This window comes from uncultured Stenotrophomonas sp., assembly GCF_913778665.1.
In the GTDB taxonomy this organism is placed as follows: Bacteria; Pseudomonadota; Gammaproteobacteria; order Xanthomonadales; family Xanthomonadaceae; genus Stenotrophomonas.
Genome location: NZ_CAJYVQ010000008.1, coordinates 568,086 through 792,891 on the forward strand (window position 1 = coordinate 568,086; position 224,806 = coordinate 792,891).

At 67.2% G+C, this 224,806-nt stretch carries 189 protein-coding genes, 1 tRNA gene, 1 pseudogene and 1 riboswitch (1 of these 192 running past the window's edge); of the genes and pseudogenes, 106 read left to right on the forward strand and 85 right to left on the reverse strand.

The genetic code is table 11. The features are described from left to right. From prpF to pbpC, 4 genes are all read left to right on the forward strand, one after another. Nucleotides 1-979 carry the 3' portion of a 2-methylaconitate cis-trans isomerase PrpF gene (prpF, locus tag QZ853_RS11230; protein WP_295573082.1) on the forward strand. 206 nt of this gene lie to the left of the window's left edge, so 979 of the gene's 1,185 nt are visible here — the last part of the coding sequence; the start codon falls outside the window, past its left edge; the stop codon is at nucleotides 977-979. A gap of 55 nt (nucleotides 980-1,034) precedes the next feature. After that, nucleotides 1,035-2,495, forward strand: a complete 1,461-nt coding sequence (locus QZ853_RS11235; RefSeq protein ID WP_295573084.1) for a bifunctional 2-methylcitrate dehydratase/aconitate hydratase — start codon at nucleotides 1,035-1,037, stop codon at nucleotides 2,493-2,495. A 97-nt stretch (nucleotides 2,496-2,592) separates the two neighbouring features. Further along, nucleotides 2,593-7,500: an alpha-2-macroglobulin gene (locus QZ853_RS11240; protein WP_295573087.1), complete on the forward strand. Its 4,908-nt coding sequence runs from the start codon at nucleotides 2,593-2,595 to the stop codon at nucleotides 7,498-7,500. 49 nt (nucleotides 7,501-7,549) lie between these two features. After that, the gene (gene pbpC / locus QZ853_RS11245; RefSeq protein ID WP_295573089.1) at nucleotides 7,550-9,931 is read left to right on the forward strand and encodes a penicillin-binding protein 1C; all 2,382 of its coding nucleotides are present in this window, start codon (nucleotides 7,550-7,552) and stop codon (nucleotides 9,929-9,931) included. Between the two features lie 123 nt (nucleotides 9,932-10,054). Here the strand turns inward: pbpC and QZ853_RS11250 are convergent, their stop codons facing one another. Both QZ853_RS11250 and QZ853_RS11255 read right to left on the reverse strand, forming a co-directional pair. Further along, on the reverse strand, nucleotides 10,055-10,630 hold the full coding sequence (locus QZ853_RS11250; RefSeq protein ID WP_295573090.1) for a ferritin-like domain-containing protein: 576 nt from the start codon (nucleotides 10,628-10,630) through the stop codon (nucleotides 10,055-10,057). A gap of 30 nt (nucleotides 10,631-10,660) precedes the next feature. Next, nucleotides 10,661-11,143, reverse strand: coding sequence for a peroxiredoxin (locus QZ853_RS11255; RefSeq protein WP_295573092.1), 483 nt, complete (start codon nucleotides 11,141-11,143; stop codon nucleotides 10,661-10,663). A gap of 261 nt (nucleotides 11,144-11,404) precedes the next feature. Here QZ853_RS11255 and QZ853_RS11260 point away from each other — a divergent pair, with 261 nt between their 5' ends. Beyond that, the gene (locus QZ853_RS11260; protein ID WP_295573094.1) at nucleotides 11,405-12,298 is read left to right on the forward strand and encodes a DnaJ C-terminal domain-containing protein; all 894 of its coding nucleotides are present in this window, start codon (nucleotides 11,405-11,407) and stop codon (nucleotides 12,296-12,298) included. A gap of 78 nt (nucleotides 12,299-12,376) precedes the next feature. On the opposite strand, the gene pilH is transcribed toward QZ853_RS11260, so the two are convergent. After that, complete coding sequence (gene pilH, locus QZ853_RS11265) at nucleotides 12,377-12,748, reverse strand: twitching motility response regulator PilH (protein WP_005410644.1); 372 nt, start codon at nucleotides 12,746-12,748, stop codon at nucleotides 12,377-12,379. An 88-nt stretch (nucleotides 12,749-12,836) separates the two neighbouring features. Continuing rightward, nucleotides 12,837-13,832 (reverse strand): YhdH/YhfP family quinone oxidoreductase, encoded by a 996-nt coding sequence (locus QZ853_RS11270; RefSeq protein ID WP_295573096.1) that lies wholly within the window; start codon nucleotides 13,830-13,832, stop codon nucleotides 12,837-12,839. Nucleotides 13,833-13,985: 153 nt separating this feature from the next. Here QZ853_RS11270 and hflK point away from each other — a divergent pair, with 153 nt between their 5' ends. The 5 genes from hflK (at nucleotide 13,986) to QZ853_RS11295 (ending at nucleotide 18,581) form a co-directional block, all read left to right on the forward strand. After that, complete coding sequence (gene hflK / locus QZ853_RS11275) at nucleotides 13,986-15,119, forward strand: FtsH protease activity modulator HflK (protein ID WP_295573100.1); 1,134 nt, start codon at nucleotides 13,986-13,988, stop codon at nucleotides 15,117-15,119. Further along, entirely contained in the window at nucleotides 15,116-15,979 is an 864-nt protein-coding gene (locus QZ853_RS11280; RefSeq protein ID WP_010482785.1) for a protease modulator HflC, read from the forward strand. Before hflK ends, QZ853_RS11280 begins: the two co-directional genes overlap by 4 nt. A 67-nt stretch (nucleotides 15,980-16,046) precedes the next feature. Beyond that, nucleotides 16,047-16,232 carry a DUF2065 family protein gene (locus QZ853_RS11285; protein WP_295573102.1) on the forward strand — a complete coding sequence of 62 codons (186 nt, stop codon included), beginning with the start codon at nucleotides 16,047-16,049 and terminating at the stop codon, nucleotides 16,230-16,232. Nucleotides 16,233-16,498: 266 nt separating this feature from the next. After that, nucleotides 16,499-17,791 carry an adenylosuccinate synthase gene (locus tag QZ853_RS11290; protein WP_005410639.1) on the forward strand — a complete coding sequence of 431 codons (1,293 nt, stop codon included), beginning with the start codon at nucleotides 16,499-16,501 and terminating at the stop codon, nucleotides 17,789-17,791. A 127-nt stretch (nucleotides 17,792-17,918) separates the two neighbouring features. Next, nucleotides 17,919-18,581 carry a hypothetical protein gene (locus QZ853_RS11295; RefSeq protein WP_295573105.1) on the forward strand — a complete coding sequence of 221 codons (663 nt, stop codon included), beginning with the start codon at nucleotides 17,919-17,921 and terminating at the stop codon, nucleotides 18,579-18,581. Here the strand turns inward: QZ853_RS11295 and QZ853_RS11300 are convergent. Together QZ853_RS11300 and QZ853_RS11305 are read right to left on the reverse strand one after the other, a co-directional pair. Beyond that, nucleotides 18,511-19,167 (reverse strand): M23 family metallopeptidase, encoded by a 657-nt coding sequence (locus QZ853_RS11300; RefSeq protein ID WP_295573107.1) that lies wholly within the window; start codon nucleotides 19,165-19,167, stop codon nucleotides 18,511-18,513. The genes QZ853_RS11295 and QZ853_RS11300 overlap by 71 nt on opposite strands. A 4-nt stretch (nucleotides 19,168-19,171) precedes the next feature. Beyond that, nucleotides 19,172-20,131: a L,D-transpeptidase family protein gene (locus QZ853_RS11305; protein ID WP_295573109.1), complete on the reverse strand. Its 960-nt coding sequence runs from the start codon at nucleotides 20,129-20,131 to the stop codon at nucleotides 19,172-19,174. Between the two features lie 236 nt (nucleotides 20,132-20,367). Between QZ853_RS11305 and QZ853_RS11310 the strand changes: the two genes are divergently transcribed. Continuing rightward, entirely contained in the window at nucleotides 20,368-22,491 is a 2,124-nt protein-coding gene (locus QZ853_RS11310) for a methyl-accepting chemotaxis protein (protein ID WP_295573111.1), read from the forward strand. A gap of 48 nt (nucleotides 22,492-22,539) precedes the next feature. Then, nucleotides 22,540-22,632 (forward strand): annotated as a pseudogene (locus QZ853_RS20575) (alpha/beta hydrolase); the annotation flags it as partial. A gap of 9 nt (nucleotides 22,633-22,641) precedes the next feature. Here the strand turns inward: QZ853_RS20575 and QZ853_RS11315 are convergent. Both QZ853_RS11315 and QZ853_RS11320 read right to left on the reverse strand, forming a co-directional pair. After that, complete coding sequence (locus QZ853_RS11315) at nucleotides 22,642-23,067, reverse strand: hypothetical protein (RefSeq protein ID WP_295573113.1); 426 nt, start codon at nucleotides 23,065-23,067, stop codon at nucleotides 22,642-22,644. Between the two features lie 23 nt (nucleotides 23,068-23,090). Continuing rightward, nucleotides 23,091-25,181 (reverse strand): catalase, encoded by a 2,091-nt coding sequence (locus QZ853_RS11320; protein ID WP_249843212.1) that lies wholly within the window; start codon nucleotides 25,179-25,181, stop codon nucleotides 23,091-23,093. A gap of 116 nt (nucleotides 25,182-25,297) precedes the next feature. Between QZ853_RS11320 and QZ853_RS11325 the strand changes: the two genes are divergently transcribed. The 3 genes from QZ853_RS11325 (at nucleotide 25,298) to QZ853_RS11335 (ending at nucleotide 28,059) form a co-directional block, all read left to right on the forward strand. Then, a complete protein-coding gene (locus QZ853_RS11325) occupies nucleotides 25,298-26,020 on the forward strand; it encodes an AraC family transcriptional regulator (RefSeq protein WP_014038112.1) in 723 nt (240 codons plus the stop codon). Between the two features lie 82 nt (nucleotides 26,021-26,102). Next, on the forward strand, nucleotides 26,103-27,470 hold the full coding sequence (locus QZ853_RS11330) for an amino acid permease (RefSeq protein ID WP_295573115.1): 1,368 nt from the start codon (nucleotides 26,103-26,105) through the stop codon (nucleotides 27,468-27,470). 178 nt (nucleotides 27,471-27,648) lie between these two features. Continuing rightward, nucleotides 27,649-28,059 carry a VOC family protein gene (locus QZ853_RS11335; protein WP_295573117.1) on the forward strand — a complete coding sequence of 137 codons (411 nt, stop codon included), beginning with the start codon at nucleotides 27,649-27,651 and terminating at the stop codon, nucleotides 28,057-28,059. 92 nt (nucleotides 28,060-28,151) lie between these two features. Here QZ853_RS11335 and gcvP read toward each other — a convergent pair whose 3' ends face one another. After that, on the reverse strand, nucleotides 28,152-31,019 hold the full coding sequence (gene gcvP / locus QZ853_RS11340) for an aminomethyl-transferring glycine dehydrogenase (RefSeq protein WP_295573119.1): 2,868 nt from the start codon (nucleotides 31,017-31,019) through the stop codon (nucleotides 28,152-28,154). Nucleotides 31,020-31,080: 61 nt separating this feature from the next. Continuing rightward, nucleotides 31,081-31,183, reverse strand: a riboswitch (glycine riboswitch). A 300-nt stretch (nucleotides 31,184-31,483) separates the two neighbouring features. On the opposite strand from gcvP, the gene QZ853_RS11345 reads away from it, so the two are divergent. From QZ853_RS11345 to QZ853_RS11355, 3 genes are all read left to right on the forward strand, one after another. Beyond that, nucleotides 31,484-32,710: a multidrug effflux MFS transporter gene (locus tag QZ853_RS11345; protein WP_295573121.1), complete on the forward strand. Its 1,227-nt coding sequence runs from the start codon at nucleotides 31,484-31,486 to the stop codon at nucleotides 32,708-32,710. Between the two features lie 142 nt (nucleotides 32,711-32,852). Next, nucleotides 32,853-33,749 carry a siderophore-interacting protein gene (locus QZ853_RS11350; protein ID WP_295573123.1) on the forward strand — a complete coding sequence of 299 codons (897 nt, stop codon included), beginning with the start codon at nucleotides 32,853-32,855 and terminating at the stop codon, nucleotides 33,747-33,749. Between the two features lie 70 nt (nucleotides 33,750-33,819). Then, nucleotides 33,820-34,212 (forward strand): hypothetical protein, encoded by a 393-nt coding sequence (locus tag QZ853_RS11355; RefSeq protein ID WP_295573126.1) that lies wholly within the window; start codon nucleotides 33,820-33,822, stop codon nucleotides 34,210-34,212. Nucleotides 34,213-34,294: 82 nt separating this feature from the next. Here QZ853_RS11355 and QZ853_RS11360 read toward each other — a convergent pair whose 3' ends face one another. The 4 genes from QZ853_RS11360 to QZ853_RS11375 all read right to left on the reverse strand — a co-directional run bounded on the left by QZ853_RS11360 (nucleotide 34,295) and on the right by QZ853_RS11375 (nucleotide 41,075). Then, nucleotides 34,295-36,259: a M2 family metallopeptidase gene (locus QZ853_RS11360; protein ID WP_295573129.1), complete on the reverse strand. Its 1,965-nt coding sequence runs from the start codon at nucleotides 36,257-36,259 to the stop codon at nucleotides 34,295-34,297. Nucleotides 36,260-36,846: 587 nt separating this feature from the next. Beyond that, nucleotides 36,847-38,496, reverse strand: coding sequence for a phosphoethanolamine--lipid A transferase (locus tag QZ853_RS11365; protein WP_295573132.1), 1,650 nt, complete (start codon nucleotides 38,494-38,496; stop codon nucleotides 36,847-36,849). Continuing rightward, entirely contained in the window at nucleotides 38,493-39,260 is a 768-nt protein-coding gene (locus tag QZ853_RS11370) for a phosphatase PAP2 family protein (protein WP_295573134.1), read from the reverse strand. The genes QZ853_RS11365 and QZ853_RS11370 overlap by 4 nt, the downstream gene beginning before the upstream one ends. A gap of 111 nt (nucleotides 39,261-39,371) precedes the next feature. After that, complete coding sequence (locus tag QZ853_RS11375; RefSeq protein WP_295573136.1) at nucleotides 39,372-41,075, reverse strand: glycosyltransferase family 39 protein; 1,704 nt, start codon at nucleotides 41,073-41,075, stop codon at nucleotides 39,372-39,374. Between the two features lie 130 nt (nucleotides 41,076-41,205). Between QZ853_RS11375 and QZ853_RS11380 the strand changes: the two genes are divergently transcribed. Continuing rightward, entirely contained in the window at nucleotides 41,206-41,919 is a 714-nt protein-coding gene (locus QZ853_RS11380) for a response regulator transcription factor (RefSeq protein ID WP_295573138.1), read from the forward strand. Continuing rightward, a complete protein-coding gene (locus tag QZ853_RS11385) occupies nucleotides 41,906-43,192 on the forward strand; it encodes a HAMP domain-containing sensor histidine kinase (protein ID WP_295573140.1) in 1,287 nt (428 codons plus the stop codon). Before QZ853_RS11380 ends, QZ853_RS11385 begins: the two co-directional genes overlap by 14 nt. 56 nt (nucleotides 43,193-43,248) lie before the next feature. Here the strand turns inward: QZ853_RS11385 and QZ853_RS11390 are convergent, their stop codons facing one another. Beyond that, nucleotides 43,249-43,638, reverse strand: a complete 390-nt coding sequence (locus tag QZ853_RS11390) for a VOC family protein (protein ID WP_295573143.1) — start codon at nucleotides 43,636-43,638, stop codon at nucleotides 43,249-43,251. 125 nt (nucleotides 43,639-43,763) lie between these two features. On the opposite strand from QZ853_RS11390, the gene QZ853_RS11395 reads away from it, so the two are divergent. Then, nucleotides 43,764-45,014, forward strand: coding sequence for a DUF819 family protein (locus QZ853_RS11395; protein ID WP_295573144.1), 1,251 nt, complete (start codon nucleotides 43,764-43,766; stop codon nucleotides 45,012-45,014). A 216-nt stretch (nucleotides 45,015-45,230) separates the two neighbouring features. After that, complete coding sequence (locus QZ853_RS11400; protein ID WP_295573147.1) at nucleotides 45,231-46,361, forward strand: DUF3103 family protein; 1,131 nt, start codon at nucleotides 45,231-45,233, stop codon at nucleotides 46,359-46,361. A gap of 434 nt (nucleotides 46,362-46,795) precedes the next feature. Here QZ853_RS11400 and QZ853_RS11405 read toward each other — a convergent pair whose 3' ends face one another. Together QZ853_RS11405 and QZ853_RS11410 are read right to left on the reverse strand one after the other, a co-directional pair. Next, nucleotides 46,796-47,020: a CstA-like transporter-associated (seleno)protein gene (locus QZ853_RS11405; protein WP_049467479.1), complete on the reverse strand. Its 225-nt coding sequence runs from the start codon at nucleotides 47,018-47,020 to the stop codon at nucleotides 46,796-46,798. Further along, nucleotides 47,020-49,101 (reverse strand): carbon starvation CstA family protein, encoded by a 2,082-nt coding sequence (locus QZ853_RS11410; protein WP_295573150.1) that lies wholly within the window; start codon nucleotides 49,099-49,101, stop codon nucleotides 47,020-47,022. The genes QZ853_RS11405 and QZ853_RS11410 overlap by 1 nt, the downstream gene beginning before the upstream one ends. A gap of 215 nt (nucleotides 49,102-49,316) precedes the next feature. On the opposite strand from QZ853_RS11410, the gene QZ853_RS11415 reads away from it, so the two are divergent. Next, a complete protein-coding gene (locus QZ853_RS11415) occupies nucleotides 49,317-50,168 on the forward strand; it encodes a pirin family protein (RefSeq protein ID WP_295573153.1) in 852 nt (283 codons plus the stop codon). Nucleotides 50,169-50,251: 83 nt separating this feature from the next. Here the strand turns inward: QZ853_RS11415 and QZ853_RS11420 are convergent, their stop codons facing one another. The 4 genes from QZ853_RS11420 to QZ853_RS11435 all read right to left on the reverse strand — a co-directional run bounded on the left by QZ853_RS11420 (nucleotide 50,252) and on the right by QZ853_RS11435 (nucleotide 55,285). Beyond that, nucleotides 50,252-50,710 carry a hypothetical protein gene (locus QZ853_RS11420; RefSeq protein WP_295573155.1) on the reverse strand — a complete coding sequence of 153 codons (459 nt, stop codon included), beginning with the start codon at nucleotides 50,708-50,710 and terminating at the stop codon, nucleotides 50,252-50,254. A gap of 196 nt (nucleotides 50,711-50,906) precedes the next feature. Beyond that, entirely contained in the window at nucleotides 50,907-51,626 is a 720-nt protein-coding gene (aqpZ, locus tag QZ853_RS11425) for an aquaporin Z (protein ID WP_345777901.1), read from the reverse strand. Between the two features lie 120 nt (nucleotides 51,627-51,746). Further along, nucleotides 51,747-52,610, reverse strand: a complete 864-nt coding sequence (locus tag QZ853_RS11430; protein WP_295573158.1) for a pirin family protein — start codon at nucleotides 52,608-52,610, stop codon at nucleotides 51,747-51,749. A gap of 611 nt (nucleotides 52,611-53,221) precedes the next feature. Continuing rightward, on the reverse strand, nucleotides 53,222-55,285 hold the full coding sequence (locus QZ853_RS11435) for a 3-hydroxyacyl-CoA dehydrogenase NAD-binding domain-containing protein (RefSeq protein WP_295573161.1): 2,064 nt from the start codon (nucleotides 55,283-55,285) through the stop codon (nucleotides 53,222-53,224). Between the two features lie 235 nt (nucleotides 55,286-55,520). Here QZ853_RS11435 and rpoE point away from each other — a divergent pair, with 235 nt between their 5' ends. The 9 genes from rpoE to recO all read left to right on the forward strand — a co-directional run bounded on the left by rpoE (nucleotide 55,521) and on the right by recO (nucleotide 64,192). After that, a complete protein-coding gene (rpoE, locus tag QZ853_RS11440) occupies nucleotides 55,521-56,141 on the forward strand; it encodes an RNA polymerase sigma factor RpoE (RefSeq protein ID WP_005418256.1) in 621 nt (206 codons plus the stop codon). Then, a complete protein-coding gene (locus tag QZ853_RS11445; RefSeq protein WP_295573164.1) occupies nucleotides 56,138-57,019 on the forward strand; it encodes a sigma-E factor negative regulatory protein in 882 nt (293 codons plus the stop codon). Before rpoE ends, QZ853_RS11445 begins: the two co-directional genes overlap by 4 nt. A gap of 74 nt (nucleotides 57,020-57,093) precedes the next feature. Beyond that, nucleotides 57,094-58,632, forward strand: coding sequence for a DegQ family serine endoprotease (locus QZ853_RS11450; protein WP_295573166.1), 1,539 nt, complete (start codon nucleotides 57,094-57,096; stop codon nucleotides 58,630-58,632). A 181-nt stretch (nucleotides 58,633-58,813) separates the two neighbouring features. Next, the gene (lepA, locus tag QZ853_RS11455; protein WP_295573488.1) at nucleotides 58,814-60,607 is read left to right on the forward strand and encodes a translation elongation factor 4; all 1,794 of its coding nucleotides are present in this window, start codon (nucleotides 58,814-58,816) and stop codon (nucleotides 60,605-60,607) included. A gap of 53 nt (nucleotides 60,608-60,660) precedes the next feature. Continuing rightward, the gene (gene lepB, locus QZ853_RS11460) at nucleotides 60,661-61,455 is read left to right on the forward strand and encodes a signal peptidase I (protein WP_295573168.1); all 795 of its coding nucleotides are present in this window, start codon (nucleotides 60,661-60,663) and stop codon (nucleotides 61,453-61,455) included. A gap of 52 nt (nucleotides 61,456-61,507) precedes the next feature. Continuing rightward, a complete protein-coding gene (locus QZ853_RS11465; protein WP_295573170.1) occupies nucleotides 61,508-61,891 on the forward strand; it encodes a DUF4845 domain-containing protein in 384 nt (127 codons plus the stop codon). Continuing rightward, nucleotides 61,881-62,561 carry a ribonuclease III gene (rnc, locus tag QZ853_RS11470; RefSeq protein ID WP_295573173.1) on the forward strand — a complete coding sequence of 227 codons (681 nt, stop codon included), beginning with the start codon at nucleotides 61,881-61,883 and terminating at the stop codon, nucleotides 62,559-62,561. The genes QZ853_RS11465 and rnc overlap by 11 nt, the downstream gene beginning before the upstream one ends. After that, nucleotides 62,558-63,454, forward strand: a complete 897-nt coding sequence (gene era / locus QZ853_RS11475; RefSeq protein ID WP_005410599.1) for a GTPase Era — start codon at nucleotides 62,558-62,560, stop codon at nucleotides 63,452-63,454. Before rnc ends, era begins: the two co-directional genes overlap by 4 nt. Nucleotides 63,455-63,472: 18 nt before the next feature. Beyond that, complete coding sequence (gene recO / locus QZ853_RS11480; RefSeq protein WP_295573176.1) at nucleotides 63,473-64,192, forward strand: DNA repair protein RecO; 720 nt, start codon at nucleotides 63,473-63,475, stop codon at nucleotides 64,190-64,192. Nucleotides 64,193-64,733: 541 nt separating this feature from the next. Here the strand turns inward: recO and QZ853_RS11485 are convergent. After that, nucleotides 64,734-65,462, reverse strand: coding sequence for a response regulator (locus QZ853_RS11485; RefSeq protein ID WP_295573179.1), 729 nt, complete (start codon nucleotides 65,460-65,462; stop codon nucleotides 64,734-64,736). 127 nt (nucleotides 65,463-65,589) lie between these two features. Between QZ853_RS11485 and rlmD the strand changes: the two genes are divergently transcribed. From rlmD to QZ853_RS11530, 9 genes are all read left to right on the forward strand, one after another. Then, a complete protein-coding gene (gene rlmD / locus QZ853_RS11490; RefSeq protein ID WP_295573182.1) occupies nucleotides 65,590-66,924 on the forward strand; it encodes a 23S rRNA (uracil(1939)-C(5))-methyltransferase RlmD in 1,335 nt (444 codons plus the stop codon). A 33-nt stretch (nucleotides 66,925-66,957) separates the two neighbouring features. After that, entirely contained in the window at nucleotides 66,958-67,443 is a 486-nt protein-coding gene (locus QZ853_RS11495) for a CYTH domain-containing protein (protein ID WP_295573491.1), read from the forward strand. A gap of 85 nt (nucleotides 67,444-67,528) precedes the next feature. Then, nucleotides 67,529-68,224 carry a DsbA family oxidoreductase gene (locus QZ853_RS11500; protein WP_295573185.1) on the forward strand — a complete coding sequence of 232 codons (696 nt, stop codon included), beginning with the start codon at nucleotides 67,529-67,531 and terminating at the stop codon, nucleotides 68,222-68,224. Nucleotides 68,225-68,386: 162 nt separating this feature from the next. After that, entirely contained in the window at nucleotides 68,387-69,394 is a 1,008-nt protein-coding gene (nagZ, locus tag QZ853_RS11505) for a beta-N-acetylhexosaminidase (protein WP_295573188.1), read from the forward strand. Then, on the forward strand, nucleotides 69,394-69,948 hold the full coding sequence (locus QZ853_RS11510) for a hypoxanthine-guanine phosphoribosyltransferase (protein ID WP_005410592.1): 555 nt from the start codon (nucleotides 69,394-69,396) through the stop codon (nucleotides 69,946-69,948). Before nagZ ends, QZ853_RS11510 begins: the two co-directional genes overlap by 1 nt. Nucleotides 69,949-70,030: 82 nt before the next feature. Next, nucleotides 70,031-70,777, forward strand: coding sequence for an S-methyl-5'-thioinosine phosphorylase (locus QZ853_RS11515; protein WP_295573190.1), 747 nt, complete (start codon nucleotides 70,031-70,033; stop codon nucleotides 70,775-70,777). An 88-nt stretch (nucleotides 70,778-70,865) separates the two neighbouring features. Beyond that, complete coding sequence (locus tag QZ853_RS11520; protein ID WP_005410590.1) at nucleotides 70,866-71,072, forward strand: cold-shock protein; 207 nt, start codon at nucleotides 70,866-70,868, stop codon at nucleotides 71,070-71,072. Between the two features lie 129 nt (nucleotides 71,073-71,201). After that, nucleotides 71,202-72,470, forward strand: coding sequence for an NAD(P)/FAD-dependent oxidoreductase (locus tag QZ853_RS11525; RefSeq protein ID WP_295573192.1), 1,269 nt, complete (start codon nucleotides 71,202-71,204; stop codon nucleotides 72,468-72,470). A 181-nt stretch (nucleotides 72,471-72,651) separates the two neighbouring features. After that, nucleotides 72,652-72,921 (forward strand): hypothetical protein, encoded by a 270-nt coding sequence (locus QZ853_RS11530; protein WP_295573195.1) that lies wholly within the window; start codon nucleotides 72,652-72,654, stop codon nucleotides 72,919-72,921. Nucleotide 72,922: 1 nt separating this feature from the next. Here QZ853_RS11530 and pdeM read toward each other — a convergent pair whose 3' ends face one another. From pdeM to QZ853_RS11550, 4 genes are read right to left on the reverse strand one after another with little or no spacing between them, the layout of a single operon-like run. Then, entirely contained in the window at nucleotides 72,923-73,564 is a 642-nt protein-coding gene (gene pdeM, locus QZ853_RS11535) for a ligase-associated DNA damage response endonuclease PdeM (RefSeq protein ID WP_295573198.1), read from the reverse strand. Further along, nucleotides 73,554-76,013 (reverse strand): ligase-associated DNA damage response DEXH box helicase, encoded by a 2,460-nt coding sequence (locus QZ853_RS11540; RefSeq protein WP_295573201.1) that lies wholly within the window; start codon nucleotides 76,011-76,013, stop codon nucleotides 73,554-73,556. Before QZ853_RS11540 ends, pdeM begins: the two co-directional genes overlap by 11 nt. Continuing rightward, a complete protein-coding gene (locus QZ853_RS11545) occupies nucleotides 76,010-77,617 on the reverse strand; it encodes an ATP-dependent DNA ligase (protein ID WP_295573204.1) in 1,608 nt (535 codons plus the stop codon). Before QZ853_RS11545 ends, QZ853_RS11540 begins: the two co-directional genes overlap by 4 nt. Continuing rightward, nucleotides 77,614-78,612 carry a ligase-associated DNA damage response exonuclease gene (locus QZ853_RS11550; RefSeq protein WP_295573207.1) on the reverse strand — a complete coding sequence of 333 codons (999 nt, stop codon included), beginning with the start codon at nucleotides 78,610-78,612 and terminating at the stop codon, nucleotides 77,614-77,616. Before QZ853_RS11550 ends, QZ853_RS11545 begins: the two co-directional genes overlap by 4 nt. A gap of 113 nt (nucleotides 78,613-78,725) precedes the next feature. On the opposite strand from QZ853_RS11550, the gene QZ853_RS11555 reads away from it, so the two are divergent. Next, entirely contained in the window at nucleotides 78,726-80,363 is a 1,638-nt protein-coding gene (locus tag QZ853_RS11555; RefSeq protein ID WP_295573210.1) for an acyl-CoA dehydrogenase family protein, read from the forward strand. Nucleotides 80,364-80,616: 253 nt separating this feature from the next. On the opposite strand, the gene QZ853_RS11560 is transcribed toward QZ853_RS11555, so the two are convergent. The 3 genes from QZ853_RS11560 to QZ853_RS11570 form a co-directional block, all read right to left on the reverse strand. Continuing rightward, nucleotides 80,617-81,027: a hypothetical protein gene (locus QZ853_RS11560; RefSeq protein WP_295573212.1), complete on the reverse strand. Its 411-nt coding sequence runs from the start codon at nucleotides 81,025-81,027 to the stop codon at nucleotides 80,617-80,619. 157 nt (nucleotides 81,028-81,184) lie between these two features. Then, nucleotides 81,185-81,526, reverse strand: a complete 342-nt coding sequence (locus QZ853_RS11565; protein ID WP_295573215.1) for a hypothetical protein — start codon at nucleotides 81,524-81,526, stop codon at nucleotides 81,185-81,187. Between the two features lie 124 nt (nucleotides 81,527-81,650). Beyond that, nucleotides 81,651-82,826, reverse strand: a complete 1,176-nt coding sequence (locus QZ853_RS11570; RefSeq protein ID WP_295573217.1) for a thiolase family protein — start codon at nucleotides 82,824-82,826, stop codon at nucleotides 81,651-81,653. A gap of 182 nt (nucleotides 82,827-83,008) precedes the next feature. On the opposite strand from QZ853_RS11570, the gene QZ853_RS11575 reads away from it, so the two are divergent. After that, entirely contained in the window at nucleotides 83,009-85,849 is a 2,841-nt protein-coding gene (locus tag QZ853_RS11575; RefSeq protein WP_295573220.1) for an autotransporter serine protease, read from the forward strand. 44 nt (nucleotides 85,850-85,893) lie between these two features. Here QZ853_RS11575 and QZ853_RS11580 read toward each other — a convergent pair whose 3' ends face one another. Then, entirely contained in the window at nucleotides 85,894-86,991 is a 1,098-nt protein-coding gene (locus QZ853_RS11580; RefSeq protein ID WP_008264553.1) for a Glu/Leu/Phe/Val dehydrogenase dimerization domain-containing protein, read from the reverse strand. Between the two features lie 278 nt (nucleotides 86,992-87,269). Here QZ853_RS11580 and QZ853_RS11585 point away from each other — a divergent pair, with 278 nt between their 5' ends. Further along, a complete protein-coding gene (locus tag QZ853_RS11585; protein WP_295573494.1) occupies nucleotides 87,270-88,346 on the forward strand; it encodes an HDOD domain-containing protein in 1,077 nt (358 codons plus the stop codon). A gap of 3 nt (nucleotides 88,347-88,349) precedes the next feature. Here QZ853_RS11585 and QZ853_RS11590 read toward each other — a convergent pair whose 3' ends face one another. The 3 genes from QZ853_RS11590 to QZ853_RS11600 all read right to left on the reverse strand — a co-directional run bounded on the left by QZ853_RS11590 (nucleotide 88,350) and on the right by QZ853_RS11600 (nucleotide 91,288). After that, on the reverse strand, nucleotides 88,350-89,915 hold the full coding sequence (locus QZ853_RS11590) for a phospholipase D family protein (RefSeq protein ID WP_295573224.1): 1,566 nt from the start codon (nucleotides 89,913-89,915) through the stop codon (nucleotides 88,350-88,352). A gap of 127 nt (nucleotides 89,916-90,042) precedes the next feature. After that, nucleotides 90,043-90,741 carry an RNA pseudouridine synthase gene (locus QZ853_RS11595; RefSeq protein ID WP_295573227.1) on the reverse strand — a complete coding sequence of 233 codons (699 nt, stop codon included), beginning with the start codon at nucleotides 90,739-90,741 and terminating at the stop codon, nucleotides 90,043-90,045. Nucleotides 90,742-90,787: 46 nt separating this feature from the next. Next, on the reverse strand, nucleotides 90,788-91,288 hold the full coding sequence (locus QZ853_RS11600) for a M48 family metallopeptidase (protein ID WP_295573229.1): 501 nt from the start codon (nucleotides 91,286-91,288) through the stop codon (nucleotides 90,788-90,790). A 62-nt stretch (nucleotides 91,289-91,350) separates the two neighbouring features. Between QZ853_RS11600 and QZ853_RS11605 the strand changes: the two genes are divergently transcribed. Next, complete coding sequence (locus tag QZ853_RS11605) at nucleotides 91,351-91,908, forward strand: DUF2058 domain-containing protein (RefSeq protein ID WP_295573232.1); 558 nt, start codon at nucleotides 91,351-91,353, stop codon at nucleotides 91,906-91,908. A 106-nt stretch (nucleotides 91,909-92,014) separates the two neighbouring features. After that, nucleotides 92,015-92,281: a DksA/TraR family C4-type zinc finger protein gene (locus QZ853_RS11610; RefSeq protein WP_058982117.1), complete on the forward strand. Its 267-nt coding sequence runs from the start codon at nucleotides 92,015-92,017 to the stop codon at nucleotides 92,279-92,281. Nucleotides 92,282-92,794: 513 nt separating this feature from the next. On the opposite strand, the gene QZ853_RS11615 is transcribed toward QZ853_RS11610, so the two are convergent. Together QZ853_RS11615 and QZ853_RS11620 are read right to left on the reverse strand one after the other, a co-directional pair. Then, on the reverse strand, nucleotides 92,795-93,388 hold the full coding sequence (locus QZ853_RS11615; RefSeq protein ID WP_005418176.1) for a mechanosensitive ion channel family protein: 594 nt from the start codon (nucleotides 93,386-93,388) through the stop codon (nucleotides 92,795-92,797). Nucleotides 93,389-93,423: 35 nt separating this feature from the next. Then, nucleotides 93,424-93,603, reverse strand: coding sequence for a hypothetical protein (locus QZ853_RS11620; protein ID WP_295573236.1), 180 nt, complete (start codon nucleotides 93,601-93,603; stop codon nucleotides 93,424-93,426). Nucleotides 93,604-93,729: 126 nt separating this feature from the next. Between QZ853_RS11620 and QZ853_RS11625 the strand changes: the two genes are divergently transcribed. Genes QZ853_RS11625 through QZ853_RS11635 form a run of 3 tightly spaced genes read left to right on the forward strand, consistent with a single transcriptional unit; the run spans nucleotide 93,730 to nucleotide 95,730 of the window. Further along, on the forward strand, nucleotides 93,730-94,308 hold the full coding sequence (locus QZ853_RS11625; RefSeq protein ID WP_295573239.1) for an RNA polymerase sigma factor: 579 nt from the start codon (nucleotides 93,730-93,732) through the stop codon (nucleotides 94,306-94,308). Further along, entirely contained in the window at nucleotides 94,305-94,838 is a 534-nt protein-coding gene (locus QZ853_RS11630) for a hypothetical protein (RefSeq protein WP_295573242.1), read from the forward strand. The genes QZ853_RS11625 and QZ853_RS11630 overlap by 4 nt, the downstream gene beginning before the upstream one ends. 10 nt (nucleotides 94,839-94,848) lie before the next feature. Next, on the forward strand, nucleotides 94,849-95,730 hold the full coding sequence (locus QZ853_RS11635; RefSeq protein WP_295573245.1) for a DUF4097 family beta strand repeat-containing protein: 882 nt from the start codon (nucleotides 94,849-94,851) through the stop codon (nucleotides 95,728-95,730). Between the two features lie 49 nt (nucleotides 95,731-95,779). Here the strand turns inward: QZ853_RS11635 and QZ853_RS11640 are convergent, their stop codons facing one another. From QZ853_RS11640 to QZ853_RS11650, 3 genes are all read right to left on the reverse strand, one after another. Then, nucleotides 95,780-95,962: a hypothetical protein gene (locus QZ853_RS11640; protein WP_295573248.1), complete on the reverse strand. Its 183-nt coding sequence runs from the start codon at nucleotides 95,960-95,962 to the stop codon at nucleotides 95,780-95,782. An 11-nt stretch (nucleotides 95,963-95,973) separates the two neighbouring features. After that, entirely contained in the window at nucleotides 95,974-96,267 is a 294-nt protein-coding gene (locus QZ853_RS11645; protein ID WP_106551109.1) for a YkgJ family cysteine cluster protein, read from the reverse strand. 229 nt (nucleotides 96,268-96,496) lie between these two features. Then, nucleotides 96,497-97,858, reverse strand: a complete 1,362-nt coding sequence (locus QZ853_RS11650; RefSeq protein ID WP_295573251.1) for an Hsp70 family protein — start codon at nucleotides 97,856-97,858, stop codon at nucleotides 96,497-96,499. 173 nt (nucleotides 97,859-98,031) lie between these two features. Between QZ853_RS11650 and QZ853_RS11655 the strand changes: the two genes are divergently transcribed. Then, a complete protein-coding gene (locus tag QZ853_RS11655) occupies nucleotides 98,032-98,367 on the forward strand; it encodes a zinc ribbon domain-containing protein YjdM (protein ID WP_295573254.1) in 336 nt (111 codons plus the stop codon). A 6-nt stretch (nucleotides 98,368-98,373) separates the two neighbouring features. On the opposite strand, the gene QZ853_RS11660 is transcribed toward QZ853_RS11655, so the two are convergent. Continuing rightward, complete coding sequence (locus QZ853_RS11660; RefSeq protein WP_295573256.1) at nucleotides 98,374-99,525, reverse strand: transglutaminase domain-containing protein; 1,152 nt, start codon at nucleotides 99,523-99,525, stop codon at nucleotides 98,374-98,376. A gap of 240 nt (nucleotides 99,526-99,765) precedes the next feature. Between QZ853_RS11660 and QZ853_RS11665 the strand changes: the two genes are divergently transcribed. From QZ853_RS11665 to QZ853_RS11680, 4 genes are all read left to right on the forward strand, one after another. After that, nucleotides 99,766-100,368: a hypothetical protein gene (locus QZ853_RS11665; protein ID WP_295573259.1), complete on the forward strand. Its 603-nt coding sequence runs from the start codon at nucleotides 99,766-99,768 to the stop codon at nucleotides 100,366-100,368. 47 nt (nucleotides 100,369-100,415) lie between these two features. Next, the gene (locus QZ853_RS11670) at nucleotides 100,416-100,589 is read left to right on the forward strand and encodes an oxidoreductase-like domain-containing protein (RefSeq protein ID WP_295573260.1); all 174 of its coding nucleotides are present in this window, start codon (nucleotides 100,416-100,418) and stop codon (nucleotides 100,587-100,589) included. Beyond that, nucleotides 100,586-101,203, forward strand: a complete 618-nt coding sequence (locus QZ853_RS11675; protein WP_295573263.1) for a DUF998 domain-containing protein — start codon at nucleotides 100,586-100,588, stop codon at nucleotides 101,201-101,203. Before QZ853_RS11670 ends, QZ853_RS11675 begins: the two co-directional genes overlap by 4 nt. A gap of 78 nt (nucleotides 101,204-101,281) precedes the next feature. Continuing rightward, nucleotides 101,282-102,628 (forward strand): AcvB/VirJ family lysyl-phosphatidylglycerol hydrolase, encoded by a 1,347-nt coding sequence (locus QZ853_RS11680; protein ID WP_295573266.1) that lies wholly within the window; start codon nucleotides 101,282-101,284, stop codon nucleotides 102,626-102,628. Nucleotides 102,629-102,712: 84 nt separating this feature from the next. Here QZ853_RS11680 and mprF read toward each other — a convergent pair whose 3' ends face one another. Continuing rightward, entirely contained in the window at nucleotides 102,713-105,277 is a 2,565-nt protein-coding gene (mprF, locus tag QZ853_RS11685; protein ID WP_295573268.1) for a bifunctional lysylphosphatidylglycerol flippase/synthetase MprF, read from the reverse strand. Between the two features lie 191 nt (nucleotides 105,278-105,468). Here mprF and QZ853_RS11690 point away from each other — a divergent pair, with 191 nt between their 5' ends. Then, nucleotides 105,469-105,816: a RidA family protein gene (locus tag QZ853_RS11690; RefSeq protein WP_049465077.1), complete on the forward strand. Its 348-nt coding sequence runs from the start codon at nucleotides 105,469-105,471 to the stop codon at nucleotides 105,814-105,816. 64 nt (nucleotides 105,817-105,880) lie between these two features. Here the strand turns inward: QZ853_RS11690 and rnfB are convergent, their stop codons facing one another. From rnfB to QZ853_RS11735, 9 genes are all read right to left on the reverse strand, one after another. Then, nucleotides 105,881-106,294, reverse strand: coding sequence for an Rnf electron transport complex subunit RnfB (gene rnfB / locus QZ853_RS11695; protein WP_295573273.1), 414 nt, complete (start codon nucleotides 106,292-106,294; stop codon nucleotides 105,881-105,883). Nucleotides 106,295-106,319: 25 nt separating this feature from the next. Next, nucleotides 106,320-106,910 carry an HAD family hydrolase gene (locus QZ853_RS11700; RefSeq protein ID WP_295573499.1) on the reverse strand — a complete coding sequence of 197 codons (591 nt, stop codon included), beginning with the start codon at nucleotides 106,908-106,910 and terminating at the stop codon, nucleotides 106,320-106,322. A gap of 78 nt (nucleotides 106,911-106,988) precedes the next feature. Beyond that, the gene (gene metG, locus QZ853_RS11705; RefSeq protein WP_295573275.1) at nucleotides 106,989-109,085 is read right to left on the reverse strand and encodes a methionine--tRNA ligase; all 2,097 of its coding nucleotides are present in this window, start codon (nucleotides 109,083-109,085) and stop codon (nucleotides 106,989-106,991) included. A gap of 103 nt (nucleotides 109,086-109,188) precedes the next feature. Beyond that, nucleotides 109,189-109,632: a DUF2147 domain-containing protein gene (locus QZ853_RS11710; protein ID WP_295573278.1), complete on the reverse strand. Its 444-nt coding sequence runs from the start codon at nucleotides 109,630-109,632 to the stop codon at nucleotides 109,189-109,191. Nucleotides 109,633-109,996: 364 nt separating this feature from the next. Further along, a complete protein-coding gene (locus QZ853_RS11715; RefSeq protein WP_295573281.1) occupies nucleotides 109,997-110,401 on the reverse strand; it encodes a VOC family protein in 405 nt (134 codons plus the stop codon). Next, nucleotides 110,398-111,468: a serine hydrolase domain-containing protein gene (locus tag QZ853_RS11720; RefSeq protein ID WP_295573284.1), complete on the reverse strand. Its 1,071-nt coding sequence runs from the start codon at nucleotides 111,466-111,468 to the stop codon at nucleotides 110,398-110,400. The genes QZ853_RS11715 and QZ853_RS11720 overlap by 4 nt, the downstream gene beginning before the upstream one ends. Nucleotides 111,469-111,484: 16 nt before the next feature. Next, on the reverse strand, nucleotides 111,485-113,431 hold the full coding sequence (locus QZ853_RS11725) for a DUF885 family protein (protein ID WP_295573286.1): 1,947 nt from the start codon (nucleotides 113,429-113,431) through the stop codon (nucleotides 111,485-111,487). A 94-nt stretch (nucleotides 113,432-113,525) separates the two neighbouring features. Further along, nucleotides 113,526-114,311: a queuosine precursor transporter gene (locus QZ853_RS11730; RefSeq protein WP_295573289.1), complete on the reverse strand. Its 786-nt coding sequence runs from the start codon at nucleotides 114,309-114,311 to the stop codon at nucleotides 113,526-113,528. Beyond that, on the reverse strand, nucleotides 114,308-114,991 hold the full coding sequence (locus QZ853_RS11735; RefSeq protein WP_111204456.1) for a DUF502 domain-containing protein: 684 nt from the start codon (nucleotides 114,989-114,991) through the stop codon (nucleotides 114,308-114,310). Before QZ853_RS11735 ends, QZ853_RS11730 begins: the two co-directional genes overlap by 4 nt. Nucleotides 114,992-115,067: 76 nt before the next feature. Between QZ853_RS11735 and QZ853_RS11740 the strand changes: the two genes are divergently transcribed. Further along, nucleotides 115,068-116,384: a hypothetical protein gene (locus QZ853_RS11740; RefSeq protein ID WP_295573292.1), complete on the forward strand. Its 1,317-nt coding sequence runs from the start codon at nucleotides 115,068-115,070 to the stop codon at nucleotides 116,382-116,384. 8 nt (nucleotides 116,385-116,392) lie between these two features. Here the strand turns inward: QZ853_RS11740 and QZ853_RS11745 are convergent, their stop codons facing one another. The 5 genes from QZ853_RS11745 to trxA form a co-directional block, all read right to left on the reverse strand. Beyond that, a complete protein-coding gene (locus tag QZ853_RS11745) occupies nucleotides 116,393-117,109 on the reverse strand; it encodes a hypothetical protein (RefSeq protein ID WP_295573295.1) in 717 nt (238 codons plus the stop codon). Nucleotides 117,110-117,155: 46 nt separating this feature from the next. Further along, nucleotides 117,156-117,608: a DUF4442 domain-containing protein gene (locus tag QZ853_RS11750; protein WP_295573298.1), complete on the reverse strand. Its 453-nt coding sequence runs from the start codon at nucleotides 117,606-117,608 to the stop codon at nucleotides 117,156-117,158. 164 nt (nucleotides 117,609-117,772) lie between these two features. After that, entirely contained in the window at nucleotides 117,773-119,395 is a 1,623-nt protein-coding gene (locus tag QZ853_RS11755) for a CHASE2 domain-containing protein (RefSeq protein ID WP_295573300.1), read from the reverse strand. Next, nucleotides 119,392-121,047 (reverse strand): FecR domain-containing protein, encoded by a 1,656-nt coding sequence (locus QZ853_RS11760; protein WP_295573302.1) that lies wholly within the window; start codon nucleotides 121,045-121,047, stop codon nucleotides 119,392-119,394. Before QZ853_RS11760 ends, QZ853_RS11755 begins: the two co-directional genes overlap by 4 nt. 154 nt (nucleotides 121,048-121,201) lie before the next feature. Continuing rightward, nucleotides 121,202-122,059: a thioredoxin gene (trxA, locus tag QZ853_RS11765; protein WP_295573304.1), complete on the reverse strand. Its 858-nt coding sequence runs from the start codon at nucleotides 122,057-122,059 to the stop codon at nucleotides 121,202-121,204. Between the two features lie 122 nt (nucleotides 122,060-122,181). Here trxA and QZ853_RS11770 point away from each other — a divergent pair, with 122 nt between their 5' ends. Further along, nucleotides 122,182-122,784, forward strand: a complete 603-nt coding sequence (locus QZ853_RS11770) for a DUF998 domain-containing protein (protein ID WP_295573307.1) — start codon at nucleotides 122,182-122,184, stop codon at nucleotides 122,782-122,784. Between the two features lie 30 nt (nucleotides 122,785-122,814). Here the strand turns inward: QZ853_RS11770 and QZ853_RS11775 are convergent, their stop codons facing one another. After that, nucleotides 122,815-123,048, reverse strand: coding sequence for a hypothetical protein (locus tag QZ853_RS11775; RefSeq protein ID WP_295573309.1), 234 nt, complete (start codon nucleotides 123,046-123,048; stop codon nucleotides 122,815-122,817). 341 nt (nucleotides 123,049-123,389) lie between these two features. On the opposite strand from QZ853_RS11775, the gene leuS reads away from it, so the two are divergent. The 8 genes from leuS (at nucleotide 123,390) to QZ853_RS11815 (ending at nucleotide 130,676) form a co-directional block, all read left to right on the forward strand. After that, on the forward strand, nucleotides 123,390-126,032 hold the full coding sequence (gene leuS, locus QZ853_RS11780; protein ID WP_295573310.1) for a leucine--tRNA ligase: 2,643 nt from the start codon (nucleotides 123,390-123,392) through the stop codon (nucleotides 126,030-126,032). 135 nt (nucleotides 126,033-126,167) lie between these two features. Then, nucleotides 126,168-126,752 carry an LPS assembly lipoprotein LptE gene (gene lptE / locus QZ853_RS11785; protein WP_197583899.1) on the forward strand — a complete coding sequence of 195 codons (585 nt, stop codon included), beginning with the start codon at nucleotides 126,168-126,170 and terminating at the stop codon, nucleotides 126,750-126,752. A 9-nt stretch (nucleotides 126,753-126,761) separates the two neighbouring features. Beyond that, nucleotides 126,762-127,799, forward strand: a complete 1,038-nt coding sequence (holA, locus tag QZ853_RS11790) for a DNA polymerase III subunit delta (RefSeq protein ID WP_295573314.1) — start codon at nucleotides 126,762-126,764, stop codon at nucleotides 127,797-127,799. Beyond that, nucleotides 127,800-128,468 carry a nicotinate-nucleotide adenylyltransferase gene (nadD, locus tag QZ853_RS11795; RefSeq protein ID WP_295573316.1) on the forward strand — a complete coding sequence of 223 codons (669 nt, stop codon included), beginning with the start codon at nucleotides 127,800-127,802 and terminating at the stop codon, nucleotides 128,466-128,468. It begins immediately after the preceding gene. Between the two features lie 58 nt (nucleotides 128,469-128,526). After that, the gene (gene rsfS, locus QZ853_RS11800) at nucleotides 128,527-128,937 is read left to right on the forward strand and encodes a ribosome silencing factor (protein ID WP_005410536.1); all 411 of its coding nucleotides are present in this window, start codon (nucleotides 128,527-128,529) and stop codon (nucleotides 128,935-128,937) included. A gap of 64 nt (nucleotides 128,938-129,001) precedes the next feature. Next, the gene (gene rlmH / locus QZ853_RS11805; RefSeq protein WP_294989324.1) at nucleotides 129,002-129,472 is read left to right on the forward strand and encodes a 23S rRNA (pseudouridine(1915)-N(3))-methyltransferase RlmH; all 471 of its coding nucleotides are present in this window, start codon (nucleotides 129,002-129,004) and stop codon (nucleotides 129,470-129,472) included. Between the two features lie 22 nt (nucleotides 129,473-129,494). Next, a tRNA-Asn gene (locus tag QZ853_RS11810) sits at nucleotides 129,495-129,571 on the forward strand. 130 nt (nucleotides 129,572-129,701) lie between these two features. After that, nucleotides 129,702-130,676, forward strand: coding sequence for an alpha/beta hydrolase (locus QZ853_RS11815; protein ID WP_295573318.1), 975 nt, complete (start codon nucleotides 129,702-129,704; stop codon nucleotides 130,674-130,676). Between the two features lie 49 nt (nucleotides 130,677-130,725). On the opposite strand, the gene QZ853_RS11820 is transcribed toward QZ853_RS11815, so the two are convergent. The 4 genes from QZ853_RS11820 to QZ853_RS11835 form a co-directional block, all read right to left on the reverse strand. Further along, a complete protein-coding gene (locus QZ853_RS11820; protein ID WP_295573320.1) occupies nucleotides 130,726-132,147 on the reverse strand; it encodes a basic amino acid/polyamine antiporter in 1,422 nt (473 codons plus the stop codon). A 129-nt stretch (nucleotides 132,148-132,276) separates the two neighbouring features. Then, nucleotides 132,277-135,105, reverse strand: coding sequence for a TonB-dependent receptor (locus QZ853_RS11825; RefSeq protein WP_295573322.1), 2,829 nt, complete (start codon nucleotides 135,103-135,105; stop codon nucleotides 132,277-132,279). A gap of 198 nt (nucleotides 135,106-135,303) precedes the next feature. Then, complete coding sequence (locus QZ853_RS11830) at nucleotides 135,304-135,963, reverse strand: energy transducer TonB (RefSeq protein WP_295573324.1); 660 nt, start codon at nucleotides 135,961-135,963, stop codon at nucleotides 135,304-135,306. Nucleotides 135,964-136,181: 218 nt separating this feature from the next. Further along, a complete protein-coding gene (locus QZ853_RS11835; RefSeq protein WP_295573326.1) occupies nucleotides 136,182-136,919 on the reverse strand; it encodes an SIMPL domain-containing protein in 738 nt (245 codons plus the stop codon). Nucleotides 136,920-137,049: 130 nt separating this feature from the next. Between QZ853_RS11835 and QZ853_RS11840 the strand changes: the two genes are divergently transcribed. Genes QZ853_RS11840 through tldD form a run of 4 tightly spaced genes read left to right on the forward strand, consistent with a single transcriptional unit; the run spans nucleotide 137,050 to nucleotide 144,528 of the window. After that, nucleotides 137,050-137,658: a Maf family nucleotide pyrophosphatase gene (locus QZ853_RS11840; RefSeq protein ID WP_295573328.1), complete on the forward strand. Its 609-nt coding sequence runs from the start codon at nucleotides 137,050-137,052 to the stop codon at nucleotides 137,656-137,658. After that, a complete protein-coding gene (gene rng, locus QZ853_RS11845; protein WP_295573330.1) occupies nucleotides 137,651-139,138 on the forward strand; it encodes a ribonuclease G in 1,488 nt (495 codons plus the stop codon). The genes QZ853_RS11840 and rng overlap by 8 nt, the downstream gene beginning before the upstream one ends. A gap of 30 nt (nucleotides 139,139-139,168) precedes the next feature. Further along, on the forward strand, nucleotides 139,169-143,023 hold the full coding sequence (locus QZ853_RS11850; RefSeq protein ID WP_295573332.1) for a YhdP family protein: 3,855 nt from the start codon (nucleotides 139,169-139,171) through the stop codon (nucleotides 143,021-143,023). Between the two features lie 59 nt (nucleotides 143,024-143,082). Beyond that, nucleotides 143,083-144,528 (forward strand): metalloprotease TldD, encoded by a 1,446-nt coding sequence (gene tldD / locus QZ853_RS11855; protein ID WP_295573334.1) that lies wholly within the window; start codon nucleotides 143,083-143,085, stop codon nucleotides 144,526-144,528. A 41-nt stretch (nucleotides 144,529-144,569) separates the two neighbouring features. Here tldD and yjgA read toward each other — a convergent pair whose 3' ends face one another. Beyond that, nucleotides 144,570-145,157 (reverse strand): ribosome biogenesis factor YjgA, encoded by a 588-nt coding sequence (yjgA, locus tag QZ853_RS11860; RefSeq protein WP_295573336.1) that lies wholly within the window; start codon nucleotides 145,155-145,157, stop codon nucleotides 144,570-144,572. 69 nt (nucleotides 145,158-145,226) lie between these two features. Between yjgA and pmbA the strand changes: the two genes are divergently transcribed. Together pmbA and QZ853_RS11870 are read left to right on the forward strand one after the other, a co-directional pair. After that, on the forward strand, nucleotides 145,227-146,594 hold the full coding sequence (gene pmbA, locus QZ853_RS11865; RefSeq protein WP_295573338.1) for a metalloprotease PmbA: 1,368 nt from the start codon (nucleotides 145,227-145,229) through the stop codon (nucleotides 146,592-146,594). An 86-nt stretch (nucleotides 146,595-146,680) separates the two neighbouring features. Continuing rightward, nucleotides 146,681-147,052: a DUF4870 domain-containing protein gene (locus QZ853_RS11870; protein ID WP_295573341.1), complete on the forward strand. Its 372-nt coding sequence runs from the start codon at nucleotides 146,681-146,683 to the stop codon at nucleotides 147,050-147,052. A 78-nt stretch (nucleotides 147,053-147,130) separates the two neighbouring features. Here the strand turns inward: QZ853_RS11870 and QZ853_RS11875 are convergent, their stop codons facing one another. From QZ853_RS11875 to QZ853_RS11895, 5 genes are all read right to left on the reverse strand, one after another. Beyond that, nucleotides 147,131-148,009, reverse strand: coding sequence for a farnesyl diphosphate synthase (locus QZ853_RS11875; RefSeq protein WP_295573343.1), 879 nt, complete (start codon nucleotides 148,007-148,009; stop codon nucleotides 147,131-147,133). Next, a complete protein-coding gene (locus QZ853_RS11880; protein WP_006381978.1) occupies nucleotides 147,999-148,259 on the reverse strand; it encodes an exodeoxyribonuclease VII small subunit in 261 nt (86 codons plus the stop codon). The genes QZ853_RS11875 and QZ853_RS11880 overlap by 11 nt, the downstream gene beginning before the upstream one ends. A gap of 36 nt (nucleotides 148,260-148,295) precedes the next feature. Next, complete coding sequence (gene tilS, locus QZ853_RS11885) at nucleotides 148,296-149,582, reverse strand: tRNA lysidine(34) synthetase TilS (RefSeq protein ID WP_295573346.1); 1,287 nt, start codon at nucleotides 149,580-149,582, stop codon at nucleotides 148,296-148,298. A gap of 556 nt (nucleotides 149,583-150,138) precedes the next feature. Continuing rightward, nucleotides 150,139-150,684: a WG repeat-containing protein gene (locus QZ853_RS11890; RefSeq protein WP_295573349.1), complete on the reverse strand. Its 546-nt coding sequence runs from the start codon at nucleotides 150,682-150,684 to the stop codon at nucleotides 150,139-150,141. Then, nucleotides 150,681-152,387, reverse strand: a complete 1,707-nt coding sequence (locus QZ853_RS11895; protein ID WP_295573351.1) for an alkaline phosphatase — start codon at nucleotides 152,385-152,387, stop codon at nucleotides 150,681-150,683. Before QZ853_RS11895 ends, QZ853_RS11890 begins: the two co-directional genes overlap by 4 nt. 153 nt (nucleotides 152,388-152,540) lie before the next feature. On the opposite strand from QZ853_RS11895, the gene QZ853_RS11900 reads away from it, so the two are divergent. Then, nucleotides 152,541-153,875 (forward strand): dicarboxylate/amino acid:cation symporter, encoded by a 1,335-nt coding sequence (locus QZ853_RS11900; RefSeq protein ID WP_049409184.1) that lies wholly within the window; start codon nucleotides 152,541-152,543, stop codon nucleotides 153,873-153,875. A gap of 238 nt (nucleotides 153,876-154,113) precedes the next feature. On the opposite strand, the gene QZ853_RS11905 is transcribed toward QZ853_RS11900, so the two are convergent. Further along, nucleotides 154,114-154,821 carry a C40 family peptidase gene (locus tag QZ853_RS11905; protein WP_295573502.1) on the reverse strand — a complete coding sequence of 236 codons (708 nt, stop codon included), beginning with the start codon at nucleotides 154,819-154,821 and terminating at the stop codon, nucleotides 154,114-154,116. A gap of 197 nt (nucleotides 154,822-155,018) precedes the next feature. Then, nucleotides 155,019-155,558: a C40 family peptidase gene (locus QZ853_RS11910; RefSeq protein WP_295573353.1), complete on the reverse strand. Its 540-nt coding sequence runs from the start codon at nucleotides 155,556-155,558 to the stop codon at nucleotides 155,019-155,021. 111 nt (nucleotides 155,559-155,669) lie between these two features. On the opposite strand from QZ853_RS11910, the gene QZ853_RS11915 reads away from it, so the two are divergent. The 7 genes from QZ853_RS11915 (at nucleotide 155,670) to QZ853_RS11945 (ending at nucleotide 162,276) form a co-directional block, all read left to right on the forward strand. Next, nucleotides 155,670-156,152, forward strand: a complete 483-nt coding sequence (locus QZ853_RS11915; RefSeq protein ID WP_197583578.1) for a peptidylprolyl isomerase — start codon at nucleotides 155,670-155,672, stop codon at nucleotides 156,150-156,152. Nucleotides 156,153-156,251: 99 nt separating this feature from the next. Next, a complete protein-coding gene (locus QZ853_RS11920) occupies nucleotides 156,252-157,496 on the forward strand; it encodes a DUF418 domain-containing protein (protein ID WP_295573355.1) in 1,245 nt (414 codons plus the stop codon). A gap of 3 nt (nucleotides 157,497-157,499) precedes the next feature. Next, on the forward strand, nucleotides 157,500-158,750 hold the full coding sequence (locus tag QZ853_RS11925) for an FAD-dependent oxidoreductase (protein ID WP_295573357.1): 1,251 nt from the start codon (nucleotides 157,500-157,502) through the stop codon (nucleotides 158,748-158,750). Continuing rightward, nucleotides 158,747-160,105: a glutathione-disulfide reductase gene (gorA, locus tag QZ853_RS11930; RefSeq protein ID WP_295573359.1), complete on the forward strand. Its 1,359-nt coding sequence runs from the start codon at nucleotides 158,747-158,749 to the stop codon at nucleotides 160,103-160,105. The genes QZ853_RS11925 and gorA overlap by 4 nt, the downstream gene beginning before the upstream one ends. Before the next feature lie 147 nt (nucleotides 160,106-160,252). Further along, the gene (locus QZ853_RS11935) at nucleotides 160,253-161,173 is read left to right on the forward strand and encodes a DMT family transporter (RefSeq protein WP_295573362.1); all 921 of its coding nucleotides are present in this window, start codon (nucleotides 160,253-160,255) and stop codon (nucleotides 161,171-161,173) included. Beyond that, the gene (locus tag QZ853_RS11940; protein ID WP_295573504.1) at nucleotides 161,170-161,508 is read left to right on the forward strand and encodes an MGMT family protein; all 339 of its coding nucleotides are present in this window, start codon (nucleotides 161,170-161,172) and stop codon (nucleotides 161,506-161,508) included. The genes QZ853_RS11935 and QZ853_RS11940 overlap by 4 nt, the downstream gene beginning before the upstream one ends. Before the next feature lie 93 nt (nucleotides 161,509-161,601). Then, nucleotides 161,602-162,276 carry a rhomboid family intramembrane serine protease gene (locus QZ853_RS11945; protein WP_295573365.1) on the forward strand — a complete coding sequence of 225 codons (675 nt, stop codon included), beginning with the start codon at nucleotides 161,602-161,604 and terminating at the stop codon, nucleotides 162,274-162,276. 144 nt (nucleotides 162,277-162,420) lie between these two features. Here QZ853_RS11945 and QZ853_RS11950 read toward each other — a convergent pair whose 3' ends face one another. The 7 genes from QZ853_RS11950 to QZ853_RS11980 all read right to left on the reverse strand — a co-directional run bounded on the left by QZ853_RS11950 (nucleotide 162,421) and on the right by QZ853_RS11980 (nucleotide 178,764). Beyond that, on the reverse strand, nucleotides 162,421-164,004 hold the full coding sequence (locus tag QZ853_RS11950) for an NAD(P)/FAD-dependent oxidoreductase (RefSeq protein WP_295573368.1): 1,584 nt from the start codon (nucleotides 164,002-164,004) through the stop codon (nucleotides 162,421-162,423). 76 nt (nucleotides 164,005-164,080) lie between these two features. Further along, nucleotides 164,081-164,575, reverse strand: coding sequence for a VOC family protein (locus tag QZ853_RS11955; RefSeq protein ID WP_295573371.1), 495 nt, complete (start codon nucleotides 164,573-164,575; stop codon nucleotides 164,081-164,083). Nucleotides 164,576-164,701: 126 nt separating this feature from the next. Further along, on the reverse strand, nucleotides 164,702-166,711 hold the full coding sequence (locus QZ853_RS11960; protein ID WP_295573374.1) for a M13 family metallopeptidase: 2,010 nt from the start codon (nucleotides 166,709-166,711) through the stop codon (nucleotides 164,702-164,704). A gap of 286 nt (nucleotides 166,712-166,997) precedes the next feature. Continuing rightward, nucleotides 166,998-169,100, reverse strand: coding sequence for a M13-type metalloendopeptidase (locus tag QZ853_RS11965; RefSeq protein ID WP_295573377.1), 2,103 nt, complete (start codon nucleotides 169,098-169,100; stop codon nucleotides 166,998-167,000). A gap of 200 nt (nucleotides 169,101-169,300) precedes the next feature. Further along, nucleotides 169,301-172,387 (reverse strand): TonB-dependent receptor, encoded by a 3,087-nt coding sequence (locus QZ853_RS11970; RefSeq protein WP_295573380.1) that lies wholly within the window; start codon nucleotides 172,385-172,387, stop codon nucleotides 169,301-169,303. Between the two features lie 402 nt (nucleotides 172,388-172,789). Next, complete coding sequence (locus QZ853_RS11975) at nucleotides 172,790-175,612, reverse strand: TonB-dependent receptor (protein WP_295573382.1); 2,823 nt, start codon at nucleotides 175,610-175,612, stop codon at nucleotides 172,790-172,792. Nucleotides 175,613-175,974: 362 nt separating this feature from the next. Continuing rightward, complete coding sequence (locus QZ853_RS11980) at nucleotides 175,975-178,764, reverse strand: TonB-dependent receptor (protein ID WP_295573385.1); 2,790 nt, start codon at nucleotides 178,762-178,764, stop codon at nucleotides 175,975-175,977. A 211-nt stretch (nucleotides 178,765-178,975) separates the two neighbouring features. Between QZ853_RS11980 and apbC the strand changes: the two genes are divergently transcribed. Next, complete coding sequence (gene apbC, locus QZ853_RS11985; protein WP_033834539.1) at nucleotides 178,976-179,830, forward strand: iron-sulfur cluster carrier protein ApbC; 855 nt, start codon at nucleotides 178,976-178,978, stop codon at nucleotides 179,828-179,830. 75 nt (nucleotides 179,831-179,905) lie between these two features. Here the strand turns inward: apbC and QZ853_RS11990 are convergent, their stop codons facing one another. Beyond that, a complete protein-coding gene (locus QZ853_RS11990; RefSeq protein WP_295573387.1) occupies nucleotides 179,906-182,878 on the reverse strand; it encodes a TonB-dependent receptor in 2,973 nt (990 codons plus the stop codon). Between the two features lie 422 nt (nucleotides 182,879-183,300). On the opposite strand from QZ853_RS11990, the gene dcd reads away from it, so the two are divergent. Continuing rightward, nucleotides 183,301-183,873 (forward strand): dCTP deaminase, encoded by a 573-nt coding sequence (gene dcd / locus QZ853_RS11995; protein ID WP_010483020.1) that lies wholly within the window; start codon nucleotides 183,301-183,303, stop codon nucleotides 183,871-183,873. Between the two features lie 50 nt (nucleotides 183,874-183,923). Here the strand turns inward: dcd and QZ853_RS12000 are convergent, their stop codons facing one another. Genes QZ853_RS12000 through QZ853_RS12010 form a run of 3 tightly spaced genes read right to left on the reverse strand, consistent with a single transcriptional unit; the run spans nucleotide 183,924 to nucleotide 185,197 of the window. Beyond that, nucleotides 183,924-184,091, reverse strand: a complete 168-nt coding sequence (locus tag QZ853_RS12000) for a DUF5668 domain-containing protein (RefSeq protein ID WP_005410498.1) — start codon at nucleotides 184,089-184,091, stop codon at nucleotides 183,924-183,926. 15 nt (nucleotides 184,092-184,106) lie between these two features. Further along, nucleotides 184,107-184,529, reverse strand: a complete 423-nt coding sequence (locus tag QZ853_RS12005) for an HIT family protein (protein WP_049447711.1) — start codon at nucleotides 184,527-184,529, stop codon at nucleotides 184,107-184,109. Continuing rightward, nucleotides 184,526-185,197 (reverse strand): dienelactone hydrolase family protein, encoded by a 672-nt coding sequence (locus QZ853_RS12010; RefSeq protein WP_295573389.1) that lies wholly within the window; start codon nucleotides 185,195-185,197, stop codon nucleotides 184,526-184,528. Before QZ853_RS12010 ends, QZ853_RS12005 begins: the two co-directional genes overlap by 4 nt. Before the next feature lie 231 nt (nucleotides 185,198-185,428). Between QZ853_RS12010 and QZ853_RS12015 the strand changes: the two genes are divergently transcribed. From QZ853_RS12015 to QZ853_RS12025, 3 genes are all read left to right on the forward strand, one after another. Continuing rightward, nucleotides 185,429-185,731: a hypothetical protein gene (locus QZ853_RS12015; RefSeq protein ID WP_295573391.1), complete on the forward strand. Its 303-nt coding sequence runs from the start codon at nucleotides 185,429-185,431 to the stop codon at nucleotides 185,729-185,731. 217 nt (nucleotides 185,732-185,948) lie between these two features. Continuing rightward, nucleotides 185,949-187,310, forward strand: coding sequence for a 30S ribosomal protein S12 methylthiotransferase RimO (rimO, locus tag QZ853_RS12020; protein ID WP_106548848.1), 1,362 nt, complete (start codon nucleotides 185,949-185,951; stop codon nucleotides 187,308-187,310). After that, entirely contained in the window at nucleotides 187,310-188,140 is an 831-nt protein-coding gene (locus QZ853_RS12025; RefSeq protein ID WP_295573507.1) for a DUF3025 domain-containing protein, read from the forward strand. The genes rimO and QZ853_RS12025 overlap by 1 nt, the downstream gene beginning before the upstream one ends. A gap of 157 nt (nucleotides 188,141-188,297) precedes the next feature. On the opposite strand, the gene greB is transcribed toward QZ853_RS12025, so the two are convergent. Beyond that, complete coding sequence (greB, locus tag QZ853_RS12030) at nucleotides 188,298-188,804, reverse strand: transcription elongation factor GreB (protein WP_295573393.1); 507 nt, start codon at nucleotides 188,802-188,804, stop codon at nucleotides 188,298-188,300. Between the two features lie 78 nt (nucleotides 188,805-188,882). Then, a complete protein-coding gene (locus QZ853_RS12035) occupies nucleotides 188,883-190,388 on the reverse strand; it encodes a helicase HerA-like domain-containing protein (protein ID WP_345777902.1) in 1,506 nt (501 codons plus the stop codon). Nucleotides 190,389-190,510: 122 nt separating this feature from the next. Between QZ853_RS12035 and QZ853_RS12040 the strand changes: the two genes are divergently transcribed. Both QZ853_RS12040 and QZ853_RS12045 read left to right on the forward strand, forming a co-directional pair. Next, a complete protein-coding gene (locus QZ853_RS12040) occupies nucleotides 190,511-192,121 on the forward strand; it encodes a transglycosylase SLT domain-containing protein (protein ID WP_295573394.1) in 1,611 nt (536 codons plus the stop codon). A 23-nt stretch (nucleotides 192,122-192,144) separates the two neighbouring features. Further along, the gene (locus QZ853_RS12045; protein WP_295573396.1) at nucleotides 192,145-192,492 is read left to right on the forward strand and encodes a ribonuclease E inhibitor RraB; all 348 of its coding nucleotides are present in this window, start codon (nucleotides 192,145-192,147) and stop codon (nucleotides 192,490-192,492) included. A 139-nt stretch (nucleotides 192,493-192,631) separates the two neighbouring features. Here QZ853_RS12045 and asd read toward each other — a convergent pair whose 3' ends face one another. Together asd and QZ853_RS12055 are read right to left on the reverse strand one after the other, a co-directional pair. Then, nucleotides 192,632-193,474 carry an archaetidylserine decarboxylase gene (gene asd / locus QZ853_RS12050; protein ID WP_295573398.1) on the reverse strand — a complete coding sequence of 281 codons (843 nt, stop codon included), beginning with the start codon at nucleotides 193,472-193,474 and terminating at the stop codon, nucleotides 192,632-192,634. Beyond that, nucleotides 193,471-194,121, reverse strand: a complete 651-nt coding sequence (locus QZ853_RS12055; RefSeq protein ID WP_295573400.1) for an SCO family protein — start codon at nucleotides 194,119-194,121, stop codon at nucleotides 193,471-193,473. The genes asd and QZ853_RS12055 overlap by 4 nt, the downstream gene beginning before the upstream one ends. A 122-nt stretch (nucleotides 194,122-194,243) precedes the next feature. On the opposite strand from QZ853_RS12055, the gene prmB reads away from it, so the two are divergent. The 13 genes from prmB (at nucleotide 194,244) to QZ853_RS12120 (ending at nucleotide 212,540) form a co-directional block, all read left to right on the forward strand. Further along, nucleotides 194,244-195,173 carry a 50S ribosomal protein L3 N(5)-glutamine methyltransferase gene (gene prmB, locus QZ853_RS12060; RefSeq protein ID WP_295573402.1) on the forward strand — a complete coding sequence of 310 codons (930 nt, stop codon included), beginning with the start codon at nucleotides 194,244-194,246 and terminating at the stop codon, nucleotides 195,171-195,173. Beyond that, entirely contained in the window at nucleotides 195,170-196,273 is a 1,104-nt protein-coding gene (gene aroC / locus QZ853_RS12065) for a chorismate synthase (protein ID WP_295573404.1), read from the forward strand. The genes prmB and aroC overlap by 4 nt, the downstream gene beginning before the upstream one ends. Further along, nucleotides 196,266-197,303 (forward strand): D-glycerate dehydrogenase, encoded by a 1,038-nt coding sequence (locus QZ853_RS12070; protein WP_295573406.1) that lies wholly within the window; start codon nucleotides 196,266-196,268, stop codon nucleotides 197,301-197,303. The genes aroC and QZ853_RS12070 overlap by 8 nt, the downstream gene beginning before the upstream one ends. Nucleotides 197,304-197,394: 91 nt before the next feature. Continuing rightward, nucleotides 197,395-198,423 (forward strand): aspartate-semialdehyde dehydrogenase, encoded by a 1,029-nt coding sequence (locus tag QZ853_RS12075; protein ID WP_295573408.1) that lies wholly within the window; start codon nucleotides 197,395-197,397, stop codon nucleotides 198,421-198,423. Nucleotides 198,424-198,527: 104 nt separating this feature from the next. Continuing rightward, the gene (locus tag QZ853_RS12080) at nucleotides 198,528-200,501 is read left to right on the forward strand and encodes a FimV/HubP family polar landmark protein (protein WP_295573410.1); all 1,974 of its coding nucleotides are present in this window, start codon (nucleotides 198,528-198,530) and stop codon (nucleotides 200,499-200,501) included. Nucleotides 200,502-200,527: 26 nt separating this feature from the next. Further along, entirely contained in the window at nucleotides 200,528-200,890 is a 363-nt protein-coding gene (locus QZ853_RS12085) for a VOC family protein (protein ID WP_295573412.1), read from the forward strand. Between the two features lie 31 nt (nucleotides 200,891-200,921). After that, nucleotides 200,922-201,692: a tRNA pseudouridine(38-40) synthase TruA gene (gene truA / locus QZ853_RS12090; RefSeq protein WP_295573415.1), complete on the forward strand. Its 771-nt coding sequence runs from the start codon at nucleotides 200,922-200,924 to the stop codon at nucleotides 201,690-201,692. Further along, nucleotides 201,689-202,345: a phosphoribosylanthranilate isomerase gene (locus QZ853_RS12095; protein WP_049429515.1), complete on the forward strand. Its 657-nt coding sequence runs from the start codon at nucleotides 201,689-201,691 to the stop codon at nucleotides 202,343-202,345. The genes truA and QZ853_RS12095 overlap by 4 nt, the downstream gene beginning before the upstream one ends. A 170-nt stretch (nucleotides 202,346-202,515) precedes the next feature. After that, nucleotides 202,516-203,187 (forward strand): OB-fold-containig protein, encoded by a 672-nt coding sequence (locus QZ853_RS12100; protein WP_295573417.1) that lies wholly within the window; start codon nucleotides 202,516-202,518, stop codon nucleotides 203,185-203,187. Then, nucleotides 203,187-205,205 carry a hypothetical protein gene (locus QZ853_RS12105; protein ID WP_295573418.1) on the forward strand — a complete coding sequence of 673 codons (2,019 nt, stop codon included), beginning with the start codon at nucleotides 203,187-203,189 and terminating at the stop codon, nucleotides 205,203-205,205. Before QZ853_RS12100 ends, QZ853_RS12105 begins: the two co-directional genes overlap by 1 nt. Before the next feature lie 84 nt (nucleotides 205,206-205,289). Next, nucleotides 205,290-210,686 (forward strand): DNA repair ATPase, encoded by a 5,397-nt coding sequence (locus QZ853_RS12110; RefSeq protein WP_295573420.1) that lies wholly within the window; start codon nucleotides 205,290-205,292, stop codon nucleotides 210,684-210,686. Beyond that, a complete protein-coding gene (locus QZ853_RS12115; RefSeq protein ID WP_295573422.1) occupies nucleotides 210,686-211,390 on the forward strand; it encodes a hypothetical protein in 705 nt (234 codons plus the stop codon). Before QZ853_RS12110 ends, QZ853_RS12115 begins: the two co-directional genes overlap by 1 nt. A 40-nt stretch (nucleotides 211,391-211,430) precedes the next feature. Then, a complete protein-coding gene (locus QZ853_RS12120) occupies nucleotides 211,431-212,540 on the forward strand; it encodes a toxic anion resistance protein (protein WP_111112480.1) in 1,110 nt (369 codons plus the stop codon). 72 nt (nucleotides 212,541-212,612) lie between these two features. Here the strand turns inward: QZ853_RS12120 and QZ853_RS12125 are convergent, their stop codons facing one another. Further along, complete coding sequence (locus tag QZ853_RS12125) at nucleotides 212,613-213,500, reverse strand: LysR family transcriptional regulator (protein ID WP_295573424.1); 888 nt, start codon at nucleotides 213,498-213,500, stop codon at nucleotides 212,613-212,615. A gap of 96 nt (nucleotides 213,501-213,596) precedes the next feature. Here QZ853_RS12125 and trpB point away from each other — a divergent pair, with 96 nt between their 5' ends. From trpB to QZ853_RS12155, 6 genes are all read left to right on the forward strand, one after another. Further along, the gene (trpB, locus tag QZ853_RS12130) at nucleotides 213,597-214,814 is read left to right on the forward strand and encodes a tryptophan synthase subunit beta (RefSeq protein ID WP_295573426.1); all 1,218 of its coding nucleotides are present in this window, start codon (nucleotides 213,597-213,599) and stop codon (nucleotides 214,812-214,814) included. Further along, entirely contained in the window at nucleotides 214,811-215,497 is a 687-nt protein-coding gene (locus QZ853_RS12135) for a hypothetical protein (protein WP_295573428.1), read from the forward strand. The genes trpB and QZ853_RS12135 overlap by 4 nt, the downstream gene beginning before the upstream one ends. A 1-nt stretch (nucleotide 215,498) precedes the next feature. Further along, entirely contained in the window at nucleotides 215,499-216,308 is an 810-nt protein-coding gene (gene trpA / locus QZ853_RS12140) for a tryptophan synthase subunit alpha (RefSeq protein ID WP_295573430.1), read from the forward strand. 185 nt (nucleotides 216,309-216,493) lie between these two features. Beyond that, on the forward strand, nucleotides 216,494-217,369 hold the full coding sequence (gene accD / locus QZ853_RS12145; protein WP_295573432.1) for an acetyl-CoA carboxylase, carboxyltransferase subunit beta: 876 nt from the start codon (nucleotides 216,494-216,496) through the stop codon (nucleotides 217,367-217,369). Continuing rightward, complete coding sequence (glmM, locus tag QZ853_RS12150) at nucleotides 217,369-218,730, forward strand: phosphoglucosamine mutase (RefSeq protein ID WP_295573434.1); 1,362 nt, start codon at nucleotides 217,369-217,371, stop codon at nucleotides 218,728-218,730. Before accD ends, glmM begins: the two co-directional genes overlap by 1 nt. Before the next feature lie 257 nt (nucleotides 218,731-218,987). Beyond that, entirely contained in the window at nucleotides 218,988-219,470 is a 483-nt protein-coding gene (locus QZ853_RS12155) for an RcnB family protein (RefSeq protein WP_295573436.1), read from the forward strand. Between the two features lie 47 nt (nucleotides 219,471-219,517). On the opposite strand, the gene QZ853_RS12160 is transcribed toward QZ853_RS12155, so the two are convergent. Genes QZ853_RS12160 through QZ853_RS12170 form a run of 3 tightly spaced genes read right to left on the reverse strand, consistent with a single transcriptional unit; the run spans nucleotide 219,518 to nucleotide 223,411 of the window. Further along, nucleotides 219,518-220,375 carry a polysaccharide deacetylase family protein gene (locus QZ853_RS12160; protein WP_295573438.1) on the reverse strand — a complete coding sequence of 286 codons (858 nt, stop codon included), beginning with the start codon at nucleotides 220,373-220,375 and terminating at the stop codon, nucleotides 219,518-219,520. Further along, a complete protein-coding gene (locus QZ853_RS12165) occupies nucleotides 220,368-221,513 on the reverse strand; it encodes a glycosyltransferase family 4 protein (RefSeq protein WP_295573440.1) in 1,146 nt (381 codons plus the stop codon). The genes QZ853_RS12160 and QZ853_RS12165 overlap by 8 nt, the downstream gene beginning before the upstream one ends. Nucleotides 221,514-221,530: 17 nt before the next feature. Continuing rightward, entirely contained in the window at nucleotides 221,531-223,411 is a 1,881-nt protein-coding gene (locus QZ853_RS12170) for a sulfatase-like hydrolase/transferase (protein WP_295573443.1), read from the reverse strand. Nucleotides 223,412-223,574: 163 nt separating this feature from the next. On the opposite strand from QZ853_RS12170, the gene QZ853_RS12175 reads away from it, so the two are divergent. Continuing rightward, nucleotides 223,575-224,552 (forward strand): 2-oxoglutarate and iron-dependent oxygenase domain-containing protein, encoded by a 978-nt coding sequence (locus QZ853_RS12175; RefSeq protein WP_295573446.1) that lies wholly within the window; start codon nucleotides 223,575-223,577, stop codon nucleotides 224,550-224,552. Nucleotides 224,553-224,806 lie beyond the last annotated feature (254 nt).

The window sequence follows — 224,806 nt, forward strand, 5'->3', positions numbered from 1 at the left end:
CAAGTGCGTGATCATCTCCACCGCTTCGGTGCCCGACCACGACGTGGACTACTTGTACGGCCAGGTGTCGATCGACACCGCCTTCGTCGACTGGAGCGGCAACTGCGGCAATCTCAGCACTGCGGTGGGCCCGTTCGCGATCGCCAATGGCCTGGTCGATCCGGCCCGAGTGCCGCGCGATGGCCTGTGCACCGTGCGCATCTGGCAGGCCAACATCGGCAAGACCATCATCGCCCACGTGCCGATGTGCAATGGCGAAGTGCAGGAGATCGGCGATTTCGAGCTGGACGGCGTGACCTTCCCGGCCGCCGAGATCCAGCTCGAGTTCATCGATCCTTCCGACGACGGCGATGCCGGCGCGATGTTCCCGACCGGCAACCTTGTCGATAACCTGGATGTGCCGGGTGTGGGCAGTTTCGAGGTGACCATGATCACCGCTGGCATCCCGACCATCTTCCTCAACGCCGCCGACCTCGGCTACGCCGGCACCGAGCTGCAGCCGGCGATCAACGAAGACAAGGGAGCGCTGGAGCGCTTCGAGAAGATCCGCGCCTACGGCGCCTTGCGCATGGGTCTGATCAAGAACCTGGAAGATGCGGCGACCCGCCAGCACACGCCGAAGGTCGCCTTCGTGGCACCGGCGCAGGACTACGTGTCGTCCAGCGGCAAGGCCATCCCGGCCTCGGCCATCGACCTGCACGCGCGTGCGCTGTCGATGGGCAAGCTGCACCACGCGATGATGGGCACTGCCGCCGTGGCGATCGGTACCGCTGCGGCGATTCCGGGCACCCTGGTCAATCGCGCGGCCGGTGGTGGTGAACGCGAAGCGGTGACCTTCGGCCATCCCTCCGGCACGCTGCGCGTGGGCGCGCAGGCCGCGCTCGTTGACAGCCAGTGGACGGTGGCCAAGGCCATCATGAGTCGCAGCGCCCGTGTGCTGATGGACGGCAAGGTGCGGGTGCCGGCCGATACGTTGTAAGGCAGGTTCATTGCAATAGCGCCAGGCCATGCCCGGCGCTACCGGAGAACACATGATGTCCGACAGCCACAGCCCATCCAACGAGCGTGCAGCGTGGGATGCGCTGCTGGTGGACATCGTCGACTACGTACGCGACGCCCGCATCGACTCACCGCTGGCGTTCCAGACCGCACACCATTGCCTGCTCGACACCTTCGGTTGCGGGCTGGAGGCGCTGTCCTTCCCGGCCTGCAGCAAGTTGCTCGGGCCGCTGGTGCCGGGCATCAGCATGGTCAATGGCGCGCGCGTGCCCGGCACGCATTACGTGCTGGACCCTGTGCAGGCCGCCTTCAACATCGGCGCGATGGTGCGCTGGCTCGATTTCAACGACACCTGGCTGGCGGCCGAATGGGGCCATCCTTCGGACAATCTTGGTGGCATCCTCGCCGTCTGCGACTGGCTGGGGCGCAATGCCCAGGCCCTGCGTCGCCCGCCGCCGACGCTGCACGATGTGCTGCTGGCGATGATCAAGGCGCACGAGATCCAGGGCGTGCTGGCGCTGCAGAATTCCTTCAACCGGGTCGGGCTGGACCACGTGGTGCTGGTCAAGGTCGCAACCACCGCGGTGGTCTCGCAGCTGCTCGGTCTGGATCGCGAGCGCATGCTCAATGCGTTGTCACTGGCCTGGGTCGATGGCCAGGCGCTGCGCACCTACCGGCACGCGCCGAACACCGGTTCGCGCAAGAGCTGGGCCGCCGGTGATGCGACCAGTCGAGGCGTGCGCCTGGCGCTGATGGCGGCCAGCGGCGAGATGGGCTATCCCAGCGTATTGAGTGCACCGACCTGGGGTTTCGAGGCCGTGTCCATGCACGGCCAGGCGTTGACGCTGGGGCGGCCGCTGGGCAGCTACGTGATGGAGAACGTACTGTTCAAGATCAGCTATCCGGCCGAGTTCCATGGCCAGACTGCGGTGGAGGCGGCGATCACGCTGCACCAGCAGCTGCGCGCGATGGGGCGGCGGGTCGAAGACATCGCGCATATCGCGATCCGGACCCAGGAAGCCTGCATCCGCATCATCGACAAGCAGGGCCCGCTGCACAACCCGGCCGACCGCGACCACTGCGTGCAGTACATGGTCGCCATCGCGCTGCTGCATGGGCGGTTGACGGCCGAGGACTACGAGGAGGACGTCGCCGCCGACCCGCGCATCGATGCCCTGCGCGCGAAGATGGCCTGTCATGAGGATCCGCAGCTCAGCGCCGATTACCTGGACCCGGACAAGCGCAGCATCGCCAACGGCCTGAGCGTGCGCTTCAGCGACGGTACTGAGCTGCCCGAGGTACTGGTGGAATACCCGCTGGGCCACGCGCGCCGACGTGAGGAGGGCATTCCGTTGCTGATGGACAAGTTCCGCCGGCACCTGGCCCACCGCTTCCCGACCACCCAGCAGCAGCGCATCCTGGCCGCATCGCTGGACCCCGTGAAGCTCGCCGCCATGCCGGTGCCCGACTATGTGGACCTGTATCTGCCAGGGTAGGGGGGGCTGGCCAGCGGCCGGCACTACCCGACTGCCGGGGCGTCAACACCTTGACGCGGCGCGCCTATAATGACCCCCTCGATCAAGGAGTGACGACATGAGCGGTCCGGCGCGGCGGAAGCGGTGGGGATGGGCGGCGGCGGTACTGGCAGGAGGCCTGTTGCTGGGCCTGGTCGGCTGCCGCAACGACAGCGGGCAGTTGCCCAAGGCCAGCGGTGAAGCCATCACCACCAAGGCCGAGCAGGTGAAGGAGTTCACCCTGCTGCGTGCCTACCCGGACCAGAAGAATGACGGCCTGTCGCTGGCGCTGGAGTTCTCGCGCCCGTTGGTCGGCACCCAGGATTTCGACACACTGGTGCGCTTCGAAGAGAAGGTCGGCACCGATGACAGCAGCTGGACCCTGTCCGATGACGGCCTGACCCTCCGTTACCCGTTCGTCGAGGCCGGCAAGGAGTTCAGTCTTGTGGTCTCGGCCGACCTGCTGGCCGCCGATGGCAGCCGCCTGGGCAAGGAGCTGAAGCAGAAGGTGTTCAGCGGCGAGTTGAAGCCGGTGGTCGGTTTCGCTTCGCAGGGCAGCGTGCTGCCGGCCAAGGACAGCCGAGGCCTGCCGGTGGTGTCGGTGAACGTGCCCGAGGTCGACGTCGAGTTCCTGCGCGTGCGCGAGAAGGACCTGCCAACTTTCTTCAGCCAGTACCAGCGCGGCGGCCGCCGCGGCAGCTGGGAACTGAGCAGCGACTACGAGCGCAGCCCGATCAACAAGCTGGCCGAGCCGGTCTACGTCAACCGCTTCATCCTTGGCGGCAAGCAGAACGAGCGGGTGCTGACCTACCTGCCGACCCAGGACATCAAGGAGCTGCAGGAGCCGGGACTGTACTTCGCCCTGCTCAAGCGCACTGGTGACTATGAGGGCGAGTTCGATACCGCGTTCTTCTCGGTCAGCGACATCGGCCTGCATACCCGTGCCTACAAGGACAAGCTGTTCGTGCACACCGCCGGCCTGAAGGACGGTGCGCCGCTGAAGGGTATCGACCTGCGCGTGCTCGATGCCAAAGGCGAGGTGGTACTGAAGGGCAGTACCGACGGCAACGGCAATGCGTTGCTGAACTACACCCTGGATGCCACCCACGTGCTGGTTGCCAGCAGTGGCAAGGACACCAGCTTCCTGCCGTTCAACCAGCCGGCGCTGGACCTGAGCGAATTCGCCGTGGCCGGCCGTGACAACGCGTGGTTCGATGTCTACGCCTGGTCCGGCCGCGACCTGTACCGCCCAGGCGAGACCGTGCGCCTGTCCGCGCTGCTGCGCGACAACGACGGCAAGCCGGTCAAGGCGCAACCGGTGTTCCTGCGCCTGAAGCAGCCTGACGGCAAGACCTTCCGCGAGACCCGCCTGCAGCCGGGCGAGCAGGGCTATATCAACTTCGAGCAGGTCATCCCCGCCGAGGCGCCGACCGGGCGTTGGCAGGTCGAGTTCCGTACCGACCCGGCCAGCAAGGAAGCGATCCAGGGCATGACCCTGCGCATCGAGGAGTTCCTGCCCGAGCGCATGAAGCTGGACCTGGACAGTGCGCAGAAGACGCTGAAGCCGGGCGAGGAACTGCGCCTGCAGGCCAATGGCGCCTATCTGTATGGTGCGCCGGCCGATGGCAACCGCTTCACCGCGCGCATGGCGGTGGCTGCCGAGCAACAGCCGGTGGAGGGCCTGCCGGGCTACTTCTTCGGCGACCCGACCCTGCAGCTGCCGCGCGAAGCCAAGGACGTGATCGATACCACGCTGCCGGCCAACGGCCAGCTGCGCGAGGACGTAGCGTTGCCAGAAGAGGCGGCCAAGGCCAAGGCACCGATTGCCGTGGTGCTGTCCGGCAGCCTGTACGAGACGGGCGGCCGTACGGTCACCCGCACCTTGAAGCGGGTGATGTGGCCGGCCAATGCGCTGGTGGGCGTGCGCCCGCTGTTCAATCCCGAAGATGGCGCCGATGCCAACGGCAATGCGCGCTTCGAGCTGATGCGCGTGGACGCGGTGGGCAAGCCGCAGCCGGCCAAGGGCCTGAAGATCACCCTGGTGCGCGAGCTGCGCGACTACCACTGGACCTTCAACGACAACCGCTGGGACTACGACTTCACCCGCCGTTTCGAGAACAAGGAAACCCGCACCGTCGATGCCGGCAGCAGCGCGGTCGCCTTTGACTTCCCGGTGGAGTGGGGCGAGTACCGGGTGGACGTGTTCGATCCGTCCACCGGCCTGACCAGCCGTTACCCGTTCCGTGCCGGTTGGAGCTGGGGTGATGACAACCGGGGCCTGGATGCACGCCCGGACAAGGTCAAGCTGGGCCTGGACAAGACCGGCTACAAGGCAGGCGACACGCTCGAGGTGACGGTGACCCCGCCGCACGCCGGCAAGGGCATTCTGATGGTCGAGACCGACCGCATGCTGTACGTGCAGGACATCGACGCCAAGCCGGGTTCGACCTTCAAGATCCCGGTCACCGCCGACTGGGAGCGCCACGACGTCTACATCACCGCGCTGGTATTCCGTGGCGGCAGCGCGCCGAGCAAGATCACCCCGGCCCGTGCCGTGGGCGTGGTGCACGTTCCGATGGACCGCAAGGGCCGCACCGTGGCGGTCGGCCTGGCGGCGCCCAGGCAGATGCGCCCGGAGCAGGACCTGCCGGTGACCGTCAGTGCGCCGCAGCTGGCCGGCAAGACCGCGCACGTCACCGTTTCGGCCGTGGACGTGGGCATCCTCAACATCACCCGCTTCCCGGTGCCCGATGCCGGCGCGCACTTTTTCGCCCAGCGTCGCCTCGGCATCGATGCCTACGACATCTACAGCCGTGTGATCGAGAGTTTCGACGGCGGCGCCGGCAAGCTGAAGTTCGGTGGCGACATGGCGCTGCAGGCATTGCCGCAGGCCAAGCGCCCGACCGCGCGCGTGCAGACCGTGGACCTGTTTTCCGGCCCGGTGCAGCTTGACGCCAAGGGCATTGCCCGCATCCGCCTGAAGGTGCCGGACTTCAACGGCACGCTGCGCGTGTCGGCGCTGGTCTACAGCGATGACCAGTACGGCAAGCGTGACGTGGAAACCGTGGTGCGCGCGCCGATCCTGGCCGAAGCCAGCATGCCGCGCGTGCTGGCCCCGGGCGACCGCAGCACGGTGACCCTGGACGTGCAGAACTTCACTGGCAAGCCGGGCCAGTTCAACGTGAAGGTGGAAAGCGAGGGTCCGCTGAGCCTGGGCGAGGGCAGCCGCAGCGTGCAATTGAATGCCGATGCCAAGACCACGCTGAGCTTCCCGTTGTCCGCACGCGAGGGCCACAGCGTGGCCAAGGTGAGGGTGCGCGTGGACGGCAACGGCTTCAAGGCCGATCGCCGCTACGACCTGCCGGTGCGTGCGGCGTGGCCGCAGGTGCTGCGTTCGCAGGTGCGCACGCTCGACCCGCTGGCCGCGGTCAGCCTCGACAACAGCGTGACCGAGGGCCTGATGGCCGAGTCGGTGAACGCGCGCCTGCTGGTCAGCCCGTTGCCGCCGATTCCGTTCGCCAGTGCACTGCAGGGCGCGTTGAACTATCCGTATGGATGTGCCGAGCAGACCACCAGCAAGGGCTACGCTGCGCTGATCCTGGACCAGGCCACCTCGTCGATGCTCGGCGCCGATGGGCTGGATGCCAAGACCCGGCGGGAGCGCATGGAAGGCGCATTCGGCCGCCTGGCATCGATGCAGGTGGCCAACGGCAACTTCTCCATGTGGGGTGACGACGGCTACGTGAACCCGTGGCTGACCCCGTACATCACCGAGTTCCTGCTCGATGCCAAGGATGCCGGTTTCGCGGTGCCTGACAATGTCCTGCAGAAGGCGCTCAACCGCCTGAGCGAGGACCTGCTGTCCGGTGGCAACCCGTTCTACGGCCAGGACGACCGCGAGAAGCTGAAGTTCGCCAACCAGGCCTACTCGGGCTATGTGCTGGCGCGGGTCAACCGCGCACCGCTGGGCACCCTGCGCACGCTGTACGACAACGAGCGCAGCAAGGCGGTCGGTGGCCTGTCGCTGGTCCATCTGGGCGTGGCGCTGTCGCTGCAGGGCGATGCCAAGCGTGGCCAGGCGGCGTTGGCGGCAGCCTTCGCCAAGTCCAGCAGCGAGCGTCCGTCGTACTTCGGCGACTACGGCAGCGCGATCCGCGATGATGCGCTGATGATCGCGCTGACGCACGAGAACAAGCTGGCCAAGCCGGCCTGGGACGCGCGCGCGGTCGATCTCGGTCGCGGCCTGGATGCGCGCCGCAATGCGGGCTGGATGTGGCTGAGCACGCAGGAGCAGGTAGCCATCGCCCGCCTCGGCAAGGCACTCGCCGCCAACCAGAAGGCGCTGGTGGCCGGTGAACTGGTGATCGGTGGCAGCACCGAAGCGATCGGCGAGCGCAAGCTGTTCGGCCGCAACTTCAGTGCCAGCGAACTGGCCAGCGGCGTGCGCTTCACCCCCCAGGGCCAGCCGCCAATGTTTGCCAGCATCGACGTGGCCGGCATCCCGCGCAGCGCACCGGCGCCGGACAACAGCGTGCTGGGTGTTGAACGCAGCTACTTCGGCACCGATGGCAAGCCGTGGACGCCGCGCCCGCTGAAGGAAGGCGAAGCGTTGATCGTGCGCGTCACCGTCACTGCCGACACCACAATGCCGGATGCGCTGCTGACCGACCTGCTGCCGGCGGGCCTGGAGATCGAGAACTTCAACCTCGGTGATGCCAAGCAGTGGGCCGACGTAGTGGTTGATGGCATCACCATCAGCGACCGCAGTGAAGCGGCCGATACCAAGCACGAAGAGTTCCGCGACGATCGCTACGTGGCCGCGCTGAAGCTGTCGCGTGGCAGCAAGGCCAACGTGTTCTACCTGGTGCGTGCGGTGACCCCGGGGACCTACTCGGTGCCGCCGCCGCTGGTGGAGGACATGTACCGGCCGCAGCTGCGTGGCGTTGGCCGCAGCAACCCGACCACGATCACGGTGGTGCAGCCGTGATCGCACGGATGGGCCGCGACGGCGCGGCCCGTCCTGCGGGCAATGTGCAATGAAAGACGCAATGGAAAACCGGCTGGCGGCCCTGCGCCGCCAGCTGCAGCCGCTGTGGCCGTGGCTGCGCTGGGGCACCGCGGCGCTGCTGGCGCTGCTGCTGGTGCTGGATCTTGCCTTCCCGCCACCCTTGCCGAAACAGCGCGACACCAGCACTCTGGTGGTATCGGCGGACGGCACGCCGCTGCGCGCCTTTGCCGATGCCGAGGGCGTGTGGCGCTATCCGGCCTCGATCGACAGCGTGTCGCCGCTGTACCTGCAGGCGCTGCTGACCTACGAAGACCGCTGGTTCTGGACCCATCCGGGCATCAATCCGCTGGCGATCCTGCGGGCAAGCGGCCAGCTGCTGCGCGGCGGCCGCATCGTGTCCGGTGGCTCGACCCTGACGATGCAGGTCGCGCGCATCCTCGATCCGCATTCGCGCACCCCATGGGGCAAGCTCAAGCAGATGCTGCGCGCGGTGCAGCTGGAAGTGCACCTGAGCAAGCGGCAGATCCTGGCGCTGTATCTGGAGCGCGCGCCCTACGGTGGCACCATCGAAGGCGTGGAAGCGGCCAGCTGGGCGTACCTGGGCAAGCCGGCGGCGCAGCTGTCGCATGCCGAGGCCGCGCTGCTGGCGGTGCTGCCGCAGGCGCCGAGCCGGCTGCGGCCGGACCGTCATCCGGAAGCGGCGCAGAAGGCGCGCGACAAGGTGCTGTCACGCATGGCCGAACTGGGCGCATGGACACCGGAAGAGGTGGACGACGCGCGCATCGAGAACGTGGTGGCGCGCTCGCTGCGGCCGCCGCTGCACGCCGCGTTGCTGGCGCAGCGCCTGCATTCGGCGCATCCGGGCCAGGCTCGCATCCAGAGCAGCATCGACATCGGCCTGCAGCGCACGCTGGAAGAGCGCGTGGCCAGCTATTTCTCGACGCTGCCCGAGCGTACATCGGCGGCGCTGCTGGTGGTCGACAACCAGACCCTGCAGGCGCGTGCCTATGTCGGCACGCTGGCCTTCGGCGACCGCCAGCGGCTGGGCCATGTGGACATGGTACAGGCGTGGCGTTCGCCGGGGTCCACGCTCAAGCCGTTTCTGTACGCGATGGCGCTGGATGATGGCCTGATCCATTCGGAGAGCCTGCTGGTTGATGCGCCGCAGAGCTTCGGTAGCTATCGGCCCGGCAACTTCGACATGGCGTTCAACGGACCGGTCGGCGCGTCCAGCGCGCTGCGGCTGTCACTCAACGTGCCCTCGGTGGACCTGCTGCAGCGGGTCGGCGCGGCGCGCTTTGCTGCGCGCTTGTCGCATGCCGGCATCCAGCTGCGCTTCCCGCCGGGCAGCACGCCCAACCTGTCGTTGATCCTCGGCGGCACCGGCGCGCGACTGGAAGATCTGGTGGGTGCCTTCGCCGCGCTCAACCGCAACGGCATCGCCGGCCGCGTGCGCTACACCGATGACGAGCCTATGATCGAGCGGCGGTTGGCCTCGCCGGGTGCCAGCTGGATCGTGCGTGAGATGCTGGAGTCGAATCCGCGGCCGGGTTATGGCGTCGGCACGTTCGACGTCGGTGGGCGTCCACGCGTGGCGTGGAAGACCGGCACCAGCTACGGCTACCGCGACGCCTGGGCGATCGGCAGCACTCGCCACTATACGGTAGGGGTATGGGTAGGGCGGCCGGATGGCACGCCGTTGCCGGGGCAGTACGGCGCGGTCACTGCGCTGCCGTTGATGTTCGAGGTGGTGGACAGCCTGCCGCGCCAGCGCGGTGACTCGGCGGCTGCGCCGATGCCGGCCAGCGTCAGCCGGGAAGACATCTGCTGGCCCACCGGCGAGCGTGCCGAGGCCCTGCCTGCTGCGCTCTGCCAGCGCAGGATGCCGGCCTACCTGCTCGACGGCGCGGCACCGCCGACCTTTCCCGAGCGCGAGGCGCGGCGCTGGCAGCCAGGGCGGCAGCGTTTCCTGGCAGACGCCCGCAGCGGGCTGCGCGTGTCGGCCGATTGCCGCTTGCCGCATGAGGAAGTGGAGCGCGAGATCGCACGCTGGCCGGCGTTGCTGTCACCGTGGCTGCCCAAGGCCACGCGCGAGGCCTCGCAGCTGCCGCCCTTGTCGCCGGATTGCCGTGACGATGGCCGCGAAGCCAGCGTCGCGCTGCACATTGATGGCCTCAATGACGGTGCCGCATTGGCGCGTGCACCCAATGCCGAACATGGCGTACGCCTGCAGCTGCGCGCGCTGGGCAGTGAGCAACGCGTGGACTGGCTATTGGACGGTCGCTGGATCGCGCACACGCAAGGCGCGCAGTTGATGCAGCGCGAGTTTGCCGATCCCGGCACATACACCCTGACCGCGCTGGCGGCCGACGGCGCCTGGACGCAGGTGCGCTTCACCGTCCTGCGGTAGGCGCCGGCCGCCCGTAGAGTCGAGCCCATGCCCGGCTGCTCCTGCGACGTGTGTGCAGTGCTCAGCCGGGCATGGGCCCGGCTCTACAACGCCGTAGGTGGCAGCGAGCGCGTGGCGTAGCCGCTATTCCCCGATCCACCCATCCAGCAGATCGGCGAACTCGTCGGCGTGTTCTTCTTCCTGCGCCAGGATTTCCTCGAGGATGCGCTTGGTGGTGGTATCGCGGTCGCCGATGAAGTTGATCATCTCGCGATAGCTGTCGATGGCGATTCGCTCGGCCACCAAGTTTTCGCGCACCATGTCGCGCAGGTCGCTGCCTTCCTTGTACTCGGCATGCGAACGCGCGGTCAGCGTATCGGGGTTGAAATCGGGTTCGCCGCCGAGCTGGACGATGCGCTCGGCCAGTTTGCCGGCGTGTGCCTGTTCCTGCTGTGCATGCTCCAGGAACTCGGCCTTGACCGCGTCGGCCAGCATGCCCTTGGCCATGAAGTAATGCCGGTAATAGCGCAGCACGCACACGTACTCGGTGGCCAGTGCATCGTTGAGCAGCTTGATCACCACCTCGCGGTCGGCGCTGTAGCTGTCGGTGATCGCGCCGTCCTCGATGTTTCGCCGGGCACGATCACGCAGGGTATTGCGGTCGCTGATGCCGGGAACCTTCGGGGCGGGCTTGGGGGCTTTGGCTGGCTTGCTGGACATGGCTGGCCGTTTCCTTATGCGGTGGAAAAATCAGGTGGGCAGGTGCTCCAGCACGTACTGGGCTGAAGAGATTTCGAACTGGCCGGGTTGTTCGACCCAGGCCGCGCGCACCACGCCATCGACCACGTACAGCGCGAAGCGGCGCGAGCGGATGCCCATGCCCGAGGCAGTGGCATCGAGTTCCAGGCCGAGCGCGCGGGTCAGTTCGGCATTGCCGTCGGACAGCATCAGCAGACCGTCAGGCACGCTCTGCTGGGCGGCCCAGGCCTTCATCACGAACGGGTCGTTGACCGCCATGCAGTAGACGTCGATGCCGCGCTGGCGGAAGTCCCGGAATTTCTCGACGTAGCCGGGCAGGTGGCGCGCCGAGCAGGTCGGGGTGAACGCACCGGGCACTGCAAACAGCACCACCTTGCGCGCGTCGAACAGCGAATGCGTATCGAGCGTCTCGATGCCCTCGCGGATGCGCTTGAGGGTGACTTCCGGAATGCGGTCGCCAACGTGGATGGTCATGGTGAACTCCTTGCAGGGGCATGCTAATGGCCAGCATGGGACAGGGGTGTCAAGACATTGGAAAACCGGCGTGCAGGCCCCATCTTCAACCTTTGCCGCGCGGGCTTCCAGCCATAGCCTGGGGTAGGCCGATGGCAGGGGCATTGCGCAGGATCAGTCGGCCTCACCGGGGCCGCACGAGCGCCGGCGTAGCATCGCCTGCGCGTAGAATGAACCCGGGGCGGCGCCACCGGCGCGGCCGAAGCGAATCGAGGTAGCTGGATGGAATTCAAGGATTACTACGCCACCCTGGGGGTGGAACCGAGCGCGGGCGAGGCGGAGATCAAGACCGCCTACCGCCGGCTGGCACGCAAGTACCACCCGGACGTCAGCAAGGAAGCCGGGGCCGAGGACAAGTTCAAGGCGGTCAACGAGGCCTACGAGGCACTGCGCGATCCGGAGAAGCGCGCGGCCTACGACCAGTTGCGCGCGCAGGGTTACCGCCCGGGCGAGGAGTTCAACGTGCCGCCGAACTATGGCGGCGCCGGTGGCTTCAACTTCGAAGAAGTGTTCGGTGGTGGTGGCGCCAACGGCGGCTTCAGCGATTTCTTCGAAAGCCTGTTTGCGCGCCAGCGCGGCGGGGCGGGCGGTGGACCTGGTCCGGGCTTCAGCAGTCATGGCCACGCGCCCAACCGCGATACCCGTGCCAAGCTGTCTGTTCCGCTGGAGGCCGCCTACAGCGGCGACAGCCTGCGCATCACCGTCAACGGCAAGCAGCTGGACGTGCGCGTGCCCAAGGGCATCCGCCCGGGCCAGGTGATCCGGCTGGCGGGGCAGGGCAATCACGGTGGCAACCTGTTGCTGGAAGTGGAGTACGCCGCCCACCCGCAGTTCGAAGTGGACGGGCGCAATATTCTGCACACCCTGCAGGTGACGCCCTGGCAGGCTGCGCTGGGCACCAGCATCAGCGTGCCGACCCTGGGCGGCAGCGTGGAACTGAAGATCCCGGCCGAGTCCGACGCCGGCCGCAAGCTGCGCCTGCGCGGTCGCGGGTTGCCGGGCAACCCCGATGGCGATCAGATCGTGGAGTTGGAGATCGTGGCCCCGGCCGCGACCGAGGATGCGCAGAAGAAGGCGTACCGCAATCTGGCCAAGGCGTTCGGCGAGTCAATCTGAGGCGTTGGTAGGTAGAGTCGAGCCATGCTCGACTCTACAGACGTGTGCCAACCAAGGTTGGCACCTGCCGGGAACCTCTCAGCCCTGCCCGGCGAACACGCGTTCCAGCACCTCGGACAGTTCGTCTTCCGAGAACGGCTTGGTGATGTAGGCCTTGGCGCCCTGGCGCATGCCCCACATGCGGTCGGTGTCCTGGTCCTTGGTGGTCACCAGGATCACCGGAATGTGCCGGGTCGCCTCGTCGCGGGCGAGGGTGCGGGTGGCCTGGAAACCGTTGAGGTTGGGCATCACCACGTCCATCAGGACCAGGTCGGGCAGCTCGGCCTTGGCGGTCTCGACCCCGGCGGCGCCATCGGTGGCGGTCAGGATCTGGTGCCCGAGCTTCTCGACGATGCGCTGTATCCCCAACAGCTGCGACGGTGAGTCGTCGACGATCAGAATGCGTGCCATGTTGTTCCCCATGTAATGCCCGCAGTGTAGTGCGGCCACATTACCGGCGGGAGGGGCGGCCCTGCCGTCCGTCGCCTGCCTGCGACGTTCAGTCGATCCGCACCACGGTGCGACCCAGCGATCCACCGGCCAGCATCCGCTCGAAAACGCTGTGCAGGCCATCCAGGCCGATCTCGGCGGTGCAGATGCGTTCCAGGTGCTGCGGCTTCCACGCATTGCCCAGGCGTGCCCACACCTCTTCGCGCAGCCTGCGCGGCGCATTGGCCGAGGATACGCCCAGCAGCGAGACGCCGCGCAGGATGAACGGCATCACCGTCACGTCCAGCGCCGGGCTGGCGGCCAGGCCGGCGCTGACCACGCTACCGTAGGGCACGGTCTGCGCCAGCAGGCTGGCCAGCAGGCTGCCGCCGGCATTGTCCAAGCCACCGCCGAAGCGTGCCGACTGCAGCGGGCTGGTATCGGCCAGAGCGTCGCGCGGCAGCACCTCGGCGGCGCCAATGCTGCGCAGGAAGTCGGCCTGTTCGGGTTTGCCGCTGATCGCGTGCACCGCGTAACCGGCACGGCTGAAGATCGACAGCGCCAGCGCACCTACGCCGCCGCTGGCCCCGGTCACCGCCAGCGGACCGAGGTCCGGGGTCTGCCGGTTGTCCTGCATGCGCAGCAGTGCGAGCGCTGCGGTGAAGCCGGCGGTGCCCAGCACCATCGCCTCACGCGGGGTCAACCCGGCAGGCTGCGCGATCACCGCGCTCGATTCCAGCCGCACGTACTGGCTGTAGCCGCCGTCGCGCGTCTCGCTGAGGCCGCAGCCGGTGGCCAGCACGGCATCGCCTTCACGCCAGGCCGGGTCGGTGCTGGCGACCACGGTGCCCGCCACGTCGATACCGCCCACCAGCGGGAAGCGGCGCAGAATCCGGCCCTTGCCAGTGCCGGCCAGCGCGTCCTTGTAGTTGACCGACGACCACTGGGCGCGGATCAGCACCTGGCCGGGGTTGAGGTCGTCCAGGCCGAGCTGGGCCAGGCCGCTGCGGTAGCCGGCATCGTCGTTTTCGATGCGGAAGGCGGTAAACGGGGTGGTGGGGGCCATCGGCGTTGCCTGACTTCGAGGAAAACGCCACCTTACCCGCTCGGGGCCCTTTCGATCCTGCCGATCCGCCCCATCTTGTATGATCGGTGATGGTTTCACGGCTGGTGGTGCGGGAAGGGCCCGCGCCGCAGCCCAAATCTTGATGGAGCGTGCATGGCCTGGAATACACCCGGCGGCAACAAGGGCGGACAAGGCCCCGAGGACAATCGACGCGGGCCGTTCGGGTCGCGCGGCGGTGGCAATGGTGGAGGCTGGGGCGGACTGCCCGGGCCGCTGAAGGACCTGTTCGACGGCGGCATCGTGCGTTGGATCGTGGCGGCCGTGGTGTTGCTGGTGCTGTTCTCCAGCTTCCAGCTGATCGGCGAACAGCAGCGTGGCGTCGTGCTGCGCTTCGGCCAGTTCTCGCGCATCCTGCAGCCGGGCCCGAACTTCAAGCTGCCGTGGCCGATCGAATCGGTCACCAAGGTCAACGCCACCGAGATCAAGACGTTCTCGATCCAGGTGCCGGTGCTGACCCGCGACGAGAACATCGTCAATGTCTCGCTGAATGTCCAGTACCGCATCGACGACCCGCAGCAGTACCTGTTCGGGACCGTGGATGCCAACCAGGTGCTGGAGCAGTCGGCGCAGAGCGCGGTGCGTGAGGAAGTCGGCCGCGCCGACCTCAACGCCGTGCTGAACAACCGTGGTCCGCTGGCCGTGGCCGCCGAGGAGCGCCTGCAGGCGTTGCTGAAGGCGTTCAAGACCGGCCTGACCGTGACCGGCCTGACCCTGCAGGACGCCCGTCCGCCGGAAGAAGTGAAGCCGGCCTTTGACGAGGTCAACGGCGCCCAGCAGGTCAAGGAACGCCTGATCAACGAAGCCCAGGCCTACGCCGCCAAGGTCGTGCCGGAAGCCCGTGGCCAGGCCTCGCGCGCCCGTACCACCGCCGAAGGCTACAAGCAGGCCGTGGTGTCCAAAGCCGAGGGTGACGCGCAGCGCTTCAGCCTGTTGCAGGCCCAGTACAAGGACGCCCCGGAAGTGACCCGCAAGCGCCTGTGGCTGGAGACCGTGCAGCAGGTGCTGAGCGAGAACCGCAAGGTGATCGGCGGCGATGGCCGCCAGCTGATCTACGTGCCGATGACCGGCGATACCCGTCCCACCACGTCGGCCCCGCCCGGCGTCACCAACCCGGAGGTGGTGATGCCGTCGCTGCCGGGTACGGCGGTGGAACAGTCCCGTGATCCGGGCCGGCCGGTGGGCCGCCCGACCGGGCGACCGAGCGGCCGTGAGGAGGGCAGCCGATGAAGAGTCCAATCTGGATCGCCGTGATCGTGGCGGTAGTGCTGGGCCTGCTCGGCTCGGTATACGTGGTCCGTGAGGACCAGACTGCCATGGTGCTGAACCTGGGCAAGGTGGTGCGTTCGGATATCAAGCCGGGCCTGCACTTCAAGGTGCCGGTGGTGGAGACGGTGAAGGTCTTCGACCGCCGCTTCCAGGTGCTAGACACCGCCCCGGCGCGTTACTTCACCGCCGAGCAGAAGGACGTCAGCGTCGACTTCTTCGCCATCGGTTACATCTCCAACGTGGGTGACTACTTCCGTGCCACTGGTGGCGATCCGCGTATCGCCAATGCCCGCCTGGCACCGATCATCACCGACTCGCTGCGCAACCAGATCAACTCGCGCACCCTGCAGCAGCTGGTGTCCGGCGACCGCAGCGAGCTGATCGCCGAGCAGCTGAAGGGGATCAACGAAGCCGTTGCCGGCTTGGGCATGCAGATGATCGACCTGCGCATCAAGCAGGTGGACCTGCCGACCGACAGCCAGGTGATCAACGACGTGTACGAGCGCATGCGCGCCCAGCGCAAGCAGGAAGCCGCCAAGCTGCGTGCGGAGGGCGAGGAGCAGTCGCTCACCATCCGCGCCCAGGCCGACCGTGACAGCACCGTGCTGATCGCCGAAGCCGAGCGTGATGCCCAGCGCCTGCGCGGTGAAGGCGATGCCGATGCCGCCCGGATCTACGGCAAGGCCGGCTCGGCCGACCCGTCGTTCTACGCGTTCTATCGCAGCCTGGAGGCCTACCGTGGCTCCATGACCGACGGCAACGGCGTGATCGTGCTGGACAAGAACGACCCGTTCCTGCAGTACCTGAAGAACGACCGCTGAGGTCGCAGGGCAATACCCCACGGGGCCCGGCCAGATGCCGGGCCCCGTGCTTTTTCCGGAGTTCCCCATGAAAGATCTGTTCGCTGCCCTGTGCCTGGTGGCGGTGCTGGAAGGCCTGTTCCTGTTCGTCGCCCCGTTCGCCTGGAAGCGCATGGCCGAGCGCCTGCTGGACCTGCCCAGCCCGGCGCTGCGCAGCTTCGGCGGGCTGGTGCTGCTGGCCGGCCTGAGCCTGCTGTGGTGGGCCCGCCATTGAGAGGGGGGGCCGCCCGCTGGCCGGCACGACCGGGCGGGGCGGCTGACCGGCCGGTAAAGCCGCCCGCCGGAAAGGTGGCACCGGACCCTGGAAACCCGGATAATGCACAAAAGCCGGACGGGCCTCCCCCGTTCGGCTTTTTCCGTGTCTGGGCCTTCCATCGCCGGCAGCTCCCCGTTTGGAGCCGCCCTCCAGGTGCTGGCCAGCCCTGCCACGGTTTACCCGTCCGCGGCCCCGATGGCCGCAACAAAATCGAGGAGCCCGTCATGGGTCAGTCTGTCGTAGTGTTGGGTGCCCAGTGGGGCGATGAAGGCAAGGGCAAGATCGTTGATCTGCTCACTGAGGAAATCGGCGCCGTGGTGCGCTTCCAGGGCGGCCACAATGCCGGCCACACCCTGGTCATCAACGGCAAGAAGACCGTCCTGCACCTGATCCCGTCGGGCATCCTGCGCGACGATGCGCTGTGCCTGATCGGCAACGGCGTGGTGATCTCGCCGGCCGCGCTGCAGAAGGAAATCGCCGAGCTGGAAGCCTCCGGCGTGGAAGTGCGTTCGCGCCTGAAGATCTCGCCGGCCGCGCCGCTGATCATGCCGTACCACATTGCCCTGGACCAGGCGCGCGAACGCGCTGCCGGTGGCAAGGCGATCGGCACCACCGGTCGTGGCATCGGCCCGGCCTACGAAGACAAGGTGGCGCGCCGTGGCATCCGCATCGCCGACCTGCACTACCCGAAGCAGCTGGAAGAACTCCTGCGCACCGCGCTGGACTACCACAACTTCGTGCTGACCAAGTACCTCAACACCGACGCGGTCGACTTCCAGAAGACCTTCGACGAAGCGCTGGCGTTCGGTGAGTACGTGCAGCCGATGAAGTCCGACGTGGCCGGCATCCTGCACGACCTGCGCAAGCAGGGCAAGCGCGTGCTGTTCGAAGGCGCTCAGGGCGCACTGCTGGACATCGACCACGGCACTTACCCGTACGTCACCAGTTCCAACACCACCGTCGGTGGTGCGCTGGCCGGGTCGGGCGTCGGCGCCGATTCGATCGACTACGTGCTGGGCATCGCCAAGGCCTACGCCACCCGCGTCGGCGGCGGCCCGTTCCCGACCGAGCTGGACGACGAAGTCGGCCAGGGCATCCGTGACCGCGGCGCCGAGTACGGTGCCTCGACCGGCCGTCCGCGTCGCTGCGGCTGGATGGACATCGTCGCGCTGAAGCGTGCCGTGGCCATCAACGGCATCAGCGGCCTGTGCATCACCAAGCTGGACGTGCTCGATGGCATGGAAAAGCTGAAGGTCTGCATCGCCTACGAATACAACGGCAAGCGCACCGAGTACGCGCCGCTGGACGCGCAGGGATGGGAAGAGTGCACCCCGGTGTACCTGGAGTTCCCCGGCTGGAGCGAGAACACCCACGGCATCACCAACTGGGACGACCTGCCGCCGGCCGCCCGTGCCTACCTGCGTTCGCTGGAAGAGCTGGCCGGTTGCCCGATCAGCATCGTCTCCACCGGCCCGGACCGCGACCACACCATGGTCCTGCAGGATCCGTTCGCCTGAGGGCGTGACTGGTAGCGCCGGGCCACGCCCGGCGTCGCTGAAAGAAGAAGCCCCGCGAAAGCGGGGCTTTTTCGTTACTGTGTCGGCGGGGCCGGCGATGAAGCGAAGCGATGACCAGGATGCCAGCGTGAAAGGCGAGACCGTGGTGCGGATCACCCTGTGGGTGTTGTGGAGCCTGTGGGGCGTCGCCTGCGTGGTGCTGGCGCTGGGCGCCATCGCCAATCATCTGGCCTCGCGCACCCAGACCCTGCCGCTGCTGCTGAGCCCGGGCGCGACGGCCGAGGTCACCGTCTACCGCTTCATCGATGACCAACTGCGGCTGCGACTGCGCTATGCCGCGGACGGTACTCAGGCTGACCCTGAAGTTCTGCTGCGCATCGATACTCCCTCCGATCATGGAGACTTCCGCGCGGGAGAGCGTTCGGGCGTGGCCGGGCAGGGCATCAACCGCAGGCTGGCATCGGTTAAATCCAGCGGCCTCACGGCGCCCTACTTCGGCTATGGCCGCGGCGATGCATTGCCGCGCGGCCGTTCATGGCTGCGGGTAACCGTGCTGGAGGTGGACCCGGCTCTGGCCGGCCGTGCGGCCTCGGTGGACCTGCAGCCACCGCTGGACCTGCTGAAGCTGACCGACCTGGATTACATCTGGTTGTGGCCGTTCTTCTTCTGGAAGATGGCGGCGCTGTTCCTGCTGATTCCAGGGGTCGCGTTGGCCGTCTTTACTCTGGTGTTGCGGCGCTCGCGGCACCGGGCATCAGCGCCGCCGACTTCAGCAGGGGATAGGGGTTGATCGATTCCCCCTTCCACCACTGCTTCTCCGGCCCCAGCACGTGCACCTCGAAGTGCAGGTGCGGCGCGTCGGCACTGGCATTGCCGGTGCTGCCTACATAGCCGATCACCTCACCGCGCTTGATCACCTGCTTTTCGGCCAGGCCATCGGCATAGCGCTGCAGGTGCGCGTAGTAGTAGCACCAGCGTCCGCTGGGCTCGAACTGGTAGATCGTCAGCCCACCGCGCTTGCTGTCAAACAGTTTTTCCACCGTGCCATCGGCCACGGCCAGCACCGGCGTTCCGGCATCGGCCATGATGTCGATGGCATCGTGTACGCGTCCTTCGCTGCGGGCATCGGTGAAGGTGTCGCGCAACTGCGAGGGCAGTACGCCCTGCACCGGCAGCAGCAGACCGCCCGGTGCTGCGTCCAGGCTGGCCGGCAGCGGCGCGCTCGGTGTGGTCGCTTCCGCCGTCGGCGTTGCCGCCTCGGTGGGGGGCTTTGCTGGCGAGGACGCCGCCGTGGGTTCGGCGGCATCGCGGCGCAGCCACCAGCCCAGTGCCACGCCCAGCAGCACGCCCAGCACGATCAGCTGCGAAAGACGCATTGGCTTACTCCTGCATCACCACGGGGACGGAGGTATCCACCGCATCGGCCACGCGCAGCGCATCCCAGTTGGTCATGCGCACGCAGCCATGCGATTCGGTCTTGCCGACATGGCTGGGTACCGGCGTTCCGTGCAGGCCATAGTGGGGTTTGGACAGATCGATCCAGACCCGGCCCACCGGGTTGTTCGGACCGGGCGGCAGCGTAGCCTTCTTGTCGCCCTTGCGCGCATCCCAGAACAGCTTGGGATTGTAGTGGAACGGCGGGTCACGATACACGCCGAGAATTTTCCATTCACCGATTGGCAGCGGATCATGCTGGCTGCCGGACGACACTGGCACCTGTGCGATCACCTTGTCCTGCGCATCGAGCAACTGCAGGGTGGAATCGGACTTGTCGACCACGATCTTCGCCGCCTTCGGCAATGCCGCAGGCGCGATGTTGGGTACCTGGATGCGGTTGCCAGCCTTGGCCAGATCAACGCCGGGATTGAGTGCTTTCAGCAATGCCGGCGAGGCATGGAAGCGCTCGCCGAGTGATTCCTCGACGCTGCTGTAGCCCAGCGCCTTCAGCTTTGCCTGCGCTGCGGGCGTCTTTGGAACGGCGACGAATGGCCCTGCCACGTCCTCAGCGGTGAGCGTGTGGCTGGCCAGTGGCACGACCGTATCGGCCTGCAGGGCCTTCCAGGTGATGTCGTCCAGCTCTCCGCTCGCCGTCAGGCCGTGGGCGGCCTGGAAGCCGGCCACAGCGCGGCGCTGGTTGCTGCCGACTTCACCATCGATCTCCCCCGGGGAGAAATTGGCACGATCGAGAAGCACCTGCGCGTGCAGCGGCGAACGGGTCGCGGTATCCGGTCCGGCCTTCTCGGCAATGGGTTCCGGCAGGTGGGCCGGCGGCGGCACCTGCGCGAAGGCGGGCGACACCAGCAAGGACAGGGCGAGCAGGGCGGGGCGGCGTACGGGCATGGAGATCTCCGGCAGATGGCAGCTCCACCCTGCCCGCAGAGGCTGCGCAGCCTCCGTGAAAGCAACCTGATGCCGGCATGAGCAGGGCAGCCCTGGTGTGGCCCAGGCCCTTGTCGCAGCGGTACGGGACGGGGCCTCACCAAGGTGAACGGCTGCCGACGCCCGTGCGCGTTGCCGATCAAGATTGCCGGTGGCGCGGCCGATACGGGCGCATCCCCCCGTTTTGGATACCCCCAATGAATTACTTGAGGAACGTCAGGGTTGCCTGGCGTCTTGGGCTGGGCTTTGGCCTGTTGCTGCTGCTGGTTGCCGCCGTGGTAGCCACCGGCGCCACCGCCAGTGTCGTGCAGAAGCGCGCGATGCAGCAGGTGGTCGATATCAGCGTGGCCAAGGTGCGTCTTTTGTCGCAGATGCTCGATGCCAACAACCAGATGATGGTGGTGCGGCGCGAGATGCTGATCCGCCAGGGCGATGACCGGGGCCACGATGAGCAGCGCATCGCCGATCTGGTCAAGCGCTACGAGGCCAGCTGGACCGCCTACCAGGCGCTGCCCAGCGACGCCGATGGCAAGGCCATCGCGGAAACCATCGCGGCCAAGCGGGCCATCGCGCGCCCGCTCAACAAGCAGACCAGCGAACTGATGGAGCACGGCGACTATCCCGGCGCCGTGGCGCTGACCCTGGGCCCGGTGCAGGAAGCGGCCAATGGCTGGAACAAGGCGCTGTCCGATGGCGTGGACTTCGAAGAGAAGGAAAGCCGTGAAGCGGCCGCCGAAGCGATCCGCCTGGGTGAGCGAAGCCTGCTGCAGCTGCTGGTGCTGGGCGGCGTTGCGCTGCTGGTCGGTATCGGTGCCTCGGTGATGATCGGCCGCAGCCTGACCGGCCCGCTGGCCCGCGCGGTGAACCTGGCTGAGCGCCTGTCCAAGGGCCAGCTGGACCAGGAGTTCCGTCTGGGCGGCCGTGACGAACTGACCCAGCTGGGTGAGGCGATGGCCAGCGTGCGGCAGAGCGTGCAGGCGGCCATCGGCGCGCAGCTGCAGATGGCCGAGCAGCACGAAGCCGGGGCGATCCGCTATCGCATGGACGCCGGTGCATTCCCGGGCGACTTCGGCCGCATGGTGCAGGCCACCAACAGCCTGGTCGAATCGCACGTGCAGGTGGAACTGCTGATGGCCGAGGTGATGCAGCGCTACGCCATCGGCGACCTCAGCCGCGACCTGCCGGATTACCCGGGCGAGAAGGGCACGCTGACCCGCACCCTGGCCGCTGTGAAGCAGAGCCTGATGGCGATCAACGCGCAGATCGATGAACTGGCCCGCGCCGCTCGCGCCGGCGATTTCAGCCTGCGTGGCGATGCCGCTGCGTTCCAGTACCAGTTCAAGGCGATGGTCGAGCACCTCAACGGCATGATGGCCAGTTCGCAGGCCAGCATCGCCGATGTTTCCGACGTGCTGCGCGCGATCTCGCACGGTGACCTGACCGCGCGCATGGACGGCGAGTACGACGGTGTGTTCGCGCGCATGCGTGACGACGCCAACACCACCACCGCACAGCTGACCGGCATCGTGCGTGGCATCCAGGTGGCTGCCGACAGCATCAACAACGCGGCGCAGGAACTGGCCGCCGGCAACAACGACCTGTCGCGCCGCACCGAGCAGCAGGCGGCCAACCTGGAAGAAGCCGCGGCGTCGATGGAGGAACTGACCTCGACCGTGCGCCAGAACGCCGAGCTGGCGCGACAGGCCGACAGCGAAGCGCATGCCGCCGGTGCCGCCGTGCGCGAGACCGAGCAGGCGATGGCACAGATGGCGTCGGTGATGGGTGAGATCGATCAGTCCTCGGCACGCATCTCGGAAATCTCCACCGTTATCGACGGCATCGCGTTCCAGACCAACATCCTGGCGCTGAATGCTGCAGTGGAAGCCGCGCGTGCAGGCGAGCAGGGCCGTGGCTTTGCCGTGGTCGCCAGCGAAGTACGCACGCTCGCGCAGCGCGCCGGTGTCGCCGCCAAGGAGATCAAGGAGCTGATCGAAGACGCCGCTGCCAAGGTGAAAAGTGGCCTGGCAGTGACCGTTGAATCGGAAGCCGCGATCGCACGCGTAGCCCAGGCCAGCTCGCGCACCACCCAGCTGATGAGCGACATTGCAGCGGCGAGCAAGGAGCAGGCAGCCGGTATCGAACAAGTCAACCAGGTGGTGGTGCAGATGGACCAGGTGACCCAGCAGAACGCGGCGTTGGTGGAAGAAGCCACCGCCGCCAGCCGCGCGCTGGAAGAGCAGGCGCATGCACTGACCACGTCGGTGTCGGTGTTTCAGCTGGAAGGTGCACCGGTTCCTGCTGTGTCCCGCCGCGCAGCCTGAGCCGGCTGCCGGTGTGGCGACAGGAGTACGGCCGCCTTGAGCGGCCGTATTTCGCTGGAAGAGCAGCATCCACTGCTACAGATCCTTGCTGACGCAGCTGCAGCCGAAGTGGCCGCGTGGATGAGGACGTTGCCGCGTTGAACGATGTGCTCAGCCGCGCGCGCGGGTGCGCGCGGCTTTCTTCGCTGCCACCTTGCGCACGGTCTTCTTCGCCGCGGTCTTCTTTGCGGCTTTCTTGGTGGCTGTCTTGCGAGCCGGTGTCTTCTTTGCCGCCGCCTTCTTGACTGTCGTCTTCTTCGCAGGTGCCTTCTTCGCCGCCGTCGTCTTGGCTGCGGCCTTCTTTGTGGCCGACTTCCTGGCAGGCGACTTTTTGGCAGCCTTCTTGCTGGTCGCCTTCTTCGCGCCCTTGCGGCCACTGCCACTGCGCTTGCCACCGCCATCCTGCTTGTTGACGGTGGCCCAGGCGATGCGCTCGGCTGTGCTTTCACTCGCGCCGCGCGCGCGCTCGCTTTCCTCGATATGTTCGGCCTGGCGCTTCTGCTTGTCGGTGTAGGCAGATTTGTCACCCTGGGACATGTCGTTTCTCCGGGAAGGATGATTCAGGCCAGCAGGCGCAGCTTGGGTTCGCGCGCCCACTGGCGGGTGGCCGCGGCAGCCAGGAAACCCTTGGCGTCCTCGGCCTCGACGATGCCGGCATCGTTGCCCACGCGCGCGGCCTTCAACAGCGCCTGGCCACCCGCATCGCAGGCGATCGCCTTAAGATGGGCCCAGGCATGGCTGACGAACTCCACCGCGGCCGCTTCCTTGACCAGCCCTTTGGCGGCGTCTGCGCTGAGCACCACCGCCACCGCATCGAACAGCACGGACGGCGTGCCGGCCAACTGGCCGTCGGCGGCCTGCACCTTGCCATCGCTCAGGCGCGCGCCGCCCACCTTCGGCGCGACCAGCTTCACCTCGGCGCCGGCCTTCTGCGCGGCCTTGCGCAGGCTGGCGATCAACCCCGCATCCGAGCCTTCGTCGAACAGGATGCCGATGCAGCGCCCCTGCAGCGTGTCCTTGGTACGGCCGATGATGCGCACTTCGGGAATGGCGGGCATGTCGCGTGCCGGCGTTGCGGTCGGCGCGGGTTCGGGCAGGTCTGCCAGCGCCAGTCCGTCGGCCACGCGCTTGGCCAGCGATTCATCGATGTTGCGCAGATGGCTGATCGTACGCACGCGCACCTTCAGCGTTTCCACCTTCGACAATTCGAACACCAGCGCCGAGGCGAGGTGTGCCTGCTCGGGCTTTTCCAGGCTGCGGAAGAACGCCCGCGCCTGGCTGTAATGGTCGGCGAAGCTCTCTGCACGGGTGCGCCCCTTGCGTCCGTCGTCGGCCGTGGCGTGGCTGCGGAAACCAGCCTGCGTCTCGCGCGGGCTGTCGTCTTCCAACGAACTGGGGTCATACGCCACGCGCCCCTTCGGCACCTGCATCTGCATGTGCCCATCGCGCTGGTGGTTGGCGAAGGGGCACTTGGGCGCATTGACCGGAATCTGGTGGAAGTTCGGGCCGCCCAGCCGGATCAGCTGCGTATCCAGATACGAGAACAGGCGCCCCTGCAGCAGCGGGTCGTTGCTGAAGTCGATGCCCGGCGGCACGTTGGCCGGGCAGAATGCCACCTGCTCGGTTTCGGCGAAGAAATTGTCCGGCCAGCGGTCCAGCACCATCCTGCCGATCACCTGCAGCGGCACCAGCGATTCGGGAATGATCTTGGTCGGGTCCAGGTGGTCGAACGGGAACGCTTCGGCGTCTTCCTCGCTGAACAGCTGCACGGCCAGTTCCCATTCGGGGAAGTCGCCGCGCTGGATGGCCTCGAACAGGTCGCGACGGTGGAAGTCATTGTCGGCGGCCTGCAGCTTCAGCGCTTCGTCCCAGACGGTGGACTGGATGCCCAGTTTCGGCCGCCAGTGGAACTTGACGAAGGTGGAATCGCCGGCCTCGTTCAACAGGCGGAAGCTGTGCACGCCGAAGCCTTCTATCATGCGCAGGGACCGCGGAATGGCGCGGTCGCTCATCGCCCACATGATCATGTGCATCGACTCGGGCATCAGCGAAATGAAATCCCAGAACGTGTCGTGCGCGCTGGCCGCTTGGGGGAAGGCGCGGTCCGGTTCCATCTTCACCGCGTGCACCAGGTCGGGGAATTTCATCGCGTCCTGGATGAAGAAGACCGGGATGTTGTTGCCCACCAGGTCCCAGTTGCCTTCCGGCGTGTAGAACTTCACCGCGAAGCCGCGCACGTCACGCGGGGTGTCGACCGAACCGGCGCCGCCGGCCACGGTGGAAAAGCGGGTGAACACAGGCGTCTTCGTGCCCACCTCGGTGAGCACGCGGGCGCGGGTGTACTTGCCCAGCGACCGGGTCAACTGAAAGTAGCCATGGGCGGCGCTGCCGCGCGCGTGCACGATGCGCTCGGGAATGCGCTCATGGTCGAAGTGGGTGATCTTCTCGCGCAGGATGAAATCTTCCAGCAGGGTGGGGCCGCGTGGCCCCTGGCGCAGCGAATTCTGGTTGTCGGCAACCGGGATGCCCTGGGCGGTGGTCATGGGCGGGTGCGTGCCGCCGGCGTGCAGATGCAGTTCGTCGCCTTCGCCGCGGCGCTGGCTGGGGGACGGGGTGGGTGCGCGCTTGCCGGTCTGCTTGCTGGCGGCCATCGGGAGCTCCGGGATCGAAGGACAAAGAAAGACTAAACAGTCGCCCCATGGCCGTTAACCCAGGGTCCGCCGCGGGTGAACGTACGGGCAAAAGCAGGCTCGGGTATGCTTGCCGCATGCGAGTCGAGCCCGCCGACATCGAAGCCCTGTTCGACGCCATTCCGGACGTGCTGTTCTTCATCAAGGACCGCCAGGGGCGCTACACCCACGTCAACCAGACCATGCTGCGGCGGCTGGGCCTGCGCGCGCGCAAGGACGTGATCGGGCGCACCGCGGCCGAGATCTACCCGACCGGGCTCAGCGCAGACTACGTTGACCAGGACGCGCGCGTGTTGTCCGGCGAGGTGATCGAGAACCTGATGGAGCTGCATCTGTTCGCCAACCGCGAACCGGGCTGGTGCCTGACCTGCAAGCGCCCGCTGGTGGTCGATGGGGCCATCGAGGGGTTGATCGGCATTTCCCGCGACCTCGGCCAGAAGGACAGCCTCGGCACCCAGTACGAGCAGCTGAGGTTGGCGCTGGCCCACCTCAACGCGCACTATGCCGAGAACGTGCGCATGCAGACCCTGCTGGACATCACCGGCTTCTCGCTGTCGAAGCTGGAGCGCAGTTTCCGCAAGGTGTTCCAGATGACCCCGCAGCAGGTGCTGACCCGGCTGCGGATCCAGATGGCCATGCACCTGCTGCATGGCGACGACAGCATCGCCTGCATCGGCCAGGCCTGCGGTTTCAGCGACCAGAGCGCCTTTACCCGCAAGTTCAAGGCTGAAACCGGTTTCTCGCCGCGCGCCTACCGCGCCCGTATTGGTGGCAACGTCGGCGAGCCCGCACTGGCGTGAGCCGCCTGCTGCGCTGTGCCTATCCCCGCGGGCATGGGACAGGGTAAGGTGTCGCCCCTGTAGCCCGCCGCCAGCCCCGCCGATGCCCAACTCGATTCCGACCGCTTCGCCGTCCCGCCTCGGACACTCGCTCAAGCCCCGCCAGCTGATCATGATGGGCCTGGGCAGTGCCATCGGCGCCGGCCTGTTCCTCGGCTCGGGTGTGGGCGTGCAGGCGGCCGGTCCGGCGGTGCTGGTGTCCTATCTTGTGGCCGGCGCGCTGGTCATCATCGTGATGAACGCCCTGGGCGAGATGGCGGCGGCCAAACCGACCAGCGGTGCGTTCTCGGTGTATGCCGCCGATGCCATGGGCGCCACTGCGGGCGCTACCGTCGGCTGGTTGTGGTGGGTGCAGCTGGTGATCGTGATCGCCGCCGAGGCGGTGGGGGCGGCCGGGCTGCTGGCCACCGTCTGGCCGGCGATACCGGTGCCGATGGCGGCGCTGGCCTTCATGCTGTTCTTCACCGCGATCAACCTGCTCGGGGTGAAGAACTTCGGCGAGTTCGAATTCTGGTTCGCCATCCTCAAGGTGGTGGCGATTCTGGCGTTCATTGCGATCGGCGTGGCGCTGCTGATGGGCTGGTTGCCGCAGGTGACCTCCCCGGGCCTGAGCAACTTCACCGAACACGGCGGCTTCGCGCCGAAGGGCCTGGCCGGCATCGGTGCAGCGCTGCTGGTGGTGGTGTTCGCCTTCGGTGGCACCGAGATCGTGGCCGTGGCCGCGGCCGAGACCGAAGACCCCGAACGCAGCATTGCCCGCGCCATCCGCACCGTGGCCTGGCGCATCCTGGTGTTCTACATCGGCTCGCTGGGCGTGATCATCGCCGTGGTGCCCTGGACCAGCGAGGCGCTGAAGTCACCGTTCGCGGCGGTGCTGGATATCGCCCGTATTCCGGGTGCGGGCACCGCCATCACCCTGATCGCGGTGATCGCGCTGCTGTCGGCACTCAACGCCAACCTCTATGGCGCCTCGCGAATGATGTATTCGCTGGCGCAGCGTCGTGAAGCGCCCGCCGTGCTGGGCTGGACTGATCCGCGCCAGGTGCCGGTGATCGCCGTTCTTGCCAGCGTGCTGTTCGGATTCGCCGCCACGGTGATGGAACTGCTGTTCCCGGACCGGGTACTGCCGGTGCTGCTCAACATTGTCGGTTCCACCTGTCTGCTGGTATGGACGCTGTCGCTGGTCTCGCAGCTGGTGCTGCGCCGCCGCGCCGATCGCCTCGGTACCCGCCTGCCGTTCCGCATGGCCGGTTTCCCTTGGCTGACGGTATGCGCGCTGGCGATCCTGGCGCTGATCTTCGGCCTGCTGCTGAGCGAGGCGCATACCCGCCTGCAGTTCCTGTCGATGGTGGCATTGACCGCCACGATCGCGGCTGGCAGTGCCATCGCACGGCGTATGCGCGAGGCGTGATTGGGTAAAGCCGGCCCTGGGGTCGGCTGCCGTCGCCGAATGTCCTGTAGCGCCGCCCCTATGGCCGGCTGCTTTGCGTGGTCGCCAGCCGAGCATGGGCTCGGCTCTACAACAGGCACACACTCCGCGTGGCACTGTGCAGGCAGGCCGTCATCGGCCCGTCGACCAGGAGTACCGCATGCTGCGCAGTCGCCCCTTCCTGATGTTCACCGGCCAGGCCGAGGCCGCCCTGGCCGTGTACGCCGAAGCCTTCGCCGATTTCCGCCTGCTGGCCCTGCAGCGTCACCCGGAGGGCGCTGGAGCCGGCGTACCGGGGCAGGTGCGCCAGGCCGTTTTCCTGCTCGGCGGCACCCACTACCTGTGCTTCGACAGCCTGGACGTGCACGACTTCACCTTTACCCCGTCGATCTCGCTGTTCGTCGAGTGTTCCGGTGCCGAGCAGTTCGAGCGCGCCGCGCGCGTGCTGGGCGAGGGCGGGCACTGGCTGATGCCGGTGGGCGACTATGATTTCAGCAACCGCTATGGCTGGGTGCAGGACCGCTTCGGCGTGTCGTGGCAATTGAGCCTGGGGCAGATGCCGGACCCGTGACCGGATGTTCGTCGGTGTGGACCTTGGCCCACACGGCCTCATGAAAACGGCCCGCTTGCGCGGGCCGTTCCTGTTTCCGATGGAGCGAGGAATCACGCCTCGACTTCATCATCCTTGTAGGCATCGACCGGGATGCAGGCGCACATCACGTTCTTGTCGCCGTACACGTTGTCCACGCGTGCCACCGGCGGCCAGTACTTGCTCTGCTTCAGGCTGGCCAGCGGGAAGGCGGCCAGCTCGCGCGGGTAGGCGTGGGTCCACTCGCTGGCGGTCACCGAGGTCGCAGTATGCGGCGCATTCTTCAGCGGGTTGTCCTCGCGGTCCAGGCGGCCGTCTTCGATCGCGGTGATCTCTTCGCGGATCTGGATCATCGCGCTGATGAAGCGATCCAGCTCGTGCAGCGATTCGCTCTCGGTCGGCTCGACCATCAGCGTGCCGGCGACCGGGAAGCTCAGGGTCGGGGCGTGGAAGCCGAAGTCGATCAGGCGCTTGGCCACGTCTTCGGCGCCGATGCCACTGGTCTTCTCCAGCGGACGCACGTCGAGGATGCACTCGTGCGCGACCAGGCCGTTGCGGCCGGTGTACAGGGTCTTGAAGTGCGGGGCCAGGCGCTTGGCGATGTAGTTGGCGTTGAGCTGCGCGACCTGGGTGGCCTTGCGCAGGCCCTCGCGGCCCATCATCGCGATGTACATCCAGCTGATCGGCAGGATCGAGGCACTGCCGAAGCTGGCCGCACTGACCATGCCGACCGGACCGTTGTCACCCAGCTTGCCCGGCAGGAACGGGGCCAGGTGCTCCTTGACCGCGCACGGGCCAACGCCCGGGCCGCCGCCGCCGTGCGGAATGCAGAAGGTCTTGTGCAGGTTCAGGTGCGAAACGTCCGAACCCCACTTGCCCGGCTTGGCCACGCCGACCAGGGCGTTCATATTGGCGCCGTCGGTGTACACCTGGCCGCCGTGCTGGTGGATGATCTCGCAGATCTCAACCACCTCCTCCTCGAACACGCCGTGCGTGGACGGGTAGGTCATCATGATCGCGGCCAGGCGGTCGCTGTACTTCTCGGCATTGAGGCGGATGTCTTCGACGTCGACGTTGCCGTTGGCGTCGGTCTTGGTCACCACCACCTTCATGCCGCACATCTGCGCCGAAGCCGGGTTGGTGCCGTGCGCCGAATCCGGGATCAGGCAGATGTCGCGGTGGCCTTCACCGCGCGAGCGGTGGTAGGCGCGGATCGCCAGCAGGCCGGCGTACTCGCCCTGTGCGCCGGAGTTCGGCTGCAGGCTGACCGCATCGTAGCCGGTGCATTCGACCAGCATCGCTTCCAGCGAATCGATCAGTTCCTTGTAGCCCAGCGCCTGGTCGGCCGGTACCAGCGGATGGATCTGCGAGAACTCCGGCCAGGTCACCGGGATCATCTCTGCGGTGGCGTTGAGCTTCATGGTGCACGAGCCCAGCGGGATCATCGTGCGGTCCATCGCCAGGTCCTTGTCGGCCAGCGAACGCAGGTAGCGCAGCAGTTCGTGCTCGCTGTGGTGGGTGTTGAACACCGGGTGGGTCAGGAACGCGGACTGGCGCAGCAGGCCGGCCGGCAGCGCGTCGGCGGTGCTGGCGTCCAGTACATCAATGTCGGCCTGCGCACCGAACACCGCAGCCAGCGCGACCACATCGGCACGGGTGGCGGTTTCGTCCAGGCTGATGCCGACCGAGTCATTGTCGATCGCACGCAGGTTGTAGCCGGCGGCGCGCGCCTTGGCGTGGATCTCATCGGCATGCACGCCGGTCACGTGCAGGGTGTCGAAGAAGTCGCCACCGACCTGCACGCCGGCGTTGCGCAGCGCCGCGGCCAGGATCGAGGCCAGGCGGTGGGTGCGGCGGGCGATGCGGGTGAGGCCTTCCGGGCCGTGGTAGACGGCGTACATCGAGGCCATCACCGCCAGCAGTACCTGCGCGGTACAGATGTTGGAGGTGGCCTTCTCGCGGCGAATGTGCTGCTCGCGGGTCTGCAGGGTCAGGCGGTAGGCCGGGTTGCCCTGGGCATCCACCGAGACGCCGATCAGGCGGCCCGGCATCGAGCGCTTGTAGGCGTCACGGCAGGCCATGAAGGCCGCGTGCGGGCCACCGAAGCCGAACGGCACGCCGAAACGCTGGCTGTTGCCGACCACGATGTCTGCGCCCCATTCGCCCGGGGCGGCCAGCAGGGTCAGTGCCAGCAGGTCGGTGGCCACGGCCACCAGGCCGCCGCGTGCGTGCACGGCTTCGACCAGCGCCTTGTAGTCGCCGACCTGGCCGAAGGTATCCGGGTACTGCAGCAGCAGGCCGAAGGCTTCCGCTTCCAGCGCTTCGGCCGGGGTGCCGACGCGCAGCACGATGCCCATGGGCTCGGCGCGCGTGCGCAGCAGTTCCAGGGTCTGCGGGTGCACGGCGTCGTGCACGAAGAACACATCCGACTTCGACTTGGCCGAACGCTTGGCCAGGGTCATCGCTTCAGCAGCGGCGGTGGCTTCGTCCAGCAGCGAAGCGTTGGCGATTTCCATGCCGGTCAGGTCGGCGCACAGGGTCTGGAAGTTGATCAGCGCTTCCATGCGGCCCTGCGAGATTTCCGCCTGGTACGGGGTGTAGGCGGTGTACCAGGCCGGGTTTTCCAGGATGTTGCGCAGGATCACGTTCGGCGTGTGGGTACCGTAGTAGCCCTGGCCGATGAAGCTGCGCAGCACGGTGTTCTTGTCGGCGATCGCGCGGATCTTCGCCAGCGCCTGCACTTCGGTGATCGACTCCGGCAGTGCCAGCGGTGCCGGCGACTTGATCTTGGCCGGGACGATGGCATCGGTCATCGCATCCAGCGATGCGTGGCCGATGACGCCGAGCATCTGCGCGATCTCGGCATCGTTGGGGCCGATGTGGCGCTCGACGAACGCCGAATGGTGCTCGAGCTCACGCAGGGAAGGGGTGTTCTGGGACATGGCGAAGGATCCGTCAGGAAAGGGCACACGCACGGGCACAAGCCGCCGGTCGGCGGTCTGCGGGCGCCCCTCTGTCCTTTTGCCTGAGAGTTTAAAAGCGCGGAAAACCGCAGCTTCGTGCCCCTTCGGCGCCGGATCGAACCGGTCTCTCCAGAGTTCTGTTACGGGTGGTATCGGGCCTGAGCGATTACGGGCGTTGCGCCTTCGGCAGCGGTGTTCCGCTTCTCCCACCGTGTTGCCCACCGATTATAGCCCGTTGCGGGCCCGCCGGCCGACTCCGGACCCACCCGCTGCGGCTGAATGGCCGATGGCCCGGCCGTGCGTTTTGTGCACCGCTGCATGGCATCGGGCGCAATCCCCACCTATGATGGGGGGATACCCGAATTCATCTGGCGCCCTCCCCGTTGCAGCGGGACGGGCGCCCGCCGTGCGTGCCCCGCATGGCCCTGCCGGACGCCTTCTCCATGACCGCCGCTGTTGCTCCCTCCACCCGCCGCATGGCCCTGCTGCTTGCCGGCCTGGCCATGTTCGGCCCGTTCTCCATCGACACCATCTTCCCGGCGTTCCCGCAGCTGGCCCAGCGCCTGGCGGTGGACGAGGTGGCGGTGCAGCAGACCATCAGCGTGTACCTGCTGTTCTACGGCCTGATGAGCCTGGCGCACGGCCCGCTGTCCGATGCCTGGGGCCGCAAGCGGGTGATCCTCGGTGGCCTGGCGGTGTTCGTCGGCGCCTCGGTCGGCTGCGCGCTGTCCACCGACCTGAGCACGCTGCTGGCTTTCCGCGCGCTTCAGGGCCTGTCGGCAGGCGTGGGCATGATCGTCGGCCGCGCGGTGATCCGCGACCTGTACCACGGCCATGACGCACAGCGGCTGATGAGCCAGGTGTCGATGCTGTTCGGCATCGCCCCGGCGATCGCGCCGATCATCGGCGGCTGGATCCTGCTCAGCGGCGCCGGCTGGCCGCTGATCTTCTGGTTCCTGGTGGTGTTCGGGCTGGTGCTGCTGGCCGCCACCGCGCGTTTCCTGCCGGAAACCCACCCGGTCGAGGCGCGGCTGCCGTTGTCGCCGCGCGTGCTGCTGCGCGATTACGTGCGCATCGGTTTCAACCCGCGCTTCCTGCGCCTGGCGCTGGCCGGCAGCATCGGCTTCGGTGGCATTTTCCTGTACATCTCCTCGGCGCCGGTGTTCGTGATGCAGCACCTGCACCTGGGCGAGGGTGGCTTCGCTTGGCTGTTCATTCCCACTATCGGCGGCATGACCACCGGCTCGTTCCTGTCCGGGCGCATGGCTGGGCACACCACGCCCACCCGCCAGGTATCCATTGGATTCGGCCTGTGCGCGTTGTCGGTGCTGCTGAATGTCGGCTACGTGGCGCTGTCGCCGCAGTTCGTGCTGCCGTGGGCGGTGCTGCCGATCTTCCTGGGCGGCATGGGCATGGCGCTGATCTTCCCGATCCTGGCACTGGCGGTGCTGGACATGTACCCGCACCAGCGTGGCCTGGCCTCGTCCCTGCAGGCGTTCGTGCAGCTGATGATCAGTACTGTGGTGGCCGGCGTGGTGTCGCCGCTGCTCAGTGCCAGCCCGCTGCACCTGGCGCTGGGCCAGGCCGCATTCTTTGCTGCCGGCTTCGTGTTCTGGTACTGGGAACATCACCGCGAGCGCGCGGCGCAGGCAGTCTGCACTGGCCATTGAACAGCACGCAGGGGTAGGGCGGGGCCGTGATGCCCGCAACGCTTGCGACGGCCGGCGACCGGGATAGGCTGGAGACTCCAGCCAGCCAGTGCGTGGATGCACGACAGCCAGCCGATCCGATGTCGTCGCATGAGGTTCCCCCATGGCTGCGCAGCAGACCTACCGCCTGTTCGAGGTGGCGCTGAAGGAGCGCCGCGTTCTTTCCCCTTCCCTGGACCGCATGGTGTTCACCGGTGCCGACGTGGCACGGATGAAGACCGAAGGCCCGGACCAGCGCATCAAGGTGTTCTTCCCCTTGCCCGGCCAGGACGTACCGCAGGTGCCCCGCGGCGAGGACTGGTACCGGCGTTATCGGGCCCTGCCGGACGACCAGCGCCCGCCGATGCGGACCTACACGATCCGGCAGTTGCGCGCGGAACAGTGCGAGGTTGACGTGGATTTCGTCCTGCATGGCGAAAACGGGCCGGCTTCGCGCTGGGCCATCCACGCGCGGCCGGGCGACCGCGTGGTGCTGCTGGCCCCCGATGCCGACTGTGCGGACAGCAGCGAAGGCTGGGAATGGAAGCCGCCGGCAGGTGTCGGCCAGGTGCTGCTGGTCGCCGACGAAACCGCGCTGCCGGCAGTGGCCGGCATCCTCGAGGAACTGGCCGCGCTGGCCGATCCACCATCCACGCTGGCGCTTCTGGAAGTGGCGCAGGCCGGCGACGCGGTGCCGCTGAAGGCGCCGGCCACGGCCGAACTGGTCTGGTTGCCGCGTGGTCAGGCGGCCCACGGCCGGCCACTGCTGCAGGCAGTCCAGGCGCGGCTGGCGGCGGCCTCGGCGGTGTTCGCCGGTGACGAACTGGAGGAGATCGATGTCGACGCGCAGATCCTGTGGGAGCAGGCCGATGCCAGCGCCGCCGGGCCGCTGTATGCCTGGGTGGCAGGCGAGGCTGGGGCGGTGATGGCGATCCGTCGCCATCTGGTCCGCGACTGCGGGCTGGACCGCCGCGCGATCACCTTCATGGGCTACTGGCGGCACGGCAAAGTGCTGGACTGAAAGGGCGTGAAGCAGCGTGGCGGGCGGGGTGCGCTATCCTTGCGCCCCCCTTTCGCAGCGGTACCGCACCATGTCCACCAGCTCCAAGACCCGCCGCGACCAGCGCCGTCGCCAGGAAAAGCAGGCCGCCAACAAAGCCGCTGCCCAGGCCTCGCCGGTGGAGCCGCATGCGGAACTGCGCGATGCACAGCGCACCCTGCTGGCCGGTGTCGTGCGTCGCGACGGCGAATGGGTGCTGGGCATGGATGGCCGCATAGCCGGCCACAGCGAGAGCGCTGCGCAGGTGCTTGCGCTGATCATGCAGGCCGGTGAGCTGCACGAACGCAAGGGCACGCCGGTACGCCTGGTGTACTCCGACGCACTGCGCGATGCCGCACAGGCCGAAGCCAGGGAGAAGGGCCAGACCTTCGAGGAATTCAAGGCCGAGCTGGCTGTAGCGATCGCCGCGAAGAAGAACAGCTGATTGCGCCCAATATGTGGAGCCGAGCCATGCTCGGCTCTACAACACGAAGAAGGGGCGGATCCTCGCGGACCCGCCCCTTCTTTCATTTCGCCGCCGGCGCCGCGTTGGCCTGCCAGCCGCACATCTGGCCTTCGTTCTGCTGCTTCAGCCACTCGTTGACCGGCGTGAAGTACTCGATCATCGGGCCGGCATCGAGCTTGTCGGTGCCGGTCAGTTCCTTCAGCGTGGCCTGCCACGGCTGGCTGGCACCCTTGCTCAGCATCGCCCAGTACTTCTGCCCGGCTTCCTTGTTGCCGTAGAAGGTGCACTCATGCAGCGGGCCCTTGTAGCCGGACGCGTCGCACAGGCCCTTGTAGAACTGGAACTGCAGGATGCGCGCCAGGAAGTAGCGGGTGTACGGGGTGTTGCCCGGCACGTGGTACTTCGCGCCCGGATCGAAGAATTCTTCGCCACGGGTGCTGGCCGGGGCCACGCCCTGGTACTTGGCCTTCAGGTCCCACCATGCCTTGTTGTAGTTGTCGGCGGTGATCGAACCGTCGAACACGCCCCAGCGCCAGCGATCGATCATCAGCCCGAACGGCAGGAACGACACGCCCGACAGCGCCATGCGCATCTGGTTGTTGATGACCGCCTCACGGCTCTCGGTCGGCGCATCGACCAGGCCGATCGAGCTGAGGTACTTGGGCGTCATCGCCAGCACGATGGTGTCGCCGATCGCTTCATGGAAGCCATCGTTGGCACCGCCCTGGAACAGCGGCGGCAGCGGGTTGTAGGCCAGGTCGTAATAGATGTGGCCCAGCTCGTGGTAGATGGTGGTGAAGTTCTCTTCGTTCGGCTTGATGCACATCTTGGTACGGACATCGCCTTCCATGTTCATGTCCCAGGCGCTGGCGTGGCAGACCACGTCGCGGTCATCGGGCTTGATGAACTGGGTCTTGTCCCAGTACGACTGCGGCAGCGACGGCATGCCCAACGACACGTAGAAGTCCTGTGCGCGCTCGGTCATCTGCTTGGCAGTGCGCAGTTCGGCTTCGCGCTGCGCCTTGTACTGCGCGGCGACGTTGGCGTCCTTGCCGGCCTTGGCCAGCGCGGCGCTCAAGTTGGCCTGGTACTGCTTTTCCAGCGCGGCGGTGATGTCCAGGCTGCCGGCACCGGGGTACGGTTCCAGCTGGTCCCACAGGTTTGACCAGTCCTGCTGCCACATGTTGCCGAGCAGGTGCGCGGCGATCAGGCCGTTGCCCACTTCGGCCTTGTCCTTGCCGTAAGTCTTGTCCAGCTTGCCGCGTGCGTAGCAGTGCAGCTGCTCGTACATCGGCTTGACCTGCTCCCACAGGCGGTCGGTTTCCGGGCCGATCTGCTCCGGCGGCATGTCATAGCCGCTGCGCCACATCTGCCCGGCATCGGTGAAGCCCATGCCCTTGGCGCCTTCGTTCACCAGGCCGACAAACTTCTGGTAGTCGCCACGCATGCTCTTGGTAGTGCTGTGCCAACCCTGCCATGCATCGAGCTGCTTGTCGTAGTCGCGGCTGCGCGCCAGCACCTGCTCCAGCTCGCCGAGCTGGCGGCAGGAGTTCGGATCATTGGCATCGGTGCAGTACTTGCCGGCACCGTAGCTGCCTTCCATGCGGGTGGCGATCTGGGTCAGCTCGGCCAGCTTGGCCGGGTCGCGCGGCGCCGGCATCGAGGACATCAGCTTCAGCAGGTGGATGGCGCGCTTGCTGTCCTCGCTCATCGGCTTGCCATCGAATCTGGCGGCCTGTTCGATCCAGCTGTTGAGCTGGGTCAGCGAGCGCTCGTTGGCCTTGGCCGCGATGCGTTCCGAATCACTGTTGATGTAGGTGGAGGACAGCCACTGCGCCGAGGTCATCTCCGGGTAGGCGGCCTTGAATTCGGCATTGATGCGGGCCACGAACTGGTCCGCGGTTTCGCCGGCCGGGGCGCTGCTGCTGGCGGTATCGGTGCCTGGGGTGGGTTCCTTCTTGCAGGCGACCAGGGCCAGCGTGGCGGCGGCGATTGCCGAGGCCAGCAGGAGATGACGGTGTTTCACGGGCGGTCCTTGGGTGGTGAACGACGGCCGAAGGCTAGTGGGCAGTCGCTGTCACCGCAAGTGGCGGAAGTCGGCCGGGCGGCGCCCGGCACCCGCAGAGGCCGTCAAGCAAGGGCAACGTCAACTTCAAAAGCAACGATTCCATGGTTTGGCGGGGCGGTGTGGGCTTGCAGGACACGCCGTAAACCCGTCCATGGGGGCTCGATGGCGCCATCCATGGCGCCGACGGTCCTGCAAGCCCACACCTCCCCACCTCCGACAGATTCCGTGTGCTGTGGGTAGGTGTCGACCTTGGTCGACACATCTGTCAGGTATCGACAATCAAAATGGGGTCAGATCCGTTTTCCTCCGGAAAACGGATCTGACCCCAAGGTCATTCCAGCAGATCGCGGAAAACTGTCGAAGGCGGGGTGGGTCCGGTTGAGGGGGCGTGAGCCGCATGGATGCGGCGACCGAGCTTACATGGACGTACTTGCAGTGTCCCCCGCAACCGGACCCACCCCGCCAACCCACGGGATGCCAGCTTTTGCTGTTGCTTCGGCTCTGGCCTCTGCAGGTGCAGGGCTGCAAGCCCTGCCGAACAAACCTCAACTCTCGCAGTTGGCGAACACGTCGCGATCGCGCTCGTACAGCGAGGTCTTCACCTGCATCAGGCCCAGCACCGACGGGAACAGGTTGTCATGGTCGGTGTACGCCGCTGAACGCTTGCGCACGCACTGCAGGTCCAGCCCGCGGCTGCTGGCAAAGCCCGGCGAGAACCACATCGTCATCGGTACCCGGGTCTGTTCGGCCGGCGCGATGGCATACGGCACGCCGTGCAGGAACAAGCCCTTCTCGCCCAGCGACTCGCCGTGGTCGGACAGGTAGATCATCGCCGTGTCGTAATCCGGCATGCCCTGCAGCGCACCGATGGTTTTGGTCAGAAAGTGATCGGTGTACAGCACGGCGTTGTCGTAGCTGTTGGTGATCTCTTCGCGCGAGCAGCGGCCGATGTCACGGGTGTCGCAGGTCGGGGTGAAGCGGCGGAACGCGGGCGGATAACGCTCGAAGTAGGCCGGGCCATGGTTGCCCAGCTGGTGCAGTACCACGACCCGGTCACCCGGCTTGGCCCGCACCTGGGTGGCCAGGTCCTGCAGCAGGATCTCGTCCATGCACCGGCCATCGGCGCACAGGCCCGGCGTGGTCGCGTCGGACAGCGACTGGAACTCCAGCCCCTCGCACACGCCCTTGCAGCCGGACTGGTTGTCACGCCACAGCGTCGCGATGCCGGCGCGGTCCAGCACGTGCAGCAGCGACTGGTGCGCGCGGATCTTCTTTTCGTCGTACTCGTGGCGCCCCCACGGCGAGAACAGGCACGGCAGCGAGACCTCGGTGCTGGTGCCGCACGAATGCATGTCCGGGAAGTTGACCACGCTGGCCTGGGCCAGCTCCGGCGTCGTGTTGCGGCCACCGTTGAGGCCCCAGTTCTGTGCACGCACGGTCTCGCCCATCACGATCACCAGCAGGCGCGGCTTGCTGGCCGGCGCACGCGGCGTGGCCTTGGCGTCGGTGCCGATCGGCAGCTTCGGCGCGCGCTGCACCGGGTTGTCGCCACGCAGTGCGCGCGGCATCCCCAGCAGCACGTTGGCCGGGGTGGCGAGATAGCGCACTTCGCGCTGGTTGCGCATCAGCGCCGAGACGTCCTGGAACGAGATCAGCGCGCCGCCAACGGCGGTCACCGCTGCCACCACCAGCAAGCCGAGGCGCCACAGCAGGCTGCGGCCCCAGCTGCGGCGGCGCAGTTGCACGCGCCACAGCACCACCATCGGCAGCACGGCCAGCAGCAGCACCGGCCACAGCAGCGACACGGTCATCAGCTCGCGGCTTTCCTTGGGGTCGGTCGCCAGCACGTTGCGCAGCATGTCCGCATCCAGGTAGATGTGATAGCGGCTCATGTAGTGCGCGGCGAACGCGGTCACCAGCAGCAACAGGCTGATCACCACCTTGGCATTCCAGCGCCAGACCAGGATGCCGAGCAGCACGCCGTGCGCGCCCAGGAGCAACAGCAGCAGCGACAGTGCGTAGCGCAGGCTGCCCGGGTGGCTGGCCATGGCGCTGTGCCAGAACAGCCCGTTGCCGGCGACCGCGAAGAACAGGCTGGTCAGCGCAATCAGTGCTTCGGTGGAAAGCTGCGGCCGCCAGTGGCGCAGTCCCGCCAATGCAGGAACGCGGGCGGGGCGTTGGACCGATGCACTCATGCGTTTGCCTCCTGGCGGTTGGGACGGTCCAGCTGACGGCGGGTCAGAACGCGTTTGACGATCAGGTACAGGCCCAGCGAAAGCAGCCAACATATCAACGCGGTTGCAACGTCATGCGAGAGGAAATGGGCGCCCCGCAGCTGTTGGCTGATGCCGAACACCAGTCCGGTGCCCAGGCCGATCCACAGCCCGGCCCAGCGCCAGGACGGCCGCCACAGCAGGGCGAAGAAATACAGGCAGAGCCACGCATAGCCGGCACTGGCGTGGCCTGCCGGGAAGCAGGCCTGTGCCGCCATGCCTTCCGGGCGCAGAGTGAACAGACCGATGAAAGGCTGATGGCCGCCGTAGCGCAGCAGGTCCCAGGGGCATTCCATCGGCACCCGCGACTTCAGCAGGGAGATCACGCCTGTGCCGAGTGCCACGGCAATCACGACGTAAAGCAGCGCCCATCGCAGGGTGCGATCACGTTGTTTGCACCAGTGGTTGAAGCACAGCAGCATTACCACCAGCGCCGCTGCCGTACTCAGCCATTTGCCAGCTTTGTGCACGACGGAGCGGGTGATCCAGGCGTCCTGCAGCGCCCAGCGGCCGCCTTCAAGACGGAACAGGTGGTCGGCCACCCATTGATCGCCGCCGAAACCCATCAGCAGCGTAAACAGGGGCAGACCGATTGCGACAGGCAGCCAGAGGTGAGTTACGGCAAATCTTGACGCCAGTGGCGATGTCGCAAGCGGCGCTACCGAATCAATGGGACGGACGGGCATGCTGGGCAAGGGCGGTTCGGGAATCCGCGGTCATGCTCGTCACCTTGATGTCGGAGAAGGGTCGGACGCTCGTTCGTCCCGGGTTAATGTTTGCCCGGCCCATGTCAACGTTCAGTCTTCTTCGGCGGTCGATCCTGTCCGCTCGGCATGGCAGCCCGGGTTCCATGCGGTACCGGGAAGCAGTTGCCAACGATTCCTGTTGGCAACACCGATATCGATCACCTTGGCCGGATCCACGCAGGGGCTCATCGCATCGTCCAGCACCAGCAGCCAGCGCTTGCCAGGCGCCTCGGCCAGCCACGGGCCGGCGTCGTGCCATTGCTCGGCCCAGGGCCGCTTGAAGCCGAACTCGCGTGCGGGGCGGTCGGCCTGCAGCAGGTTCTGCTCACGCCAAGCGACCAGCGCCAGCTCAGCGTCCGGGCCGATCCGTGCACCGACCCGGCGCATCAGCGCCGAAGCCGAGGCGTAGGGGTCCAGCGCCGGGATCAGCACCAAGCCGTAGAGCATCCACAGCATGCCGTGGGTCAGCAGCACCAGCGTCGCCGCACGGCGCACCCGCAGCCATACGATCAGGGTGGCCAGAGCGATGGCGAAGGTCAGCAGACCATCGCCCAGCACCGGCAGCAGGGTGTCAGGCATCGCCCGGCGCTCCAACTGGGCCACGGCCCACGGGTGCTCGGTCATCAGCATCACGCCGAGCACGCCGGTGGCCAGCATCAGCACCACGCTGTAGCCGAACAGGTAGCGGCGAACGCACAGGCGGCGCAGCAGGCCAGGCAGCAGCGGCGCTACGGCCAGCGCCATCGCCGGCAGCATCGGCAGCAGGTACACCTCGCGCTTGCCCGGGCTGGCGCTGAAGAACAGCAGCACCAGCACTGCCCAGCCCAGCAGCAGCCACTGGCGGCGGTCGCCACGGCGCAGGCGGCGCCACCACGGCTTGAACAGCATCGGCAGCAGCAGGCTGCCCGGCAGCCACAGGGTCAGGATCACCTGCAGGTAGTACCAAGCGGGCTGCCGGTGGTGCCAGGCGTTGGCATAGCGGGTGCCGGTCTGCTTGAACAACAACTCGTGCGCGTACGCCTGCAGTTCGGCGCTGGGCGTGTGCAGCAGGGCCCAGCCGAGCGGCGCCAGCCACACGCCCACGCCCAGCAGGAAAGCCGGGATCAGCCACAGCAGGGTGGCCGGATGCGGGGCCTCCACCGCGTAGCCACGACGGCGCTGGTACAGCCACCAGCCGAACCAGGGCAGCACCATCAACAGCGGCAGGAAGCCCACGCCCTTGGTCACCGTACCCACGCCGGCGGCAAAGCCGGCCAGCCACAGCGCGGGCAGATTGCGGCGTTCGCACAGGTGTCGCATCAGGCCCCACAGGGCCACGGTGGTCATGCCCACCAGCACCATGTCGATCTGCGCGCGCTTGGCCATCAGCCCGAACTGCAGGGTGCAGAACAGTGCGGCAAGGGCATAGACCGCGTGCCGTGGCGACCACAGCCGGCGCGCCAGGTCCGATACCAGCCACAGGCTGAGCAGGGCGCCCAGCAAGGACGGCAGCAGGAACGACCACTGCCAGCTGCCGACCACCTCGTAGGCGGCGGCCTGCAGCCACATGAACACCGGCGGTTTCTCCGCGTACAGCTCCACGCCCCGGTGCGGCAGCAGCCATTGCCCGCTTTCGACCATGGTGCGGGCCGCCAGCACGAAGCGCGGCTCGTCCGGCGGCTGCGGCTGGCGAAGGCCGATGCCGGCTGCCAACGCAGCAATGATCAGCAGCCACAACAGGGGCAGGCGCCAACGGCGGGGCAGGGCTACGGGCACGGCAGGCTCCGGGAGCAAAACGGCCATTCTGGGATGGCAGCGGTGGGAAAAGCGTCGGAGGTGGGCACGGCGACCGCATTCCGACATGCGCAGCGCTACCATGGTACGAACTTCCGTGGATGTTTCGTGCATGCGTCTGTTGGTGATCGAGGACAACCGCCAGCTGGTGGCCAACCTGTTCGACTATTTCGAGTCGCGCGGGCACGTGCTCGATGTGGCCCCGGATGGCATTACCGGGCTGCACCTGGCCGGCAGCCATCCCTATGACGCGGTGATCCTGGACTGGATGCTGCCGCGCATGGAGGGTCCCGAAGTACTGCGCCGGCTACGCGCCGAGCACGCCTCGGAAGTGCCGGTGATCATGCTGACCGCGCGCGACGACCTGCCGGACAAGATCGCCGGCTTCCGCGCCGGTGCCGACGACTACCTGACCAAGCCGTTCGCCCTGCCCGAGCTGGAGGTGCGGCTGGAGGCGCTGCTGCTGCGTGCGCAAGGCCGCAACCCGCGCAAGCGCCTGCAGGTCGGCGACCTGGTGCTGGACCTGGCGACCCTTGAGGCCCAGCGCGGCAACCAGGTGCTGCACCTGTACCCGGCCTGCCGCAAGCTGCTGGAGGTGTTGATGCGTGCCAGTCCAGGCGCGGTCACCCGCCAGCAGCTGGAATTCGCCCTGTGGGGCGACGAACCGCCGGATGGCGATCTGCTGCGTTCGCATGTCTACGAACTGCGCCGCAGCGTCGATGGTCCGTTCGTCGAGAAACTGATCCATACCCTGCCGCGGGTGGGCTACCGGCTGGCGGTGACCACCGCCAGCGATGCGGGCAAGGTTGACGATGAAGGCGCGTAAGCCGGGGCCGCTGTACCGGCGCGTGGTGTGGTGGTTGCTGGGCTACCTGGCGCTGCTGTCGATCGCGGTGTTCAGCGTCGGCAACTATGTGCATGAACATGCCGAGCATGCCGCCTGGCGCGCACTGCTCAATTCCGAACTGGACAGCATCGTCGAGCACGTCGAGCACGAGCCGCATTACCGCTGGCAGGATTCGGACACGCTCAGCCTGTACCGGTTCGATGCGGTCAACCTGCCCGAGGGCCTGCGCACATTGCATCCGGGGCTGCATGACGGCGTGATGGTGAAGGGGCGTGAGACGGCGGTGATGGTGCGCGAAACCGAGTCGATGGGCCGGGTCGCGCTGGTTCTGGACATCTCCGATTTCCATGACCTGGAACAGTTCGCCACGCGCTGGGTGATGCTGGCCGGGGTGATCATGATCTTCGTCACCGTGCTGATGGCGTCGTTCGGCATGGAACGCATGGTGCGCCCGTTGAGCCTGCTGGCGCAGCACATCGCCGCGCTGCGGCCGGGCGTTCAGGGCCAGCGCATCGAGGTCGATCCGCGTGGCAGCTCGGAGCTGCACACCATCGCCGATGCGCTGAACGATTATCTGGACCGCAACGAGCAGTTCGTCGAACGCGAGCGGGTCTTCATCAGCACCGCCAGCCATGAACTGCGCACGCCGATCGCGGTGATGACCGGCGCTGCCGAGCTGGCGCTGGAGCAGCCGGGGCTGCCCGAGCGCGCGCGTCAGCAGATGCAGCGCGTGCTGCGCACCGCGCAGAGCGTGGAACAGTTGATCGAGCTACTGCTGGTGCTGGCCCGTGATCCGGCGCGACTGGCCGCGCGTGCCGAGCGCATCGCGCTGGACCAGCTGCTGCCGGAGATCGTCGATGACCACCGCCACCTGCTGGGTGACAAGGACCTGAGCATCGGCATCCAGGCTGCGCCGGTGGACATCGTCGCGCCGCTGGCCGTTGTGCAGGCCGCGATCGGCAATCTGCTGCGCAATGCCATCGAGAACAGTGGGCGCGGCCGTATCGAGCTGCGGCTGAGTCCGTCGGCGGTGCTGACCCTGCAGGACCCGGGGCACGGCATGAGCCCGGAGGAGATCGCCGCGATCCACGCGCGGATGGCCCGCGGCGAGCGCGCCGACCGCGGCGGCGGCATCGGCCTGGACCTGATCGCGCGGCTGTGCGAACACCTCGGCTGGACCCTGCAGCTGGATCCCTGCGAGCCGCGCGGCACGCGCGCTGTCCTCGACTTCAGCGCATCACGACCGGGCTGATCCGGCCACCAACCTGCTTGGCACGCTGCCCGTCGACCCAGCCCCGGCTGGCCGTGTCACCGCGCGTTCGGGCGTGCCACATGCTGGTCGATCAGGATCACGTTGCCATCCGGATCGGCCAACTGCACATACCCGGTGCCTTGCCCCTCCGGATCGGTGCGCACCGCCAGCTCGATGCCCTTGCCATCCAGCTCGGCCTGCAGCTCGCGCACATCCTGGAAATGGGGCAGTTCCTGCCTGTACTGGTCCCAGCCGGGATTGAAGGTGAGCAGGTTGCCCTCGAACATGCCCTGGAACAGGCCGATCACAATGCCGTCGTTGCGCATCACCAGCCAGTGCCGTGCCGGCTCGCCGCCGGTCACCGAGAAGCCCAGGGCCTCGTAGAACGCACGGGAGGCCGCCAGGTCCTTGACCGAAAGGCTGACAGAGAAGGCGCCGAGCTGCATGGGGAGGCTCCGGGAGAGGGCAGCCGGCACTGCAGCATGACCCGGCGTGAAGACAATGTTAATCTCGGGGTGCGCCGCTTTATGCGGCGCTTTTTTTTCCGCTCTTTCGATCGACAGAGGATCCCATGCCGACCGAACCCGCTACTGCCCTGATCAGCAACGACATCGTTGGACTGGGCCTGATCGCCGCCACCCTGGCCCTGATCTTCTGGGCTGCCAGCGGCCCGACCCCGCTGCTGAAGAAGATCTTCGCCTGGGTGCCGGCACTGCTGCTGTGCTACTTCATCCCCGCCATCTACAACACCGCCGGTGTCATCGATGGCCACAACACCTCGCTGTACAACCCGGTCGCGCGTGACGTGCTGCTGCCGGCCGCGCTGGTGCTGCTGACCCTGTCGATCGACCTGAAAGGGGTCATCAAGCTCGGCCCGAAACTGCTGATCGTGTTCTGCGCAGGCACTGCCGGCATCATGCTGGGCGCCATCGTCTCGTTCCAGCTGATGAAGCTGATCCACCCGGAAACCGTAGCCGGTGATACCTGGGCCGGCATGGCCGCGCTGGCCGGCAGCTGGATCGGCGGCGGCGCCAACATGGTCGCCATGCGGGAAGTGTTCGGGACCGATGCCACCACCTTCGGCCAGTTCGCCGTGGTCGACGTAGCCTGCGCCAGCCTGTGGATGGCCATCCTGTTGTTCCTGGCCAACCGCGCGCAGCAGATCGACACCCGCAACGGGGCCGACACCCGCGCCATCGACGAGATGAAGGCACGCATCAGTGCCTATGAGGCGCAGAACGCACGCATCCCCAGCATGACCGACCTGATGGTGATCGTGGGCGTGGCACTGGGCGGCGTTGGCCTGGCCCACGCCATCGCTGCACCGTTGTCGGGCTGGTTCAAGACCAACGTCAGCTGGGCCAGCCAGTTCAGCCTGGACAGCCAGTTCGTATGGGTGATCCTGCTGTCTACCGCGATGGGCCTGGGCCTGAGCTTCACCCGCGCGCGCCGGCTGGAAGCGGCCGGTGCTTCGCGGCTGGGCACGGTGTTCCTGTACTTCCTGATCGCCTGCATCGGCATGCAGATGAACCTGCTGTCGCTGCTGGATCGGCCGTGGCTGTTCCTGCTGGGTGCGATCTGGATGGCCACGCACGTGCTGGTGCTGTGGATCGTCGCCAAGTTGCTGCGCGCGCCGCTGTTCTTCTTCGCGATCGGCTCCCAGGGCAACATCGGCGCGGCGGCTTCGGCACCGGTGGTGGCGGCGGCGTTCCATCCGACGCTGGCCCCGGTGGGCGTGCTGCTGGGCACGGTGGGCTATGCCACCGGTACCGGGCTGGCGTATGTCACCGGCCTGATCCTGAAGTGGATGGCCAACGCCTGATCACGCGGGGCTGCAGCGCCGAGCCCGTGCTCGGCGGCTGCGGGGCGTGACGCATGCGCCAGCCGCTGCCGAATCTGTGCGGCGGATAACGGAATGTCGGGCGTGTGCCACGTAGCGTGGCGGCATGCGTCGCGAGGGGAAGCAGGGGGCTCGCGGCGCAGCCTCCGCTGGCGGCTGCCAGCTTTCCCGACAGGTATGTTCATGACGAATCAATGGATGTTTCGTGCATCGGCGCTGCTCGCGCTGATGCTGGGCAGCGCTTCGGCGCTGGCACAGGCCCCGCTGCAGGCGCGACCCGGCGATGTGCAGGCGATCACCGATGCCAGTGCGCGCGATGTCGCTGCGCTGATCGCGCAACCGGGCTTCGCCGACGCCGCACGCTCGGCCCTGCGCGCGGCGCCGGAGCGCGGCGTGGCGCTGCAGCAGGTGATGACGCGGTTCGATCCGCAGGCGCGCACGCTGGCCAGCAGCAGCCTGGCCCGGCAGGACGGGCTGCTGCGGCTGCGCAAGGGCCTGCCGGAGCAGGGGCCCTCTCTGCTGCAGCTGCGTGCCTACGTGCCCGAAGGCGCGTCGCTGGATGCCATTGCGACGCGCGAGCTGTGGGTGGCCAGCCTGCCGCGTGGCAATGACCGCGACTGGACCACGCTGACCGCCTACGACGCCCAGGGCCGCGCACATGTGCTGGACGCGAAGCAGGCCCCGGATTTCCCCGTGCTGATCGTCGATGTCGATACCCGCCGCTCGGTGGCCGAGGGCATGGCCTTGGTCAACGCCGGGCTGCGCGCGCGCGGCCTGCAGTCGCCCGAGCGCATCAGTATCGCCGCCAATGATGCCAGCGCGTCGCTGGACATCACCCGGCTGGACCGCATCCGCCTGGCCGAGGACCAGGAGCCATGGGCCTTGGGCGCGGCAGAGGTATTCGCTGTCGTTTCCGGCCTGCAGGTCGACAAGACCGAACCGGAAATGGTCACGGTCGACATGCCGTACCTGGACTATGACAAGACCGATTACACCCCGCAGCAGGCGCTGGTGATCTGGGGCAACTACCGGTTCAACGCGGCCAACGTGCAGTTGTTCGAGGATGACGGCGACACCAACTACCAGGAGTTGCTGGTGGCCTTGACCACGGGCGTGAAGACCGCGCTGGGCGCGTTCGCGCCGGAGTATGCGGTCATTGCCGACATCGCAGGTGCGATCCTCAAGGCGATGCCGTCGTCCTGGTTCGCCAACGACATCGATTACCTGGACAGCTTCTACATGCTGCAGCGTGGTCAGGCGTACACCGATCGCATGGGGGCGGCCAACAACGCGAAGGTCACTCTCACGCCCATCACTCTGGTGGAGTAGGCCAGCAGGGCTTGCAGCCCTGCACCCGCTTCAATCAACGGCAACGTCGAAAGCCGAAGCGGCATTCCGTGGGATGGCGGGGTGGGTCCGGTTGCGGGGGACCCCGTAAATCCGTCCATGGAGGCTCGGTCGCGCCATCCATGGCGCTCACGCCCCCGCAACCGGACCCACCCCGCTTTCGAGTTTCACGCGGCTGTGGGTGGGGGCCGACCGTTGGTCGGCACATCGGTCAGATATCTATAAACAGAATGGGGCCAGATCCGTTTTCCTTCGGAGAACGGATCTGACCCCGCATGTGTCTCGCCGTCACCGGCAATCCGACACCGCCCCGCCAAACAAACAGAAACCCAGAGCCGACGCTCTTGCAGTTGCAGTTGCAGTTGCTCCGGCTTCGGCGGGCGCCGGGCTGCAAGCCCGGCACCCACCCAAATACCTCAGCAGCAGCGACCGCCGTTGCGTCCGCCGTAACGCGCTTCCTGGCGCTCGCGGAAGAACGTCTTGTAGTCCATCGGTTCCTGGTCCGGATGCTTCTCCAGCATGTGCCGGACATAGTTGTCGTAGTCAGGAATCCCACAGCACAGGCGTGCGGTCTGTACCAGGCGCCGCCAGATGCGGCGGTGTGCCTGGTACTGGCCGACGGGAACCAGTTGCGTACTCATCACAGATCCACCATTTCATGCGGCTTCAATGCCACGTACGGGGTCTCGCGGTCGCTGCGCTGCGGATTGCGGCGGGCAGCCAGGATGGTCTTGACCGCATACACCAGCACCGAGGCCACCACCAGCAGGAACAGCGCGGTCAGGCCGGTGTTGACGTAGGCGTTGACCACGATCTGCTGCATCTGCGCCACCGACTTGGCCGGCGCGGTGATGGTGTCACTGGCGATCGCGGCCTGGAACTTGTGCGCCTGCGCCAGGAAGCCCTGCGCCGGGTTGCTGTCGAAGATCTTGATGAAGCCGGCGTAGGTGGTGCAGATCAGCAGCCAGATGGCTGGCACCGCCGTCACCCAGGCGTAGCGGTCACGCTTCATCTTGAACAGCACCACCGTGCCCAGCATCAGCGCGATACCCGCCAGCATCTGGTTGGAGATGCCGAACAGCGGCCACAGCGTCTGGATGCCACCGAACGGATCGACCACGCCGGTGTAGAGCAGGTAGCCCCACAGCGCCACGCAGCCGGCGGTACCGATGATGTTGGCGGTCCACGACTCGGTTTTCTTCAGCGCCGGCACGAAGTTGCCAAGCAGGTCCTGCAGCATGAAGCGGCCGGCACGGGTGCCGGCGTCCACCGCAGTCAGGATGAACAGTGCTTCGAACAGGATCGCGAAGTGATACCAGAACGCCATCATCGCGTCGCTGCCACTGGGAATTGCTTCGTGCAGGATCTGCGCGATGCCCACTGCCAGGGTCGGCGCGCCACCGGCACGATGCAGGATGGTCGGTTCACCGATGGCCGCCGCAGTCGCGGTCAGCTGCTCGGGCGTGATGGTGAAGCCCCAGGTGTTGGTGATGTAGTGCGCGGCCGATGCAGCATCGGCACCGATCACCGCTGCCGGGCTGTTCATCGCGAAGTAGATGCCCGGATCGATGATCGAGGCCGCGACCAGTGCCATCACCGCCACGAACGATTCCATCAGCATGCCGCCGTAGCCGATGTAGCGCATGTGCGCTTCATTGGCCAGCAGCTTCGGCGTGGTGCCGGAGGAAATCAGCGCGTGGAAGCCGGACACCGCACCGCAGGCAATGGTGATGAACAGGAACGGGAACATGCCGCCTTTCCACACCGGGCCATCGCCGCTGGCGGCGAACTGGGTCAGCGCCGGCATCTTCAGTTCCGGCATCACCACCAGGATGCCGATAGCCAGGGCGATGATGGTGCCGATCTTGAGGAAGGTCGACAGATAATCGCGCGGGGCCAGCAGCAGCCACACCGGCAGCACCGAGGCAACGAAGCCGTAGCCGATCAGCATCCAGGTGATCTGGGTGCCGGTGAAGGTGAACGCCGGGCCCCACACCGGATCGGCGGCGACCTTGCCGCCGTACCAGATCGCGGCCAGCAGCAGGATCAGGCCGACCACCGAAATCTCGCCGATCCTGCCGGGGCGGATGTAGCGCATGTACACCCCCATCAGGATCGCGATGGGCATCGTCGCGATCACCGTGAACATGCCCCACGGGCTTTCGGCCAGGGCCTTGACCACCACCATCGCCAGCACCGCCAGGATGATGATCATGATCAGGAACGCGCCGAACAACGCGATCGTTCCGGGCACCTGGCCCATCTCCTCGCGCACCAGGTCACCCAGCGAACGTCCGTTGCGGCGGCTGGACAAGAACAGCACCACGAAGTCCTGTACCGCACCGGCCAGCACCACGCCCACCACCAACCACAGCAGGCCGGGCAGGTAACCCATCTGCGCGGCCAGCACCGGGCCGACCAGCGGGCCGGCACCGGCGATGGCGGCGAAGTGGTGGCCGAACAGCACGTGCTTGTTGGTCGGCACGTAGTCCAGGCCATCGTTGTTGATCACCGCCGGGGTGGCCCGGGTCGGATCGAGCTGCATCACCTTGTTGGCGATGAACAGGCTGTAGAAGCGGTAGGCGACCAGGTACAGCGAAACAGCGGCGACGACGATCCACAGCGCATTGATGTGTTCGCCGCGCCGCAAGGCCACGGTGCCCAGACAGAAGGCGCCGAGCAGGGCGAGGGCCGCCCAGCCTATTTTGGAAAACCCTTTCATGAGGTGCTCTCTCCCGGAAAGACAGTCAAAGAGTCCCGCGTGCCTTCGACAGGGTCAATTGGCACAGGACGAATCGGCGGTAGTACTTTGGTCGTACGGTTGTTGTGCTGACGTGCAGCGAACATCAGGGATGGAACAATCGGTTGCGGCGCCGTCCATTGGCGTGCGGCCGTCTGGCGTCCATCTTCAATGGCATCCATCCAACAGGAGTCGCCATGAGCTTTCCCGAACCGGTCCGCGTGCTGCGGACCATCCGTGGCATGCCCACCTCCGACGGTGCCGGCGTGCGCCTGACCCGCGTGATCGGTGGCCCGACGCTGCCTGACCTGGACCCGTTCCTGCTGCTCGATGAATTCGGCACCGATCGCGCCGAGGACTACATCGCCGGCTTCCCGGAGCACCCGCACCGCGGTTTCGAGACGGTCACCTACATGCTCGACGGCCGCATGCGGCATCGCGACAACCACGGCAACGAAGGCCTGCTGACCCCGGGCAGCGTGCAGTGGATGACGGCCGGCCGTGGCCTGGTGCATTCGGAGATGCCCGAGCAGGAAAGCGGGAAGATGCGCGGTTTCCAGCTGTGGGTGAACCTGCCGGCACGCGACAAGATGACCGACCCGCAGTACCAGGAGTTCGCCCCCGAGCGCATTCCGGTGGTGCAGCCGGACGCGGGCGTGACGGTGAAGGTGATCGCCGGGAGCGTGGATGGCACCCAGGGTCCGATCGTGCAGCCGGCCACCGATCCGCTGTACCTCGATATCACGCTGGCGCCCGATCGCGCCTGGACCTACACGCTGCCGGAATCGCACAGTGCCTTTGCCTACGTGTTCGAAGGGGCGCTGACGATCGGTGAACAGGATGCTGCGCGCGATGTCGACCGCCAGGAACTGGCGGTGCTGGGCGGTGGCGAACAGCTGCATCTCTCGGCGGGCAGCGAGGGCGCGCGATTGATCCTGGTTGCGGGCCGCCCGCTGCGCGAGCCGGTGATGCGGCACGGCCCGTTCGTGATGAACACGCGGCAGGAGCTGATGCAGGCCTTCGTCGATTTCCAGGAAGGCAAGTTCTGAGGAACGCCGCCGGTTCCTGCCCGGCGGGCGTCCGACGCATTGGATGCTGCGGGGATGCTGCGATGCAGGCATCCCCGTCACCGTCAGCGCCCGGCGGCCACGGCCGACGGCGTCAGGCTCATGCCCTGCGCCAGTTGCTGCAGCGAGCCCAGCTCCTGCGCACTGTCCGGATACAGCGAAATCTGCGCGTAACGCCCTTTGTCGAGCTTGACCACACTGATCCGGCGCTCGGCGTAGCCGGGCGGTTGCTGGCCCCCCAGGTCGGGCTGGTACCAGTACAGCGATTCACCGCCGAAGCTGCCTTTCTCCTGCCGCAACGAGCGGTTCAAGGGAAGGTTGGGATCGCGCGCGCTGAGCATCAGGCTCAGCACTTCGCGGCCATCGCCGGTGCTGGCGCGGCAGACCAGGAAATCGGCCTGGGCCTGCTGGTGCCACTGCAGGCCGCTGCTGGCCGGCAGCGAAGGACATTCGGTGGGAGCCTGGGCGGCGGCCTGGGCCGCAGCGAACAGCAGGCTCGACAACACTACAGGCGCGAACTTCATGCATCCCCCAAGGTGGTGTGTCGTTGGCTCCGCCGGATGGGCCGGCGGCCTTGGCATCCCATCCCCGGATGCCCCCCCCGCCGGCATGTGCACGGCAGGTCAACTCAACCTTAACGGAACGTGAGCGATCGCACAAATTGCGGTTACAGGCGTAACCATTGCGACCGGAGATCGGCCGCAATGGTGCGCGCACGCCTCAGCGGTCGTTGCCGATCCACTTGTAGAGGATGCCGCCGATCGCGCCGCCCAGCAGCGGGGCGACCCAGAACAGCCACAGCTGGCTGACCGCGCCGCTGCCGGCGAAGAAGGCCACCGCCGTCGAGCGGGCCGGGTTTACCGAGGTGTTGGTGACCGGGATGCTGATCAGGTGGATCAGGGTCAGCGACAGGCCGATCGCCAGCGGCGCGAAGCCGGCCGGCGCCTTGCCGTGGGTGGAACCCATGATCACGATCAGGAACACTGCGGTCAGCACCACCTCGCACAGGAAGGCCGCCGCCACGCTGTAGCCACCGGGTGACAGCGCGCCATAACCATTGCTGGCGAACGCACCGGCCTGGCTGCCGTCGATGGCGAAGCCGCTGGCGCCCGAGGCGATCTGCAGCAGGATGAAGCCGGCCAACAGGCCGCCCGCGACCTGGGCGATGATGTAGGGGATCAGGTCCCTGGCCGGGAAGCGACCGCCGGCCCACAGCCCGACGCTGACCGCCGGATTGAAGTGCGCCCCTGAGATATGGCCAAACGCGTAGGCGCCGGTCACCACGGTCAGGCCGAACGCCAGGGCCACGCCGAGGAAGCCGATCCCCAGCGGATTGCCATCGCCACCGAACTTGGCCGCCAGCACCGCGCTGCCACACCCCCCCAGAACCAGCCAGAACGTGCCGAGGAATTCGGCGGACAAGCGTTTACCCATGCTCATGTGATGCACTCCTTTGACGGCCAAAGTGTGATTTATGTCACATTTCAGTGTTCAACAGGTGACTGTAGCGTCAACGCCGGGTGCAGGAGTACACCTTCGGATGTGTGCAGCATGCGATGTTCAGTACTGCGGCAGCGGGATGAACTCCTTGTCGTCGCCGGGGATGGTGCCGAAACGGCCGGCCTCCCAATCGTGCTTGGCCTGCTCGATGCGCTCCTTCGAGCTGGATACGAAGTTCCACCACAGATGGCGCGGACCATCCAGCGGCTCGCCACCGAACAGCATCGCCTTCACCGGCGTCTTCGCGCGCAGGCGGCCGACCGCGCCGGCTTCGGGAATGATCAGGTGCTGGGCAGGCACATCCACGCCATCCAGCTGAGCCTGGCCTTCAAGGATGTACAGCGCACGCTCGCGATGACCATTGTCGATATCGATCTCCGCATCCGGGTCGAGGTCGATCGCCACGTTGAGCGTGTCGGCGAACACCTTCACCGGCGATTCCTCGCCATAGGCGCGGCCGGCAATCACGCGCAGCCATGCGCCGTTGCGGCGCTGCTCGGGCAGGGTGGCGGCGGCGTGGTGATAGAACGCGGGCTCGACTTCCTCATGCGATTTCGGAAGCGCCACCCAGGTCTGCATGCCGTGGATCGGGTTGTCATGGTCGCGGTCCGGTTGCGGGGTGCGTTCGGAATGGGCGATGCCGCGACCGGCGGTCATCCAGTTCACATCGCCGGGGCGGATCACCTGGTCCGAGCCGAGCGTGTCGCGGTGGCCGATCGCACCGGACCACAGGTAGGTCACCGTGGCCAGGCCGATATGCGGATGCGGGCGTACGTCGATGGCGGTGCCGGGGTGCATGAGTGCCGGGCCCATCTGGTCGACGAACACGAACGAACCGATGCTGCGGGCCTGCAGGGTAGGGACGGCGCGACGGACTTCGAGGCCGCCGATGTCGTGCACGCGCGGGGCGATGATGGTGGTCATGCGGGCGTTCTCGCTGGCAGGGATCAGGCGGCCAGCATCGCATGCAGAAGTGACGGGGGCATTCCCCGTATGGGCAACAGGTTGTTCCAGCCAACGGCGCAGCCCCTCGTGGCTGGGCGCGCAATGCGTATTCCGTGTTTGGCCGGGCGGGTGGGTGACGCAGGGGACGCTGCAAGTACGTCCATGTAAGCTCGATCGCCGCATCCATGCGGCTCACGCCCCTGCGCCACCCGCCCGGCCCCTGACGGTTCCCGTGTGCTGTCCAGCCACGGAGAAGAGAAAAAGAAAATCAAAATCAAACGCCGGTCGCTTCGCTCCTGATGGCGACCAAGGTAGCCACCCACACGTCCGTGGTGATCCCGATCGGAATCGCAGTTCACCAACCGTCACCGGGAAACTGTCAGGGGTGGGGCGGTGTGGGCAGGCAGCACCGTTGGCGCCATGGATGGCGCCATCGAGCCCCCATGGAAGGGTTTACGGCGTGTCCTGCCAGCCCAGACCGCCCCACCCAACAAACAGAAAAACCAGAGCCGGCTGTTGCTCCGGCTCTGGCTCTGGCTTTTGCTGTGGATTGAAATGCGGGGGCCGGGCCGCAGGCCCGGCCGATCAACTCACACCACCGGTTCGCGCAGGGCGGGGTTGTCCCAGCCCGGGCGAGGGGCGAAGCGGTCGCCATGCCGCTGCTGCAGTGCCTTCAACCGCTCGACGATCACATCGGCACCGACTGCACGGATGTGCTGGATCGGGCCGCCGCGGAACGGGGCAAAACCGGTGCCGAAGATCACGCCGGCATCCAGCAGGTCCGCGTCGGCCACCACGCCTTCGTGCAGGCAGGCCACCGCTTCGTTCAACAGTGGCAGGATCAGGCGGTCCTCAAGATCGGCCGGGGCCTGGTAATCGCTGGCCACGTCCGGCTTCTTCGGCTTGCCGTTTTCCCAGGTGTAGATGCCCTGGCCATCCTTCTTGCCACGCTTGTCCGGTTCCACCGTCTGCAGCGCGGCCGGAATCTGCAGGCCCAGGAACGGCGCCAGTTCGCGGCCGACGCCGGCGGCCACGTCCAGGCCCACGGTGTCGATCAGTTCGATCGGGCCCATCGGCATGCCGAATTTCACTGCGGCCTTGTCGATCACCGGGCCCGGAATGCCTTCGGCATACGCGGTGGCCGCTTCCAGCATGTACGGGAACAGCACGCGATTGACCAGGAAGCCCGGGCTGCCGGCCACCGGCACCGGGAATTTGCCCAGCGCCTTGCAGAATGCGGCCAGGCGGCGCTCGGTCTCCGGCGCCATGCCGTCGTGGTGGATGATCTCCACCAACGGCATCTGCGCCACCGGGTTGAAGTAGTGCAGGCCAGCAAACTGGGCTGGGCGCTGGATGTGGTCGCGCAGTTCCACCAGCGGAATCGACGAAGTGTTGGTGGTCAGCAGCGCGTCCAGTTTCATCTTCGGTTCCAGCGTCTGGTACAGCGCACGCTTGGCTTCCGGATTCTCGATGATGGCTTCGATCACCAGGTCGGCCTCGGCCACGCCGTTGCCCTCCAGGTCGGCACGCAGGCGCGCGGCCACGGCGGGGCGCTTGCTCTCGTCGCGCACCTTTTTGGCGAACAGTGCCTGCGCACGTTCCATGGCCGGGTCGATGAAGCGCTGCTCACGGTCCTGCAAGGTCACTTCAAAGCCCTTGTAGGCGGCCCACGCGGCGATGTCTCCCCCCATCACGCCAGCGCCGACCACGTGCACGTGGCGGATGCCGGAATCGCCGCTACCGAGGCCCTTCAGGCGCTCGGTCAGGAAGAAAATGCGGATCAGGTTGCGCGCGGTCGGCGTACTGGCCAGCTTCACCACGGCGCGCCGCTCGGCGTCGAGGCGTGCCTGGATCGGCTTGCCGCCGCTGCGCTGCCAGGTGCTGATCAGCGCGTAGGGCGCGGGGTACTGGTCCTTCTTGGCCTTGCGTGCGACCTGCTTGACCATCTGCGGCGCCAGCAGCGTGCGTGCCAGCCAGGTGTTGGTCGCCCACGCCGTCGCGCGCTGCTTGAACGGGCGGGTAGTCCCGGACAGGGCCAGCGCCACCGCAGTATCGAGCACGACCGCCGGTGCCACCACCTTGTCGACCAGACCGATGCCACGCGCCGCCGAGGCCGACAGGGTACGGCCGGTCAGCATCATGTCCATCGCCGCCGGTGCGCCCACCAGCTGCGGCAGGCGCGCGCTGCCACCCCAGCCCGGGAAGATGCCCAGCTGGGTCTCGGGCAGGCCGATGCGGGTGCTGCTGTCATTTGAGGCCACGCGGTAGCGGCAGGCCAGCGCCAGCTCGGTGCCGCCGCCCAGGCAGTGGCCGTGGATGGCCGCCACGGTCGGGCAGGGCAGCTCGGCCAGCTTCTGGTAGGTCGACTGACCGCGACGGATAGCGTCGTTGACGGTACCGCGTCGGTCGAATTCCTGGAACTCCTTCAGGTCCGCGCCAGCAATGAAGCCGGCCTTCTTCAGCGACTGGATCACCACGCCCTTGGGCGGGTCCAGCGCGATGCGCTCGAGCAGGTCGCCCAGTTCCAGCAATACGTCCTGCGACATCGCGTTGACACTGCTGTCCTGACGATCCAGTGAGAGGACCACCACGCCGTCGTCGCGGATCTCGGGGTGCCAGTGGCTGAAGCGGAGACCATCGAAGCCTGAGAGCATGGACGTTCCATCCGGTTGTGTATGGAGAAGCGGCTATGATCCAGAGGTTGTTTCCTCCGCGTCAAATCCCAATAGCAGGGGAGTGGCGACCCCGGATCCATGGCCGTGGACCGGGACGCTAACGGAACGGTGGTTAAAAGCTGGTGCGGCGCCGCGTGATCGGTGACTGAACTTTTCCCGGGATTGGCAGTCTCATTGCCCGACGTCGGTTGGGCTGACAGGAGTGCGGCCCCTCATGGCCGAGGTTGATACACCACAGGAGCTGGACCTGGAACTGGTCCGGCGCGTGCAGCACGGCGAGAGCGCCGCGTTCGATGTCCTGGTGCGCAAGTACCAGCATCGCGTGGTGGCCCTTGTCGGTCGCTACATCGCCGACTGGAGTGAATGTCAGGACGTTGCCCAGGACACTTTCATCCGCGCCTATCGCGCGATCGGAAGTTTCCGTGGCGACGCCCAGTTCTCAACCTGGTTGCATCGAATCGCCGTGAATACCGCCAAAAACTACCTGGCTTCACACAATCGACGGCCACCGACCGATGACATCGACATCGGCGACGCCGAGCAGTTCGACAGCGGTACGCGCCTGCGCGACACCGACACGCCCGAACGCGAGTTGATGCGCCAGGAGCTGGAACAGACGGTGATGAAAGCCGTCAACGCGCTGCCGGAAGAACTCCGGTCGGCGATCACCCTGCGCGAGGTGGAAGGCCTGAGTTACGAGGATATCGCGCAGAAGATGGGGTGCCCGATCGGCACCGTGCGTTCACGGATCTTCCGGGCGCGCGAGGCGATCGACACTGAACTCCGGCCGCTGTTGGACATCGGCAGCGCCACCCGTGAGAAGAGCCGCGTATGACCAGTAATCCGCTCAACGAATCTCAGAACCACCAATCCCCCGCCGGGCAGCGCCTGGACCAGCGCCACCGCGAACAGCTGTCAGCCCTGGTCGATGGCGAGCTCGGTGCCGATGAGGCGCGCTTCCTGCTGCGCCGCATGGAGCGCGACCCCGAGCTTTCCGGATGCCAGGAACGCTGGCAGCTGCTGGGCGATGTGATGCGCGGGCAGGCCTCGGCGCTGGCGCCGGCGGGCTTCAGTGCCGCCGTGGCCGCGGCCATCGCCGCCGAACCGGCTCCGCAGGCCGAGCCGCGGCGTCAGGTGCGCCGCAGCGGCTGGCGGGCCTGGGGCGGTGGTGCAGCGCTGGCCGCTTCAGTGGCGGCAGTGGCCCTGTTCATGGGCGGTGAGAAGCTGAAGGAAGCCACGCCGGGCGAGCCGTTGGCGCCGCAGGTGATCGCCAGCCAGGCGGAGCTGCCGGCCGCGCCGACCGCTCCGGCGCCGGTCACCGAAGCCTCGGCGGACACCGCTGCCATGGCAGTGGCGGCGGCGCCGGCCTTGGCGATGGCCGCAGCCGGTCGCCGCCAGGACACCCGCCGCGCCAGCGCCACCCGCAGCCAGCAGGCCGCCCGTGCCGCGCAGCGCGACGACCTGCCGCAGCGTGCGGTGGCCGCCGCGCAGGCACCGCTGACCCCGACCGTGCCCGCCGGCACCCGCCGCGACCTGCCGTTCGGCGAGGTGGGGGGATTGCAGGCGCGACCGTGGCCGCGCTCCAGCCTGACGCCGGCCGCCGGCGGGGCACTCAACGCCAGCTTCCCGGCCCACGCCGGTGGCACCGCGTTCTACCCGTTCGAGCCGCGCCTGCAGGATGACCTGCCGGTGTCGCCGCGTCCGCGCGACTGAGCCGGGCGCTTTCACGCCCCGCCGTCGGCGGGGCCCGTATTCCTCTTTCCACCCGATCCGGAGGTTGCCGTCCGATGACTCCCCGACTCCGCACGCAGGCTATCGGCCTGCTGGCCCTGACTCTGCCGCTGGTGGCCTGCGCACAGGCCCCGGCGCCTGCCGCCCCAGCCCAGCCTGCGCCGGCCGCCGCGCCGAGGGCGCCGGCACAGCCGCTGGTCAGCGGCCTGCCCGATTTCACCCATCTTGTTGAACAGGTCGGGCCGGGCGTGGTCAACGTGGACACCACCATCGTCCGCAGCAACCGCCAGGCCTCGCGCGGCCCGATGGGCGGCGACGATGACATGCCGGAGTTCTTCCGCCGCTTCTTCGGTCCGGACTTCCCGATGCCGGGCCAGGGCCCGGGTGGGCAGGATGGGGGTCCCAGCATCAAGGGCCGCGGCATGGGCTCGGGCTTCATCATCTCGCCCGACGGCTATGTGCTGACCAACTACCACGTGGTGGCCGATGCCAGCGAAGTGAAGGTCAAGCTGGGTGACAGCCGTGAATTCAAGGCCAAGGTGGTGGGCAGCGACCAGCAGTACGACGTGGCCCTGCTGAAGATCGACGGCAAGAACCTGCCGACCGTGCGCGTGGGCGACTCCAACACCCTGAAGCCGGGCCAATGGGTTGTCGCGATCGGCTCGCCGTTCGGCCTCGACCATTCGGTCACCGCCGGCATCGTCAGTGCGCTGGGCCGCAGCACCGGTGGCGCCGACCAGCGCTACGTGCCGTTCATCCAGACCGACGTGGCGATCAATCAAGGCAACTCCGGTGGTCCGCTGCTGAACACCCGTGGCGAAGTGGTCGGCATCAACTCGCAGATCTTCTCCGCGTCCGGCGGCTACATGGGCATCAGCTTCGCGATCCCGATCGACCTGGCGATGAGCGCGGTCGAGCAGATCAAGAAGAGTGGCAGGGTCACCCGTGGCCAGCTGGGTGCGGTGGTCGAGCCGATCGATTCGCTGAAGGCACAGGGGCTGGGCCTGCCCGACAGCCGTGGCGCGCTGGTCAATCAGATCGTGGCCGGCAGTGCCGCCGAGAAGGCCGGGGTGCAGATCGGCGACGTAGTCCGCTCGGTCAACGGCAGCCCGGTCAACAGCTGGTCCGACCTGCCGCCGCTGATCGGCGCGATGGCGCCGGGCAGCCGGGTCACTCTGGGCGTGATCCGCGATGGCAAGCCGCGTGACCTCAGCGCCACGCTGACCGCACTGAGCGAAGACGGCCAGGCCACTACTGCCCGCGGGCCGGCGGCCGGCGGTGCCGAGGCGGTGCCGCAGTCCGGCGCCAACGCCCTGCTGGGGCTGGACGTCAGCGAGCTGAACTCCGTCCAGCGCAAGCAGTTGGGCCTCGACGGCAAGGAGGGCGTGCGCATTACTGGGGTCAAGGGCCAGGCAGCGCGTGATGCCGGCCTGTCGCCGGGGATGGTGATCCTGCAGGTCGGCCGCACACCGGTCGGCAGCGTGGAGGCCCTGAACCGGGCGCTGTCCAGCTACAGGAAGGACGACGTGGTGATGCTGCTGGTGCGCACCGGCAACGGCAACAGCGCCTTCGTGGCGGTCAAGGCCGGCCAGTAAGGCCTGGCCGGGCCGCCCGCGCGGCCCTTGTCCGCCCCCCCCGAAGCCCCGCCCCGGCGGGGCTTCGGCCGTTTCTGGCCGGTCCGATGAGGCCGCTTTCGCGGGGAGGCGCCGGGCATGCGATAATCGACCGTTACCCTGACGACGCCGCGCGCCGCCGCCACCTATGCCTTCTGATTCGATGCGGAACATCCGCAACTTCTCCATCATCGCCCATGTCGACCACGGCAAGTCCACGCTGGCCGACCGCATCATCCAGCTCTGTGGTGGCCTGCAGGCCCGCGAGATGGAAGCGCAGGTGCTCGACTCCAATCCGATCGAGCGCGAGCGTGGCATCACCATCAAGGCGCAGTCGGTGTCGCTGCCGTATGTCGCCAAGGACGGGCAGACCTACCATCTGAATTTCATCGACACCCCCGGCCATGTCGACTTCTCCTATGAAGTCAGCCGTTCGCTGGCCGCCTGCGAAGGCGCGCTGCTGGTGGTCGATGCGGCCCAGGGCGTGGAAGCGCAGTCGGTGGCCAACTGCTACACCGCGGTGGAGCAGGGCCTGGAAGTGGTGCCGGTGATCAACAAGATCGACCTGCCCACCGCCGACATCGAGCGCGCCAAGGCCGAGATCGAGGCCGTGATCGGCATCGATGCCTCTGATGCCGTGCCGGTCAGCGCCAAGACTGGCCTGAACGTGCAGGACGTGCTGGAAGCGATCGTGCACCGCATCCCGCCGCCGCAGCCGCGCGACACCGAGAAGCTGCAGGCGCTGATCATCGACTCGTGGTTCGACAACTACCTGGGCGTGGTCTCGCTGGTGCGCGTGATGCAGGGCGAGATCAAGGCCGGTGACAAGCTGCAGGTGATGTCCACCGGCCGCAACCACCAGGTCGACAACGTCGGCGTGTTCACGCCGAAGCGGAAAGTGCTGCCGGCGCTGCGTGCCGGTGAAGTGGGCTGGGTCACCGCCAGCATCAAGGACGTGCACGGCGCCCCGGTCGGCGACACCCTGACGCTGGCCGGCGACCCGGCCCCGAAGCCGCTGCCAGGCTTCCAGGAAATGCAGCCGCGCGTGTTCGCTGGCCTGTTCCCGGTCGACGCCGAGGACTACCCGGACCTGCGCGAAGCGCTGGACAAGCTGCGCCTGAACGATGCCGCGCTGCGTTTCGAGCCGGAAAGCTCCGAGGCGATGGGCTTCGGCTTCCGCTGTGGCTTCCTCGGCATGCTGCACATGGAGATCGTGCAGGAGCGCCTGGAGCGCGAGTACAACCTGGATCTGATCAGCACCGCACCGACGGTGGTGTATGAAGTGCTGAAGACCGACGGCTCGATCATCAACATGGACAACCCGGCCAAGCTGCCGCCGGTGAACCAGGTCGAGGAGATCCGCGAGCCGATCATCCGCGCCAACGTGCTCACTCCCGAGGAGTACATCGGCAACATCATCAAGTTGTGCGAAGAAAAGCGCGGCAGCCAGATCGGCATCAACTACCTGGGCAGCCAGGTGCAGATCAGCTACGAGCTGCCGATGGCCGAGGTGGTGCTGGACTTCTTCGACAAGCTGAAGTCGGTCAGCCGTGGCTATGCCTCGCTGGACTACCACTTCGTGCGTTTCGACGCCGGCCCGTTCGTGCGCGTGGACGTGCTGATCAACGGCGACAAGGTCGATGCGCTGTCGCTGATCGTGCACCGCAGCCATGCCGACCGTCGCGGCCGCGAGCTGTGCGAGAAGATGAAGGACCTGATCCCGCGGCAGATGTTCGACGTGGCCATCCAGGCCGCCGTCGGCTCGCAGATCATCGCCCGCACCACGGTCAAGGCCATGCGCAAGAACGTGCTGGCCAAGTGCTATGGTGGCGACGTTTCGCGCAAGAAGAAGCTTCTGGAAAAGCAGAAGGAAGGCAAGAAGCGCATGAAGCAGGTCGGCCGCGTGGAGATTCCGCAGGAAGCGTTCCTGGCCGTGCTGCAGATGGACAACAAGTAATCCGCACCGGCCCTGCGGGGCCGGTCGTCCGGTGACGTTGCAAAGGACCCTGAATGAAACTGTTTGAGATCCTCCTGGTCGTGCTGACCCTGGCCTCGGGCCTGATCCTGCTTGCGGACAAGCTGTACCTCGCCAAGCGCCGCGCCCAGCGCGCGGGCCTGCTCGATTCTGAGCCGGTGCTGGTGGACTACTCGCGTGCGTTCTTTCCGGTGCTGGCGATCGTGCTGATCGTGCGCAGCTTCATCGCCGAGCCGTACAAGATCCCCTCCAGCTCGATGATGCCGAACCTGCTGATCGGCGATTTCATCCTGGTCAACAAGTTCTCCTATGGCCTGCGCCTGCCGATCAGCAACACCAAGATCGTGCCGTTCGGCGAGCCCTCGCGTGGCGACGTGGTGGTGTTCCACTTCCCCGGCCACAGCGACAACGACCCGGCCAAGGGTGAGAACTTCATCAAGCGCGTGATCGGCGTGCCGGGTGACACCGTGGTCTTCGAAGGCGACAGCGTGACCCTCAACGGCGAGCCGCTGAAGTACGACAACAAGGGCATCTACGCAGGCCACAAGGGCCAGGGCGAGGGCGCCAACCTGCTGGTCGAGCACCTGCCGGGCCGCACCCACACCGTGCTGGAGACCGATTACCCGCGTGGCCAGGGCCAGTGGACCGTGCCGGCCGGCAAGTATCTGGTGATGGGCGACAACCGCGACAACAGTGACGACGGCCGCTTCTGGGGCCTGCTGCCGGAAGAGAACCTGCGCGGCAAGGCGTTCCTGATCTGGCTGAACTGCCAGGGCTGGTTCTGCAAGGATGGCTTCGAGCCGTCGCGGATCGGCTCGAGCATCAACTGACCGGGCTTCAACTGAGTACCTTCACATCCAACGCGTATCTGGGGAGAACGCAATGAAGACGATGAACACGCAGCGCGGCATGACCCTGACCTCGTTCCTGACGGTCCTGATCGTGGTCGGTTTCTTCCTGTACATCGGCATGAAGCTGTTCCCGATGTACCAGGAGTACTACGCGGTGCGCTCTGCGATGAAGAGCCTGGCCAACGAGCCGGGTGTGGGCAGCATGGAGCCGGCCCGGATCCAGGACCTGTTCTTCAAACGCCTGTACATCAACTACTCGGAAAACGTGAAGCCGGCCGACGTGAAGTTCGATCGTCGCGACAATGGCTGGACCCTCAAGGTCAACTACGAAGTGCGTCGCCCGCTGATCGGCAACCTCGACGTGGTTGGCAAATTCGATTCCTCCCAGGACCTGACTCGAAGCGGTGCCGAATAAACCTTTCCAACGTGGTGACCTGATCGGTCATCCTTTCCGCGATGAGGCCCTGCTCAGGCAGGCGCTGACCCATCGCAGTGCCGGTGCGCCCCACAACGAACGCCTGGAGTTCCTGGGCGACAGCATCGTCAACATGATGGCCGCCGAGGCGCTGTACCGGCGCTGGCCCAAGGCCGACGAGGGCGCGATGACCCGTGCCCGCGCCGAACTGGTGCGCGAAGGCGCGCTGGCGGTGATCGCACGGACCCTGCAGCTGGGCGACCGCCTGACCCTGGGGCCGGGTGAAATGAAGTCCGGCGGCCATCGCCGCGACTCGATCCTGGCCGACGCGCTGGAGGCCGTGGTGGCCGCGATTTTCCTGGACGCCGGCTTCGATGCCTGCCAGGCGGTGGTGCTGCCCTGGTTCAGCGCTTCGATCGAGGCGCTGCCGGCCTCAGGCCGCCCCGAGAAGGACCCCAAGACCCGCCTGCAGGAATGGCTGCAGGCCCGGCAGAAGGCGTTGCCGCAATACGAACTGGTGTCAGAATCCGGTGACGACCACGCCAAACACTTCCGGGTACGCTGCAATGTAGCCGACCCGGCCGTCAGCACCGAGGGCGAAGGCGCCTCGCGGCGGCTTGCCGAACAACAGGCGGCTGCGGCCGTCCTAGAACAACTGGATTCCAAGTGAGCGAACAAACTCCCCATCATTGCGGCAGCGTGGCCGTCATCGGCCGCCCGAACGTGGGCAAGTCGACCCTGACCAATGCCCTGGTCGGCGCCAAGGTCAGCATCGTTTCCAACCGCCCGCAGACCACGCGTCATCGCCTGCTGGGCATCGCCACCTACCCGGAAGGCCAGCTGGTGCTGGTCGACACTCCCGGCCTGCACAAGGTGCAGAAGCGGGCGATGAACCGGGTGATGAACCGCGCCGCGCGCGGCTCGCTGGAGGGCGTCGACGCCGGCCTTCTGGTGATCGAAGCCGGTCGCTGGGACGAAGAAGACAGCCTGGCCTTCAATGTGCTGCGCGACGCCGGCATCCCGGTGGTGCTGGTGGTCAACAAGATCGATCGCTTGAAGGAAAAGGGCGCACTGCTGCCGTTCCTGCAGCAGGTGACCGAGGGCCGCGATTTCGCCGCCGTGCACCCGATCTCCGCGCAGAAGCGCAACGGCCTGGAAGCGCTGGTGCGCGACGTGCTGAAGCTGCTGCCGGAAGCCCCGCCGATGTTCGGCGAGGACGAGATCACCGATCGCAGCCAGCGGTTCCTGGCCGGTGAACTGGTACGCGAGCAGCTGATGCGCCAGCTTGGAGAAGAGCTGCCGTATGCCACCACCGTGGAGATCGAGCGCTTCACCGAAGACGGCAACCTGCTGCGCATCGGTGCGGTGATCTGGGTCGAGCGCGAAGGCCAGAAGGCCATCGTGATCGGCAAGGGGGGGGCCCGCCTGAAGGAGATCGGTGCCAAGTCGCGCCTGCAGATGGAGCGCCTGTTCGGGGCCAAGGTGTTCCTTGAGACCTGGGTGCGCGTGCGCGAAGGCTGGTCCGACGACGAGGCCGCACTGAAGGCCTTCGGTTACGAGTAAGCCAACGCGGTCGCTTCGATGATGATCGAGGACGACACCGGCTTCGTGCTGCATGCACGGGCCTACCGCGAGACCAGCCTGCTGGTCGAGGTGTTGAGCGCGCAGCATGGCCGCATCGGCCTGCTCGCGCGTGGTGTGTCAACGGCGAAGGGGCAGGTGCTGCGCGCCGCCCTGCAGCCGTTGCAGTGGATCCGCTTCAGTGCCCTGCAGCGCGGTGAGCTGGCCCAGCTGCGCGGCGCCGAGGCGCTGGATGCGGCGCCGCGGCTGGTCGGCCAGGCGATGCTGGCTGGTTTCTACCTGAGTGAGCTGACCCTGCGCCTGGCGCCGCGCCAGGACCCGCTGCCGGAGCTGTACCTGGCCTATGGTGAGGCGCGCGCGCGGTTGGCGGTGGGCGCGGGCCTGGCCTGGACCCTGCGCCGTTTCGAGCGTGAACTGCTGTCCGCGCTGGGCCTGGGCTTCGAGCTGGACAGCGCCAGCGATGGCCAGCCGATCGACCCGGCTGCGCGTTACGAACTGGACCCGCAGGAAGGCGCGCAACGGCTGCTGAGTGAGCGCGGCGGCGAACGCCGGGCAGCCGCCACCGGTTCGGCATTGTTGGCGCTGGCCGCCGATGAAGAACCCAACGCGGCCGACCTGGCCAGCCTGCGCCTGCCGATGCGGCGGGTGCTGGCCCATCACCTGGGCTCGCGCGGCCTGAAATCCTGGGAACTGCTCGAGCAGCTGGCACCCCGACGGTAGGGTGTTTGGAAGGGCTTGCAGCCCTGCACCTGCCGAAGCCGAAGCCGAATCAACGTCAACGCCAACGTCAACGGCAAAAGCTGGCTATCCGTGGGTAGGCGGGGTGGGTCCGGTTGCGGGAGACGCCGTAAACCCGTCCTTGGGGGCTTGGCCGCGGCATCCATGCCGCGGACACTCCCGCAACCGGACCCACCCCGCCTTTGACAGTGTTCCGCGAGCTGTCGGAACGGCGTGGAGTCGGATCCGTTTTCCGCAGGAAAACGGATCCGACTCCAGATTGATTTCGATATCTGACAGAAATTCATCCACGCATGGCGTGGATCTACCCGATCGCGGGAAACTGTCAGAGGTGGGGCGGTGTCGGAGGGCGGGGTGTCAGCCGCATGGATGCGGCTGCCAAGCCCCATGGATGGGTTCACGGCGTCCCGGCCCTTCGACACCGCCCCGCCAACCCACGGAATGCCAGCTTTTGCTTTTGCTTTTGCTGTCGCCTTGGTTTGAAGCCTCGGCAGGTGCAGGGCGCAGCCCTGCCGGACACCCCTCAATGCAGCAGGGCAGCGACCGCTTCGCGGAAACCCGCCTGGGCCTGCCCGGACTCCGGCGCGTGATGCAGCTGGCGCACCGCACGGCCCAGCCGTGCCGCGCCGACGAAGCCACAACTGGCCTGTAGCCGGTGCAACTGGCTGCGCAGCTGGCGCTCGTCGTGCTCGTCCACGGCCTGTTCGACCGCGTCGCGTACGCCCGGCAGCTCGGCCAGGAACAGCTCGCGCAGGGCGATCAGGTGGTTGCGTTGGCCATTGAGCGCAGCCAGTGCCGCTGTTTCATCCCAGTCCTGCACCTGCAGTTCGACCGCTGCCGGCACCTGCGCCATGAAGATTTCGGCCGGGCTGTTCACCAGCGCGCGGCGGACTGCCTTCAGCAGCTGGTCACGGCCCAGCGGCTTGACCAGGGTGTCGTTGAAACCGGCTTCACGCAGCCGGGCATGAATGGAGGTATCGCCGTCGGCGGTATGCGCCAGGGCGGGGGTATCGGGGTGTGAACGGCGCAGTTCGCGCAGCAGCTGCGCGCCGTTGCCATCGGGCAGATTGACGTCGATCAGCCACAGATCATGCGCACCGGGCTCGGCACTGGCCAGCGCACTGGCCAGCGAATCGGCGGTGTCCACATCTGCTGGTAACGTTTCCAGCGCCGCTTTGAAAAAACCGCGGCTGATGATGTCGTCCTCGACAAGCAGGAAGCGGGGCCGGCTGGTCCGCGGGGTCATCTGCATCAGGGCTGCCTCCATGTCAGCTGGTCCAATCATCAAGCACGACGGCGGCGGGCGCAAGCGGGTCCGGACCCTGCCGGTCAGGATCTGCGACAATACGCCCCCATTTTTGCCCGCAGCCTGTTGCCACGTGGCCCGAACCCGCTCCCGCATCGACCGTACCCCGTTCCAGACCGAGATCCTCGACCTCAGCCATGATGGTCGCGGCGTCGCTCGCCGAGAAGGCGAGGGCGGCAAGGTCACCTTCATCAGCGGCGCCCTGCCGGGCGAGGTGGTGATGGCCGAACAGACTGCCCGCAGCCGCCATTTCGATGAAGCGCGCACGGTGCAGGTGCTGCAGGCCTCGCCGCAGCGGGTGACGCCGAAGTGCCCGCACTTCGGCACCTGCGCCGGCTGCGTGCTGCAGCACCTGGACGAAGACCAGCAGATCGTCGCCAAGCAGCGCGTACTGATGGACAACCTGGAGCGCATCGGCCACGTGAAGCCGGGCACGGTGCTGCCGCCTCTGGTCGGCGAGAGCTGGGGCTACCGCCGCAAGGGCCGCTTTTCGGTGCGCCGGGTCGAGAAGAAGGGCAAGACCCTGGTCGGTTTCCGTGAACAGGACCCGCGTTTCGTCGCCGATCTCAGCCAATGCCTGACCGTGATCCCCGAAATCGGCACCAAGGTCGAGGCGCTGTCCCTGTTCATCGAGTCGCTCGATGGCAAGCGCGATATTCCGCAGATCGAGTTCATCGCCGGCGATCAGGCGGTGGTGCTGACCGTGCGCCACCTGCAGCCGCTCAGCGATGCCGACCGTGCCGCCTGGGCTGCCTTTGGCCAGCAGCATGGTTTCGTGATCTACCTGCAGTCCGGTGGCGTGGATACCGTGCAGCCCCTGGACGGGCAGGGCGTGCCGCTGTCCTTCCGGCTGGCGCCGTGGGACGTCGAACTGGCGTTCCGTCCGCTGGACTTCATCCAGGTCAACGCCAAGCTCAACGAGAAGATGATCGCCCACGCCCTGGACCTGCTGGAGCCGGGTGAGGACGAGCGCGTGCTGGACCTGTTCTGCGGCCTGGGCAACTTCACCCTGCCGCTGGCCCGCCGCGTGCGTGAAGTGGTCGGCGTGGAAGGCGATGCAGGCCTGGTCGCCCGTGCCCGCGAGAATGCCGATCGCAATGGCCTGGCCAACGCGCAGTTCTTCAGCGCCGACCTGACCCAGGACCAGCGCAGCACTGCGTGGATGCGCCAGGGTTTCGACAAGCTGCTGCTGGACCCGCCGCGCTCGGGCGCGATCGAAGTGCTGCAGCAGCTGCCGCTGAAGCAGTTCAAGCGGATTGTGTACGTCAGCTGCCACCCGGGCTCGCTGGCGCGCGATGCTGGCTACCTGGTCAACGAGCAGGGCTTCACCCTGGTCAGTGCCGGTGCCATGGACATGTTCCCGCACACCGCGCATGTGGAAAGCATCGCGGTGTTCGAGAAGCGCTGATCGCCTGTCATGCCCATCGCGCATAATGGTGCGATGGGCATCGAAATCGAACGCAAATTCCTCGTCAGCAGTGACGACTGGCGTGCCGCCGCGCACCGGGTGATCCCGATGGCGCAGGGCTATATCAACGACATGGGGGCGCTTGATCGCGGCACCCAGAACGCCTCGGTACGGGTGCGCATCGAGGGCGACCACGCCGCGCTCAACCTGAAGTCGCGCACCATCGGCCACACCCGCCAGGAGTTCGACTACCCGATTCCGGTCGAGGACGCGCGGGCGCTGCTGGCGCTGTGCGTGGGCGGCCTGATCGACAAGCGCCGGCATCTGGTCGAGCACGCCGGGCTGACCTGGGAAGTGGATGAGTTCCTCGGCGACAACGCCGGCCTGGTGGTGGCCGAGGTCGAGCTGGACAGCGCTGACCAGGCCATCGACCTGCCGGACTGGGTCGGCGCCGAAGTCACCGACGACGCCCGCTACTACAACGTCGCCCTGGCCAATCACCCCTATTCACGCTGGTGAACCATCAGCAGGGGCGCAAAGGGGATTCGTTGGATCAGTCCCCTCCGCCCCTTTTTTCGGTGGCAGCGGTCCCCATGTCGTGCGCATGAAGATCGATATCTACTCCGACGTGGTCTGCCCCTGGTGCTGGATTGGCAAGCATCGCTTCGAGCAGGGTGTGCAGTTGCTGGGCGCCGGTGCGCCTGAACTCGAGATCCAGTGGCAGCCGTTCCAGCTGGATCCGGATGCCGGGGACACCCCGGTGCCGCTGCGCGAGGCCTACGTGCGCAAGTTCGGCGGCGCCGAGCGCACCGAGCAGATCCTGGGACAGACCCAGACCACCGCGCGTGCCGAAGGCCTGCCGATGGACTTCAGCCGGGGCCAGGTGCGGGTGACAACGCTGCCGGCGCACCGGGTGTTGTGGCTGGCCGGCCAGCACGATGTACAGGACGCGGTGGGCGAGGCGTTGTTCCGCGCCCACTTCGAGCAGGGCCAGAACCTGGCCGACCCTGCAGTGCTGGTCAAGGCGGGCGTAGCCGGTGGCCTGGACGCCGGCGAGATCGCGCAGATGCTGGCCTCCGACCGTGGTCTGGCCGATGTTGAGGCCGCATTGGCGCAGGCCCATGCGCTGGGCATCTCCTCGGTGCCGACCTTTGTCATCGATGGGAAATGGGCCATTTCCGGGGCGCAGCCGCCGGAGGCGTTTGCCAACGCCCTGCGCCAGATCGCCGCCGAGCAGGGCGCGCTGGAGTCCCCGGCCGATAGCGACGAGGCCTGTGGCCCGGACGGCTGCAAGGTCTGAGCCGGGCAGGGTGAGTGCCCCTGCGGCGATCCGACCCCGGGGTCGGATCCGCACTGCGGCGCTGACCCCGCACGTCCCTTCTACCTTGACCACTGCGCCCGTCGGCCGGTTCTGCGACAATGCGGCACTGCGCCATGCGGGCGCGCGTTGTGGAGATCGACCATGCTGCTGATCGGCGTTGCCGGCACCGAACTGACTGCCCAGGAACGCGACTGGCTGCAGCACGATGCCGTTGCCGGGGTGGTGCTGTTCAAGCGCAACTTCGCCTCGCGCGAGCAGGTGACCGATCTGAGCGCGGCCATCCGCGCCACCGCTCCGCGTCCGCAGCTGATCTGCGTGGACCAGGAAGGCGGCCGCGTGCAGCGTTTCCGCGAAGGCTACAGCGCGCTGCCGCCGCTGCAGGAGATCGGCGCGATGTACGCGACCGATCCGCAGCAGGCGCTGGCCCTGGCCGAACAGCACGCCTGGCTGATGGCCAGCGAAGTGCGCGCCAGCGGCCTGGACCTGAGCTTCGCGCCGGTGGTCGACCTTGGCCGCGGCAACCGCGCCATCGGCGACCGCGCCTTCAGTGAAGACCCGCAGGTGGTGGCCGCATTCACCGCCGCCTACGTGCGCGGCATGCACGCGGTCGGCATGGCCGCCACGCTCAAGCATTTCCCCGGCCACGGCACCGTGCTGGAAGACACCCACGTCGACACCGCGATCGATCCGCGCGCGCTGGACGAACTGCGTGCGCAGGACCTGGTGCCGTTCCAGGCCGGCATCGCCTCTGGTGCCGATGCGGTGATGATGGCGCACGTGATCTACCCGCAGGTGGCGCCGGAACCGGCCGGCTATTCGCCGCGCTGGATCCAGGAGATCCTGCGCGGGGAGCTCGGCTTCCGCGGCGTGGTGTTCTCCGACGACATCGGCATGGCCGCCTCGCACAGCGCCGGCGGCGTGCCCGCGCGCGTGCATGCCCATCTGGACGCCGGCTGCGACGTGGTACTGGTCTGCCACCCGGAGCTGGTCGATGAAGCCCTGCACGCGGTGCAGGGGCGCTCCCTCAATACCGCTGCGCTGCTGGGCCTGATCGGCCGCGGCGCACTTGGCTGGGATGGCCTGCTGGCCGATGCCCGCCATGGCGATACCCAAACCCGTCTGCTTGAAACCCTTGGAAGAACCGTCTGATGCCCAACCTCACCATTTCCCAGGCCCTGGCCCAGGCTGACCTGCTGGTCGACCGCCCCACCATCGACAAGGCCATCGCCGGTATCGCCGACGCCATCGCGCGCGATTACAAGGGCGAGGTGCCGCTGTTCCTGTCGATCATGCACGGCGCGCTGCCGTTCGCCGGCCAGCTGGCGCTGGAGCTGGGCGCGCGCGGCCAGGACGTGCAGTTCGATTACCTGCACGCCACCCGCTACCGTGGCGAAACCACCGGCGGCGACCTGGTCTGGAAGCACAAGCCGGCCACCTCGCTGTTCGGCCGCCGCGTGCTGCTGGTCGACGACATCCTGGACGAGGGCTACACCCTGCAGGGGGTGCGCACCTGGTGCCTGGAGCAGGGCGCTACCGACGTGCGCATCGCCGCGATGACGGTGAAGAAGCACGACCGCGCGCTGCCGGACGTGACCGCCGACTATGCCGGCATCGAGCTGCCGGACCGCTACGTGTTCGGCTTCGGCATGGACGTCAACGAAACCTTGCGCTGCGTGCCGGCCATCTACGCGATGAAGGAATAACGACGCCGCCGACTCCGGCACGTCTTGTTCCACCGCCGGCATCCTCGGGTGCCGGCGTTCGTCTTTTCATGGAGTGCTTCGAATGCAACAGATCGCCCTGGCCGTGATTGGCGGTACCGGTGTCTACAACCTGGCCAAGCTTGACGGCGTGCAGACCCACGAGGTCGACACCCGCTTCGGCCGCCCGTCCGGTCCGGTGCGCGTGGGTACGCTGCTCGGCCATCGCGTCGCGTTCCTGGCGCGCCATGGCGAAGGCCACTCGCTGCCGCCGCACAAGATCAACTACCGCGCCAACCTGGCCGCGCTGCAGCAGCTGGGCGCGCAGCGGGTGCTGGCATTGAACACGGTGGGCGGCATCACCGAGGACTTCGGTCCTCGCGTGCTGGCCTGCCCGGACCAGCTCATCGACTACACTTGGGGCCGCATCAGCACGATCTGTGAAGAAGCGGGCACCGACGTGGTTCACGTCGATTTCGGCCACCCCTACACGCCGATGCTGCGCAGCAAGATCCTGGCCGCCGCCAAAGTGACCGGTGTCACAGTCCATGACGGTGGCTGCTATGGCGCTACGCAGGGCCCGCGCCTGGAAACCATCGCCGAAATCGCCCGCATGCGCCGCGACGGTTGCGACCTGGTGGGCATGACCGGCATGCCGGAGGCCGCGCTGGCACGGGAGCTGGGCCTGGATTACGCCTGCCTGGCGATCATTGCCAACTGGGCGGCGGGTTGCGGTGATGGCGAGGAGATTACGATGGCCGAAGTGCTGGCCAACGTGCAGGCGGCCAGCAACGGACTTCCGGAACTGGTGGGCGAATTGGCGCGGGGGTGATTGTCTTCCCCGAGCAAGCTTTGCATACTCAGCTTGTGCGCGGGTTCAGCGTACACCACCCATTCATTGCATAAGGTCTCGCATCACCATGCCGAACGGTACCGTCAAGTGGTTCAACGACGCCAAGGGATTTGGCTTCATCTCGCCGGAGGATGGCAGCGCCGACGTGTTCGCGCACTTCTCCGCCATCAACTCCAAGGGCTTCCGCAGCCTGCAGGAAGGCCAGCGTGTCACCTATGACGTGACCCAGGGCCCGAAGGGTGCCCAGGCTTCGAACATCACGCCGGCCGAGTGATCCACTCGACAGTGCGTTGAAAACCCCGCTCCGGCGGGGTTTTTTTTGAGCAGTAGATCCACGGCATGCGTGGATGCCGTGCGCGGCGTCCGTTCTCCATTCGCAACCTGCCTCGGGCACAATGCGGCCATGACGGAACGACTGCGTATCGCCGTGATCGGCTACGGCACTGCTGGCCAGGCATCGGCCATCCTGTTCACCCGTGACGGTCACGCGGTGGAGATTTTCGAACGCGTGCCCACGCCGGGGCCGGTGGGTGCCGGCTTCCTGCTGCAGCCCACTGGCCTGCAGGTGTTGTGGCAGATGGGCCTGCTCGATGCGGTGCGCGCGCATGCGGCGCCGGTGCACCGCCTGTATGGCGACACGCCCTGCGAGCGCGCGGTGATGGACATGCGCTACGCCGGCCTGGATGCGCGCTTGCACGGCCTCGGCATGCAGCGCGGGGCGTTGTTCTCGCTGCTGGACCAGGCGCGTGCCGGTGCGGGCCAGTTGCATGCGGGCACCACCATCATCGAGGTGGACAGCGTGCAGGGCCGTCTGCGCGACAGCGAAGGCCGCATGCATGGCCCGTTCGATCTGGTGGTGGTCGCCGACGGCGCTGCCTCCACGCTGCGCGGCACGATCAGGCAGGGCGCCGGCCTGGACCGCGTGTATCCGTGGGGTGCGCTGTGGTGCCTGCTGCCGGCCGAAGACTGGCCGCACCTGCAGGAGCTGCGACAGCGCTACGTGGCCGCGCGCAAGATGATCGGGCTGCTGCCGGTCGGTACGCGTCCCGGTGATGACACGCCGCGCTTGAGCTTCTTCTGGAGCCTGCCACGCGCCGATTTCGAGCGCTGGCAGGCCGACGGCCTGGCGCCGTGGCTGGATGAACTGCATGCACTGTGGCCGCAGGCCAGCGCCCGATTCGCGCATCTGCATGATGCGGGCCAGCTGGCGCGTGCGGTCTACCGTGACGCGGTGATGACGCGCTGGCATCAGGGGCGCATGGTGCTGGCCGGTGATGCCGCGCATGCCATGAGCCCGCAGCTGGGGCAGGGCGTGAACATGGCCCTGCTCGATGCCGTGGCGCTGCGCGATGCGGTGCGCACACACGGCGCTGGTGCCGATGCGTTGCAGGCCTACCAGGCACGGCGCAGGGCGCATGTGGCGGTCTACCAGCGCTGGAGCCGCTGGCTGACGCCGCTGTTCCAGTCCGACCGTGATGCCCTGGCCAAGGCGCGCGACGTGCTGCTTGGGCCGATGGGGCGCCTGCCCGGTGGGCGTGGCCACATGCTGCGGGTACTCAGTGGCACCCAGCACGGCTGGTTCGGTGCACTGGCGCTGGATCCGGCGTTCGTCGGCGCCATGCAGAGCGGCGTGCAGGACCATGCCGCCAGTGTTGCCGCCGCCGATGCGTGAAGCACTTCATCACGTGAATTAACGGTTGCCTCACCGTGGATATGCGAGAACAAACAGGCACGCGACAGCCGCGTCGCCCGTTTTCCTTTCCGTGATCAACATCGCGCGTGGCCTGGGCGGCACTGCCGTTGCGGCCTGTTGCGGCCCGGACGTGCCGCGCGATGTAGAAGAGGAGGACGCCATGTTGTTCGCGGTCGAGGAGCTGGAATCGGAAATCTGCAAGCTGCGCGGACTGCTGCAGATGCTGCACGAAGACCAGCCCGACGTACTGGAGGATGTGTTCGAGTTCCATGTCGGCAGCCTGATCAGCCATGCCGCAGCGGAGCACCATGCACGCATCCGCGCCTGCGCACAGGAAATGCTCGCCGCGATCCAGACGCTGCCCAGGCGTCGCTACGATGTAGGCGCCGATTTCCAGCTGATGCCGGAATTGAGCATTAGCCCGGCCTGATTCAACGCACGGGAAGCTTCACCAGCGCATCCTCCACGCAGGCGATCATCCGCTCGCCGCTGGCGGCGACCGGCACGATACCGGCGGTGAAGGCGGAGAACGCCGGCAGGACCGTCACGCCGTCGCGCAGCCAGAAGGCGGGAAATCGCCGCCGCAGGGGCGGCAATGCGATCTGCGGATGCAGATGCCCGGCGATCACGTGCAGGTCCGTGTCCGGCACTGGCTCATGCCGCAGCAGGAACGGCGGCAGGCGGACCGTGTCGTGGGTCTGCACCTGCAGCTGCGCATGCGGCAGATGCAGGTCGTGGTTTCCGCGCAGCACATGCACGTCCAGCGCTGCATTGCGTTCGCGCCAGCCCAGCCAGTGCTGGTACCACGCCGCGCGATGCGCCGGCCCATGCAGGATGTCGCCGAGGATCCACAGTTGGCGGCAGGCGTGGGTATCCAGCAGCCGCTGCAGGCGGCCCAGGTCGTCAACAGTTCCGCCACTGGGCAGGGCGATGCCGGCACGACGGAAGATATCGGCCTTGCCGAGGTGCAGGTCGGCGATCAGCAGGGCCTGCCGCGCCGGCCAGTACAGTGCGCGGGCGCCGAGAAACCGCATGGGCTCGCCGGCAAGCGGCAGCAGCTGCTCATCGACCATGACGGCGCTCCAGCTGCTGCGCGGCACGCTGCACGCGGGTGCGCCAGTCTTCGTTGCTGAACTGCCCGCGCAGGCGCTCGGCCCACAGTGGAAAGCCCAACGGCGTGAGTGATGCCGGCCGCTGCAGCGACAGCGCCTGTGTGCCGATCCGGTCCAGGACCTGCTGCAGGCCAGGCAGGTCCAGGCTGTCGTGCAGGACTTCGTGCTCGGCCAGTGCCAGCAGCAGATGGCCGGGGTCGTGCTCGCACAGCACGTCATAGAGCAATCCCGCCGAGGCCTGCAGCTGGCGCAGCGAACGCGGCACGCCGCCGGGCAGGCTGGGAACCAGCAAGCCGGCCACGCGCGCGATGCCGCGGAACTGGCGGCGGGCCAGCTCGCCCAGGTTCACCGCCGCACGCAGGTCTTCCAGCAGATGTTCACGGCTGAACAAGGCGCGCCACTGCGGCGGGTCGAGTTCGATGGCCTGCGCCGGCGCAAGCACCAGGCCGTGATCGTTCACCGCATAGCCGATGCTGTTGCGTCGGCCGCGGGTGCAACGCAGCGCCAGCAGGGCGGCCAGGGCCTCGTGCACGTGGCGGCCGGCAAAGGGATAGACGAACAGGAACTGGCCATCGCGGCGCCTCACGTCTTCCACCAGCAGATGATCCGCACCGGGGCGCGCCGACAACTGCGCCTGCAATGCCAGCAGCGGCGCCAGCCAGCGTGACTCGGCGCTGTCATCGGAACCGGACAGAACCGCTTCCAGCTCACGGCCGAGCGCCATCGACAGCGGCAGCTGGCCGCCCTGCCACCGCGGCACGACGCCGTCACCGCGTCCACGCGCCAGGCGCACGAAGGCGGTCATGTCACGCAACTGCACCAGTTCCAGCAGGCGCCCGGCGAACTGGAAGCGATCACCCCGGCGCAGCCGGCTGGCGAACTGTTCCTCCACCGCACCGAGCCCACCACCGCGCAGGAACTGCACGCGCACGCTGCCATCGCTGCTGATGGTGCCGATCGACAAGCGGTGACGCAGCGCCTGGCGGCGATCATGCATGCGGTAGCGGCCATCGGCATCGCGCACGACCTTGTGGAAATCCGGGTACTGCGCCAGCGCCTGCCCACCCTGCACGATGAATTCCAGCACGGCCTGCCACTGTTCATCGCCCAGCGTGGCGAAGGCATGCGTGCCACGCACCTGCGCCAGCAGCGCATCACTATCGAAGCCACCCGCGAGCGCGCGACTGACCGCATGCTGTGCCAGCACGTCGAGTGACAGCGTCGGTGGCGGACGCGCTTCAACCACGCGTTCGTGCAGCGCGCGGCGCACCGCTGCATATTCGGCCAGTTCGAGGGCGTGGGTGGGAATGCAGACGATGGCACCGCTGGCGCCGGGACGATGGCGTGCACGCCCGGCGCGCTGGCGCAGCCGCGCCACGCCCTTCGGGCTGCCCAGCTGCAGTACCTGTTCCACCTCCGGGAAATCCACGCCGAGGTCGAGGCTGGAGGTCGCCACCACGCAGCGCAACGCGCCTGCGCGCAGGCCGTCCTCCACCTGCTGGCGAAGGGCCGGGTCCAGCGAGCCGTGATGCAGCGCCAGCGTGTCAGCGTCTTCCGGCCATACCGCCGCCAGCGCCTGATGCCACAGTTCGGCCTGCGCGCGGGTGTTGGTGAACAGCAGGCTGCTGCGTGCGGCCATCAGCGCGTCCAGCACGCGTGGCAGCTGCGCCAGTCCGAGGTGGCCGGCCCAGGGGAAGCGTTCGCCGGGCTCTGGCAGCAGGCTGCGCACGCTGATCGCCCGCGGGCGCACGCCCTGCACGATCGGTGCGTCCGGTTGGCCAGGCAACAGTACGTCCCGGGCCTGCGGCAGGTTGCCCAGCGTGGCCGACAGTCCCCACAGCTGCAGGGAAGGGGTGGCGTCGCGCATCACCGCCAGGTTCAGCTGCAGCAGCACGCCGCGCTTGTTGCCCAGCAGTTCGTGCCATTCGTCCACCACCACGCAGCGCAGTTGGCGCATGCGGGGCAGCGTGTCGGGATAGCTCAGCAGCAATGCCAGCGATTCGGGCGTGGTCACCAGCACGTCAACGCGACCCTCGCGCGCCTGCCGGCGCTCGCGGTTGCTGGCATCGCCGCTGCGCAGGCCGACCCGCCAGCCCAGCCCCAGCCCGTCGATCACTGTCTGCAGCGCACGTGCGGTATCACTGGCCAAGGCCCGGAGCGGCGTCACCCACAGCACCTGCAGCGGCCGCACCGCACTGGCCCGGCGCGGTGCCGGCGGCGGATCGAGCATCGCCTGCAGCAGCGGGCCACCGAACATGGCCAGCGTCTTGCCGCTGCCGGTGGGCGTGTGCAGTAGACCGGAGTCGCCTGCCAGATAGTGCCGCCACATCGCGCGCTGGAACGGCAGTGAGCGCCAGCCGCGCGCAGCGAACCAGTCTTCCAGCCTGCGCAACGCCTGGCGGCGGTTCATCGCGCCAGCGCCTGAAGCGTGGCCAGCCGGTCGGCTTCAGTAGCAGGCTTGTCGTGGCGCCAGCGCAGGATGCGCGGAAAGCGCACGGCGATGCCGGATTTGTGCCGGCTGCTGCGGTTGACCGCCTCGAAGCCCAGTTCGAACACCTGCTCGGCACGCACGCTGCGCACCGGGCCAAACCGTTCGCGGGTGTTGGCGCGGATCCAGCGGTCGAGGGCCAGGATTTCCTTGTCGTCCAATCCCGAGTAGGCCTTGGCCACCGGCACCAGCACATCGCCGTCCCAGACGCCGAAGGTGTAATCGGTGTACAGCGTGCTGCGCCGTCCATGGCCGGCCTGCGCGTACAGCAGCACGGCATCGATGGTCAGCGGGTCGACCTTCCATTTCCACCAGTCGCCGCGCCGTCGCCCCGACTGGTAGGTGGACGTGCGGCGTTTCAGCATCAACCCTTCCACGCCTCGCTCGCGGGAGGCCTCCCGCAATGCGGCGGCCTGCACCCAGTCTTCAGCGGGTACATCGGGCGACAGCTGGATGCGCGTATCGCCCAGAGCACCGATCACCTCGGCCAACTGTGCTCGCCGTTGCTGCAACGGCAGCCCACGCAGATCCTCGCCGTCGCGTTCAAGCAGGTCGTAGGCGAGCACGCGCACCGGGGTGTTGCGCAACGTCGCTGCGCCTGGCTTGCGGCGCTGGATGCGGGTCTGCAATGCGGTGAAGGCGCGCGGCAGGTCGTCGCTCTCGTCCCAGGCCAGCAGTTCTCCGTCCAGTACGCAGCCGTCGGGCAGCGCCATCGCGGCCTGTTCAATTTCCGGGAAGCGCCCATCCAGCCGTTCCTCGCCCCGTGACCACAGCGCCACTTCACCGCGTCGGCGCAGCAGCTGCAGGCGGATGCCATCCCATTTCCACTCCAGCAGCCAGTCTTCGATCGGGCCCAGCCGTTGGCCCGGCTCGCCCTCCAGCGGCGAGGCCAGGAAGAACGGGTACGGCTGCTGCCGGTCCAGTGGCAGTTCGTCCGGCGACAGCAACTGCTCCAGCGAGCCGGGTGAGGGCACCCACTCGCCGAGCATGCGCTGGGCAATGCGCGCGATGTCCAGGCCGGACCATTCGGCCAGCGCCTGTTGCACCTGCCGTTGTGAAACACCCACGCGCAGCGCGCCGGTGAGCAGCTTGTTGAACACCAGGCGCTCGCCGCTGCGCAGCTGTCGCCACCCGGCGACCACCGCTGCGCGTCGCTCCGCCTCCGGATGGTTGGCCACCGTCAGCAGGTGCTGTTCAATCCAGTCCGACAACGGGCGGTCGGCGGCGGGATGCAAGGGGTCATCCATCAGCAGGGTCAGTGTTTCAGCCAGATCGCCGACCTGGGCATAGCTGTCTTCCACCAGCCAGGCGGGCAGGCCGGATTCTTCGGCGATCCAGCTGCGCAGCTCGCCACTGGCGGCGATCTTGCGGCGTGCGCCGCCGACCTTGCCGCCGCTGAGCAGGAACAGCGCCCACGCTGCATCGTGCGGCGCGGCGTGGCGGAAGTAGTCGATTAGCGCGGCGCGCTTGTCCAGCGTCGCGGTGCTGCGGTCCAGGCGCTGGTAGAGCGCAGCGAAGGCCTTCACTCCTCGCTCCCGTAATCGGTGCGGAACGCCTCGGCGGCGACGCCGCGTTCGCGCAGGAAGGGAATCAGGGCATCGGTATTGCCGTGGGTGGCGATCACCCGCGTCGCGCCGGTCTGTTCGATGGTCTGCAGCAGGGCAGGCCAGTCGGCATGATCGGAAATGACGAAGCCGCGGTCGACATTGCGGCGGCGCCGGTTGCCGCGCAGCTGCATCCACCCTGAGGCGAACCCCAGTTGATGGGGGCCGAAGCGGCGCATCCACGGCGTGCCTGCGGCCGAGGGCGGGGCCAGGATCAGCTGGCCGGCGGCATCGGGGTGCCGCCCCTGTTCGGCCACGGTGAGCGTCTCCAGCATCGGCACGCCGGCCTGCCGGTAGACCGCCACGCCATTGGCGATGGCGCCATGCAGCCAAGCGGGGCGGCTATCCAGCGGCAACAGCTCGGCCAGCACTCGCTGCGCCTTGCCCAGCGCATAGCAGAGCAGGATCGCCGCTTCGCCGCGCTGCTCGCAATCGCGGCGCCAGGCTACGATCTCTGCGGCAACCGCCGGGGTGTGCGGCCAACGATAGATCGGCAGCGCGAACGTCGCTTCGGTGATGAAGGTATCGCAGGGCACCACTTCGAAGGGCGTGCAGGTGGGATCGTGCTGGCGCTTGTAATCACCGGATGCCACCCAGACCTGTTCGCCATCATCAATGCGCACCTGCGACGAGCCCAGCACATGGCCCGCCGGGTGCAGCGATACCTGCACCTTCCCGAGCCGGAACGCCTCGCCCTCGGCGTGCGCCTGCACGTCGACATCGCCCAGCCGCCAGCGCAGGATCGGCAGGCTGCCTTCGCTGCAGTGGTACTCGCCCATCCCCGGGCGCGCGTGGTCGCCATGGCCATGGGTGATGACCGCGCGCGGCACCGGGCGCCAGGGATCGATGTGGAAATCGCCGGCGGCGCAGTACAGCCCTTCCGGACGCAGCACCACCAGATCGTCATTGCCTGCCATGCGGTCACTGTGGCCTGCGCCTCGTGCAGGCGGCGAGAACTGGCCTGAACACGGGCTTGGCGGAGGATGCTGCACAATCGGAGCGCATACCTCTTGCCGCCAGGACGGAACGGATGAGCGAACCCGGCTCCAGCAGCAACGCCCCCTTCGAAACCCACGTGGTGCTGAACCAGCCGCCGCCCTTCGCCGGCCACCAGTTGTGGACCGATGACGTGGCATTGATGGAGGCAGTGCAGCGCGAAGGCGCCGCCGGTTTCGCGCCACGGCTGGCGGTGTATGGCGCGCTGGCCGGTGACGAGCTGTACCGGCTCGGCTTCGACGCCAACCGCGATCGTCCACGGCTGCGCACGCACGATGCGCAGGGCCATCGCATCGATACCGTCGAGTTCCATCCGGCCTATCACCAGTTGATGGACGCAGCGAAATCGCATGGCGTGGCCGGGCTGTCCTGGCACGAGCCGCAGCCCGGTGCGCACGTCGCGCGTGCTGCCTTGAGCTACCTGCATCACCAGGCCGAGGCCGGCACCAGTTGCCCGCTGACCATGACCCATGCGGCAGTGGCAGTGCTGCGGTCGCAACAGAACCTGGCCGAGTGGGCACGCAAGGCGGCCGCGCCGGTCTATGACCCGCGTGACGTGCCGGTGGCGGACAAGGCCGGCATCACCCTGGGCATGGGCATGACCGAAAAGCAGGGCGGCTCGGATGTGCGCGCCAACAGCACGCGTGCGGAGCCGGTCGATGGCGAGCGCTATCGGCTGGTCGGGCATAAGTGGTTCTTCTCCGCGCCGATGTGCGATGGCTTCCTGGTGCTGGCGCAGGCACCGGGCGGGGTGACCTGCCTGCTGATGCCGCGCCGGCTGGCCGACGGCGACCGCAATGCGTTCCGCTTGATGCGGCTGAAGGACAAGCTCGGCGACTGGGCCAACGCGTCCAGCGAGGTCGAGTTCTGCGGTGCCCAAGCGTGGCGCGTAGGCGACGAGGGCCGCGGCGTGGCCACCATCATCGGCATGGTGATGATGACCCGGCTGGACTGCATGCTGGGTGCGGCGGCGGAAATGCGCATGGCGCTGGCACAGGCCCTGCACCATGCGCGCCACCGTCGCACTTTCGGCAAGCTGCTGGTCGACCACGCGCTGATGGCCAATGTGCTGGCCGACCTGGCGCTGGAGTCGGAGGCGGCCACGGTGCTGGCCATGCGTATCGCGCGCGCGGTGGACCGCGCCGGCGTGGATGCCAACGAAGCGGCACTGGCGCGCCTTGGCACCGCGCTGGGCAAGTACTGGGTGTGCAGGCGCGCGGCTGCGTTCGTCAACGAAGCGCAGGAATGCCTGGGCGGTGCCGGTTACGTGGAGGAGTCGATGCTGCCGAGGCTGTACCGGCAGGCGCCGCTGAATTCGATCTGGGAGGGCAGCGGCAATATCCAGTGCCTGGACGTGCTGCGTGCGCTGGCACGTGAGCCGGAGGCGATGGTGGCGCTGCGCGGTGAGTTGGCCGCGGTGGCCGATCGCGATGCGCGTTATGCAGCGGCGTTGCAGCGTTGGGCAGCGGCGCCGATGCCGGAGGAGTCGCAGGCGCGGCTGTTCTGCGAGCGGACTGCGCTGTTGCTGCAGGCGGCGCTGCTGCTGCGTTCGCGCAGTCCCATGGCGGAGGCGTTCGTGCGCAGCCGGTTGGAGGGCGAGCACGGGTTGGCCTTCGGAACGCTACCGGCGGGGCTGGAGCTGTCGGCGATGCTGGCGCGCGCGCTGCCGTAGAAGATGGCCAACGGCGGCGCCCCCTCGCGGTGGGCGCTGATACGGTTGGATGGGCCGCGCGGGTAGGTTGCGCAGGGGCGCCGTGAATACATCCGCGTGGGCGCGGGTCCGTGCGCAAAATGCCCGCGCGGCCTTGGACACTTTCCGTGAGCGTCCACCACGGAATCAAAAGAAGACGCGAAAAGCAGAAAAGCCGCGGCAGCGTCGCGGCTTTTCCTGCAGCGCCGAGCCCACTCTCGGCTGCCGATAGGGCTTAGTGCCTGGCTTCTTCCTTGGCGGCATTCGCCTTCGCGTCATCGGCGACGTCGCGCGCCTTGTCGGCGACCTTCTGCGCAGCGTTGGCGGTGGCGTCGCTGGCGTGTGCGGCGGCGTCGGTGGCGGCGTCCTTGGCCTGGTCAGCGGCATTGGCGGTGGCGACCGCTGCCTTGTCCAGTGCTCGCTGGGTATCGGCAGCGGCCTGCTCGGAGGCGGCTGCGGTCTTGTCGGCGGCATCGCGGGTGGCGGCGGCGGCCTTGTCCACGGCGTCACGTGCGGCCGCGCCGGCGCTGTCGGCCGCCTGCTGCGCGTCCTGCTTGGCCTGTTCGGCTTCAGGGCCCTTGCAGGCGGCCAGGGCCAGCAGCAGGGAGGCGGCCAGCACAGTGGTGGTGATCGGACGAATCTTCATGGCGGTCTCCGGTACTGCTATGGATGGGGACGCCAGCCTATTCATGCCGTTGTGAAGAGCGGGTCGCGACGCCGGCGTTCCCGCGCAGGCAGCGGCGCAAAGAAAAAGCCGCTGGCGAACCAGCGGCTTTTCCGGAACAGCGTGAAGAAAGAAGTTATTACTTCTTGGCTTCTTCAGCAGCGTCCTTGGCCTTCTCAGCGGTGGCTTCGGCAGCCTTGGCGGCGTCCTTGGCTTCGCCAGCGGCGGCGTCGGTGGCAGCAGCGCCAGCCTGGGCAGCAGCGTCGGTCGAAGCGTCAGCAGCGGTGGCGGCGGTGTCAGCGGCCTGCTGGGCAGCGTCGGCGGTCTGGGCGCCAGCAGCGGCAGCCTGGTCGGCAGCAGCCTGGGCTTCGGTGGCGGCTTCGTTGGCCGAAGCAGCGGCGTCCTGGGCAGCTTCCTGCTTCGAGCAGGCGGCCAGGGCCAGAGCCAGGGACATCGCGACCAGCAGCTTGTTGATGCTCATTGTGTGAATCCTCGTCGTTGGAATTAGGCAACGCGCATGCTGCGCGCCGACAACATGATGACAAGCCAAGATTGGGTGTCAAGCGATCCCGCATTCATTTTTGCGAAATCGTCGTTAAATCTTTTCAAATCAATTCGATGGCGATTGCGGTCGCTTCGCCACCACCGATGCACAGGGTGGCAATGCCGCGCTTGCCACCGCGCGTGCGCAGGGCGTTGACCAGGGTGACCACCAAGCGTGCGCCGGAGGCGCCGATGGGATGGCCCAGCGCGCAGGCACCGCCATTCACGTTGAGCTTCTCGTGCGGGATGCCCAGCTCGCGCATCGGTGCCATGGCGACCACGGCAAAGGCCTCGTTGATTTCGAACAGATCGACCTGGTCCAATGACCAGCCGGTCTTGGCCAGCAGCGTGTGCAGCGCGCCGATCGGGGCGGTGGTGAACCACTCCGGTTCCTGCGAATGGGTGGCATGGCTGACGATGCGCGCCAGCGGGGTGATACCGCGCGCAGCGGCATCTTCTTCGGTCATCAGGACGACCGCGGCGGCGCCGTCGGAAATGCTGGAGGAGCTGGCGGCGGTGACGCTGCCATCCTTCTTGAAGGCCGGACGCAGGGTCGGGATCTTGGCGATGTCCGAGCGGCCCGGCTGCTCGTCGATGGCGACTTCCACCTCGCCCTTGCGGCTGGCGACCTTCACCGCGACGATTTCATCGGCGAACGCGCCATTGGCCTGCGCGGCCTGGGCACGCTTCACCGATTCGATGGCGTAGGCGTCCTGTTCTTCGCGGCTGAACTGGTACTTGTCCACCGCGCACTCGGCGAATTCACCCATCGCCTTGCCGTCGTAGGCATTGACCAGGCCATCGTGGGCCATGTGGTCGACCGCCTGGAAGTTGCCGAAGCGGTTGCCCGTACGCGAGTTTGGAAGCATGTGCGGGGCATTGGACATCGATTCCATGCCGCCGGCCACCACGATGCTGGCCGAACCGGCCTTGATCAGGTCATGGCCGAGCATGATGGTCTTCATGCCCGAGCCGCACACCTTGTTGAGTGTGGTGGCACCGGTCGACAGCGGAATACCGGCGGCGATCGCGGCCTGGCGGGCGGGCGCCTGGCCGAGGTTGGCCGGCAGCACGCAGCCCATCAGGACTTCGGAAACGTCGCTGGCCGGGACACCCGACTGCTCCAGGGCGGCGGCGATGGCGGCCGCACCGAGGGTGGGGGTGGGCACGCCGTTGAACTGGCCGAGGAAGGAGCCGATGGCGGTGCGCTTGGCGGCGGCGATGACAATGTTGGACATGGCAATCTCGTTGATGCGTAAGCAATGTTCGGAAAGGAGACCGCAGGCGTTGGAAGCGCCCCGGTTTCCCGGCAGACTGCGTGGGGGTCGGCCCAAGTATAGAGGGTCGCGGAGGGCCGCCGCTGGGCGCGGCCGCACACCTGCCAGGAACACGGCAGGACAACGTTCATGGGACGGAAACGATGGAACGCAGGATGAGGGTGAAGTCCGCGCTGGCAACGGCACTGGCAGTGGGGTTGACGGCCTGTGGCGGAGGCGGCGGAGGTGGCAGCAATGTGCGCGTCGACCCGCCACCGACCACGCCACCCACCACACCGCCGCCGACCACGCCGCCGCCGGCCAAGCCGCAGGAACCGACCTTCGATGGGCACCTGGCAGTCACCAATGCGCGTGCGGCACAGTCTGCCGGGCTGACCGGGCAGGGCGTGCGCATCGGCATCGTCGATTCCGGCGTGCAACGCAATGCGGTGGCGCTGAATGGGCGGGTGCTGGCCAATTTCAATTACATCGATCCGGCCAGGAACAACCTGCAGGTCGATGACGTGGTCGGGCATGGCACCGCAGTGGCCAGCCTCGCCGCCGGTGCGGCAGTGGGGTCCTGGCCGGGCGGCATCGCGCCAGGCGCGCAGATCGTTTCGGCGCGGATCATTTCCGACAAGGCACCGACCGACGACGGCAGCGGCCAGGGCAATGCCTTCAGCGGCCCGTTGGGCGTGGCCCAAGTCCACCAGGACCTGATCAGCTACAACGTGAAGGTGATGAACAACTCGTGGGGCGGCCTTTACTGGACCGACCTGCCGACCACCGCGCAGGTGGCGGCCGAGTACCGTCCGTTCGTGATCAGCCACGGGGGACTGGTGGTCTTCGCATCAGGCAACGAAAACCGCAGCGAACCGAGCAGCCTGGCCGCGCTGCCCAGCCAGAAGGGCGTGGCCGGCACCCTGCCGGCGGCAGACCTGGAGCGTGGCTGGCTGGTGGCGACCGCGGTGGATCCGTACGCACCGGGTACGCTGGCCAGCTATGCCAATGCCTGCGGCCAGGCCGCGCGCTATTGCCTGGCGGCTCCCGGCAGCGCGGTCTATCCCGATGCCAATGGCGGCAAGTACTACTGGAACTACGGTACGTCGTTCGCTGCACCGCTGGTGTCCGGTGCGGCGGCGCTGGTCTGGCAGCGCTTCCCCTACTTCAACAATGATCTGGTGCGGCAGACCCTGCTGGGTACCGCCAAGGACATCGGCGCGGCCGGCGTGGACCCGGTGTTCGGCTATGGCCTGCTCGACATCGGCCGCGCGGTCAACGGTCCCGGCCGCTTCGACTGGGGCGATGTGGTCGCCAGCGTCGATGTGGCGTCGACCGGTTCGCTGTGGAGCAACAACATCGTCGGCGCGGGTGGTCTGGTCAAGCAGGGTGCCGGCACCCTGGTACTGAGCGGCAACAACAGCTATTCCGGCGCCACCCGCATCGAGCGCGGCATTCTGTCACTGCAGAACGGTGGCGTGATCCGTTCCAACGTAACCATCCTGGGCCAGCCCGATCCGGACTCGACCGGCCTGCAGTTCAACGCGGGCACGCCGCGGGTGATCGGCAACGTGATCAACGGCAGCAGCGTGTTCGTCACCACCGGCAATACCACCGCGACCATCGAGGGCAACTACAACCAACAGGCTGGCGCGCAGCTGATGATCGCCCTCGGTGCCAATCCGCTGCAGGTGACCGGCAACGCAACCCTCGACGGCGGCGTGCGTGTGCACGGCTTCGTCTCCGGCTACGTGCCGCAGAACGGTACCCGCCAGGACCTCATCCACGCGGCTGCCGGGCTGAGCGGCACCTTCAGCACCCCGGCCACCTCCACCGGCCTGCAGGGCCTGTCGCTGCTGCAAAGCAGCTACGGCTACGACAGCAACAATGCCTGGTTGAACCTGACCGCGGTCAGCGTGACTGCCGCCGCCAGTGGCCTGGGTGCTTCCGCGCAGGCGTCCGCGCAGCGCGTGGAGGGGGCGTTCTCGGCGCTGGACAGCAATGCCGGCCTGCAGGGATCGCCGTTCGGTGCGGCTGCTGGCGCACTGCAGTGGACCGGCGGTGGCAACGAAGGCCTGGCCGCCAGCCTGCAGAGCCTGTCTGGGCAGGCGCATGCCCGCGCCGAAGGCGCCACCTTCGACGGCGTCGACATGTCGCGCCGCGCGATTGCCGAGCGCTTCGATCGCGTGCTGACCGCTCCGCGCCTGCGTGGCAGCTGGCAGAGTGCGCTGGGTGAGACCGGGCAGGGCAGCTTCGCCGGCAACAGCGCCGACAGCCGTGGCTGGATGGCCGGCCAGGACCTGCCGCTGGGCAGCAATGGCCTGATGGGCGTGGCGTTCGGCGAGACCCGCAGCAACGGCGGCAGCAGCGTTGGCGGCGATCGCGGTCGTGATCGCCAGGCGCAGGCGCAGCTGTATGCCGGCTGGAACCTGGGGCGTGGCTATGCGCTGGCCCAGCTCGGCAGCGGCCAGTTTACCCGCGCGCTGGATCGCCAGTTGCTGCTGGGGGGCGGCGCCTACGGTGTTTCCGCGCGTTACGGTGGTCGTTTCAGTACCGCCAGCGTTGAAAGTGGCTATCGCTTCGGGCGTGCCGGCGCGTCCTTGACGCCGTACCTGGGTGCCAGCACCACGCGCGTGGACACCGATGCCTTCAGCGAACTGGGTGGATTCGGTTTCGGCCTGCGTGGCGATGCCAACCGCGTACAACGCAGCCAGATGCTGGCCGGCCTGCGTGGTGAACGGGGCTGGGGACGGTGGACCGTGCGCGGGCATGCCGAGTGGCAGCAGCGCCTCGATGGCGCTGATGCGGCCTGGGAGGCCAGCTTCGTCGGCGTCGATGCCTGGGCACCGTTGGTGGGCTGGGATGCGCCGCGTGGCAGTGCGCTGATCGGCCTGGCGCTGGAATCGTGGTGGGGCCGCAATGGCCGCCTGAGCCTGGGCTTCGACCAGCGCATCGGCGGCGAGGGCGCGCGCCAGGCGGCATTGCGCTACAGCGCCGGCTTCTGAGGGATGGTTCGCGCCGGGCGCTGCCCGGCGCGAAAATGGCAGGCTCAGCCGCCGCGCAGGTTGCCCAGGCGCGGGGTGCTGCGGCCCAGCGGCATCTTCAGCTTGCCGATCGACAGGATGCGGCTTTCGGCGATGCGGTCGGCCGCGCGCTGCGGCGCGATGTTCTCGCGCTGCGACAGCTCGAAGATGCGAGTGAGGTTGTGGTAGATGCTACGGATCAGGCGCATCGCACGTTCGCGGTTGTAGCCATCGATCTCCAGCGACACGTTCATCACGCCACCGGCATTGACCGCATAGTCCGGTGCATACAGGATGCCGCGCGCATGCAGTTCGTCGCCGATTTCCAGGCTCGACAGCTGGTTGTTGGCGGTGCCGCAGATGATCTTGGCCTTGATCCGCGGCAGGGTGTCGGCATTGATCGCGCCTTCCAGCGCGCAGGGGGCGAACACGTCGGCGTTCACTTCGTGGATCTCGTCCGGCTTGACCGCTTCGGCGCCGAAATCGCTGACCGCGCGATCGACCAGCGCACTGTCCAGATCGGTGACATACAGCTTGGCGCCGCGGTCACGCAGCAGCTTCACCAGCTCCATGCCGATGTGGCCCAGGCCCTGCACCGCGATGCTCGTCTTGCCCACTTCCTCATGGCCGAACTTGAAGCGCATCGCCGCCATCAGCGCCTGCAACGCACCGTAGGCCGTGAAAGGCGCCGGATCGCCGGAGCCACCGTGGACCTGGTGCACGCCGGTCACGAACTGGCTTTCCAGGTAGATGTTCTCCATGTCGTTGACGTCGGTGCCGACGTCTTCGGCAGTGATGTAGCGCCCGCCCAGCGAATCGACGTAGCGGCCGAAGGCGCGGAACAACACCTCGGTCTTGTCCACCTTCGGGTCGCCGATGATCACTGCCTTGCCGCCGCCCACGTTGAGGCCGGCCAGCGCATTCTTGTAGGTCATCGTCCGGCTCAGCCGCAGCACGTCGGCCAGCGCCTCGTCGGTGCTGGCGTAGGGACGCATGCGCACACCGCCCAGGGCCGGGCCGAGGGTGGTGTTGTGGATGGCGATGATCGCCTTCAGGCCGGCATCGTGGTTGTGGCAGAACACCACCTGTTCGTGGCCGGTGGTGGCGAGGGTTTCGAATAGCATGGCGTCTCCGATGGCGCGAACAGCGGCGAACTGCAGCGAACGGCCAGTGAACGGTAGGGTCCCAAAAACAAAAAAAGCGACGTCGTCGGTGCAGGGTGACGGGTCGCGCGGCGCCATTCTAGTCCATTCCCCCGGTCGCTGCCGTCGACATCGGCGGCCTTCCGGTTAAAGAAGATGAAAGTGCGGCCGATGCTGCGACGACGGCGGGTGGCCGGATTGGCGTGAAGAGGCAGGCAGTCAGTGACGGCAAGGGCACCACAACAACAGAGCGGGCGGCGATGACGCCGGCCTGGTGGCGATCGCTGCGTGGCTGGCTGGCGCGCCTGACCGGGGCGGCTCCGTCACGCCTGGCGGCGGTTTCGCGACAGGCGGTGGCCGCCGCCGCGGCCAGCCTGCAGGGGGAGGCGCTGCCCGCGGGCGAGATCGCGGCCCACCTGCAGCGCGGCCTGCATGCGCTGGCCCTGTACCCGCGTTTGGCCGACGGGCCGGCAGCGGCCGAGGTATCAGCGCTGGGCGAGGCGGTGGCGCGCGCGCTGCAGGACCGCGACTGGGCGGCCCGGCAGCTGCCGCGCCGCCCGCAGCTGCTGCCGCAGCTGATCCAGACGGTGAACGACGATGCGGCTTCGGCGCGGGTGATGGCGGCGATCATCGGCCAGGACCCGGTGCTGACCGGCAACCTGCTGCGCATCGCCAACAGCCCGGCCTACAAGGTGCATGAGCGGCCGGTGGAGAGCCTGCAGCGGGCGGTGACCCTGGTCGGCACCGAAGGGGTGCGCCAGATCATCAGCGCGGTGCTGGTGCAGCCGGTGATGCAGCTGCAGTGCGAGGTGTTCCCGCAGTTCAGCACGATTATCTGGGAGCACGCATTGCTGGCCTCGCGTGCAGCGGCCGATCACGCGCGCACCGTCACCTTCGGCGATGCCTTCGCCGCACAGTGGCTGGGCCTGGTGCAGGGCCTGGGCGCGGCGCTGGTGATGCGCCAGTTGCTGCAGGAAGCGCAGGCGCGCGGTGAAACCGTGGAACCGGCGCTGGCCCTGCAACTGCTCCAGCAATGGTCGTTGCCCTTGGCACAACGCGTGGCTGCGGCCTGGGAGCTGCCCGAACCGGTGCACCAGGCGCTGGCCCCGGAGGCCGAGGGGCCGCTGGCCGACAGCCTGCGCCTGGCCAGCGCCGCCGCAGCGGCCAGCCTGCTGTGCCGGCATGGCCATGCCAGCCAGAACCGCATGCTGGCGCTGCTGGAACAGCTGCCGTCGGCGCCACCGCACGCGTTGCGCTGGATCTGGCGGCGGCTGCACGGGCGCAGCGTGGAAACCCTGGATGAGGCCAGCGCGGACCAGGCTGCGGTGAACCCCTGAGGGTTACAACTGCGATTCCACCGGCAGCCAGCTGATCACCCGTGCAGTCCAGCGCTTGCCGAGGTTGGCACCGGGCTCGGCCTCCACCCAGTGCGGCGGTGGCTGCCGTTCCAGCCAGCGCAGTTCAGTGCTGCGATCCAGGGCCAGCCACCAGCTGTGCGCAGGGCTGGCCAGGCGCAGGTACTCCTGGCGCAGCTGCGCACCCAGCACCGGATCGTCGAACAGCACGCCCATCTCGGTGTTGAGATAGGCCGAGCGGGGGTCGAGGTTGAATGAGCCGACGAAGCCGCGGCGGTCGTCGACCACGAAGGCCTTGGTGTGCAGGCTGGCGCCGCTGCTGCCGAACAGGCTGGTGTCGGGCCGTCCGTGCGCCTTCAGCTCGTACAGCTGCACGCCGGCCTGCAGCAGCGGCACGCGGTAGCCCATGTAGCCGCCATGCACGGCCGCCACATCGTTGGCGGCCAGCGAATTGGTCACCACGCCGACCTGCGCCCCCCGCGCGGCCAGCCTCGACAGCGCCGCCACGCCATCGTCGCCGGGCACGAAATAGGGCGAGATCAGCAGCGCGCTGCGGCGGGTGCTGCGCAGTTCCTCGCTGAGCGTGCTGACCAGCCAGTGGTGGCGATCATCCTTGCGGTGCTTCATCGGCGGGTCGGAGGCGATGAGCACGTCGGCACTCCAGTGCAGCGGCTCCGGGCTGGGCCGCTGCAGCAGGCGCGACGCGGCCACGCGCTGCAGGTAGGGCTGGGCCTTGGCCTGCATCGCATCCAGGTCCGATTGGCGCACCAGTTGCCGCAGCTGAGCGTCGGTATACGATGCCAGTGCGGAGATCGGAATCGCCGCGCTGCTGTTCCAGTAGTCGTCGAAGATCCGGTTGGCCTGCTGTACGGCCGGTCCGGCCACCACCAGGTCCAGGTCCTGGAAGTTCACATCGTCGCGCGCGCTGAAGTATTCCTCGCCGATGTTGCGGCCGCCGACGATGGCGATGCGGCCGTCGGCGATCCAGCTTTTGTTGTGCATGCGGTGGTTCACGCTGAAGGCGCGTTGCACCAGTTCCAGCGTGCGGGCGATGCCACTGCGGTTGCGGAACGGGTTGTACAGGCGGATCTCGATGTTGGGATGTGCATCGAGCGCCATCATCAGCGCGTCCTTGTCCTTGGCGTTCATGTCGTCGAGCAGGATGCGCACGCGCACGCCGCGCTCGGCCGCGTCGTACAGCGCCTTGGCCATCAGGTGGCCGACCAGGTCGTCATGCCAGATGTAGTACTGCAGGTCCAGGCTGCGGCCGGCGTGCGCGGTGATCATCGCGCGCGCGGCGAACGCGTCCATGCCATCACTGAGGAAGGCCACGCCGGACTTGCCCGGATGGGCGTCCTGCAGCGGCACGATCTCCCGGTCGATGCGGGTCTGCGCCGGCTGCAGCGGCAGCACCTGAGAGGGTGCGCCCTGTGCCTGCGGCGTGAGATGGTCGGCCAGCAGCAGGCCGGACATCACCAGCAGCAACAGCGCGGCGAGGACGATTGCAGCGATGCGCAGCAGGCGCCGCCACAGGGGCTTGGGTAGGCTCATGCCCCGATGGTAGATCCACGCCGTGCGTGGAGGAATGTCTGCAGGATCAATCCGGGGCCAGAGCCCTCGCCGCAGGCAATGGATTCAATCCCGGCGGGTGTTACGGGAGGGCGCTGGCCCCGGCGCCTCAGAACCGCTCGTCGCTGCCCAGGTAACGCCACTGTCCCGGCGGCAGCGGTCCCAGCGCCACGCGGCCCACGCGCAGGCGACGCACCGAGGCCACCTGCAGGCCCGCTGCGGTCACCGCCACGCGCAAGCCCTTCGCCGTCAGTCCCTTGCCGGCGAACCGCAGCCGCTGTTCGCTCTGCCAGCTGACCTTGGCGCCGCCGGATTCCTGCTGCAGCCGTGCCATCAGCCACGGCCCACGCTCGGGCCCGCCCTCGGCCACTTCAATCAGATACTCCTGCTCGGTGCGACCCAGGTTGCGCTGCAGGTGGGCCAGCGTGGCCGGGTCCTGGCTGACCACCACCAGGCCGCTGTCGCTGGCCGGAAGCGCAGCGGCCAGCTGCAATCCATGGAAGTGGCGCTGCAGTGGCCGGATATCGCTGGCATCCAACTCGCTGCGGCTGTCACTGCTGACCAGCGCACACAGGGTTTCGGCGGCGACGCCGGCCGGCTTGTGCAGCAGCATGCTGACCCGTTCGGCCTTTTCATCGCTGGCCTGCTCGGCCACTACGATCTTCGCGCTGTCATCGACCGGGCGCTGCGGCTGCTCGACGACCTCGCCGTTGACGGTGACCCAGCCACCCTCGATGTAGCGCCGGGCTTCACCGCGCGGGATGCCGAGCAGGGCGGACAGGCGTTTGTCGAGGCGGATCGGTTCCATGGCAGGCAGGTCGGGCAGGGGCGCGCAGTGTAGCTGCTGCGGGCGGTCAGCGCTGGCTGCGGTTGGCCAGCTCGGTCAGGTACAGGCGGGTATCGAACTCCAGCTGCAGGTAATTCGGCTCCATGTGCTGGCACAGCTGGTAGAAGGCCTTGTTGTGGTCGGCCTCCTTCAGGTGCGCAAGTTCGTGCACCACGATCATGCGCAGGAAGGCCGCGGGGGCCTGGCGGAACACGGTGGCGATGCGGATCTCGCGGCTGGCCTTGAGGCGCCCACCGTGCACGCGGGAAATCGCGGTGTGGGTGCCCAACGCGTGCTTGATCACTTCCAGGGTGTTGTCGTAGCAGACCTTGTTGAGCGGCACTGACTTGCGCAGGTAGCGATCCTTCAGCGCCTGGGTGTAGTCGTACAGCTGGCGGTCGCTGCGTACCTCGTGCGGATCGGGGTAGCGCTGCTGCAACCAGGGGCCTAGCTTGCCCTGCGCCAGCAGTTCGCTGACCTGGGCGACCAGGGGTTCAGGATATCCGGTGAGATACTTCAGGACAGCCATGCAGGGGCGGCGGGGCGTCGGTAGAATGGGGCATCCAAGATTACACGCGGTACGGACCGACCATGGCAAAGCCCAACGCGCTGCAGGAACAATTGCTCAAGGCCGGCCTGGCCAAGAAGTCGCAGGCCAGCGCCGCCGCGAGTGCGCAGGCCAAGGCCCGCCAAGGCAAGGCCGAATCGACTTCCGGCGAGGTCCAGCGCGAAGCTGAACGCGCTCGCGCCGAGAAGGTCGAACGTGACCGCGCGCTGGCCGCCGAGCGCAATGCGCAGGCCCGCCAGGCTGAACAGAAAGCCCAGGCCAAGCAGATCATCAGCGTCCACGCCGTGCCCCACAAGGGCGACGACGAGTACCGGTTCAGTGATGGCGCCGCGATCCGCACCCTGCTGATCGACCCCAAGCTGCGCAAGGCGCTGTCGGTGGGGGTGCTGGTGATCGTCGCCCACGGTGACGGCTATGTCCTGCTGCCGCGCGCCGCCGCGGAGAAGGTGCGCGAACGCACGCCGGAGGCGATTATCGTCGACCACGGCCAGCCGGGCTCGACCGCCGAGATCTCCACCGGCAACGCCGAGGACGACGCCTACTACGCGCAGTTCCAGGTACCCGACGACTTGGTCTGGTAAGGCGCGGCTGAACCGGCGGCTTCGGCCGCCGGGCATGGTCCGGCGCTAGCCTTTGCGGCGCAGTGAATCGTCCCCATATCAGGCGACACACCTGCGGAGGATGGCCATGGCCACCGGTTGGGCGGGAGATGGCGCGGTCCAGGACCAGATCGACGCCACCGTTGATGATGCGATTGCGCGCGCGCGGCGCCAGCTGCGCCAGGGCCCCGGTCTGGAACACTGTGAGGAATGCGATGCGCCGATCCCGTTGGCGCGGCGTCAGGCTGTGCCTGGTGTACGCCTGTGCGTGGCGTGCCAGCAAGCGCGTGACGACGAAGAGCAGGCGCATGCCGGCTACAACCGGCGCGGCAGCAAGGACAGCCAGCTGAGATAAAGGCTTTTTTATTGCAGGGCTGCACCCTGCACCTGCCGAAGCCAGAACCAGCGCAACGTCAAAAGTCGAAGCGGCATTCCGTGGGATGGCGAGGCACTGTGGGTTTGCGGGGACGCCGTAAACCCGTCCATGGGGGCTTGGTCGCCGCATCCATGTGGCTCACACCCCGCAAACCCACAGTGCTCCGGCTTCGACAGATTCCGTGCGCTTTTGGTGGGTGCCGACCATTGGTCGGCACATCTGTCAGTTATCGGATGAATTCATTCGTGCCAACCAAGGTCGACACCCACCAGCGCAATGCGTCGTTCCGACAGCTCGCGGAGAATTATCGAACGCGGGGTGGGTCCGGTTGCGGGAGTGTCCGCGGCATGGATGCCGCGGCCAAGCCCCCAGGGATGGGTTTACGGCGTCTCCCGCAACCGGACCCACCCCGCCATCCCACGGATAATGCTTTTGCCGTTGCCGTTGCTCCAAGCAGGTGCAGGGCTGCAAGCCCTGCAAAGAAAAAGTCCCTCAGCCGTCGCCCTGGATGCCGCCCGGTGCCTGCGCCGGGTCGCGCCAGCGGCGCACCGTGCGCTGGAAGAACAGGTTGTTCGGCAGCTGCAGCACCGTGCCTTCGTGGCCGTCGCCGGTCTCCTGCAGCGTGGTGTAGATCAGGTTCACGTCAATCACCCGGCCCTTCAGGCCCGGTTTCTCGCCGTTTTCCAGTACTTCGATGTAGTCGTGCAGCCGGAACGGGCGGGTGGTGAAGATCAGCAGCGTGCAGAAGATGTTGGACAGCACGCTCCACGCCGCGAAGAACGCGACCGCGCCCACGGCCGCGAAGCCGGTGAACGCGGTCCACAGCACCGAGGGCTTCGCGCCGAGCAGGCTGAGGATGTACAGCAGGGCACTGAAATAGACCACGAAACTGGTGATCCGGCGCGCCCCCATCACCATTTCCGGCGGCAGCGTGTAGTGCTCGGCGAAGCGCCGGATCAGGCGACGGGCGAGCACGCGCAGCAGCCAGGCCACCAGCAGTACCAGCACGATCTGCAGGGCGACGCCTGCGTAGTTCAGCCACGGATGGCTCCAGGCAGGCAGGTGATCCTTCAGCGACAACATCATGGGGCGGCAACAAGGGGCAGTAACGGCCTTCGATGTTACCCGTCGCGTGCCGGGGTTTCGACTGTCGGTGTCCAGGCCAGGCAGACCAGTTCCTGATGGTGCTGCTGCAGGCAGGCACGGCCGTTGTTGGGGCGCAGCTGCAGCGACAGGCCCAGCGCCTGCAGCACGACGCAGGCGGCGATCACCAGCAGGGCGGCGCAGGTTGGGCTGGACATGGCAGGACTCCCGGAATGGGTTTTCGCGAAGGACCTTCCATGGATGCAGCGGCCGTCGAAAAGGTTGCATGCCATCGATCGGCGATCGGCTATAAACCTTTTCCCGGGTCGCCGCATCCAAGCGATATGCTCGACACCACCATGCCCGCGCCGCCTGCCGCCAACGACACCGTCGATGAACCCGCCCTGGTGCGGGCCGCAGCGGCAGGCGATACCGCCGCCTATGAACTGCTGTACCGGCGGCATGCGCCGCGCGTGTTCGCCGTGTTGTGGCGGCTGTGCGGGGGCCAGCAGGCGCGCGCCGAGGATGCGCTGCAGGAAGCCTTCCTGCAGGCCTGGAAGGCGCTGCCGGGATTCCGTTTTGAAAGCAGCCTGTCCACCTGGCTGCATCGGCTGGGTGTGAACGCGGCACTGATGGAACTGCGTGGGCGCGCAGGCAGGCAGGACCACGACAGCCTGGACGATGTCGAGGGAGGCCTGCAGGAGCTGGCCGTGCATGACCGTTGCGCCGGCACCGAGCGCGACCTGGAGCGCGCGTTGTCAACGCTGCCACCACGGGCCCGTGCGGTACTGGTACTGCACGATATCGAAGGCTGGAAACACCAGGAAATCGCCGAGCAGCTGCAGATGGCCGTCGGCAGTTCCAAGGCACAGTTGCATCGTGCGCGCGGTCTGTTGCGTGCACGGCTGGGAGACATGACATGAATACACACGACCACGATTCCGACCCCGAACTGCTGGCACGGCTGCGCGCATTGCCGCGTGAGCGCAGCGTACCCGCCGATGGCTGGTCGCGCCTGTCGGCCCAGCTGCCGCCACGTGAAGCACAGAGCCGGCCTCGGCCAAGCGACAACGTGGTGGCGCTGCCGGTGCGTTCGCGGCGCCGCTGGTGGCTGCCGGTGGGTGCCGCGCTGGCGGCCAGCTTGGCGCTGTATGCGGTGGCGCCGTGGCGCCACGTGCAACTGGGCGCGCCGGCGCCGTCCGCGCTGCAGCTGCAGGCCGCGGCGATGACCGAGCAGTACCAGCAGGCCGTGGCCGCGTTGCCCGATGGACGGGCGCCGGAATGGCAGCCGGCGCTGCACGAACTGGATGAAAGTGCGGCGCAGATCCGTGCCGCGCTGGCGCAGGACCCGCGTGCACCGCACCTGCTTGGCCAGCTCAAGCGTACCTACACGCTGCGGCTGGAACTGACCCGGCAGGCGGCCTATGCCGCCGAGTCCGGCTTGACGACCTGAGGAGCCTCCGATGACCCGAACCCTGATTTCCTGCTGTGTTGCGCTGCTGCTGGCACCGTCGCTGGCACTGGCCGATACCCGAATCGATGAGCGTCACACGCTGGCAGCGGGCGGGCGCATCGAGCTGAGCAACGTAGCCGGCAAGGTGACCGTTCGTGGCTGGGACCGCAACGAGGTGCAGCTGACCGGCACGCTCAGCGACGGCCTGCAGCTGCGCCAGGAGAAGAGCGCCAACCGCGTGCGCTGGGAGATCGAGTACCCGCGCCGCAACAACAACGGCGGCGCCACGCTGGTGCTGAACGTGCCGCGCGCGGTGGAACTGCTGCTGAGTACGGTCAGTGCAAGCCAGGACATCAGCGGCATCGATGTGCGTCGCTTGCAGGCCGATACGGTCAGCGGCAACCTGAGCGCCGTCGGCCGCAGTGCCGACAGCAAGCTCAACACGGTCAGTGGCAGCGTGAGTGCGCGCCTGCAGACGCCGAGGCTGGATGTGAACACGGTCAGTGGCCGGATCGAGGCTGGCGGCGGCGTGTCCGGCGACATCGATGCGCAGACGGTGTCGGGCCGGGTGGAGGTCGATGCGGGTCGCGTGCAGCGGCTGGCGGTGGAGACCGTGTCGGGCAGCATCGATCTCGCAGCGACGGGGCTGGCGCCCGGCGGTCGCATCAACGTCGAGTCGGTCAGTGCGTCGGTCACGCTGAGCCTGCCGCGCGCGGTGTCGGCGCAGCTGTCGGTGAACAGCTTCAGCGGGTCGATCAACAGCGATGCAGGCCAGGTGGAGCGGCCGCGCTATGGCCCGGGCAGCCACCTCGATACGCGGCTGGGCGGCGGCGACGGTGACATCCGCATCCAGTCGCATTCGGGCAGTGTCCGGGTCCGCCTGGACCGCTGAGCAGGGCCAGGCAGGCCGCGGCGGCAGCGCCGCCGCGGTCAGGGCCGGGTCAGCTGGCTTTCTTCAGCGCCCAGGTGTTGCCGAGGACTTCGATCTTGCCACCGGCCTTGCGGAACGCAGCGAGGTCCGAAGCGATCGAATCACTGCTGACAACGGTGCTGGCGGCCGCGCCCTTGCGTTCGCTGCGGATGCTGTTGCTGGCCTTCGCGGGGGTCTTTGCCTTGCGGGGCATGGTTGCTCCTGTCAGGTGGAAGGGGAGGAAAGCGCCCAGGCATCGGCCTGGCGCAGGTAGTCCTGCCGCTCGCGGCGGCAGTCATCGCCGCCCATCGAAAACTGGCGGCAGATCGCCGGGCGCTGCGAATAGATCGTGCAGCGCAGGTGATAGGGATCGATCGCCGCGCACCAGCCTTCCTCGTTGCGCGCCATCACGGCACGGCCGTGCGCGTCGCGCGAAAGGAACTGGCCGGGCACCTGGTCGCCGGGCTGCAGCAGCACGGGCAGCCGGCAACAGACCGCGTCACAACGGCGGCAGTCGATGGGTGCAGGTGCTGCGTCAGGTTGTAAGGCCTCTGGGGCCTGGCGGGTGCCCAAAGCGGGTCTCGATGGCGGCTCCGGTGGTACGCGGACCATGAACGAGCCAGGAAGGCATGGCCGCTAGGCCCGCAGGGCGGGCCGGGCTGCACGGCAGACACACACCAGCGTGGCCGGTGGAAGGTGCAGCGGAGTTCTAGCCGACCAAGAGTAACTTAGATGGCGTAACGTTTTGTTAATCCTGGCTGGCTGCCGCCAGCGCCAAGCCCTGGACCACGCCCAGCGAGGGTTCGCCGTGGACCATGCGTGCGCCAGGGAAGGCTTCGGCCACAACCTGGCGCAGGTAGCCGGCGCGGGACATGCCGCCGGTGAGGAACACCGCATCGGGGTGGCCGCCGATGTCACTGCGAACCTGCGCCAGCAGTTCGCGGATCTGCTCCAGGTAGCCATGCGCCGCCGCGGCCAGGCCCTCGGCACTGCTGTCGGCGTGCAGGTCGCGGGCGATGTAGTCCAGCGTGCTGCGGTGCTCGCTGGCCGCGCTGAGGGCGATCTTGGCGCGCTCGACATCGCGGTATAGACGCGCGGTGTTGCCGGTGTCCTGCAACGCCTGCAGGCGTGCGCCCCACGGATCATCGACGTGGTCGTACTTGTGCTGGCGGAAATCGCGCTGGCGGGTCATGTCCTGCACGGTGGCCGCTTCGACGTAGTGATGGGCGGGCACGCGGGTGATGCCGCGGCCGAACAGCGGCATGTAGCTGGACAGGCTCAGCGCCAGGTCGATATCGGTGCCGCCGCGGGCGATGCCCCAGGCGCGGTGGATGCGTGGGGCGTCGTCGCCGCCAACTTCGGCATGCGCGATGTCGGTGGTACCGCCGCCGATGTCGACGATCACCGCCTGGTGCCGTTCGCGGCTTTCAGCGTGGTAATGCATGGCCGCCGCGGCCGGTTCCTCAAGGAAATCGATCTGGTCGAAACCGGCCTGGGTGGCGGCTTCGCGCAGGATGTCCAGCGCCTGGTCGTTGCCGGCCGCGCCGATCGAGCTGCGGAACTGCACCGGGCGGCCGAGCAGTGCCGCGCGCAATGGCTGGCCGAGCTGGGCGCTGGCGGTCAGGCGGATATGTTCGAGGATGTGTGCGGCGATGCCGGTGATGGTCTGCCTGGCGCGCGGGTGCAGGTTGTAGCCGAGCATCGACTTCGGGCTCTGCACCAGGTTGCCTTCGTGTTCCTCGAAATAGGCTTCCAGTGCTTCATCACCGTAGACCGCGTTCTGCAGCAGGTCGCTGGCGCTGCGCTCCTGGCCGGCGCGCGCTTCCATCCATTCCCGGCGCAGGGCGCGCAGGGCTTCGCGGCGCAGCGCCTGCGGCGTACGTTCCTGGCCGGCGGCGCGCGCTGCGCGGGCGGCACTGTCGATCATCTGCTGCAGCTGGTGTTCCTGCCCGTCGTCGAGCTGGAAGTCGTCAGGGTCGGGCACCACGCCGGGGAAATACACGCTGGTGCGGAACTGCTCGGCATCGCCGAAATGGATCGGCAGCAGCTTGCCCTCATGCACGATGGCGGCGGCGGAGTTGCTTGTACCGAAGTCGATGCCGAGGCGCATGGGGAGTTCCGGAGGGGGCAGGGGCCGCGCACTCTGCTGCAGTTCGCCGTCGACTGCAAGTGTTCAGCGCCGCCGCTTGCGGGTGGGCGGGACCGGCCGCAAGCCGTGCGGGAGTGGCCCGATGGACGGGCGGTTACAATGGCTGCTGTTGATTCATTTTGAGGTACTTGCCGATGTCTTCCGCCCCCGCCTGCCCGCAGTGCACCCTGGAGAACACCTACGCCGATGGCGCGCTGTGGATCTGCGCCGATTGCGGTTTCGAATGGACCACCGAGGAAAGCGCCGGTTCGAGCCTGGTGGTGCGTGACAGCAACGGCAATACCCTGCAGGCAGGCGACACCGTCACCGTGATCAAGGATCTGAAGGTGAAGGGTTCCTCGATCCCGCTGAAACAGGGCACTGTGATCCGCAACATCCGCCTGGTCGAGGACGATGCCGAGCACATCGAAGGCAACTCGGACAAGATCAAGGGCCTGGTGCTGAAGACCTGCTTCCTCAAGAAGGCCTGATCGCGCTCAGCGCCTGGCCTGCTGCTGCGCGCGCCAGCGGGCCAGGCTGTCCAGCTTGGCCTGGTAGCGCGCCTGCTCCGGTGCACCGCCCAGCAACTGCGCGCGCGTCAGTTCACGGTCGGCACGCCCAAGCTGGCCGGACAGGAAGTACACCCGCGCCAGACCGAAATGGAACTGGTGCGCGGTGTCGTACAGGCGCACGGCCTGCCGGTAATGGCGGATGGCTTCGGCCAGCTTTCCTGCACGTTCGGCCTGCGTGCCCAGCATGTACTGCGCGAACGGATCCTCGCGCTGCACCGACGCCAGGCGGCGCGCCAGTGCATTGGCCTGCGCATCCAGCCCCAGCCGCCGATACAGTGCGCTGGCGTTGGTCAGCGCCGCATCCTGGCGGCCGTCCAGGCGCAGGGCGCGGTCCAGTGCCTGCCGCGCTGCATCGGCGTTGCCCTCACGGCTGTCGAGCACGCCGAGATTGTTCCAGACCGAGGGGAAGGCGCGATCCTGCACCACCGCAGCATCGAAGAACGCACGCGCGCCGGCGAGATCATTCTCGGCCATCCGTTCCGCACCGCGGTTGTTGTAGAAGTGGGCGAGCGCACGTGCGCGGCTGACCGGTTGCGGGCCGTGGCGGTCGTACAGCACGTTGCGATCAAGATCGACCGTGGCGTAGCGCCCGGCTATTTCCACGCCGGCATTGACGTGGCCGACGCTGTAGACCACGCCGGCGTCCTGATCCTGGTACCACGACACCACCTGGCCGACTTCCTGTACCCGCGCCTGGATGCCGGCTTCGCGCGCCAGCGCCACGAACATCAGGGTGAACGCCAGGCAGTTGGCGCGACGTTGCTGCCAGACTTCGCCCACGGTGTAGGTCGCGTTGGCGTCGTACTGCAGGTCCAGGCCTTGGCGGCCGAAGATCATTTCCACCAGCGCCTGCAGCCGCTGCTCGCGCGACGAACTGCGGCCGATGACCTGCGCCTGCAGCATGACGCGCATCGCAGGAGGAATGGCGAAGACCTGTTCCGGCGACGGGACATCTGCTGCGGCGATGATGCCGGCGGCAGGCGCTGCGTCGATGCGGGGGCGGTCCTGCCCGCAGAGCGGAAAGGCCAGCGAGGCGGCCAGGGCCAGAACGAGGATGCGGGCGGAAGAACGGTGCATGGCAGTTCCCGGCAGCGGCGGGCGCTCCCGCCTGGGGCGAGTGTAGACCCGTGGCGCCAGCGCTGCAGGGACCTCGGGTCGGCGTGTTGTCGGCGTGGGCGTTCATCCACAACCGGTGTGGACCAGCGCACGACAAAGCTGTGGACAACCGCGTCCAGGCCCTGCACAGCAAGCGTTGTGAGTGTGTGGTGAAAAAAGCACCAGCTTGCCGCGCGACAGCAGAGGCGGGATGATCCGGGCATGGACTTTTCACCGCTGACGCTTGCTCCGGCGCAGTGGCAGGCGCTGCAGGACCAGTACGCAACGCCGCCACGGGCCTACCACCACTTCGGCCATGTGCGCGCGGTGCTGCAGCACTGCCAGGACGTGGCCGACGGTCCGGGCTGGCGGCAGCCGGCCGAGGTGTATCTGGCCGCGCTTTACCACGATGCGATCTACCAGGCCGGGCGCAAGGACAACGAAGCGCGTTCGGCGCAGCTGGCGCTGCAGGCAATCGCGCAGGCGCCGGAACTGGCCGGCGTCGATGCCGCACGGGTGGAGCAGCTGATCCTGCTGACCGCCCGCCATGGCGACCTGCGCGCAGACGACGTCGATGCCGAGGCCGCGCTGTTCCTGGACTGCGATATGGCGATCCTGGCCGCGCCGGAACCTGTGTTCGCCGCCTACGACCGTGGCGTGGCCGAAGAGTACAAGGGCGTGGTGCCGGGCTTCCTGTACCGCGCCGGGCGTCGCCGCTTCCTGCGGGGGCTGCTGCGAGCGCCGCGCATCTTCCTCAGCGACTTCTTCCATCAGCGCCTGGATGCGGCGGCCCGAGAAAACCTGCGCCGCCAGCTGGGCCGCTGAGCCGGGCCGTTACACTGGGGCCTGTTTTCCGGATACCGCCTGCCACCGTGTCTGCTCCCGATCCCGATCCGCGTCCGCTGCCCCCCGAAGAGCCCGGCCCCAACGAATGCTGCGGCAGCGGCTGCCCGCTGTGCGTGCTGGACCTGTATGCCGATGAGCTGCAGCGCTATCGCAAGGCGTTGGCCGAATGGAAGGCACGGCATCCGGAGGCAACGCCATGAGCCGTGCACGCCCGGCGGCAGTGCTGGCACTGGTGGCGTTGCTGCTGTTCGTGGCCACTGCGCTGTGGACCCAGTTCGCACGCACCGACCTGGACTGGATGCGGGCCACGCTCAGCCTCTACCTGCATGGCCCGTGGGGGCTGGCGTTGCGCGTGGCGTACTGCGTGCTGGCGCTGGCCATCGCGGTGCTCGGCATCGCGCTGTATCGCGGCAGCGTCGGCCCACGCCGCAGCGCTGCCGCACCGCTGCTGTTCACCGTTTCCGCGCTGGGCCTGTCCACCGTCGCCATCGGTGACAGCTGGCTGCCGGACGCAACCCCGCTGCTTGCACCGTTCATCCATGGGTTGGCGGCCAACACCGCGTTCCTGTGTGCCAGCGTGGGTATGCTGCTGCAGGCCTGGTACCTGCGCCGCGAACCGGGCTGGCAGTCTGCCGCTGGCCTGCTCTGGGGCTGGGCCTGGCTGGCGTTCGTGCTGTTGTGGCTGCATGTGCTGTGGCGCGCCGGTCCGCCACGCGGGCTGGGCCAGAAGGCCGTGATCGTCGTGATCTTGGGCTGGCTGTTGTACCTGGCGCTGGCGCTGTACCGGCGCAGTCGCCGCACCGTGGCCCACTGAATCCCCAACGGCCTGCGCCGGTACGTGCCGTGCACGCGGCGGCGGCGTATCGTGTGCGCATTCCATCGGGGACGCGATATGAAGCGTGCAGGGCTGGGCAGGGCAATGGGTGTGGTTCTGGCGCTGGCGGCGCTGCCGGCAATGGCGGCGGCCAACGTGCAGCAGTTCAGCCACGGGCGGTTCGAGCAGATTCCGGTGCACATGCCGGCCGGCACGCCGCAGCGGGTGGTGATCTGGTTCCATGAACCCACCGCCGGTGGTGATACCAGCCGCCTGCCGATCGAGGCCCTGCGTGCTGATGGCGCGATGGTCGCGGCCGTGGACATCGCGCATCTGCGCGGCGTGCTCAATCGCGAGGGTGATCCGACCTGTTCGTTCGGTTCCGGCGACGTCGAGAACTTCTCGCGCTGGCTGCAGGCGTCCTTGCATCTGCCCGGCTACCACCTGCCGCTGGTCGGTGGTGACGGCGAAGGCGCCGAGATGGCCTATTCGCTGGCGGCACAGGCCGATACCCAGGTGTTCGCCGGCCTGCTGACCACCGGCTTCTGCCCGGACCACAGCCACGAGCGCATGGTCTGCGGCGACGGTGTGAAGCACAACACGTTGCAGCCTGCCGAGTTGAATTTCCCGTGGCTGAGCGCTGCGGGCGACCACGGCTGCAAGGTCGGCGAGGCCAGCCGGTTCGTGCAGCAGGTGGCGATGGCGCGCGAATTCAAGCGCACTGCACGCGGCGATGCTTCGCCCGGGCTGGTCGCGGCGGCGCGGGTGATAGGGGCGCAGGCGGGCGTCAGCCTGGCGCCACCGCCGGCCGCATTGAAGGGGCTGCCGGTGGTGGAAATGCCGGCCACCGGCAACGGCGACACCCTGGCCGTGTTCGTCTCCGGCGATGGCGGTTGGGCCGGCCTGGACAAGGAGGTGGCGTCGTCGCTCAACGAGCATGGCGTGGCCGTGGTCGGCATCGATTCGCTGCGTTATTTCTGGAGCGAACGCACGCCGAAGGGTTTCGCTGCCGACCTGCAGAAGGTCATCGACCACTATCGGCAGCAGTGGCGGCGCGACAAGGTGATGCTGATCGGCTTCTCGCAGGGCGCCGATGTGCTGCCGGCGACGATCAACCAGCTCGATCCCGCTTCCCGTGAGGCGCTGAAGCGCATCGTGCTGCTGTCGGTGGGCAAGAAAGCCGACTTCGAATTCCACGTCAGCAACTGGCTGGGCGGCGGCGGCGGCGGTCTGCCGATCGCACCGGAAGTGGCGAAGCTGCCGGCCGCCAAGACCTTGTGCGTCTATGGGCAGGATGACGAAGACGCGCTGTGCCCGGGCCTGCCGGCCAACGATGGCGTGCAGAAGGTGAAGCTGCCAGGCGACCACCACTTCAATGGCGATTACGACCGCCTGGCCGACGTGATCCTCAAGGGCGGCGCGTAAAGCGGACGGGGGGGGCGAACCAACGGTTCGCACCCGCCAGAGCGAGCCGGTAGCGTCGGGCCATGCCCGGCGACAAGCGGCGCGTCAGCTCCGCCGCGGGTCCAGCGAGATCAACCGGGTGGCATCCAGCAGCGCTGCCGGCAGGTGCATGCCGCCCGGGGCGGCCAGGTAGCGTGGCCGCCACTGCGGGTCGAACTTCGACTTGAACCGGCGCAGGCCACTGAATCCGTAGAAGCGTTCGCCATGCCGGGCCAGCAGCCCGGCCAGCCGGTTCCAGCGGCCCGCCAATCGATGCTGGGCCAGCCCGGATAGCGGCGCCATGCCCAGCGAGAAGCGTGCATAGCCCTGCGATCGGCCCCACAGGAACAGCTCGATGAACAGGAAGTCCATCGTGCCCTTCGGTGCTTCGTTGACGTGACGCATCAGGTCGACCGACAGCTCGGCACCGGCCGGTGCCTGCCACAGGTTGGCGAACGCGACGATCTGGCCTTCGGCTTCGACCAGTGCCACCGGAAAGCGCGCCAGGTAGTCCGGATCGTAGCTGCCCAGCGAGAAGCCCTTCTCATCGCCGGCCTTGTCTTCCAGCCAGGCGTTGGAGATCGCGTGCAGGCGCGGCAGCAGGCTGGGAATTTCCTCCACCGGTGCCACGCGGAACGATAGGCCGCTGCGCTTGCCGCGGTTCCAGGCTTGGCGCAGGTCGGCGCGCTCTCGGCCTTCCAGGCCGAAGTCGTGAAGTGGCACGATGGCTTCCTCGCCCAGCTTGACCAGGCCCAGGCCCAGGTCCAGATAGGTCTGCCAGTAGGTTTCACCCACCTGGTAGAACACCGGACGCAGCCCCAGCCGGTCGGCTTCCTCGCGGAAGCGCCAGATCAACGCGCGCGCGACCTCGGGCGGGCCGACCGGATCGCCCATTGCAATCAACGAGCCGCCATAGCGCTGCATCATCACGAAGCCTTGCCTGGCATCATCGCGCAGCACCGCCTTGTCGGCAGTCAGCACCAGGCAGGCCTGGGTGTCGGTGGCGCCAGCGAGCACCGGTGCCAGCGATTGCAGGGTGGCTTCGTCGGCGGCCGGCAGCGGACTGCGCGTGCTGTGCAGCAATCGCGCCAGGCCAAACATCACCAGCGCGATGGCGACCACCAGCAGCGCACGCAACGCACGCGGGGCGTTGCCAGACACCGCGAATTCCCACCACAGCTCGTTCTGGTACTCGACGTGGCTGTAGGTGAAGAACAGCAGCCAGGTGACCGCGACCAGCACCAGCCCGAGGTTGCGCAGCCATGGCCACGACCACGCTTCATCCAGCAGTGCGCCCTGGCGGTAGAACTCGCGGCGCGCAGCCCACAGCGCCATCGCCGCCAGCACGGCGGACACTGCGATCAGCCATTGGCCACCACGTAGCCACAGCGGCAGCGGGGTCACCACGCACACCGCCATCGCCAGCATCCACGCCGCATGGCTGCGCCGGGCCAGGCCCTGGCCGATCAGCAGCAGCGCGACGCCGCTGAGGCTGCCGATCAGGTGCGAGGTTTCCAGGATCGGTAACGACGCATTGACCAGGTGCCGGCGTGGCGTGGGCAGGGTGCCGTCGATGACCAGCGCGGCACCGATGCTGAACACCGCCAGCGCGATGATCTGTGGCAGCCAAGGCCGCAGGGCATTCCAGCCGGCACGGGTCGCGCCGGCGCTGGCCTGCAGCGGTTGCCGCAGCGCAGGCGCCAGTGCGAGCAGGGTGGCCAGCACCAGTGGCAGCACATAATAGGTGACGCGGTAGATCAGCGCAGCGGCCAGCACTGCCGCGGGCGCGACCTGCGGCAGCAGCTTCAACAGGCTCCACTCGAACACGCCCAGGCCGGCCGGCACGGTCGAGACCAGACCGGCCAGCACCGCAACCAGGTACAGGCCGACGAAGCCGGGCAGGCCGGTGGGAGTGGAGTCGGGCAGCAACACATAGAACGCCGCGCTGGCCAGCACCAGCTCGATCACGCTGAGCGCGGTGACGCCGATCATGGTGCGGCGGTCGGGCAGCCACAAGGCGTGCCCGAGGATGCTGAACTGACGACCATCGCGGCCGACCAGCACCAGGGTGGCCGCATAGGCCACAAGCGCGACGATGCCAACCACGCGCACCGCATCCGGGTCCAGCGGCAGTGCCAGCGCCGCCGCCGCCGGTTCCATGCACAGCGCCACGCTGATCAGCAGCCATGCACCGAACACGAAGCCGAGCGTGCTCATCAGCACCACCTGGCCGATCTGCGCCAGGTCCAGGCCGGCGGTGCGATAGCCGCGCAGGCGTACCGCGCCGCCGGTGAGTGCAGCAAAGCCCACGGTCTGGCCTAGCGTGTGTGCCAGGAACGCGGTGATGCCGATGCGCGCCGGATGCACGCGGATGCCGCTGCGGCGCAGGCCGATGGCATCGAAGCCGATCAGGCACGCGTAGCTGGCCAGGCCGAGCAGCACGGTGAGCGCGATCTGCGTGCCGCTGAGCTGATGGAAGGCATGACGGATGGCGCGGTAGCCGTTCTCATCGAACTCGTTGGCCAGGCCGTGCAACGCAAGCGCGAGGATCAGCAGCGGGACGACGATGGTGAGGACCCGCTTCCATGCCGGGGTGGAGGGAGTGGTGGCGGGGTCGGTGGTTTCGGTCATCGGCGCAAGGGTGCGTCAGGGAGGGCGAGGGCGGTGTCAACACGGGCGTGGCGCATCGTGCGCCTGTCGCTGGCATTTGACCAGCGCTGCTGTCGGAAGCCGGTAGTGACGCTGCGCGGAGGCTTGCCTGCACCCACCGTTGATCGGTTTGGAGGACAATGCAGGCCTGATCACCCGCAGGAGCCACGCCCATGATGGAGCGTTACGACGTCGGACCGCGCATGTCCGAAATGACTGTGTACAACAAGGTCGCCTACCTTTCCGGCCAGATTCCGGAGGACACCAGCCAGGACATCACCGGGCAGACCCGGCAGGTGCTGGCCGAGATCGACAAGCTGCTGGCGCTGGTGGCCAGTGACCGTCAGCACGTGCTGCGCGCCGAAGTATTCCTGGCCGACATCGCCGACTTCGAAGGCATGAACAAGGCGTGGGACGAATGGGTGGTCGAGGGCGCAACCCCGGCCCGCGCCACGTTCGAAGCCAAGCTGGCCCACGCCGAGTGGAAGGTCGAGATCGTGGTAACAGCGGCCGTGCCGTAACCATTGAACGGGGTCGGATGCCCTTTCCGTTGGAAAAGGCATCTGCCCCCTTCTGCAGACACCGTTACAGGGGCAGCATCTCGATGCAGTCCACCGGGCACGGCGGGATGCACAGTTCGCAGCCGGTGCACAGGTCGGCGATCACCGTGTGCATGTACTTGGCACCGCCGACGATGGCGTCCACCGGGCAGGCCTGGATGCACTTGGTGCAGCCGATGCAGTCGGCTTCCACGATCAACGCCACCTGCGGCGCCTTGTGCTCGCCGCGCGAACGGTCAAACGGCAGCGCCGGCACGCCCAGGACCTGGGCCAGCGCACGTGCACCGGCATCGCCACCGGGCGGGCAGCGGTCCACACCGGCCTCGCCACGCGCCATCGCCTGCGCATACGGGCGGCAACCGTCGTAGCCGCATTGCCCGCATTGGGTCTGCGGCAACAGGCGGTCGAGGCGTTCGGTCAGCGGCGGGATCAGGCTCATGCGTGGCGAAGGCTGCGCGTTGGGGTTACTTCATGGGTTTGCCGCGGAACCAGCGCTCGTGGGCCAGAGCCAGCATCGGCTTGTCTTCGGAACTGTCACCGTAGGCATGGATGCGCACGTAACGCGACAGATCGAACCGGCGGCGGATGTGCTCGACCTTGCGCGGGCCACAGTCGCCACCGGCGTAACGACCGGTCAGGCGTCCGTCCTGGCTTTCCAGCCGGTTGCAGATCAACTGCAGGCCCAGCTGCTCGCACCACGGCCGCAGGTACAGGTCCAGCGAGCCGGACACGATCACCACGGTGTGCTGCTGCTCCTTGTGCCAGCGGATCTGCTCCAGCATTTCCGGGCGCACCACCTCGGGCAGGAACTCGCGCGAGAAGCCGACGGCCAGCGTGGCGATGTCGTCACTGTGGCGGTCGCTGAAGGTCAGCCGGGTGACCCGCGCACGGATGCGTTCGGCCGAGATCAGCTTCAGCTTGTACGCGAGCAGCCACGGGCCGACCTTCCACCAGGCCTGCGCCAGCTGTTCGGCAGTGGCCACGCGGCGCAGGAAACGGCCATAGGTATCGCAGGTGGTCACGGTGTGGTCGAAGTCGAACAGCGCCAGTTCCATTCCGTTGCCTCCCATCGCATTGCCTCCGGTGGCCGGTGGTGCCGGCGGGCGTGGCCGCAACCACGCCCGCTGCGGGCATCAGCGAACCGGCATGCCCGGCTGCGCGCCGCTGTCGGCGTCGAGCAGGGCCAGCGCGCCGCCGTCGAAACCGGCCGACAGGATCATGCCTTCGCTCAGGCCGAAGCGCATCTTGCGCGGGGCCAGGTTGGCGATGAACACCACGCTGCGGCCGACCAGCGTCTCCGGCTCGCCGTAGCTGGCGCGGATACCGGAGAAAATCTGGCGCTTGCCCAGCTCGCCGGCGTCCAGTTCGAAGCGCAGCAGCTTGTCCGAACCGTCCACGAACTCGCAGACCAGCACCTTGCCGATGCGCAGGTCGAGCTTGGCGAAATCGTCGATGCCGATATAGGCCGGGGCGTCGGCGCCTTTGGCATCGTCCTTGGCCGTTGCCGCTGCGGCCGGCTTTGCGGCCTTTACCTGGGATGCTTCAACCTTGGCGGCGGGGGCGGCAGCGGCGGCCGGCTGCAGGGTGTCCTTGGAGGCGTCGATCATGGCGTCAATCTTCTTCGGGTCGATACGGGTAAACAGCGGGGTGTATTCAGTGATGCGGTGGCCCAGCAGCGGCTGCGCCAGCTCGGTCCAGTCGTTCACCGGCGCGGCTAGGAAGGCCTCGGCCTGCGCGGCGGTGGCCGGCAGCACCGGCTTCAGCGCGGTGACCAGTACGCGGAACAGGTTCAGCCCCTGGCTGCACACCGCCTGCAGCTGCGCGTCGGCGCCTTCCTGCTTGGCGATCACCCACGGCTTGACGTCGTCGATGTAGCGGTTGGCTTCGTCGGCCAGGGTCATGGTCAGGCGGATCGCCGCGGCCGGGTCGTTGCGCTCGTAGGCTTCACGGATCGGCGCCAGGCCATCGACGAAGCGCTGGTACTGCGCCGCGTCGGGCAGCTGCGCGGCCAGCCGGCCATCGAAGCGCTTGCTGATGAAGCCGGCGCAGCGGCTGGCCAGGTTGACGAACTTGCCAACCAGGTCGGCGTTGACGCGGGCAATGAAGTCACCCAGGTTCAGGTCGAGGTCGTCCACGCCACCGCCGGACTTGGCGGCGTAGTAGTAGCGCAGCGCTTCGGGTTCCAGCCCGGCGTCGAGGAAGGTACGTGCCATCACGAAGGTGCCGCGCGACTTGCTCATCTTGGCGCCGTCCACGGTCAGGTAGCCATTGACGTGCAGGCGGGTCGGCGCGCGATGGCCGGTGCCGTGCAGCACCGCCGGCCAGAACAGGCCGTGGAAGTTGACGATGTCCTTGCCGATGAAGTGGTGCAGCTCGGTGCTGGTACCGGCACGCAGGTGCGCTTCGAAGTCCTCGCCAATCTTCCCGCACAGCGTCTGGAAGCTGGACAGGTAGCCGATCGGCGCATCCAGCCAGACATAGAAGTACTTGCCCGGCTGGCCGGGAATCTGGAAACCGAAGTACGGCGCATCGCGCGAGATGTCCCACGCGCGCAGGCCGCCTTCGGCATTGAGCCACTCACCGAGCTTGGCCTTCACGCCCGGCAGCGCCACATCACCGGTCAGCCATTCGCGCAGGAACGCGTCGAAGTGGCCGACCTCGAAGAAGAAGTGCTCCGAATCGCGCATTTCCGGCGTGGCACCGGAGATCACCGAACGCGGTTCCTTCAGGTCGGTCGGCGCGTAGGTGGCGCCGCACACTTCGCAGTTGTCGCCGTACTGGTCGGGGCTGCCGCAGTTCGGGCAGATGCCTTTGACGTAGCGATCGGGCAGGAACATGCCCTTGGCCGGGTCGTAGAACTGCGCCACCGAACGGCGGCTGATGTGGCCGGCCGCTTCCAGCTTCAGGTAGAACTGCTCGGTCAGCGCCTGGTTGGCCGACGAATTGGTCGAATCGTAGTGGTCGAAGGCCACGCCGAAGGCGGCGAAATCGCGCTCGTGCCCGGCCTGGATGTTGGCGATGAAGGTTTCCGGAGTGACTCCGGCCTTCTCGGCGGCCAGCATGATCGGCGTGCCATGGGTGTCGTCGGCGCAGACGAACCAGGCCTTGCCGCCGCTCATTCGCCGCGCACGCACCCAGATGTCGGCCTGGATGTAGCCGACCAGGTGGCCCAGGTGCAGCGGGCCGTTGGCGTAGGGCAGGGCGGTGGTGACGAGCGCGGTACGGGTCATGGTCGCGGGGGTGAAGCCGAGGGGAACCGCAGAGTATCGCATGCCCGCAACGCGGTGACCCGGCCGGGGCCGGGTCACGGGGGTCCTGCGCTGGCCTGGGCGGTTACTCGCGTATCCAGGTCTGGGTGCGGCAGATGAAGGCGATGCAGCCGGCCACGTCCAGCTTGGCGCCGCCGGCCTGCAGTTCCATCTTCGACTTGTAGGTCTTGCCGTTGGCCGGGTCGAGGATAGTGCCGCCGGACCACTTGCTGCCGCCATCGGACTTCAGGTTCCAGAGGATGGTCATGCCCTTCACCGGCTTGTTCTTGTTGGCGCCTTCGCAGCCATCACAGACCGGGTTCGGGCCCTTGTCCGAGTGCAGGATCTCGACCACCTTGCCGGTCAGGGTGCCGTTGGCGGCCTGGCTGATCTCGACGATCGACTTGACCTTGCCGGTCTTGTCGTCGATGGTCTTCCAGCGGCCGGCGGCACTGTCGGCGGCCTGAGCCGAGAGCGCGGCCAGGCACAGCGGCAGCGCCAGCAGCAGGGTCTTGAAGGTCTTGCGCATGGTCCCCTCCCAGGGTTCATTCCGGCACGATGCCGGTACAGGTCGACTGTATACCCATTCGGCGGGGTATGGGGAAGGGGGGGCTTGCAGGGCTGCGCCCTGCACCCGCAGAGGCAACAGCAACAGCAACGGCGGGATTTCGTCGGATGGCGGGGCGGGTCCGTTTGCGGGGGCCGCTGCAAGTACGTCCCTGTAAGCTCGGTCGCCGCATCCATGCGGCTCACGCCCCCGCAAACGGACCCGCCCCGCCTTCGACAGGTTCCGTGTGCTGTGGGTAGGTGTCGACCTTGGTCGACACGGTAGAGCCACGCCATGCGTGGATGACGTTTCCGGTGGCGGCGGTCGGGTCAGATCGCAAGGGGCGTCAACCGACTTCGTACAGCTCCAGCGGCAGACCATCCGGATCGGCGAAGAAGGTGAAACGACGGCCGGTGTATTCGTCCACCCGGATCGGTTCGCAGTCCACGCCGTGCTCTGCCAGGCGCTGGATGAACGGTTCCAGTGTGGCCACGCGGAACGCGAGGTGGCGCAGGCCCTGGGCTTCGGGGCGGCTGGGGCGCGGCGGTGGCGAGGGGAAGGAGAACAGCTCCAGCTGGCCGCCGTCGGGCAGGGCCAGGTCCAGCTTCCAGGAGTCGCGCGCGGCACGGTGGTTCTCGGCCAGCACGCGCAGGCCAAGGATGCGCACGTAGAAATCCTTCGATCGCGCATAGTCGCTGCAGATCAGCGCGGCGTGGTGAATGCCCAGCAGGGCGTCCGGAGCAGCAGTCATTGCAGGGAGTCCAGCCAGCGCTGGGCGATCTTCAGCGCCAGCGGATAGGGTTCGGGGTCGTTGCGATTGGTCAGCACGATCACGGTCAGGTGCTTTTCCGGATGGCGCAGGATCACGTTGCGGAAGCCGATGCTCTCGCCGCTGTGCCACTGCACCGGGCCGTTCAGGCGCCAACCGAAGCCGTAGTGCGGCACATCGGTTTCCGTGGTGGCGGTGGCCGGGCTGAACATCGCGCGGCGCGACGGCTGCGACAGCAGGCGGTCGTCATACAGCGCGGCATCCCAGCGGGCGAGGTCGTCCAGCGAGGAGTAGATGCCGCCATCGCCGAGCACGGCGCTGGTGGTGCTCTGGTCGGTGCGTTGCCAGTGGCCGTCGATCCAGCTGTAGCCGTAGGCACGCGCGGCCACCGTATCGACGCCGTCCTGATGCGCCACGGTGTGGGCCATGCCCAGCGGCGCGAAGATGCGCTGCTGCAGGAAGGCGGCGAAGTCCTGGCCGGAGGCGCGGGCAACGATCAGTGCCAGCAGCGCATAGCCGCTGTTGCTGTAGCGGTACTGCGTGCCGGGCGCGAAGTTCAGGCGGTCCTGGCGCGACAGCAGGGTCAGCACGTCGGCGTCATGCACCTGACGCGTGTCGGCCGGGTCCATCAGGTCTTCGTAGTCGAGCAGGCCGCTGGTATGCGAAAGCAGCTGGCGCAGGGTGATCGCCGCGGCCGCTGGTGGCAGCTCGGGCAGCCATTGCCGCGCGGGCTGGTCCAGGCCCAGTCGGCCGTCTTCGACCAGCAGCAGCACCGCTGCGGCGGTGAACTGCTTGCTGATCGAGGCGAGCCGGAAGGTGCTGGCCGGCGTCACCGCCGTGCTGTCTTCCACTACGGCCAGGCCGTAGCCGCGGCGGAACACGGCTTGTCCGTCGTGCAGCACCAGCACGGCTGCGCCCGGCACCTGACCATCGTAGGCCTGCATCAGGCCATCGATGCCCGCATCCGGTGGGGTCAGCACCGGTGCGGCGGTGGTCGCCAGCGGCAGCAGGCCCAGCGCGGCGGCGATCAGGACGATGGCAGGGCGCATGGCAGCTCCGGATGGATCAGGGGGACGGCGTGGGCGCGGCCGCGGGGCTGGCCGGTTGCGCCATCCAGCGTTCCATCTTGCGGTCCAGCACGTCCAGCGGCATCGAGCCATCCTTCAGCAGTTCGGCATGGAAGCGGCGCAGATCGAAGGCGGCACCCTGGCGTGCCTTGGCCTTGTCGCGCAGGGCAACGATGGTCGTCAGCCCCGCCACGTTCGACAGCGCCTGGCCGGGCTGGGCCATGATCCGCTCGACTTCGGCGTTGGCGTCGTCGCTGCTCATGTCCACGGTCTTCTGCAGGTAGGCCACGGCCTGCTGCTTGCTCCAGCCCTGTGCATTGACGCCGGTGTCGGCCACTACGCGCGCGGCACGCAGCAGGCGCGAGTACAGGTAACCGATACGGTCGTAGGGATCGGTGTAGACGCCGAGGTCTTCGCCCAGCGTTTCGGCGTACAGGCCCCAGCCTTCGACGAAGGCAAGATCGCCGCCGAGGCGACGGAAGCGCGGCAGCTTGGCCAGTTCCTGCTGCAGGCCGAGCTGCACATGGTGGCCGGGAATGGCTTCATGCAGGTACTGCACCGGCACGCTCCAGCGCTTGCGGCTGGGCAGGTCGCGGGTGTTGATGTACAGCACGCCGGGCTGTTCGCCCGGCGACGGCTGGTAGGCCGCGGCGGCGGCGGTCAGCGCACGCTCCGGTTCCACCGCACGCACTTCCAGTGCGGACTTGGGCAGCGTATCGAGCACCTGCGGCAGGCGCGTGTTGACCTGCAGCTGCACCTGGCGGTAGCGGTTGATCAGTGCATTGGCATCGCTGTACTGGAACTGGCGATCGTTGCGCATGCTGCGCAGCAGCTTGGTCGGCGTGCCACGCAGCTTGGCGTCCTTCATTACCGCGGCGATCTGCGCCTGCAGTTCCTGCACGCGCTGCTCGCCCAGCGCGTGCAGTTGCGCGGCGGTCTGGTCGCTGGCGGTGGTCTGCACGATCAGGTTGGCATACCAGGCCTGCCCATCAGGCAACGCGCCCAGCCCGCTGCTGGCGCGCGTGGCCGGCAGGTATTCGGTGGCGATGAAGCCGCGCAGGGCGCGGTAGGCCGGCATCAGGCGCAGTTCGATCATGCGCTTGTATTCAGCACTGATGCGCGCCTTGTCTTCGGCGGCGATGGTGGTGGGCATGGTGCGGATCGGCGACCAGAAGATGCTCTCTTCGGCGGTCGGCTTGATCACCGCATCCAGCTGCGGCAGCACCTTCTCCATCAGGTCGCGCGGTTGCACCACGCCGGCCTTCATGCCCTGGCGCATGTTGTCGATGGCCTGGTCGAACAGTTCGGGAATGCCAAGCGAGCGGCGCGACCAGGTGTCGTAATCCTGCACGGTGTTGAACGGCTGCGCGCCGGCACCGGAGCCGAGGATCGCCATGATGCTGCCGATGTTGTAGTACTGGCTGATCGGCATCATCCAGCTCGGGTAACGCTCGGCGGCCAGCGAGGCCCGCGCGTCGCGCACGAAGATTTCGTAGCTGAGCAGGTCCTGGCCCTGCAGGCCGTCACTGCCGAGTTTTTCGACCTTGCCCAGCCACTGCGTGGTGAAGTCGTGCGACTGCTGGCGCCAGGCGGCGGACAGGATGTTGGGCAGCTGGTCGTTGTAGCGCGGTTCGCCCTGGAAGGTGGCCTGTAGCGGATTCAACCGCATCGAGGCATCCCAGTACTCGTCGTACAGACGTTCCAGCTGGACCTGCTTGGGCACCGCGCGTGCGGGGGCAACCGGGCGCGGCGCGGCGCGGCGCGCCGAACTGCCACGGGCTGGCGCGGAGGCGCGGGCGGGCTTCGCCTTGGGCTTGGCGGCCTGGCGGGTCTGCGCGGCGGCAGGGCGGCTGGCCTTCTTCTTCGCTGCTTCGGCCGACGGCACGGCACTGAACAGGAACAACGCGGCGATGGCGGCGGCCAGGACGCGGGTGGGATGCGGCATCAGGAGCTTCCGTGGAACACAGACCGTGGAGCTTGCACGATCCGGCCGCGTACGGCCAGCGTGAAGACGCAGTCAGCTTCCGCCTGCTGTGCCTTCAGTCAGCCGCTGCGGCCGCCCGCAATGCGGCGGCGCGTTCAGCCCCCAGGTAGCCGGTGATCGCGCGCCGCATCAGGTACAGCAACGGAATCAAGGCGATCGCAAAGCCCATCTTGTAGATGTAGTTGACGCTGCTGACGGCCAGGAACAACGAGGTGGGCCAGTGCTGCGGGCCGAGCACGAAGGCGATCCAGATCACCACGAAGCTGTCCACCACCTGCGAGATCGCGGTCGAGCCGGTGGCACGCAACCACACATGGCGTTCGCCGGTCGCCTGGCGGATGCGATGGAACACCGCCACGTCGATCAGCTGGCCGAGCAGGAACGCCACCAGTGAACCGGCGATGGTCCACATGCCCTGGCCGAACACCGCGGCGAACGCGGCCTGGTAATCGGGCACGCCGTGGCTGTCCATCGAGGTGACCCACCAGCTGGCCGGCGCCAGCGAAATGGCGGCGAAGGCGAACAGGAAGCCGTAACTGATCAGCACCACCGCCAGCCACGAGATGAAGCGCACGCCGCGCTTACCGAAGAACTCGTTGATGGTGTCGGTCATGATGAACACCACCGGCCACAGCAGGGTGCCGGCGGTGAAGCTGAGCGAGCCGGTCTGGCCGAACAGGTTCCAGTTCAGCGGATCGATGCCGAGGGTGTCTTCCAGAGCGAAGATCTTCACCCCGATCAGCTCGGCCAGCACCGCGTTGCCGCAGAAGAACGCGGCCAGCACGATGAACAGCAGGACCGCGCGATCCTGCAGCGGGCGCTCGATCGGCGCCGCGGTCATTCGCTGCGTTCGCCCGCGCGGGTGAACGGCACGCTGGACGGCGCCACGGCACCACCGGAAATGATGAAGCTCATCGCCTGGTCGACGGTCCAGTCGGTGGGGGTCAGCAGCTCCACCGGCACGATTTCCAGGTAGCCCGAGGTCGGGTTGGGCGTGGTCGGCACGTACACTGCCGCCAGCTCACGGTCCGTGCCGTGCTCCTTGATGACCCGGGTGACCAGCCCGACCGACTTCATGTCGCGGTGCGGGAAGTCGATCAGCACCACGCGCTGGGTGCTGCCCGGCTCGGTCTGCAGCATGTCCAGCAGCTTCTTGGCGCTGTCGTAGATGATGCTGGCCAGCGGAATACGCTTGATGACCGCGCCGACCCAGCGCAGCAGGCGCTGGCCGAGCACGCGGCGGCTGGCCACGCCCACGGCCAGGATCACCAGCAACGTGGCCAGCAGAGCGATGGTGTCCTGGATCCACTCGGCGCGGACCCAGCCCAGGTAATGCGGGAAGCTGGTCGCGATCTGTTCGGACAGCGGCACCACCAATGGGCTGGAGATGCCCGACAGCAGCACGAACACGAACTTGACCACGACCCAGGTCAGCCAGATCGGCAGCAGGGTCAACAGGCCGGTCAGGAACAGGCGCTGCAGGGAGGGGCGGGGAACCAGGGCGGGGGCTTCGAGCGACATGCGCGCATTGTAGCGTTCACCGCAGGTCGATTACGCTGGGCAATCAACGGTGGCAACAGCACATGGAAGGGAAGCTGTGTTGAAGATTCTGCGTGGACTGGGCTGGACCGTGGCGGGCCTGCTGGTGCTGGCGATCGTGGTGTGGTGCGCCTCGCGCATGTGGCCGGTGCCCGAATCGAGGCGGCAGGCGCAGCAGCGGCTGGAGGCACGGCTGCCGGCAAGCGGAGACAACGGCTATGCACTGCTGTGGACGCTCGCGTTCGATGACCTGGACTCCCGTCAGCGCGAGCAGGCGCTGGCCGAGGACCTGCGCCGCTGGAAGGCCGATCCGCGCGGCGAGGCCGGCGCGCAGCTTCATCTGACCGGACTGCATGGCGGACTGCGGCCGCGGTCGGCCGCCAGCTGCGGGCCGACGGCCGGCAACTGCCTGGCCCAGGTGCGTGCCGATCCCCAGCGCTTCATCGACGCGCATGCCGGGCACCAGCAATTGCACGCGCGCCTGGACCAGCTGGCCGATGCGGACCACTTCGTATCGCCGTTCCCGCCCAAGGGCGAGGGCATCGTGGTACCGCTACCCACTTACGGATTGATGGTTGATGCGACCAGCGCACGCGCGCTGGCCTACGTGCAGGGCGATGTCGACGGCGCCCTGCGTGGCAGCTGCCGCGGGCTGCAGCTGGGTCGCCGGCTGGTGCCGGGCGGCAGCTACCTGGTCGACAGCCTCATCGGCGCCAGCCTGGTGCAGGCCAATGCGCAATTGCTGGCCGACATGCTGGTCGAACTGCCGCCCGATCATCCGTTGCCGCCGGAATGCGAGGCGGCGATGCGACCGGTGCTGGCCGAAGAGCAGAGCCTGTGCCGCGCCCTGCAGGGCGAGTTCGCGATGAGCCGCGCGGTGATCGAGCGGTCGGGGGAGGGGTTCGGTGTCGCACTGCTGCTGGACCGCGGCAGTACCCTGGCGCGCAGTGCCGGCAATCTCGGCTGGGCCTGTGGACCGGCAGCGCTGGCGGCACTGGAGGCCGATCGCCCCCTGTTGGTGGCTGCGCCGCCGCAGCGTGATTTCGGCTGCCTGTCGAACTACCTGGGGTGCGCGCTGACCGATATCGCTGCGCCGGCCTACCCCGCCTATGCAGCGCGGACCCAGGATGCGGCGGCGATGGTACGCCTGCTGGCGGCACAGCGCTGGCTGCGGCAGCAGGCCGATGAACCGGTCGAGGCCCTGCAGCGGCTGCCAGCGCAGTTCCGCTCGCCGATGCGCGCACCGCAGCTGTCCGCTGACGGCCGTCGCCTGCAGGTGCCGCGACGCGCGCCGGCGCGCAGTCCGGACGAAGCGGCCTGGTTGACGGTACCGCTGCTGGCGGCCGATGCGGGCTCCAGCGTCGCCGCTGACTGAGAGCGGACTCAGCCGCCGGCGGCTACCGGATCGAAGCTCCAGCCGTCGCCGACAGTCTCCAGCGTCCAGCGTTGGCGGCCACGCAGCGGCTCCCAGCGCACGCGTTCCTTGTCGTCCTCGATGCTGCCTTCGACCCGCTTCACCTTGCGCGTGGAGAAATTCACGCTCACCGACGTGGTCTGCCCGGAGTTGCGCATTATTGAATCCTGGTCGTAGCCGATCAGCACGAAGGCACCGTCCTGCCAGCGGAAGGTGAACGCAGTGGTGCCCATTGACCAGCTGCCTGCGCTGGCGAAAGAGAACAGCGCCACCTTCAGTGTGCCGTGCTGGATGCTGACGCCCCCGTCTTCCAGCGGGTCGCTCATCACCGGGTTATCCGGGCGTGGAATCAGCTGGTGGTCCTGCGCGGCAAGCACATAGCCCGACGGGCGCGACCAGGCGATGGCGAGGATGCGCGGGTTGCTGTCGTAGGGCGAAGGACCGAAGCCGTCGTGCTCGATGACATTGCGCGGGTCCTGCTGGCGCAGCACCAGCACCAGATCCGCGCGGCCGTCCTGGTCAAGATCGCCTTCGATGCTCGACTCCAGCGTCCAGCCCGAGGGCACGAAGCCGGCGGCATCGGCGGCCTGCACCGGCAGCGTCGGATACTGGGTAGGCGGAAGCGCCCGGGCGTGCGCTGCGCAGGGCAGCGCAACCAGCAGTGCGGCAAGGGCGTAACGGCGCATCGGAGCCTCCATGGCAGTGGAGGAGAGGATAGCGCCTGCGCGGCAATCAGCGTGCGTGCGGCTTCAGACGCAGGTAGACCTGCTTGCGCACCTGGGCGACCACCTCGCCGCTTGCATCGACCACGTCGTTGCTGAACCAGCGCAGCACCTTCTCACCGCTGGCCGCCTCGGCACGCAGCTCGTCCAGCAGCACCTCGTCGATGCGGAACGAAGTGCGTACGGTGCCGCGGCCGGGCTTGAGGAAATCGATGGCGCCGGCACGATCCCACACGTAGTAGTCGCGGCCGAGGGTATGCATCAGGCCGAGCATCCAGAACGGATCGGTCATCGCGAACAGGCTACCGCCGAAGTGGGTGCCAACGTAGTTGCGGTTCCACGGGCGGAGGCGCAGCTCGACGTCGATCTGCTGGTAATCGGGCGTGATGCGGGTGACATGGATGCCGGTGAACAGGAACGGCGGCCAGAGATTGATGCCGAAGCGGAACAGGCGGGCGTTCATGTGGGTCCGGGCGCAGGGCAGGGGCTCCAGTCTAACCATTCGCATGCGTATGTTGAACGCCCCGGGCCGAAGCGGACCCGCACATAGCCTCGAGCCTGCTCGACGGCTTTCGGCGTTGATGCGGCGAGCAAGCTAGGCGCTAGGGGGATGGCGCTTGGCGCCGGCTATGCGCCGTCGATCGTGTAGCCGTCGCGGCCGTTGGCCTTGGCCAGGTATAGCGCGGTATCAGCGCCCTCGACGAAGTGATGGGGTTGCAGTTCGCCATCCGGCACGCGGGTGAACACGCCCACGGTGAGCGTGACTCGATCATCGTGGCCATCCCCATGAGGCGGCAGCGCACGCACGCAGGCGATCAGGTCCTCGATCACCTGCCGCGCGCCTTCGGCCGGGGTATCGGGCAGCACCAGCGCGAACTCGTCGCCACCGTAGCGCGCGGCCATGTCGCGCGGACGCCGCGCATGCGCACCGATCAGCTGGGCAACGTCGCGCAGCACGCGGTCGCCTACCTGGTGGCCATGGCGGTCGTTGTGCCGCTTGAAGTGGTCGACGTCGATCAAGGCCAGGCTCAGTGGCTTGCCGCCACGTCGTGCGGCGTCGCATTCCTGCTGAAGCGCCTGCTCGAAGCGCAGTCGGTTGCCCAGACCGGTCAGTGCATCGCGGTTGGCCTGTCGGTGCCACGCCGAAATCCGCCACATCGCCCATGCCAGCAGTACCAGCAGGATGCCCAGCATGGCGGTGGCCGGCGCCCACCACAGGTTGCTTGCACGCAACAGCAGCCAGCTCAACAGCGGGGCCAGCGGCAGCGAAGCCAACGCCGCCAGCCACGGCAGGCGCAGGCCGAGCAGGACCACGCACAGCGCCACCAGTACGCCACTGATGGCGTGCTGCCAGAGGCGCGGCAGCACGTTGATCTGCTTGCGCTGCAGCAGCATCGAGGCGATGTTGGCCTGGTACTCGCTGCCGCTCATCCAGAACTCGCGGGTGGTCGGGGTCAGCAGCCGCGGCGCGATGCCGCTGGCGGTCATGCCCACCACGATGCGGCGGCCATGCAGCATGGCCATGTCGACATGGCCGTCGAGGACGTCTGCATAGGAGACCTGCGGAAGGCGTTCGGGCGGACCGGCGTAACGCACGCGCACGTAGTCGTCGCGCCGCCACTGGTAGGGCGAGTCCATCTCCGGATCCGGGTCGGGTAGCCCGTGTACCGCGTCTGCGCGCAGCCCGGCCAGGGCCAGGCCGAGCGCCGGCCAGTGGGGGTGGCCGATCCCTGCCTGCAGGTACACGCCGCGGGCAACACCATCGCCGTCCACCTCCACATCGGTGTGGCCTATGGCGGCGGCACTGGCAGCGATCTGGGGGATCGGCAGCATTTCCTCGGCCATGCGATCACCGGCGGCAGGCGCGGCCAGCACCGGCAGCACGACGCGGCCGTTGCGGCGTATCGCGGCGGCCAGTTCTTCGTCCTGGTGGCTGTCGCGGCGGTCCGGTTCGGAGAGCATCAGGTCCAGCGCGACGCGTTCGGCGCCAGCATCGGTCAGCCGGTCCAGCAAGCGTGCATGCACCGAGCGGGGCCACGGCCACTGGCCGATGCGTTGCAGGCTGCCTTCGTCGATGGCCACGATCAGCACGCTCGGATCCGGGCGGTACTCCCAGCCACCGACCATCGCGTCATAGGCGGCTTCGTCCTGGCGCCACAGCCACTGGCCCTGGCTGGCCACGATCGTCAGTATTCCGGCCAGCAGGGCCAGCAGGATGCGCTTCGACCAGGGCAGTGGCGAGCGCCTCACAACAGCAGCCACAACAGCAGTGCACCACCGCCAGCGCCGTAGCAGAGGCGGCACGGCAGGCCGATCTGCTGGGCCGGTGAAAACTCGCCGGCATGACCGTCATCGTCGATGTACTGCACGCGCACGTGCAGGGTGCCGCGCCACGGGCGCTTGAAGCTGACCTGCGGTTCGCTCACGGTCTCGTCAACCAGCGGTGCCTTGAAGTCACCGCGGCGGTCGACCTGCACCCGATAGCGTTGGCCTTCGCCGCCCGCCTGCCAGCGCAGGGTCAACCTGCCGTGCGCGGCTTCGGGCGGCTGCAGCGCCGGATCGACCGGTTCGTTGCTCAGCTGCAGCGGCAACGCTTGCCCATAGCGGCCCTGGTGGCCTTCGGCGTCGCGCGACGCTACCCGCCAGAAGTACTGTCCCGGCGGCAGCGGCTGGGTCAGGCGCAGGTCGGTGCCGTGGCTGGCCTGTTCCTGCAACGGCTGCACGAAGGTCGGTTCGGCGGCGATCTGCAGCACACTGCTGCGCGCGCCGGGGGCCTGGCTCCAGCGGAAACGCGGGCGATTGCTGTTGACGGTCTGCCCATGCAGCGGCGACACCGTGAGCGGAGGCGGTGGCTGGTCGCTGAGTTCGAAATCGGCGCTGGCGTCGAGGCCTTCCACGCCCTCCGCATCGACGGCGCGCAGCAGGATGCGCAGCTGGCCCGGCGGCAGGTCGCCGATCGCCAGCCGGGTGTCGGCAGTGGTGGCCGCAAACAGCAGCACTTCCGGCGTCGCCGCCAGCACTACTTCCACGCGGTAGTGGTCGGCGCCGGTGACTGGCTCCCACGCCAGCAGCGTCGGCAGCGGTGCCAGGTGCAGTTCGCCGTTGCGCAGCTGCGGTGCCGGCAGCAGCGCGGAAACCGCAGCGGGTGCGACATCGGCGCTGCCGCTGCGGGCGGCCTGTCCTGGCCGGACCAGACGCTGGCCGTGGATATTGCCGACCTGCACCTTGCCCTGCAGCACTTCGGTAGCGGCGACCTGGCCGGTATCGCCGGCGCTGACCCGGAACACGGTGCCGCGCACGCTGCTGGTCGCCGTCGGCGCATCGATGATGTAGCGCGATGCCGGACCGCGCGCGGGCGTAACCCGGTTGCTCGCGCGCCCCTGCTGCAGGCGCAGGCGGGTGTCGACCATGCCGGTGTGGCCATAGCGGCTGAGCTGGTCCAGGCGCAGGCGCGAATACTCGCGCAGCTGCAGGCGCGAGGCGTCGGCGAATTCCAGGGTGACGCTGGATTCACCTTCGGTCTGTACGGTGTCACCGATGTGCAGCTGCTCGCCGGCCCGGATGGCGCGGGTGGCGCTGCCATCGGCGCTGGACACTTCAGCCTTGCCGCGGACCGAGAGCACCCGCGCCGGCGCGGGCTCGGTGCGCAGCCAGCTGATCGGGAAGCGCAGCAACTGGCCGGGCGGCAGCTGGTAGGGATTGTCGATGCGGTTGTGCTGCTGCAGCTGCTGCCAGCGTACCGAGGGCTTCAGGTACGCGCCGCCCAGGTCCCACAGCGTATCTCCGGGGCGGACGCGATAGTTCCAGTCCTGCGCGGCGGCCAGCGCCGGCAGCAGGAGCAGGGTACAGAGCAGGGCGCCCTTGAAGCGCATGGCGAACGACAGCGAGCGGACGAAGGTCACAGGTTTGCAATCCCGGCAATGCGGGGGTGCGCCTGCAAGACCCCATTGGCCCCGACCTCATCCCCCCGAACGGATCGTGGCAGCCGTACGGCCGCCATCGCGCGCATTATTGCCCGCCTGCAATGCAGGGATTCTGAACGAACCCGGCTCCCGTTCAGAACAGCAGGGACGCCATCCTGCGGCGGTACTGGCCGACCAGATCCTCGTCGGAGATCACATTGAAGGCGTCGATGAGGGCCTTGCGCGGCAGGCCTTCCTCGAAACCGCGGTCGATCCGCAGCATCTCCAGGAACTGCGCCAGCGCGGCCTCGTCGTGGCCACCGAGCAACAGCTGCACGCCGCGCAGGTGGCGGGCCTCGAGGTCGTTGCCGTCGGCGGCGATGCGTGCTTCCAGGACCTCGGCAGCGGGCGCATCCTTCAGCGCAGCGGCGAAGGACAGGCGGGCGCGGGCACGCACGGCGCGGTCGTCGGTGGCGAGGTTGGCGGGCAGGCCGTCGATCAGCGTGCCGGCTTCATCGACGCCGCCGATCTGCAGCAGGGCCAGCGCCAGGTCGAGCTTCAGCTCATCCTTGTCCGGTTCGGCGGCGATCTGCGCGCGCAGCACATCCACTTGGGCCTGCGGATCCAGCGGCGCCTCGTCTTCGGCTCCGGTATCGCCGATGTCGGCCGGCACCACGCCGTGCTGGGCCAGGAATTCACGCAGCTGGCCTTCCGGAATGGCGCCGGGGAAGCCGTCCACCAGCTGTCCGCCCTTGACCAGGAACACGGTCGGCACCGACCGGATCTGGAAGGCCGCCGCGATCTGCTGTTCCTTGTCGACGTCGACCTTGGCCAGTTCGAAGGCGCCGTTGTACTCGGCGGCCAGCTTTTCCAGCATCGGGCCCAAGGTCTTGCACGGGCCGCACCAGGGGGCCCAGAAATCGACCAGCACCGGCGTCTGCAGCGACTTCTGCAGGACTTCGGCCTCGAAGGTCGCAGTGGTGGCGTCGAATACGTAGGTCGTCTCGGTCATGGGGAGGCATCGTTTGGCATCTGGAGACCGATTCTATGGTGACGATCGATGCCGGTCTCAACCCGGGGTGCGGCAAATGCCTGACAATGCGGTCTTCCCGTTGCCGTTGTTCCGGAGCCTGCATGTCGCCCCTGTCCCCGTTGTTGCGCCTGTCCGGCCTGTGCGCCGCGCTGCTGTTCGTACTGGCGGTGCTGGGCTTCGGCGCAGGCCTGGATGGCTATGCGCAGGTCCGGCATCCGGTAGCGCTGCTGGGCGCGCATGGCGTACCGCATGCGCTGGCGTTCAACCTGCTGGGATTCTTGCTGCCTGGCCTGTTGGCGGTGGTAGTGGCCGAGGGCCTGCGCCGGCGCCTGCCGGCCACCGCCGGCTGGGCGCCTCGGGTCGGCAGCCAGATGCTGCTGCTGGCCGGGCTGGCGTTCGCCGCCATGGGCCTGCTGCCGCTGGATGTGGACGACCTGCATGGCTCAGCCAGCCAGCTGCATGCCAGTGCCTGGATGATCTGGGTGCTGGGCTTCGTCGCCGGCACCCTTCTGTTGGGTATTTCGCGGTTGCGCCAAGCGCAGGGCCGTGCGCTGGGGCTGGCAGCGGTCGCCTGCGGCGTGTTGGCGGCGCTGGCGGCCTTTGCCCTGCAGGGCGTGCTGTCGGCCCCGCTGGCGCAGCGCCTGGCGTTTGCCTGCTGGGCAATCTGGCTGGCGGTGGCGCTGCCGCTGTTGCGGCACCGCTGAGGGCGCGGCGATGGCCGCGCCCGGTCCGGATCAGGGCTGCTGGTAGCACTTCACCTGGAACCCGACAGGGCCGAAGGTGTCATAGATCCAGGCGATGGTCTGGTTGATCGCGTCCTGCTGGGTGTCAGCCTCCACAGCGTAGAAGCCGGAGTCACCAGGTTCGCTGGTGATGGTGTAGGCGCAGTTGAACGTGGCGGCCTGGGCGGTGGCGGCGCTGCCCAGCACCAGTGCAGCGGCCAATGCCGCCTGTTGCAGCAGTTTCATGGTGGGTCTCCTGTGGCTGGCCCCAGGGAGCGGCCAGCGGCCGACGGGACAGGGAGCCGGCCGACCCGCAGGTTCAGCTTCGGTCGGGATGGGCGGCGCAGGCAGCAGGAAATGCCGGAACGGGGGTAGGTAAATGCCGGGCCAGCAGCGTTCCGTGACCGGCGTCGTCCTTGCCCGCAAACGCCATCATGGCAACCCCCGGGCCCCGTCGTGGCCGGCACAGTCGGCGGTGCCGCAGCCGGGACGGCAGCGACCGCTGGCCGCACTTCCCGGGGCAGGATTGGAGCCATTTGCCGCACTGCGGTACGCTGTACCGCTTTGCCGCCGCATCCGCGTGTTCCATGACCAGCGCTGAAACCAACGCCTACGACCCGCAGCAGGTTGAATCCGCCGCCCAGCAGTATTGGGACGCCACCCGTGCCTTCGAAGTCGACGAGACTTCGGACAAGCCGAAGTACTACTGCCTGTCGATGCTTCCGTACCCGTCCGGTGCGCTGCACATGGGCCACGTGCGCAACTACACGATCGGCGACGTGATCAGCCGCTACAAGCGCATGACCGGCCACAACGTGTTGCAGCCCATGGGTTGGGACGCATTCGGCCTGCCGGCGGAAAACGCGGCCATCAAGAACAAGACCGCGCCGGCGGCCTGGACCTACAAGAACATCGACCACATGCGCAGCCAGCTGAAATCGCTGGGCTATGCCATCGACTGGTCGCGCGAGTTCGCCACCTGCCGTCCGGACTATTACGTCCACGAGCAGCGCATGTTCACCCGCCTGATGCGCAAGGGCCTGGCCTACCGTCGCAACGCCGTGGTGAACTGGGACCCGGTCGACCAGACCGTGCTCGCCAACGAGCAGGTCATCGACGGCCGCGGCTGGCGTTCCGGCGCCCTGGTCGAGAAGCGCGAGATCCCGCAGTGGTTCCTGCGCATCACCGATTACGCGCAGGAACTGCTGGACGGCCTGGATGAGCTGGACGGCTGGCCGGAATCGGTCAAGACCATGCAGCGCAACTGGATCGGCCGTTCCGAAGGCCTGGAAATCCAGTTCGACGTGCGTGATGTCGATGGCGGCGTGCTGGACCCGCTGCGCGTGTTCACCACCCGTCCGGACACCGTGATGGGGGTGACCTTCGTGTCGATCGCCGCCGAACATCCGCTGGCGCTGCACGCGGCGAAGAACAACCCGGAACTGGCTGCGCTGCTGTCGGAAATGAAGCAGGGCGGCGTCTCCGAGGCTGAGCTGGAAACCCAGGAAAAGCGCGGCATGGATACCGGTCTGCGCGCCATCCATCCGGTCACCGGCGAGAAGGTGCCGGTGTGGGTCGCCAACTTCGTGCTGATGGGCTACGGCACCGGCGCGGTGATGGCCGTTCCCGGCCACGACCAGCGCGACAACGAAGTGGCCAACAAGTACGGCCTGCCGATCGTGCAGGTGATCGCGCTGAAGGACCCGCGCAACGACGACGAGCGCAACTGGGACGGCGCGCGCTGGCAGGACTGGTACAGCGACAAGAGCCGCCAGACCGAGCTGGTCAACTCGGCTGAATTCGATGGCCTGGATTTCCAGGGCGCCTTCGAAGCCCTGGCCGAACGTTTCGAGCGCAAGGCGCAGGGCCAGCGTCGCGTCAATTACCGCCTGCGCGACTGGGGCGTGAGCCGCCAGCGCTACTGGGGCTGCCCGATTCCGGTGATCTACTGCGCCAAGTGCGGCGCGGTGCCGGTGCCGGAAGAACAGCTGCCGGTGATACTGCCGGAAGACGTCGCGTTCTCGGGCACCGGTTCGCCGATCAAGACCGATCCGGAATGGCGCAAGACCACCTGCCCGGACTGCGGCGGCGCGGCCGAGCGCGAGACCGACACCTTCGATACCTTCATGGAGTCGAGCTGGTACTACGCGCGCTACACCTCCCCGGGTGCCCGCGATGCCGTCGACAAGCGCGGCAACTACTGGCTGCCGGTCGACCAGTACATCGGCGGCATCGAGCACGCGATCCTGCACCTGATGTATTTCCGCTTCTACCACAAGCTGCTGCGCGACGCGCGGATGGTGGACAGCAACGAGCCGGCACGCAACCTGCTGTGCCAGGGCATGGTGATCGCTGAAACCTATTACCGCCCGAACCCGGACGGCTCCAAGGACTGGATCAACCCGGCCGATGTGGAGGTGCAGCGCGACGAGCGAGGCCGCATCACCGGCGCGACCCTGATCGCCGACGGCCAGCCGGTGGTGGTTGGTGGCACCGAGAAGATGTCCAAGTCGAAGAACAACGGCGTGGACCCGCAGGCGATGGTCGGCAAGTACGGCGCCGACACGGTGCGCCTGTTCTCGATGTTCGCCGCGCCGCCGGAGCAGTCGCTGGAGTGGAACGAGGCCGGCGTGGACGGCATGGCGCGCTTCCTGCGCCGCCTGTGGGCGCAGGTGCAGAAGCATGCCGCCGACGGCACCGCCCCGGCGCTGGACGTGGCCGCGCTGGACGCCAACCAGAAGGCCCTGCGCCGCAAGACCCACGAGACCATCGGCAAGGTGGGCGACGACTACGGCCGCCGTCACAGCTTCAACACCGCCATTGCCGCGGTGATGGAACTGATGAATGCGGTGGCCAAGTTCGATGACGGCAGTGCACAGGGCCGCGCCGTGCGCCAGGAAGCGCTGCAGGCGGTCGTGCTGCTGCTCAATCCGATCACTCCGCACGCCAGCCACGCGCTGTGGCAGGTGCTGGGCCATGGCGAGACACTGCTGGAAGACCAGCCGTTCCCGCAGGCCGACGCCAGTGCGCTGGTGCGCGATGCGCTGACCCTGGCTGTGCAGGTCAACGGCAAGCTGCGTGGCACCATCGAAGTGGGCGCCGATGCCGCGCGCGAGCAGGTCGAGGCGCTGGCACTGGCCGAGCCGAACGCGGCCAAGTTCATGGAAGGCCTGACGGTGCGGAAGATCATCATCGTGCCGGGCAAGATCGTGAACATCGTCGTCGCCTGACGTACCCCATACCGGCCATCCAGGTGATGGCCGGTATCTTTCCGGTGGGGGCCATGCGCTTGATGCCCCTGCATTCACGCGGCTTCGGGCACGCTGTGTGTTGCCGTGATCGCCCGGCTCCGCCAGACTGTCTCCATGACCCGAATCCTGCTTGCCCTCGTTCTTGTCCTCGGCCTTGCCGGCTGCGGTTTCCATCTGCGCAACAAGCTGATGCTGCCGACCGACACGGCACCGGTGAAGGTGGTTTCCACCGCGCCCTACAGTGAACTGGTCAAGCTGCTCAACCGCAGCCTGCTGGCGTCCGGCGCCAGGCTGGCCGACGAGGACAGCACCGGCCCCAGTACCCAGCTGCAGGTGCTGTCCGAGCGCTGGGGTGACCTGCCGATCGCGATCGACTCACAGGGCCGCGCCCAGGAATACAGCCTGCGCTATGCGGTGATCTTCATCTTCCGCCGCGAAGATGGCAGCGAACTGGTGCCGCAGCAGGTGATCGAACTGTCGCGCGACTACGTGTCGCCGCCGACCGACGCCACCGGTACCACCACCGAACGCGAGATCCTGGCCGATGAACTGCGCCGGGAAATGTCCGCCTCGATCATCCGCCGCATCGACAGCGTGGTCCGTGCCGAGCTGGAGAAGGGCGGCAGCCTGTCTGCACCGAAGGCCAAGCCGGTTGACGGCGCGGTGCCGGCCGAGCCGGTTCCCGCAGCCAAGCACTGAGCCGCGGCGATGGAACTGCGTCCGGAGCAGCTGGCCAGCCAGGGCGCTGATACCCCGCTGGCGCCGGTCTACCTGATTGCCGGCCCGGAAACACTGCGCGTGCTGGAGGCGGCCGACGCCATCCGCGCGCGCGCGCGCGCCGCCGGCATCGGCGAACGCGAGGTGTTCGACGCCGATGGCCGTGATTTCGACTGGAACCAGCTCGACGCAAGCTTCAATGCGCCCAGTCTGTTCAGCGCCCGCCGCCTGGTCGAGGTGCGCCTGCCCAGCGGCAAGCCGGGCAAGGACGGCGCCGAGGTGATCAGCCAGTTCTGCGCCAAGCCTGCGCCGGACGTGGTGCTGATGATCACCGCCAACGAATGGAGCAAGGCCCACCAGGGCAAGTGGGCCGAGGCGGTCAGCCGCATCGGCGTGCTGTCGGTGGCCTGGGCGATCAAGCCGCACGAGCTGCCGGACTGGATCGAGCGCCGCCTGCGCGGCAAGGGCCTGCGTGCCGACCCGGCGGCGGTGCAGCGCCTGGCCGAGCGGGTCGAAGGCAATCTGCTGGCCGCGGCGCAGGAAATCGACAAGCTGGCGTTGCTGGCCGACGGCCAGCCGCTGGACGTGGAGCGCATGGAGTCGCTGGTTGCTGATGCGGCCCGCTACGACGTGTTCCGGCTGCTGGAAGCCACGTTCTCGGGCCAGCCGCCGGCGGTGCTGCGCATGCTGGCCGGCCTGCGTGGCGAAGGCGAGGCCGTGGCCGCGCTGATGCCGATGGTGATCCGTGAGCTGCTGGCCGGGGCCGGCCTGGCCCGCGTGCAGGCACGGGGCGGCAACCTGGCCGCCGAGATGAAATCGCGCGGCATCTGGGAATCACGTCAGGCGCCCTACAAGCGCGCGCTGCAGCGGCACCCGGAAGGCAAGCGCTGGGAGCGCTTCGTGGCCGAAGCCGGGTTGGTCGACCGCATCGCCAAGGGGCGCGCCGACGGCGACGCCTGGCTGGCGCTGGAGCGCCTGCTGGTGGCCGTGGCCGAACCGCGTGCCGTGCGCCTGCTGGCGCGGGCCTGATTGATGAGCCTGCGGATCTACTACGGGGGCACCTTCGATCCGGTGCACCTCGGCCACCTGGCGATCGCGCGCGCCGCCCGGGATGAGCTGCAGGTGGCGGTGCGCATGCTGCCCGCCGCCGACCCGCCGCACCGTGCGGTGCCGGGGGCGACAGCCGAGCAGCGCTTCGCCATGCTGTCGCTGGCCATCGGCGACGAACCGGGGTTGCTGCTGGACCATCGTGAACTGGATCGCGCCGCGCGCTTCCCGGGCCGTCCGTCCTACACCGTCGACACCCTGCGCGAGCTGCGTGGCGAGCTGGGGCCGAGCCGGCCGCTGGCCTGGCTGGTCGGCGCCGACAGTCTGCTCGGCCTGCCCAGCTGGCACGAATGGGAGTCTCTGTTCGGGCTGGCGCATTTTGTCGTGGCTGAACGTCCCGGCAGTCCGCTGCAGGCGTCGGTTGATGGCGAACTGGGGCGCGCGCTGGAGGGGCGATGGGCCAACAACGAGCAGGCGCTGTTTGCCAGCCCGGCCGGCCGGATCCTGCGCCTGCACCACCCGCTGCGCGAGGAATCGGCCAGCGCCGTGCGTGCGCAGATCGGCGCCGGCGGGCCCTGGCGGGCGCTGCTGCCACCGGCCGTGGCCGACTACGTGGCCGCACATGGCCTGTACCGCTCCCCTACGCCGTGAATGCCGCCGCCCCGGCTTGCCCGTATAATCGCCCCTACGTTTATCGAGTCGATCCACTTTGAGCAACCAGACCCAGCCCCAGACCATCAAGGTCGATCTGCCCAGCCCGCCGCCGTCCGTGCCGGAACTGCTGGCCAGCGTCCGCCAAGCCACCGAAGACCTGAAGGCCAAGGACCTGGTCGAGATCGATGTGCGCGGCCGGTCCAGCGTTGCCGATTACATGATCGTCGTTTCGGGCACTTCGACCCGCCACGTCAAGTCGATCGCCGATGAAGTCGTGCGCTTCGCCAAGAACCTCGACGTGATGCCGCTGGGTGTTGAAGGCGAGCGCGAAGCCGAATGGGTGCTGGTCGACCTGGGCGACGTGATCGTGCATGTGATGCTGCCGCGCGTGCGTGAGTTCTACGCCCTTGAGCGCCTGTGGACCGTCGGCGACCAGCCGCCGTCCAGCGACGACGAAGTGGCCTGAGCCGCGCGTTGATGCATCCCTTCGACGGCGCCGATGGCGCCGTCGACGTTTTGGAGAAGCGCTCATGAAAGCCCGCCTGATCGCCACCGGTGAACGTGCCCCCAGCTGGGTGGCGCAGGGCTTCGCCGAATACCAGAAGCGGCTGTCGCACTGGTTACCGTTCGAACTGGTGGAAATCGAGCCCGGCCTGCGTGGCAAGGGCCGCGATCCGCGCCGCGCCACCGAAGACGAGGGCAAGCGGGTGATCGCCGCACTGCCGAAGAATGCCTATGTGGTCGCGCTGGACGTGCCCGGCCGCCAGCTCAGTTCTGAACAGCTGGCGCAGCGCCTGGAGCATTGGCGCGGGCAGGGCAGGGACCTTGCCTTCCTGATCGGCGGCCCGGAAGGGCATTCGCCGGACGTCTCCGCGCTGGCCGATGAGAAGTGGTCGATCGGACCATTGACGCTGCCGCACATGCTGGTGCGATTGGTGGTGGCCGAGCAGTTGTATCGGGCGGCCGCAATGATTGCCAATCACCCCTACCATCGCGCGTGAAGAGTGGTTATACTAGTCGTCTGCCCGAATAGCTCAGCCGGTTAGAGCACTTGACTGTTAATCAGGGGGTCGTTGGTTCGAGTCCAACTTCGGGCGCCACCTTGAAGAGGCCTGCATCGCAAGATGCAGGTCTTTTTTTTTGCCGTGTTGCAGAGCCGAGCCCATGCTCGGTTTCGAGGCTGCCGCCGAACATGGGCTCGACTCCACAATCCAGGGTCATCGACTACGGATGTTGATCGTGCGTCCACTCCTGTCCCTGGGTTCCCTGCTGCTTGCGATGTTGCCGTTCGTTGGAGCGAACGCAGCACCTCCGACCTGGCATCCGCCGCAGGGCGCCACCGAGCTGCCGTTGTGGCCGCAGGGCAAGGCGATGACACCGCCGAGGCTGAAGGGGCCTGAGCAGGTCAGCGAGACGATCTCCAAGGCCAGCGGCGAGCACTGGCTGATGCTGCAGAACGTGGCCGTTCCCACCCTCACGCTGTTTCCCGCGCAGGGCACCGCCAATGGAACCGCGGTGATGGTGGTGCCTGGTGGTGGCTACAACGTGCTGGCGATGGACCTGGAAGGCAGCGAGATCTGCGACTGGCTGACCGCGCGGGGCATCACCTGCGCACTGCTGAAGTACCGCGTGCCGGCATCCGGTCCGAACTGGAACCAGGACTGCAATTGCCGCGACATTCCGTCGGTACCGATGGCGCTGCAGGATGCGCAGCGCGCCATGGGCCTGCTGCGCGCGCAGGCACAGCGCTGGAACATCGACCCGAAGCGGATCGGTGTGATCGGCTTTTCGGCGGGCGGTCATGTGGTCGCCGGCCTGAGCACGCACGCGCGTCGCAGCTACACGGCGGTCGACGCGGCCGACTCACAGTCCAGCCGCCCGGATTTCGCAATGGTGATGTACTCCGGGCACCTGTGGGCCGGGCACGGAAAGGGATTGTCGCTGGTCAAGGACATCGTCGTGGCTGACACGGTGCCGCCAACGTTCATCGCACAGGCCACCGATGATCGCACCGATGACGTGCGCGAATCGCTGGCCTACTACCGCGCTCTGATCGATGCCGGCGCGCCGGCGGAAATGCACCTGTTTGCACGTGGCGGCCACGCGTTCGGGCTGCGCGTGAAGGACGCCCCGGTGGCGGCATGGCCACGCCTGGCCGAACGCTGGATGCAGGATATCGGCATGCTGCCGGAACGCCAGCTGTAGAGCCCGGCCATGCTTGGCTGCCTGCGTCAAGCCGAGCGTGGGCCCGGCTCTACAGTGCCAGCTCGCCTCTGGAGAACGCCACCAGCGTAGCGATGGCAACCACCAGAATGGCACCGAACAGCACCCACTCCCAGCGTGTGAATACCTTTTCGCCACGCTGGTGCCGGGTGAACGCGAACAGCACCACACCGGGCACATACAGCAGCACCGACAGCAGCAGGTTGTCGAGGCCGCCGGCATACACCAGCCACAATGCATAGGCACTGGCGAGCAGGGCAACGACGAAATCGCGCCAGCGCATACCCGGTTCACCCGCATAGGCCTGGCCACGCCAGGCCAGCTGCACGCCGAACGCTGTCGACAGGAAATACGGCACCAGGCTCATCGACGCGGCCAGCAGCACCAGCCCGGTATAGCTGCCGGAGTTGACCAGCACCAGCAGCAGGAACAACTGGATCAGCCCGTTGCTCAACCACAGCGCATGGGCCGGCACGCCGCGTGCGTTTTCGCGACCGAGGAATGCGGGCATGGTGCCGTCGCCGGCCGCGGCATACAGCACCTCGGCACACAGCAGCACCCAGGCCAGAAGTGCGCCCAGCACGGAGATGATCGATCCGACGATGATCACTGTCGCGCCCCATTCGCCGACGATCGCGCGCAGCACGTAAGCCATCGACGGATTGGGCAGCCCGGCCAGCTCGGCCTGCGACAGCACGCCCATCGACAGCACGCTGACCAGCACCAGCAGCAACCAGACGCCAAGGAAACCGATCACCGTGGCGCGGCCGACGTCGGCGCGCCGGGCCGCGCGCCGGGAGTAGATGCTGGCGCCTTCGATGCCGATGAACACCCATACGGTGACCAGCATCATGCCCCGCAGCTGCTGGCCGAGATCACCCAGTGCGGGTGTGCCGAAGAAGTCGGCGCGGAACACATCCATGCGGAACGCACCGGCGGCCAGAATCAGGAACAACGTGATAGGCAGCAGCTTGGCCACCGTCACCAGTCCGTTGACGATGGCGGCGGTGCGCAGGCCACGCAGCACCAGCAAGTGCACGGTCCATAACAGCAGCGATGAGGCGGCCACCGCTGCTGGCGTGTTGCCTTCCCCGAAGATCGGCATGAAGTGGCCAAGGCCACTGAAGATCAGTACGAAGAAACTGGCGTTGCCCAGCACAGAGGCAACCCAGTAGCCCCACGCCGCGGAGAAACCGATGTAGTTGCCGAAGCCCTCGCGCGCATACGCGTAGATGCCGGTATCCAGATCCGGGCGGCGATTGGCCAACGCCTGGAACACAAAGGCGAGCATCAGCATGCCCGCGCCACTGACCGCCCAGCCCAGCAACGCCGCTGCCGGTCCGGCGCTGCGCGCTACGTTCTGCGGGAGTGAAAAGATGCCGGCGCCGACCATCGAGCCGACCACCAGTGCGGTCAACGCGGGCAGCCCGAGGCGTTGTGAGGTCGCGGCCATGATGTCCCCCGCGGCGGTGGTGCCGCACTCCCACGGTAGCGGTGTGCCCGTGAACAAGCACGCAAGGCGCCGCAACGACGAAGGCCCGGGCAGATGCCCGGGCCTTCGAAGGTGGTGCGCTGAACGGTATTACTTGAAGGTGTACTTGGCGCCGACGGTGAAGTAACGGCCGATGGCACCGCTGAAGTGCAGCGGGTTGTAGTTCACGCCACCGTAGGTGGTCGGATCGAGGGGAGCAATGCGATCGAACACGTTCTGCACCGAGGCATTCAGTTCGAACGCTTCGGTGATGTTCCAGCGGCCGGACAGGTCGAAGGTGGTGAACGAGGAGATCTTGGTGACGTCGGTGCCGTCGGCGTACGAGAACTGGTACGAGCCCTCCGGACCACGGAAATCCTTGTTTTCCATCTTGGAGATGTAGTTGGCGACGCCGCTCACGCTCCACGGACCCTGGCGCCAGGTGGTGCCGAAGTTGATGCGATCCTTCGGCGTGCCGATGCAGTTGGTCACGTCGCAGTTGCCGTGCGTACCCGCATAGTCGAAGGTCTCATCAGAGTCGGTGCGCTCGTACTTCAGCACATGGCTCCACTGCAGATCCATTTCCAGCTGGCCCGGGCCGATCTCGAAGGTCTGGCGGATATCGGTGTCGATACCGCGCACGCGCGTGGATGCCGCATTGATGTACGCGGTGTTGACCGCCAGGATGCTGCCAGTGCCAGCGATGCCGTTGATCAGGTCGATGTCACGCAGCACATTGCCGGCGGCGATGGCATCGGCCGTGGAGCCTTGGGCGATTTCGTTGGTGCGCTTGATCTGCCAGGCATCGACGGTCATCGAGGTGGTGGAGGTCGGCTGCAGCACGATGCCCACCGAGTAGCTCTTGGACTCTTCCGGCTTGAGGTCCTTGTTCGGGCGCGTGATGATCGCGACCGGACGCGAGCTGCAGTTGGTGCCGACATCGGCCGGCGGGCTGGCGGCGCAACGCACCGGATCGCGGGCGTTGGAGAAGGCGGCCAGGCCGCCGTCGCCGTTCTCGGCCGGGTTGGGGGCGCGGAAGCCTTCGGCGTAGCTGGCACGCAGGGCAATCCAGTCTGCCGGGGTCCACTTGATGCCCAGCTTCGGCGTTGCCTTGCCTTCGCCGCTTTCGTACTTGTCGTAACGCAGCGCGCCGGACAGTTCCAGCTGCTCCAGCACCGGTGCCGACAGCTCGACGTAGCCGGCGTAGACATTCTGCGTACCGTCGTAGGCCGAATAGCCCAGGCCGATGATGTCACCCTGGTCGGTGTAGGTCTGCGGGGTCAGGCTATTGCTGGTCTTGCGCCATTCGGTACCGATCGCCAGGCCCAGCGGACCGCCCTTCAGGTCCATCAGGCTGCGCGACACGGTGAAGTCGAACATGTCCAGGCTGGACTTGGCGCGTGCACTGATGGTCGGCGAGATGTAGTCGTACAGCGCCTGCGAGTTGAGGTTGGCATTGTCGCCAATACGCCATACGCCGCCGGCACAGTTCGGGTTGCCCAGCGCGCACTGCACGGCGCTGTAGCGCAGGAAGCCGGTGCGCTTGTTGACCAGATCGGTACCGGAGTGCAGGTAGGCGGTGTCGTAGCTCCAGTCACCCCAGTTGCCCTTGACGCCGACCAGGAAGCGGTTGAACTCGTTGGTATTGTCGGTCACGCGCGGGCCGACATCCCAGGCCGAGTAGCGCAGGCGCGAGGCCTGGCCCGGAATCGGGTTGTCTGGATGGGTCGGCGACAGCACCACGGCGCCCGGGCCACTGCTGGCGTTGCGCGGGCCGAGCGGATAGCCCCAGCTGCCGGACACGCCGGACGGCGTGTTGCTGAAGATCGTTTCCTTCTTCGAGTAGCCGATCTCGGTGTAGATCTCGCCGCCTTCGCCAAAGGCGAAGCTGGCGCGGCCGAACACGTTGACGTACTTCTCTTCCGGGGTCAGATCGCGGTACAGCTGGTTCGGATCCCACAGGCAGCCCTGCGCGGCCACCGAGGCATCGGTCTGGCCCGGAATGGTGGTCAGGCCCTGGCAGCCGGGCAGCGGTACCAGTTTGGCCGGATTGGTCGCGGTGACATCACGGTCGTCAAATACCGAGCCGTTCGGACCCACGCCACCGCTGGTGCGGCCGTTGAGGTAGGCACCGCCGAGGAACTGGGCGTTGTTGCCGTAACCCCACGGACGGATGTCGCCGGTGCCGATCCACTTGCGGTTCTTGCGATCGCTGATCTTGATCGCGTCGGTCTTGCCGACGTCCAGGCTGAAGAACGCATTCCAGCCGTCAGTGGCCAGATCGCCGGTGCCGGCGGTCAGGGTGGCCTTCTTGGCGTTGCCGTCGCCGTCGCCGGAGGTGCCGTAGGAAGCGCGCAGGATCGCGCCCTGGAAGTCACTGCGCAGGATGATGTTGACCACGCCGGCGATGGCATCGGAGCCATAGATCGCCGAGGCGCCATCCTTCAGCACTTCCACGCGTTCCACCGCGTCGAGCGGGATGGTGCTCAGGTCGGTGAAGACCTTCTGGCCGTCGTCGGCCAGGCCGTAGGTGGCCATGCGACGGCCGTTCAACAGGACCAGGGTCGAGCCGGCGCCCAGGCCGCGCAGCGAAATACCGGCGCCACCGCCGGCGAAGCCGTTGCCGAAGGTCTTCGGAATGGAGCCGGAGCCGTCGGCGGTCAGGGTCTGCAGGTATTCGGCAACCGTGGTCTTGCCGGTGCGGTCGATTTCCTGGCGGGTCACCACCTGCACCGGCGACGGTGTTTCGGTGTTGGTGCGCGGAATGTTCGAACCGGTGACCGTGATGCGGTCCAGGTTGGTGGCCTTTTCCTGCGCGAAGGCGGAGGTGGAAGCCACGGCGCCAACCAGCAGCAGGGTGCCGCCGGTAAGGATATGGGTGATGGACGATGCCAGGGTGGTGCGGCGGCGGCTGGCGGGCCGTTGGATCAGGTGTTTCACAGCTTCTCTCCTAACTGGAAAACCGTAGCGTTGAGGGCTGTCTCCGGAAGGTCCGGGACGGGCCAATCTAGGTTTCCGACGGGTGACGAAGTAGTGAAATTTTGCTTAATTCGTAACGCTTGAATTGAAACTTTGCCGAGTTTGGCGTTTCGGTGGTGTGGGCCGGCCCGGGGGGGGGGCCGGGCCGGCCCTGAGCCGTCAGTCCGGCAGCGAGAACTGCACCGGCACCAAGCCGATCGCCGGCACCGCCACGCCGTCGCGCTGGGCAGGTTCAAAGCGCCAGCGCTTCAGCACCTGCTGGCGCGCGGCCTGGTCCAGGCTGCGAGAACCACTGCTGCGCTCGATGCTGACCGAGACCGGTTGGCCGCTGCTGTCGACCTCCACCCGCAGCAGCACGGTGCCCTGCTCATGGTTGCGCAGTGCCGGTACCGGATAGGACGGCGGCGGGGCGCTGCGGTACTGCAGCTGGGTACCGGCCAGCGGTGTCGAGCTATCGATGCTCGGGACCGACGGTAGCGGTGCCGATTCGGCGGCGGGCGTGATGATGCCCTGCGCCTCCTCCAGCGTAGCGGTCGGCGTCGGCAGCGGTGTTGCCTGCTTCGGCACGCTCTGCTGCTTTGGCACCACGTCCACGTGCTGGGGTTCGCTGTGCAGCCTGGGCGGCGGCAGCGGCGTGGGCCGTTCCTTGGGGATCAGCCGCACCGTGGTGTTGTCGCGCGGCAGGGTGGTGATGGCCTGATAGGTGGCCGGGATCAGCAGCAACAGGAACGCGAGCAGATGCAGGGCGATGGCCGCGCTCCAGGCGGCAACGCGGGCGGGGTCGAAGTGCGGGGATGCAACGGGATACGTACGAACCATGGTCCACCTCCATGCCAGTGACGAAGTCCTCAACGCACCAGGGCCCGTGGCGGGGTTGCCGCACGCGGCTGGCAGTGCATCAGTAGCGCGGCGGAACGGCCACTGCCTAGAGGCAGGGTTGGAATCGTTGGGCTGGCCTTCAGCCAGCGCCGGCGGCAGGCATGAAAAAAAGGCGGGCCCCCTGCGGGACCCGCCTCTACCTACGCAACAGGATGCGATCAGCGACCCAGTTCGAACACCACGTCCAGGTTGACCGACACGGTGGACTCACCCGGCGCGACCGGCGTGGCCTTGTCCATCGCCGCACCGGCGGCCATCGCACGCATCATCGGCATCGGGCGGTACCCGCCGCCGGCATTCTCGGAGATGCTGACGATGCGGCGCACCTGCAGGCCCAGCGACTTGGCATAGGTCTGCGCACGGGCCTGGGCCTTCTTCAGCGCGGCCAGGCGGGCTTCGTCATACACCGGTTCGGGCTGGTCGATCTCGAAGCTGGGGCCGTTGATCTGGTTGGCGCCCTGCGCGGCCAGCGCGTCGAGCACCTTGCCGAGCTTGGCGATGTCACGCACCTTCAGGCTGACCGTGTTGCTGGCCTGGTAGCCGGTGATCTTCGGCGCTTCGTTGTCGGCGTAGCGGTACTGCGGGTTGAGGCTGACGCCACTGGTCTGCACGTCGCGCTCGGCGATGCCGGCGGCCTTGATCGCGGCCAGCACCTTGTCCATCTGCTGGGCGTTCTGGCGCATGGCGCTGTTGCCATCTGCGGCCTGGGTGACCACGCCCGCCGACAGGCTGGCCACGTCCGGCACGCGGGTGGCTTCGGCATTGGACGAGATGTTCAGCAGGGTGCCTTCGGCCGCGGCGGCGATCGACGGCGACGACGGGGCGGCATGGGCGGTCATCGAGGTTCCAAGGGCGAGGGACAGGGCGAGCAGCAGCGGGGTGGCGGTCAGGCGCATGGGATCTCCTTGTTGTGCGGGTGAGGGTGGTGTCGTAGCGATGAACGCGCTGTGAGCCTGATCGGGGTTGGAGGCGTTCCGTAACGGGTTGCCGACGATTCAGGTGGCGGCCTCAGGTTATGCTGTGCCGATGCTCTATCTTGCTTCCCGCTCCCCCCGACGCAACCAGTTGCTGGCCCGACTCGGACGCCCCTTCCAGGCCCTGGACCTGGAGGTCGTCGAGCAGCGCGCGGCGACCGAAAGCGCCGAACAGTATGTGTGCCGGGTTGCCGCCGACAAGGCACGCGCCGGGCTGGCCCGGGTGCGCGCCGAGGACCCGCAGGCGCGGGTCCTGGGTTCGGACACCGAGGTTGTGCTGGACGGTGAGGTGTTCGGCAAGCCGGCCGACGCTGCCGATGCGCGCGCGATGCTGGCGCGCCTGGCCGGGCGCACCCACCAGGTGATGACCGCGGTGGTGGTGGTCGGCGCCGACGGGCTGGACAGCGAACTGGTCATTTCCGAAGTGACCTTCGCGCCGATCGATGCCGCCGACATCGCCGCCTACGTGGCCAGCGGCGAGCCGCTGGACAAGGCCGGCGCCTATGCCATCCAGGGTGGGGCCGAGCGCTGGATCGAACATCTTTCCGGCAGCTACTCCGGCGTGATGGGGTTGCCACTGCTTCATACCGATCGTCTGCTGGCGCGCTGCGGCGTGCCGGCCACCATTGCCGATGCCGCCAGGGAGGCTGCCGATGTCTGAGGAAATCCTGGTCAATGTGACCCCGCGCGAGACCCGGGTCGCGGTGATCGAAAACGGCATGCTGCAGGAACTGCACATCGAGCGCGGCTGGCGCCGCGGTGTGGTCGGCAACATCTACAAGGGCAAGGTGCAGCGGGTCATGCCCGGCATGCAGGCCGCGTTCGTCGAAGTGGGTTTGGAGCGCGCCGCGTTCCTGCACGCCAACGACGTGGTGCGCCCGGCGCCGGTGGCCAGCGCCGATACCGAGAACACCACGCTGCCGCCGCCATCGAGCGTGCCGATCGTCGAGCTGCTGCGTGACGGACAGGACATCGTGGTGCAGGTGGTGAAGGACCCGATCGGCACCAAGGGTGCACGCCTGACCACGCAGATCAGCATTCCCTCGCGCTACATGGTGCTGCTGCCGCAGTCGAAAGTGGTGGGTGTATCGGCGCGCATCGAGGACGAAGGCGAGCGGGCACGGTTGAAGGCACTGGTGACCGAGCTGTCGGCGCAGCATGGCGGCTACGGCTACATCGTACGCACCAATGCCGAGGGACAGCCGGCCGAGGCCATCGCCGAGGACGTCGCCTACCTGTCGCGTGTGTGGAACGTGGTCGAGCGCCGCGGCCGCGAAGCCCCCTCGTGCAGCATCATCTATGAAGACCTGAGCCTGCCGCTGCGTTCGGTGCGCGACCTGATCCGCAAGGATGTGGACAAGGTGAAGGTCGATTCCAAGGAAACCTTCGCACAGCTGCAGGCGTTCGTTGCCAAGTACATGCCGGTGCTGGCCGAGAAGATCGAGCTGTACAGCGGTGATCGCCCGATCTTCGACATGTTCGGGGTGGAGGACGAGATCGGCCGCGCGCTGGACAAGCAGGTGCCGCTGAAATCCGGTGGCTACCTGGTGATCGACCAGACCGAGGCGATGACCACCATCGATGTGAACACCGGTTCGTTCCTCGGCCAGCGCAACCTCGAAGAAACGGTGTTCCGCACCAACCTGGAAGCGGCGCAGGCGGTGGCGCGGCAGCTGCGGCTGCGCAACCTGGGCGGCATCATCATCATCGACTTCATCGACATGGACGATGCCGAGCATCGCCGCCAGGTGCTGCGCACGCTGGAAAAGGCGCTGGCCCGCGACCATGCCAAGACCACCGTCTACGACTTCTCGCCGCTCGGCCTGGTCGAAATGACCCGCAAGCGCACGGTGGAAAGCCTGGAACGGCAGCTGTCGGAAACCTGCCCGCAGTGCAGCGGCCGTGGCTCGATCAAGACCACCGAAACGGTGACCTACGAGATCTTCCGCGAGATCACCCGCGCGGTGCGCCAGTTCGATGCGGCGCGCCTGCTGGTGATCGCATCGACCAAGGTGGTCGCGCGCATCACCGACGAGGAATCCTCGGCGGTGGCCGAGCTGGAGGAATTCCTCGGCAAGAGCATCCGCTTCCAGGCGGATGAGCAGTACCTGCAGGAGCAATTCGATGTCGTTCTGCTCTGATCCTCGCCGGCTGCAGGCCGGCGGTGGCCGATGAGCGCGCCGCCGCGCCTGCGACTGCGAAGGATCCGCCGTCATTTCATTGCTGCCTGTGCGGTCGGCCTGGTCGGGCTTGCACTGCTGGTGGGAACGCTCAGCCAGCTGCTGCCGCTGGCCGAGCGCCATCCCGAGAAAATTGCCGCCTGGCTGAGCGAACGTGCCGGCCAGCCGGTGCGCTTCGACCAGCTGCAGACCGCCTGGACCCGTCGCGGTCCGCTGCTGCAGTTGAAGGGCCTGCGCATCGGTGCAGGGCAGGGCCTGGCGATCGGCGAGGCCGAAGTGCTGGTGTCGATGTACAGCGGCCTGCTGCCTGGCCGCTCGCTGACCGAGCTGCGCCTGCGTGGCCTGGCGCTGGACCTGCAGCAGGGCGAGGACGGCCGCTGGTCGGTGCGTGGCCTGCCGCAGTCCAACACCGGTGGCGACCCGCTGGACGCGTTGCGCCGGCTGGGCGAATTGCAGGTGATCGGTGGTCGCCTGGGCGTGCATGCGCCGGGCCTGGGCATCGACACCACGCTGCCGCGTATCGACCTGCGCCTGCGCGTCGATGGCGACCGCCTGCGGGTGGGCGCGCGCGCCTGGGTGCAGACCGAGGCGCTGCCGTTGACCGCGGTGCTGGACGTGGACCGCGCGCGCGGCAATGGCCAGGCCTGGCTGGGCGGTGATCCGGTTGACTTCCATGCCTGGTCGCCGCTGCTTGCGGCCGGCGGCGTGCGCCTGCGCGAGGGCAAGGGCGAGCTGAACCTGTGGCTGACCCTGCGTGACTTCGCGCCGGTGGCGCTGACCACCGATTCGGACCTGCGTGACGTGCGCATCGATGGCGCGCCGATGCCCGGGCTGGCTGCGCCGCAGCTGCAGTTGCAGCGGTTGCAGGCGCGCCTGCGCTGGCAGCGCCAGGGAGACGGCTGGCTGCTGCAGGTGCCGCAGCTGCGCTTGAAGACGGACCAGGACGAACAAAAGCTCGATGGCCTGCAGCTGCAGGTCGGCAAGCAGCTGCGGGTCAGTGCCGGCGATGTGCAGGCGGGTACCGCGCTGCGGGCGCTGGCGCTGAGTGATCGGCTGGAGCCGGGCCTGCGCCATTGGCTGTTCCTGTCCAAGCCGCAGCTGGAGGTGGCTGAGCTGCAGCTGGCCGGTGAACGCGATGGCCCGTTGTGGGCACAGGGCGAGCTGAAGTCGCTGGGTTTCTCCAGCGTCGGCAATTCCCCGGGCCTGCGTGGCCTGGGTGGACGCTTCGAGGGCGATGCCGATGGCTTCAGCCTGCAGCTGCAGCCTCAGCGCCAGTTGCAGTTCGACTGGCCGACCGGCTTCGGCGTGCGCCACGATCTGCACTTGGCCGGCCAGGTGGTGGGCTGGCGTGATGAAGGCGGTGGCTGGCGCATTGGCACGGCGGCGATGCGGGTGGAAGGCACCGACTATGCGGCCGATGTGCGCGGCGGCGTCTGGTTCCAGGGCGACGGCACGCGGCCGTGGCTGCAGCTGGCGGCCAAGCTGGACGATGTGCCGATGACCGCGGCCAAGCGCTTCTGGATCCACTCCAAGATGAGCAAGGGCGCTACCGACTGGCTGGACATGGCACTGGCCGGTGGCCAGGTGCGTGGTGGCGTCGGCCTGGTCAGCGGTGACCTGGACGACTGGCCGTTCGACAACAATGACGGTCGTTTCGAGGCCACGGGCCACATCAGCGACGGCGAGATCCGCTTCCAGCACGATTGGCCGCTGATGCGCCAGGTCGACGCCGATATCGCCTTCATCGGGCCGGGCTTCGACATGCGCGGGCGCGGTGACCTGGCCGGCGTGGCGGTGGAAACGTTCGAGGCCGGCATTCCGGACTTCGGCCACCAGCCGCTGTACGTGCGCGCCAACGCGCCGAGCGACGCCGGCAAGCTGCTGGCAATGCTGCGGCAGAGCCCGCTGCACAAGGACTACGGCGATACCCTGGACAACCTGGCGGCCAGCGGCCCGGCGCATGTAACCTTCGATCTGCTGCAACCGCTGCACCAGGACGAAGGCGAAGGCCATCTGCAGGGAACGGTCGACCTCAACGGCGCCAAGCTGGTCGACAAGCGTTTCCAGCTGACCTTCGACAACATGCACGGGCAGGCGCGCTACAGCAACGGCGGTTTCGGCGCCGAAGACCTGGCGGTGCGCCACCTCGGCCAGGACGGCCGCCTGAGCCTGCGTGCCGGTGGCTACGTGCACGACAGCTCGCGCGCCTTCGAATCGCAGCTGACCGCCCACCTCGACGCCGGCGTGCTGATCGACCGCGCGCCGGAGATGGCCTGGCTCAAGCCCTACATCAACGGCACCTCGGCCTGGACCATCGCGGTCAACCTGCCGAAGGTGGCGCCGGGGGCCCCGGCACCGCCAAGCGAACTGCGGTTGAGTTCGGACCTGGTCGGTACCCGCCTGGACCTGCCAGCGCCGCTGGACAAGCCTGCGGGTGAGCCGCTGGCGACCACGGTGGCCGCGCAGCTGCCGATGGGCGCGGGCCGCATCGACGTAGCCTTTGGCCAGCGCCTGGCCCTGGCCGCGCGTAGCCACAACAACCAGACCGGTGTGCAGGTCACCCTGGGCAGCGACCATGTCGATCGCGATCCGCCGCCGAGCGGGCTGTCCGTCAACGGCCATAGCCCGACCCTGGACGCGCTGGAGTGGATCGGCCTGGCCCGTGGTGGCAATGACGATGACGGCATGCCGCTGCGCGTGGCGGACGTGCAGGTTGGCAAGCTGATGCTGATCGGTGGCGTCTTCGAACAGACCCGCCTGCAGCTGCAGCCGGGCCCGCAGGCACTGGATGTGCGGCTGGACGGACCTTCGCTGGCCGGCAACCTGACCGTTCCCAATGCCGAGGGCGGCACCATCAGTGGCCGCCTCGATCGCGTGCACTGGCAATCGCTGCCGCCGGCACCGGGCGCGGCCGCTCCTGCGCGGGTGCAGGCCGGTGCCAATGACATGGACCCGGCCAAGCTGCCGCCGTTCGCGCTGGACATTGCTGACCTGCAGTTCGGCAAGGTCGTGCTCGGCCAGGCCGTGCTGCGTACGCGTCCGCTCGCCAATGGGCTGAACGTGGACGAGCTGCGTTTCCGTGCGCCGGACCAGGAGATCGACATCACCGGCCGCTGGCTGGGCCGTACCGGCGGTGCCCGCACCGAACTGACCGCACAGGTGCGCAGCGAAGACCTTGGCGGCCTGATGCAGAACCTCGACTATGGCGGCCAGCTGCGCGGCGGTTCCGGCCAGGCACAGCTGCGGGCCTCGTGGAGTGGCGGTCCTTCGGACTTCCAGCTGGCCAACCTGCAGGGGCGCCTTGACCTGAACGCACGCAACGGCCAGCTGCTGGAGCTGGAGCCCGGTGCCGGTCGCGTGCTCGGCCTGCTCAGCGTCACCCAGCTGCCGCGGCGCCTGATGTTCGATTTCCGCGACTTCTTCTCCAAGGGCTTCGCGTTCAACCAGGTCGACGGCAGCGTGCAGTTCGGCCAGGGCATGGCGCGCACCGACAAGGTGCTGATCGAAGGCCCGGCGGCGAACATCACCATCCGTGGCCAGGCCGACCTGCGCAACCAGCAGTTCGACCAGACCATCGACGTCAACCCGCGCGCCGGCAACCTGCTGACCGTGGTCGGCGCGGTGGCGGGTGGCCCGGTCGGGGCTGCGCTCGGCGCGGCCACCAATGCGGTACTGTCCAAGCCGCTCGGCGAGATCGGCGCCCGTACCTACAAGGTGACCGGCCCCTGGAAGGAGCCGAAAGTGGAAGTGATCGAACGCAGCCGCGACAAGACGCCGCCCTCGCCCGCACCGGCACCGGCGGTTCCGCCGACGGTGACCGACCTGCCGCGCTCGCGTTCGCGCTGAGCGTGGCTTTCCTGTTCACGGGGCTTGCCTGAGCGCCCCCGCACCCCCAGATCGAGACCATGACTGATATCGCCCTGACGCTTGCCCAAGACCGCCTGCTGCGCCCCGGCGGCCTGGATACCGCTGGCCTGGAGCGCACCTTCGGCCAGTTGCTCGGCCCGGGTGTGGACTTCGGTGACCTTTATTTCCAGCACGCCCGCCGCGAGAGCTGGAGCGTGGAGGATGGCATCGTCAAGGACGGCGCCCATTCCATCGAGCAGGGGGTGGGCGTGCGGGCCATTTCCGGTGAGAAGACCGGCTTCGCCTACTCCGACGACATCCATGCCGACGCGCTGCTGGCCGCGGCGCAGTCGGCGCGTGCGATCTCGCGCGAAGGTGGCGCGCAGTCCGGGCGTTCGCTGCTGCGCGGCAATGCGCGCGCGCTGTACCCGGCGCTGGACCCCATCGACGGCATCGGCAACGAAGCCAAGGTGGAGGTGCTCAAGCGCCTGGATGGCTACCTGCGCGCCGCCGACCCGCGCGTGAAGCAGGTGATGGTCAGCCTGTCCGGCGGTGTGGACACGGTGCTGATCGCCCGCAGCGACGGCGTACTGGGCGCTGACGTGCGCCCGCTGGTGCGCCTGAACGTGCAGGTGATCGTCGAACACAACGGCCGCCGCGAATCCGGCTATGCAGGTGGCGGTGGCCGCTATGGCTATGAGGAACTGTTCGCTGATGGCCGCCCGGAAGCGTTCGCGCGCGAGGCCCTGCGCCAGGCGCTGGTGAACCTGGAAGCCGTGCCGGCGCCGGCCGGCGTGATGCCGGTGGTTCTGGGCCCGGGGTGGCCCGGCGTGCTGCTGCACGAGGCGGTTGGTCATGGCCTGGAAGGCGACTTCAACCGCAAGGGCACCAGCGTGTATGCCGGCCGCATCGGCGAACGCGTGGCGGCACCAGGCGTGACCATCGTCGACGATGGCACCCTCGACGGGCGTCGCGGTTCGCTCAACATCGACGACGAAGGCCACCCGAGCCAGTGCACCACGCTGATCGAGGATGGCATCCTGGTCGGCTACATGCAGGACAGCCTCAATGCACGCCTGATGGGCATGGCACCGACCGGCAACGGGCGTCGCGAATCGTTCGCGCACCTGACCATGCCGCGCATGACCAATACCTACATGCGTGCCGGCCAGCACGATCCGCAGGAAATGATCCGTTCGGTGAAAAAGGGCCTGTATGCGGTCAACTTCGGCGGTGGCCAGGTCGACATCACCAGCGGCAAGTACGTGTTCTCGGCCACCGAGGCCTACCTGATCGAGGACGGCCGCATCACCGCGCCGGTGAAGGGCGCGACCCTGATCGGTAACGGTCCGGAGACCATGCAGAAGGTGCGCATGGTCGGCAACGACCTGGCCCTGGATGAGGGCGTGGGTATCTGTGGCAAGGACGGGCAGAGCGTGCCGGTGGGTGTCGGCCAGCCGTCGCTGTTGATCGAGGGCATCACCGTCGGCGGTACCCAGGCCTGAGCCGGGCGATGGCCAGCGCCACCGCCCGTGCCAGCGCGGACTCAGTCCTCGTCGGCTTCGTCGGCCTCGACGTGGCCGGCGTCTTCGGCGCTGGCCTTCAGGCCGAGCGCCGCCGGCAACATCAGTGCGCGCAGCACCTGGTAGATCTCGCGGTAGGCACGCGGCGGCTTGTTCTTCGCCTTCTCGGCCTGCGCATTGCGCACCAGCGTGCGCAGCTGCTGGCGGTCGGCCTGCGGGTAGTCGTCCAGCAGGGCGGCCAGCGCCTTGTCACCTTCGGCCAGCAGGCGCTCGCGCCAGTCTTCCACGCGGTGCATCATTGCCACCTCGCGGCGGCCGGTCTCGCTGTTGGCATCCAGCGCATCGCGGATTGCATCCAGCGTGGCGTCTTCTTCGCGACGCATGTGCTTGGCCAGGAACGCCAGCTGCCGCTTGTGGGCGATGTGGGCGGTGATGCGCTTGCACTCGGCGATATGCGGCAGCAAGTCTTCCGGGATCGGCAGGCGCGCCAACTGGGCCGGGGTCAGCGACACCAGTTTCTCGCCGAGAGCGAGCACATCGAGCGCGTCGCGCCGGTTCTGGCTGCGGCTCTTGTCGTGGAATTCACCGGTTTCTTCGTCGCGTCCGCGCATCGTTCCTACCTGATTTCTAAAAAAAGTCGCCCGGCGTGATGCCGGGCCCAACCTGTACAGGATAAAGCATTGAACGTGATTGCCCCTGAAGTCGCCGTCGGCGACGACAGCCCCGCCCGGCTGGAACGGTTGGCCGACCTGTCCCAGCAGCTGCTCGACCGCGCCCGCGCGCTGGGCGCCAGCCAGGCCGAGGTCAGCTGCAGTGAGGACCGTGGCCTGGAGGTCAACGTCCGTCTCGGCGAGGTCGAGACCGTGCAGTCCACCCGCGACCGCGGCATCGCGGTGACCGTGTATTTCGGCCAGCGCAAGGGCAGTGCCAGCACCGGCGACCTGAACGAGGCCAGCTTGGCGGCCACCGTCGAGCAGGCCTGCGCGATCGCCCGGCATACCGAGGACGACCCCGCCGCCGGCTTGGCCGACGCTGATCTGATGGCCACCGACTTCCCGGATCTGGACGGCTGGCACCCCTGGGCGCTGCAGGCCGACGAGGCGCTGGACCTTGCCCTGGCCTGTGAAAACGCCGGCCGTGAGGCCGACGCCCAGATCCGCAATTCCGACGGCGCCTCGGTGTCGAGCATGCAGAGCCTGTCGGTCTACGCCAATTCGCAGGGCTTCATCGGCCGCGAGCGCGGCACCCACCATTCGCTCGGCTGTGCGCTGATCGCCGGCCAGGGCGACGGCATGCAGCGCGACGGCTGGTACACCAGCGCGCTGGCCTGCGAGGACCTGGAGGAGGTGGGCCGGGTCGGCCGCCAGGCGGCCGAACGGACCATCGCCCGCCTGAATCCGCGCTCGCTGGCCACTGGCAGCATGCCGGTGCTGTTCGCCCCGGAAGTGGCGCGCAGCCTGGTCGGCCATCTGCTGTCGGCGGTGTCCGGCGGCGCCTTGTACCGCCAGGCCAGCTTCCTGCTGGACAGCGTCGGCCAGCGCCTGTTCCCGGAATGGATGCAGATCGACGAACTGCCGCACCTGCGCCGTGGCCTGCGCTCGGCGGCCTTCGATGGCGATGGTGTGGCCACCCGAACCTCGGCGCTGGTGCGTGACGGCGTGCTGCAGCGCTATGTGCTGGGCAGCTACTCGGCGCGCAAGCTGGGCCTGCAGACCACCGCCAATGCCGGCGGCGTGCACAACCTGCAGCTGGCGGCCAACGCCGGCGCGTTGAAGGACATCGCCCGCCAGATGGGCGACGGTCTTCTGGTGACAGAGCTGATGGGGCAGGGCGTGAACGGCGTGACCGGCGACTATTCGCGCGGCGCGGGCGGTTTCCGTGTCGAGAACGGCGAGATCCAGTACCCGGTCGATGGCATCACCATTGCCGGCAACCTGCGCGAGATGTTCAGTTCGATCGAGGCGGTCGGCAGCGACGTCGACCCGCGCTCGCACATCCGCACCGGGTCGATCCTGGTGGGGCGGATGACCATTGCCGGTAATGATTGATGGCATTGATGGCGTAAGCTATGCCCGCCTGACGCAATCAGCCTGGTGCTGCTGGGTCAAGACCACCCAATAAAAGGAGTTTTGTCGTGAGTGAATTCGATAACGTCCCGCCGCCGCCGGCCACCACCAACGCGCCGGCCGACCAGCGCACCATGGCCTTGGCTGCCCACCTGCTGGGCATCTTCACCTGGTTCATCGGCCCGCTGATCATCTGGCTGATCAACAAGGACGATGCCAGCAAGGCCTTCGTGACCGACCAGGCCAAGGAAGCGCTGAACTTCCAGATCACCATCACCATCGCGATGCTGATCTGCATCATTCTGGCCATCGTGATCATCGGCGGCATCCTGGCCCCGATCGTCGGCCTGCTCAACCTGGTGTTCTGCATCATTGCCGCAGTCAAGGCAAACAACGGCGAAGCCTACCGCTACCCGTTCGCGCTGCGCCTGGTCAAGTAACAGCCTCCGCACGCGGATACGAAAACGCCCGGCACTGCCGGGCGTTTTCCGTTGCGTGGCAGCGCCGGGCGCCGATGGTCAGTGATCGCGTTCCACCGCCAGCGTCGCCAGCGCACGCAGCGCATCGGCCTCTTCGCCGTAGCCGGCCAGGAGGGAGTGCATGCGTGCGGCCAGTTCGTGCAGCTGCGCCTTTGCATCGTCCATGCCAAGCAGGGCCGGGAACGTGCTCTTGTCCTGCGCCTGGTCCTTGCCGGCGGTCTTGCCCAACTGTTCGGAACTGGCTTCGACATCCAGGATGTCGTCGCGCACCTGGAACGCCAGGCCGAGCGCATCGGCGAAGCTGTCCAGCTGGGCCAGCTGTGGCTCGTGGGCCTGGCCGCACAGCGCGCCCATGCGCACCGCCGCACGGATCAGTGCGCCGGTCTTCAGCGCATGCATGCGGGTGAGTGCCGCCAGCGTCTGCTGCTGGCCGGTGGCATCGATGTCCAGCGCCTGGCCGCCACACATGCCGGCGGCGCCGGAGGCATGGGCCAGGGTCTGCAGGCAGGCGACGCGCAACGTGGCCGGCAGCGGTGCATCGGCCAGCAGGCCGAAGGCGCGGGTCTGCAGGGCGTCGCCAGCGAGGATCGCGGTGGCTTCGTCGAAGGCGATGTGGGTGGTCGGCTTGCCACGGCGCAGGGCATCGTCGTCCATCGCCGGCAGGTCGTCATGCACCAGCGAATAGGCGTGGATCAGCTCGACGGCCATTGCCGCCGCATCCAGGTGTTCCGGCTGCGCGCCGAACAGGTGTCCGCTGGCGTACACCAGCAGCGGGCGCATGCGCTTGCCGCCGCCCAGCACCGAATAGCGCATGGCCTGGTGCAGGCCCTGCGGCGCTTCGGCCGGCGAGGGCAGGGCAGCGTCGAGCTGGCTTTCGATACGGTCGCGCCAGCGCGCGAACAGCGCCTCAGCCGTCATGGCTGGGCGGATCGAAGGGTTCGGCCGTTTCCGGCTGGGCCGGATCGCTGAGCAGGCGCACGCGCAGTTCAGCCTGCTCCAGTGCCTGCTGGCACTGGCGGTACAGACCGACGCCACGTTCGTAAGCACTGAGCGAAGCTTCCAGGCTCAGCTCGCCGGTTTCCATCTGCTCCACCAGCTGTTCCAGTGATTCGAGCGACTGCTCGAACTGGGCGACGGGGGAGGCGTTTTCAGGGGACTTCTTGGCCATGCGGCAAGTGTGGACGGGCCGCGCGCGGGGGTCAATTCACCAGCCGCCGGGACGCCATTGCAGTTGTGCCGCGTGAGCCTGCAGCCACGCCTGCAAGGGTGCGGCGATGACCACGTCGGCGGCGGCCAGCAACTGCTCGCCGGCAAACAGCAACGGCAGCTGCGCGCGGCGCCAGGGCGCAAGGTGTTCGCGTTGCAGGCAATCCTTCAGCGCATGGGAATGCTGGCGGCCGGGCAGCAGGATGCGCTCGCCGCCCACGCGCGCACGGACCTGCAACGGCTGCTCGAACGCGCTGGCGCCGAGCAGGCTCAGCTGGCCACCATCGGGCAATGGCAGCGGTGCACGGCCATCCCATGCGGCCTGCCAGTCGCGAGGCAGCGAGGGCAGCTGTGCCGGCAGCAGGTAGGCGTGATCGCGCCATTGCTGGATCGCATGGTCGTGCCAGCGTACCCGTGCCTGGCGATCGTTGTCGGCCGGCAGCAGTTCGTCCAGTGCCTGCTGCAACACCGTGGCCGGCAACGGGGCTGCCGCGTGGCCGAGCACCCAGGTCCGCAGCACACGCGCCGCACGACCTGGTGACACCTGGCGCAGTAGTTGCAGTGACAGCACCCGCGGAGCGACTTCCAGATGCGCGATCAGTTCGGCGTCTTCTTCGTCCAGCAGTTCGCGGGTCTGCCGGCAATGCGAAGCGCTGCCAGCCAATGCCGCCGCCGCATGCGGCCAGCGCTGGCGCAGCAACGGCAGCACCTGCAGGCGCAGGAAGTTGCGATCGGCGTGGTCTTCGGCGTTGCTGGGGTCTTCGATCCAGCGCAGCGCGTGTTGCCGGGCGTAATCGAGCAGCGTGCTGCGCTGTGCGTGCAGCAATGGGCGCCACAGACAATGCGTACCGAGCTGACTGTGCTCGGCCATCGCGGCGAGGCCATCGACGCCGGAGCCGCGCAGCGCGCGCAACAGGAAGGTCTCTGCCTGATCGTCCTGGTGCTGCGCCAGCGCCAGTGTTTCTCCGTCGCGCAGTTCGGCGGCGAATGCCGCACGCCGTGCCTGGCGCGCGGCGCCTTCGAGACCCAGGCCTGCGGTGTCGTCGATCCGTACGTGGTGCACGGCCAGTTCGACGCCCAGCGCGGTGCACTGCTGCTGGCAATGGCGCACCCAGTCATCGGCTGCCGGTTGCAGTCCGTGGTGTACATGCACCGCGCGCAGCGGTGTGGCAGAGGCCTGCGCGCAGCGCCACAGCCAGTGCAGCAGCACGGTCGAGTCGACACCGCCGCTGTAGCCCACCAGCAGCGGCGCATCCAGCGGAAGGGGGGCAGGGAAGGCAGTCACGACGGCAAGTATAGGGTGGGGTTTACTTGGCAGGGCTGCGCCCTGCACCCGCGGTAGTGCCGGTCGCTGGCCGGCAACAGCAACAGCAACAGCAGAAGCGGGTTTCCTGAGGGTAGGCGGGGTGGGTCCGGTTGCGGGAGGCGCCGTAAACCCATCCCTGGGGGCTTGGCCGCGGCATCCATGCCGCGGACACTCCCGCAACCGGACCCACCCCGCCTTCGACAGACCCCGCGATCTGTTGGACATGCCGATGGGGTCAGATCCGTTTCCCTGCGGAAAACGGATCTGACCCCGGATTCAATTCGATATCTGACAGATTTCATCCACGCATGGCGTGGATCTACTGGCCACCAGCCAACCGTCGAAGGCGGGGCACTGTGGGTTTGCGGGGTGTGAGCCGGATGGATGCGGCGACCAAGCCCCCATGGATGGGTCTACGGCGTCCCCGCAAACCCACAGTGCCCCGCCATCCCACGGAATACACGCGGTTGCTGTTGCTTCGGCCGTTGCTGTTGCCGTTGCCTCTGCAGGTGCAGGGCGCAGCCCTGCCGACACCCTACTTCACCCGACGACCCGAGCGATCGATCCGGAACCACTCGCCGCCTTCCATCGGTGTGTGGCCATCGGCATCCGGTCTGCCGCGACGGCAGCCGTTGCAGACCTCGGCCACGCCGTCGCGGAACGGCCAGGCGAAATCGAAGGTGCCCGGCACCACCTGGCGGAATGCCAGATCGAAGTAGCCCACGCGATTGCCGACGCGCCCGCGCAGCAGGCCTTCCTCCGGTGTCTCTGGGCCGTTGTCCCAGGTCAACACCGGCAGGCTGCGGCCCGTGCGATCGACGTAATGGAAGCCTTGGTCGGCATACACCACGGCAAGGCCGTGGTCATCAAAGTTCAGGTCTTTGAGCCTGTCCGGCTGGATCTTCGGCCGGTGCTCCACCACTTCGCAGTCGGGCAGCGGCCACAGGCCGTGTTCGTCGGTCAGCAGCTTGCACGCCGGTGCCTGTGCCAGCGCGTTGGCACAGGCCAGCACGCCGAACAGGGCCAGCGACCACGCGAAGCGGCCGCCGGCGAGGGCAGGGTGGGCCTGCCGCAGGGTCACTTGTCCTCGACCTTGCGCTCGAACGCGGTCGGTGCCGGCAGCTGCACCGGCACACCCTTGTCGTCGCAGGTGCCGGCCTGGCACAGGCGCTCGCGCAAGGCCGGGGTGGCCTGCACGATCATGTGGTAGATCGCGTTCTGTTCCAGCGTGCCGCGGATCGCCTTGCTGCCCGGTCCACGCGCCCAGATGCCGACGTCTTCGCCACCGTGGGATTCGGACTTCATCGGCACCAGCGCTTCCTGCATGTAGTCCGGGTGCTCGGTATCGACCTCGCGCAGGTTCGGGCGGCCGTTGGCCGGTTCGAAGCTGCTCGGGTTGTGCGGGTAGCGCTTGGGGCCGGCCGGCTGCTGGTTGCTGGCACCGGTGTGGCCGGGGCCGTTGGCGTAGGTCAGCGTGGTGTAGGGCTGGCCGCTGCCGTCCAGCGCATAGTCCAGCTTGCCGGCACCGTCTTCGCCGCCCTTGTCCTTCACCTTGCCCAGGATCGGGTTGCCGCGTGCCGGGTAGCCGACGAAGTTCAGGGTGTGCGAGTGGTCGGCGGTGACGATGATCAGGGTGTCATCGGCCGAGGTCAGTTCGTTGGCCACGCGCACCGCGTCGGACAGCGCCACGGTCTCGGTCAGGGCGCGGTAGGCGTTGCCGCTGTGGTTGGCGTGGTCGATACGTGCGCCTTCGATCATCAGCACATAGCCTTCCGGGTGCTTGGCCAGGTTCTTGATCGCCGCAGCGGTCAGCTCGGCCAGGCTCGGCTCGCCACCCGGATCCTGCGGGCGCTCGTACTCGTAGCGCATGTGGTCCGGCTCGAACAGGCCGAGGATGGCCGGCGCATTGGCTGCGGCCGCCAGCTGCTTGCTGTTCCACACATAAGCGCCCTGCGGATGCATCTGCTGCCATTCCTGCACCAGGCTGCGGCCGTCCAGGCGCTGGCCGACCTTGTCGTCGTACTCCGGGTCGCGCTCTTCCACCGTGGTGAATTCACCACGACCGCCGCCGAGGGCGACCAGCGGGCCACGGCCATAGCGCGCGGTGGACAGCAGCTGCTGGGCGATGTCCTTGCAGCCGGCGGCCTTGGCCGCGTCGGTCAGGTCAGTGTCGTTTTCCCAATTGCGCTCGGGCGAGTGCGCGTAGGTGGCGGCCGGGGTGGCATGGGTCAGGCGCGCGGTGGACACCACGCCGGTGGCCAGGCCGGCGCTGTCGGCCAGCTGCAGCCAGGTCAGCAGGCCCTTGGACAGGCTGTCGGCACAGTCGGTGCGGTTGCCTGCGCTGACGCCGATCGCGCCCATGTGGGTCTTCACGCCAGTGGTGATGGCGGTCATCGTGCCAGCCGAATCCGGCGTCTGCGAATCGGTGTTGTAGGTCTTGCTGAACGCCGTGGCCGGGAAGCGCTCCCAGGACAGCAGGTTCTCCTCGCCCGAGCCGCCCTTGCGCTGGCCTTCGTAGATCCGCGAGGCGGCCACCGTGGTCAGGCTCATGCCGTCACCGAGGAAAAGGATGACGTTCTTGGCCTTGCCCGACATCGCGCCGTTCGCTGCGGCCTGGGCCGCGCCGCTGCGGTACCACCACTGCGGCGTCTCGCCGGCCGGGTGGGTAACGGGATCGACGGCGACCTTCAGGCCGCCCGGGGCGGACGCGGGGGCGGTGCTGGCGCAGGCGCCGAGCAGCAGGGTGGTGGCGCAGGCGGCCAACAGGGAGACGGAACGGCGCATGGACGCTGGGATCTCACAAACTGTAACGGGACGTTCATTATGCCCGCCCCTGCAAGGCACGCCGATGACACACTGATTTGTCGGCGTGGCGGTCGTTCCGCGGCTCCCGTTGGGCTATCGTGCCAGCATCCCTTCCTTCCCTCTGGATTGCCTATGAAGCTGGTCTCTGCCTGGTTGCGGATTCCATTCTGGCAGCGCGTGGTCGGTGGCTTCGTGCTCGGCGCGCTGGCCGGCTGGGCGCTCGGCCCGGCCGCGGAAACGTGGTTCGGCCCGCTCGGCGAGCTCTACGTCACCCTGATCAAGATGATTGCGGTGCCGCTGGTGTTCTTCGCGGTCATCAACGCGATCTCGTCGCTGCACGGCCAGAAATCGGTCGCCGCGCTCAGTGGCCGCACCTTCCTGTGGTTCGTGATCACCGCTGCACTGGCGGTGTGCGTGGGCCTGGCCGTAGGCACCGTGCTGCAGCCCGGCGCCGGTGGCCTGCAGCTGTCGATGGCCAGCAACTACGTGCCGCGCGAAGTGCCCAGCGTGGTGCAGGTGCTGCTGGACGTGGTGCCGGCCAATGTCTTCTACGCGCTGTCCGGCATCGGCACCAAGGTCAACGCCGCCGGTGAGACCGTGCTGGCCGCCGGCCGCGGCTCGATCCTCCCGGTGATCTTCTTCGCCGGCCTGGTGGGCTTTGCCATCGTCAAGCTGGGCGAGAAGGTGACCGAGGCGCGCAAGCTGGTCGGCCAGATGAGCGACATCATGATCCAGGTGACCCGCTTCGTGCTGGAAGTCACCCCGATCGGTACCTTCGGGCTGATCGCCGGCCTGGTCGGCAGCTACGGCTTCGAGAAGCTGCTGCCGCTTGGCCACTTCGTGCTGGCGCTGTACGTGGCCTGCGCGCTGCATATCGTGGTGGTCTACAGCGCGCTGCTGCTTGCGCACGGCCTGAACCCGCTGAAGTTCTTCCGTGGCGCCGCGCCGGGCATGCAGGTGGCCTTCGTCAGCTCGTCCAGCTTCGCCGCGATGCCGGTCGCGCTGCGCTCGATCACCCACAACCTGGGCGTGAACAAGGACTACGGCTCGTTCGCGGTGCCGCTGGGCGCCAGCATCAAGATGGACGGCTGCGGCGCGATCTACCCGGCGCTGTGTGCGGTGTTCATTTCACAGTACAGCGGCGTGCCGCTGACCCCGGAGCAGTATGTGGTGGTGCTGATCGCCTCGGTGCTGGGCAGCTTCGGCACCGCCGGCGTGCCGGGTACGGCGGTGATCATGGCCACCGTGGTACTGAGCGCGGCCAATCTGCCGCTGGAGACCATCGGTTACCTGTACGCCATCGACCGCATCCTGGACATGATGCGCACGATGACCAATGTGACGGGCCAGATGCTGGTGCCGGTGATCGTGGCCAAGGAGACCGGGCTGCTCGACCAGGCGGTGTATGACAATCCGTCCAGCAACGTAGGCGTGGATGATCCCGACCCGACGCCACCACGCGCCTGAGGTTGTGTGGAGATGAAAGGCCCGCCCTGGCCTGGCGGGCCTTTTGTTTTGGGGGGGAGGGGTCGACGCGGTGCCGGGCAAGGTGGGCCCCTGGTAGATCCCCGCCATGCGTGGATGGAGGCGGTGCCGACCCACGCTCGGCACCCACCAGGGCGGGGCCCCGCCATTGCAGGCCCAACAAAAAAGCCGCTGCAGGGCAGCGGCTTTTCGAATCAAGCGGCTTGCTGGCGCCGACCGGTCAGAGGTCGACCCGGCGGGCCTGCATGAACTTGTTGCCCCAGTAACCACTGAGCAGGGTGTCCACGCGCACGTCCTTGCCCGAGCTCGGCGCGTGCAGGAAGCGGCCATCACCGACATAGATGCCGACGTGGTCGACCCGGCCCTTCCGGCCGAAGAACACCAGGTCGCCGGCGGCCAGCGCGGTGCGGTCGTTGATCAGTTCGGCGTTGTCGTCATGTGCCATTTCGCGCGAGACGCGCGGCAGCTCGATGCCCAGCGCCGAACGGAACACGTAGCCGACCAGGCCACTGCAGTCGAAACCGCTGTCGGGGTTGCTGCCGCCCCAACGGTACGGAGTGCCCAGCAGGGTCATCGCACGGCGCAGCAGCGACTGCACCTTTCCGTTGTCGGCAGCGGTGCCGACGATGCTGCCATTGGCGGCACTGCTGGTGTCGTAGTTGGCGAGCAGGCGGCTGAGATCACCGGCGACCACGGCCGACCGGTCCATCAGCGGAATGGTGTCGTTGGCAGCCAGGTGCGGCAGCAGGGCGGCCAGGGTGGCGCTGGCGGCGGCATCGACGCGGCTGCGCTGGGGAGCGGCAGCCTCGGACTTGGTGGCCGGCCGGGCGGAGCTCTCGGCCACCGGCGCCGGGGTTGCATCGGAACGGTTCGGAGCAGTCTGCGACCAGGCCGGGAGGCTGGTCAGACACAGTGCCAGGCCAAGCAACAGCGGGCGGGCACTACGTGAAGATACGGAAGTCTGGCCTTCGCTTTTCAGGTCGTCAGTCGTCACGCGTCGGTCACAGGAAAAAAACGATGGGGCATCATGCCCTGTAAAAGCGCGGATGAGTTAAAAATTCCGTTAGTAATCCGTTAGTTTCAGGGTGATGTCCGTCACAGTTTTGAACATATTGCCTGTTCAGCTTAGCGAAGGACACGTTTCGCGCCGGTGTAGTGGTCCTTCCAGTAGGGCCCGCTGAGCGAGTCGAGCCGGACCGTGCCGCCGGTGCTCGGCGCGTGCACGAAGCGCCCTTCGCCGACATAGATGCCGACATGGGTGACGTTGCCGCGGCTGCCGAAGAACACCAGGTCGCCGGTGGCCAGGCGCTGCGGATCGATCTTCGGGCCCTGCACCGCAGCCAGGTCACGCGAGGTGCGCGGCAGTTGCAGGTCCAGCATCTCGCGGTAGACATAGGCGACCAGGCCGCTGCAGTCGAAGCCCGAATCGGGGGTGTTGCCGCCATAGCGGTAGGGCGTGCCGACCAGGCTGATGGCGCGCATCAGCACCGAATTGGCCGCATCGGGGTTGTCCGGTACGGTCTTCGGCCAGTGGGCGGTCGGCGGCGGCGGCGCAGGGCGGGTCGCCTTGCCGCCACCACAGGCGCTCATCAACAGGGGCAGGGCCAGCAGCAGGGCCGGGGCGAAGCGCCGGCGCAAGCCGGACGAAACTGGCGTGATGTGCATGATCTCCGGATAATGCGCCACCTTGGATTGGCCGTCATGATGGCGGCGTCCCCGCCGGGCGACAACCCGCCCCAACCCGCCTGCCTCCGGCAGATCCAGACAGAGTTGCGCATGAAGATCGAAAAAGACCGCGTTGTCCGCTTCCACTACACCGTTTCCGAAGTCGGCCAGGAGCCGATCGAATCGTCCAAGGACCGCGGCGAGCCGCTGGCGATCCTGATCGGTCACGGCAACATCATTCCGGGCCTGGAAAACGCCATGATGGACAAGGAAGCCGGCGCGACCTTCAACGTCGACGTCAAGGCGGCCGATGCCTACGGCGAGCGCCGCGAGGGCCTGTCCCAGCGCGTGCCGAAGAAGCACTTCGGCAACACCAAGCTGGCCCCGGGCCAGCAGGTGGTGCTGCAGACCAACTTCGGCCCGCGCGCAGTCACCGTGCAGAAGGTCGGCATGAGCGTCGTCGACGTCGACCTGAACCACCCGATGGCCGGCAAGGACCTGCATTTCGACGTGGAAATCGTCGACGTGCGCGAAGCCGTCCAGGAAGAGATCGACCACGGCCACGTCCACGGCGACGGCGGTCACCAGCACTGATCGCCACGCGATCGTGATGGCAGCAACGGCCCGCTTCGGCGGGCCGTTGCATGTGTGGAACACGGCGCGGCCCTCCATGCTGCATGGGCGGGCGGCATAATGGCGGACCTGCCCGACGGACGTCCTGTGAACGCCGCTTCTCCCTCCCTGCAACCGCTGGCTTCCGGCGAACGCATCGCAGTGCTGGACGTGCTGCGCGGTGCCGCGCTGCTGGGCATCCTGCTGATGAACATCGAGGCCTTCAGCGGACCGCTGGACCTGGCCTTCACCGGTATCGACACGCACTGGCACGGCATCGACTACTGGGCCGATGCATTCGTCTACGTGTTCGTGCAGGGCAAGTTCTTCACCCTGTTCTCGCTGCTGTTCGGCGCCGGCTTTGCGGTGATGGCGCGGCGCGCCGAAGCGGCCGGGCGCGATTTCGCTCCGTTCTATCTGCGCCGCAGTGCCGGCCTGCTGCTGATCGGCCTGTGCCATGCCCTGCTGGTCTGGTCCGGCGACATCCTGGTGCTGTATGCACTGGTGTCGTTGCCATTGCTGGCCTGCCGCGAGGCACCGCGCAGCTGGCTGCCGTGGATGGGCGTGATCGTGTATCTGGGCGGCGTGGCGATGATGCTGCTGATCGGCGCGATGGTGTCGATGGCCTCGGCCGACGACGTGCAGAAGATGCTCACCGATGCGCAGCAGACCATCGGCCTGCAGCGCCAGGTGTACGGGCATGGCAGCTGGATGCAGGCCAATGCGCAGCGTCTGCACGAGTTCAGCGCATCGCTGGGCGCGATGCTGATCACCGGTCCGGAGGTGCTGGGCATGTTCCTGATCGGCAGCTGGTTTGCCGGCAGTGGTGCGCTGGCCGCACCGGAGCGTTTCCCCCGCCTGTATGCCGCGTTGCGCTGGGTGGCGCTGCCGGTGGGCCTGCTGGTGACACTGCTGGGCGTGGTCTGGAAGCCGTACCTGGCACCCGGCGCCTACGACCTGCCGGCGACCGCAGCGATGGCGCTGGTGACGGCCGGTGCACTGCCGATGTGCCTGGGCTACCTGGCCTGGATCGTGCGCTGGCGCACGCAGCTGGCCTGGCTGGCACCGGTCGGGCGCATGGCATTGACCCATTACCTGGGGCAATCGCTGCTGTGCACATGGCTGTTCTATCACTATGGCCTGGGCGTGTTCGAGATGATGCCGCGCAGCGTGCAGCTGCTGTTCGCGCTGCTGCTGTTCGCACTGCAGGTGTGGCTGTCGCGCGCGTGGTTGCGCCGTTTCCGCTTTGGTCCGATGGAGTGGGTGTGGCGTGCGATGACTTACCGCCAGTGGCCGCCGATGCGGCGCGGAGACGGGCAGGGCTGAGCGATGGCGGGCACGCGCGAGGATGTGATCGTGGTGGGTGCCGGTGCCATCGGTCTGGCCACCGCGCTTGCGCTGCGCGCGCACGGTCGCCAGGTTCGCGTGATCGATCGTGGGCACATCGGCGGCGCGACCTCACATGGCAACTGCGGCACCATCACGCCCAGTCATGCGCCACCGCTGGCGGCCCCCGGCGTGCCGCTGCGTGCATTGCGCTGGATGCTTGATCCGTGCGCGCCGCTGTATGTGCGCGCGCGGCTGGATCCCGCGCTGTGGCGTTGGCTGCTGCAGTTCAGCGCGCGCTGCAATGCACGCGACTGGTTGCAGTCCACGCGCGCACGCGCCGCACTGCTGAACGATTCGCGGCTGCGCCTGGCCGAGTGGGTGCGTGCGCATGCGCTGGACTGCGAGTTCGCCACGCAAGGGCTGGATTACGTGTTTGGCGATGCGCGCAACTTCGACCATCATGCGGCCGTGTGCGAGGCATTGAACGCGCAGGGCATTGCCACGCGCTGCATCGGTGGCGCCGACTATGCGCGCGACAATCCGGCCTTCCATGACCGGCTTGCTGGCGCGATCCACTTCCCCGGCGATGCGCAGCTGCGCCCGGATCGCTACACCGCCGCGCTGGCGCGCGTGCTGCGTGCGCAGGGCGTGGTGATCGAGGAGCAGGCGGGCATGCAGGATTTCATCGCCGACGCGCAGGGCGTACGCGTGCACGTCGGCGAGCGCAAGCTGCATGCGCGCGAACTGGTACTGGCCACCGGACCGTGGTCGCGGCACTGGTCGCGGCGGCTGGATCTGCGCGTGCCGATCCAGCCGGGCAAGGGCTATTCACTGACCTGGTCAAGACCGTCGCAGGTGCCGCAGCGCCCAGTGGTGCTGAAGGACCACTCCGTGTTCGTGATCGCCTGGCGCGAGGCCTTGCGCCTGGGCGGCACGATGGAGTTTGCCGGTGCCGACCCGCAGCTGCGCGCGACCCGCCTGCAGGCGTTGCAGCACGCCGCTGATCGCTACCTGCGCACGCCGCGCGGCGGGCAATTGCAGGAACAGTGGTGTGGTTGGCGACCCATGAGCGTGGACGACGTGCCAATGATCGGTCGCGTGCCCGCGCATCCTCACGTCTGGCTTGCAGCGGGGCATGGCATGCTCGGCATCAGCATGAGCGCCGGCAGCGGCCAGCTGATTGCCGATCTGATCTGCGGCTGCGCGCCAGCGATCGATCCTGCCCCTTACCGACCCGAGCGATTCCGATGAGCACTGCACCCTATGATTACGACCTGATCGTCCTTGGCGGCGGTTCCGCCGGCCTGGCCGGTGCGATCCGCGCGGCGCAGCATGGGAAGCGGGTGGCGATGCTGGAGCCCGGCGAACTGGGCGGTACCTGTGTCAACGTGGGGTGCGTGCCGAAGAAGGCGATGTGGCTGGCGGCCGACCTGCACGAGCGCATCGGCTTGGCCAGCGCGATGGGCTTCGATGTCGAGGCGCGCCCGGCGCTGTCTTGGAAGGAACTGGTGATCCATCGCCAGGCCTACATCAGCAACATCCACACCAGTTATCACAAGCGCCTGGATGAAACCGGCGTGGTGCGCATTCCGGCGCGCGGCCATCTGCTCGATGCACACACGGTGGCCTGCAGTGACGGCGTGCGTTACAGCGCCGAGCACATCCTGATCGCCACCGGCGCACACCCGTTGCGCCCGGACATTCCCGGTGCCGAACTGGGCCTGGTCTCAGATGACTTCTTCGATCTGCGCGCGGCGCCGGCCGAGGTCGCGATCATTGGAGGGGGCTACATCGCGGTGGAACTTGCCGGCCTGCTGCAGGCACTGGGCAGCCGGGTGAGCCTGCTGGTGCGCGGCAAGCGGCTGCTGGAGCGCTTCGACTACGAACTGACCGATCAGCTGGCCGAGAACCTGAGGCAGCAGGGCGTGCGGATCCATTTCGACTACCGCCTGCGCGAACTGCAGCGCGATGGTGACCGCGTGCGTGCGTTCGGCCATGAGGGCCCACTCGACAGCGTGTTCGATGCGGTGTTCTTCGCTACCGGTCGCCGCGGCAACAGCCGTGATCTTGGACTGGAAGCGCTGGGCATCGGCATTGGTGAGCACCAGCAGGTGGAGGTGGACGAATGGCAGACCACGAGCGTGCCGAGCGTGCATGCGGTCGGTGACATCGCCGGCAAGGTCGGCCTGACGCCGGTGGCGGTGGCCGCTTCGCGGCGCCTGATGGATCGCCTGTTCGGCGGCCGTCCGCAGTCGAAGATGGACTACGGGAACGTAGCCAGCGTGGTGTTCTCGCATCCTCCGCTGGGCGCGGTGGGCATGAGCGAAGAGGAGGCGCGCGCCCGTTTCGATCAGGTGAGCGTGTACCACAGCCGCTTCCGCCCGATGCTGCAGGCGCTGGCCAACGGTACCCAGCGCAGCCTGTTCAAGATGGTCTGCGTGGGCCCGGAGGAACGCGTGGTGGGCATCCATCTGCTCGGCGAGGCGGCGGACGAGATCCTGCAGGGCTTCGCGGTGGCGGTGAAAATGGGCGCGACCAAGGTCCAGTTCGACGACACCGTGGCGATCCACCCGACCTCAGCCGAGGAAGTGGTGCTGATGCGCTGACCTGCGGTTGTAGGGTAGAGCCATGCTCGCTGCGGTATGAAAGCGGTCGAGCGCGGCTCGACTTACAGAAGGTGGTCGCCGCCCCCGTGCGACAATGACGGCCCCCACGTCTTGCCTGGCCGCACCGCGCGGCCTGCCGCTGTCCTGATGTCCAACCCCGTTTCCCGTATCGCCACCGCCTCCCCGCGCATTGCGCTGGGAGGCATCGGCCTGGCCGCGATCGGCGCCATCGCCGCGTCCGGCAAGGCCATCATCGTCAAGCTCGGCCTGCGTCACGGCGTCGATGCCACCACGCTGCTCGCGCTGCGCATGCTGATGGCGCTGCCCTTGTTCGTGCTGATGGCGCTGTGGGCCGCGCGCCGGGCCGGGCCGCTGTCCTGGGCCGACCGCGCCCGCGTGCTGTGGCTGGGCTTCACCGGCTATTACCTGTCCAGCCTGCTCGATTTCCAGGGCCTGCAGTACATCAGCGTGACCCTGGAGCGGTTGATCCTGTACTTGAACCCGACCCTGGTGCTGCTGATCAACGTGCTGCTGGCGCGGCAGCGTCCGGGGCGCTGGCAGATCGGCGCCCTGGTGCTGAGCTATCTGGGTGTGCTGCTGGCCTTCGGCCATGACCTGCAGCGCGAGGGTGGGCAGATCATCGTCGGCAGCCTGCTGGTGCTGGGCAGCGCGCTCAGCTATGCGTTGTACCTGTTCGGCAGCGGGCAGGTGGTGGCGCGCACCGGCGCGGTGCGGCTGACCGCCTACGCCAGCTGCGTGGCCAGCGTGCTGGTGCTGCTGCACTTTGCGGTGACCCATCCGCTGCCGCTGCTGTGGCAGGCGCCGGCAGTGGTGCAGTGGTTGTCGCTGATCAATGCCACCGTGTGCACGGTGCTGCCCGTGCTGGCGATCATGCTGGCGGTGCAGCGCGTGGGTTCGTCGCTGGCCGCGCAGGTCGGTATGCTGGGCCCTGTTTCCACCATCGTGATGAGCCTATGGCTGCTCGACGAACCGATGGGGCCGGCGCAGATCGCCGGCACCGTGCTGGTGCTGATCGGCGTACTGCTGGTGACCCGCCTGCGGCGCTGACGCCGGAGCAGGCGCGTGCACGCATCCTGGCGGTGATCCGCGCGATCCCCGCGGGGCAGGTGATGGGCTACGGGCAGGTGGCGATGCGCGCCGGCCTGCCGGGACGTGCGCGGCTGACCGCGCGCATCCTTGGCCAGAACGACGATCCGGACCTGCCCTGGCACCGCGTGCTGCGCTCGGACGGGCGCATCGCCATGGAAGAGGGCTCGGCTGGCTGGCGCGAGCAGTCGCAGCGGCTGCGCGACGAAGGCGTAGTGGTGGAGAACGGCCGGGTGCGGATGCCCGTCACCGATCCGGCCGCGGCGCTGGATGCGGCCGTATGGGGGCCCGGCTGAGCGCCGCTGGCGACTGAACGGGCTGCGCCTGCAAGTCGCCAACAAGACACGGTGCTGCGGCTATGATGGAGGCCGTTCCATGCCGGTGCTCCCATGTTCCCGCGACTGCCAACCGTCACCAAGGCCCTGCTGATCGCCAACGCGATCCTGTTCCTGCTGCAGCAGCCGTTCCTGCTCGGCATGCAGACCTTCGAACCGTTCATGCTGCAACCGCTGCAGCAGGGCTTCGATGCGTTCTCGCCGGGCGTCAACTTCCAGCCGTGGCAGCTGCTGACCTATGGCTTCCTGCACGGCAGCTTCGGCCACCTGTTCTTCAACATGCTGGCGGTCTTCATGTTCGGCGCGCCGCTGGAGCAGACCTGGGGCGAGAAGCGCTTCCTGCTGTACTACCTGGTGTGCGTAGCCGGCGCCGGTGTCTGCCAGCTGCTGGTGGGTACGCTGCTGGAGAATCCGGCCACGGTGCTGGGCGCGTCCGGCGGCGTGTTTGGCCTGCTGCTGGCCTACGGCATGCTGTTCCCGAACCAGCGGGTGATGCTGCTGTTCCCACCGATCCCGATGAAGGCGCGCACCTTCGTGATTCTGTTCGGCGTGGGTGAGCTGGTGCTGGGCATGACCGGCTGGCAGCCGGGCGTGGCCCACTTCGCGCATCTGGGCGGCATGCTGTTCGGCTGGTTGCTGATCCGCTACTGGCGCGGGCAGTCACCGTTCAACAAGCGCCGCCCGCCAGGCCCACCGAACCGCCCCAACCATCTGCGCAGCGTGAAGTAAGGCGCGATGCGCCTCGCTTCACGCGGGTAGGTGCCAACCTTGGTTGGCAATCATCCCTGTCGTTTCGTGGCAACCGAGGTGGGTACCCATCAACGGCAGGTCATGCACGCGGCGGGTACCTGTGAATCCACGCACGGCGTGGATCTACAGGTCCTGCAACACCACCTGCGCGGCATTGTGCCCGGGCGCACCGGTGACACCACCACCGGGATGGGTGCCCGACCCACACAGGTACAACCCGGGCAGCGCACCGCGATAGCCGGCCTGGCCAACCATCGGCCGGGCCGAGAACAGCTGGTTGGCGCTGAGCGCACCGTGGAAGATGTCGCCGCCGATCAGACCGAAGGTGCGTTCCAGATCCAGCGGCGACAGCACCTGACGGCCCAGCACGCTGTCGACGAAGCCCGGCGCGTACTGCTCGACGGTGGCGATCATCAGGTCAGCCACGCTGTCGCGATGATCATCCCAGTGGCGACCCGCAGGCAGAACCGGCGCCACGTGCTGGCAGAACAGGCTGGCGACATGCTGTCCGGGCGGCGCCAGTGAATCGTCCAGCGTACTGGGGATCAGCATCTCCACGATCGGCTGGCGTGACCAGCCATCGCAGCGCGCATCCAGCCAGGCGCGGTCCATGTAGTCCAGGCTGGGCGCCATGATGATGCCGGCGCTGAGGTGATCGCCGGGGCCGGGCAGGGCGCGGAACTGCGGCAGCCGCGACAGCGCCAGGTTCATCCGGAAGGTGCCGGAACCGCAGCGCCAGTGCGCCATCCGTTCGCGCGTCGCCGCTGGTACCTGCGCCGGTTCCAGCAACTGCTCGTACAGCAGCTTCGGATTGACGTTGGCGATCACCGCGCGTGCGCGCAGGGTCTCGCCGTTGGTCAACACCACCCCTACTGCCTGGCCATGTTCGACCAGCACGCGCTGCACGCCGGCATCCACGCGCATTTCGGCACCGGCATGACGCGCGGCAGCGGCAATCGCCTGGCTGATCGCGCCCATGCCGCCGATTGCGTGGCCCCAGGCACCCTTGACGCCGTTGCACTGGCCGAACACGTGATGCAGCAGCACGTAGGCGCTGCCGGGCGTGTACGGACTGGCGTAATTGCCGACGATGCCGTCGAAGCCGAACAGCGCCTTGATGGGTTCGCTCTCGAACCAGCGGTCCAGGTATTCCGCTGCCGAAAGCGTGAACAGGTCCAGCAGTTCCTGACGCAGCGAAGGATCCAGCGCTGCAAGTTCGCGGCCGAGACGGCCCATCTGCCACAGCGCGGGCAGGGCACGCCAGCCGGCGGCCACACCGAGGTCCGGCGGCGCACGCAACGCCCACGCACGCAGCACGTCAGCGAAGATCTCCAGGCGCGCTTCATAGGCGGGCAGCACCTGCGCATCGCGCGCGGAGAATTTCGCGACTTCGGCCTGGGTGCGGCCCGGCGCCGACAGCAGGTAGCGGCCATCGGGCAACGGCAGGAAGTTGTTGGCCGGACGCGCAACGATGCGCAGTCCGTGGGCAGGCAGCTGCAGGTCGTCGACCACCTTCGGTTGCAGCAGCGATACCGTGTACGACGCCACCGAGTTGCGGAAGCCGGGATGGAATTCCTCGGTAACCGCAGCACCGCCGAGCACGCCGCGGCGTTCAAGGACCAGTACCTTCTTTCCGGCCTTCGCCAGATAGGCCGCGCAGACCAGCCCGTTGTGGCCACCGCCGACGATGAGTGCATCCCAGGTCATCAGCACCTCTGGAAAAGGGGACGGAGGGGATTAAGTCGTAATCGGCATCTGAGCACGCATCCATGCGGGAAGCGACTTAATCCCCTCCGTCCCCTTTTTTGATGGCGGCTTCGATGGTGGCGATGTCGATCTTCTTCATCGGCATCATCGCGTTGAATGCGCGCTTGGCCAGTGCCTTGTCCGGGCTGGTCACCGCTTCGATCAGCATGCGTGGGCTGATCTGCCAGGAGATGCCCCAGCGGTCCTTGCACCAGCCGCACTGGCTCTCCTGGCCGCCGTTGCCGACGATCGTATTCCACAGGCGGTCGGTCTCGGCCTGGTCCTGGGTCTGGATCTGGAACGAGAAGGCTTCGCTGTGCTTGAACGCGCTGCCGCCGTTGAGGCCGACGCACGGGATGCCGCAGACGGTGAATTCGACGGTCAGTACGCTGCCCTCCTTGCCGTCAGGGAAATCGCCCGGCGCGTGATGCACGGCGGTGATCCTGCTGTCGGGCAGGAAGCTGGCATAGAAGGTAGCGGCCTCGAGCGCACCGTTGTCGTACCAGACACAGATGGTGTTCTTGTGCGCCATGTTCGGGCTCCGCGATGGACGAAGCCGCAGCGATAGCACGCCCGGTGTTAACCCGGGATCGTGCTGCAACCGCAAAAAAAAAGGGCGCCCGAAGGCGCCCTCTGCATTACCTGCACAAGCGATGGCTCACCGCCAGACCTTGATCTGCTCGGCTTCGCCGCGCTGCATCGGCTGGCCGGCCTTGCAGCTGAAGGTGGCGCCGAACGCCGGCAGGTTGGCCAGCGTGCCGTTGCTGCGCCACAGGCCCGGCGCACGGATGTCGGCGGTCAGGCGGCGCACCGCTTCGTTCGGCGACAGCTGCTGCGCCCACAACGCCGACCACGCGCGGAAGAAGCCCTGCTGCTGTGCCTGCTTGGCCTTCGGCTCCTGCGCGGTGTAGGCGGCCCAGGCCAGTTCCAGGCCGGCGATGTCGGCCAGGTTCTCCTCCTGGGTGAGTGCGCCGTTGACCTTGGCACCCTTCACGCCCGGGAAGTCGTAAGCGCTGTACTGCGCGGCCACGCGGTTGCCGAGCAGGGTCCAGGCGGTCTTGTCGGCCGGGGTCCACCAGCTGCGCAGCTCGCCCTTGGCGTCGACCAGCGCGCCCTTGGCATCGATCGCGCGGGTCAGCTCATGGCCGACCAGGCCACCGAAGCTGCCGAACTTGTCGGCGGCCTCAGCCTTGGCGTTGAACACCGGGCCTTGCAGGATCGCAGCGGTGACGATCAGTCGGTTCTGCGCCAGGTCATAGGCCAGCGAAGGCTGTTGCGGCAGCACGTCCCAGCGACGGTCGGCGTTGCCCTTGCCGATGCGGCGCATTTCCTCACGGTGGCGCCAGGTCGATGCGATCAGCATGTTGCCGCCGAACGAGCCGCGGCCCATCGGCTGCACCGAGTAGTCGAGGTCACGCAGCGGCGTACCGATCTCGATCTTCAGCGCGGCCAGCTTGGCCTGGGCTTCGGACTTGGCCTCGGCGCTCATCCAGCTGCTGTTCTTGACCGCTTCGATCTGCACCTCACGCACCTTGTCGACGATCCACGCGGCCTGGCGGCGGTCTTCGGCCGACAGGTAACGCGCGGCGTACTCGCGGCCGACCATCGGGCCGGCGGCCACGTTGATCGCATCGAGCACGCTTTCCCAGCGCTGCGGCGGCAGGGTTTCGCCACGCAGCACGCGGCCGCGGAATTCGAACTCGGCGTCGCGGTAGGCCTTGGACAGGTACGGTGCCATCGAGTCACCCACGCGCCAGCGCAGATAGGCCTTCCACTGCTCGGGCTTGAGCTTGGTGACCATGCCATCGAGCTGCTTGAACAGGCCCGGATCGGCCAGCGAGACCAGGTCGTCGTCCACGCCCTGCGCCTTCAGGAACGCATCCAGCTGCAGGTTGCGGTAACGGCTGTTGAGCTCCTTGGTGGAGATCGGCGCGTAGTTGTTGAACGGGTTGTTGATACCGGCCAGCGACTGCGCATTGCGCGCCAGCTCGGTTTCCAGTGCGATCACCGACTGAGACTCTAAATCGAGCTTGGCGGCCGGGGTGCCGGTCAGTGCCAGGATCTGCTTGACGTAGGCGCGGTAGCGGCCCATCACGGCCACGGTGTCGGCGTCGGTGCGGGTGTAGAACGCCGGGTCCGGCAGACCCATGCCGCCCTGCATGAAGTAGCCGATGTGGCGATCCAGCGCCTTCAGATCGACGTCGGGGCCGAAGTTGAAGGCCACCGGGATGCCGACCTGGTGCAGCGCGGCAATCGAGGCCGGCACGTCCTTGGCCTTCTTGATGGCGTTGATGCGGGTCAGCAGCGGGGCGATCGGATTGGAACCGTCGGCTTCCACCGCCGCTTCGTCCAGGCCGCTGGCCCAGAAATCACCGAGCAGTTTCTGCACGTTGCCCTGCGGCGCCTTCATCGCGGCGTCGAGCAGTTCACGCTGCTGCTGGCGGCTGCGGTCGACCAGCTGACCCAGCGCGGTGGTGGCCCCGGTCTGCGGCACCGGGTTGGCCTTCAGCCAGCCTGCATTGGTCGCGTCGTAGAAGTCGCTGCACTGGGCACTGACAGCCGGGGCGCGGGCGGCCTTCTTCTTGGCGGCGGCGAACGCATCGTGGGTCGGAACCAGAGTCGCCAGGCTGATGCCCAGGGCGATGGCAAGCGGACGGAAGTTGGGCATATGGAACGAATCCGTGATGGATTGAGGGCGCGCGCACTATAGCAAGCTGGGCATGGGCGCGGGATGCACGCATCACGGAGCATTCGCCGATCATGCGCGGCGCTACCGGGTGGGTGGCACGGCGGGGCGGGATGCACGCGTCGCGTTGCTTTCGCCGACCAAGGTCGGCAGCTACCGGAGAGCGCCGGGATCGGTAGTTCCACGCCATGCGTGGATGACAGACACCGCCAAAAACAAAGGCCCGGGAATTCCCGGGCCTTTGCAGGTCTGCAGCTTCAGCCGTGGCTTACCAGATCACCACCTGCTGGTCGCCGCTGCGGGCCATCGGCGAACCGGCCTTGCACTGGAACGCGGCCGCGAAGGTCGGCAGGTTCGACGGTGCACCCATGGCGCGGAACTGCGCCGGTGCGTGCGGGTCGGTCGCCAGGCGGACCTTGGCGTTCTCCGGGGTGTACTTGGTGCGCCACACGGTGGCCCAGTTGAAGAAGAAGCGCTGGTCGCGGGTGAAGCCGTCGACCTTCGGGTCTTCCTTGCCGGCGCTGGCCTTCTGCAGGGCGTCGTAGGCGGTGGCCAGGCCGCCCAGGTCGGCGATGTTCTCGCCCAGGGTCAGGTGGCCGTTCACTGCCTGGCCGTCGACCTTGTACTGGTCGAACTGCTTGACCAGCTTGCCGGTCAGGCCTTCGAAGTTCTTCTTGTCAGCCGCGGTCCACCAGTCTTCCATGTTGCCGGTCGGCCCGAAGCGCGCGCCCTGGTCGTCGTAACCATGGGTCATTTCGTGGCCGATCACCGCGCCGATGCCGCCGTAGTTCAGTGCGTCGTCGGCCTTCGGGTCGAAGAACGGCGGCTGCAGGATGGCGGCCGGGAACACGATCTCGTTCTGCAGCGGGTTGTAGTAGGCGTTGACCGTCTGCGGGGTCATGCCCCACTCGGTCTTGTCCACCGGCTTGCCGATCTTGGACAGGTTGAATTTGTAGTTGAACTCGTTGGCCGCGCGCACGTTGCCCAGGTAGCTGTCGCGCTGGGTCTGCAGGCCCGACCAGTCACGCCACTTGTCCGGGTAACCGATCTTCGGGGTGAAGGTTTCCCACTTGGCGATGGCCTTGGCCTTGGTCTCATCGCTCATCCAGCTCAGGCCCTGGATGCGTTCCTTCAGGGAAGCAGCCAGGTTCTTCACCAGCTCTTCCATCTTCGCCTTGGCTTCCGGCGAGAAGGCGACCTTCACGTACAGCTGGCCAAAGGCTTCGCCGGCATCGTTCTCAATGGTGCCCAGCACGCGCTTCCAGCGCGGCTTCTGTTCCTTCTGGCCGTTGAGGGTCTTGCCGTAGAACTCGTAGTTCTCCTGAACGAAGGCGTCGGCCAGGTACGGCGAGGCACTGTCCACGGTGTGGAAGCGCAGGTAGGCGCGCCACACCGACGGATCGGTGTCGCCCAGCGCCTTGCTCACTTCCTCATGGAAGGCCGGCATCGCCAGCGAGAACTTCTCCGGCGCGGCCACGCCCTGCGACTTGAAGAACTCGGTCCAGCTGAAGTTCGGGGTCAGCTTGTCGGCGTCAGCCAGGGTGACCGGGTTGTAGTACAGCTCGACGTTGCGCGACAGCTCGACGCGCGACTTCGAAGCCTTGGCCAGGCGGGTCTCGAACTTGACCACTTCCTCAGCCTGCTTGGCGGCGTCGGCAGCAGCAACGCCGGACAGCTCCAGCACCTTGGCGACATGCGCCTGGTAGGCCTTCAGCTTGTCGGCATTCTTGGCGTCGGTGTAATAGGTGCTGTCCGGCAGGCCCAGGCCGCCCTGGCTGGCGTAGGCCAGATTCACGGCCGAGTTCTTGAAGTCGGCTTCGGCACCGAAGCCGAACAGGATGTTGTCGCCCTTGGCGGCACTGGTACGCAGGTAGTTGGCGATGGCTGCCTTGTCCTGCAGGCCGTCGATCGCGGTCAGGTCGGCCTTCAACGGCTCGATGCCCTGCGCGTTGATCTTGGCTTCGTCCATGCCGGTCGCCCACAGGTCGCCGACGATTTTCTCGATGTGGTTCGGGGCCTTGACCTGCGCGACCTGCTCGGCCAGCTGGTGCTGCACGGCGACCGAACGTTCGTCGAGGATGGTGAAGGCGCCCCAGCTGGTACGGTCGCCCGGAATTTCATTGGCTGCCAGCCACTTGCTGTTGACGTAGTCGCCAAAGGCGCCGCAGGCGTCCTTGCTGGCGTCCAGATCGCTGGGCTGGAAGGCGTTGTAGGCCGGCAGCTTGCTCTCGTCCAGGGTGTACTGGGTGGCCTGGGCGGGGGCCGGCGTGGAGGCGGTGGCATCCTTGGCCGGGGCTTCAGTCTTGCCGCAGCCAACCAGCGCGGCCGAAACGGCCAGGGTCAGCAGCACGATCTTGGGAGTACGGGTCACTTTGATGGCCTCCAGGCCGAGTGAGTCAGGGAAGGGCCGCGGGGACGGCCGTGGGCCGAACGATACGCCGCCGGCCTGCCCTGCAAGGGTGTCGAAGGTCATGGCCAGGTGCAAGGGGCTGCACGCGAGGCGCCATGAAAGGAAAAAAGAAGGCCCGTGCAATTGCACGGGCCTTCCGGGTCAACGGTGCTGCCGGATGATCAGAAGTCGTATCGGGCAGTGAAGCGGAAGTAGCGCGGGGTCGAGTAGTTCAGCTCACGACCGTACTCCGGGTTGTAGTCCGCAGCACCGCGGTACGGCGAGGCGGCATAACGGGAGTAGTAGCTGCCGGCCACCTGGCGGTTCAGCACGTTGATCACATCAGCCTGCAGGGTCAGGCCCTTGGCCCAGTCCGGCGTGTAAGCGATGTTCAGGCCCAGGTTGAACTGCCACGGTGCCTTGCCATGCGAGCCGCGCGGCGAAGAGCCGTAATCCGACGACGGCGCCACGTAACCCGGGGTGCCCGGTGCGGTGCCGCTGCCCGGCAGGCCGCAGTACCAGTAGTAGGAACCGTCGTAGAGGCCCTTATCCGGGGTCGGGTACATGCTGGTGCAGTTGTTCGGGCGGCCTTCGGCCACGGTCAGGCTGCCGCCGACGCGCCATTCGGGCGTCAGCTTCATGTAGCCGAACGCCTTGAGCACGTGGCCACGGTGGTTCGGCAGCAGGCCGTTTGCGCCTTCCATCAGCTGCGGCAGGTCCCAGTCCTGGGTAACCGAGACGTCTTCCTGGCCGCCAGCACCGGTATCGAGGTCCGAATTCAGCTGGCCCTCGGTATTGCCGTAGTTGCGGCTGAAGGTGTACGTGACCTTGCCGTACCAGTTGTCAGTGCGCTTTTCCAGGAACAGGTCCAGGGCGTAGTACTTGCGCTTGAGCTTGGGCAGGCGCAGATCGGCCGCCGAGTAGTGCACCTTCTTGTAGCTGCCATCGGCCTGCTCTTCGTAGAACGTATTGCCCACGCCAGGGTTGAACAGGAAGCAGGCGCCGCCCAGGGCCGGGGTGCAGGTATCGTCGATCGCGCTCTTCAGTTCACGGTAGGTGAACTTGGCGCCCCAGACGGTATCAGCGGCCAGCTGCTGCTCCATGCCGATGATGTACTCGTCCTGGTAGTGCGACTTCAGGTCAACCGCAGCCAGGGTACGCGGGTTCGGCGCATTGCCGCATTCCAGGTTGCTGGCGACAGCGTTGGTGCCCGGGCACAGGTAGCCCTTCGAGGCATCGACCGGGATCGAGTTCAGGCCGGTCGGCGCGCCGGTGTTCGGATCGACGCCGGTGTAGGTGAAGTACTCATTGGTGTTCAGCGAGCCGGAAGCGGCGCGCACTGCCACGTTGTTCGGCATTGCCAGATGGTAGCGGCCGGCATTGGCGAACAGCTTCAGCGAGGAATCGCCATTGACGTCCCAGGCCACGCCCAGGCGCGGTGCGATCTGCGTCTTCTGGCTTGCGTACTTCTCGCCGGTACCGGTGTAGTTGGTGAACTGCTCGTTGCGCAGGCCCAGTGACAGCAGAACGTTGTCCGACACCTGCCAGCGGTCTTCGATGTACTGGGACGCCTGCTCGGTCTTCGGCTGCGCCAGCTTGGTGCTGTACAGGCGATAGACGTAGTAGCCCTGCGCGCCAAGGCCACCGCCGCTCGCTGCCGAGCCTACGCCGTGCGATGCGTCGATCGGGGTGTTCGGGTTGGTGGAACGACGGTAGATCCAGCCGTAGCTGCCCGGGTACTCGGTGCCGGTCAGCGATTCGGCATCCTGGCGATCGAAGCCGAAGCGGAGTTCGTGGTTGCCCACGCGCCAGGTCAGGTCGATGCGGCCACCCTTCGTTTCGTCGAAGGCGCCCGGCGCGCTGACCAGCGAGGTGGTGCTCTGGCAGCTGCCGTACTTCAGGCCCGGGGCCTGTGCGGTAGCGCCGGCGCTGATGTACGGGCAGCTCGGGTCGTAGTTGAACAGGCCCTGCGAGTGCTCGATCTTCTGGCGGCCATACAGGGCCGACAGGGTCAGGTTGTCGGTCAGATAGCCGGTGTACTTGCCGATGTAGAGCTTGGAGTCGTCCTTGGTGCTGATGCCGCCGGTCTGCACGTTGCCGTGGCTGAAATCGTTGTAGTTGAAGGAGGAGTACTCGGCGTCATACTTGGTGACGTCGGACACGCCTGTCAGCTCGATGACATGGTTGTCGGTGATGTTCCAGTCGACCTTCGCGGTCCAGCGCGGATACTCGTAGGTGTATTCGTTCCAGCCGCGGGTCAGGTTGGCGGCGCTGGTGTTGGTTGCGTAGCGGGCGCTGCTGCCGTCGGTCTTGGTGAACTCACCGTTGACGAAGAAGAACAGCTTGTCCTTGACGATCGGGCCGCCGACGTAGGCGCCGGTGGTGTTCTGCCAGGAGCTGTTCTTGTTGCGGTACTGGTACAGCTTGCCATCGGTCTGGTAGGCCGCACCACGCGGATCATTGGCGGTGAAGTGGCCGGTGTTGGCGTAGTACATGTTGCGCGGCGAGGCGCGCAGCGACTCCGGGGTCCAGATTTCGTAGGCGCCAGCCTTCCATTCATTGGTACCGCGGCGCGTCACGATGTTGACCACGCCGCCGGTGGAGCGGCCGAATTCCGCACCGAAGCCACCCGTGAGCACCTGCTCCTGGGCAATGGCCTCGAACGGCAGGGTGGTCGAACCAATGCTGGTCAGCGGGTTGGTCACGGCGAAGCCGTTGATGTAGTAGGCGTTCTCCGAGGCAGCCGAGCCACCGAAGCTGGGCACGCCGCTGTAGCTGTTGCTGGCGATCGCGCCCGGGGCCAGCAGGGCAACGGCGGTGATGTCGCGCGGCAGCGGGAGGCTGCGCAGGTCTTCGTAGCTGAAGACCGTGCGGGTATCGACCTGCGAGACGTCGACCGATGCGATCGAAGCGGCGCGCACCACGATACCGTCCAGATCGGTCGCCTTGCCGCCAGCGAACGAGACTTCGGTACCGGAGGCGATGTTGACCGCCACGTCATTCTGGGTGGTGACCGTGGCGCCGTCACGGCGCAGTTCCACCGAGTAGCGGCCGTTGGGCAGGTCGGACGCGCGGTAGCGGCCATTGGCGTCGACCGGCAGGGTGCGTGTGGCACCGGTACCCAGGTTGCGGACAACCACGGTCGAACCCGACCCGGCCGGGGCCTGGCCGTAGATGTAGCCGGTCACGGACTGTGCGTGGGCAACCGAGAACAGGCAGCCGGACAGGGCGGTAGCCAGCGCCGCACGGCGCCAGAACTTCGTTTGCATCAGGACTCTCTCCGATGTGTAGTGGGTGCGCCTTGTGACGAAAAGGGAACACGGTCACAAACGACGTAGCTCATTTATAAATGCCTCGTGAATAAAATTGCAATGGTCCCTGAACGAAAATTTTGCAATTTCGCACCCGATGTTCTCTTCTGTATCGAATGTCGGCAATTGAGGCGTCAATTGACGCCAAGTTTCGCTTAACATTTCATTCACCAAATGAAGGCTTTTCAGGAGTCCGAGGTAGACATGTAACGTTTGGCGACAGTTCATGAAGCGTGATGCGCAGGCCCACCAGGTGTGGTCACCGGTTGTCGGCACTGACCGGCGGTATCCGGGCCCGGGTGTGCAGGCATGAAAAAGGCCCCGCCGGAGCGGGGCCTTGTTGTTTCGCCAGAGGGGCGCTTACTTCCTGCCGAAGTCGTACTGCGCCTGCACGTAGATCGCACGCCCGTAGGCGTTGTACAGGGAGTTGTTGTACGGCACGTCGATATTGCCCGCGTAGGAGTGCTGCTGGTTGTCCGGCACCTTGTTGAACAGGTTGTTGACCATCAGCGAGAACGTCAGGTTGTCCATCGCGCGGTAGTTCACGCTCAGATTGTATGTGGTGTACGAGCCCCACTTGCCGGCCTTGTAGCCGGAGGTCGGGTCGACGTAGTCATAGCTGCGGCCGATGTAGGACATGTAGTTCGGCGTGCGGCCGATGTAGTTGAAGTACAGCGTGGTGGTGAACTTGTCGATTGCCCAGCCGATCGAGCCATCGGCACGGACCTTGGCATAGGAGTCGTACACCCACATCGCGTACGGGTTGCCCAGCAGGTCCAGGAAGGGGTCGTTGAGCTGCGGCTGCAGTTCACGCTTGAGCATGTTGGTGTAGTTGCTGGCGAACTGCAGCGAACCGAAGCGGCCGATGTCCTGCACGTACTTGAAGCTGGCGGTCACCGCCTCGAGGTTCTGACGTGCCACGTTCAGCTTCGGCGTGTAGATCTCATCCAGCGCACCGGTTGCATCGCGGGTGACCCAGTTGGCCACGTCCTCGCAGGTGGCGCCCGCGGTGTTGGTCAGGCCGTTGCGGCAGTAGTACTCGGCCAGCAGCAACTGGTCGGAGCTGAGGGTGTTGACCTCGTTCTTGATCTTCCAGTTGTAGTAGTCCACCGACACCGACAGGTTGTTGATCGGTGCCCACACCAGGCCTGCGTTCCACACATCGGCGGTAATCGGCTTCAGCTCGGGGTTGCCCGACTGCGTACCGAACACCGAGACGCTGCCGTAACGGCAATCGACCGTGTTGGACGGATCGAAACCGAGCTGGCCGCAGCGGTAGTAGTCCTTCGCGCTGTTGGCGTAGTAACCGCTCTTGCCCTGGAAGGCGTCGGGCAGGGACGGTGCGCGGAACGCGGTGCCGTACTTGCCGCGGACCAGCAGGCTTTCAAACGGACGGAACTCCAGGCCGACGCTGTAGGTCGGCTTGTCGACGGTATGCCCGGCAATCTTGAAATTGTCGTAGCGGCCGGAGGCGGTGACGGTCAGCATGTCATGCAGCGGCAGACGCAGTTCGCTGGTGACGGCGTAGTTGCTGCGATGGCCGTTGCCGGCCACCGAGGTGGTACCGAACACCGTGCCGTCGGTCAGGCGCACATCCGGCGTGTAGTTCCAGCCCTCGCTGCCGCCCTCGACCACCGCGGCGAAGCCGGCGTCGCCGCCCGGCAGCTTGAACAGCGAACTGTTGGTGATCTGCGCACGGGTCTGGGTCTGCCAGGTACGGCTGCGGCTGGTGGTGAAGCCGGTGAAGCTCTGGAAGGCACCCTCTGGCAGCCTGGAATAGAAGGCACCCCAGTTCGGGTTGTAGATGTTGTAGCCGTCGTCGGTCTGGCCCAGCACCGGACCGAGCACGTTGTCGGCGAACCAGTTGTTGATCGGGTCGTTCCAGCGCGCGTAGCCACGCTCGTTGAGCTTGTACTCGCCGCGGGTAATGCTGGCCTCGTAGTCCCAGTTGCTGCCGATCGCGCCGCGCGCGCCCAGAGTGACCTGGTAGGACTTGCTGCGGTCGGTATTCATGATGTCGCGGTAGCCGCCACCGCCGATATCTTCGGGGGCGAACACGCGCTGCAGGCCCAGGTAGCGGCCGCTGCCCTCATCAAAGAACGGGCCCATGCTGATGTCCGTGCCCCAGTAGTTGTAGCCGGCGCCGGTGTTGTACTTGACGGTCTCGTAGCTGTAGAGGACATCGCCGAACAGCTGCAGGTTGTCATTCACGTCGTAGGTCAGCGACGAATAGAACTGGCTGCTTTCCTTGCTGTTCTTGATCGTCTTGTAGCCCGCGCTGAACGCGGAGCCGCACGATTGGCCCGCGCGGCGCGTGCCGAGGACGGTGGTCCCGTCGAACTGGCCGGCAATACCGGCACAGTTGTTCGGGTCCATCATCAGGAAATCATTGTTGTCCGCGTCGAAGACCAGGAAATCGTTGGAAGGCAGCTGGCGGGTGTAGCCGCGCGGATTGTTCTGCTTGGTGATATCGCGCTGATAACCCCAGATCGGCGTGGTCTTTTCATACTGCACGTTGACCAGTGCACGGAAGCGGTCGTCCTTGCTGTTGAAGCCATTGGCGCCGCTCACGCGGAAGCTGGCGCCGCCGCCATCGGAATACGCACCACCGCGCACGTTCAGCGTGCCGCCGTCCATACGCTCCTTGAGAATGATGTTGACCACGCCGGCGATCGCGTCCGAGCCGTACAGCGAGGACTGGCCGCCCGGCAGCACTTCGATGCGGTCGACGATGTCGATCGGAATGCCGCTGATGTTGTTGAACGCGTCGCTGCCGTTGTACAGCGCCGGGTAGGACAACATCGGCCGGCCATTGATCAGGTACTTGGTATAGCCCGGATTCAAGCCGAACATGCCGGCCGCTTCCGCGCCCTGGGTGAACGATGCCGAGGTCTGGCCGCCCTGCAGGCCGCCGGTGGTCAGCGAGGACTGCTGCAGCACTTCGGCGACGCTGGAGAAACCGCGCGCCTGGATCGCTTCGGCGCTGATGGTCAGCACCGGCGTCTGGGTTTCGATCTGGGTCTGCGGGATCAGCGAGCCGGTCACCGTGACCCGGTCGAGATTGGTGGCGGTCTTGCTGCTGTCCTGCGCCACTGCCGTGGCGCTGGTACCGGCCAGCAGGAGGCTGGCAAGGACGGCATGGGTGAGCGGGTGGCGCGAGAATGCGAAGCGGCGACGAGACATGCGATTACTCCGTGTGATCGTGATGACGCGTTTCCCGTTCCTGGGAATTCGGATTCTGTTCAGCTGCCCTGCCTGTACGGTCTGGCGGCGTGGCGTCAACGTAACACACGCTTAACTTGCCTTGCGCGGCTCTGTAACGGTTGGTGACGGGCGGTTGCGCGCTTCGTGAAAAACCCTTTGTCACTAGGCATTTTTCCCGTTTTGCGGATTATCCAAGAGCGCCAGAATGATGAATGTTTGATAAATTCAACTGGTATTAACAATCGATACATTGCCGACGTCCCGGCGGCGTATGGAGGGCAAAAAAAAGGCCCCGCCGAAGCGGGGCCTGGTCCAGACACAAAGTCCGGAAAACGACGGGATCAGAAGTTGTACTTGACCTGGGCCGAGATCTGGCGGCCGTAGACGCTGTAGAAGCCGTCATTGAACGGGGTCGATTCGTTGCCCGGGTAGTTGTAGCGCTGGCCTTCCGGCAGCTTGTTGAACACGTTGTTGACCATCAGCGACAGGACCAGATCGTCCTGTGCCTGGTAGTTCATGCTCAGGTTGTACGTGGTGTACGAACCCCACTTGCCGGCCTTGGCGCCGGACGAGTGGACATAGCCGTAGCTGCGGCCGGTGTAGGCCAAGTAGTTCGGGGTGCTGCCGACGTAGTTGGCGTACACGGTGGTGGTGAACTTGGCGATGTTCCAGGCCACCGACAGATCGCCACGAACCTTGGCGAAGTTGTCGTAGTACCACATGTTGTACGGATCGCTCAGCAGGTCGAGCTTGGCGGCGCCCGGCATCGGCTGCACTTCACGCTTCAGCATGTTGGTGTAGTTGCCGGAGAACATCAGCGAGCCGAAGCGGCCGATATCCTGCTGGTACTTGGCCGCCACGGTCACCGCTTCCAGGTTCTGGCTGGCAACGTTGAGTTTCGGCGTGTACACGCGGGTCAGGTTGCCGCCGGCATCGCGCGACACCCAGTCAGTCACGTTCTGGCAGCTGGCCGAGGTATTGTTCGGCAGGCCGTTGCGGCACTGGTACTCGGCCAGCAGCAGCTGGTCGGTGCTCAGGGTCTTGACCTCGTTCTTGATCTTCCAGTTGTAGTAGTCAGCCGACAGCGAGAAGTTGCTCACCGGGGCCCACACCACGCCTGCGCTCCACACATCGGCGGTGATCGGCTTCAGGTCCGGGTTGCCGGACTTTTCGCTGTACACCGAGGTGGTCTTGTAGAACGAGCAGGCCTCGTCACGCAGGCCGTAGCCCATCTGGCTGCAGCGGTAGTAATCGTTCTGGCCGGACGAGTACGAGCCGCTCATGCCCTGGAAGGCATCGGACAGGGTCGGCGCGCGGAAGGCGGTGCCGTACTTGCCGCGCAGCAGCAGGCTCTCGATCGGACGGAATTCCAGGCCGACGCTGTAGGTGGCCTTGTCGACGGTCTTGTCGGCGATCTTGAACGCGTCATAGCGGCCGGAGGCGCTGACGGTCAGCTTTTCCAGCAGCGGCATGCGCAGTTCGCTGGTGACCGCGTAGTTGCTGCGGTGACCGGCGCCGGCGACGGCGGTGGTGCCCCACACGTTGCCATCGATGAAGGCCTGGTCCGGCGAGTAGTCCCAACCTTCGCTGCCACCTTCGAGTACGACGGCCAGGCCGGCGTCACCGCCCGGCAGGCTGAACAGCGAGCCGTTGGTCACCTGCACGCGGCCCAGGTTCTGCCAGGTCTTGCTGCGGTGGGTGCCGTAGCCGGTGAAGCTGGCGAACTGGTCCGGGGTGATCGGCGAGTAGAAGGCGGCGTAGTTCGGGTTGTAGATGCCGAAGCCATCAGTGGTGGTGCCCAGGCGCGGGCCCAGCACGGTCTGGCCGAAGAAGTCCTCGATCTTGTCCTTGAAACGCACGAAGCGGTTCTGGTCCAGGCGGTACTCGCCACGGGTGAAGCTGGCGCTGTAATCCCAGTCGCCGACCATGCCCTTGCCACCCAAGGTGACCTGGTAGGCGCGGCTCTCATCGGAGTTCAGGATGTTGTTGTAGTGGCCCGGGCCGATTTCTTCCGGCGCGAAGGCGCGCTGCAGGTTCACGACCTTGCCGGCGCCCTGGTCGTAGAAGCCCCCCATGACCGACTTGGTGCCCCACCACAGGGCGCTGGAGCCGGAGGTGAACTCGGTCTTTTCCTTGCTGTACAGCACGTCGGCGAACAGCTGGAAGCTGTCGTTCACGTCGAAGGTCATCGACGAGTAGAACTGGCCGCTGTTCTTGCCGTTCTTCAGGGTCTTGTAGCCGGCGCTGTACACCGAACCGCAGGACTCGCCCGAGGCGCGCTTGCCGACGACGGTGGTGCCGTCGTACAGGCCTGCCACGTTGGCGCAGCGGCTCGGGTCCATCATCAGCAGCTTGTTGTCTGCGTTGGTGATGACGGCGAAGTCGTTCGACGGCACCTGTGCGGTGTAGCCGACCGGGTTGTTCTGCTTGGTGATGTCACGCTGGTAGCCCCAGATCGGGCTGCCGTTTTCGATCTGCACGTTGACCAGCGCGTGGAAGCGGTCGTCGAACGCGTTGAAGCCCTTGGCTGCGCTGAAGCGGATGTTGCTGCCGCCGCCTTCAGTGTAGGTGCCGCCACGGACGGTCATCGTGCCGCCGTCCATGCGCTCCTTCAGGATGATGTTGACCACACCGGCGATCGCGTCCGAGCCGTACAGCGAGGACTGGCCGCCCGGCAGCACTTCGATGCGCTCGACGATGTCGATCGGAATGCCGCTGATGTTGTTGAAGGTGTCGCTGCCGTTGTACAGCGCCGGATACGAGAGCATCGGGCGGCCGTTGATCAGATACTTGGTGTAGCCCGGGTTCAGGCCGAACATGCCGGCTGCTTCGGCGCCCTGGGTGAACGAGCCCGAGGTCTGGCCGCCCTGCAGGCCGCCGGTGGTCAGCGACGACTGCTGCAGCACTTCAGCAACGCTGCTGAAGCCGCGGGTCTGGATGTCTTCGGCGGTGATGGACATCACCGGGGTCTGGGTTTCAACCTGGGTCTGCGGGATCAGCGAACCGGTGACGGTGATCTTGTCCAGGTTGGTCGCCTTGTCCTGGGCCATTGCCGGGGCGGCGGCCATCAGAGCGGAAATCAGGGCGACGGCGAGCGTGTTGCGACGTGCGGTGTTGCTTACGTATTTCATGTAGTTCCAATAGAGAGCAAAAACAAAAACGGCACTGCGCATGCGCCATCGTGCGTGCTGGAGACCAGCTCCGCAGCCCAAAACAGTGCCTTGGGAACGTAACATGAACTTAACAATCTGTGCACGAATCTGTCGCAATCCTGAATTTCAGTCAGGTTACGTCCAGCTTGTATGATGTTCGGTTCTTCCCCCTGATCTGCCGGTGCCCGTTGTGAACAGTTCTCCCCGCCGTCCCCATGCCAGCCAGGTCCAGAAGGGACTGACGCCGCATGCCCGGATCCGCAACGTGATCGCGGTCGGCTCGGGCAAGGGCGGCGTCGGCAAATCGACCACGGCAGTCAACCTGGCGGTGGCACTGCAGCAGCTCGGCGCACGCGTCGGCGTGCTCGATGCGGACATCTATGGCCCCAGCGTGCCGGCCATGCTGGGCCTGTCCGGTCGCCCGGAAAGCCCGGACAACAAGAGCATCGAGCCGCTGCGCGCGTTCGGGGTGGACACCATGTCGATCGGCTATCTGATCGAAGAGGACACGCCGATGATCTGGCGCGGGCCGATGGCCACCTCGGCGATGACCCAGCTGTTCAACGACACGCTGTGGGATGACCTGGATTTCCTGCTGATCGACCTGCCGCCGGGCACCGGCGACATCCAGCTGACCCTGACCCAGAAGATCCCGCTGGCCGGCGCGGTGATCGTCACCACGCCGCAGGACATCGCCACGCTGGATGCGAAGAAGGCGCTGAAGATGTTCGAGAAGGTCGAGGTGCCGGTGCTGGGCATCGTCGAGAACATGGCTGTGCATACCTGCAGCAATTGCGGGCACGTCGAGCACCTGTTCGGCGAGGGCGGTGGCGAGCGCATGGCCGCGCAGTACGGCGTGCCGCTGCTGGGGTCGCTGCCGCTGCAGATCGGCATCCGCGAGCAGGGCGATGCCGGCACCCCGATCACCGTGGCGCAGCCCGATTCGGTGCCGGCGCAGGCCTACCGCCATGCCGCGCAGCGCCTGATCGAGGAAGTAGGCAAGCGCCCGCGGGCGTCGATCCCGATCCTGTCGTCGCTGCTCTGAGGGGGGCCGTAAAACAAAAAAAGCCGCCGGCGCGAGGCCGGCGGCAATCTGGAACGTTCCTGGAGAGGAAGCTGCTTACCAGTCGTACTGGACCTGGAAGCGGACGTAGCGCGGCGTGGTGTAGTACTTGCCCACGCCCACGTTGTTGTAGGTACGGTCGTAATCTTCGTCGCGCGTCACTTCATAGACCTGCAACGGCTTGATGCTGTTGAAGGCGTTGAGCACCGATGCCTGGATGCTCAGGCCCGACAGCCAGTTCGGACGGTAGGTCAGGCTCGGGCTGACGTTCAGCGTCCACGGCGTGCGGCCGGAAGTGCCTTGCGGCGACACCTCGCCATTGCAGTAATGGAAGGCTGCACCGTAGCCGTACTCGGTGTCGAACGTGCCGGAACCACCACCGAAGCAGCTGATCGGGGAGCCGGATTGCGCCTGGATGTTCAAGCCCAGCTGCCATTCCGGGGTAAAGTCGTACGAGCCGAACAGCTTGATCGAATGACGGTGGTCATTGAACAGGTAGCCATCGGCGCCGTACATGATTTCGGCGAAGTCGAAGTCCGACGTGGTGCCGGTATCGTCCTGGCCATTGGCGCTCTTGACCAGGCCCTCGTAGTTGCCATCGAGCTTGGACCAGGTGTAGGACAGGCTTGCGTACCACCGATCGGTGCGCTTGTCCGCGCTCAGCGTCAATGCCTTGTACGCGCGCTTGGCCTTCGGCCCGAGCACGTTGCCCGGCACGTGGATGTCTTCCGGGGTGCCGTCGCCGTTGACGTCCAGCGAAATGTTCAGGTCCTGTCCCGGATTGAACAGATAGCAGCCTGGCAGACTGCCCGGAACGCTCCATTCGCTGTCCCAGCTCGAGACGTCGTAACCGGCGGCCACGGCGGCGTTGTAGATGGCGCGGGAATCGCAGGTATCGTCGATGACGTTGTGGATCTTGCGGTAGGTGGCCTTGATGCCGACCGTCCAGTCGTTGAAGAAGTCGTTGGCGCTGGACAGCTGGTACTGGTAGCCAAGGATGGCTTCATCCTGCGTGTACGGCTTCAGGCCGCGGCTGGCGACTGCCTTGGGGTCAGGCGTGGAGCCGTTCTCGCCGTTGTAGACCTGGCTGTCGTAGGGCGTGCTGGCGACATTCGGCTTGCCCGATACCGGGTCATAGGAGCCCAGATAGTCGTAGTAGTCGACCGTGTAGTAGGACGGACTGGCGGCGCGCAGGGAAACGTTGGCGGCGACCGGCAGCGAGTACCGGCCCAGCGAGCCGAATAGCTTGCTGCGGCCATCGCCGGTGACATCCCACGAGAAGCCGAGGCGCGGCTGCCAGATGTCGTCCTGCTTGACGAAGCTCACGCCATCGGTGTTCTTGTTGTTGAACGAATCATTGCGGATGCCCAGGTAGAGCATGAAGTTGTCGGTGATCTGCCAGTTGTCCTGCAGGTACCAGGACTTCTGATCGATGCTGACACTGCCGCCGGTGCGGTAGTTGATCCGGTACGCGTCCGGGCGGGCGCGGGTCGGGCGGATGACCCAGTAGGCGCCTGAGGAGTAAGCCGTACCCTGGGTGGACTTCCATTCTTCATCGCTGTAGCCGAACGCAAGCCGATGGTCGCCCAGCTGCCATTCGAAGTCCAGCTTGCCGCCCTTGCGCTCGTTCTTGCCCCCCAGCATGTCGACTGACGAGGCGACCGAGCAACCGATCGGGTTGCCGTTGTAGACGACATAGGGGCAGGCGCCGTCCGGGGAGTGGACATTACCGTCGTAGTAACTCATAACGCCATTGCGGTCCACGGTGAATTCAGACGCCTTGTTGCGCATCTGGCCGTACTGCAGCGAGGCGGTCAGGTTATCGGTGAGGTAGCTGGTCCACTTGAAGATGTCGGTCTGGCCGCCGCGCTTGCCGATCAACTGACCCTTGTAGCCGGTCCGGTTCGAGCGTTCCGCAGCGACGTCATAGACGTTGTTGTAGTAGTCGTAGGTATACCGGTTGCCGTTGTCGAACCCGGTGTACTCCAGGTGATTGTTCTCGTTGAGGTACCAGTCGACCTTCAACAGCCAGTAGGGCGTCTTGACCTGATAGTCGTATGAGGTGCTGCCAGTAGCAGCATCGGTGTACTCGGAGCGCCCGCCGTAGACCGAACTCTTCGAGTTGCTGAACTGGCCCATGGCGAACACGAACAGCTTGTCCTCGATCAGCGGACCGCCGACCCAGGCCGAGTAGACGTTGGAAGAACTGTCCGACTGGCTGTAGTCGCGGAAAATCTCGCCGTCATTGCGATGCGAGTTCGGGATGTGATCACGCCCCCACGACGGCGCGCCCGTCCACGAGAAGCCCCCCTTCCATTCGTTGGTGCCGCGCTTGACGTTGACGCTGGTCACACCACCAGTGGAGAAGCCGTACTTCGCGCCATAACCACCGGTCTGCACGTCCAACTGATCGATCGCCTGGTAGGGGATCTCCGAGAAGGACAGGCTGTCGTAGAGATTGGTGACGTTGAAGCCGTTGACGTAGTAGCTGTTCTCCGCCGCCGACGCGCCACCGAACGATGCTGGGCCGAAGTAGCCGCTGGAGGAGACGGTGCCGGGCGTCAACAGAGAGACGCTGGTCACGTCGCGTCCGACCGGCAGCGAGTTGAGCTGCTCGGCGGTGAAGGTGGTGCGCGTTTCAACGCTGCTCAGGTCGATGGGTGCGACGCCGGTCGCGCGGACGTTGACCGTATCCAGCGACGTAGCACTGCCAGCGGCAAAGGTGGCCGTCGCGGTCTGGCCGGCGACGACGTTGACGCGGGTGCTGCCTACCTGGTTGCCGCCGCTGTAGCTGATGACCTCGTAGGTACCGGTCGGCAGCTGCGAAAGGCGGAATCTACCATCGCTGCCAACAGTGGCTTCGCGCGTCGCACCGGAGGCCAGGCTCTTGACTTGGATCTTGTCGGCGGACGAAGCCGTACCGACGATATCGCCGGAGGTGCTCTGGGCGTAGCTGGCGCCGGCGAGGGCTCCCAGCACCATGGCCAGAGCGGTGCGCTTCAGGGCGCGTCCATTGAAATTCAGATTCATCGTGTTCCTTTGCGGTTGCAGAGGGGTAGCGGTACGTTTTTCAAGACGGCCTGAACGGATTGTTCAGGATGAATGAAACCGTAACGATGAACTTTTTCTCGTGCAACGTTCACCTGGCGCTCATACGCCGGGATCTGCTTCCCGCGGCTTGCAGATGATTGAAAAAAAAGGGAAAAATTTTTTATGTCGATGTATGTCGCGGTAGGCGTGATGATTGAAATCGACATAATGCTGTGATAAGTGATTCGTTTTAACTTTCCTGGTCTCATTTGTTACCTGGCCTTTCTGTCCCGCCGTTGCGTTGGCGACGCGCCCCTCGGCTCCCCGGGCGAAAGGGAGAAACATGGCCGGCACAGTCGGCCCGCCTGTAGAATCGCCGCCTCGGGCGCAGCCCGGTTCCCCCTCGTTCAACAGGACAGAGCATGAGCATCAAGAGTGACCGTTGGATCCGCCGCATGTCCGAGCAGCACGGCATGATCGAGCCGTTCGAGGCAGGGCAGGTCAAGCAGGCCAACGGTGAGCGCATCGTCAGCTATGGCACGTCCAGCTATGGCTACGACGTGCGCTGCTCGCGCGAATTCAAGGTGTTCACCAACATCAACTCGACCATCGTCGATCCCAAGCATTTCGACCCGGGCAGCTTCGTGGATATCGTCGGCGACGAGTGCATCATTCCGCCGAACAGCTTCGCGCTGGCGCGTACCGTCGAGTACTTCCGCATTCCGCGCGACACCCTGGTGGTGTGCCTGGGCAAGAGCACCTACGCGCGCTGCGGCATCATCGTCAACGTGACGCCGCTGGAGCCGGAATGGGAAGGCCACGTCACCCTGGAATTCAGCAACACCACGCCGCTGCCGGCGCGGATCTACGCCAACGAAGGCGTAGCGCAGATGCTGTTCTTCCAGGCGGCGGCCGATGACATCTGCGAGACCTCGTACCGCGACCGCGGCGGCAAGTACCAAGGCCAGACCGGCGTGACCCTGCCGCGGACCTGATCGCCCGCGTCATCGCATGACAAAAACGCCGGGCATGGCCCGGCGCTTCCTTATTTGCCGCGGCCGAACAGCATTGCGATGCCGACACCCACCAGTGCCACCGGCCACCAGGTCAGCAGCAGCTTGGACAGGTTCAGGTGCGTCCAGCCGAGGTTGCTGGCGAGCATGAACAGGCCGATGAGGATCAGCAGGATGGCGGCAACGAGGTTGAATCGCATCGGGTCGGCGAAGGCTCAGGAGTGGGCTGGATATCCTAGCCGTTCCTTCCAGTAGGCGACATGCTGGTCCAGCGCCGCCGGCTCGTAGCGGTGCGCCGGGCCGCTGCCCCAGACCGGCCCGGGCCAGGCCGGGTCGCCGTCGTGGCGTCCGATCACGTGGAAGTGCAGCTGGCGCACGATGTTGCCCAGCGCGCCGATGTTGATCTTCTCCACTCCATCAGAGCCCTTCAGGGCCTTGCAGGCGCGGTTGAGCTCGGTGCGCAGCTTGTCCTGCTGCTCGCCGTCCAGCTCGATCCACTCGGTGACCCCGGCCAGGCGCGGCACCAGCACCAGCCAAGGGAATCGTTCGTCGTTCATCAGCCGCACTTGCGACAACGGTCCTTCCGCCACCAGCACGCTATCGGTGGCCAGGCGTGAATCGAGTTCGAAATCGCTCATCCAAGATGCTCCGAGAAGAAGTCCAGGGTGCGTTGCAGCGCCAGGGCGGCGCTGTCTGGATCATACGCATGTCCGACCTCCCGGTTGAAGGCGTGGTCGGCCGGATAGACGAAGGTGGCCATCTGCGGCAGCTTCTCGCGGTGGGCCTGCACCGCCTCTGGCGGGATGCTCTTGTCCTGGGCGCCGAAGTGGAAGATTACCGGTGCCTTCGGCGCCTCATCGAGGAACTGCACATCGCGCGCGCCGTAGTAGCTGGCCGAGGGCAGGCCCAGCCGCAGCGCGGACAGCATCGCCACGGTGCCGCCCCAGCAGTAGCCGACGGTGCCGACCTTGCCGTACGGCGCCAGGCGCGTCGCCGCCGCGCGGACCACTTCCAGCGCGCGATCCATGCCCAGTGCGCCGACCCGCTCCAGCCCCTGTTTCACGCCATCGGCATCGTAGGGCAGGGCATCCGGGGCGGCCTCGAGCCCGTCGACCAGGTCGAAGAACGACGGCGCCAGCACGGCATAGCCTTCGGCAGCGAAGCGCTCGGCCACGCTACGGATATGTGGATTGGCGCCGAAGATCTCCTGGATGACCACCAGCCCGCCACGCGGGGTGCCTTCGGGGAGTGCCTGCCAGGCCCGTACCGCGCCGTGGTGCGTATCCAGGGTGATCCACTCATTCATCTGGGCTGCCTCGTGTCGGAAGTTGTAGCGGGATTATCCGGCGCGAACCAGTGTGCGTCATGTCGCCGGATGTGCCGGATCGGGTGAGCTGCAGGCTGGCGACTCCATCGATCCTGTCCCGGGAGCTGTTGGACACCAACGGATTCTGGTGGTTAGATCGAATGGCACCACTGCGGCTCATCGTAGTTGGCGCCGCACGTGCGTTTTTTCGTCAAATTAATGGAGTGATTGATGAAGAGCATGATTGTGATGGCAATTGCGGGACTTTCGCTTCTCGTCGCGGCCGGGTCTGCCAAGGCTGCAGATCCCTATCCCAGATGCACTGCGTGCTCGCGGGTCTGGGCCGAGTGCGTTGCGAACAATGGCGCTGATCACCCGATCTGCCAGCATAAGCAGCTGGTGTGCGACCAGATCTGTGCATGGGAGATTCCGGTCGTGGGTGCTCCGTACGCGCTCGACAAAGCCGGAGCAGATGTTGAGCCGAACCGTTTGGAGCTCGCGCTGAGCCCGGCCAAGCGGTTGTCCAGGTCCTGAGGTTCCAGGGGCCGGAGACGGCCCCTTCCCCAGGAGGGGATCAACACGTGGCCTGGGCGCTGGTTGGTGCGCCGGCACGTGTAGGGCTGTCGGCGCACAGGCTGGCCATTCAGAGCGAGGCCACCAACCCCGGTATACTGGCGCCCTTTCAGGCCCCGGCCCCCAGGATCCCCTGCCATGCCGGCAGGGGCCCAGGCCCCCAGAGTCCCGCGATTCCATGTCCCAGCTGAACCCCAAAGTCGGCTTCGTCAGCCTTGGCTGCCCGAAGGCCCTTGTCGATTCCGAGCGCATCCTCACCCAGCTCCGCTCCGAGGGCTACGACATCGTGCCGTCCTACGACTCGGCCGATGTAGTGGTGGTCAACACCTGTGGTTTCATCGATTCGGCGGTGACCGAGTCGCTGGATGCGATTGGCGAGGCGATGAACCAGAACGGCAAGGTCATCGTCACCGGCTGCCTGGGCAAGCGCCCGGAGCAGATCCGCGAGGCGTACCCGAACGTGCTGGCGGTGTCCGGCCCGCAGGACTACCAGAGCGTGATGGAGGCGGTGCACGAAGCACTACCGCCCAAGCACGATCCGTTCGTGGACCTGGTGCCTGACTACGGCATCAAGCTGACCCCGCGCCACTACGCGTACCTGAAGATTTCCGAAGGCTGCAACCACAAGTGCAGCTTCTGCATCATTCCGTCGATGCGCGGCAAGCTGGTGTCTCGCCCGGTCGATGAGGTGCTGCGTGAAGCCGAGCGCCTGGTGCGTGGTGGTGTACGTGAGCTGCTGGTGGTGTCGCAGGACACCTCGGCCTACGGCGTGGACGTGAAGTACGCCGAGAAGATGTGGCGCAACAAGGCCTACCAGACCCGCCTGAAGGCGCTGTGCGAAGGCCTGTCCGAGCTCGATGCCTGGGTGCGCATGCACTACGTCTACCCGTACCCGCATGTGGACGAGGTAGTGCCGCTGATGGCGGAGAACCGCATCCTGCCGTACCTGGACATTCCGTTCCAGCACGCCAGCCCGCGCATCCTGCGCTTGATGAAGCGCCCCGGCGCGGTCGAGAAGACCCTGGAGCGCGTGCAGAACTGGCGCCGCATCGCGCCGGACATCACCGTGCGTTCGACCTTCATCGTCGGCTTCCCGGGAGAGACCGAGGCCGAGTTCGAAGAACTGCTGTCGTTCCTGGACGAGGCGCAGCTGGATCGCGTGGGCGCGTTCGCCTATTCGCCAGTCGAGGGTGCCACCGCCAACGACCTGCCCGATGCAGTGCCGGAAGAAGTGAAGCAGGAGCGCCTGGCCCGCTTCATGGAGAAGCAGGCGCAGATTTCCGCCGCGCGCCTGGAAGCCAAGATCGGCACCGTGCAGCAGTGCCTGGTCGATGCCATCGAGGGTGACATCGCGGTGGCACGTTCCAAGGCCGATGCGCCGGAGATCGACGGCCTGGTGCACATCCAGAACGCCGACCAGGTGCCTTTGCGCGTGGGCGAGTTCGTCGATGTGGAAATCACCGAGAGCGACGAGCACGATCTGTACGGTGATGCGCTGGCGGCTGCGGGCCGCCCGGCGTTCGATCTCAAGGTGCTGTGATCGCAACGGCCGCCGCCGGTGACAGCGGCGGTCCGCGGCGCTTCGTGCCGCCGCCACGCGCGGCGGTCGATCCACGGGTGTTCGCGCACCCGCTGTTCGCCGGCCTGCAGGACTTCCGTGACCTGTTGGACGGTGCGGCATGGCCGTCCATTGCTGCGCTCGACACGCGGCTCGCGCTGCACGGCAAGTGCTTGGTCGAACAGGACGCCGCGCTGCTGGCCGACGGTCTGCATTACGAAGCACGCATCGCGCAGGGGCGTATCGCCACCCGCGCCGACAATTGGCATGACCTGTTCAATGCCCTGGTGTGGGCGCGGCATCCACGGTTGAAACGGGCGCTCAACGTGCAGCAGTGCCTGCATATCGATGCCATGCCGCCCGGCCAGCGCAATCGCGCACAGGCGGCGCTGACCCAGTTCGATGAAACCGGCGTCATCGTGTGTGTGCGCGATGAAGCGGTGCTGGCAGCATGGGATGCGCACGCGTGGCCAGCGCTGTTTGAACCCCCGCATTGGCGAAGCGGTGCCGTGGCCATCGCGGCGGTGTTCGGTCATGCGCTGATGGAGCAGGCGCTGCTGCCCGGTCGTCTGCTGGTCGGCAAGTGCGTGGTGGTGCCGGGCGATGATGAAGATGCCTGTATCGCCGGGGTCGTTGCCGCCATCAGCGAGGGCCGGGCGCTGACCGATCCGTTGCAGCTGCGACCGCTGCCGCTGGCGGGTATTCCGGGCTGGCATGAACGTCAGGATGCCAGCTTCTACGCCAACACCGACTACTTCCGCCCGCTGCGTGCCGGGCGCAAGTACCCGCCACCGCTGCCCGTGGCCCTGTAGAGTCGACTGTCAGTCGACTGCTCTTCGTACCGATGTCATGAACGCCTGATAGATGGCTTCGGTGAGTCATCAACCGCGATGGGGATCGCGGCGCGTTTGCCGTCTGGCTGCGGAGGTTTGCGCCGCGCTTCGCGCGGTAGTCGACTGACAGTCGACTCTACATCCGCTCGTATTCCACACCGATCACCGCGAAGGTGAACTGCCCGCCGGGCAAGTCCACCGAGAACTCGTCATCCAGGCGCTTCTTCAGCAGCGCCCGCGCCAGTGGCGAGTCGATGCTGATCCAGCCCAGTCCGGCATCGGTTTCGTCCGGGCCGACGATGCGGTAGCGGCTGGTGTCACCGCTGTCGAGGTTCTCCAGCTCCACCCACGCACCGAAGAACACCGCCTGCGGATCGGTCGGCGTGGTGTCGACCACGCGCAGCGATTCCAGCCGCTTGGTCAGGTAGCGCACGCGGCGGTCGATCTCGCCCAGCTGCTTCTTGCGATAGGTGTATTCGGCGTTTTCGGAACGATCACCTTCCGCGGCAGCGGCGGCCAGCGCCTTGACCACTTCTGGGCGGCGCACGCGCCAGAGTTCATCCAGCTCGGCCTTCAGGCGCGCGTGCCCGGAGGCGGTGATCAGGGCGGTGCTTTTTTCTGCGGGAGGGCGCCAACGGGACATGCGGTAGGACTTCTTTTCAGGGGAACGATGGGGTCTGGGCCCTTCCAGCTGGAAGGGCTCTGGCCCCACGAAGTGATCTCAGCGCTTGCCGCCGAAGATGCCACCCAAGATGCCGCGCACGATCTGGTTGCCCAGCTTGGTGCCGACGGTGCGCGTGGTCTGCTTGGCCATGGTCTCGATCATGCCCTGGCGGCGCTTGGTGCCGAAGATCGCATCCTTGATCGCCTGGCCGAAACCGCCTTCCTGCGCCTCGTCCTGCTCGCGGCTGCGGGCGGCGGGCGTCTGTGCCTGCTCGACGCTCTTCTGCGCGCGCTGGGCCAGCAGTTCGGCGGCCGATTCGCGGTTGATCGCGGTGTCGTAGCGGCTGCCGACCGGGCTGCCGGCGCGCACCTGTGCGCGTTCGGCCTCGGTGATCGGTCCCATCCGGCACCGCGGCGGCGCGATCATCGTCTGCTGCACCGGCATCGGGACGCCCTTGTCCTGCAGGGTGGAGACCAGCGCCTCGCCGGTGCCGAGCTGGCTGAGCACCTTGGCCACGTCGAGCTTCGGGTTCGGCACGAAGGTTTCGGCGGCGGTCTTCACTGCCTTCTGGTCGCGCGGGGTGAATGCACGCAGTGCATGCTGCACGCGATTGCCGAGCTGGCCAAGGATGTTGCCCGGCACGTCATCGGGGAATTGCGAGCAGAAGTACACGCCCACGCCCTTGGAGCGGATCAGCCGCACCACCTGCTCGATGCGCTGCACCAGCGACGCAGGCGCGTCGTCGAACAGCAGGTGGGCCTCGTCGAAGATGAAGACCAGCTTCGGCTTGTCCAGGTCGCCCACTTCCGGCAGCTGTTCAAACAGTTCCGAAAGCAGCCACAGCAGGAAGGTGGAATACAGCTTGGGCTTGAGCACCAGCTGGTCGGCGGCGAGGATGCCGATCATGCCGCGGCCATCGTGATTGACCCGCATGATGTCGGCCAGTTCCAGTGCCGGTTCACCGAAGAAGTTCTCGCCGCCGTCCTGTGCCAGGCGCAGCACCGAGCGCTGGATCGCGGCGATCGACTGCGCGCTGACCAGCCCGTATTCGGTGGAAATGTCCTTGCGCTCCTCGGCGACCAGGCCGAGCAGGGCGCGCAGGTCGTCCATGTCCAGCAGCAGCAGGCCACGGTCGTCGGCCAGCTTGAACACGATGTCGAGCACACCGGCCTGGGTATCGTTCAGTTCGAGGATGCGCGACAGCAGGGTCGGGCCCATCTCGCTGACTGTGGTGCGCACCGGGTGGCCGAGCTTGCCGTACAGGTCCCAGAAAATGGTCGGGCTGGCCGCCGGCGCATAGTCGGCCACGCCGATCTCGGCGGCGCGCTGCAGCAGGTTCTCGGCGCCGGTGCCGGGGACGGCCAGGCCGGCCACATCGCCCTTCACGTCGGCCAGGAACACCGGCACGCCCAGCCGCGAAAAGCCTTCGGCCAGGGTCATCAGGGTCACCGTTTTGCCCGTACCGGTGGCGCCGGCCACCAAGCCGTGACGATTGCCGAGTTTCGGCAGCAGGGTGACCGCAATGTCGTCAGTGATGCCTTTGCCGAGCAGAATCGGATCCATGGTCCAGCCCTTGTGATGAATAGCCCAATGTTAACCGCCGACGGTGACGGTCCGAAGGTCTGCTTGCCCGGACCTTGGCGGCGCCGCTACTCTGCTTGCCTGTTTTATACACAGTGCCATCAATGCCCGTTCCTGTCCTGATTTCCCGCGGTTGGCCGCTGCTGGCCCTGGCCGGCCTGGTTTCCTTGGCGCCCGACGCCCATGCGCAGCGGGTTTCGGCCCGGGACAAGGTGAAGGTGGATGCGCTGCAGCAGCGCATGACCGCTGCCGAGAAGCGCTATGGCGACGCCCTGCTGCTGGTCGCCAATTCCGATCCGAAAGGCAGCAACGAGGCCGACGCGGCGCTGGAGGACATGGAAGATGTGCTCAACGACTGCGTGAAGCAGAAGGGCTGCCAGATGGGAACCCTGCTGGCCAGCTACAAGCGCCTGCTCAAGCACGATGCCGATGCCGCCGCCAGCGATGGCATCGCCGACGAGGGCGGTGACCGCCTGGAAGCCGACCCCGACCATATCGGCCCGCTCACTGCCGACGTGCCCGAAGCGGCCCGCGCAGCCGCGCTGCTGAACGACAAGCGGCACGCCTTCGACAGCATGGTCGAGTACAACCCGGCGGTGCAGGCCGGCATCCGCCGCTGGCTGACCGACATGCGTCCGGCGCTGCTGACCAGCTACGAGAACTACCAGAACCTGCGTGCGGTGATGTGGCCGGAATGGGAAAAGCGCGGTCTTCCCGAGGCGCTGCTGTTCGGCATCATGGCCAAGGAATCCAACGGCCGCGTGCATGCCTCCTCGCGTGCCGGCGCCGCTGGCCTGATGCAGTTCATGCCGGCCACCGGCCGCCGTTTCGGCCTGGGCCCGGACGGTACCGGCTTCGATACACGCTTTGATGCGCGCAGTGCCGCCGAAGCCAGCGCCAGCTACCTCAATGAGCGCCTGCGCGAACTGAACAACAACGTGGAAATGTCGGTGGCCGCCTACAACGGTGGCGAAGGCCGCGCCGCACGCGTGTTCAAGCAGAGCGCCGGCCAGAGCTTCTGGACCGACAGCGTCTACAACCAGTTCCCCGGCGAGACCAAGGACTACGTGCCGATGGTGATCGCGGCGGCCTGGATCTTCCTGCACCCGCAGCAGTACGGCGTCGAGTTCCCGAAGATCAGCGCGCAGCCCGCCACGCTGCGCCTGGCCAAGTCCACCACCATCTACGAACTGACCATCTGCCTGGGCAGCCACGGTACCCGCGATGGCTACATGCGCGCGCTGCGCAACCTCAACCCGCGTTATGAAGCCGATGGCTGGATTCCGGCCGGCACGCTGATCAATGCCACCACCCGGATCGCCGGCCTGTACCAGCGCAACTGCGTCAGCGGCCCGCGCGCCGACCTGGCCCGTACCCTGATCACCGCCGATCTGAACGCGGCGATCAAGCGTCCGGCCGTCGCCAGCTACACCGGCAGCGTGGCCGTCGGCGGCGTGGTGCCGGTGGCCGATGCCGCCGCGTCCACCAGCGTACCGACCGCGCCGGTGGCCTCGGTGGCGACGCCGCGCGCGGCCCCGGCCGCACGCCCGAAGCCGGTGCGCAACCACAAGGTGGGCAAGGGCGAGACGCTGGGCGCAATCGCTGCCAAGTTCCAGTGCGACGTGCCGACCCTGGCCCGCGCCAATGGCCTGAAGGCCCCGGCCTACAGCCTGCGCCACGGCCAGACGCTGAAGCTGCAGGGCTGCGACAAGTAATCCCCACGACCTCTGGAGCCCGCATGGACCTCGAAGACACCCGCAATCTGTTCGCCAATCTCCGCGAGAACACCGACTGGGACATCAAGGGCCCGTTGCTGTGGGGATACTTCTTCGTCCACTCCAGCGCCGAACCGCTGCAGGCGCTGGGCGAGTACCTGCAGCGGCAGGGCTACAGCTTCGTTGAACTGTTCGAGCAGGAGCCGGAAGAGGGCGACGCGCCGTTCCACGTGCTGCACGTGGAGCGCGTGGAGATCCACGACGAAGCCTCGCTGGATCGCCGTAACCAGGAATTGGCCGCGCTGGCCGCGGAAAAGGGCGTGGAAGACTACGACGGCATGGACGTTGGCCCGGCCCCGGCCCTGCAATAACGCGCTTCTGGCGGTAGATCCGAGCCCACGCGCGGCTGTCTTTGCCGGCAGTCGAGCGAGCTCGACGCTACGAACCCGGTAGTGCCGGGCGCTGGTCGGCACTCCGTCGAATTCGTCCATGCATGGCGTGGATCTGTGGTCAGCGCAGCCTGGCCAGTGCCTGCCCCAGCTGCACCGGGCATTCGGCGCCCAGCTGCGGGGCGAAGTCAGCCACGCCCGGCGGCAGCAGCACGATGACGGTCGAGCCATAGTTGAAGCGCGCCATCTCGGCGAAGCGCTCCAGCTGGATGCCCTGGCCACGGTAGTCCTTGCGGGTGATGCGGTCGCCATAGGCCGGGATTTCCTCCCCGCTCCACACCGTTTCCACGCCTGACACCAGCAGCGCACCGACCATGACGCTGACCATCGGGCCGAAGCTGGTATCGAAATGGCAGACCAGGCGTTCGTTGCGGGCGAACAGGCGCGGCACGCCGTTCACTGCAGCCGGGCCGACGCTGAACAGGCGGCCGGGCACGTGCACCGTCTCGCGCAGGGTGCCGGTCCACGGCATGTGCACGCGGTGGTAGTCACGCGGGGACAGGTACACCGTGGCGTACAGGCCGTCGTTGTACGGCTTGGCGTCCTCGTCGCTGCCCAGCAGCTCGGCGGCGGTGAAGGACTGGCCCTTGGCCTGGAAAATGCGGCCGGCCTCGATCCTCCCCAGCTGGCTGATGCGGCCGTCGGCCGGCATCACCAGGCTGCGCGGATCGGCATCGGCCACGCGCGCGCCCGGCTTCAGGGCGCGGGTGAAGAACTGGTTGAAGGTCGGGTAGCTGCGCGGGTCCGGGTTGGCCGCTTCGTCCAGGTTGACGTTGAACTTGCGGGTGACGGTGTCGATCAGCCAGCGCGACACGCGCGGATCGTCCGAGTACGCCAGCGAACGCGCCATCGAGGACAGCAGGCGGTGGGGCAGGGCATACGTCAGGGCGGTGGTGAGGCTCATGGGGCGGTTTTCTCGGTCAGCTTCTGCAGGTCGCGGGCAATGGCCGGCGCGTTGAACGGGGGCCGCACCAGGCCGGCAAGGCGGCCCTGCGGGTCGAGCACGGCCAGGCTCGCCGAGTGCTCGACGGTGTAATCCTCTGGGTTCTCGTCGAAGTGCTTGCCCGGCACTTTCTGGAACACGAAGCCCAGCGAAGTGGCGAAGCGCTCCAGCGAAGGAATGTCGGCGGTGGCGGCCAGGGTGTCCTTGTGGAAGCCGTGCACGTACTCGCCCAGGCGGGTCGCGCTGTCGCGGTCCGGGTCGACCGAGATGAACAGCACGCGCGGGCGCAGCGTGTCAGGCAGGGCTTCCCACTGGTTCTGCGCGCCGGCCAGCTCGGCCAGGGTGGTCGGGCAGACATCCGGGCAGAAGGTGAAGCCGAGGAACACCAGGGTCCAGTGGCCCTTCAGTTCGCCCGGGATCAGGCGGGTGCCATCGGACTGGGCCAGGTTGAAGTCGGGCAGCACGCGCGGCTGCGGGTACAGCGTGACTGCTTCGGTGGCCGGGGCGTTGGCCGGCGGCTTCGGCGCGAACACCCGCTGCGCGGCCAGCAGGCCGAGGCCTGCGGCCAGGGCGATCAGCAGGATGATGCCGGCGTTGCGATTGAACATGAGGGCTCCCGCGCGAAGTGGGCTCCATCATACCGGCTGCGACCGGATCGTTTCCGCCGCAACGGATGCCGCCACCGGCGCCAGCCCCTATAATCGGGGGCCACTTTGCCCGCAGTACCGCCATGACCGCTGAAACGGCCGCCGAACTCCACACGATCATCGATCTGATCCGCTACGGCACCAGCCGTTTCAATGAAGCCGGGCTGACCTTCGGGCACAGCTACGACAACGCACTGGATGAGGCCACCCAGCTGGTGCTGCACAGCCTGCACCTGCCGCACGACCTGGGCCCGGCCTATGGCCAGGCGCGCCTGCTGCAGGCCGAGAAGCTGCGCGTGCTGGAGCTGTTCCAGCGCCGCATCGACGAGCGCATTCCGGCCGCCTACCTGACCGGCGAGGCCTGGTTCGCCGGCCTGAGCTTCAAGAGCGACGCGCGCGCCCTGGTGCCGCGCTCGCCGATCGCCGAGCTGATCGAGTGCGGCTTCGAGCCGTGGCTGGCCGGCCGCGACGTGCGCCGTGCGCTGGACCTGTGCACCGGTTCGGGCTGCATCGCCATCGCCATGGGTCACTACTACCCGAACTGGGAAGTGGACGGTGTCGACCTGAGCGACGATGCGCTGTCGCTGGCCGAAGAGAACAAGGAGCGCCTGCAGGCGCACAACGTCACCCTGCTCAAGTCGGACCTGTTCAACGGCCTGACCGGCCGCCACTACGACCTGATCGTCACCAATCCGCCGTACGTCACCAACGACGAGACCGATGCCCTGCCGCAGGAGTACTCCTACGAGCCGGAAATGGGCCTGCGCGCCGGCGACGACGGGCTGGACCTGGTGCTGAAGATCCTGCGCGATGCACCGCTGCACCTGAGCGAAGACGGCCTGCTGATCTGCGAAGTGGGCGAGTCCGAACAGCACCTGATCAAGCTGCTGCCGGAAGTCGATTTCGCCTGGATCGAATTCAAGGTTGGGCAGATGGGCATCTTCGCGGTCGAATGCCGCGAACTGATCGCTCACAGCGCCCGCATCACCGAACTGGCGGCGCAGCGCCCGTGAGCTCCAATTCGTTCGGCAAGCTGTTCACCGTCACCACGTTCGGCGAGTCGCACGGGCCGGCCATCGGCTGCGTGATCGATGGGTGCCCGCCGGGGCTGGCGCTGGACGCGGCCGAATTCGCCCATGACCTGCAGCGCCGCGCTACCGGCAAGAGCCGGCACACCTCGGCACGTCGCGAGGCCGACGAGGTCGAGATCCTGTCCGGCGTGTACGAGGGCCTGACCACCGGCACCCCGATCGCGCTGCTGATCCGCAACACCGACCAGCGCAGCAAGGACTACGCCAACATCGGCCAGCAGTTCCGCCCGGGCCATGCCGACTACAGCTACTGGCACAAGTACGGCATCCGCGACCCGCGCGGTGGCGGACGTTCCTCGGCGCGCGAGACCACCATGCGCGTGGCCGCCGGCGTGGTCGCCAAGAAGTGGCTGGCCGAGCGCTTCGGCGTGACCGTACGCGGCTACCTGTCGCAGCTGGGCGAAATCCGTCCGGCCGGTTTCGACTGGTCGGCGGTGGAAGACAACCCGTTCTTCTGGCCGCACGCCGAACAGGTGCCGCAGCTGGAGGCGTACATGGATGCGCTGCGCAAGTCCGGTGATTCGGTCGGTGCGCGCGTGGACGTGGTGGCCGACAACGTGCCGCCGGGCTGGGGCGAGCCGATCTACGGCAAGCTGGACGGCGACCTGGCCGCCGCGCTGATGAGCATCAACGCGGTGAAGGGCGTGGAGATCGGCGACGGTTTTGCCAGCGCCGCGCAGAAGGGCACCCAACACCGTGACCTGCTGACCCCGCAGGGTTTCGCCAGCAACCATGCCGGCGGCATCCTCGGTGGCATTTCCACCGGCCAGCCGGTGGTGGCGTCGATCGTGCTGAAGCCGACCTCCAGCCTGCGCCTGCCGGGCCCGTCGCTGGATACGGCCGGCAACGTGGTCGAGGTGGTCACCACCGGTCGCCACGATCCGTGTGTCGGCATCCGCGCCACCCCTATCGCCGAGGCGATGGTGGCGATGGTGCTGATGGACCAGGCGCTGCGCCATCGCGCGCAGTGCGGTGACGTCGGCACGATCACGCCGCGCATTCCCGGGCAGATCGATGGCTGACACGCGGCCGACGGTGTGGGTGAGCCAGCCGCTGATCGACGCGGCCATCGCGCCGTTGCGCGATCGCGTGCGGCTGCGCACCACCGGCACCGTTACCGCCTGGACGCCCGCGCAGATCGCCGAACAACTGGCCAGTGCCGACGGCGCGATCATCACCCTCAACGAGCGTATCGGCGCGGCCCAGGTGGCCGATGCCGCGCAGCTGCAGGTGATCGCCAACGTCGGCGTGGGCTACAACAACCTGGACGTGGACGCGCTCAACGCGGCCGGCATCCTGGCCAGCAACACCCCCGATGTGCTGACGGAAACCACGGCCGACATGGGCTTTGCCCTGCTGATGGCCACCGCGCGTCGCATCACCGAATCCGAGCGCTGGCTGCGCGAGGGCAAGTGGGGGCAGTGGTCGTTCCAGACCATGCTCGGCGCCGATATCCATGGCAGCACGCTGGGCATCCTCGGCATGGGCCGCATCGGCCAGGGGATTGCCCGCCGCGGCGCGCACGGGTTCGGCATGAAGGTGCTGTACAACAACCGTTCGCGCCTGGCGGCCGACACCGAAGCTGCACTGGGCGCGACCTACGTCGATCTGGACACGCTGCTGGCGCAGTCCGACCACCTGGTCACCGTGCTGCCGTACACCCCGGCCTCGCACCACATCATCGATGCGGCTGCGCTGGCGAGAATGAAGCCTTCGGCCACGCTGGTGAACATCGCCCGCGGCGGGATCGTCGACGAACTGGCCCTGGTCGATGCCCTGGCCGACGGCCGTCTGGCGGCCGCCGGCCTGGATGTCTACGAGGGTGAGCCGAAGGTGCGCCCGGAACTGCTGGCGCTGCGCAACGTGGTGCTGACCCCGCATATCGGCAGTGCCTCGCTGGGCACGCGCACGGCCATGGTGCAGCTGGCCGTGGACAACCTGCTGGCAGGCCTGGGCCTGTCGGGCAGCCCGACCGCCATGCCGAGCGCGATCAATGCCGACGCGGCCCTGGCCGCGCGTGCCGTGCTGGGTAAAAAAAGCGGAAAACGATAGGGAACCTCCACGCGCCCCGTCCGAGGAGGTTCCCCGAACCCAGCTGTCGTGCGTGAGTTTTCCCCTTCCCGTTTTTCGTGAGAGTTCCCCCATGAGCAATGCACAACGCAGCTTCCACGTCGCCATCGTCGGCGCCACCGGTGCGGTCGGCGAGACCATGCTGTCCATCCTGGCCGAGCGCGGCTTCCCCGTCGGCACCCTGAGCCTGCTCGCCTCCGAGCGCTCGGCCGGTGGCGAGGTCGAGTACGAAGGCCAGAAGATCAAGATCCAGGACCTGGCCACGTTCGATCCGAGCGGTGTTGAGATCGCCCTGTTCTCGGCCGGCGGCAGCGTGTCCAAGGAATTCGCGCCGAAGTTCGCCGCTGCCGGTGCGGTGGTGATCGACAACTCTTCGGCCTTCCGTTACGACGATGACGTGCCGCTGGTGGTGTCCGAGGTCAACCCGGACCAGGTCGGCAACCGCCCGCGCGGCATCATCGCCAACCCGAACTGCTCGACCATGCAGATGCTGGTCGCGCTGGCGCCGCTGCACCGCAAGTACGGCATCGAGCGCATCAATGTCTCCACCTACCAGTCGGTGTCCGGCGGTGGCCGTTCGGCGCTGGAGGAGCTGGGCAAGCAGACCGGCCAGCTGCTGAGCTTCCAGGAGATCGATCCGCAGCGCTTCCCGGTGCAGATCGCCTTCAACCTGATCCCGCACATCGACGACTTCCAGGACAACGGCTTCACCAAGGAAGAGATGAAGCTGGTCTGGGAGACCCGCAAGATCCTCGGCGACGACAGCATCCTGGTAAACCCGACCGCGGTGCGCGTGCCGGTGTTCTACGGCCATTCCGAGTCGGTGGCGATCGAGACCCGTGACAAGGTCACCGTGGCCGAAGCGCGTGCGCTGCTGGAGCAGTCGCCGGGCATCGAAGTGGTGGATCGCCACGAAGCCGGTGGCTACCCGACTCCGGTCACCCACGCCTCGGGCACCGATGCGGTGTACGTCGGCCGTATCCGCGAGGACCTGTCGCACCCGCGCGGTCTGAACCTGTGGATCGTGTCGGACAACGTGCGCAAGGGTGCAGCCTTGAACGCCGTGCAGCTGGCCGAGCTGGTCGCCGCCGAACAGCGCTGATCACCGCGGTTGCCTGACCGGTAGTGCCGGCCGCTGGCCGGCATTGCCGAAGGTCATCCATCGGTGGGTGCGGACCTTGGTCCGCACGCTTTATAGTGTCGCCCATGAATAAACGGGCCCGGGGCGCAAAGCGCCCGCTCAGCTATCTTTCCGCTGCACTGCTGGCCCTGGCAAGCAGTTCGGCGCTCGCCCTTGGGTTGGGCGACATCCGTGTCCTGTCCAAGCCGGGCCAGCCGCTGCTGGCGGAAATCCCGGTGGTCTCGGCCGATCCCTCCGAACTGGAGAACCTGCGCGTGGCGCTGGCGTCGCCGGCCACCTTCGAGCGCGTCGGTCTGCAGCGGCCAGCCGGACTGGTCGGCGAACTGCAGTTCGAACTGACCCGCAATGCACAGGGCCGGGCGGTGGTACGGGTGACTTCGCAGGCACCAGTGGAGACACCGTCGCTGAGTTTCCTGATCGAGGCCGACTGGGGCCAGGGCCGGCTGGTACGCGAGTACTCGGCCCTGGTCGATGCGCCTGCCAGCGCTCTGGCCGTGGCGGAACCGGAAATCGTCGCGCCGGCCGGCACCCTGTCCAACGTCATTGCCCGCGAGACAGCATCTGCGCCGGCCGCCGCGCCGGCCAGCGCGCCTGCGACCGCACCGGCGCCGGCACGACCGCGTGCGGCACGACCTGCCGTTGCGGCAGCCCCGGCCGAAGGCAGCATCACCGTGCAGCGCGGCCAGACCTTGTCGCAGATCGCCGGCCCGGTCGCTGCCGGCAACCAGGTCAGCCGCGATCGCGCGATGATCGCGTTGCTGCGAGCCAATCCCGAGGCCTTCATCCGTGGCAACGTGAACCTGCTCAAGCAGGGCGCGGTGCTGCGCCTGCCCGGCAACGATGCGTTGGCTGCGGTCGATGCCAGCGAAGCCGCCGCGCTGGTGCGCGAGCACGCGGCGCAGTGGCGCCAAGCCCGCACCGTGCCGCAGCCCGCAGGCACGGTCGCGCCGGTTGCGAAAGCGGCCGCCACGACCGATTCCGCCGCGGCTGCGGCCAACGGCGCACGTCTTGAAATCGCTCCGGCATTGGCGTCCGACGCCGCGCGCGCGGGCACAACCACCGGCACCGCTGCCGGCAGCGAGGGTGACATGCTGGGCAACGAACAACTGCGCCAGGCGCGTGAAGACATCGCTACCCGCGACGCCGAGATCGGCGAGCTCAAACAGCGCGTGGCCGAACTGGAAAAGCTGAAGGAACAGCAGCAATCGCTGATTGCGATGAAGGACAACGATCTGGCGGCGGCACAACAGCGCCTGGCACAGGCCCCGGGTACGCGCGATGCAGCGACGCCGTGGTACTGGCTGGGCCTGCCGGTGCTGTTGCTGGCCGCCGCTGCCGCATGGCTGCTGCGCCGTCGCAAGCCGTCGCCATTGCCGCCGCTGCGCGAGGAAGGTGACGCAAGTGCCCTGACCGCGGCGGTGCCGGCCGGCGCCGCACTGGATACGCTGGCCGAACAGGCGTCCTGGGCGTCGGTGCCGGCTGACGGTGGCCGCCAGGAACCGGCGATGCCGGGCTGGGCGAGCGAACCCGGGACGCAGGACGCCGCCGTCGCCGATGAGGCGGCACCGGCGGATTGGCCGGCGCAGACGCTGCCTGAGGACGAGGTGGTGGCGCTGCCCGATGCGGTGGCCGACCTGCCGCGCTGGGACGAGCCGGAGGTGAACGATGGCGATGTGCCGCGGGCGCACGCCGCGCCGGAGGCCGCCGCTGACGTGGAGGTGCCGGATTACGCCCTGCACGCCGAACAGCAACCCCAGTTCCGTGGCGTATTCGACCTGCCGGCGGAGCCGCATGACGACGCGCATTCTGCCGAAGCGTTGCATGGCGCGGTCGAAGCCGAACACCAGCACGACAGCGCGGCGCCGGCCAGCGATGCAGGCTGGTCGCCGCGTGCCGGCCAGGAACGCCTGGAGCTGGCCATCGCCTACCTCGACCTGGGTGACGCGCAGACTGCGCGCACGCTGTTGCAGGAAGTGGCCGAAGATGGTGACCTGCACAGCCAGGCTCACGCCCGCGAACTGCTGGCGCGCCTGCCGTGACCGAATCTGCCGACAGGGACCTTGCCATGAGCCGCGAGCGCCGCATCGACTACGTTGAATTCGCCTCCAGCGACCCGGCCGCCAGCCGTGCCTTCTTCGAGAAGGTGTTCGGCTGGTCGTTCGTCGACTACGGCAGCGACTACACCGCCTTCGACGATGGGCGCCTGCAGGGCGGCTTCTTCCGTGGCCAGCCACAGCGGGCCAGTGACGCGGGAGCGCCGCTGCCGGTGCTGTACGCCGAGGAGTTGGCGCCGGTCGAGGCGGCCGTGCGCGATGCCGGTGGAGAGATCGTGCGCCCGGTGTTCTCTTTCCCCGGTGGCAGCCGCTTCCAGTTCGTCGAGCCCGGTGGCAACGAACTGGCGGTCTGGTCCGAACGCGATCCGGCCTGAGCGCCGCCCATCCGCAATATCGAGGTAGCACATGCGTTACGCGCTTGGCGTCGAGTACGACGGCAGCGATTTCAGGGGCTGGCAGAACCTGGGAGAGGGTGGCCCCAGCGTACAGGCCAGCCTTGAGCAGGCCCTGTCGTCGGTGGCCGATGCGTCGCTGCAGGTGGTCTGCGCCGGCCGCACCGACGCCGGCGTGCACGGCCAATGCCAGGTCGTCCATTTCGACACCGACGTGGTGCGGGACCCGCGTGCCTGGATGCTGGGCACCACCACCCGACTGCCGCGCTCGATCGCGGTGCGCTGGTGCGTGCCGGTGGCCGGCGATTTCCACGCCCGCTTCTCGGCACGCGCGCGCCGCTACCGCTACCGACTGCTCAACCGCGAAGTGCGGCCGGCACTGGACCGGCAGACCCTGAGCTGGGAACGGCGGTTGCTGGACGAAACCCTGATGCACGCCGCCGGCCAGGCCCTGCTCGGCGAGAACGACTTCAGCGCCTTCCGCTCGGTGCAGTGCCAGGCGCTGCACGCGCGGCGCGAGCTGCAGTCGCTGCAGGTCAGCCGCCAGGGCGAGGTGATTGAAGTGGCTGTGCAGGGCAATGCATTCCTTCATCACATGGTCCGCAATATCGTCGGTTCGTTGATCCTGGTGGGCAGCGGCGAAAAACCGGTGGACTGGATCGCTGAACTGCTGGCCGGGCGCGATCGCACCGTAGCCGGTCCCACCGCACCGCCGCAGGGCCTGGTGTTCCTTGGGCCCCTGTACCCCGACAACTGGCATCTGCCCGCCGAGGTCACGCTATGAGCCGTTCCTACTACCGTACGCGCATCAAGTTCTGTGGGATGACCCGTGCCGGCGACGTCCGCCTGGCCGGTGAGCTGGGCGTGGACGCAGTGGGTTTCATCTTTGCCCGCGAAAGCAGCCGCCGGGTCGCCCCGGCCGAAGCACGCGCGATGCGCCAGGCGATCGCGCCGATGGTCGACGTGGTGGCGCTGTTCCGCAACAACAGCAAGGAAGAAGTGCGCGAGGTACTGCGCACCGTTCGGCCGACCCTGCTGCAGTTCCATGGCGAGGAAGACGAGAGCTTCTGCCGCAGCTTCAACATGCCGTACCTGAAGGCGATTGCCATGGGCGGCCGCGAAGAGGTCAATGCGCGCACCTTGCAGCTGCGTTACCCCAGCGCGGCCGGGTTCCTGTTCGACAGCCACGCGCCCGGTGGCGGTGGTGGTACCGGCGTGGCCTTCGACTGGGGCCGCATCCCGACCGGCCTGCACCGGCCGTTCCTGCTGGCCGGTGGCCTGAATCCGGAGAATGTCTACGATGCCGTGCTGGCCACGCTGCCCTGGGGCGTGGACGTGTCCAGCGGCATCGAGCTGGAGCCGGGCATCAAGGATGGCTACAAGATGCGCACCTTCGTTGAAGAAGTGCGCCGCGCAGACTGCACGGTTCTCGAGTGATCGGTGTCACTTTTTTTGCCGTGATCTGCGGCTGGATTTGAGCCTGCACGTATTCTTCACATAGGATGGACCCTGGCGCGCCTGCCATGAGGGCCGGCGCGGAGATCGACGGGGCGCGTTATGCGCGTCTCGAACGGGCGACCGCCGCCCTCAGCCCAGGAAGGCAAGCGATGCAGGAATTCCTCACCGTCGTGTTTGGTTTCCCGACCCTGCCGTACAGCATCGTGCTGGCGGTAGCGCTGGTCTACTGGGGGCTGGCCGCCTTTGGCCTGGCTGATGACGGTTTCGGCGACCTTGGTGCCGATGGCGCACTGGACGGCGGCAACGATCTCAGCGGCCTGTCGGCCCTGCTGCAGCGCTTCGGCCTGGGGGGCGTACCGGTCATGGTCGTGGTCACCCTGCTGGGCTTCTTCGGCTGGGCGCTGACCTATTTCATCCATCTTTTCGTACTGCTCCCATTGCCGGATCTGCTGCGCTGGACGATCGGCGCAGTCGTGGCCGTGCTCGCCCCCGTGCCGGCGATACCGCTGACCGCGCTGCTGCTGCGCCCGATCCGCCGTTTCCTGCTGCGCCTGCGGCCGGTGGCCCAGGCCTCGCTGCTGGGGCGCACCGGCATGGTCGCCTCGCCGAAGGTGGACGCACGCAGCGGTCATGCCACTGTCGACGATGGCGGCGCCGGGCTGGTGCTGCAGGTGCGCAGCGACATCGAACTGCAGCGTGGCGAGCGCATCGTGCTGATCGAGCACGTGGCCGATCAGCACCATTACCGGGTAGTCCGCGCCGACGCGGTCGCCCTCGATTTCCAGGACAACCTGCTTCCGGGCAACAAGGAGAATCACTGATGACGTTGGCAACCATGGCCCCCTTCCTGATCGGCGTGGCCGTTCTGCTGGTGGCGCTGCTCGGCCTGGCCGGCCTGTTCAAGGCCTTCTATCGCAAGGTCGACCAGGGCGTGGCGCTCATCGTCAACGACATGAGTTCCACGCCGAAAGTGCACTTCACCGGCGCACTGATCATCCCGGTGCTGTACCGCGCCGAGCTGATGCGGATCAGCCTGATCACCCTGCAGATCGACCGCCGTGGCAAGGAAGGCCTGATCTGCCGCGATAACATGCGTGCTGACATCGCCGTGGCCTTCTACCTGCGGGTCAATGAAACCCAGGCCGACGTGCTGCGCGTGGCCAAGGCCATCGGCGCCGACCGTGCCTCGGACAAGCACGCCGTCGACGAGCTGTTCAATGCCAAGTTCTCCGAAGCATTGAAGACGGTCGGCAAGAAGTTCGACTTCACCGAACTGTTCGAGAAGCGCCAGGAGTTCCGCGACGAGATCATCGCGGTGATTGGCAACGACCTGAACGGCTATGTGCTGGAAGACGTGGCCATCGATTACCTGGAACAGACGCCGAAGGCGCTGCTCGACCAGTTCAACATCCTTGACGCACAGGGCATCCGCAAGATCACCGAGCTGACCGCCGCACAGAATGTGGTGACCAACGAGCTTGAGCAGAACGAGAAGCTGGCCATCACCAAGAAGAACGTGGAAGCGCGCGAAGCGCTGCTGGCGCTGGAGCGCCAGCAGGCCGAAGCCGAAGCGCGGCAGAAGCGTGAGATCGAGACCATCCGCGCGCGCGAGGAAGCCGAGACCGCCAAGGTGCAGGAAGAACAGCGCCAGCTGTCCGAGAACGCCCGCATCGAAGCGCAGCAGTTGATCGAAATCCGCGACCAGAACCGCCTGCGCGAGGTGGAAGTGGCCGAGCAGAATCGCCAGCGCGCGGTGGCCATCGAAGCCGAGCGCGTGGAGCGCGCACGCCAGCTGGAGCAGGTCACCACCGATCGTGAGGTCCAGCTGCAGGGCGTGGAACGTGACAAGGTGGTCGAGCAGGGCAAGATGGACGTGGCCAACATCACCCGCGAACGCATCTCCATCGACAAGACCGTGGCGCAGGAAGAAGAGCGCATCAAGGAAGTGCGTGAGGTCTCCGAAGCGGACCGCCAGAAGCAGGTGCTGATCCTGGAAGCCGAAGCCAAGGCTCAGGAAGCGCTGGTGCGCGAAGTGAAGGAAGCCCAGGCCCGCGAAACCGCCTCCAAGCACCGTGCAGTGGAGCTGACCACCCTGGCCCAGGCCGAGCACGAAGCCGCTGGCAAGCAGGCCGAGGCCAAGCGCCTGCTGGCCGACGCGCTCCGCGCCGAACAGGCCGCACCCGGGCTGGCCGAAGCGCAGGTGCGTGAAGCCTCTGCGCTGGCCATCGAAAAGGTCGGCATTGCCGAAGCCCGCGTGATCGAGGCCAAGGCGGAAGCCAGCCTGAAGCAGGGCAGCAACGAGGCCCGTGTGCTGGCCGAGACGCTGCAGGCGCAGGCCCAGGGCGAAGAGAAGATGGGCCTGGCACGTGCCACCGCCACCGAATCGCTGGGCAACGCCGAAGCCGGCGTGGTGCAGAAGAAGCTGCTGGCCGAGGCCGAGGGCCTGGTTCGCAAGTTCGAGGCGATTGCTTCGCTCAGCGACCAGGCGCGCGGCCACGAAGAGTTCCGCATGATGCTGGACAACAGCCTGAAGCAGGCGCTGGCCTCGATCGAAGCGGGCAAGGAAGTGTCGCGCGAGAACGCCAACGTCATCGCCAGCGCGCTGCGCAACGCCGACATCGATCTGGTCGGCGGCGACGGTGGCATGTTCGAGAACCTGGTCAAGGCGGTGTCGCTGGGCAAGTCGATCGAAGGTTTTGCCGGCAAGAGCCCGATCGTGCAGGAGCTGATGCAGCGCTACCTTGGCGTGGCCGTGGCCGAGCCGGCACCGCGCCAGATCGCCGAGGATGCCGAAGCGGTGCCGACCGTGTCGGCCACCGTGGTCGACAGCGCCCGTTGATGCATCGGGCGATGGCCACGCCGCCATCGCCCGCCCGCGCCGGCCGCAACCGCGGCCGTCCGCCCGTGAGCCGGAAGCCTGCTGATGTCTGAAACCCAACCGACCGCTGAATCCACCGCAGCGGAGGCCGGCGGCAATACCGTCGACCAGGCCGTTGCCCAGGGCGGCGCCTACGAAGTCCTGCGCCGCCGCTTGGCCGAACAGGGCCAGCGCCTGCAGGGCCTGGCCGAAACGCTCAACCGCCAACGCCTGGCCGAGTTCGGCGACAGCCGGCTGGAAGTGATCGGGCGTTTCCGCATCCGCAGCGAGAACAACTGCGTCGGCCGCGACATCGTGCAGGTGGGCCCGGACCGCCTGCTGTTCGGCTACAACGTCTTCATCGGTCTGAAAACCCATACCCGCATCGAGGATGTGTTCGGCCTGTACCGGCTGGTGCAGGGCAGTGACGGCTACGACGTCGCTGCGCTGGAGCTGAAGGGCAGCTTCCTCGACCAGCCCGGCTTCGTGCACGACTTCAACGAGCTGTACGCCTACTACAAGCACGCGCGCCTGCTGCAGCTGATCGTGGTCGGCGACAAGCTGCTGGCTTCGTTCCAGATCGGCGAGCGCAGCAGTGACGTGCGTGTGTTCCGCTGGGCGCTGTCGCGCGAAGGCGAGCTGACCTACCTCGACGCGCGTGGCGAACGCGATATCGCCCTGCCACCGCCGTTCGATTTCGAATGGACCCGGGCCACGCGTGACCTGGCGGTCAGCGGCCGCCATTCGCACCTGAACATCCTCGATACCCTGTTCGTGGAAACCACCGGCGGTGACCTCACCATCAAGGTGGAGAACAATACCGAGACCGGGCAGGGCATCTACAGCGAACCGGTCGAGGACAGCACGCAGTCGCTGGACGACGCCCAGTTCGAATTCGCCCGCGTCGGTTCGCTGCTGCTGCTGAAGGTGCTGCCGTACCGGGAGACGGTGTGGCGCGGCCTGATCTACAACACGCTGACCGGCGACATCGTGCGCAACGATGCGATCGTACAGGCCTGCGTGCAGCTGCCCGAAGACCACGGCGTGATCTTCCCGGGCGGCTACTACCTGCAGGGCGGCGAACACAAGGCGTTCGATGCCTCGATGGCCGGCATGCAGTTCAAGCGCAGCATCCGTTCGCCCAACGGCGAGGACGTGCTGTACATCTTCTACGAACGCGAGGGTGGTCGCTCGGCGCTGTTCGTCTACAACACCATCCAGCGCGTGCTGCAGAATCCCGTGTTCGGCCACGGCTATGCGTTCCTGCAGGATGGGCGCATGGTGCTGTTCCATGCCGAAGGCAGCGAACCAACCCGCATCCATCCGATGCAGGTCTGGCAGACGCCTTTCAGCAGCGATGAGTTCGCCGCCAGCCGCCCGCCCGGCAACACCTTCATGGGCCGCATCGGCAATGCCGAACTGGTGCGCGGCATCTCCAACCTCTTCAACCTGGCGCGCGAGATCGACGGCCAGGACGTGTCGGTACAGCGCTACCAGCGCCTGGTGGCCGACACCCGGCGCCTGTTCGATACCCACCACTGGCTGGGCGACGAGGCCTGCGATGGCGCCGAGGCGCTGCTGCGGCAGATCAGCGCCACCGGCGAATCGGTGCTGGACGAATACGAGAAGGTGCAGTCGATCCGCCAGCAGTCGGCGCAGGCGATGGTCGAGGCCGAGGCCGCGCACAAGGCGCTGCTCGGCCGGTTGCAGCCACAGAACTGGAACGAGGTGCAGGCGTTCGTCGAGGCCCTCAATGCCATCACCGCATTGCGCGGACGGCTGCTGACCATCCGCGAGCTGCGCTACATCGATACCGCGCGCATCGAGGCGATGGCTGCAGAGCTTGTGCAGGCACAGGATCGCGTCGGCGCCGCTACTGGTGAGTTCCTGGCGGGTGAGGCCGCGCTGGCGCCGCTGACCCTGCGGTTGCAGGCGCTGGATGAGGCCGCGCAGCAGGCACAGAGTGCCCGCCAGCTGGACGAGCAGCTGGAAGGGTTGCGCGGCATGGCCGCCGACCTGGACATGCTGTCCGAGCTGATGGCTGGCCTGAAGGTGGACGATGCCACTGCACGCACCCGCGTGGTCGAGTTGATCTCGGTGCTGTATGGCCGCCTCAACCAGGCCCGCGCACGCGCTGAGCAGCGCCGTCGATCGTTGGGTTCGGCCGAGGCCGTGGCGCAGTTCGCCGCGCAGTTCGCGCTGTTCTCGCAGTCGATCACCAGCGCGCTGGCGCTGGCCACCGACCCGGAGCGCGCCGACGAGCAGTTGTCGCGCCTGCTGGTGCAGCTGGAGGAACTGGAGAGCCAGTTCGGCGAGCACGAGCAGTTCCTCGGCGACATCCTCAGCAAGCGCGAAGAGCTGGTCGAAGCCTTCGAGACGCACAAGCAGGCATTGCTGGACGATCGCCAACGCAAGGCGCGCTCGGTCCTCGATGCGGCCAACCGCATCCTCGATGGCCTGGCCAAGCGCACCGAACGCTTCGCCAGTGCCGATGAACTCAATGCATTCTTTGCCGGCGATCCACTGATCCTCAAGCTGCGTGAGCTGTCCGAACGCCTGCGCGCTTTGCATGACAACGTCAAGGCCGACGATATCGAGGCGCGCCTGAAGGGCGTGCGCGACCAGGCCGTGCGCCAGCTGCGCGACCGCAGCGATCTGTACGAAGCCGGCGGCAATGTGGTCCGGCTTGGCCCGCGCCATCGCTTCAGCGTCAACACCCAGGCACTGGACCTGACCCTGCTGCCGCGCGGCGACGCGCTCGCCATCCACCTCACCGGCACCGACTTCCTGGAACCGCTGCATGACCCGGAACTGGAGGCACTCAAGCCGTTCTGGCAGGTGACGCTGGATTCGGAATCCGACGCGATCTATCGCGGTGAGTATCTGGCCGGCTGCCTGTTGCGCGCCGCCGAGGCAGGGCACGAGGGGTTGGATCTGCCGCAACTGCTGCACGACGCCGCCGAACCGGAGGCCCTGGACCAGCGCGTGCGTGCATTTGCCGCGCCGCGTTACCGCGAAGGCTACGAGCGCGGCATCCACGACCATGACGCTGCGCTGATCCTGCGCGCGCTGCTGCCCCTGCAGCAGTCGGCGGGCGCCTTGCGGCATGCCCCGCGTGTACGCGCGCTGGCGCTGCTGTTCTGGGCGTCGCAACAGCGTGAGGAGGCGGTCGTGCAGTGGCCCAGCCGCCAGGCCGGTGCCGAGGCCATCGCCCGCCTGTTCGGGTCGGATGAAGGGCGCACGGCGCTGCGCGCGGAAATGGCGGCTGCGCTGAGTGCCTTCGCGCACGCGCAGGCGCTGCCCTTCGATGCTGAAGCGGCCGAGGCGGCAGCGGCCTACCTGGGCGAAGAGCTGGTCGGCGGCGAGCCGGTATTCAGCACCAGCAAGCATGCGCTGGCCCTGCTGGAGGCGCTGGCGCAGCAGCTGGAGCAGGCGGGTCAGCGCGATGCGCTGGAGCGCGCGCTGCAGCGCACGCAGGATCCGCTGGCCGCGCGCTGGGCGCTGGCCGGGCAATGGCTGCGTGCCTTGGCCAGGGTGCCGGCACAGGCCGCGCATGCCGGGTACGCCGACGAGGCCGCTGCGCTGCTGCTGGTGCAGCGCCAGCTGCGCACGCGTGCCAGCGACGCGCCACTGCGGGTGGACGTGCCGGGCCTGCTCGGCGAACACCCGCGTATCCACAACGGCACCCTGTCGTTGTCGCTGGACGATTTCCTGGCGCGCCTGCAGCACCATCTCAAGCGCTTCGTGCCTGATTTCCATGCCTACCAGGCTGTGCGCCAGGGCATCATCGCCCGCGAGCGTCAGACGCTGCGCCTGTCCGAATTCAAGGCGCGGCCGTTGTCTTCGTTCGTCCGCAACAAGCTGATCAACGACGTCTACCTGGGCGTGATCGGCGACAACCTGGCCAAGCAGATGGGTACGGTCGGCGAGAACAAGCGCAGCGACCTGATGGGCCTGCTGATGATGATCTCGCCGCCGGGCTACGGCAAAACCACGCTGATGGAATACGTGGCGCACCGGCTGGGCCTGGTCTTCATGAAGATCAATGGCCCGGCGCTGGGCCACGAGGTGCGCTCGCTGGACCCGGCGCAGGCGCCCGACGCGACCTCCCGGCAGGAACTGGAGAAGCTCAACCTGGCGTTGGAGATGGGCAACAACACCATGCTGTATGTCGACGACATCCAGCACACCCATCCCGAGTTCCTGCAGAAGTTCATTTCGCTGTGCGATGGCACCCGGCGCATCGAAGGCGTGTGGCGTGGCCGTACCCGCACCTACGACATGCGCGGCAAGAAGTTCTGCGTGGTCATGGCCGGCAACCCGTACACCGAGTCCGGCGAGGTGTTCAAGATTCCGGACATGCTGGCCAACCGTGCCGATATCTACAACCTCGGCGATGTGCTGGGAGGCATGGAAGCGGCGTTCACCCTCAGCTACATCGAGAACAGCCTGACCTCCAACCCGGTACTGGCGCCGCTCGCCACGCGTGACATGGCCGACCTGTACGTGCTGGTCGATCGTGCGACGGGCAAGGACGTATCCACCAACGGCCTCAGCCACGCATACAGCAGCGCGGAGATCAACGAGATCACCGCCACCCTGCAGCGCATGCTGCGCGTTCGCGACGTGGTCTACCGGGTCAACCAGCAGTACATCGCCAGTGCCGCGCAGGACGATCGTTACCGTACCGAGCCGCCGTTCCGGCTGCAGGGCAGCTACCGCAACATGAACAAGCTGGCGGAGAAGATCTCGCCGGTAATGAACGAGGATGAGCTGCAGCAGCTGATCTCCGACCACTACCTCGGCGAGGCGCAGCTGCTGACCACCGGCGCCGAGGAGAACCTGCTGAAGCTGGCCGAACTGCGCGGCGTGCTGGATGAGGTGCAGTCGCAGCGCTGGGCTCAGATCAAGCGTGATTTCCTGCGCAACAAGGCCATGGGCGCCGACGACAGCGATGTCGGTGGACGCGTGGTCGCGCAGTTGGCGGACATCGCCAGCGCGTTGCAGCTGCCGCCGGCGGCGCCGGAGGTAGCCCCCGCTGCCGTCGCCGAGCCAGCGCCGTGGCCGGCATTGCTGGAGGCGCTGCAGCGCCTCTCCGAAACACGCCCTGCACCCGCTGCGCCGGAGCCGGTCGCGGTTGCCCACGGCGCGCCGGCCACGCCGCTGGCCGAAGACCTGCAGGCCGGGTTGGCGCCTCTGGTTGAACTGCTGGTGGCATCACAGGCGCAGCAGGCACAGGTGTCGCAGACCCTGGCGGCGTTCGCCGGTTGGGCGCGGCAGCAGGTCGAGCGCGGCGGCGCCAGCGGCGCGGTGCCGCCGCGTGCACGCGTACGCCGTGCGACGACGCCGGAAGAACGCGCACTGGATGAAGCACTGATGCGTCACTTCTACGGCGAATCGCTGCCGCCGGAAGACAGCGAGGGCGGCCTGGCATCGACACCGCAGCCGCCGGCGCAGCCGTGATGCCGCAGGCGCCACTGCCGTCACCGGTGTTGCCGGACACGACCGATATCGCCGTGCTGGCCGATTACGGTACGCCGCTGCTGCAGGCACTTGCGCAGCGGGCCGCCACGTTGCCCTCGGTTGCGGGTGAAGGCCTGGTGGCCGCGCTGGCGCGTATCGCTCTGGCCCTGCAGGCGGGGAACCCTGCGCAGATCCGGCGACAGGAAGGCTGGTGGGGGCGCCTGCTTGGGCGCGATGTCGACCGCGAGGTGGAAGCGCACGCGTTGCAGTCACAATTGGGGGTGCTGGCGCTGCAGGCGCGCGAGCAGGCCCAGCACCTGCAGCATTACCAGCAGCAGCGAGCCCTGGCCATCGTTGAACGGTTAGAGGCGGCCACAGCACTGGACGCCTGGGCCGAGCTGGGCGCATCACGGCTGGCGCAGTGTGATGCGTCTGGCCATGCCGCGCTGTCGCAACGGCTGGATCACCTGCGCCGGCTGGCGACCCTGCATCGCGCCGAAGCCGGTCAATGGCAGCTCCTGCTGGACCAGGACACTGTGCTGCTGCAGCGCTTCGCGCGCATCCATGATGTCCTGCTGCCCGCCTGGCGACAGGCCGCACTGGCCGACCAGAGCGCCGCAGGCTCTGCATTGGCGGGGAAGGCGGCTGCGTTGCACGCCCAGATCGATGACGAGGTTGCGGCCGCTCAGGCTAGACTGCGCTGAATCGGCCACAGCCGCTTACCTATTTCAAGGAGATCGCCCGATGGTCCAGGACAGTCAGAGCCCCGGCACGCTGGTACCCGCCAACACTGCCGTTTCCACGCTCGACGAAGGCACGCTGAAGGCACTTGGCCTGGTCCATGAGGATCTGCCGCGTATCGCCGAGATCCGCCGGGAGCTGGATGACCTGCGCCCGGGCAACCTGCAGGTGTTCGGTCGCGACGCCGCCAACCGCACGGCCGCCTTCTCCAGCCAGTTGCTGGACCAGGTGCGCAATCGTGATCTCGATGCCAGTGGTGAAAAGCTGGGTGAAGTCGTGCGCATCGCGCGCAGCCTCAAGCTCGACGGATTCGCGCAGCGTTCCAGGGTGCCGTTGATTGGAGGCCTGATCGATCGGTTGCGCGCATCCAAGGGTGAACTGGTGCAGAAGTTCAGCGACACCAATGCGCAGATCGAGCAGCTGCTGGGAGACGTCGGCGCGCAGCAGGTGCTGATGGGCAAGCGTGTGGGCGAGTTCGACCGCATGCACGATATCGTCCGTGAGGAACGCCATGCTCTGGGTCTGTATGCCGCTGCGGGCAAGCAGCGGCTGGCCGAACTGCAGACCGAGCAGCTGGCCGGGCAGGGCAGTGAGGACCCGCAGCAGCGGATCCGCCTGGGCGAGGTCGAAAATGCGATCCGCCTGATCGACAAGCGGGTGTCCGACCTGCAGCTGATGCAGCATGCCGCCGACCAGTCGCTGCCGATGATCCGCCTGATCCAGGCCAATGCACTGCAGCTGATCGAGAAGTTCAACACGGTCCGCGAGATCACCATCCCGTCGTGGAAGCGCCAGTTCGCGATCCAGTTGTCACTGGGCGAGCAGAAGACCGCCGCGGAACTGGCCAGCGCCATCGACGACGCGACCAACGAACTGATGCGCCGCAACGCGGACCTGATGCGCCAGGCCTCGGTGGATACCGCACGCAGCAACCAGCGCGGCGTGATCGACGTGGCCACGCTGCGCCATGTTCACGACCAGCTGATCGCCACCGTGGAAGAAGTGCGCAGCATCCATCGTGAGGGGATGCAGCAGCGGCAGCAGGCGGAAGTGGAACTGTCGCGCCTGCGTGAAGACCTGCAGCAGCGACTGGCCACCCCCGCCGCCAGCTGAAGAATGGAGGCCGAAGGGATCAAGTCGTTTGTGCCACTTACGACTTGATCCCCTCCGCCCCCTTTTTCATTGTCAGCGCAGCTGCTGGCTCGCCCAGTCCGCCAGTGCTTCCACGCGCGAGTTGGGCGGGCCATCCGGCCATGCCAGTACCCAGAAGCCGCCGGTGGCGGCAAATCCCCAGGGCGCGACCAGGCGGCCTGCCGCCAGATCCTCGGCCACCAGCGGTTCCGGCGCGATCGCCGGGCCCAGCCCGGCTACCGCGGCTTCCAGCAGGTAGTACAGGTGCTCGAAGGCGGTGCCCAGCTGCAGCTTCGACACGTCCAGGTCGTACGCCTGTGCCCATGCCGGCCATGCCTGCGGGCGTGAGCTGGTGTGCAGCAGCGTCTCCTGCAGCAGCGCCGAGGGCAGTGCATGCCGCAGGCGCTGCGCCGCCGGATGCGATGGCGCCACCACCACGCCAACCCGTTCCGGTGCCAACTCGCGTACCTGCCAGCCCCGTGGCCACGGGCCCTGCGCCAGCAGCAGCACGGCGTCCAGCGCCGCCTGCGCTTCGGTGAAACTGCCATCCAGCGCCGACCACTGCAGGCGCACGCCGGGTAGCGCGGCCTGCAGCGCTGGCAGGCGTGGAATCATCCAGCGCGCCAGCACGCTGCCACTGCAGCCCAGTACCAGCGCTGGAGAGGCTGCCGGCCGTCGCAGTTCGCGCACGCAGTCTTCGATGCCGCTGAAGGCCTCGCCGCAGGCCGCCTGCAGGCGGGTGCCGGCGACGGTCAGGCGCAGGCCACGACCGGCCCGCTGGAACAACGCCAGGCCAAGGTGATCTTCCAGCAGCTTCAACTGCCGACTGACCGCACCGTGGGTGACGTGCAGGTCCTGCGCGGCGCGACCAACACCGCCGAGACGGGCCGTGGCCTCGAACGCGCGCAGTGCATTGAGTGGAGGCAGCAGGGAACGACTCATGTGAGATTTCCTGACGATATACGCCAGATAATATCCATTTTCCGGTCACGATCCGTGCGCTAGAGTATCCATCTGTCTGAACCACCGGTCGTATCCATGTCTGCCTCCCCCATTGCCGACTACCACGCCTTCCCGGACGCCCAAGGCCACTTCGGCCGCTACGGCGGCAGCTTCGTTGCCGAAACCCTGGTCGGCCCGCTGCAGGAACTGGCCCAGGCCTATGACCAGGCCCGCCAGGATCCGGAATTCCAGGCCGCCTACGACCGCGACCTGGCCCATTACGTGGGCCGGCCGAGCCCGATCTACCACGCCCAGCGTCTGAGCGATCACGTCGGCGGCGCACAGATCATGCTCAAGCGCGAGGACCTGAACCACACCGGCGCGCACAAGATCAACAACACCATCGGCCAGGCCCTGCTGGCCGCGCGGATGGGCAAGAAACGCATCATCGCCGAGACCGGCGCCGGCCAGCACGGCGTGGCCAGTGCCACCGTCGCCGCACGGCTGGGCCTGGAGTGCGTGGTGTACATGGGCGCCACGGACATCGAGCGGCAGAAGATCAACGTCTACCGCATGAAGCTGCTCGGGGCGACGGTGGTGCCGGTCACCTCCGGCTCGGCCACCCTGAAGGATGCGCTCAACGAAGCGATGCGCGACTGGGTCACCAACGTGCAGGACACCTTCTACATCATCGGCACCGTGGCCGGCCCGGACCCGTACCCGCGCATGGTGCGCGACTTCAACGCCATCGTCGGCCGCGAGGCGCGCGAGCAGATGCTGGCCGAGTACGGCCGCCTGCCGGATGCGATCACCGCCTGCGTCGGCGGTGGCAGCAACGCGATCGGCCTGTTCCATGCGTTCCTCAACGACCGCCAGGTCGAGATCGTCGGCGCCGAAGCCGCCGGTGATGGCATCCACACCAGCCGCCATGCCGCGTCGATCGCGGCCGGCCGCCCGGGCGTGCTGCATGGAAACCGCACCTATGTGCTGTGCGATGACGACGGCCAGATCATCGAGACCCACTCGGTGTCGGCCGGCCTGGATTATCCCGGCGTGGGCCCGGAGCACGCCTTCCTGGCTGATACCGGCCGCGCGCGCTACCTCGGCATCACCGATGAGGAAGCGTTGCAGGCCTTCCATCTGCTGGCGCATACCGAAGGCATCCTGCCGGCGCTGGAATCCAGCCATGCGCTGGCGCAGGCGATCAAGCTGGCACGGGAGCGTCCGCGCGACCAGATCGTGCTGTGCAACCTGTCCGGCCGTGGCGACAAGGACGTGCACACCATCGCCGCGCGTGAAGGCCTGGAACTGTGAATCCGGTGCTGCGCCACGGCGGCGCGCTGGTGCTGGCGGTAGGGTTGGGGGCATGCACGCCGCCCGATCCGCCGGTGCTGGCACCGGCACCGGCAGCGCCGGCAGCGATCGCGCCGGCGCAGCGCCCGGCCAGCAACGACGACATGGCGCATCGGCCGATCGACGACGCGCCTGCGCCGGTGGTCACCCCGCAGGCCGATGAAGACAGCGCACCGGCCGTGGTCTCGGTGGCCCTGGACCATGCAGGGGACGTGCTGATCGGCCAGCGGTTCAGCGAAGTCGAAGCGGAGGGCGCGTGGCATTCGGCCGGGCTGCACGAGGCCACGCAGGGACGCTGCGAGTACTACGAGCGCGGCACGTTGCCGGAAGGCGTGGCGATGATGGTGCAGGATGCCGACGTGGTGCGCTTCGACCTGGCCCCGATCGACGACTCCGGGCAGGTGGTGATCCAGCCGGGGCCGTTCGGCCTGCGCCTGGGCATGGCGCGCGCAGAGGCGCTGCAGCTGCTCCCGCGCGGCGCCACCGCGCAGCCGTACGGCGAAGATCCGGAAGCGGGCGAGAGCCTGCTCTGGCAGGACCCGGGCTCGGACCTGGCGATCCGCGTGGAGATCGTCGATGGCGTTGTATCGAGAATGTACTGGGGCGCCAGCGGCGCCGTTGACCTGATTGAAGGATGTACCTGACATGTCCGTTGAGCGTATCGATGCCTGTTTCTCCCGCCTGCGCGCCACTGGGCGCAAGGCACTGATTCCCTTCGTCACCGCCGGTGACCCCGGGCTGGACACCACCGTGCCGGTCATGCACGCGCTGGTCGAGGCCGGTGCCGACGTGATCGAACTGGGCGTGCCGTTCTCCGACCCGATGGCCGACGGCCCGACCATCCAGCGCAGTTCCGAGCGCGCGCTGGCGCGCGGCGCCGGCAGCCGTTACGTGCTGCAGGCGGTGGCGCAGTTCCGGGAGCGCGATGCGCAGACGCCGGTGGTGCTGATGGGCTACCTGAACCCGGTGGAGATCCACGGTTACGCCGCATTTGCCAAGGCGGCCGTCGAGGCCGGCGTGGATGGCGTGCTGCTGGTCGATCTGCCGCCGGAAGAAGCCGGTGAGGCGCAGCAGGCGTTCGATGCGGCGGGGTTGGCGCTGGTCCTGCTGGCGTCGCCGACCACCAGCGAGGCGCGCGCTGACAAGCTGCTGACGCTGGCTCGTGGCTACCTCTATTACGTCAGCTTCGCCGGCGTCACCGGTGCGTCCGAGCGCCTCGACAGCGATGCCGCCAGTGCCCGCCTGCACGCCCTGCGCGAACGCGCGGCAGTGCCGGTGGTGGCCGGCTTCGGGATCAAGGATGCAGCCAGTGCCGCGGCGATGGCGCGGCAGGCGGACGGCGTGGTGGTCGGCAGTGCGCTGGTTGCGGCGCTGGCCGAAGCCGGTTCGGCTGAAGACGCTGCCCATCGCGCGCTGGCCTTCCTGGCCCCGCTGCGGCAGGCGCTGGACGCCTGACGGTGGTGCGGGCCGCTGATCGGCAGCTGCATGCCCCGCACAGCGTTGCCGCGCTAAACGTACGTACCAGCATGGTTTTTTCCGCCCGCCCGACGCCCGGCAAGGGGTGCACGGGCGGGGAAAGCGGAGCTAGACTGTCCGCCTTTGCGGCCCCCGGGCCGCCCTGAACGGAAGTGTCCTCCCGCATGAGTTGGCTCAGCAAGTTGATGCCGTCTGGCATCCGCACCGACAACACCCCCAGCAAGAAGCGCAGCGTCCCCGAGGGCCTGTGGGAAAAGTGCAGCAGCTGCGGCAGCGCGTTGTACCGGCCGGAACTGGAAGAGAACCTGGAGGTCTGCCCGAAGTGCGGCCACCACATGGCCATCCGTGCGCGTGCGCGCCTGGCGGCACTGTTCGACGCCGACAGCACCACCGAGATCGGTGCGCGCCTGGGCCCGACCGACCTGCTCAAGTTCAAGGACCAGAAGAAGTACAGCGAGCGCATCAAGATCGCGCAGAAGAACACCGGCGAGTACGACGCGCTGATCGCCATGCGCGGCCTGCTGAAGGGCCGTCCGCTGGTCGCCTCCTCCTTCGACTTTGCCTTCATGGGCGGTTCGATGGGCTCGGTGGTCGGTGAGCGCTTCGCGCTGGCGGCCGAAACCGCGGTCGAGATTGGCGCGCCCTACGTGTGCTTCTCGCAGAGCGGCGGCGCGCGCATGCAGGAAGGCCTGTTCTCGCTGATGCAGATGGCCAAGACCTCGGCCGCGCTGGGCAAGCTGCGTGAAGCCGGCCTGCCGTACATCTCGGTGCTGACCCATCCGACCACCGGCGGCGTGTCGGCGTCGTTTGCGATGCTGGGCGACATCAACATCGCCGAGCCGCAAGCACTGATCGGCTTCGCCGGCCCACGCGTGATCGAGCAGACCGTGCGCGAAAAGCTGCCGGAAGGCTTCCAGCGCTCGGAATTCCTGCTGGAGCACGGCGCCATCGACCAGATCTGCGACCGTCGCGAACTGCGTGACCGCCTGTCCGATCTTCTGGCGATGCTGGGCCGCCAGCCGGCGCCAGAGGCCGCGTGATGGGAAGCCGCAAGTACTTCGGTACGGATGGCATCCGCGGGCGGGTCGGCGAGGGTGTGATCTCGGCCGATTTCGTGCTGCGCCTGGGCAATGCGCTGGGGCGTGTACTGGTCGCCCAGCGCGGCCAGGACGGGCGCCGTCCGATCGTGGTGATCGGCAAGGACACGCGCATTTCCGGCTACATGTTCGAAGCGGCGCTGGAGGCCGGGCTGGTGGCCGCCGGCGCCGACGTGCAGCTGCTGGGGCCGATGCCGACCCCGGCGGTGGCATTCCTGACCCGCACGCTGGGCGTAGATGCCGGCATCGTCATCAGCGCCTCGCACAACCCGCATTACGACAACGGCATCAAGTTCTTCTCCGCCCAGGGCGAGAAGCTCGACGATGCCACCGAGCTGGCCCTGGAAGCGGCGCTGGACGTGCCGTTCACCACCGCCGAATCGGAAAAGCTGGGCAAGGCGGCGCGCGCGCGCGAGGCGGTCGGCCGTTACATCGAGTTCTGCAAGGCCAGCGTGCCGCGCGCCTTCGACCTGCGCGGTGTGCGTCTGGTGCTGGATTGCGCCCACGGTGCCACCTACCAGATCGCGCCGCTGCTGTTCCGCGAACTGGGCGCCGAAGTGATCGGCATCGGTGCCGAGCCCAACGGCGTCAACATCAACGCCGGCGTCGGCTCCACCCATATCGACAACCTGGCCGCCAAGGTCCGCGAAACCCGCGCCGATCTCGGCATCGCCTTCGACGGCGACGGTGACCGCGTGTTGATGGCCGATGACCAGGGCAACCCGGTCGACGGCGACGACCTGCTGTACATCCTGGCACGCGCATGGAAGGCCGAAGGCCGCCTGCGCGGTCCGGTGGTCGGTACGCTGATGAGCAACTACGGCATCGAGAAGGCATTTGCCGATCTGCAGATTCCGTTCGTGCGCAGCAACGTGGGTGACCGCTACGTGCACCAGGCGCTGATCGAAGGCGGTGGCGTGCTCGGTGGTGAAGCCTCCGGTCACCTGCTGTGCCTGGACCGGGCAACGACCGGTGATGGCATCGTCAGCGCCCTGCAGGTGCTGGTGGCACTGCGCAACAGCGGGCAGACCCTGCGCCAGTCGCTGAAGGGGCTGCTGCGGGTACCGCAGAAGACGGTCAACGTGCGCCTGGGCAATGTTTCCGCCAAAGCCACCGTGCAGGCCGACAGTGTGCAGGCCGCACTGGCCGTCGCGCAGCAGTCGGTGGCCGGTCGTGGCCGCGCCTTCCTGCGTCCGTCCGGCACCGAGCCGGTGGTGCGGGTCACGGTCGAAGCCGATGATGCGGTGCTGATGCAGGAAACGCTGGATCGCCTGTCCGCTGCGGTACGTGAAGCAGCGGCCTGAGCCAGCCGACGGTGCATTCCGTCACCTCGACATGGCCGCATTCGCGGCCATGTTGTTATCCGGGCGGGCTGCCTGAACCGATCGCGAGCTGAGATGGCGTTCAGCTGCGGCTATGTGCTTTGTGACGTGGCGTAAACGATGCCCGGCGTATTCCCGGCATCAAGGTTCCTGGCTTCTACGCAGCGCCTGTGTAGTCCGGAAACCGGTCGGAGCCGTTCCTGCTCCATTCTTCTTCCTTCATTGCAAGGATCACGGCCATGAACACCTCACTGCGCTACAGCCGCTGCCTGCTGGCAGGTGCGCTGCTGGTGCTGCCATTGCTGGGTGGCGTCTCCGTCGCCAGCGCCGAACGTCGCCCCGAAGGCGGACCACACCTGCCGGTGCCGCGCGAAGAACCGATGCGCGCCCCGTGGGGCTATCCAAGGATGGAGCGCCCGCGCGAACTCGGCAATGCTCGGCCGGCGTTCCGCGAGGAGTACCGGCACAACTTCCGCGCCGACCATGCGTTCCGGATCGGTCCGTACCATCCGCCGGTCGGTTACGCCTATCAGCGTTGGCACTATGGCCAGATCCTGCCGCGCCCGTATTGGGTGGGCGACTACATCCTCAACGACTTCTGGCTGTTCGGCCTGGACGTGCCGCCGATGGGGCTTGAATGGGTGCGCTACGGGCCGGACGCACTGCTGATCAATACCCGCAGCGGCGAGATCGTGCAGGTCGTGTACGGTCGCTTCTTCTGAGGCCGACGCAGGCCTCCCGCGCCTGCGCGCGCACGGCGGCCATTGCGTTACGGCCCCGGCGCCATCTTCTTCTGGCGCGCCTTGAAGCCATTGAACAGCGGCGCGATCAGCGGGTTGTAGCTCTGCGCGATGCGCTTGCGCAGCCAGCTGGCCGGGCGGTTGCGGATCGCGAAGCGGTAGATGCGCTCCGGGTCGCCGCCGATCACGTTGCGGCCGAACGGGTGGGTGGTGTGCAGGTAGCGGAAGCCGTGCTCGCGTGCCACTTCGATGTGGTCCTGGTCGAAGTCGCCATACGGCCAGCACAGCGTGTCCGACACGTCGCCCAGCTTGTCCTGCAGCACCTCGCGTGAGATCGCCAGGTCCCGGCTCAGGCCCGCGCGGCGCTGCGCGCGGTCGAGATCATCGCGGCGCAGCCAACGGGTGTGGGTGTGGGTGTGGCAATGCACTTCGAAGGTGCCGGCGGCAATGGCCGCGCGCGCTTCGCTCCACCGCATCATCACGTCATCGCTGCGGCCCTGTTCGTAGATCGCCGCCTCGCAGCCGCGATGGTCCGGCGTGGCCGGCAGCGTTGCCCCGGCGATGCCGGCGTGCGGACGTTCCGGGCCTTCACCCATCCAGCCGGTCACCACGAACACCACGGCGTGCATGCCGTACTTCTGCAGGATGGGGTGTGCATACACCCAGTTGTCCAGGTAGCCATCGTCGAAGGTGATCACGATCGACTTGCGCGGTACCGGCGTGCCGGCCAGGAAACCGGCGTACTGCTCCAGCGTCAGCGAGGTCCAGCCGTTATCGGCCAGCCACGCGATCTGGCTCTCGAAGTTTTCCGGTGACACGGTGATCATGCCCGGCGACGGACTGACGTGGTGGTGCATCAGCACCGGTACGGTTCGGGCATCAGCCATGTCCCAGCTCCTTCAGCCACTGCTGGTAATAATGTTCGGTGGTTTCGCCGTGGCCGGCCGGGGTGAAGCGGTGTGCGCTGCGCATCCAGTCCCAGCCGGCGCGGCCCATCTGCCGGCGTCGTTCCGGATCATCCACCAGCAGGCGCAGGGCGCCGGTCAGGGCTGCATTGTCGCCCAAACGCGTGAGGATTGCGTTGCTCCCATCGACCACCATCTCCGGCACGCCGCCGACCCGTGTGGCCACGATCGGCACGCCGACATAGGCCGCTTCCAGGAACACGGTGCCGGCAGCTTCCTTGTGCGAGGCCAGCGCGAAGATGTCGAAGCCGGCCATCAGCCGGCAGGCACCGTCGCGGTAGCCCAGCAGGTGGACCTGCTGCTGCAGCCCGTGCTCGGCACACATCGCCTGCAGCCGCTCCATCACCGCCTGGCCATCGCCCACCACCACCAGGTGCAGGTTCGGGTTGGCCTTGCACAGCGGGACCATCGCCTGCAGCAGGTCGGCATGGCCCTTGGGTTCACGCAGCACCGCCACGCAGCCGACCACCACGTCCTGCTCGCCGAAACCGAGTTCGGCGCGCACTTCGGCGCGTACCTCCTGCAGGCGCTGCCAAGGGTTTTCCAGGCGCATGTCGCTCCAGCGCGGCGGTACCGCGATCGGCGGCACGATGCCGATGTGCTCGGCTGGAATGCCGCGATCGGTGAGCAGCTGCTTGACGAAGCTGCTGACGGTCAGCACCCGGTGCGGAAGGCCGGTATAGGTCAGCAACGAGTTGACCGGGCTCATCAGGTGGCGCGAGCGCACCACCAGCGGCGTGCCGCCCAGGCGGGCGCCGGCGGCGGCGATCAGCGCGTCGCGACGGCTGGTGGTATTGACCACGTCGTAGCGTTCGCGGCGCACCAGCCGCGAGACCGACCAGATGCCTCGCAGCAGGCGCGCCAGGCCGCCCATGCGCAGAGTGTGCACGGTAAAGCCATCATCGCGGGCCAGCTGTGCCAGCCGCGCGTCGGGCTGGCACAGCAGCGACACCACATGGCCGCGCGCGCGCATGGCCTGCATGTGGCGGAAGATGTAGATCTCCTGGCCACCCATTCCCTTGGCGGCTTCGGTGTGCAGGATGCGCAGTTGGCGTTTCATGGGGCGATCCTTCTTAGTCAGCGGTTGCGGAAGCGGGTCAGCGCTTCCCAGGCGGTTCGGACGGCAGCGGCATCCGGGGTCTGTTGCGGCAACGGGCGGTAGTGCAGGTCCAGTGCCGTGGCGTTGCCGAACTTGTCGAACACGTAGATGGCGTTCCCGTGGCGGACGGCGCGTTGCGACCAGCTCTCCACCACCAGGGCGCGCTCGCCTGCGGGCTCGGCCAGCAGGTCCTGCCCGGTGCTGAAGTCGGACAGCGCGTTCTCGCAGCCCAGCGCATGGCGCATCAACGTCGGCACCCAGTCTTCATGCGAGCTGGTGCGCGTTTCGTGTCCCTGGGCCTGGCCGGGCCAATGCAGCACGAACGGCACCTGCAGCTGGTAGTCGGAGAAGTTGCCGTTGTGGCCCCAGTAGTTCAGCTTGAGATCGTTGAATTCTTCGGCGTGATCGCCGGTGACCAGCACGATCGTCTCCTGCTCCAGGCCCTGCATGCGCAGATCGTCCAGCAGCGTGCCCAGCAAGCTGTCGGCGTAGTGCACCGCGGTCCGGTAGCGGTTCAACTCGGGGGTCGGATCGTGGTCCGGGCCGAACTTCAGGAAGTCGATTTCGCCGGCCATCGGCGTCGCCAGCGGCGGATAGCCTGCCGGGATGTGGTACGGCGCATGGGTGGAATCAAGGAAAACGAAGCCGAACCACGGCGTATGCGCGGCCTGGCTGGTGCGGATGTCGTTGCGCAGCGAGGCCACGATGCTGCGGTCACGACCTTCCGATCCCAGCGCGGATGGACCCTGGTGCAGCTGGTCACGCACGTCGGCGAACGCGGTGCGGTCGAATTCCGGGCTGTACAGCGGCGCACTGCCATACAGATGCAGGTCATAGCCCTGCTGCTGCAGCACCTTGAACAGCTGCGAGCCGCGCTGTTCGTCGAGCATGCTCGGCCAGTAGCCGCCCGGCAGGCCGTAGAGCAGGCCGAACAAGCCGTAACGGGTGGCATTGCCGGTGCTGAAGTGGCGGTCGTACACGCGTGCGGACTGGGCCAGAGCCGAGGCATTGGGCATCACCTGCGGGATGAGGGCGTCGTGCCGCAGCGATTCCAGCACCACCATCAACACGTTGGGGCGGTGCGGGTTCTGGCAGCGCAGCGGTTGCAGCGGATACAGCAGCTGGGCATGGCGCGGATCGGGCAGGCCGACCTGCTGTTCGCTGACCACGCCCAGCCTGCGCATGAAGCTCTTGGCGGTGATCGGCTGGGCCCAGGGCAGGTAGTTCCACTGGGCGATCACATCGCGGTCGCCGCGCGCGTCGTAGTAGGCCGTAGCGACCTGGCCGCTGGCCATCAGCACGACCACCAGCGCCCATGCCTGCAGCACCCGGCGCCGGCGCGGCGCGGCCGGCAGCAGCTTCCAGCAGGCCCAGGCCAGCAGGCTTTCGGCGGTGAAGATGGCGGCCACTAGTACACCCACCTGCAACCAGGTCTTCCACGACAGGGCGACCTGGTCCTGCAGCGCGCCGCCGAACACCATGTTCACCACCATGGCATTGAGGTGGAAGCGGTACAGGGTGAAGACCTTGGCATCGACCAGCAGCAGGCACAGCCACAATCCCTGCAGCAGCACCGCGCTGAGGCTCAGCGTGCGCGCGCTGCGCGACCACAGGCCCAGCAGCAGGGGCAGCAGGCCGGCCAGCGCGCCGAACGCCAGCAGATGGCCGGGCAGGGCGATCGCCAGGTAGGCCAGGCCCTGGCGGCCGCCAGGATTGTCCTGCAGCGGCACGTTGCCCAGGATGATCAGCGCCGCAATGACCGCGTTGCCGGCCACGAACAGCGACCACCACGCCAGCCGGCGCCAACGGAGGGCAGGGCCGGCGAGGGTGACGGACGCAGTGTCTGAAGCGTTGGGCATGATGCGGGCGGGTCGGGAGGGCACGGTTGGAGCGTGTTGAACGCGCAGCGGCAACGTAAGGGATTCGTTAAAGTACGCGCGGGTCGCGCATTGTATCGGTTTGTTTCCTGGCATCGGGTAGCGTCCGCCGGGCGATCTGTCACAATGTTCAGGCGGGCCATGAATGCGCGGGCCCCCCAAGACCAACGACAAGCCAGGAACCGCTGTGAGCCAGATCCCCACCCTCGACATCACCCGTTTTGACAGCGACCGCGACGCCTTCGTGGCCGAGCTGGGCGCGGCCTACCGCCAATGGGGATTCGCGGGCATCCGCAACCACGGCATTCCGCAGGCCGAGATCGACGCGGCCTACGATGCCTTCAAGGCCTTCTTCGCCCTGCCCGACGAGGTCAAGCGCAAGTACCATGTGGCCGGCAGCGGCGGCGCCCGCGGCTATACCCCGTTCGGGGTGGAAACCGCCAAGGGCTCCAAGCACTTCGACCTGAAGGAGTTCTGGCATATCGGCCGTGAAATCGCCGATGACTCCAAGTACCGCGACGTGATGGCACCGAACCTGTGGCCGACCGAGGTCGAAGGCTTCCGTGAGCGCGGCTACGGCCTGTACCAGGCGCTGGACAACCTGGGCTCGCGCGTGCTTTCGGCGCTGGCCCTGCACATTGGTCTGCCGGAAGACTTCTTCGCCGACAAGACCAACTTCGGCAACTCGATCCTGCGCCCGATCCACTACCCGCCGATCACCACCGACGACATTCCGAACGTGCGAGCCGGTGCGCATGGCGACATCAACTTCATCACCCTGCTGGTCGGTGCCAGCGCGGCTGGCCTGGAAGTACAGTCGCACGAGGGCGAGTGGGTGCCGTTCACCTCCGATGCCGACACCATCGTGGTCAACATCGGCGACATGCTGCAGCGCCTGACCAACCACGTGTACCCGTCGACCATCCATCGCGTGGTCAACCCCCCGGGCGAGCTGGCCCGCCAGCCGCGCTACTCGGTGCCGTTCTTCCTGCACCCGAACCCGGACTTCCTGATCGACGTGCTGCCGTCGTGCATCACCGCCGAGAACCCGAGCCGGTACCCGGAGCCGATCACCGCCCACGGCTTTCTCGAGGAACGCCTGCGCGAGATCAAGCTGAAGTAATGAGAAGGCCGCCGAAAGGCGGCTTTTTCTTTGCAGGGCTGCGCCCTGCACCTGCAGAGGCCAAAGCCAGAGCCAAAGCCAAAGCGGCTCTGGGTTTCTGCGGGTTGGGCGGGGCGGTGTGGGTGGGCAGGACACGCCGTAAACCCGTCCATGGGGGCTCGATGGCGCCATCCATGGCGCCAACGAGCCCCCATGGACTGGTTTACGGCGTGTCCTGCCCACCCAAACCCCCCCCCCCAACCCGCACAAACCCA

Excerpts from the sequence above, each read along its gene's own strand:
- QZ853_RS12125 (WP_295573424.1), bottom strand. The coding sequence starts at position 213,500 with ATGAGTCGTTCCCTGCTGCCTCCACTCAATGCACTGCGCGCGTTCGAG.
- rimO (WP_106548848.1), top strand. The coding sequence starts at position 185,949 with ATGTCCCAGCTGAACCCCAAAGTCGGCTTCGTCAGCCTTGGCTGCCCG.
- QZ853_RS11330 (WP_295573115.1), top strand. The coding sequence starts at position 26,103 with ATGCCCAACTCGATTCCGACCGCTTCGCCGTCCCGCCTCGGACACTCG.
- tldD (WP_295573334.1), top strand. The coding sequence starts at position 143,083 with ATGACTGATATCGCCCTGACGCTTGCCCAAGACCGCCTGCTGCGCCCC.
- QZ853_RS11680 (WP_295573266.1), top strand. The coding sequence starts at position 101,282 with ATGAAGCGTGCAGGGCTGGGCAGGGCAATGGGTGTGGTTCTGGCGCTG.
- QZ853_RS11550 (WP_295573207.1), bottom strand. The coding sequence starts at position 78,612 with ATGGCAGGCAATGACGATCTGGTGGTGCTGCGTCCGGAAGGGCTGTAC.
- QZ853_RS12120 (WP_111112480.1), top strand. The coding sequence starts at position 211,431 with ATGGTCCAGGACAGTCAGAGCCCCGGCACGCTGGTACCCGCCAACACT.
- QZ853_RS11690 (WP_049465077.1), top strand. The coding sequence starts at position 105,469 with ATGATGGAGCGTTACGACGTCGGACCGCGCATGTCCGAAATGACTGTG.
- QZ853_RS11320 (WP_249843212.1), bottom strand. The coding sequence starts at position 25,181 with ATGGCCGCCAGCAAGCAGACCGGCAAGCGCGCACCCACCCCGTCCCCC.
- QZ853_RS11585 (WP_295573494.1), top strand. The coding sequence starts at position 87,270 with ATGACGCCGGCCTGGTGGCGATCGCTGCGTGGCTGGCTGGCGCGCCTG.
- QZ853_RS11345 (WP_295573121.1), top strand. The coding sequence starts at position 31,484 with ATGACCGCCGCTGTTGCTCCCTCCACCCGCCGCATGGCCCTGCTGCTT.
- trpB (WP_295573426.1), top strand. The coding sequence starts at position 213,597 with ATGTCTGCCTCCCCCATTGCCGACTACCACGCCTTCCCGGACGCCCAA.
- QZ853_RS11875 (WP_295573343.1), bottom strand. The coding sequence starts at position 148,009 with ATGACGGCTGAGGCGCTGTTCGCGCGCTGGCGCGACCGTATCGAAAGC.
- QZ853_RS12080 (WP_295573410.1), top strand. The coding sequence starts at position 198,528 with ATGAATAAACGGGCCCGGGGCGCAAAGCGCCCGCTCAGCTATCTTTCC.
- QZ853_RS11925 (WP_295573357.1), top strand. The coding sequence starts at position 157,500 with ATGGCGGGCACGCGCGAGGATGTGATCGTGGTGGGTGCCGGTGCCATC.
- QZ853_RS11915 (WP_197583578.1), top strand. The coding sequence starts at position 155,670 with ATGAAGATCGAAAAAGACCGCGTTGTCCGCTTCCACTACACCGTTTCC.
- QZ853_RS11430 (WP_295573158.1), bottom strand. The coding sequence starts at position 52,610 with ATGACCACCATCATCGCCCCGCGCGTGCACGACATCGGCGGCCTCGAA.
- QZ853_RS11415 (WP_295573153.1), top strand. The coding sequence starts at position 49,317 with ATGAGCTTTCCCGAACCGGTCCGCGTGCTGCGGACCATCCGTGGCATG.
- QZ853_RS11815 (WP_295573318.1), top strand. The coding sequence starts at position 129,702 with ATGTTGATCGTGCGTCCACTCCTGTCCCTGGGTTCCCTGCTGCTTGCG.
- QZ853_RS11770 (WP_295573307.1), top strand. The coding sequence starts at position 122,182 with ATGTCGCCCCTGTCCCCGTTGTTGCGCCTGTCCGGCCTGTGCGCCGCG.
- QZ853_RS11465 (WP_295573170.1), top strand. The coding sequence starts at position 61,508 with ATGAAGACGATGAACACGCAGCGCGGCATGACCCTGACCTCGTTCCTG.
- glmM (WP_295573434.1), top strand. The coding sequence starts at position 217,369 with ATGGGAAGCCGCAAGTACTTCGGTACGGATGGCATCCGCGGGCGGGTC.
- QZ853_RS12175 (WP_295573446.1), top strand. The coding sequence starts at position 223,575 with ATGCGCGGGCCCCCCAAGACCAACGACAAGCCAGGAACCGCTGTGAGC.
- QZ853_RS11560 (WP_295573212.1), bottom strand. The coding sequence starts at position 81,027 with ATGAAGATTCGTCCGATCACCACCACTGTGCTGGCCGCCTCCCTGCTG.
- QZ853_RS12075 (WP_295573408.1), top strand. The coding sequence starts at position 197,395 with ATGAGCAATGCACAACGCAGCTTCCACGTCGCCATCGTCGGCGCCACC.
- QZ853_RS11370 (WP_295573134.1), bottom strand. The coding sequence starts at position 39,260 with ATGCCCGTCCGTCCCATTGATTCGGTAGCGCCGCTTGCGACATCGCCA.
- QZ853_RS12160 (WP_295573438.1), bottom strand. The coding sequence starts at position 220,375 with ATGGCTGATGCCCGAACCGTACCGGTGCTGATGCACCACCACGTCAGT.
- QZ853_RS11725 (WP_295573286.1), bottom strand. The coding sequence starts at position 113,431 with ATGCCGCATCCCACCCGCGTCCTGGCCGCCGCCATCGCCGCGTTGTTC.
- QZ853_RS11305 (WP_295573109.1), bottom strand. The coding sequence starts at position 20,131 with ATGCCCGTACGCCGCCCCGCCCTGCTCGCCCTGTCCTTGCTGGTGTCG.
- dcd (WP_010483020.1), top strand. The coding sequence starts at position 183,301 with ATGAGCATCAAGAGTGACCGTTGGATCCGCCGCATGTCCGAGCAGCAC.
- QZ853_RS11280 (WP_010482785.1), top strand. The coding sequence starts at position 15,116 with ATGAAGAGTCCAATCTGGATCGCCGTGATCGTGGCGGTAGTGCTGGGC.
- hflK (WP_295573100.1), top strand. The coding sequence starts at position 13,986 with ATGGCCTGGAATACACCCGGCGGCAACAAGGGCGGACAAGGCCCCGAG.
- metG (WP_295573275.1), bottom strand. The coding sequence starts at position 109,085 with ATGACCCGTACCGCGCTCGTCACCACCGCCCTGCCCTACGCCAACGGC.
- QZ853_RS11520 (WP_005410590.1), top strand. The coding sequence starts at position 70,866 with ATGCCGAACGGTACCGTCAAGTGGTTCAACGACGCCAAGGGATTTGGC.
- lepB (WP_295573168.1), top strand. The coding sequence starts at position 60,661 with ATGAAACTGTTTGAGATCCTCCTGGTCGTGCTGACCCTGGCCTCGGGC.
- QZ853_RS11675 (WP_295573263.1), top strand. The coding sequence starts at position 100,586 with ATGAGCCGTGCACGCCCGGCGGCAGTGCTGGCACTGGTGGCGTTGCTG.
- QZ853_RS11605 (WP_295573232.1), top strand. The coding sequence starts at position 91,351 with ATGGCAAAGCCCAACGCGCTGCAGGAACAATTGCTCAAGGCCGGCCTG.
- QZ853_RS11500 (WP_295573185.1), top strand. The coding sequence starts at position 67,529 with ATGAAGATCGATATCTACTCCGACGTGGTCTGCCCCTGGTGCTGGATT.
- QZ853_RS11390 (WP_295573143.1), bottom strand. The coding sequence starts at position 43,638 with ATGCAGCTCGGCGCCTTCTCTGTCAGCCTTTCGGTCAAGGACCTGGCG.
- gcvP (WP_295573119.1), bottom strand. The coding sequence starts at position 31,019 with ATGTCCCAGAACACCCCTTCCCTGCGTGAGCTCGAGCACCATTCGGCG.
- QZ853_RS11530 (WP_295573195.1), top strand. The coding sequence starts at position 72,652 with ATGTTGTTCGCGGTCGAGGAGCTGGAATCGGAAATCTGCAAGCTGCGC.
- QZ853_RS12010 (WP_295573389.1), bottom strand. The coding sequence starts at position 185,197 with ATGAATGAGTGGATCACCCTGGATACGCACCACGGCGCGGTACGGGCC.
- QZ853_RS11510 (WP_005410592.1), top strand. The coding sequence starts at position 69,394 with ATGCCCAACCTCACCATTTCCCAGGCCCTGGCCCAGGCTGACCTGCTG.
- QZ853_RS11600 (WP_295573229.1), bottom strand. The coding sequence starts at position 91,288 with ATGGCTGTCCTGAAGTATCTCACCGGATATCCTGAACCCCTGGTCGCC.
- QZ853_RS11840 (WP_295573328.1), top strand. The coding sequence starts at position 137,050 with ATGCTCTATCTTGCTTCCCGCTCCCCCCGACGCAACCAGTTGCTGGCC.
- mprF (WP_295573268.1), bottom strand. The coding sequence starts at position 105,277 with ATGACCGAAACCACCGACCCCGCCACCACTCCCTCCACCCCGGCATGG.
- nagZ (WP_295573188.1), top strand. The coding sequence starts at position 68,387 with ATGCTGCTGATCGGCGTTGCCGGCACCGAACTGACTGCCCAGGAACGC.
- rng (WP_295573330.1), top strand. The coding sequence starts at position 137,651 with ATGTCTGAGGAAATCCTGGTCAATGTGACCCCGCGCGAGACCCGGGTC.
- QZ853_RS11325 (WP_014038112.1), top strand. The coding sequence starts at position 25,298 with ATGCGAGTCGAGCCCGCCGACATCGAAGCCCTGTTCGACGCCATTCCG.
- QZ853_RS11895 (WP_295573351.1), bottom strand. The coding sequence starts at position 152,387 with ATGCGCCGTTCCGTCTCCCTGTTGGCCGCCTGCGCCACCACCCTGCTG.
- QZ853_RS11955 (WP_295573371.1), bottom strand. The coding sequence starts at position 164,575 with ATGGCGCACAAGAACACCATCTGTGTCTGGTACGACAACGGTGCGCTC.
- QZ853_RS11775 (WP_295573309.1), bottom strand. The coding sequence starts at position 123,048 with ATGAAACTGCTGCAACAGGCGGCATTGGCCGCTGCACTGGTGCTGGGC.
- QZ853_RS11880 (WP_006381978.1), bottom strand. The coding sequence starts at position 148,259 with ATGGCCAAGAAGTCCCCTGAAAACGCCTCCCCCGTCGCCCAGTTCGAG.
- QZ853_RS11565 (WP_295573215.1), bottom strand. The coding sequence starts at position 81,526 with ATGAGCATCAACAAGCTGCTGGTCGCGATGTCCCTGGCTCTGGCCCTG.
- QZ853_RS12070 (WP_295573406.1), top strand. The coding sequence starts at position 196,266 with ATGGCTGACACGCGGCCGACGGTGTGGGTGAGCCAGCCGCTGATCGAC.
- QZ853_RS11525 (WP_295573192.1), top strand. The coding sequence starts at position 71,202 with ATGACGGAACGACTGCGTATCGCCGTGATCGGCTACGGCACTGCTGGC.
- rnfB (WP_295573273.1), bottom strand. The coding sequence starts at position 106,294 with ATGAGCCTGATCCCGCCGCTGACCGAACGCCTCGACCGCCTGTTGCCG.
- QZ853_RS11715 (WP_295573281.1), bottom strand. The coding sequence starts at position 110,401 with ATGACTGCTGCTCCGGACGCCCTGCTGGGCATTCACCACGCCGCGCTG.
- QZ853_RS11290 (WP_005410639.1), top strand. The coding sequence starts at position 16,499 with ATGGGTCAGTCTGTCGTAGTGTTGGGTGCCCAGTGGGGCGATGAAGGC.
- QZ853_RS12000 (WP_005410498.1), bottom strand. The coding sequence starts at position 184,091 with ATGCGATTCAACCTCGTTGCCGCCATCCTGCTGATCCTCATCGGCCTG.
- QZ853_RS12170 (WP_295573443.1), bottom strand. The coding sequence starts at position 223,411 with ATGCCCAACGCTTCAGACACTGCGTCCGTCACCCTCGCCGGCCCTGCC.
- QZ853_RS11300 (WP_295573107.1), bottom strand. The coding sequence starts at position 19,167 with ATGCGTCTTTCGCAGCTGATCGTGCTGGGCGTGCTGCTGGGCGTGGCA.
- QZ853_RS11980 (WP_295573385.1), bottom strand. The coding sequence starts at position 178,764 with ATGAAATACGTAAGCAACACCGCACGTCGCAACACGCTCGCCGTCGCC.
- asd (WP_295573398.1), bottom strand. The coding sequence starts at position 193,474 with ATGAGCCTCACCACCGCCCTGACGTATGCCCTGCCCCACCGCCTGCTG.
- QZ853_RS11335 (WP_295573117.1), top strand. The coding sequence starts at position 27,649 with ATGCTGCGCAGTCGCCCCTTCCTGATGTTCACCGGCCAGGCCGAGGCC.
- trxA (WP_295573304.1), bottom strand. The coding sequence starts at position 122,059 with ATGACCGAGACGACCTACGTATTCGACGCCACCACTGCGACCTTCGAG.
- QZ853_RS11745 (WP_295573295.1), bottom strand. The coding sequence starts at position 117,109 with ATGCGCCGTTACGCCCTTGCCGCACTGCTGGTTGCGCTGCCCTGCGCA.
- lptE (WP_197583899.1), top strand. The coding sequence starts at position 126,168 with ATGACCCGAATCCTGCTTGCCCTCGTTCTTGTCCTCGGCCTTGCCGGC.
- prmB (WP_295573402.1), top strand. The coding sequence starts at position 194,244 with ATGACCGCTGAAACGGCCGCCGAACTCCACACGATCATCGATCTGATC.
- QZ853_RS11240 (WP_295573087.1), top strand. The coding sequence starts at position 2,593 with ATGAGCGGTCCGGCGCGGCGGAAGCGGTGGGGATGGGCGGCGGCGGTA.
- QZ853_RS11515 (WP_295573190.1), top strand. The coding sequence starts at position 70,031 with ATGCAACAGATCGCCCTGGCCGTGATTGGCGGTACCGGTGTCTACAAC.
- QZ853_RS11655 (WP_295573254.1), top strand. The coding sequence starts at position 98,032 with ATGTCTTCCGCCCCCGCCTGCCCGCAGTGCACCCTGGAGAACACCTAC.
- QZ853_RS11555 (WP_295573210.1), top strand. The coding sequence starts at position 78,726 with ATGAGCGAACCCGGCTCCAGCAGCAACGCCCCCTTCGAAACCCACGTG.
- QZ853_RS11570 (WP_295573217.1), bottom strand. The coding sequence starts at position 82,826 with ATGTCCAACATTGTCATCGCCGCCGCCAAGCGCACCGCCATCGGCTCC.
- pilH (WP_005410644.1), bottom strand. The coding sequence starts at position 12,748 with ATGGCACGCATTCTGATCGTCGACGACTCACCGTCGCAGCTGTTGGGG.
- pdeM (WP_295573198.1), bottom strand. The coding sequence starts at position 73,564 with ATGGTCGATGAGCAGCTGCTGCCGCTTGCCGGCGAGCCCATGCGGTTT.
- QZ853_RS11285 (WP_295573102.1), top strand. The coding sequence starts at position 16,047 with ATGAAAGATCTGTTCGCTGCCCTGTGCCTGGTGGCGGTGCTGGAAGGC.
- QZ853_RS12035 (WP_345777902.1), bottom strand. The coding sequence starts at position 190,388 with ATGGATCCGATTCTGCTCGGCAAAGGCATCACTGACGACATTGCGGTC.
- QZ853_RS11255 (WP_295573092.1), bottom strand. The coding sequence starts at position 11,143 with ATGACCATCCACGTTGGCGACCGCATTCCGGAAGTCACCCTCAAGCGC.
- QZ853_RS12015 (WP_295573391.1), top strand. The coding sequence starts at position 185,429 with ATGAAGAGCATGATTGTGATGGCAATTGCGGGACTTTCGCTTCTCGTC.
- QZ853_RS11910 (WP_295573353.1), bottom strand. The coding sequence starts at position 155,558 with ATGCACATCACGCCAGTTTCGTCCGGCTTGCGCCGGCGCTTCGCCCCG.
- QZ853_RS11590 (WP_295573224.1), bottom strand. The coding sequence starts at position 89,915 with ATGAGCCTACCCAAGCCCCTGTGGCGGCGCCTGCTGCGCATCGCTGCA.
- QZ853_RS11610 (WP_058982117.1), top strand. The coding sequence starts at position 92,015 with ATGGCCACCGGTTGGGCGGGAGATGGCGCGGTCCAGGACCAGATCGAC.
- rpoE (WP_005418256.1), top strand. The coding sequence starts at position 55,521 with ATGGCCGAGGTTGATACACCACAGGAGCTGGACCTGGAACTGGTCCGG.
- yjgA (WP_295573336.1), bottom strand. The coding sequence starts at position 145,157 with ATGCGCGGACGCGACGAAGAAACCGGTGAATTCCACGACAAGAGCCGC.
- QZ853_RS11395 (WP_295573144.1), top strand. The coding sequence starts at position 43,764 with ATGCCGACCGAACCCGCTACTGCCCTGATCAGCAACGACATCGTTGGA.
- QZ853_RS12110 (WP_295573420.1), top strand. The coding sequence starts at position 205,290 with ATGTCTGAAACCCAACCGACCGCTGAATCCACCGCAGCGGAGGCCGGC.
- QZ853_RS11350 (WP_295573123.1), top strand. The coding sequence starts at position 32,853 with ATGGCTGCGCAGCAGACCTACCGCCTGTTCGAGGTGGCGCTGAAGGAG.
- QZ853_RS11615 (WP_005418176.1), bottom strand. The coding sequence starts at position 93,388 with ATGATGTTGTCGCTGAAGGATCACCTGCCTGCCTGGAGCCATCCGTGG.
- QZ853_RS11540 (WP_295573201.1), bottom strand. The coding sequence starts at position 76,013 with ATGAACCGCCGCCAGGCGTTGCGCAGGCTGGAAGACTGGTTCGCTGCG.
- QZ853_RS11495 (WP_295573491.1), top strand. The coding sequence starts at position 66,958 with ATGGGCATCGAAATCGAACGCAAATTCCTCGTCAGCAGTGACGACTGG.
- QZ853_RS11990 (WP_295573387.1), bottom strand. The coding sequence starts at position 182,878 with ATGAATCTGAATTTCAATGGACGCGCCCTGAAGCGCACCGCTCTGGCC.
- QZ853_RS11970 (WP_295573380.1), bottom strand. The coding sequence starts at position 172,387 with ATGCAAACGAAGTTCTGGCGCCGTGCGGCGCTGGCTACCGCCCTGTCC.
- QZ853_RS11250 (WP_295573090.1), bottom strand. The coding sequence starts at position 10,630 with ATGTCCAGCAAGCCAGCCAAAGCCCCCAAGCCCGCCCCGAAGGTTCCC.
- QZ853_RS11935 (WP_295573362.1), top strand. The coding sequence starts at position 160,253 with ATGTCCAACCCCGTTTCCCGTATCGCCACCGCCTCCCCGCGCATTGCG.
- QZ853_RS11365 (WP_295573132.1), bottom strand. The coding sequence starts at position 38,496 with ATGAGTGCATCGGTCCAACGCCCCGCCCGCGTTCCTGCATTGGCGGGA.
- QZ853_RS11270 (WP_295573096.1), bottom strand. The coding sequence starts at position 13,832 with ATGGCCCCCACCACCCCGTTTACCGCCTTCCGCATCGAAAACGACGAT.
- QZ853_RS11945 (WP_295573365.1), top strand. The coding sequence starts at position 161,602 with ATGTTCCCGCGACTGCCAACCGTCACCAAGGCCCTGCTGATCGCCAAC.
- QZ853_RS12095 (WP_049429515.1), top strand. The coding sequence starts at position 201,689 with ATGAGCCGTTCCTACTACCGTACGCGCATCAAGTTCTGTGGGATGACC.
- QZ853_RS12155 (WP_295573436.1), top strand. The coding sequence starts at position 218,988 with ATGAACACCTCACTGCGCTACAGCCGCTGCCTGCTGGCAGGTGCGCTG.
- greB (WP_295573393.1), bottom strand. The coding sequence starts at position 188,804 with ATGTCCCGTTGGCGCCCTCCCGCAGAAAAAAGCACCGCCCTGATCACC.
- QZ853_RS11580 (WP_008264553.1), bottom strand. The coding sequence starts at position 86,991 with ATGCTATTCGAAACCCTCGCCACCACCGGCCACGAACAGGTGGTGTTC.
- QZ853_RS11445 (WP_295573164.1), top strand. The coding sequence starts at position 56,138 with ATGACCAGTAATCCGCTCAACGAATCTCAGAACCACCAATCCCCCGCC.
- aqpZ (WP_345777901.1), bottom strand. The coding sequence starts at position 51,626 with ATGAGCATGGGTAAACGCTTGTCCGCCGAATTCCTCGGCACGTTCTGG.
- QZ853_RS11710 (WP_295573278.1), bottom strand. The coding sequence starts at position 109,632 with ATGCGCAAGACCTTCAAGACCCTGCTGCTGGCGCTGCCGCTGTGCCTG.
- QZ853_RS11410 (WP_295573150.1), bottom strand. The coding sequence starts at position 49,101 with ATGAAAGGGTTTTCCAAAATAGGCTGGGCGGCCCTCGCCCTGCTCGGC.
- QZ853_RS12165 (WP_295573440.1), bottom strand. The coding sequence starts at position 221,513 with ATGAAACGCCAACTGCGCATCCTGCACACCGAAGCCGCCAAGGGAATG.
- QZ853_RS12105 (WP_295573418.1), top strand. The coding sequence starts at position 203,187 with ATGACGTTGGCAACCATGGCCCCCTTCCTGATCGGCGTGGCCGTTCTG.
- trpA (WP_295573430.1), top strand. The coding sequence starts at position 215,499 with ATGTCCGTTGAGCGTATCGATGCCTGTTTCTCCCGCCTGCGCGCCACT.
- QZ853_RS11355 (WP_295573126.1), top strand. The coding sequence starts at position 33,820 with ATGTCCACCAGCTCCAAGACCCGCCGCGACCAGCGCCGTCGCCAGGAA.
- QZ853_RS11900 (WP_049409184.1), top strand. The coding sequence starts at position 152,541 with ATGAAGCTGGTCTCTGCCTGGTTGCGGATTCCATTCTGGCAGCGCGTG.
- QZ853_RS11435 (WP_295573161.1), bottom strand. The coding sequence starts at position 55,285 with ATGCTCTCAGGCTTCGATGGTCTCCGCTTCAGCCACTGGCACCCCGAG.
- QZ853_RS11975 (WP_295573382.1), bottom strand. The coding sequence starts at position 175,612 with ATGTCTCGTCGCCGCTTCGCATTCTCGCGCCACCCGCTCACCCATGCC.
- QZ853_RS11660 (WP_295573256.1), bottom strand. The coding sequence starts at position 99,525 with ATGCACCGTTCTTCCGCCCGCATCCTCGTTCTGGCCCTGGCCGCCTCG.
- QZ853_RS11635 (WP_295573245.1), top strand. The coding sequence starts at position 94,849 with ATGACCCGAACCCTGATTTCCTGCTGTGTTGCGCTGCTGCTGGCACCG.
- QZ853_RS12055 (WP_295573400.1), bottom strand. The coding sequence starts at position 194,121 with ATGTTCAATCGCAACGCCGGCATCATCCTGCTGATCGCCCTGGCCGCA.
- QZ853_RS11400 (WP_295573147.1), top strand. The coding sequence starts at position 45,231 with ATGTTTCGTGCATCGGCGCTGCTCGCGCTGATGCTGGGCAGCGCTTCG.
- QZ853_RS11450 (WP_295573166.1), top strand. The coding sequence starts at position 57,094 with ATGACTCCCCGACTCCGCACGCAGGCTATCGGCCTGCTGGCCCTGACT.
- QZ853_RS11620 (WP_295573236.1), bottom strand. The coding sequence starts at position 93,603 with ATGTCCAGCCCAACCTGCGCCGCCCTGCTGGTGATCGCCGCCTGCGTC.
- QZ853_RS12045 (WP_295573396.1), top strand. The coding sequence starts at position 192,145 with ATGGACCTCGAAGACACCCGCAATCTGTTCGCCAATCTCCGCGAGAAC.
- QZ853_RS11235 (WP_295573084.1), top strand. The coding sequence starts at position 1,035 with ATGTCCGACAGCCACAGCCCATCCAACGAGCGTGCAGCGTGGGATGCG.
- QZ853_RS11920 (WP_295573355.1), top strand. The coding sequence starts at position 156,252 with ATGGCGGACCTGCCCGACGGACGTCCTGTGAACGCCGCTTCTCCCTCC.
- QZ853_RS11750 (WP_295573298.1), bottom strand. The coding sequence starts at position 117,608 with ATGAACGCCCGCCTGTTCCGCTTCGGCATCAATCTCTGGCCGCCGTTC.
- recO (WP_295573176.1), top strand. The coding sequence starts at position 63,473 with ATGATGATCGAGGACGACACCGGCTTCGTGCTGCATGCACGGGCCTAC.
- QZ853_RS11640 (WP_295573248.1), bottom strand. The coding sequence starts at position 95,962 with ATGCCCCGCAAGGCAAAGACCCCCGCGAAGGCCAGCAACAGCATCCGC.
- QZ853_RS11700 (WP_295573499.1), bottom strand. The coding sequence starts at position 106,910 with ATGGAACTGGCGCTGTTCGACTTCGACCACACCGTGACCACCTGCGAT.
- QZ853_RS11575 (WP_295573220.1), top strand. The coding sequence starts at position 83,009 with ATGGAACGCAGGATGAGGGTGAAGTCCGCGCTGGCAACGGCACTGGCA.
- QZ853_RS11820 (WP_295573320.1), bottom strand. The coding sequence starts at position 132,147 with ATGGCCGCGACCTCACAACGCCTCGGGCTGCCCGCGTTGACCGCACTG.
- QZ853_RS11315 (WP_295573113.1), bottom strand. The coding sequence starts at position 23,067 with ATGTCCCAGGGTGACAAATCTGCCTACACCGACAAGCAGAAGCGCCAG.
- pbpC (WP_295573089.1), top strand. The coding sequence starts at position 7,550 with ATGAAAGACGCAATGGAAAACCGGCTGGCGGCCCTGCGCCGCCAGCTG.
- QZ853_RS12040 (WP_295573394.1), top strand. The coding sequence starts at position 190,511 with ATGCCCGTTCCTGTCCTGATTTCCCGCGGTTGGCCGCTGCTGGCCCTG.
- QZ853_RS11405 (WP_049467479.1), bottom strand. The coding sequence starts at position 47,020 with ATGAGTACGCAACTGGTTCCCGTCGGCCAGTACCAGGCACACCGCCGC.
- truA (WP_295573415.1), top strand. The coding sequence starts at position 200,922 with ATGCGTTACGCGCTTGGCGTCGAGTACGACGGCAGCGATTTCAGGGGC.
- QZ853_RS11665 (WP_295573259.1), top strand. The coding sequence starts at position 99,766 with ATGGACTTTTCACCGCTGACGCTTGCTCCGGCGCAGTGGCAGGCGCTG.
- leuS (WP_295573310.1), top strand. The coding sequence starts at position 123,390 with ATGACCAGCGCTGAAACCAACGCCTACGACCCGCAGCAGGTTGAATCC.
- QZ853_RS11835 (WP_295573326.1), bottom strand. The coding sequence starts at position 136,919 with ATGCGCCTGACCGCCACCCCGCTGCTGCTCGCCCTGTCCCTCGCCCTT.
- QZ853_RS12085 (WP_295573412.1), top strand. The coding sequence starts at position 200,528 with ATGAGCCGCGAGCGCCGCATCGACTACGTTGAATTCGCCTCCAGCGAC.
- QZ853_RS11630 (WP_295573242.1), top strand. The coding sequence starts at position 94,305 with ATGAATACACACGACCACGATTCCGACCCCGAACTGCTGGCACGGCTG.
- QZ853_RS11485 (WP_295573179.1), bottom strand. The coding sequence starts at position 65,462 with ATGCAGATGACCCCGCGGACCAGCCGGCCCCGCTTCCTGCTTGTCGAG.
- QZ853_RS11730 (WP_295573289.1), bottom strand. The coding sequence starts at position 114,311 with ATGACCGCGGCGCCGATCGAGCGCCCGCTGCAGGATCGCGCGGTCCTG.
- QZ853_RS11310 (WP_295573111.1), top strand. The coding sequence starts at position 20,368 with ATGAATTACTTGAGGAACGTCAGGGTTGCCTGGCGTCTTGGGCTGGGC.
- QZ853_RS11595 (WP_295573227.1), bottom strand. The coding sequence starts at position 90,741 with ATGGAACCGATCCGCCTCGACAAACGCCTGTCCGCCCTGCTCGGCATC.
- accD (WP_295573432.1), top strand. The coding sequence starts at position 216,494 with ATGAGTTGGCTCAGCAAGTTGATGCCGTCTGGCATCCGCACCGACAAC.
- QZ853_RS12005 (WP_049447711.1), bottom strand. The coding sequence starts at position 184,529 with ATGAGCGATTTCGAACTCGATTCACGCCTGGCCACCGATAGCGTGCTG.
- QZ853_RS11625 (WP_295573239.1), top strand. The coding sequence starts at position 93,730 with ATGCTCGACACCACCATGCCCGCGCCGCCTGCCGCCAACGACACCGTC.
- QZ853_RS11850 (WP_295573332.1), top strand. The coding sequence starts at position 139,169 with ATGAGCGCGCCGCCGCGCCTGCGACTGCGAAGGATCCGCCGTCATTTC.
- QZ853_RS11260 (WP_295573094.1), top strand. The coding sequence starts at position 11,405 with ATGGAATTCAAGGATTACTACGCCACCCTGGGGGTGGAACCGAGCGCG.
- QZ853_RS11960 (WP_295573374.1), bottom strand. The coding sequence starts at position 166,711 with ATGCCCAACTTCCGTCCGCTTGCCATCGCCCTGGGCATCAGCCTGGCG.
- QZ853_RS11830 (WP_295573324.1), bottom strand. The coding sequence starts at position 135,963 with ATGGTTCGTACGTATCCCGTTGCATCCCCGCACTTCGACCCCGCCCGC.
- rlmH (WP_294989324.1), top strand. The coding sequence starts at position 129,002 with ATGAAAGCCCGCCTGATCGCCACCGGTGAACGTGCCCCCAGCTGGGTG.
- gorA (WP_295573359.1), top strand. The coding sequence starts at position 158,747 with ATGAGCACTGCACCCTATGATTACGACCTGATCGTCCTTGGCGGCGGT.
- QZ853_RS11735 (WP_111204456.1), bottom strand. The coding sequence starts at position 114,991 with ATGTCGCTCGAAGCCCCCGCCCTGGTTCCCCGCCCCTCCCTGCAGCGC.
- QZ853_RS12115 (WP_295573422.1), top strand. The coding sequence starts at position 210,686 with ATGCCGCAGGCGCCACTGCCGTCACCGGTGTTGCCGGACACGACCGAT.
- QZ853_RS11720 (WP_295573284.1), bottom strand. The coding sequence starts at position 111,468 with ATGCGCCCTGCCATCGTCCTGATCGCCGCCGCGCTGGGCCTGCTGCCG.
- holA (WP_295573314.1), top strand. The coding sequence starts at position 126,762 with ATGGAACTGCGTCCGGAGCAGCTGGCCAGCCAGGGCGCTGATACCCCG.
- QZ853_RS12100 (WP_295573417.1), top strand. The coding sequence starts at position 202,516 with ATGCAGGAATTCCTCACCGTCGTGTTTGGTTTCCCGACCCTGCCGTAC.
- QZ853_RS11385 (WP_295573140.1), top strand. The coding sequence starts at position 41,906 with ATGAAGGCGCGTAAGCCGGGGCCGCTGTACCGGCGCGTGGTGTGGTGG.
- QZ853_RS11650 (WP_295573251.1), bottom strand. The coding sequence starts at position 97,858 with ATGCGCCTCGGCATCGACTTCGGTACAAGCAACTCCGCCGCCGCCATC.
- QZ853_RS11950 (WP_295573368.1), bottom strand. The coding sequence starts at position 164,004 with ATGACCTGGGATGCACTCATCGTCGGCGGTGGCCACAACGGGCTGGTC.
- lepA (WP_295573488.1), top strand. The coding sequence starts at position 58,814 with ATGCGGAACATCCGCAACTTCTCCATCATCGCCCATGTCGACCACGGC.
- QZ853_RS11380 (WP_295573138.1), top strand. The coding sequence starts at position 41,206 with ATGCGTCTGTTGGTGATCGAGGACAACCGCCAGCTGGTGGCCAACCTG.
- QZ853_RS11420 (WP_295573155.1), bottom strand. The coding sequence starts at position 50,710 with ATGAAGTTCGCGCCTGTAGTGTTGTCGAGCCTGCTGTTCGCTGCGGCC.